Source organism: Thermococcus peptonophilus, assembly GCF_001592435.1.
GTDB classification, from domain to species: domain Archaea; phylum Methanobacteriota_B; class Thermococci; order Thermococcales; family Thermococcaceae; genus Thermococcus; species Thermococcus peptonophilus.
The window spans coordinates 886157-1109291 of the sequence record NZ_CP014750.1 but is presented as its reverse complement, the minus strand read 5'-3'; the positions used below and the strand labels follow the sequence as shown (position 1 = coordinate 1109291).

Annotated in this window: 237 protein-coding genes, 5 tRNA genes and 3 pseudogenes (2 of these 245 cut by a window edge); 117 read left to right on the top strand and 128 right to left on the bottom strand. The window is 51.4% G+C overall.

Annotated elements, in window-relative coordinates:
• On the bottom strand, positions 1-846 hold the start of the coding sequence (locus A0127_RS05995; RefSeq protein ID WP_062389222.1) for an NHL repeat-containing protein. The gene continues 2595 nt to the left of window position 1, outside the view; the window shows 846 of its 3441 coding nt (coding positions 1-846); it begins with the start codon at positions 844-846; the stop codon falls past the left edge of the window.
• A 390-nt stretch (positions 847-1236) separates the two neighbouring features.
• Positions 1237-2736: a carboxypeptidase M32 gene (locus tag A0127_RS05990; protein WP_062389219.1), complete on the bottom strand. Its 1500-nt coding sequence runs from the start codon at positions 2734-2736 to the stop codon at positions 1237-1239.
• A 132-nt stretch (positions 2737-2868) separates the two neighbouring features.
• Between A0127_RS05990 and A0127_RS05985 the strand changes: the two genes are divergently transcribed.
• Positions 2869-3705, top strand: coding sequence for a carbohydrate kinase family protein (locus A0127_RS05985; protein ID WP_062389216.1), 837 nt, complete (start codon positions 2869-2871; stop codon positions 3703-3705).
• Here A0127_RS05985 and A0127_RS05980 read toward each other — a convergent pair.
• The 5 genes from A0127_RS05980 to A0127_RS05960 are packed head-to-tail and all read right to left on the bottom strand — an operon-like array spanning position 3695 to position 7531.
• Positions 3695-4120, bottom strand: a complete 426-nt coding sequence (locus tag A0127_RS05980) for a hypothetical protein (RefSeq protein WP_062389214.1) — start codon at positions 4118-4120, stop codon at positions 3695-3697. The genes A0127_RS05985 and A0127_RS05980 overlap by 11 nt on opposite strands.
• On the bottom strand, positions 4117-5460 hold the full coding sequence (locus A0127_RS05975; protein ID WP_231855735.1) for a DUF58 domain-containing protein: 1344 nt from the start codon (positions 5458-5460) through the stop codon (positions 4117-4119). Before A0127_RS05975 ends, A0127_RS05980 begins: the two co-directional genes overlap by 4 nt.
• A complete protein-coding gene (locus tag A0127_RS05970; RefSeq protein WP_062389211.1) occupies positions 5457-6410 on the bottom strand; it encodes an AAA family ATPase in 954 nt (317 codons plus the stop codon). The genes A0127_RS05975 and A0127_RS05970 overlap by 4 nt, the downstream gene beginning before the upstream one ends.
• The gene (locus A0127_RS05965; RefSeq protein ID WP_062389208.1) at positions 6400-6837 is read right to left on the bottom strand and encodes a hypothetical protein; all 438 of its coding nucleotides are present in this window, start codon (positions 6835-6837) and stop codon (positions 6400-6402) included. The genes A0127_RS05970 and A0127_RS05965 overlap by 11 nt, the downstream gene beginning before the upstream one ends.
• Positions 6815-7531 carry a DUF4129 domain-containing protein gene (locus A0127_RS05960; RefSeq protein WP_197463562.1) on the bottom strand — a complete coding sequence of 239 codons (717 nt, stop codon included), beginning with the start codon at positions 7529-7531 and terminating at the stop codon, positions 6815-6817. The genes A0127_RS05965 and A0127_RS05960 overlap by 23 nt, the downstream gene beginning before the upstream one ends.
• Before the next feature lie 190 nt (positions 7532-7721).
• On the opposite strand from A0127_RS05960, the gene A0127_RS05955 reads away from it, so the two are divergent.
• Positions 7722-8216 carry a DUF2118 family protein gene (locus A0127_RS05955; protein ID WP_054840697.1) on the top strand — a complete coding sequence of 165 codons (495 nt, stop codon included), beginning with the start codon at positions 7722-7724 and terminating at the stop codon, positions 8214-8216.
• Here A0127_RS05955 and A0127_RS10730 read toward each other — a convergent pair whose 3' ends face one another.
• Entirely contained in the window at positions 8217-8372 is a 156-nt protein-coding gene (locus tag A0127_RS10730; RefSeq protein WP_231855734.1) for a hypothetical protein, read from the bottom strand.
• A gap of 266 nt (positions 8373-8638) precedes the next feature.
• On the opposite strand from A0127_RS10730, the gene A0127_RS05945 reads away from it, so the two are divergent.
• Complete coding sequence (locus A0127_RS05945; RefSeq protein ID WP_062389202.1) at positions 8639-9118, top strand: FKBP-type peptidyl-prolyl cis-trans isomerase; 480 nt, start codon at positions 8639-8641, stop codon at positions 9116-9118.
• On the opposite strand, the gene A0127_RS05940 is transcribed toward A0127_RS05945, so the two are convergent.
• The 5 genes from A0127_RS05940 to A0127_RS05920 all read right to left on the bottom strand — a co-directional run bounded on the left by A0127_RS05940 (position 9107) and on the right by A0127_RS05920 (position 16989).
• A complete protein-coding gene (locus tag A0127_RS05940) occupies positions 9107-10015 on the bottom strand; it encodes a type II secretion system F family protein (protein ID WP_062389199.1) in 909 nt (302 codons plus the stop codon). The two genes, A0127_RS05945 and A0127_RS05940, sit on opposite strands and share 12 nt — an antisense overlap.
• A gap of 5 nt (positions 10016-10020) precedes the next feature.
• The gene (locus A0127_RS05935) at positions 10021-11076 is read right to left on the bottom strand and encodes a type II secretion system F family protein (protein WP_082781395.1); all 1056 of its coding nucleotides are present in this window, start codon (positions 11074-11076) and stop codon (positions 10021-10023) included.
• Positions 11077-11086: 10 nt separating this feature from the next.
• The gene (locus A0127_RS05930) at positions 11087-14683 is read right to left on the bottom strand and encodes an ATPase, T2SS/T4P/T4SS family (RefSeq protein ID WP_062389192.1); all 3597 of its coding nucleotides are present in this window, start codon (positions 14681-14683) and stop codon (positions 11087-11089) included.
• A 3-nt stretch (positions 14684-14686) separates the two neighbouring features.
• A complete protein-coding gene (locus tag A0127_RS05925; protein ID WP_156471164.1) occupies positions 14687-15469 on the bottom strand; it encodes a hypothetical protein in 783 nt (260 codons plus the stop codon).
• A gap of 77 nt (positions 15470-15546) precedes the next feature.
• Positions 15547-16989, bottom strand: coding sequence for a DUF515 domain-containing protein (locus A0127_RS05920; RefSeq protein WP_062389185.1), 1443 nt, complete (start codon positions 16987-16989; stop codon positions 15547-15549).
• Positions 16990-17081: 92 nt separating this feature from the next.
• On the opposite strand from A0127_RS05920, the gene A0127_RS05915 reads away from it, so the two are divergent.
• Genes A0127_RS05915 through A0127_RS05900 form a run of 4 tightly spaced genes read left to right on the top strand, consistent with a single transcriptional unit; the run spans position 17082 to position 19983 of the window.
• On the top strand, positions 17082-17417 hold the full coding sequence (locus A0127_RS05915; protein WP_062389182.1) for a TIGR04076 family protein: 336 nt from the start codon (positions 17082-17084) through the stop codon (positions 17415-17417).
• Positions 17371-18444, top strand: a complete 1074-nt coding sequence (locus A0127_RS05910) for a GTPase (RefSeq protein WP_062389178.1) — start codon at positions 17371-17373, stop codon at positions 18442-18444. Before A0127_RS05915 ends, A0127_RS05910 begins: the two co-directional genes overlap by 47 nt.
• Positions 18444-19541, top strand: coding sequence for a tRNA (guanine(6)-N2)-methyltransferase (trm14, locus tag A0127_RS05905; protein ID WP_062389174.1), 1098 nt, complete (start codon positions 18444-18446; stop codon positions 19539-19541). Before A0127_RS05910 ends, trm14 begins: the two co-directional genes overlap by 1 nt.
• Before the next feature lie 52 nt (positions 19542-19593).
• Complete coding sequence (locus A0127_RS05900; RefSeq protein WP_054840702.1) at positions 19594-19983, top strand: hypothetical protein; 390 nt, start codon at positions 19594-19596, stop codon at positions 19981-19983.
• On the opposite strand, the gene A0127_RS05895 is transcribed toward A0127_RS05900, so the two are convergent.
• Both A0127_RS05895 and A0127_RS05890 read right to left on the bottom strand, forming a co-directional pair.
• Entirely contained in the window at positions 19984-20661 is a 678-nt protein-coding gene (locus tag A0127_RS05895) for a fumarylacetoacetate hydrolase family protein (RefSeq protein WP_062389170.1), read from the bottom strand.
• A 24-nt stretch (positions 20662-20685) separates the two neighbouring features.
• On the bottom strand, positions 20686-21843 hold the full coding sequence (locus A0127_RS05890; protein WP_156471163.1) for a hypothetical protein: 1158 nt from the start codon (positions 21841-21843) through the stop codon (positions 20686-20688).
• Between the two features lie 102 nt (positions 21844-21945).
• Between A0127_RS05890 and A0127_RS05885 the strand changes: the two genes are divergently transcribed.
• Positions 21946-22191 (top strand): hypothetical protein, encoded by a 246-nt coding sequence (locus tag A0127_RS05885; RefSeq protein WP_062389164.1) that lies wholly within the window; start codon positions 21946-21948, stop codon positions 22189-22191.
• 92 nt (positions 22192-22283) lie between these two features.
• Here A0127_RS05885 and A0127_RS05880 read toward each other — a convergent pair whose 3' ends face one another.
• Positions 22284-23438 carry a tryptophan--tRNA ligase gene (locus A0127_RS05880; RefSeq protein WP_062389161.1) on the bottom strand — a complete coding sequence of 385 codons (1155 nt, stop codon included), beginning with the start codon at positions 23436-23438 and terminating at the stop codon, positions 22284-22286.
• 179 nt (positions 23439-23617) lie between these two features.
• On the opposite strand from A0127_RS05880, the gene A0127_RS05875 reads away from it, so the two are divergent.
• From A0127_RS05875 to A0127_RS05865, 3 genes are read left to right on the top strand one after another with little or no spacing between them, the layout of a single operon-like run.
• Positions 23618-23806 (top strand): antitoxin AF2212-like protein, encoded by a 189-nt coding sequence (locus tag A0127_RS05875; protein WP_062389157.1) that lies wholly within the window; start codon positions 23618-23620, stop codon positions 23804-23806.
• Positions 23796-24239 (top strand): type II toxin-antitoxin system VapC family toxin, encoded by a 444-nt coding sequence (locus A0127_RS05870; protein ID WP_062389154.1) that lies wholly within the window; start codon positions 23796-23798, stop codon positions 24237-24239. The genes A0127_RS05875 and A0127_RS05870 overlap by 11 nt, the downstream gene beginning before the upstream one ends.
• A 2-nt stretch (positions 24240-24241) precedes the next feature.
• Positions 24242-25084: a DMT family transporter gene (locus tag A0127_RS05865; protein WP_054840708.1), complete on the top strand. Its 843-nt coding sequence runs from the start codon at positions 24242-24244 to the stop codon at positions 25082-25084.
• A gap of 47 nt (positions 25085-25131) precedes the next feature.
• Here the strand turns inward: A0127_RS05865 and A0127_RS10485 are convergent, their stop codons facing one another.
• Entirely contained in the window at positions 25132-25956 is an 825-nt protein-coding gene (locus A0127_RS10485; RefSeq protein WP_156471162.1) for a hypothetical protein, read from the bottom strand.
• Between the two features lie 504 nt (positions 25957-26460).
• On the opposite strand from A0127_RS10485, the gene mntA reads away from it, so the two are divergent.
• On the top strand, positions 26461-26754 hold the full coding sequence (mntA, locus tag A0127_RS05855; RefSeq protein WP_062389151.1) for a type VII toxin-antitoxin system antitoxin protein adenylyltransferase MntA: 294 nt from the start codon (positions 26461-26463) through the stop codon (positions 26752-26754).
• Positions 26751-27080, top strand: a complete 330-nt coding sequence (locus tag A0127_RS05850; protein WP_062389149.1) for a HepT-like ribonuclease domain-containing protein — start codon at positions 26751-26753, stop codon at positions 27078-27080. The genes mntA and A0127_RS05850 overlap by 4 nt, the downstream gene beginning before the upstream one ends.
• Positions 27081-27133: 53 nt before the next feature.
• Here A0127_RS05850 and A0127_RS05845 read toward each other — a convergent pair whose 3' ends face one another.
• The gene (locus tag A0127_RS05845) at positions 27134-28477 is read right to left on the bottom strand and encodes an ATP-binding protein (protein WP_062389146.1); all 1344 of its coding nucleotides are present in this window, start codon (positions 28475-28477) and stop codon (positions 27134-27136) included.
• A 153-nt stretch (positions 28478-28630) separates the two neighbouring features.
• On the opposite strand from A0127_RS05845, the gene A0127_RS05840 reads away from it, so the two are divergent.
• Positions 28631-29407, top strand: coding sequence for an MBL fold metallo-hydrolase (locus tag A0127_RS05840; protein WP_062389141.1), 777 nt, complete (start codon positions 28631-28633; stop codon positions 29405-29407).
• 3 nt (positions 29408-29410) lie between these two features.
• On the opposite strand, the gene A0127_RS05835 is transcribed toward A0127_RS05840, so the two are convergent.
• Positions 29411-30820 (bottom strand): acetate--CoA ligase family protein, encoded by a 1410-nt coding sequence (locus A0127_RS05835; protein ID WP_062389138.1) that lies wholly within the window; start codon positions 30818-30820, stop codon positions 29411-29413.
• Positions 30821-31007: 187 nt separating this feature from the next.
• Between A0127_RS05835 and A0127_RS05830 the strand changes: the two genes are divergently transcribed.
• From A0127_RS05830 to A0127_RS05815, 4 genes are all read left to right on the top strand, one after another.
• Complete coding sequence (locus tag A0127_RS05830) at positions 31008-31589, top strand: winged helix-turn-helix domain-containing protein (protein ID WP_062389136.1); 582 nt, start codon at positions 31008-31010, stop codon at positions 31587-31589.
• A gap of 3 nt (positions 31590-31592) precedes the next feature.
• Positions 31593-31898 carry a DUF211 domain-containing protein gene (locus tag A0127_RS05825; protein ID WP_011250833.1) on the top strand — a complete coding sequence of 102 codons (306 nt, stop codon included), beginning with the start codon at positions 31593-31595 and terminating at the stop codon, positions 31896-31898.
• A 9-nt stretch (positions 31899-31907) separates the two neighbouring features.
• Entirely contained in the window at positions 31908-32465 is a 558-nt protein-coding gene (locus A0127_RS05820) for an ArsR/SmtB family transcription factor (protein WP_054840712.1), read from the top strand.
• Positions 32466-32651: 186 nt separating this feature from the next.
• Positions 32652-34037, top strand: a complete 1386-nt coding sequence (locus A0127_RS05815) for an alpha-amylase (protein ID WP_062389133.1) — start codon at positions 32652-32654, stop codon at positions 34035-34037.
• An 18-nt stretch (positions 34038-34055) separates the two neighbouring features.
• Here A0127_RS05815 and A0127_RS05810 read toward each other — a convergent pair whose 3' ends face one another.
• The 8 genes from A0127_RS05810 to A0127_RS05775 form a co-directional block, all read right to left on the bottom strand.
• On the bottom strand, positions 34056-34676 hold the full coding sequence (locus A0127_RS05810; protein WP_062389131.1) for a hypothetical protein: 621 nt from the start codon (positions 34674-34676) through the stop codon (positions 34056-34058).
• Positions 34677-34685: 9 nt separating this feature from the next.
• Entirely contained in the window at positions 34686-36128 is a 1443-nt protein-coding gene (locus A0127_RS05805; protein ID WP_062389128.1) for a bifunctional ADP-dependent NAD(P)H-hydrate dehydratase/NAD(P)H-hydrate epimerase, read from the bottom strand.
• A gap of 105 nt (positions 36129-36233) precedes the next feature.
• Positions 36234-38297 (bottom strand): PEGA domain-containing protein, encoded by a 2064-nt coding sequence (locus tag A0127_RS05800; protein ID WP_062389124.1) that lies wholly within the window; start codon positions 38295-38297, stop codon positions 36234-36236.
• A 91-nt stretch (positions 38298-38388) separates the two neighbouring features.
• Positions 38389-38757, bottom strand: a complete 369-nt coding sequence (locus A0127_RS05795; RefSeq protein ID WP_156471161.1) for a hypothetical protein — start codon at positions 38755-38757, stop codon at positions 38389-38391.
• 64 nt (positions 38758-38821) lie between these two features.
• Entirely contained in the window at positions 38822-39364 is a 543-nt protein-coding gene (locus A0127_RS05790) for a [protein ADP-ribosylglutamate] hydrolase (protein WP_062389117.1), read from the bottom strand.
• Positions 39365-39408: 44 nt separating this feature from the next.
• Complete coding sequence (locus A0127_RS05785; RefSeq protein ID WP_062389114.1) at positions 39409-40683, bottom strand: amidohydrolase family protein; 1275 nt, start codon at positions 40681-40683, stop codon at positions 39409-39411.
• A 114-nt stretch (positions 40684-40797) separates the two neighbouring features.
• Entirely contained in the window at positions 40798-41262 is a 465-nt protein-coding gene (locus A0127_RS05780) for a thermonuclease family protein (RefSeq protein ID WP_062389111.1), read from the bottom strand.
• A 98-nt stretch (positions 41263-41360) separates the two neighbouring features.
• Complete coding sequence (locus A0127_RS05775; protein WP_062389108.1) at positions 41361-42134, bottom strand: S-methyl-5'-thioadenosine phosphorylase; 774 nt, start codon at positions 42132-42134, stop codon at positions 41361-41363.
• Between the two features lie 115 nt (positions 42135-42249).
• Between A0127_RS05775 and A0127_RS05770 the strand changes: the two genes are divergently transcribed.
• Both A0127_RS05770 and A0127_RS05765 read left to right on the top strand, forming a co-directional pair.
• On the top strand, positions 42250-42978 hold the full coding sequence (locus tag A0127_RS05770; protein WP_062389106.1) for a proteasome assembly chaperone family protein: 729 nt from the start codon (positions 42250-42252) through the stop codon (positions 42976-42978).
• Positions 42979-42988: 10 nt separating this feature from the next.
• A complete protein-coding gene (locus A0127_RS05765) occupies positions 42989-43372 on the top strand; it encodes a DUF473 domain-containing protein (protein WP_054840720.1) in 384 nt (127 codons plus the stop codon).
• On the opposite strand, the gene nucS is transcribed toward A0127_RS05765, so the two are convergent.
• The 3 genes from nucS to A0127_RS05750 form a co-directional block, all read right to left on the bottom strand.
• Positions 43369-44127 carry an endonuclease NucS gene (nucS, locus tag A0127_RS05760; RefSeq protein ID WP_082781393.1) on the bottom strand — a complete coding sequence of 253 codons (759 nt, stop codon included), beginning with the start codon at positions 44125-44127 and terminating at the stop codon, positions 43369-43371. The genes A0127_RS05765 and nucS overlap by 4 nt on opposite strands.
• A 34-nt stretch (positions 44128-44161) precedes the next feature.
• The gene (gene radA / locus A0127_RS05755) at positions 44162-45226 is read right to left on the bottom strand and encodes a DNA repair and recombination protein RadA (RefSeq protein ID WP_062389102.1); all 1065 of its coding nucleotides are present in this window, start codon (positions 45224-45226) and stop codon (positions 44162-44164) included.
• A gap of 177 nt (positions 45227-45403) precedes the next feature.
• Complete coding sequence (locus A0127_RS05750; protein ID WP_062389099.1) at positions 45404-46420, bottom strand: potassium channel family protein; 1017 nt, start codon at positions 46418-46420, stop codon at positions 45404-45406.
• Positions 46421-47345: 925 nt separating this feature from the next.
• Here A0127_RS05750 and A0127_RS05745 point away from each other — a divergent pair.
• The 6 genes from A0127_RS05745 (at position 47346) to A0127_RS05720 (ending at position 56980) form a co-directional block, all read left to right on the top strand.
• A complete protein-coding gene (locus tag A0127_RS05745) occupies positions 47346-48593 on the top strand; it encodes an ORC1-type DNA replication protein (RefSeq protein WP_062390856.1) in 1248 nt (415 codons plus the stop codon).
• Positions 48593-50776 (top strand): DNA-directed DNA polymerase II small subunit, encoded by a 2184-nt coding sequence (locus tag A0127_RS05740; RefSeq protein ID WP_062389095.1) that lies wholly within the window; start codon positions 48593-48595, stop codon positions 50774-50776. The genes A0127_RS05745 and A0127_RS05740 overlap by 1 nt, the downstream gene beginning before the upstream one ends.
• Positions 50777-54748 carry a DNA-directed DNA polymerase II large subunit gene (locus A0127_RS05735; protein WP_062389092.1) on the top strand — a complete coding sequence of 1324 codons (3972 nt, stop codon included), beginning with the start codon at positions 50777-50779 and terminating at the stop codon, positions 54746-54748.
• Between the two features lie 74 nt (positions 54749-54822).
• Positions 54823-55509 carry a hypothetical protein gene (locus A0127_RS05730; RefSeq protein WP_062389088.1) on the top strand — a complete coding sequence of 229 codons (687 nt, stop codon included), beginning with the start codon at positions 54823-54825 and terminating at the stop codon, positions 55507-55509.
• A gap of 174 nt (positions 55510-55683) precedes the next feature.
• Positions 55684-56367, top strand: a complete 684-nt coding sequence (locus A0127_RS05725) for a DUF257 family protein (RefSeq protein ID WP_062389086.1) — start codon at positions 55684-55686, stop codon at positions 56365-56367.
• A gap of 244 nt (positions 56368-56611) precedes the next feature.
• Positions 56612-56980, top strand: coding sequence for a hypothetical protein (locus A0127_RS05720; RefSeq protein ID WP_062389082.1), 369 nt, complete (start codon positions 56612-56614; stop codon positions 56978-56980).
• On the opposite strand, the gene A0127_RS05715 is transcribed toward A0127_RS05720, so the two are convergent.
• On the bottom strand, positions 56952-57206 hold the full coding sequence (locus A0127_RS05715) for a hypothetical protein (RefSeq protein ID WP_062389079.1): 255 nt from the start codon (positions 57204-57206) through the stop codon (positions 56952-56954). The two genes, A0127_RS05720 and A0127_RS05715, sit on opposite strands and share 29 nt — an antisense overlap.
• Before the next feature lie 380 nt (positions 57207-57586).
• On the opposite strand from A0127_RS05715, the gene A0127_RS05710 reads away from it, so the two are divergent.
• Positions 57587-57775, top strand: coding sequence for a hypothetical protein (locus A0127_RS05710; RefSeq protein WP_062389076.1), 189 nt, complete (start codon positions 57587-57589; stop codon positions 57773-57775).
• Positions 57776-58138: 363 nt separating this feature from the next.
• On the opposite strand, the gene A0127_RS05705 is transcribed toward A0127_RS05710, so the two are convergent.
• From A0127_RS05705 to A0127_RS05695, 3 genes are read right to left on the bottom strand one after another with little or no spacing between them, the layout of a single operon-like run.
• Positions 58139-59854 (bottom strand): UvrD-helicase domain-containing protein, encoded by a 1716-nt coding sequence (locus A0127_RS05705; protein WP_062389073.1) that lies wholly within the window; start codon positions 59852-59854, stop codon positions 58139-58141.
• Positions 59851-62595, bottom strand: a complete 2745-nt coding sequence (locus A0127_RS05700) for a hypothetical protein (RefSeq protein ID WP_062389070.1) — start codon at positions 62593-62595, stop codon at positions 59851-59853. The genes A0127_RS05705 and A0127_RS05700 overlap by 4 nt, the downstream gene beginning before the upstream one ends.
• Positions 62592-62954 (bottom strand): hypothetical protein, encoded by a 363-nt coding sequence (locus tag A0127_RS05695; RefSeq protein WP_156471160.1) that lies wholly within the window; start codon positions 62952-62954, stop codon positions 62592-62594. The genes A0127_RS05700 and A0127_RS05695 overlap by 4 nt, the downstream gene beginning before the upstream one ends.
• 2094 nt (positions 62955-65048) lie before the next feature.
• On the opposite strand from A0127_RS05695, the gene A0127_RS05680 reads away from it, so the two are divergent.
• Positions 65049-65492, top strand: a complete 444-nt coding sequence (locus A0127_RS05680) for a hypothetical protein (RefSeq protein WP_062389060.1) — start codon at positions 65049-65051, stop codon at positions 65490-65492.
• Here the strand turns inward: A0127_RS05680 and A0127_RS05675 are convergent, their stop codons facing one another.
• The 5 genes from A0127_RS05675 to A0127_RS05655 all read right to left on the bottom strand — a co-directional run bounded on the left by A0127_RS05675 (position 65493) and on the right by A0127_RS05655 (position 69600).
• A complete protein-coding gene (locus A0127_RS05675) occupies positions 65493-66512 on the bottom strand; it encodes a type I restriction endonuclease (RefSeq protein WP_062389057.1) in 1020 nt (339 codons plus the stop codon).
• A gap of 32 nt (positions 66513-66544) precedes the next feature.
• The gene (locus tag A0127_RS05670) at positions 66545-67876 is read right to left on the bottom strand and encodes a hypothetical protein (RefSeq protein ID WP_062389055.1); all 1332 of its coding nucleotides are present in this window, start codon (positions 67874-67876) and stop codon (positions 66545-66547) included.
• A complete protein-coding gene (locus tag A0127_RS05665) occupies positions 67863-68444 on the bottom strand; it encodes a hypothetical protein (protein ID WP_062389052.1) in 582 nt (193 codons plus the stop codon). Before A0127_RS05665 ends, A0127_RS05670 begins: the two co-directional genes overlap by 14 nt.
• Entirely contained in the window at positions 68441-69088 is a 648-nt protein-coding gene (locus A0127_RS05660; RefSeq protein ID WP_156471159.1) for a hypothetical protein, read from the bottom strand. Before A0127_RS05660 ends, A0127_RS05665 begins: the two co-directional genes overlap by 4 nt.
• A 65-nt stretch (positions 69089-69153) precedes the next feature.
• Positions 69154-69600 (bottom strand): DUF365 domain-containing protein, encoded by a 447-nt coding sequence (locus A0127_RS05655; RefSeq protein WP_062389047.1) that lies wholly within the window; start codon positions 69598-69600, stop codon positions 69154-69156.
• 16 nt (positions 69601-69616) lie between these two features.
• Here A0127_RS05655 and A0127_RS05650 point away from each other — a divergent pair, with 16 nt between their 5' ends.
• From A0127_RS05650 to A0127_RS10885, 10 genes and pseudogenes are all read left to right on the top strand, one after another.
• A complete protein-coding gene (locus A0127_RS05650) occupies positions 69617-70252 on the top strand; it encodes a hypothetical protein (RefSeq protein WP_156471158.1) in 636 nt (211 codons plus the stop codon).
• Positions 70253-70498: 246 nt separating this feature from the next.
• The gene (locus A0127_RS05645; RefSeq protein ID WP_062389041.1) at positions 70499-73561 is read left to right on the top strand and encodes a DUF1156 domain-containing protein; all 3063 of its coding nucleotides are present in this window, start codon (positions 70499-70501) and stop codon (positions 73559-73561) included.
• On the top strand, positions 73558-76944 hold the full coding sequence (locus A0127_RS05640) for an ATP-binding protein (protein WP_062389038.1): 3387 nt from the start codon (positions 73558-73560) through the stop codon (positions 76942-76944). The genes A0127_RS05645 and A0127_RS05640 overlap by 4 nt, the downstream gene beginning before the upstream one ends.
• Positions 76944-77474 (top strand): hypothetical protein, encoded by a 531-nt coding sequence (locus tag A0127_RS05635; RefSeq protein ID WP_062389035.1) that lies wholly within the window; start codon positions 76944-76946, stop codon positions 77472-77474. The genes A0127_RS05640 and A0127_RS05635 overlap by 1 nt, the downstream gene beginning before the upstream one ends.
• The gene (locus A0127_RS05630; RefSeq protein ID WP_231855733.1) at positions 77471-80467 is read left to right on the top strand and encodes a helicase-related protein; all 2997 of its coding nucleotides are present in this window, start codon (positions 77471-77473) and stop codon (positions 80465-80467) included. Before A0127_RS05635 ends, A0127_RS05630 begins: the two co-directional genes overlap by 4 nt.
• Positions 80468-80698: 231 nt before the next feature.
• Positions 80699-80962: a hypothetical protein gene (locus A0127_RS05625; protein ID WP_062389029.1), complete on the top strand. Its 264-nt coding sequence runs from the start codon at positions 80699-80701 to the stop codon at positions 80960-80962.
• A gap of 4 nt (positions 80963-80966) precedes the next feature.
• Positions 80967-81254, top strand: a complete 288-nt coding sequence (locus tag A0127_RS05620; RefSeq protein ID WP_062389025.1) for a hypothetical protein — start codon at positions 80967-80969, stop codon at positions 81252-81254.
• A gap of 51 nt (positions 81255-81305) precedes the next feature.
• Entirely contained in the window at positions 81306-81734 is a 429-nt protein-coding gene (locus A0127_RS05615; RefSeq protein ID WP_062389022.1) for an EVE domain-containing protein, read from the top strand.
• A gap of 104 nt (positions 81735-81838) precedes the next feature.
• Complete coding sequence (locus A0127_RS05610) at positions 81839-82228, top strand: hypothetical protein (RefSeq protein WP_062389019.1); 390 nt, start codon at positions 81839-81841, stop codon at positions 82226-82228.
• A gap of 65 nt (positions 82229-82293) precedes the next feature.
• Positions 82294-82443, top strand: a pseudogene (locus A0127_RS10885) (hypothetical protein); the annotation flags it as partial.
• A 37-nt stretch (positions 82444-82480) separates the two neighbouring features.
• Here the strand turns inward: A0127_RS10885 and A0127_RS05605 are convergent.
• A tRNA-His gene (locus A0127_RS05605) sits at positions 82481-82557 on the bottom strand.
• Positions 82558-82699: 142 nt separating this feature from the next.
• Here A0127_RS05605 and taw3 point away from each other — a divergent pair.
• The gene (taw3, locus tag A0127_RS05600) at positions 82700-83338 is read left to right on the top strand and encodes a tRNA(Phe) 7-((3-amino-3-carboxypropyl)-4-demethylwyosine(37)-N(4))-methyltransferase Taw3 (RefSeq protein ID WP_062389016.1); all 639 of its coding nucleotides are present in this window, start codon (positions 82700-82702) and stop codon (positions 83336-83338) included.
• Here taw3 and A0127_RS05595 read toward each other — a convergent pair.
• The 4 genes from A0127_RS05595 to coaD all read right to left on the bottom strand — a co-directional run bounded on the left by A0127_RS05595 (position 83335) and on the right by coaD (position 86481).
• Positions 83335-84090 (bottom strand): lipoate--protein ligase family protein, encoded by a 756-nt coding sequence (locus tag A0127_RS05595; RefSeq protein WP_062389013.1) that lies wholly within the window; start codon positions 84088-84090, stop codon positions 83335-83337. The two genes, taw3 and A0127_RS05595, sit on opposite strands and share 4 nt — an antisense overlap.
• A 1027-nt stretch (positions 84091-85117) precedes the next feature.
• Positions 85118-85193, bottom strand: a tRNA-Gln gene (locus tag A0127_RS05585).
• Positions 85194-85270: 77 nt separating this feature from the next.
• Positions 85271-85951 (bottom strand): triose-phosphate isomerase, encoded by a 681-nt coding sequence (tpiA, locus tag A0127_RS05580; RefSeq protein WP_062389006.1) that lies wholly within the window; start codon positions 85949-85951, stop codon positions 85271-85273.
• A gap of 32 nt (positions 85952-85983) precedes the next feature.
• Complete coding sequence (coaD, locus tag A0127_RS05575) at positions 85984-86481, bottom strand: phosphopantetheine adenylyltransferase (RefSeq protein WP_062389003.1); 498 nt, start codon at positions 86479-86481, stop codon at positions 85984-85986.
• Between the two features lie 67 nt (positions 86482-86548).
• On the opposite strand from coaD, the gene A0127_RS05570 reads away from it, so the two are divergent.
• The 3 genes from A0127_RS05570 to A0127_RS05560 are packed head-to-tail and all read left to right on the top strand — an operon-like array spanning position 86549 to position 89649.
• Positions 86549-87871, top strand: a complete 1323-nt coding sequence (locus A0127_RS05570) for an acetate--CoA ligase family protein (RefSeq protein WP_062388999.1) — start codon at positions 86549-86551, stop codon at positions 87869-87871.
• A gap of 45 nt (positions 87872-87916) precedes the next feature.
• Positions 87917-88894, top strand: a complete 978-nt coding sequence (locus tag A0127_RS05565; protein ID WP_062388996.1) for a bifunctional N(6)-L-threonylcarbamoyladenine synthase/serine/threonine protein kinase — start codon at positions 87917-87919, stop codon at positions 88892-88894.
• A complete protein-coding gene (locus tag A0127_RS05560) occupies positions 88885-89649 on the top strand; it encodes a DUF835 domain-containing protein (protein WP_054840755.1) in 765 nt (254 codons plus the stop codon). Before A0127_RS05565 ends, A0127_RS05560 begins: the two co-directional genes overlap by 10 nt.
• On the opposite strand, the gene A0127_RS05555 is transcribed toward A0127_RS05560, so the two are convergent.
• The 5 genes from A0127_RS05555 to A0127_RS05535 are packed head-to-tail and all read right to left on the bottom strand — an operon-like array spanning position 89646 to position 94191.
• Entirely contained in the window at positions 89646-90482 is an 837-nt protein-coding gene (locus A0127_RS05555) for an NAD(+) kinase (protein WP_062388994.1), read from the bottom strand. The two genes, A0127_RS05560 and A0127_RS05555, sit on opposite strands and share 4 nt — an antisense overlap.
• Before the next feature lie 38 nt (positions 90483-90520).
• On the bottom strand, positions 90521-91546 hold the full coding sequence (locus A0127_RS05550; RefSeq protein WP_062388990.1) for a lysylphosphatidylglycerol synthase transmembrane domain-containing protein: 1026 nt from the start codon (positions 91544-91546) through the stop codon (positions 90521-90523).
• Positions 91547-91548: 2 nt separating this feature from the next.
• Complete coding sequence (locus A0127_RS05545; RefSeq protein WP_062388983.1) at positions 91549-92700, bottom strand: RsmB/NOP family class I SAM-dependent RNA methyltransferase; 1152 nt, start codon at positions 92698-92700, stop codon at positions 91549-91551.
• 9 nt (positions 92701-92709) lie between these two features.
• Positions 92710-93237, bottom strand: coding sequence for a DUF3201 domain-containing protein (locus A0127_RS05540; RefSeq protein ID WP_062388979.1), 528 nt, complete (start codon positions 93235-93237; stop codon positions 92710-92712).
• Positions 93238-93276: 39 nt separating this feature from the next.
• A complete protein-coding gene (locus A0127_RS05535; RefSeq protein ID WP_062388976.1) occupies positions 93277-94191 on the bottom strand; it encodes an LEA type 2 family protein in 915 nt (304 codons plus the stop codon).
• 73 nt (positions 94192-94264) lie between these two features.
• Here A0127_RS05535 and A0127_RS05530 point away from each other — a divergent pair, with 73 nt between their 5' ends.
• The 8 genes from A0127_RS05530 to A0127_RS05480 all read left to right on the top strand — a co-directional run bounded on the left by A0127_RS05530 (position 94265) and on the right by A0127_RS05480 (position 102782).
• Complete coding sequence (locus A0127_RS05530) at positions 94265-94780, top strand: CDP-2,3-bis-(O-geranylgeranyl)-sn-glycerol synthase (RefSeq protein WP_062388973.1); 516 nt, start codon at positions 94265-94267, stop codon at positions 94778-94780.
• A gap of 113 nt (positions 94781-94893) precedes the next feature.
• Entirely contained in the window at positions 94894-96462 is a 1569-nt protein-coding gene (locus A0127_RS05520; RefSeq protein WP_156471157.1) for a hypothetical protein, read from the top strand.
• Between the two features lie 142 nt (positions 96463-96604).
• Positions 96605-98134: a CARDB domain-containing protein gene (locus tag A0127_RS05515; protein WP_197463561.1), complete on the top strand. Its 1530-nt coding sequence runs from the start codon at positions 96605-96607 to the stop codon at positions 98132-98134.
• A gap of 12 nt (positions 98135-98146) precedes the next feature.
• Positions 98147-98551: a hypothetical protein gene (locus tag A0127_RS05510; protein ID WP_054840763.1), complete on the top strand. Its 405-nt coding sequence runs from the start codon at positions 98147-98149 to the stop codon at positions 98549-98551.
• 17 nt (positions 98552-98568) lie between these two features.
• Complete coding sequence (locus A0127_RS05505; protein WP_231855732.1) at positions 98569-99012, top strand: hypothetical protein; 444 nt, start codon at positions 98569-98571, stop codon at positions 99010-99012.
• Between the two features lie 1490 nt (positions 99013-100502).
• Positions 100503-101000 carry a hypothetical protein gene (locus A0127_RS05495; protein WP_156471156.1) on the top strand — a complete coding sequence of 166 codons (498 nt, stop codon included), beginning with the start codon at positions 100503-100505 and terminating at the stop codon, positions 100998-101000.
• A gap of 815 nt (positions 101001-101815) precedes the next feature.
• The gene (locus A0127_RS05485; protein ID WP_011251068.1) at positions 101816-102082 is read left to right on the top strand and encodes a ubiquitin-like small modifier protein 1; all 267 of its coding nucleotides are present in this window, start codon (positions 101816-101818) and stop codon (positions 102080-102082) included.
• Position 102083: 1 nt separating this feature from the next.
• Positions 102084-102782, top strand: coding sequence for a ThiF family adenylyltransferase (locus A0127_RS05480; RefSeq protein WP_062388960.1), 699 nt, complete (start codon positions 102084-102086; stop codon positions 102780-102782).
• Here A0127_RS05480 and A0127_RS05475 read toward each other — a convergent pair.
• Complete coding sequence (locus tag A0127_RS05475; protein ID WP_062388958.1) at positions 102775-103614, bottom strand: hypothetical protein; 840 nt, start codon at positions 103612-103614, stop codon at positions 102775-102777. The genes A0127_RS05480 and A0127_RS05475 overlap by 8 nt on opposite strands.
• A gap of 82 nt (positions 103615-103696) precedes the next feature.
• Here A0127_RS05475 and A0127_RS05470 point away from each other — a divergent pair, with 82 nt between their 5' ends.
• Both A0127_RS05470 and A0127_RS05465 read left to right on the top strand, forming a co-directional pair.
• Positions 103697-104122 (top strand): molybdenum cofactor biosynthesis protein MoaE, encoded by a 426-nt coding sequence (locus A0127_RS05470; protein ID WP_054840769.1) that lies wholly within the window; start codon positions 103697-103699, stop codon positions 104120-104122.
• A 95-nt stretch (positions 104123-104217) separates the two neighbouring features.
• Positions 104218-105150, top strand: coding sequence for an SPASM domain-containing protein (locus A0127_RS05465; RefSeq protein ID WP_062388956.1), 933 nt, complete (start codon positions 104218-104220; stop codon positions 105148-105150).
• On the opposite strand, the gene A0127_RS05460 is transcribed toward A0127_RS05465, so the two are convergent.
• The gene (locus tag A0127_RS05460) at positions 105147-106067 is read right to left on the bottom strand and encodes an Lrp/AsnC family transcriptional regulator (RefSeq protein WP_062388954.1); all 921 of its coding nucleotides are present in this window, start codon (positions 106065-106067) and stop codon (positions 105147-105149) included. The two genes, A0127_RS05465 and A0127_RS05460, sit on opposite strands and share 4 nt — an antisense overlap.
• A gap of 66 nt (positions 106068-106133) precedes the next feature.
• On the opposite strand from A0127_RS05460, the gene A0127_RS05455 reads away from it, so the two are divergent.
• The 3 genes from A0127_RS05455 to A0127_RS05445 are packed head-to-tail and all read left to right on the top strand — an operon-like array spanning position 106134 to position 107730.
• Positions 106134-106622, top strand: a complete 489-nt coding sequence (locus A0127_RS05455; RefSeq protein ID WP_062388951.1) for an adenosine-specific kinase — start codon at positions 106134-106136, stop codon at positions 106620-106622.
• A 45-nt stretch (positions 106623-106667) separates the two neighbouring features.
• On the top strand, positions 106668-107222 hold the full coding sequence (locus A0127_RS05450; protein ID WP_062388948.1) for an XTP/dITP diphosphatase: 555 nt from the start codon (positions 106668-106670) through the stop codon (positions 107220-107222).
• A gap of 55 nt (positions 107223-107277) precedes the next feature.
• The gene (locus A0127_RS05445) at positions 107278-107730 is read left to right on the top strand and encodes an Lrp/AsnC family transcriptional regulator (protein WP_054840770.1); all 453 of its coding nucleotides are present in this window, start codon (positions 107278-107280) and stop codon (positions 107728-107730) included.
• Between the two features lie 62 nt (positions 107731-107792).
• Here A0127_RS05445 and A0127_RS05440 read toward each other — a convergent pair whose 3' ends face one another.
• Both A0127_RS05440 and A0127_RS05430 read right to left on the bottom strand, forming a co-directional pair.
• The gene (locus A0127_RS05440) at positions 107793-108632 is read right to left on the bottom strand and encodes a radical SAM protein (protein ID WP_062388945.1); all 840 of its coding nucleotides are present in this window, start codon (positions 108630-108632) and stop codon (positions 107793-107795) included.
• Between the two features lie 285 nt (positions 108633-108917).
• Positions 108918-112301, bottom strand: coding sequence for an MMPL family transporter (locus A0127_RS05430; RefSeq protein WP_062388942.1), 3384 nt, complete (start codon positions 112299-112301; stop codon positions 108918-108920).
• A 112-nt stretch (positions 112302-112413) separates the two neighbouring features.
• Between A0127_RS05430 and A0127_RS05425 the strand changes: the two genes are divergently transcribed.
• Complete coding sequence (locus A0127_RS05425; protein WP_062388939.1) at positions 112414-112929, top strand: PadR family transcriptional regulator; 516 nt, start codon at positions 112414-112416, stop codon at positions 112927-112929.
• Here the strand turns inward: A0127_RS05425 and eno are convergent.
• Positions 112910-114202 carry a phosphopyruvate hydratase gene (gene eno, locus A0127_RS05420; RefSeq protein WP_062388936.1) on the bottom strand — a complete coding sequence of 431 codons (1293 nt, stop codon included), beginning with the start codon at positions 114200-114202 and terminating at the stop codon, positions 112910-112912. The genes A0127_RS05425 and eno overlap by 20 nt on opposite strands.
• A gap of 109 nt (positions 114203-114311) precedes the next feature.
• Here eno and A0127_RS05415 point away from each other — a divergent pair, with 109 nt between their 5' ends.
• From A0127_RS05415 to A0127_RS05405, 3 genes are all read left to right on the top strand, one after another.
• Complete coding sequence (locus tag A0127_RS05415) at positions 114312-114635, top strand: hypothetical protein (protein WP_062388933.1); 324 nt, start codon at positions 114312-114314, stop codon at positions 114633-114635.
• Between the two features lie 71 nt (positions 114636-114706).
• Positions 114707-115381 (top strand): deoxyribose-phosphate aldolase, encoded by a 675-nt coding sequence (deoC, locus tag A0127_RS05410; protein ID WP_062388930.1) that lies wholly within the window; start codon positions 114707-114709, stop codon positions 115379-115381.
• Complete coding sequence (locus A0127_RS05405; RefSeq protein ID WP_062388927.1) at positions 115374-115658, top strand: family 4B encapsulin nanocompartment shell protein; 285 nt, start codon at positions 115374-115376, stop codon at positions 115656-115658. The genes deoC and A0127_RS05405 overlap by 8 nt, the downstream gene beginning before the upstream one ends.
• Here A0127_RS05405 and A0127_RS05400 read toward each other — a convergent pair.
• The 5 genes from A0127_RS05400 to A0127_RS05380 form a co-directional block, all read right to left on the bottom strand.
• The gene (locus tag A0127_RS05400) at positions 115655-116254 is read right to left on the bottom strand and encodes an ECF transporter S component (protein ID WP_062388925.1); all 600 of its coding nucleotides are present in this window, start codon (positions 116252-116254) and stop codon (positions 115655-115657) included. The genes A0127_RS05405 and A0127_RS05400 overlap by 4 nt on opposite strands.
• Positions 116255-116297: 43 nt before the next feature.
• Positions 116298-117635, bottom strand: coding sequence for an ornithine aminotransferase (locus A0127_RS05395; RefSeq protein ID WP_062388923.1), 1338 nt, complete (start codon positions 117633-117635; stop codon positions 116298-116300).
• Positions 117636-117770: 135 nt separating this feature from the next.
• The gene (gene trxB, locus A0127_RS05390; protein ID WP_062388920.1) at positions 117771-118763 is read right to left on the bottom strand and encodes a thioredoxin-disulfide reductase; all 993 of its coding nucleotides are present in this window, start codon (positions 118761-118763) and stop codon (positions 117771-117773) included.
• An 80-nt stretch (positions 118764-118843) separates the two neighbouring features.
• Positions 118844-119377, bottom strand: a complete 534-nt coding sequence (locus A0127_RS05385) for a metal-dependent hydrolase (RefSeq protein WP_062388917.1) — start codon at positions 119375-119377, stop codon at positions 118844-118846.
• Positions 119378-120586: an ATPase gene (locus tag A0127_RS05380; protein WP_062388915.1), complete on the bottom strand. Its 1209-nt coding sequence runs from the start codon at positions 120584-120586 to the stop codon at positions 119378-119380.
• Positions 120587-120647: 61 nt separating this feature from the next.
• Here A0127_RS05380 and A0127_RS05375 point away from each other — a divergent pair, with 61 nt between their 5' ends.
• From A0127_RS05375 to A0127_RS05365, 3 genes are read left to right on the top strand one after another with little or no spacing between them, the layout of a single operon-like run.
• Positions 120648-121130, top strand: a complete 483-nt coding sequence (locus tag A0127_RS05375) for a THUMP domain-containing protein (protein WP_062388912.1) — start codon at positions 120648-120650, stop codon at positions 121128-121130.
• A 40-nt stretch (positions 121131-121170) separates the two neighbouring features.
• On the top strand, positions 121171-121650 hold the full coding sequence (locus A0127_RS05370; RefSeq protein WP_062390855.1) for a ferritin-like domain-containing protein: 480 nt from the start codon (positions 121171-121173) through the stop codon (positions 121648-121650).
• Between the two features lies 1 nt (position 121651).
• Positions 121652-122137, top strand: coding sequence for a ferritin-like domain-containing protein (locus A0127_RS05365; protein WP_062388909.1), 486 nt, complete (start codon positions 121652-121654; stop codon positions 122135-122137).
• A gap of 8 nt (positions 122138-122145) precedes the next feature.
• Here A0127_RS05365 and A0127_RS05360 read toward each other — a convergent pair whose 3' ends face one another.
• From A0127_RS05360 to A0127_RS05295, 14 genes are all read right to left on the bottom strand, one after another.
• A complete protein-coding gene (locus A0127_RS05360) occupies positions 122146-122577 on the bottom strand; it encodes a 4Fe-4S binding protein (RefSeq protein WP_062388907.1) in 432 nt (143 codons plus the stop codon).
• Positions 122574-123566, bottom strand: coding sequence for a respiratory chain complex I subunit 1 family protein (locus A0127_RS05355; protein WP_062388904.1), 993 nt, complete (start codon positions 123564-123566; stop codon positions 122574-122576). The genes A0127_RS05360 and A0127_RS05355 overlap by 4 nt, the downstream gene beginning before the upstream one ends.
• Before the next feature lie 4 nt (positions 123567-123570).
• Complete coding sequence (locus A0127_RS05350; RefSeq protein ID WP_062388902.1) at positions 123571-124851, bottom strand: hydrogenase large subunit; 1281 nt, start codon at positions 124849-124851, stop codon at positions 123571-123573.
• Positions 124851-125423: an NADH-quinone oxidoreductase subunit C gene (locus A0127_RS05345; protein WP_062388899.1), complete on the bottom strand. Its 573-nt coding sequence runs from the start codon at positions 125421-125423 to the stop codon at positions 124851-124853. The genes A0127_RS05350 and A0127_RS05345 overlap by 1 nt, the downstream gene beginning before the upstream one ends.
• Positions 125423-125953: an NADH-quinone oxidoreductase subunit B family protein gene (locus tag A0127_RS05340; protein ID WP_062388896.1), complete on the bottom strand. Its 531-nt coding sequence runs from the start codon at positions 125951-125953 to the stop codon at positions 125423-125425. The genes A0127_RS05345 and A0127_RS05340 overlap by 1 nt, the downstream gene beginning before the upstream one ends.
• 180 nt (positions 125954-126133) lie before the next feature.
• Positions 126134-126481 carry a hypothetical protein gene (locus A0127_RS05335; RefSeq protein WP_062388894.1) on the bottom strand — a complete coding sequence of 116 codons (348 nt, stop codon included), beginning with the start codon at positions 126479-126481 and terminating at the stop codon, positions 126134-126136.
• A gap of 1 nt (position 126482) precedes the next feature.
• Positions 126483-128024 carry a proton-conducting transporter transmembrane domain-containing protein gene (locus tag A0127_RS05330; RefSeq protein ID WP_062388890.1) on the bottom strand — a complete coding sequence of 514 codons (1542 nt, stop codon included), beginning with the start codon at positions 128022-128024 and terminating at the stop codon, positions 126483-126485.
• Positions 128021-128380, bottom strand: a complete 360-nt coding sequence (locus A0127_RS05325; protein WP_062388887.1) for an NADH-quinone oxidoreductase subunit K — start codon at positions 128378-128380, stop codon at positions 128021-128023. Before A0127_RS05325 ends, A0127_RS05330 begins: the two co-directional genes overlap by 4 nt.
• A complete protein-coding gene (locus tag A0127_RS05320) occupies positions 128377-128826 on the bottom strand; it encodes a Na(+)/H(+) antiporter subunit B (RefSeq protein WP_011251035.1) in 450 nt (149 codons plus the stop codon). Before A0127_RS05320 ends, A0127_RS05325 begins: the two co-directional genes overlap by 4 nt.
• Positions 128823-129119, bottom strand: a complete 297-nt coding sequence (gene mbhE / locus A0127_RS05315; RefSeq protein WP_054840781.1) for a hydrogen gas-evolving membrane-bound hydrogenase subunit E — start codon at positions 129117-129119, stop codon at positions 128823-128825. Before mbhE ends, A0127_RS05320 begins: the two co-directional genes overlap by 4 nt.
• On the bottom strand, positions 129116-129382 hold the full coding sequence (locus A0127_RS05310) for a hydrogenase subunit MbhD domain-containing protein (protein ID WP_054840782.1): 267 nt from the start codon (positions 129380-129382) through the stop codon (positions 129116-129118). The genes mbhE and A0127_RS05310 overlap by 4 nt, the downstream gene beginning before the upstream one ends.
• Complete coding sequence (gene mnhG / locus A0127_RS05305; protein WP_062388885.1) at positions 129379-129750, bottom strand: monovalent cation/H(+) antiporter subunit G; 372 nt, start codon at positions 129748-129750, stop codon at positions 129379-129381. The genes A0127_RS05310 and mnhG overlap by 4 nt, the downstream gene beginning before the upstream one ends.
• Positions 129747-130001, bottom strand: coding sequence for a cation:proton antiporter (locus A0127_RS05300; RefSeq protein ID WP_156471209.1), 255 nt, complete (start codon positions 129999-130001; stop codon positions 129747-129749). The genes mnhG and A0127_RS05300 overlap by 4 nt, the downstream gene beginning before the upstream one ends.
• On the bottom strand, positions 130001-130504 hold the full coding sequence (locus A0127_RS05295) for a monovalent cation/H+ antiporter subunit E (protein WP_062388879.1): 504 nt from the start codon (positions 130502-130504) through the stop codon (positions 130001-130003). The genes A0127_RS05300 and A0127_RS05295 overlap by 1 nt, the downstream gene beginning before the upstream one ends.
• A gap of 306 nt (positions 130505-130810) precedes the next feature.
• On the opposite strand from A0127_RS05295, the gene hydB reads away from it, so the two are divergent.
• From hydB to A0127_RS05250, 9 genes are all read left to right on the top strand, one after another.
• Positions 130811-131914 carry an NADPH-dependent hydrogenase/sulfhydrogenase 1 subunit beta gene (gene hydB, locus A0127_RS05290; protein ID WP_062388876.1) on the top strand — a complete coding sequence of 368 codons (1104 nt, stop codon included), beginning with the start codon at positions 130811-130813 and terminating at the stop codon, positions 131912-131914.
• A 2-nt stretch (positions 131915-131916) separates the two neighbouring features.
• Positions 131917-132795 carry an NADPH-dependent hydrogenase/sulfhydrogenase 1 subunit gamma gene (gene hydG / locus A0127_RS05285; protein WP_062390853.1) on the top strand — a complete coding sequence of 293 codons (879 nt, stop codon included), beginning with the start codon at positions 131917-131919 and terminating at the stop codon, positions 132793-132795.
• Positions 132796-132805: 10 nt separating this feature from the next.
• On the top strand, positions 132806-133600 hold the full coding sequence (gene hydD / locus A0127_RS05280; RefSeq protein WP_062388872.1) for an NADPH-dependent hydrogenase/sulfhydrogenase 1 subunit delta: 795 nt from the start codon (positions 132806-132808) through the stop codon (positions 133598-133600).
• Positions 133597-134883 (top strand): NADPH-dependent hydrogenase/sulfhydrogenase 1 subunit alpha, encoded by a 1287-nt coding sequence (hydA, locus tag A0127_RS05275; protein ID WP_062388868.1) that lies wholly within the window; start codon positions 133597-133599, stop codon positions 134881-134883. Before hydD ends, hydA begins: the two co-directional genes overlap by 4 nt.
• A 48-nt stretch (positions 134884-134931) precedes the next feature.
• On the top strand, positions 134932-135147 hold the full coding sequence (locus A0127_RS05270; RefSeq protein ID WP_054840788.1) for a hypothetical protein: 216 nt from the start codon (positions 134932-134934) through the stop codon (positions 135145-135147).
• On the top strand, positions 135110-135526 hold the full coding sequence (locus A0127_RS05265; RefSeq protein WP_156471155.1) for a type II toxin-antitoxin system VapC family toxin: 417 nt from the start codon (positions 135110-135112) through the stop codon (positions 135524-135526). The genes A0127_RS05270 and A0127_RS05265 overlap by 38 nt, the downstream gene beginning before the upstream one ends.
• Positions 135527-135544: 18 nt before the next feature.
• Positions 135545-135991, top strand: a complete 447-nt coding sequence (locus A0127_RS05260) for a hydrogenase maturation protease (RefSeq protein WP_062388866.1) — start codon at positions 135545-135547, stop codon at positions 135989-135991.
• A 94-nt stretch (positions 135992-136085) separates the two neighbouring features.
• The gene (locus tag A0127_RS05255; RefSeq protein ID WP_011251015.1) at positions 136086-136304 is read left to right on the top strand and encodes a TRAM domain-containing protein; all 219 of its coding nucleotides are present in this window, start codon (positions 136086-136088) and stop codon (positions 136302-136304) included.
• A 79-nt stretch (positions 136305-136383) separates the two neighbouring features.
• Positions 136384-137667 (top strand): tRNA (N(6)-L-threonylcarbamoyladenosine(37)-C(2))-methylthiotransferase, encoded by a 1284-nt coding sequence (locus A0127_RS05250; RefSeq protein WP_062388863.1) that lies wholly within the window; start codon positions 136384-136386, stop codon positions 137665-137667.
• A 7-nt stretch (positions 137668-137674) separates the two neighbouring features.
• On the opposite strand, the gene A0127_RS05245 is transcribed toward A0127_RS05250, so the two are convergent.
• Positions 137675-138031 (bottom strand): cupin domain-containing protein, encoded by a 357-nt coding sequence (locus A0127_RS05245; protein WP_062388860.1) that lies wholly within the window; start codon positions 138029-138031, stop codon positions 137675-137677.
• A gap of 76 nt (positions 138032-138107) precedes the next feature.
• Between A0127_RS05245 and A0127_RS05240 the strand changes: the two genes are divergently transcribed.
• The 7 genes from A0127_RS05240 to A0127_RS05210 all read left to right on the top strand — a co-directional run bounded on the left by A0127_RS05240 (position 138108) and on the right by A0127_RS05210 (position 145374).
• A complete protein-coding gene (locus A0127_RS05240; protein WP_331710439.1) occupies positions 138108-139763 on the top strand; it encodes a metallophosphoesterase family protein in 1656 nt (551 codons plus the stop codon).
• 105 nt (positions 139764-139868) lie between these two features.
• Positions 139869-141080, top strand: coding sequence for an inorganic phosphate transporter (locus A0127_RS05235; protein WP_062388855.1), 1212 nt, complete (start codon positions 139869-139871; stop codon positions 141078-141080).
• A 4-nt stretch (positions 141081-141084) separates the two neighbouring features.
• Positions 141085-141759 (top strand): TIGR00153 family protein, encoded by a 675-nt coding sequence (locus A0127_RS05230; protein WP_062388852.1) that lies wholly within the window; start codon positions 141085-141087, stop codon positions 141757-141759.
• Between the two features lie 218 nt (positions 141760-141977).
• The gene (locus tag A0127_RS10725) at positions 141978-142961 is read left to right on the top strand and encodes a hypothetical protein (RefSeq protein ID WP_062388849.1); all 984 of its coding nucleotides are present in this window, start codon (positions 141978-141980) and stop codon (positions 142959-142961) included.
• Positions 142931-143524 carry an ABC transporter permease subunit gene (locus A0127_RS10720; RefSeq protein ID WP_231855731.1) on the top strand — a complete coding sequence of 198 codons (594 nt, stop codon included), beginning with the start codon at positions 142931-142933 and terminating at the stop codon, positions 143522-143524. The genes A0127_RS10725 and A0127_RS10720 overlap by 31 nt, the downstream gene beginning before the upstream one ends.
• A 5-nt stretch (positions 143525-143529) precedes the next feature.
• Positions 143530-144450 carry an ABC transporter permease gene (locus tag A0127_RS05215; protein WP_062388843.1) on the top strand — a complete coding sequence of 307 codons (921 nt, stop codon included), beginning with the start codon at positions 143530-143532 and terminating at the stop codon, positions 144448-144450.
• A 6-nt stretch (positions 144451-144456) separates the two neighbouring features.
• Positions 144457-145374, top strand: coding sequence for an ABC transporter ATP-binding protein (locus A0127_RS05210; protein ID WP_062388840.1), 918 nt, complete (start codon positions 144457-144459; stop codon positions 145372-145374).
• 101 nt (positions 145375-145475) lie between these two features.
• Here A0127_RS05210 and A0127_RS05205 read toward each other — a convergent pair whose 3' ends face one another.
• On the bottom strand, positions 145476-145703 hold the full coding sequence (locus A0127_RS05205) for an Lrp/AsnC family transcriptional regulator (RefSeq protein WP_011251002.1): 228 nt from the start codon (positions 145701-145703) through the stop codon (positions 145476-145478).
• 49 nt (positions 145704-145752) lie between these two features.
• Between A0127_RS05205 and A0127_RS05200 the strand changes: the two genes are divergently transcribed.
• On the top strand, positions 145753-146403 hold the full coding sequence (locus tag A0127_RS05200) for a hypothetical protein (RefSeq protein WP_062388837.1): 651 nt from the start codon (positions 145753-145755) through the stop codon (positions 146401-146403).
• Here A0127_RS05200 and A0127_RS05195 read toward each other — a convergent pair.
• Complete coding sequence (locus tag A0127_RS05195; protein WP_054840795.1) at positions 146371-146697, bottom strand: hypothetical protein; 327 nt, start codon at positions 146695-146697, stop codon at positions 146371-146373. The genes A0127_RS05200 and A0127_RS05195 overlap by 33 nt on opposite strands.
• A gap of 82 nt (positions 146698-146779) precedes the next feature.
• On the opposite strand from A0127_RS05195, the gene A0127_RS05190 reads away from it, so the two are divergent.
• The 4 genes from A0127_RS05190 to A0127_RS05175 all read left to right on the top strand — a co-directional run bounded on the left by A0127_RS05190 (position 146780) and on the right by A0127_RS05175 (position 154555).
• Positions 146780-148648 carry an alpha/beta hydrolase family protein gene (locus A0127_RS05190; RefSeq protein WP_062388834.1) on the top strand — a complete coding sequence of 623 codons (1869 nt, stop codon included), beginning with the start codon at positions 146780-146782 and terminating at the stop codon, positions 148646-148648.
• Positions 148649-148847: 199 nt separating this feature from the next.
• Positions 148848-151820, top strand: coding sequence for a hypothetical protein (locus tag A0127_RS05185; RefSeq protein ID WP_062388831.1), 2973 nt, complete (start codon positions 148848-148850; stop codon positions 151818-151820).
• Positions 151820-153148 carry a tripartite tricarboxylate transporter permease gene (locus A0127_RS05180; RefSeq protein WP_231855730.1) on the top strand — a complete coding sequence of 443 codons (1329 nt, stop codon included), beginning with the start codon at positions 151820-151822 and terminating at the stop codon, positions 153146-153148. The genes A0127_RS05185 and A0127_RS05180 overlap by 1 nt, the downstream gene beginning before the upstream one ends.
• Before the next feature lie 6 nt (positions 153149-153154).
• Entirely contained in the window at positions 153155-154555 is a 1401-nt protein-coding gene (locus A0127_RS05175; protein ID WP_062388828.1) for a metal-dependent hydrolase, read from the top strand.
• On the opposite strand, the gene A0127_RS05170 is transcribed toward A0127_RS05175, so the two are convergent.
• From A0127_RS05170 to A0127_RS05160, 3 genes are read right to left on the bottom strand one after another with little or no spacing between them, the layout of a single operon-like run.
• Positions 154552-155427 carry a class I SAM-dependent methyltransferase gene (locus tag A0127_RS05170; protein WP_062388821.1) on the bottom strand — a complete coding sequence of 292 codons (876 nt, stop codon included), beginning with the start codon at positions 155425-155427 and terminating at the stop codon, positions 154552-154554. The genes A0127_RS05175 and A0127_RS05170 overlap by 4 nt on opposite strands.
• Positions 155428-155465: 38 nt before the next feature.
• Positions 155466-156077: a DUF257 family protein gene (locus tag A0127_RS05165; protein ID WP_062388817.1), complete on the bottom strand. Its 612-nt coding sequence runs from the start codon at positions 156075-156077 to the stop codon at positions 155466-155468.
• Positions 156064-156675, bottom strand: coding sequence for a DUF257 family protein (locus A0127_RS05160; RefSeq protein ID WP_062388812.1), 612 nt, complete (start codon positions 156673-156675; stop codon positions 156064-156066). The genes A0127_RS05165 and A0127_RS05160 overlap by 14 nt, the downstream gene beginning before the upstream one ends.
• A 139-nt stretch (positions 156676-156814) precedes the next feature.
• Between A0127_RS05160 and A0127_RS05155 the strand changes: the two genes are divergently transcribed.
• Both A0127_RS05155 and A0127_RS05150 read left to right on the top strand, forming a co-directional pair.
• Entirely contained in the window at positions 156815-157516 is a 702-nt protein-coding gene (locus tag A0127_RS05155; RefSeq protein ID WP_062388809.1) for an RAD55 family ATPase, read from the top strand.
• A complete protein-coding gene (locus A0127_RS05150) occupies positions 157513-157965 on the top strand; it encodes a hypothetical protein (protein ID WP_062388805.1) in 453 nt (150 codons plus the stop codon). The genes A0127_RS05155 and A0127_RS05150 overlap by 4 nt, the downstream gene beginning before the upstream one ends.
• On the opposite strand, the gene A0127_RS05145 is transcribed toward A0127_RS05150, so the two are convergent.
• Positions 157962-158894 (bottom strand): dipeptidase, encoded by a 933-nt coding sequence (locus tag A0127_RS05145; protein WP_062388802.1) that lies wholly within the window; start codon positions 158892-158894, stop codon positions 157962-157964. The two genes, A0127_RS05150 and A0127_RS05145, sit on opposite strands and share 4 nt — an antisense overlap.
• Positions 158895-158898: 4 nt before the next feature.
• The gene (locus A0127_RS05140; protein WP_156471154.1) at positions 158899-159972 is read right to left on the bottom strand and encodes a hypothetical protein; all 1074 of its coding nucleotides are present in this window, start codon (positions 159970-159972) and stop codon (positions 158899-158901) included.
• A gap of 54 nt (positions 159973-160026) precedes the next feature.
• Here A0127_RS05140 and A0127_RS05135 point away from each other — a divergent pair, with 54 nt between their 5' ends.
• Together A0127_RS05135 and A0127_RS05130 are read left to right on the top strand one after the other, a co-directional pair.
• Positions 160027-160596, top strand: a complete 570-nt coding sequence (locus A0127_RS05135) for a DUF531 family protein (protein WP_062388796.1) — start codon at positions 160027-160029, stop codon at positions 160594-160596.
• Entirely contained in the window at positions 160557-161051 is a 495-nt protein-coding gene (locus A0127_RS05130; RefSeq protein ID WP_062388793.1) for a signal peptidase I, read from the top strand. The genes A0127_RS05135 and A0127_RS05130 overlap by 40 nt, the downstream gene beginning before the upstream one ends.
• A gap of 62 nt (positions 161052-161113) precedes the next feature.
• On the opposite strand, the gene A0127_RS05125 is transcribed toward A0127_RS05130, so the two are convergent.
• The gene (locus A0127_RS05125) at positions 161114-161941 is read right to left on the bottom strand and encodes a DMT family transporter (protein ID WP_062388790.1); all 828 of its coding nucleotides are present in this window, start codon (positions 161939-161941) and stop codon (positions 161114-161116) included.
• 32 nt (positions 161942-161973) lie between these two features.
• Complete coding sequence (gene gcvT / locus A0127_RS05120) at positions 161974-163170, bottom strand: glycine cleavage system aminomethyltransferase GcvT (RefSeq protein ID WP_062388787.1); 1197 nt, start codon at positions 163168-163170, stop codon at positions 161974-161976.
• 102 nt (positions 163171-163272) lie between these two features.
• On the opposite strand from gcvT, the gene A0127_RS05115 reads away from it, so the two are divergent.
• A complete protein-coding gene (locus tag A0127_RS05115; protein WP_062388784.1) occupies positions 163273-164109 on the top strand; it encodes a universal stress protein in 837 nt (278 codons plus the stop codon).
• A 92-nt stretch (positions 164110-164201) separates the two neighbouring features.
• Here the strand turns inward: A0127_RS05115 and A0127_RS05110 are convergent, their stop codons facing one another.
• Both A0127_RS05110 and cutA read right to left on the bottom strand, forming a co-directional pair.
• Positions 164202-164789: an endonuclease dU gene (locus tag A0127_RS05110; protein ID WP_062388782.1), complete on the bottom strand. Its 588-nt coding sequence runs from the start codon at positions 164787-164789 to the stop codon at positions 164202-164204.
• The gene (cutA, locus tag A0127_RS05105) at positions 164786-165100 is read right to left on the bottom strand and encodes a divalent-cation tolerance protein CutA (RefSeq protein WP_062388779.1); all 315 of its coding nucleotides are present in this window, start codon (positions 165098-165100) and stop codon (positions 164786-164788) included. The genes A0127_RS05110 and cutA overlap by 4 nt, the downstream gene beginning before the upstream one ends.
• A 70-nt stretch (positions 165101-165170) precedes the next feature.
• On the opposite strand from cutA, the gene A0127_RS05100 reads away from it, so the two are divergent.
• Complete coding sequence (locus A0127_RS05100) at positions 165171-165446, top strand: acylphosphatase (protein WP_062388776.1); 276 nt, start codon at positions 165171-165173, stop codon at positions 165444-165446.
• Here A0127_RS05100 and A0127_RS05095 read toward each other — a convergent pair.
• Positions 165430-166023 carry a hypothetical protein gene (locus A0127_RS05095; RefSeq protein ID WP_062388774.1) on the bottom strand — a complete coding sequence of 198 codons (594 nt, stop codon included), beginning with the start codon at positions 166021-166023 and terminating at the stop codon, positions 165430-165432. The two genes, A0127_RS05100 and A0127_RS05095, sit on opposite strands and share 17 nt — an antisense overlap.
• 101 nt (positions 166024-166124) lie before the next feature.
• On the opposite strand from A0127_RS05095, the gene A0127_RS05090 reads away from it, so the two are divergent.
• Positions 166125-167009 (top strand): ADP-dependent ribose-1-phosphate kinase, encoded by an 885-nt coding sequence (locus tag A0127_RS05090; RefSeq protein ID WP_062388771.1) that lies wholly within the window; start codon positions 166125-166127, stop codon positions 167007-167009.
• Here the strand turns inward: A0127_RS05090 and A0127_RS05085 are convergent.
• Genes A0127_RS05085 through A0127_RS05075 form a run of 3 tightly spaced genes read right to left on the bottom strand, consistent with a single transcriptional unit; the run spans position 166996 to position 169566 of the window.
• On the bottom strand, positions 166996-167814 hold the full coding sequence (locus A0127_RS05085; protein ID WP_062388768.1) for an ABC transporter permease: 819 nt from the start codon (positions 167812-167814) through the stop codon (positions 166996-166998). The genes A0127_RS05090 and A0127_RS05085 overlap by 14 nt on opposite strands.
• Complete coding sequence (locus A0127_RS05080) at positions 167801-168601, bottom strand: ABC transporter permease (protein ID WP_269451003.1); 801 nt, start codon at positions 168599-168601, stop codon at positions 167801-167803. The genes A0127_RS05085 and A0127_RS05080 overlap by 14 nt, the downstream gene beginning before the upstream one ends.
• Positions 168598-169566 (bottom strand): ATP-binding cassette domain-containing protein, encoded by a 969-nt coding sequence (locus A0127_RS05075; RefSeq protein WP_062388764.1) that lies wholly within the window; start codon positions 169564-169566, stop codon positions 168598-168600. Before A0127_RS05075 ends, A0127_RS05080 begins: the two co-directional genes overlap by 4 nt.
• Positions 169567-169727: 161 nt before the next feature.
• On the opposite strand from A0127_RS05075, the gene A0127_RS05070 reads away from it, so the two are divergent.
• The 3 genes from A0127_RS05070 (at position 169728) to A0127_RS05060 (ending at position 171498) form a co-directional block, all read left to right on the top strand.
• Positions 169728-170012, top strand: a complete 285-nt coding sequence (locus A0127_RS05070) for a hypothetical protein (protein WP_062388762.1) — start codon at positions 169728-169730, stop codon at positions 170010-170012.
• 154 nt (positions 170013-170166) lie between these two features.
• Positions 170167-170724 (top strand): transcription factor E, encoded by a 558-nt coding sequence (gene tfe, locus A0127_RS05065; RefSeq protein ID WP_054840803.1) that lies wholly within the window; start codon positions 170167-170169, stop codon positions 170722-170724.
• A 33-nt stretch (positions 170725-170757) separates the two neighbouring features.
• Positions 170758-171498, top strand: coding sequence for a DUF2110 family protein (locus tag A0127_RS05060; RefSeq protein ID WP_062388759.1), 741 nt, complete (start codon positions 170758-170760; stop codon positions 171496-171498).
• Here the strand turns inward: A0127_RS05060 and A0127_RS05055 are convergent.
• The 13 genes from A0127_RS05055 to A0127_RS04995 all read right to left on the bottom strand — a co-directional run bounded on the left by A0127_RS05055 (position 171476) and on the right by A0127_RS04995 (position 183372).
• On the bottom strand, positions 171476-172837 hold the full coding sequence (locus A0127_RS05055; protein WP_062388755.1) for a hypothetical protein: 1362 nt from the start codon (positions 172835-172837) through the stop codon (positions 171476-171478). The genes A0127_RS05060 and A0127_RS05055 overlap by 23 nt on opposite strands.
• Positions 172838-172967: 130 nt before the next feature.
• Positions 172968-173867: an Mrp/NBP35 family ATP-binding protein gene (locus tag A0127_RS05050; RefSeq protein ID WP_062388752.1), complete on the bottom strand. Its 900-nt coding sequence runs from the start codon at positions 173865-173867 to the stop codon at positions 172968-172970.
• A gap of 82 nt (positions 173868-173949) precedes the next feature.
• Positions 173950-174696 (bottom strand): ABC transporter ATP-binding protein, encoded by a 747-nt coding sequence (locus A0127_RS05045; protein ID WP_062388748.1) that lies wholly within the window; start codon positions 174694-174696, stop codon positions 173950-173952.
• The gene (locus A0127_RS05040; protein ID WP_062388746.1) at positions 174693-175727 is read right to left on the bottom strand and encodes a FecCD family ABC transporter permease; all 1035 of its coding nucleotides are present in this window, start codon (positions 175725-175727) and stop codon (positions 174693-174695) included. The genes A0127_RS05045 and A0127_RS05040 overlap by 4 nt, the downstream gene beginning before the upstream one ends.
• 5 nt (positions 175728-175732) lie before the next feature.
• Positions 175733-176869 carry an iron ABC transporter substrate-binding protein gene (locus A0127_RS05035; protein ID WP_062388741.1) on the bottom strand — a complete coding sequence of 379 codons (1137 nt, stop codon included), beginning with the start codon at positions 176867-176869 and terminating at the stop codon, positions 175733-175735.
• A 1-nt stretch (position 176870) separates the two neighbouring features.
• Positions 176871-177563 carry an FmdE family protein gene (locus A0127_RS05030; RefSeq protein ID WP_062388738.1) on the bottom strand — a complete coding sequence of 231 codons (693 nt, stop codon included), beginning with the start codon at positions 177561-177563 and terminating at the stop codon, positions 176871-176873.
• Between the two features lie 169 nt (positions 177564-177732).
• Positions 177733-178728: a pyruvate synthase subunit PorB gene (gene porB / locus A0127_RS05025; RefSeq protein WP_062388735.1), complete on the bottom strand. Its 996-nt coding sequence runs from the start codon at positions 178726-178728 to the stop codon at positions 177733-177735.
• A 10-nt stretch (positions 178729-178738) separates the two neighbouring features.
• Positions 178739-179923 (bottom strand): pyruvate synthase subunit PorA, encoded by a 1185-nt coding sequence (gene porA / locus A0127_RS05020; RefSeq protein ID WP_062388732.1) that lies wholly within the window; start codon positions 179921-179923, stop codon positions 178739-178741.
• Between the two features lie 11 nt (positions 179924-179934).
• Positions 179935-180252: a pyruvate synthase subunit PorD gene (gene porD / locus A0127_RS05015; RefSeq protein WP_054840810.1), complete on the bottom strand. Its 318-nt coding sequence runs from the start codon at positions 180250-180252 to the stop codon at positions 179935-179937.
• 64 nt (positions 180253-180316) lie between these two features.
• The gene (locus A0127_RS05010) at positions 180317-181252 is read right to left on the bottom strand and encodes a 3-methyl-2-oxobutanoate dehydrogenase subunit beta (RefSeq protein WP_062388729.1); all 936 of its coding nucleotides are present in this window, start codon (positions 181250-181252) and stop codon (positions 180317-180319) included.
• Between the two features lie 5 nt (positions 181253-181257).
• A complete protein-coding gene (gene porA, locus A0127_RS05005) occupies positions 181258-182445 on the bottom strand; it encodes a pyruvate ferredoxin oxidoreductase (RefSeq protein WP_062388725.1) in 1188 nt (395 codons plus the stop codon).
• 10 nt (positions 182446-182455) lie between these two features.
• Positions 182456-182773, bottom strand: coding sequence for a 3-methyl-2-oxobutanoate dehydrogenase subunit delta (locus A0127_RS05000; RefSeq protein ID WP_011250929.1), 318 nt, complete (start codon positions 182771-182773; stop codon positions 182456-182458).
• A 41-nt stretch (positions 182774-182814) separates the two neighbouring features.
• Positions 182815-183372 (bottom strand): pyruvate/ketoisovalerate ferredoxin oxidoreductase subunit gamma, encoded by a 558-nt coding sequence (locus A0127_RS04995; RefSeq protein WP_062388721.1) that lies wholly within the window; start codon positions 183370-183372, stop codon positions 182815-182817.
• A 204-nt stretch (positions 183373-183576) separates the two neighbouring features.
• On the opposite strand from A0127_RS04995, the gene A0127_RS04990 reads away from it, so the two are divergent.
• Positions 183577-184539, top strand: a complete 963-nt coding sequence (locus tag A0127_RS04990; protein ID WP_062388718.1) for an inorganic phosphate transporter — start codon at positions 183577-183579, stop codon at positions 184537-184539.
• Here the strand turns inward: A0127_RS04990 and hflX are convergent.
• Positions 184477-185805, bottom strand: coding sequence for a GTPase HflX (gene hflX, locus A0127_RS04985; protein WP_062388715.1), 1329 nt, complete (start codon positions 185803-185805; stop codon positions 184477-184479). The genes A0127_RS04990 and hflX overlap by 63 nt on opposite strands.
• Before the next feature lie 82 nt (positions 185806-185887).
• Between hflX and A0127_RS04980 the strand changes: the two genes are divergently transcribed.
• Both A0127_RS04980 and A0127_RS04975 read left to right on the top strand, forming a co-directional pair.
• Entirely contained in the window at positions 185888-187426 is a 1539-nt protein-coding gene (locus tag A0127_RS04980; protein ID WP_062390849.1) for a HEAT repeat domain-containing protein, read from the top strand.
• Positions 187427-187501: 75 nt separating this feature from the next.
• Positions 187502-187858: a carboxymuconolactone decarboxylase family protein gene (locus tag A0127_RS04975; RefSeq protein WP_062388713.1), complete on the top strand. Its 357-nt coding sequence runs from the start codon at positions 187502-187504 to the stop codon at positions 187856-187858.
• A gap of 3 nt (positions 187859-187861) precedes the next feature.
• Here A0127_RS04975 and A0127_RS04970 read toward each other — a convergent pair whose 3' ends face one another.
• From A0127_RS04970 to A0127_RS04960, 3 genes are read right to left on the bottom strand one after another with little or no spacing between them, the layout of a single operon-like run.
• The gene (locus tag A0127_RS04970) at positions 187862-188197 is read right to left on the bottom strand and encodes a nascent polypeptide-associated complex protein (protein WP_062388710.1); all 336 of its coding nucleotides are present in this window, start codon (positions 188195-188197) and stop codon (positions 187862-187864) included.
• Positions 188198-188248: 51 nt separating this feature from the next.
• Positions 188249-189424 (bottom strand): cation:proton antiporter, encoded by a 1176-nt coding sequence (locus A0127_RS04965; protein ID WP_197463602.1) that lies wholly within the window; start codon positions 189422-189424, stop codon positions 188249-188251.
• Positions 189425-189429: 5 nt separating this feature from the next.
• Positions 189430-189900, bottom strand: a complete 471-nt coding sequence (locus tag A0127_RS04960; RefSeq protein ID WP_062388706.1) for a CBS domain-containing protein — start codon at positions 189898-189900, stop codon at positions 189430-189432.
• 80 nt (positions 189901-189980) lie between these two features.
• Between A0127_RS04960 and A0127_RS04955 the strand changes: the two genes are divergently transcribed.
• The 3 genes from A0127_RS04955 to A0127_RS04945 are packed head-to-tail and all read left to right on the top strand — an operon-like array spanning position 189981 to position 190826.
• The gene (locus tag A0127_RS04955) at positions 189981-190163 is read left to right on the top strand and encodes a hypothetical protein (protein WP_054840814.1); all 183 of its coding nucleotides are present in this window, start codon (positions 189981-189983) and stop codon (positions 190161-190163) included.
• Positions 190164-190221: 58 nt separating this feature from the next.
• Entirely contained in the window at positions 190222-190464 is a 243-nt protein-coding gene (locus A0127_RS04950) for an AbrB/MazE/SpoVT family DNA-binding domain-containing protein (RefSeq protein WP_062388703.1), read from the top strand.
• The gene (locus A0127_RS04945) at positions 190461-190826 is read left to right on the top strand and encodes a type II toxin-antitoxin system VapC family toxin (protein WP_054840815.1); all 366 of its coding nucleotides are present in this window, start codon (positions 190461-190463) and stop codon (positions 190824-190826) included. Before A0127_RS04950 ends, A0127_RS04945 begins: the two co-directional genes overlap by 4 nt.
• Before the next feature lie 16 nt (positions 190827-190842).
• On the opposite strand, the gene A0127_RS04940 is transcribed toward A0127_RS04945, so the two are convergent.
• From A0127_RS04940 to A0127_RS04920, 5 genes are all read right to left on the bottom strand, one after another.
• Positions 190843-191610 carry a hypothetical protein gene (locus A0127_RS04940; RefSeq protein WP_062388700.1) on the bottom strand — a complete coding sequence of 256 codons (768 nt, stop codon included), beginning with the start codon at positions 191608-191610 and terminating at the stop codon, positions 190843-190845.
• 42 nt (positions 191611-191652) lie between these two features.
• Entirely contained in the window at positions 191653-192453 is an 801-nt protein-coding gene (locus A0127_RS04935; protein WP_062388696.1) for a hypothetical protein, read from the bottom strand.
• Positions 192454-192550: 97 nt separating this feature from the next.
• Positions 192551-193582, bottom strand: a complete 1032-nt coding sequence (locus tag A0127_RS04930; protein WP_054840818.1) for a tetratricopeptide repeat protein — start codon at positions 193580-193582, stop codon at positions 192551-192553.
• Positions 193570-194094, bottom strand: coding sequence for a methylated-DNA--protein-cysteine methyltransferase (gene otg / locus A0127_RS04925; protein WP_062388693.1), 525 nt, complete (start codon positions 194092-194094; stop codon positions 193570-193572). The genes A0127_RS04930 and otg overlap by 13 nt, the downstream gene beginning before the upstream one ends.
• Entirely contained in the window at positions 194088-194795 is a 708-nt protein-coding gene (locus A0127_RS04920) for an RNA methyltransferase (RefSeq protein ID WP_062388689.1), read from the bottom strand. Before A0127_RS04920 ends, otg begins: the two co-directional genes overlap by 7 nt.
• A 45-nt stretch (positions 194796-194840) precedes the next feature.
• Here A0127_RS04920 and A0127_RS04915 point away from each other — a divergent pair, with 45 nt between their 5' ends.
• From A0127_RS04915 to A0127_RS04895, 5 genes and pseudogenes are all read left to right on the top strand, one after another.
• A complete protein-coding gene (locus A0127_RS04915) occupies positions 194841-195308 on the top strand; it encodes a hypothetical protein (RefSeq protein ID WP_062388686.1) in 468 nt (155 codons plus the stop codon).
• A 4-nt stretch (positions 195309-195312) separates the two neighbouring features.
• Positions 195313-196242: a 2-dehydropantoate 2-reductase gene (locus tag A0127_RS04910; protein WP_062388683.1), complete on the top strand. Its 930-nt coding sequence runs from the start codon at positions 195313-195315 to the stop codon at positions 196240-196242.
• Between the two features lie 2 nt (positions 196243-196244).
• Positions 196245-196892 (top strand): TIGR00153 family protein, encoded by a 648-nt coding sequence (locus A0127_RS04905; RefSeq protein WP_062388678.1) that lies wholly within the window; start codon positions 196245-196247, stop codon positions 196890-196892.
• Between the two features lie 3 nt (positions 196893-196895).
• Positions 196896-197810, top strand: coding sequence for a D-2-hydroxyacid dehydrogenase (locus A0127_RS04900; protein ID WP_062388674.1), 915 nt, complete (start codon positions 196896-196898; stop codon positions 197808-197810).
• A 57-nt stretch (positions 197811-197867) separates the two neighbouring features.
• A pseudogene (locus A0127_RS04895) lies at positions 197868-198437 on the top strand (fumarate hydratase); the annotation flags it as partial.
• Here the strand turns inward: A0127_RS04895 and A0127_RS10715 are convergent.
• Positions 198411-198572: pseudogene (locus A0127_RS10715) on the bottom strand (NAD-dependent malic enzyme); the annotation flags it as partial. The pseudogenes A0127_RS04895 and A0127_RS10715 overlap by 27 nt on opposite strands.
• A gap of 166 nt (positions 198573-198738) precedes the next feature.
• On the opposite strand from A0127_RS10715, the gene A0127_RS04890 reads away from it, so the two are divergent.
• The 3 genes from A0127_RS04890 to A0127_RS04880 all read left to right on the top strand — a co-directional run bounded on the left by A0127_RS04890 (position 198739) and on the right by A0127_RS04880 (position 200316).
• Positions 198739-198816, top strand: a tRNA-Ala gene (locus A0127_RS04890).
• 616 nt (positions 198817-199432) lie between these two features.
• Positions 199433-199960 carry a cob(I)yrinic acid a,c-diamide adenosyltransferase gene (gene cobO, locus A0127_RS04885; protein ID WP_062388671.1) on the top strand — a complete coding sequence of 176 codons (528 nt, stop codon included), beginning with the start codon at positions 199433-199435 and terminating at the stop codon, positions 199958-199960.
• A gap of 104 nt (positions 199961-200064) precedes the next feature.
• On the top strand, positions 200065-200316 hold the full coding sequence (locus tag A0127_RS04880) for a UPF0147 family protein (protein ID WP_011251081.1): 252 nt from the start codon (positions 200065-200067) through the stop codon (positions 200314-200316).
• An 18-nt stretch (positions 200317-200334) separates the two neighbouring features.
• Here the strand turns inward: A0127_RS04880 and A0127_RS04875 are convergent, their stop codons facing one another.
• The gene (locus A0127_RS04875) at positions 200335-200889 is read right to left on the bottom strand and encodes an aldolase (protein ID WP_062388668.1); all 555 of its coding nucleotides are present in this window, start codon (positions 200887-200889) and stop codon (positions 200335-200337) included.
• Positions 200886-201464, bottom strand: a complete 579-nt coding sequence (locus A0127_RS04870; RefSeq protein WP_062388665.1) for a hypothetical protein — start codon at positions 201462-201464, stop codon at positions 200886-200888. The genes A0127_RS04875 and A0127_RS04870 overlap by 4 nt, the downstream gene beginning before the upstream one ends.
• A 77-nt stretch (positions 201465-201541) precedes the next feature.
• Here A0127_RS04870 and A0127_RS04865 point away from each other — a divergent pair.
• Positions 201542-201619 (top strand) — tRNA-Tyr (locus A0127_RS04865).
• 168 nt (positions 201620-201787) lie between these two features.
• On the opposite strand, the gene lrpA is transcribed toward A0127_RS04865, so the two are convergent.
• Entirely contained in the window at positions 201788-202213 is a 426-nt protein-coding gene (gene lrpA / locus A0127_RS04860) for an HTH-type transcriptional regulator LrpA (RefSeq protein ID WP_062388662.1), read from the bottom strand.
• 69 nt (positions 202214-202282) lie between these two features.
• Positions 202283-203533 (bottom strand): 23S rRNA (uracil(1939)-C(5))-methyltransferase RlmD, encoded by a 1251-nt coding sequence (gene rlmD / locus A0127_RS04855; protein ID WP_062390845.1) that lies wholly within the window; start codon positions 203531-203533, stop codon positions 202283-202285.
• A gap of 119 nt (positions 203534-203652) precedes the next feature.
• Here rlmD and A0127_RS04850 point away from each other — a divergent pair, with 119 nt between their 5' ends.
• Complete coding sequence (locus tag A0127_RS04850) at positions 203653-203880, top strand: hypothetical protein (protein WP_062388660.1); 228 nt, start codon at positions 203653-203655, stop codon at positions 203878-203880.
• A gap of 42 nt (positions 203881-203922) precedes the next feature.
• Positions 203923-204753, top strand: a complete 831-nt coding sequence (locus A0127_RS04845) for a MinD/ParA family ATP-binding protein (RefSeq protein ID WP_062388657.1) — start codon at positions 203923-203925, stop codon at positions 204751-204753.
• Here A0127_RS04845 and pyrE read toward each other — a convergent pair.
• Positions 204712-205269: an orotate phosphoribosyltransferase gene (gene pyrE, locus A0127_RS04840; RefSeq protein WP_062388654.1), complete on the bottom strand. Its 558-nt coding sequence runs from the start codon at positions 205267-205269 to the stop codon at positions 204712-204714. The two genes, A0127_RS04845 and pyrE, sit on opposite strands and share 42 nt — an antisense overlap.
• 60 nt (positions 205270-205329) lie before the next feature.
• Here pyrE and A0127_RS04835 point away from each other — a divergent pair, with 60 nt between their 5' ends.
• A complete protein-coding gene (locus A0127_RS04835) occupies positions 205330-206109 on the top strand; it encodes a hypothetical protein (protein WP_156471153.1) in 780 nt (259 codons plus the stop codon).
• Here A0127_RS04835 and A0127_RS04830 read toward each other — a convergent pair.
• The 5 genes from A0127_RS04830 to A0127_RS04810 form a co-directional block, all read right to left on the bottom strand.
• Positions 206093-207772 carry an ATP-dependent DNA ligase gene (locus tag A0127_RS04830; RefSeq protein WP_062390843.1) on the bottom strand — a complete coding sequence of 560 codons (1680 nt, stop codon included), beginning with the start codon at positions 207770-207772 and terminating at the stop codon, positions 206093-206095. The genes A0127_RS04835 and A0127_RS04830 overlap by 17 nt on opposite strands.
• A 56-nt stretch (positions 207773-207828) precedes the next feature.
• On the bottom strand, positions 207829-208731 hold the full coding sequence (locus tag A0127_RS04825; protein ID WP_062388649.1) for a pantoate kinase: 903 nt from the start codon (positions 208729-208731) through the stop codon (positions 207829-207831).
• A 77-nt stretch (positions 208732-208808) separates the two neighbouring features.
• Positions 208809-210404, bottom strand: a complete 1596-nt coding sequence (locus A0127_RS04820) for a Na+/H+ antiporter NhaC family protein (RefSeq protein ID WP_062388645.1) — start codon at positions 210402-210404, stop codon at positions 208809-208811.
• 307 nt (positions 210405-210711) lie between these two features.
• Positions 210712-211296, bottom strand: a complete 585-nt coding sequence (gene udg / locus A0127_RS04815) for a type-4 uracil-DNA glycosylase (protein ID WP_062388640.1) — start codon at positions 211294-211296, stop codon at positions 210712-210714.
• Positions 211297-211301: 5 nt separating this feature from the next.
• A complete protein-coding gene (locus tag A0127_RS04810; RefSeq protein WP_054840826.1) occupies positions 211302-211652 on the bottom strand; it encodes a hypothetical protein in 351 nt (116 codons plus the stop codon).
• Positions 211653-211813: 161 nt separating this feature from the next.
• On the opposite strand from A0127_RS04810, the gene tes reads away from it, so the two are divergent.
• The 3 genes from tes to A0127_RS04795 all read left to right on the top strand — a co-directional run bounded on the left by tes (position 211814) and on the right by A0127_RS04795 (position 216354).
• Complete coding sequence (gene tes / locus A0127_RS04805) at positions 211814-213586, top strand: tetraether lipid synthase Tes (RefSeq protein WP_062388637.1); 1773 nt, start codon at positions 211814-211816, stop codon at positions 213584-213586.
• An 11-nt stretch (positions 213587-213597) separates the two neighbouring features.
• The gene (locus A0127_RS04800; protein ID WP_062388634.1) at positions 213598-213903 is read left to right on the top strand and encodes a DUF3213 domain-containing protein; all 306 of its coding nucleotides are present in this window, start codon (positions 213598-213600) and stop codon (positions 213901-213903) included.
• A 141-nt stretch (positions 213904-214044) separates the two neighbouring features.
• The gene (locus A0127_RS04795) at positions 214045-216354 is read left to right on the top strand and encodes a methyl-accepting chemotaxis protein (RefSeq protein WP_062388632.1); all 2310 of its coding nucleotides are present in this window, start codon (positions 214045-214047) and stop codon (positions 216352-216354) included.
• Between the two features lie 10 nt (positions 216355-216364).
• On the opposite strand, the gene A0127_RS04790 is transcribed toward A0127_RS04795, so the two are convergent.
• Positions 216365-217819, bottom strand: a complete 1455-nt coding sequence (locus tag A0127_RS04790) for a DUF2139 domain-containing protein (RefSeq protein ID WP_062388629.1) — start codon at positions 217817-217819, stop codon at positions 216365-216367.
• An 82-nt stretch (positions 217820-217901) separates the two neighbouring features.
• Here A0127_RS04790 and A0127_RS04785 point away from each other — a divergent pair, with 82 nt between their 5' ends.
• Positions 217902-218249 carry a CidA/LrgA family protein gene (locus tag A0127_RS04785; RefSeq protein ID WP_062388626.1) on the top strand — a complete coding sequence of 116 codons (348 nt, stop codon included), beginning with the start codon at positions 217902-217904 and terminating at the stop codon, positions 218247-218249.
• Positions 218246-218917, top strand: a complete 672-nt coding sequence (locus A0127_RS04780; protein ID WP_062388622.1) for a CidB/LrgB family autolysis modulator — start codon at positions 218246-218248, stop codon at positions 218915-218917. The genes A0127_RS04785 and A0127_RS04780 overlap by 4 nt, the downstream gene beginning before the upstream one ends.
• On the opposite strand, the gene A0127_RS04775 is transcribed toward A0127_RS04780, so the two are convergent.
• Both A0127_RS04775 and A0127_RS04770 read right to left on the bottom strand, forming a co-directional pair.
• Positions 218864-219319 carry a Tfx family DNA-binding protein gene (locus A0127_RS04775; protein ID WP_062388619.1) on the bottom strand — a complete coding sequence of 152 codons (456 nt, stop codon included), beginning with the start codon at positions 219317-219319 and terminating at the stop codon, positions 218864-218866. The two genes, A0127_RS04780 and A0127_RS04775, sit on opposite strands and share 54 nt — an antisense overlap.
• A gap of 53 nt (positions 219320-219372) precedes the next feature.
• Positions 219373-219450, bottom strand: a tRNA-Gly gene (locus A0127_RS04770).
• A gap of 167 nt (positions 219451-219617) precedes the next feature.
• Here A0127_RS04770 and A0127_RS04765 point away from each other — a divergent pair.
• Complete coding sequence (locus A0127_RS04765; RefSeq protein ID WP_062388616.1) at positions 219618-220253, top strand: hypothetical protein; 636 nt, start codon at positions 219618-219620, stop codon at positions 220251-220253.
• Here the strand turns inward: A0127_RS04765 and A0127_RS04760 are convergent, their stop codons facing one another.
• The 3 genes in view from A0127_RS04760 to A0127_RS04750 are tightly spaced (at most 31 nt apart) and all read right to left on the bottom strand, a layout consistent with a single transcriptional unit that may run on beyond the window.
• Complete coding sequence (locus tag A0127_RS04760; protein ID WP_062388613.1) at positions 220254-220550, bottom strand: DUF2103 domain-containing protein; 297 nt, start codon at positions 220548-220550, stop codon at positions 220254-220256. It abuts the gene before it with no gap.
• 31 nt (positions 220551-220581) lie between these two features.
• Complete coding sequence (gene arcS, locus A0127_RS04755) at positions 220582-222288, bottom strand: archaeosine synthase subunit alpha (protein ID WP_062388610.1); 1707 nt, start codon at positions 222286-222288, stop codon at positions 220582-220584.
• Between the two features lie 9 nt (positions 222289-222297).
• On the bottom strand, positions 222298-223135 hold the 3' portion of the coding sequence (locus A0127_RS04750; RefSeq protein ID WP_062388607.1) for a coiled-coil protein. 68 nt of this gene lie beyond the right edge of the window; only the last 838 of its 906 coding nucleotides appear in the window; its start codon lies beyond the right edge, outside the window — the gene reads right to left on this strand; it ends in the stop codon at positions 222298-222300.

Sequence of the window (223135 nt, the reverse complement as noted above, 5' to 3'; positions counted from 1 at the left end):
GTTTGAATCGTAGGGAGATGGAATAGTGCTTAAAGCGGCAGCATTCGTAACATTTACCATCGCATTGCTATCCCCCGTATGGAAGTCCAGATCCCTAATACCCTCAGGAGGGAGGTACCCATCGGGAGGAATGCGAAGAGCCCAAACATCATAGTTACCCGCGCCGAAGCTTTCAGTATAACCTGCTACGATAATATCCCCATTTGGGGCCATGGCAACTACATTAGCCCTATCTCTAAGGTTCCCTCCGTAAGTTTTCTGCCATACAATATTCCCATTTCCATCGAGCCTGAGAACCCAAACATCAGACCTGCCAGCGCCGAAGCTGTACGTGTAACCTGCCACGATAATATCCCCGCTGTTAGTTACGGCGACCGCGTTGGCCTCGTCTTCGCTGTTTCCACCGTAGGTCTTCTGCCATATGACATTACCGTCCCCATCAAGCCTAAAAACCCAAAAATCACCATTAATACCAAAGCCCCAAGTGTATCCGGCTACAACGATGTCCCCGTTATCAATGGCAACTGAAGTAGCCTCATCTGCACTCCTACTAGTACCCCAGGATTTACCCCACTCAAAATCACCGTTCCCATTAAGCTTGAGAACAAAAAAATCAGAATTAGTACCAGCTACTATAATATTCCCATTCGGATCAATAGCAACGGCGTTGATAACAGCGTAAAATCTGTAAGCTTTTTGCCATACAATATTGCCGTTTCCATCAAGCTCGAGAACCCAGGCATAGCCTCCATATGTGCCTGCTACGACAATGTCCCCATTTTCAGCTATAGCGACTGCATCAGCCTCATCGTCGTTGTTTCCACCGTAGGTTTTCTGCCATATCACATTACCATTCTCATCAAGCCTGAGAACCCAAACATCAGCTTCAGAACCTCTCCAATCGGTTCCCCCATAGTACCCGACTACAATGATATCCCCGTTTGGAGCGAGGGCAACAGCCTTAGCTTCATCATAATTACTTTCCCCATAGCTCCGAGCCCAAGGTGTGGATTCTTTATTGAAGTATGCCTAACGCTTCTGCGTAGTTCTCATAGAAGACTGGAACTGCACCCAAACTTGCCAAAAACAAAAGGACTAGTCCAGAGCTTACCAACTTCTTCATCACAAGACTTCACCTTCTCACCATATTGATTAAAAGAGCTTAAATACATTTCTTGGTATCAACAGCATCACTAAGAACACCGAAAAACAAGCTGGAAAGAAAAAGGAGAGCAATCACAGATACTTCTCCTTCACCCAGCGGATGAAGTAGTCTGGGTTCAGCTCCTCGCCGAGGGCCTTCTGGAGGAGCTCCTTCGGCGAGTAGATGCTTCCCCAGCGATGTATCCTTTCCCTGAGCCAGGCCTTTATTGGCTCGAACTCGGCCCTTGCAACCTTCTCCTCGAAGTCCGGGATGTCGCGCTTGATGTGGTAGTATATCTGGCTCGCGAGGAGCGTTCCTATGCTGTAGGTCGGGAAGTAGCCGATTGTTCCGTGCGCCCAGTGGATGTCCTGGAGGATTCCCTCGGCGTAGGTCTTCGGTCTGATTCCGAGGAGTCTCTCCATCTCCTCGTTCCAGAGCTCAGGTAAGTCTTTCGCCTTAACGCCCTCGTTGAGCATCATCCTCTCGAGCTTGAAGCGGAGGAGTATGTGGAAGTTGTAGGTAACGACATCTGCTTCAGTCCTTATGAAGTCTGGTCTGACTATGTTGAAGTATAGGTAAACGTCTTCAGGGGTATAGCTCGCCATGAACGGGAGGTTCTCCTTGAGTACCGGGTATATGAGTCCAGCGAACTCCCTCGAGCGGCCGATTATGTTCTCCCAGAACCTGCTCTGACTTTCGTGGATTCCAAGGGAGACACCGCCGGCAATCGGGCTGAACATGAACCTCTCGTCCTGCTGGAGCTCGTAGAGCGCATGCCCAAACTCGTGGACGGTGCTGAGGATGGTTCTCCTGAAGTCGTAACCCTCGTATCTGGTCGTTATCCTCACGTCCCTTATCCCGAACTCGGTAGTGAAGGGGTGAGCCGAAACATCGAGCCTTGAGCGGACTCCGAGCGGAAAGCCGAACTTCTGGAGTATCCATATGTTCACCTTTTCCATCTGCTCTCTCTCATAGCGCTCCTTCTCGAGAGGGTGTTCCCTGGGCACTTTGCCCTCTTCCATGATTTTCTCAAGGAGCGGCTTCAGCTCCTTCTCGAGCTTTTCGAACATCCTCTCGACTTCCTTCGTGGTGAGACCTTCCTCGAAGAGGTCGAGCAAGGCATCATAGGGCTCTTCCTCGTAGCCGAGGTAGTCAGCGGCCCTCTTGGCAAGGTCTATGATTCTGTCGAGCCACGGCTCGAACTTGGAGAAGTCGTCGCTCCTCTTGGCTTCTTCCCAGGCTTTAGTTGCCTGACTCGTGACTTCGCTCATCTCTCTGAGAAACTCCGGCGGGAAGGACTTGCTTATCCGTATCTGCCTGTCAAGAACGCGGACGACTCCCCTCTCATATTCGTTAAGGCCCTCTATTCCCTTAGCCTTCTCGACAAGCTCGACGAAGTCGGGCTTGAGCAGAAACTCCTGTGAAAGGACACTGAGCTCCCCCTGGGCAACGCTCCTCTCAAGGATGCCCTCCTTGGGCATGTTGACCTCCATGTCCCAGCCAAGAACGCTCTGAGCGTGCCCAATGGCCCATATCCTGCGGTACTTCTCAAGAATAGCCTTAATCGTCTCGTTCTGGAAAACGGACTCCATTCCTATCACCGCTACTTTTTGGATTGCCAAACTTTTAATCTTTTCGATGGATATCTGAACGAGTGAAGGTAAAGGAATTACTATTGAGGGAAACGGTATTAAGGGGGACTCCTAAGGGTCTCGGGTGGTACCATGCTGGATCTCGTGGTTATCGGTCACGTTTCAATTGACACCCTTATATTCCCGAATGGAAGGCGCGTAACAATGCCTGGAGGTGCCGCCGCAGGGGTGGCCACTTCAGCGGCGCTCGCCGGGGCAAAGGTCGGACTCGTCACGAAGATAGGAGAGGACTTCCCAAAGGAGTGGCTTCAAGTACTTTCTTCCGTGGTGGACATTAGAGGGATTCAAATCCTGCCCGGAAAGACAATCCACATCTACATGATTTACCACGAGGACGGAAGCGTTGATGCCCCGGTTGAAATGGGGGTCGCCCAGAAAATGGGCGAAATCTCAATCCCCAAGGAGTACCTCGATGCTAAAGTCTTCCACATTTCCCCGATTCCGCCGGAAGAACAGCTGAAGCTCCTCAACCGCTTAAAGGGGAAAATAGTTACCATTGATTTCAACCCAACGTACAAGGAAGAGTACGTTAAGAGAAGAGACCTCCTGCAGGAGATAGTATCGAGGGCCGAAATAATCTTTCCTAACGAGAGAGAGGCCATCATGATCACTGGAGCGGATGATGTCAAAGAGGCCGCGAGAGTTCTTCACGAGTGGGGAGCAAAGACGGTCGTAATAACCCGCGGTGAAAAGGGAGTCCTCATATACGATGGCTCGTTCAGAGAATTCCAGGCCCTTCCGATAGAACCCGAGGAGATCGTTGATCCAACGGGCGGCGGGGACGCCTTTGCCGGCGGTTTCCTCGCTGGCTATTCGAGGGGTCTTCCCCTTAAGGAGTGCGTAAGGCTGGGTCTGGAAAGGGCAAGGGAAGTCCTGAAAAAATGGGGAAACTGGAGCATCACCGTCTGAGCACGAAATAGAAAGTCAGATAGAGCGAGACGATGAAGAAGGCCGCCACCGTGGTGTTGCTCAGGCTGGGGAGGTAAGCGGAGATAATCTGAACGATGTAGTAGATTGGAATTGCAAGCATGACTGCCACGAAGAGCATCCCATAGTGCCTCATTGGGGACCTGATGCGCGTGAGATGGACTGACTCGACGAATATTATGGCGAGGGAAAGGAGGGACAGCCCGTAAAGACCTCCTCGATTGAAATACACGAGAACAATCCCCAGAACGGTGAGGTATGCGTAGCCAGCCCCCCAGAAGAAGAAAGAGAGTGCCGAAGCCAGAGTTAGAACGAGGAAAACCTTCTCATCAAAGCCGATGTAGGTCAGGTACGTCGTGATTGCAAAGAGCATTCCCAGGTACAGTTCTCTGATCATAACTTAATCACCTCCGCTATCGCGGCCTTCAGGGGCTTTTTGACGTCCCAGTCTATAATCAGGCCGTAGGCGGAAAGTTCACGCAACAGAGCTTTTCTCCTGAGTTCAACGAGCTTCATCGCGAGCTCTTCCTCCTCGGTAGATGGGATGTAGAGACTGTTCGGGTTCGGGCTTATCACAACGACTTTGTAACCCAGCTCGCCAAGTATTTTGAGGGCCTCCCGGCTTTCCTTGGTCAGGAGGGGGGAGAAGTAAACTATCTGCGCCCGCGGGGGAAAGGCGGACTTGGCAAGGTGCTCGACCTGGTAGGCTATGACGTTGTTTAAATCGGGCTTGGCCGTGCTCAGGAAGTCAATGCACTTGAAGAAGTGCCTCTTTCCGTAGTCCACCCTGACCCAAAGTGGAACCTCTTCTGCCAGTAGAAGGCCAAAACTTGTACCGTCGTTGAGGGCGTTGAGCATAAGGGAAGCCGCCGCCCTTATCAGGTAATCAAAGACTGGCAGGTTGTTTCGGGAGGCATCGACGATAAAAACGACATCTACCTTTCTCTCGCTCTCGAATTCATTGGCCATTATCTTTCCAGTCCTGGCTGTGGCCTTCCAGTTTATTATCTTCAAAGGATCACCTGGACGGTACTCCCTAACGGCATGGAATTCAAGACCCTCTCCAATAAGGGGCGATGGGAGGGGGCCAATGGTTATCTTGGTGCCCCTGGTGGAGTACGGCGTTGGGACGTCATAAACCTGGGGAACTCCAATAGCCTCAGTGAAGAGTTCAACGAAGGCATCTGCCGAAAAGAAGCCCAGGGGATCTCTGTAGGAAACCTCCACCCTCTCAAAGTGATGAACCCCCCTCTTAATCCTTACCGTGTATTTCAAAACGCCTTCTTCCCCAGCACGGAGGGAAAAGGCCTTTTCCGGACTGCCCGAGACAATTTCAAGTTCCTCAGGCACTATATCCCTGACCACAAGGTGTTCGACGCTGAACTCGGGGACAACGTGAACCTCAACCTCAACCTCCTGGCCCTCGAGGAAGCGGTGGTGGGGCACCGAGCGCCAGACCTTGATCTCCCCCTGAGGCTTGAAAAGAAGGTATTCGATGGAGACAAGTGTAACGTAGGGCAGGACAAGGTATGCAAGCTCCCACCTGAGGAGGAAGAAGGCAACGAGGGGGATAACCCACGCTGAAGCCACAAGGAGGCCGAGCTCTGCAGTCGGGGAAACACCCCTAGGTGGCTCGACCTCCTTTTGCCCAGCGGGGATGGCTGAAGGCTGATAAGGCTGGGAACCCAGTCCAGTTACGGGGCTGAATCCCTGCATCATGCTATTCCCGTCCTTCACTCAAACTTTGGAACAGGCACCCTATCCAAGATCTTCGCCATGACGCTCTCCTGGCTGACCTTAGTGTACCACAGCTCTCTCTTGAGGATCAGTCTGTGGCTCAGGGCAGGAATAGCAACGGTCTTGACATCGTCCGGGATTACGTAGTCCCTTCCCTCTATGGCCGCGTATGCCCTTGCGAGCTTGAGGAGTGCAAGGCTTCCCCTCGGGGAAGCCCCTACCTCAACGTCCTTTTTGTTCTTTCTCGTGGCCTCAACGATATCGACGATGTACTCGAGTACCGGGTCGCTGACGTAAACGTCCTCAACGGCACGCTGCATCTCAAGGACTTCTTCCGCCGTGACAACCGGAGAAACGCTGATCTCGTCGCTCTTTCTCCCTATCCTTCTCCGCAGTATCTCAAGCTCTTCCTTCTTCGTGGGGTAGCCAACGTGGAGCCTCACCAGAAACCTGTCGAGCTGGGCCTCCGGGAGTGGATACGTGCCCTCCTGCTCTATGGGGTTCTGGGTGGCTATGACCACGAATGGCCTTGGGAGGGAATATGTCTTTCCCTCAACGGTAACCTGCCTCTCCTGCATCGCCTCAAGGAGGGCAGACTGAGTCTTCGGCGGAGACCTGTTAACCTCGTCGGCGAGGAGTATGTTCGTGAACACCGGGCCCTTTTTGAACTCGAACTCGAGAGTCTTCTGGTTGAAGACGCTCACACCGATGATGTCGCTGGGCAGCAAGTCGGGGGTGAACTGAACGCGCTTGAAGTCAAGGCCGAGTGCACCTGCAAAGCTCTTCGCCATCAGAGTCTTCGCAAGACCGGGCAAGTCTTCTATGAGGACGTGGCCGTCGGCGAGGATCGTGGCCAGTATCATTTTCAGGACGTTCTCCTTTCCAACGATGACTTTCCCGACCTCGGAAAGCACGAGGTCAGCCTTCTCATGCACTTCCTCAATCTTCATTTAGCTCAGCCTCCAGGATTTTTAACGCCTCTTTAAGGCCCCTGTAGGGGTCTCTAGATGAATAGAACGCCTGAAGGGCTTTTGGAGGATCGGTCCTCAGATCGTAGAAGGAGCGGCCGGTTATGGAGTGAAGTATCTCAAGGAGGTACTCCTCCGCAACCTCCCTTCCACCACCTTTTTTAGCTCTTTTTACCAGCAGAAGCGCCCTCTCAAAGTCGGGCCTCCTTGCGATTTGGTACTCATCTCTCTTGGGCCTGTATGGAATGAGCACGTCGTATCCAATGAGAACCCAGCCCAGAAAGGCCGCTAAGGCGACTGCAAAGACCCATCTGACGTAGTACTCCCCTGGAAGTATGGAGCCAAGGGTCAAGAGCAGTCCTATTATAATCCTTGCCCGATACGTTTTAATCAATTCCAGCAACTTCACGAGCCTTCCCCCTGAGCTCCAAGTATATTTCAAGGGCCTTTTCGGCGTCCTTCCATTCAACCCTCTCGGGGGCGTACTTTGCCTTCTCGAAGAGCTTAACAAGGTCAAGGTAGAGGATTCTCATGTAGTTTACGTGTTCCGCGTGCTCCCAGTGCGTCCAGCTCTCTTGGTAGGGAACCCCCAGCCCCTCAAGCCAGAGCACGGCGTTTTTGTATATCTGGACGATTGCCTCTTTGGGGTCATTGAACTGGTCAAGGCCAAGCTCATCAAGCTTCCTGTCAAAGCTGACCGCTATCTTCACCTTCTTCTTTCTCTCGACTTCTTTCAGTGCGAGACGGACATAATAGTATGAGATGTAGCCAACTCCTATGGCGATTGGTATCAGCGCAAAGATGTAGAGGTGAGTACGTAAAGGAGAAGAAGGGGTTACAACACCGTGAAAAGTCCTGTTGGACGCTATCAAAGGGCCAGAGGCCGTGACATTGCTTGAGGGGGAGACCCGGATAGTATTCTTCCCGAAGAACAGTGCCAGCAAGGGGAGGACAATGAGGTATAAAAGAACTGGAATCAAGTCGGCCGAAGAAGCCTGATACTCCTTTCTCCTCTTCCGGGCGAACCTGTCATAATAGTAGTACGTGGTCAGCAGGATCAGTATGAGGCCTCCCACGTACAATATTGACATAATAAGGGCCATGATGTCACCGGCCTTAGGATTGCTTTTGTGAGGAGAACTGAACTCGTGACTGTTCATCAGCAGAGAGGTTAGAAGTATCAAAACAATGAGCAGGGAAATGAACCTTACTTTAGCGCCCATGAATGCTCACAGATGCAGGTACCAATAAACATATAAAAGTTTTACGGGATAGTAAACCTCAGGTGAGAACATGGAAAAACTGCCGAAGCTTTACGTTGAGGCCACTCAGGAAGAGTGCGTAAAGGAAGGAAAAATGCTGACCGAGTGCGTCGTCATTATGGGGAACGTTGAGGTCTGGCTGAAAGAGAACGAGGAGCTTCCAGAGTTCGTGGATGCCTCGAAAGCGAAGTTCCTGAAGAGGGAAGTCTACGACCGCTTCTACCTCTACGTTGACAGGACGGAGCAGAAGATGACTACCGATGCAATACTAGTTCTCCCGGACGGAAGAACGAGGATTTACCTGAAGAAGGGGGACGAGCTGATGATACTGCCCGTTGAGGGGTTCACAAAGACCCTAATAGCCAACGTGGGCAACAGAGTCAGAACTGGAGATGCGTTCGCGGCAGTAACCACAAGAAAAGGGGAAGTCCACTACCTGAAGCCTCCTAAGACGGGCACAGTAGTCTTCATTGACGAGATAACGAACAGGCCGCACTACCTCTACTACATCCTGCCAGAAGAGTAGTCACTCCATGCCTTTCATCATGGCGTCTATGCTCGACCTTATTGCCAGCTTTATGCCATCTTCCTTGTCCATTCCTTTCAGCGTACGGGTGTTGTTGGGGCTTGTTATTATCAGGGACCAATAGATATCATCCTTTACAAGACTGCTCTGAAACATCGCTATGAACTTGTTTTCTCATTTTGACACTTCGACTATCTCAACATCCGTTGTGCCAAGTCTAGTCTTGTACACCTCTCGGACATCAAGGTCGCCGTACTCCTCTTGGAGCATCTTAGAAAAATACTCCCATCTCAATCACCATGCTAAGTTGCACTTCATGCTATATTAGGTTTTCCCCACTTCCCAAGTATGTTTCCGAATGCCCAAAGATTTATAAAGGACAGAACATATCTTCGCTGAAGACACTTTTGGAGTTGAAGGAAATGAAAGTTGAAGCTGGTGATTACGTTCTGTTCCACTACGTTGGAAGGTTCGAGGATGGAGAAGTTTTTGACACGAGCTACGAGGAGATAGCTAGGGAAAACGGCATCCTAGTCGATGAGAGGGAGTACGGCCCGATGTGGGCCAGGATAGGCATCGGTGAAATCATCCCGGGCCTCGACGAGGCCATAATTGGTATGGAAGCTGGGGAGAAGAGGACCGTGACCGTTCCTCCAGAGAAGGCTTACGGAATGCCGAATCCTGAGCTTGTGATTTCCGTTCCGAGGGAAGAGTTCACGAAGGCCGGTCTTGAACCACAGGAAGGCCTCTACGTTATGACTGATTCCGGCATAGCCAAGATACTCTCGGTCGGTGAGAATGAAGTATCCCTCGATTTCAACCACCCACTGGCCGGAAAAACCCTCGTCTTCGAGGTTGAAGTTCTAGAAGTAAAAAAGGCAGAAGAAGACTCAGAAGTTTAGTTTGATTATAGTAGCCACTTTAAATATGGCCAATCCCATTACAGCTAGCATGATGGAATACTTCAGCCCCGCGCTGTACTTTCCTTCTCTTATTACTCCCATTCCCAAACCTGAGAGAACAGCCTGGACCACGACAAAGGCCATCAGGATTGTCGTCATTGAGCTCATTGGGAACACGATTCCAAGCTCTGGGCTGCTCATGGAGGACATAACCTGGGCCACTATTCCTAGAATAAGGGGACCAACAAAGCCGCTGGTTATCGTGAAGAACATCATCTGCATGCCCGTTGATGCCTTTCTCTCCTGCTGTATTCTCAGTATCTCCCTGACGTCGTTGGCAACGTAGATAAGGACATCACTCATCGGGGCACCCCTCTCAAGAGCCTCAATTACTATCATCATTGAACGGTAAAGCACCTGCGATCTTTTGTTTCTGAGGGCAAATGCCCTTAACGCGTCTGCGGTTGGACGGCCTTTGTTTATCTCGGCAACTGTTCTCTTGAACTCCTCCGTGAGCGCCCCAAACTTTGCAGTTGTCAGTTCCTCCAGAGCCTCAGAGAAAGAGATACCTGCCCTCAGAGAACTGGCCAGATAAAAGAAAGCGTCCGGGAGATTTTTTTCAATCTCATCAATTTTCTTGGTAAGACGCCAGTAGGGGTAAAGAAAGGCCATTCCAACGAACCCGGCTATGAAAGCTACTATCCCATACAGAAAACTGAATATTGAAACGGCAAGTCCCAAGATAAGGCCCATAAGGAAGGATATGACCAGGTACTCCGCCGCCAGAAAGTTAATGTTAGCGGAGTACAGGAACAGTTCATAACGCTTAAGGTACCGACCTGGGAGGAGTCTCTCAATGAGCTGAACGAGAGGCCCTGAAATGTTCAGCTTTGGCATCCGCTTCACCTCGGCTCAGCACTCTTTATCATGTTTATGATTATGAATGACATCATTGGGAATACAACCAAAAGTATAACCGCAACCATAGGAACGCTGAATATAAGCTTTCTTGCCATTAGAGAACCTGCTAAGATGCCGACAACGAGCATTGTCGGCATGACTATCGTCATGAACATGTACACGAAAGAAATACCGTTGACTTTCTGAACGTACTCGACGAGCTTCATACGGTACTCGAATGCGAAGTCCTCGGCAAGCTTGTATAAAATATCGGCGAGGTTTCCACCAAATTTAACGGCACGGAGGATCTGCTTGACCACCCTGCTCACGTTTTCTGATGCCATTTTCTCCTCAAATTTCAGCATTGCATCCTCAAAGGAAGAACCCGTTCTCATGTCCCTGATGACTAGCTCAAACTCCTCCGATAGGGGGCCGTAGTCGGCCCTTGCCACTGAGAGCATGGCCTCGGCGATGCCAACCCCTGCACTCAGGAGAGAAGCTATATGTCTCAGAGCGTATGGAAGTGCCTTCTCAACCTCCCTAACCCGCCTCTTCCAGACCATCTTAGGATAATACCTCATGTAAAAGAACCCACCAAGAAAACCAAGGAGGCCTGCCAGAAGTGAAATATCGATGGGAAGATACATCAAATATGCAAATATAAAACCGAAGAACCCGGCTATCATGGCAACTCCAAGCATGTATGCCACATAAGCCTCCCTGGACATCGTAATGTTTGCACGGTAGAGGTCAATATCAAGCCCAGAGAGAGAAGTGGTCAGCGCCTCAACGGGCCCTCTAAAGTACTTGAGGATAGCACTAGCAAGACGCTCGGCAAAGGGCTGTTGAACCTCTTCCCTGCGCTGCTCAAGGACTGCTTCTATAAATGTCTCCCTCTCATCTTTCTGTTCTTTTTCCTGCTCAAGCTCCTTTTGAAGCTCTTTAAGAGCCCTCAATCTTTCCTGAACAGTCTTACCCTCTGGAAGGCGCCTTCTAGGTCTTTCTGCCACTTCGAGCGTTTTACCGCCGAGTTTCTCAAGGAACTCTATGAACCCCACAGGAACCACCTCACATCAAAGCCTGTATCTGCTTGCTGGTTTCTACGTCGCTCTCCGCGGAGATCTTGTTGAGGAGCCATTCTTCGTCGATGTAGAACTGGCGTATGTAGTATCCAACTTTGTCTATGTCCCTAATGCCCTTCTCAACCATCCACTCAAGTATCAACCTGCGCTTTTCAATCTCAAGCTCTATTTCTCTAACGCTCATTCCCGTATGCTGGGCCAGAATGTTGATCGTTCTGCTTGGAACACCTGTGGGAACGAGTTCATCTTTGGCCGGATCGTACTTGTAAAGGGTGTTGAGCTGTATGCTCTCGCCCTCAAGGCCAGAGACCTCAGCTATCTCCGTTACACGTCTTATCGTCCCCTTCTTTCTGCTGTGGTAGCGAACCTGCATGAGGATTATGTCAAGGGCTGGAATCATGATCCTTGGAACGTTCATTGGAGGACTTTCAAGCCTGACTATAGTCTCACGGGCGCTGTTGGCGTGGATTGTACCCATGCAGTTTGAAAGGAGTATACCGTTGGCAACGTAGTTATGATCCTCATCAACGGTCAAGTCGTATAGATACTCTATGCCAACCTCCTCGGGATCCACTTCCTCCACTTCAACTACTCTGTCCCAGTACACGTCCCCATCCGCGATCAATTCGAGCCTCTTAGCCATCACCCAGGCATCCTCGTCCCCAATGTCTTCGGCAATTCTCTGAAGGGCGAGGGCTATTCCCCTAAGCGCTGAGCGCCTTATCTCGGACGTCCTGCCTTTCTCGACGTGCCTTATCAGGCTCTCGGTAATGGTTTCTCCCGCATATTTCGAGGCCAGCTTTGAAAGCTCGGCTACCGTCAGGTTCAACCGGGTGCGCAGGGGCTTTATCATCTCAGGCGATATCGGAACCCTGTAAGTGTGCCTTCCGCGGTACGGCCGCTTTTCCTTGAGGATGACCTCCAACTTTTCCCGTTTCCTCGAATGGGAGAGCGGTATCAGCGAGTCGAACTTCTTCAGATCCTCAACGCCGCTGACGATTACCCTGAATATGTGGCCTTCTTTAAAGCCCCTGTTCCTTACCTTTGAGACAGTGCTTATTATTCCAAGCCTCTGAAGGGCGTACCAGATTTTTCTGGCGGCGCTTTCGCTCTTTGTTGTCAGAATCACCGCAGGCCCGCTCTCATCCACGGAGCCATCGGCATCAAAGAGACCCGCTATGAAGTACCTCACGAGATCATCGTTTGTAAGGATAATATCCGGGACATCCCACGCCGCGGACTTCCTGCCCTTTGGAATCCCAAATATCCTGGACAGCATCTCATTGAATATCCTAGAGCCGTAGGTTACCACTGTGCTCGTTCCATTGTCCTTTATGCGCGGTGAGGACTCGGGTAGGAACTCCGAGATCGCTGAGGTGAAAGCCTCCATATAGTCAGGATCATCGAAGGTTGCTGAAAGGCGGTATCCGTCTGAGGAGAGGTATCCGTCGCCCAGTATTACTCCTGCAACGTAGGCAAGGCTGGTTTCAACTTCACGGACGAGCTTAACCGGTTTTGAGTTCCTTGATAGAAGGTACTCGGCGTTTTCTGGTGGTAGACCTCTGTTCGGGACTTTCTTCATTCCGCTTCCGTTTGGAACAAGGTAGTAATCACTTATTCCGGCATAAACCTCAAGGGAAACTACAGCCGGGCTCTGGGGAGCTTTGGGGGGTCTCATCATCACGGCAACCCTATCGCCCGGCCTGACCTTCTCCGCTTCCTTCCTAACCACGTCGCCGTCGCTGAAGACAAAGAACGGGTGGGTTTTCGTCAGGATAACCTCGTTGCCCGTTCTCGTCCTTATCCTCATCAGCTTCTCTCCCTTCCTTACTTTTCTGCGCCATACTACCGTGACAGTGTGTTTTCCTGCCTTCAGATTCGGCCCTACGCTAACCACCTCAAACTGGTCTTCAGGATCGAGCTCTATGTACTCAAGATCTTTGTATGTCTTTATCCTGTCAGAGTACTTGTTGAAGAGTTCCTCAACGACATCGCCTATCAGAACGAACTTTCCATTGGAGAGCTGTATGACCGAGAAATCGTAGAGGGCACCATTATGCCCCGTGTTCATTGCTGTAAACATCGTCCTGGCCTCTGGGCCACGAACCTCACCGACGATAATCCTATCAGGACGCATACGGAGGGTGTTTCTAACCAGGTCATCCATAGTGACTTCTCCCTTACCCTCAAGGTTGGGCGGCCTCGTCTCCAGCCTGACCCAGTGTTCCACTGGAAGCTGGAGCTCGGCGGTGTCCTCTATGCTGATAACGCGCTCACTAGGAGGGATGAACATTCCAAGGGAGTTGAGGGTAGTGGTCTTCCCTGAACCCGTACCACCAGCTACGAGTATGTTGGCTGGTTTAACTCCAAGTCCATCAACGAGAACCCAGAGGAAAGCAGCGACTTCGGAGCTCATTGTACCGTATTTGATAAGGTCTATGATCGTCAACGGATCCCTCTTGAACTTACGGATTGTTATTGTTGGTCCATCAAGACTTATCGGAGGTATTGTCGCGTTCACACGGCTCCCATCAGGAAGACGGGCATCCAAGAGAGGACTCTGCTGGTCTATTCTCCTTCCCACTTCCCTAGCTATACGCTCTATTATGTTCAGGATTTCCTTTTCATTCTCAAAGAGGACATTAGTCTTACACATGTTGAAGCGTCTGTGCCATACATAGACCGGACGGTTAGTTCCTATCACCATTACTTCTTCAAGGTTGTCGTCCCTTACAAGGGGGTCAAGCTTTCCGTAGCCGATCATCTGCTGAACTATCATGTCGGCGAGAACCTCGATTCTGCCTTCCGAGTAGTGTGGGGCCTCCTCTTTTATCATCTTTTTAACAGCGTTCATGAAGATCTTCCTGCGCTCCTCCGGATTTGGAATCGCAGTGGGATCAATCTGGATTTCGGTTATGGCCCTGTCTTTAATGCGCCTGAAGAGCTGCTCTTCCTCCTTTGAAAGTTTGGGGAGTCTGAGTTCGTATATGGGAACTGGTTCCCCCTTGACCTTCAGTATTCTCACGTTTCCGTAAGCATCCAGGACTTGAGCCCTGCCAGCGTACGAGGACTCCTCCTTCAATGACTCCGAGAAAATTGACCTGGCGTTGGACACAGGCTTGCTTGGTGAAGTTGGGATCGGTTGTGATGCCGTTGACCCGGAGGAACCACCAAGAAGCTCCGCAAGGAAATCAGCTCCCGTAGCCCCAGCGGATGGAGGCACTGGGGGCGCTGGTTCTGGCGTGCTCTGGGAAGGTGATAACCTTTTTTCCTTTTTAGTAGTTTTCTCTTTTTCCAATTTCTGAGGCTTCTCTTCCTTTCCCAGTAGCTGACTCAACAGATCAGCGCCAGTCTCGGGGGCGAGTGTAGAGTCCCGTTTTTCTGTAGCGGATCCCGAAAGTATATCCTCCAAGCTACTCGCACCTGAGGGCGGAACAGGATGCTCTTCGGAAACCTTATTTTTGCCAGACTGTTCTTTTTTGTCCTCTTTTTTTAGAATACCCGCTAGGGGATCCTCCCCGCCGGAGAGTATCTCATCTATCCATGAGAGGGACTCCTTTTTCTTTTTCTCATCCGGAAACAAGACTTATCCCCCTCCCACACTCCATTTTACGTTATAGCTTATTTCAATACTGCCACCCGTTGAATAAACAATCCACACTGGAAGCTCGTAGTCCATACTGGTTTCAAAATCAACCGTTGGGACGCTAATTTGAACTCCAGTCAAAAGCTTTGGAGTAAGCTGGAACAGATTCGAAGAGGTGTTCATGACTTGAACAGGCCCCCTAATCTTCCGCTGGAAGCCGCTGTACTCATAGAGCATGTCCTTGTACTCATCATACGTCATCGTTGGGCTCGGATCCATATCGCTGATCTCTCCATCGGAAAACACAACGGGAAGCGTGACTGCAAAGAAGGTCGGAGAGTTATCGGTAGGAGTTACAACAAAAGTAATTTTGCCCCCATAACCTAGTATCTTAATGTACCCATCGAGCACCGGGAAGATTGACCTCGCTGAGAGTGAGTAAGGGGAATTCACCAGAGGCGGAACTACTGAACCGCATGCCAAGTTGCTTCCATCTCCCTCTCCACCGCAGGATACCTGTGGAAGGGAATACGTCTGGGTGCGGACGCTCACTAGGTTTATGACAACTTTTTCATAGGGCATTAACCATATCCCCGGATTGCCGTTGAGCTGAAGCCTAGGGTTTGAAACTAATTCTGAAGTTGTCTCGTTGTCATTTAAGCGATAGACGGTAATAACGTAAGAGGGGTTCAAAACAAGGAACTTCGGAAACGGGGCCGTATTAACGACGGTCACATTCAGGTTGAGAGTTAGGACGCTATCCACACTACTCGCGGCCTTCACAGGGGGATAATAAAGAGAAGTCGTTATCACGCTAAAAATCATTAAAAAAACCAAAAGGCGTCTCATTTCCAACCACCTCAGGTAATGACTTTTGCAATAGTAATAGAGTTTTCGTTCTCAAGGATATCCGGCACAAAGATTGATGGGACTTTCACGATCACCATTATCCTGGTGGTTTCGGGCATTGACTGAAGACCGGTGCTCTTTTCGAGGTCCAGAAGTCTCCAGCCGTAGTTCTGGAGCTGAGCTTTGACTTCATCGCTAGCCTGTATCTTTCCGGCCGCTATTGCCTTTAGGATTTCCGCGAGGTTGACACTGTAAGAGTAGCTGGCCGAGGAACTCTGACTGCCAGACTGACTGTTGGAGTAGGAATCGCTCGCACTGCTACTGTCTGAGATTGAAGCCCCTCCGGGAGACTCAGAGGTGGAGTGGCTCTCACTGTAGGAAGTTGAGGAGGAAGTGGATGTCGAACTGGACTGACTCTGGGATTCACTCACGGATATTGAGCCACCCTCACTGACCGGAAGGAGCATGAGCTCAAGGTATCCGTCAACAACGGTTGTGTTAGCACCCCTGATGTAAAGCTTAATTCTGTCGCCTGGAGCGAACAACGCCCCGTTCATGTCCTTTCTCTGAAGTACTAGTGATATCTCAACCCATTCAACAGGAGCTATCTTGTACCCGATCAGGTCCTGGTAATTGTCCACTATAGATATGAGGGTCTTTGCCTGATCCTTTGAAATAAGGGACTTCTCACCGTTCCGCTCAAGAATGACATCCTGTCCCGGTATCTTATCAATCTCCAGCAGGTAGTACTCCTTCCAGAGGGAGAGCAGGTAGCTGTCTGGCTTTATTGACTTGACCTGCTCAATCGTTGTAGCGCTCTGTACCTGCTCCTCAAGGCTCTTCATAGTGGCCACTGCCTTTGTTCTGAGAGTATCAGGCAGGCTGAGGGAAAGCAGAGGCTGGAATGCTAACTCTATCTCCTGAATCTTCTGCTGCTTTGTCTGGTTAAGTTGCTTCTCATATTCACGCTGGTTTATCTCCTGGACACACTTCTCATAGGCAGTAACAGCCTGGTCAAAATACGTTCTCACATCAATACTGTTTAGTTCATCAAGACTGTTAGCCGAGGTTATTCTAGAAAGTGCGAGGCTCTTATACTGAAATGCCTTTTGACTGCAGTTGGAGTTCGAGAAATTGTACGAGCTGAAGTAGCGGTTTAGTTCACCGATTTTTTCGGCACGAGTATTTTCGAGTTTTGATGCCTTAGAGCTTTGGATATAGGAATAAACGCCAACAGATATGAGCAGAATTATTATTATCAGAATGGAAGCCCCAATCAAAATTCTCTTTCTACGCTCTTTCTGACGAATGCTACTCAAAGACCTAGGTCTGCGCGCCGGTTTTTTAGAGGGAGAAGGTTTGGGAGGAGCAGCTGGTGAAGGAGCCTCGCTCTCAGTTGCCATCCTTCCCAGTTCCCTCAGGCGACGAATTTTTGCTTCGATATCCTCAGCCATATTCAGCACCACCCACAGGGATTGATATAATGATCGTAAACCCCCGAAATAGCTTTTAGTTCTAAATCCTTATTTAGCTTTCGGTGGCGGAGATGGAAAAGCTAGAAATTAGAGTCGTGGAAATTCGCGGAAAATGCCCCGTTTTCAAGTTGGGGGACAAAATAGTAATAGAAGGGCCAAAGATAAACCTCAAGGAAACCGACGCAGTATGCACTCATGCCTTTGCTTCCATCCTCCCCTACATAGTTGCCCTTCGAAAGGGTATTAAACCCAGTGAGTTAGGCCTCGGCAGAGGGAAGAAGGCTTACGTCCAGTGCCTTGACCCTGGTCCGCCATACACTGGCGGGGGAACCGTGATCTTTGAGATAACGGTGGTGCGAGATGAAGGCGAGAAAGGCATGGAGAGTCGTGAGAGAGGTAGTGGATGAGGCTGACATAGTCGTTGAGGTAGTCGATGCCCGCGATCCCATTGGGACGAGAAACAGAAAACTTGAGAGGCTGATCCAGGAAGAAGGAAAGCCCCTGCTCATAGTCATGAACAAGGCGGATTTAGTTCCGAAAGAGTGGGCCGAGGAGTACAAGCGGAAGAGCGAGATCCCAGTGGTGTTCATAAGCGCAAGGGAGAGAAAGGGAACCGGGATACTCAGGAGGAAAATCAAAAAGCTTGCAAAGCCACTCTTGGAGGAAAAGGAGAGAGTCAAGGTTGCACTCATAGGCTATCCCAACGTCGGCAAGAGCACGATCATCAACACCCTGAAGGGTAAGAGGGCTGTGGGAACTGCACCGATCCCAGGATACACCAAGGGCAAGCAGCTCATAAGGCTGAGCAAGAAGATATGGCTCCTTGACAGTCCTGGAGTTATTCCGATAGACGACTTTGACGAGCTTGTTATTAGGGGGGGCTTTCCGGCGGACAAGATAGAGGAGCCAGTAAAACCCGCGGTGAAGCTCATTGGGAGAATACTCGAAACTAGAAAAGAAGCTATAACCGAGAAGTTTGGAATCACGGAGTTTGAAAGCGAAGAGGACATACTGAGGAAAATCGGTGAGAGAAGGGGCCTAATAAAGGCCGGCGGTGAAGTTGACCTCGAGGAGACGGCGAGATGGTTCCTCCGCGAGTGGCAGACCGGAAGGTTTACCCTCTTCGGGAGCGAGGAAGGGGGGAAGAGAGATTTCATCTGGGACTTCGAGGAGATCCTTAATGGGATTGAAGAAGATCTCCTCCTTGACCCGAGGAGGATACTCTGGAAGTACAGGGATGAGCTGAGGGAGAAGCTCGACGGCCAGAAGAGGGCTGGGGTGAGGGAGATTGAGGGCGTAACGGTCGGTATAGCGACCGGGTTTAAGAAGTGCGATTCGGCCGTTAAGTTCCTCGAAGAGCTGACCGGAAAGCATGTCTTGGCAAGCGAGTGCTTCGGGAAGAAGTGGAAAGGTGTTGTGGCGGTGATAGAGTGATGAGGTTATTGCTAACAACCTCCCAGGGGATCGAAGACATAGCCGGAAGAGAGGTCGCCTCGCTGATGGAGAGGCTTGGAGTTCCGTTTCGAGTGGAAGAGAAGCCCTTAGGCGTTGAGGGGAGACTGCTCCTTGAGGTTGGTGAAGCTTACTATATCGACAAGAAGGGGAGGAAGAGGGAGCTGAGCATAGCAACCTACCTCAACGAGAACTCAAGGCTCCTCCATCGAGTTATTCTGGAAATAGCGAGCGAGAGGTTTGAGGGAATTGGTGAAGACAAACCAGAAACTGCCCTCAAGAGGATAAAAGAGTTTGTCTCCTCCCTTCCGGTTGAGCGCTTCGTGAAGGTAAGCGAGAGCTTTGCAGTGAGGCCCTTCAGGAAGGGAGAGCACAAGATAACGAGCGTTGATATCGCCAGAACCGTTGGAGAAGCCATCTTCGAGAGGCTCTCACGCTTTGGAAGCCCAAAGGTGAACCTAGACCATCCGGCCGTCATCTTCCGCGCCGAGCTTATCGGCGAGGTTTTCTTTTTAGGAATAGACACAACCGGAGATTCCTCGCTCCACAAGAGGCCCTGGCGCGTTTACGACCACCCGGCGCACCTCAAGGCGAGTATTGCAAATGCGCTCATAGAACTGGCTGAACCGGACGGCGGGCTCTTCGTAGACCCCTTCTGCGGGAGCGGGACGATACTGATTGAGCTAGCCCTCAGAGGATATAATGGGAAGATAATCGGCGTCGAAAAGTACAGGAAACACCTAAGGGGTGCGAAGATGAACGCCTTATCAGCTGGAGTGTTAGATAAGATCGAGTTCATCCACGGTGATGCCACAAAGCTTTCCCAATATATTGAGAGCGTTGACTTCGCGGTTAGCAACCTTCCCTACGGTCTGAAGATTGGAAGAAAGAGCATGATACCGGGGCTTTACATGGACTTCTTCAGCGAGCTGTCGAAGGTTCTCGAAAAGCGCGGTGTCTTCATAACGACGGAAAAGAAGGCGATAGAGAAGGCCATAACCGAGAACGGATTCAAAATCAAACATCATCGGCTCATAGGGCATGGCGGGCTCATGGTTCACACTTACGTGATCGAGTGAGCTTTCGCAAACTTTTTTAAGTTGTATTTCATATGTTTTTCGGGGATGAGCAATGAGGAAGGCTGGTGCTGTGGTTTTAGCGTTGGCACTTGTTCTCGCGATAGGGCTCGGCGTGAACTACGCGATTAACCACTACGGAAGCTTCAACTACGAGTGGAAGTCCAGCTTCAAGGACTACCACACCTACCAGCTGACCGGGAACTCCCTTCTCAACGGCTACATCAAGGCAGACGGGGAGGTCAGCATCTACATCCTCACCAAAAAGGACTTCGAGAGGATGAGACGCGGCGAGAACTTCAGCTACTACAAGGCCTGGGAGAACGTTCGGAGCGTCGAGTTCGATGGCATTAGGATACCGGACGGGGAGTACATCCTCGTCGTCAAGAACGAAGGGGAAGGAATGAGGTGGATTTCAGCGAAGGTCATAAACAAAAAAGAGTAGTCAGCACAGTATCGAGCCCTCGCTCAGAACGTCGAACTCAGCCTTCCCTATCCCCTCTATCCACGCCTCGATGTGGTCGCCGTGCCTGAGCGGGCCCACACCTGCCGGCGTTCCTGTCGCTATTATGTCCCCCGGCTCGAGTGTCATTACCGAGCTTATATACTCTATCAGCTCCGGAACCTTGAAGACCATCCCGCTCGTCCTTCCAAGCTGTCTGAGCTCTCCGTTCACCTTGAGACCGATTTCGAGGTCTTCAACCTTTAACTCGCGCTTATCAACGACCCTTGGCCCAACGGGGGCGAAGGTGTCGAAGCCTTTGGAGATAGTCCAGGGAAGGCCCTTTCTCCTTGCCTCGGCCTGAAGGTCTCTGGCGGTAATGTCGAGCATTATCGTGTAGCCCATGACGTAGTCCATCGCCTTCTCAGCCGGAACGCGCTTTGCCTTCTTTCCGATGATGACAGCCAGCTCAACCTCGTGGTCAACCCTCTTGCTCACCCTGGGCAGAATTATCGGGTCTCCCGGGCCGATGAGCGCGCTCGGCGGCTTGAGGAAGAAGACCGGCTTCTCCGGGACGTCGCTCTCCATTTCCTTTGCGTGCTCCGCGTAGTTTTTGGCTAATGCCACTATCTTGCTCGGGCGGAGCTCATAAAAACCGTCGCGGAATGTAAGGCGGATCATGGTATCACCCTCGTAACTTTTACCTCACTCTTTAAAGCCAATTTTCTTTTCAAGTACTTTAATTATCCATTCATTTTCATAAACCGAAGGAGGGTTCTTAGAAAATTCAACGATGAAGCGAGAGCCATCTTTGATCTTTTCGGTCCTTGTGAATAAGTAAAACTTGTCACTCTCTTCAAATCCGAAGTGTTTTTTAAGCAGTTCCTCCATGGCGGGAGATAACGTCCTAACCTGAATTGATCCTGCTTCTTTGTGTGTTTGCTCAAGATATTCCAACAGCTTTTTGAAGCTCTTGGTTACCTTCCCATCGTCTTCTCTTCTAAGAAAGGGATTCGGTGAAAAATCAAAAACAACGATCTTCGAATCCACGAGAGCATATCTAATGCCAATGATGTAGTTTGAAAGGGAAGAAACACCATTACCGTAGTGAAGGCTCGCGCACCTGAGTTCGTTTCCCTCATAAAACATTTCCAAGAGTTTGTCCTCAATCTCGGTTTTGGCCTTTCTTCTGGCAACGTAATTCACCCACCGGGCCTCTTCAAAGAACCGGCATGAGTTTGAACCCGAGGCCAGGAAGAAATCGCCGCCTATGTAGTTTTCGTTGAGCGCCTTAAGCTCCCCGTCGTGTCTCAGGGAGAACACGGCATTGTACAGCGGGATCGCTCGATCTAAGAACGTTCCCCAGTCAAACTTCCCAAGGAAGCCGGTCAACCCTTCAATCCAGTCGATCCCAAGGAGAACCATGTAGGGACAAAGAGTATATGCAAGGTCTTGAAAACGTGTTTTCTTTTTGGTAGACTTTTCCAAGTGGCTCAGGGCATTGATAAACCCCTGAAGGGAGTGGGACTCCTCCCAACATTCAACGATACCATAGGCCTTTTCGGGGGGCCACAGGAGTTGGTAGGGCTTTTTTGGTTTCTTGCCGTTTGGTTTTTCTCCAAGTATCCCTTGGAATGGAGCCAGAACCTTTAACTTAACTAGCTCGTTCAGAACCCTGCGCACCTGTTCCGGCCCAACGTCCAGTTTAGGCTCACCCTCTTTTTTTGAAATCTCCCTGAGCCTTTTTGTGAGGTTGTAAACTGTTAGCTCTTCCCCTTTCTCACCAAGCTCGATTATTTTCTTGGCGATCTTGAATTTGACTTTGTCTTTATCGTCTTTTGGATTGGCCATGATGCCACCCATAATCTTTGCATGGATATTCACAAAAAAGCCTTTCTTTTGAGAATACTATATTATAAAGTAAAACGTTGAACTATTATTGACAACCACTTGGAGGTGACCTCGATGGGGAAGAAGGGTTCCAAGCCCATGACATGGGACGCCGCAAGGAGGATTCAGAGCGCGGTGGACAGCGGAAGGGCCGTCAAAGCTGACGGAGGCTTTAAGAGCAGGGCCATGAGCGCCGCCGCGAGGAATTTTAAAAAAGACGACGAGGACTTTGAAGATTTCATTGTTGACTTAATTTCAGAAGCCCAAGAAGATGAGATAGATGATGTAGATGACGTTTTTGATATAGGCAACTGGTTTTGATTGCTCATTGTTTCTTTTCTTCAGTTTTTTAGTATATTTGACAAAAAACAAAAAAGTACTAACAAAAAGACAAAAGGGAAAAAAGTGTAAAATTAGTTTTTCAACGGCTCAGGAATAGCCTTATCCCACTGCTCCTGGGCCAGCTCACCGGTGTACTTGAACTTCTCGACCTTCTTCTCGGCCTCTTTCCTCTTCTTCTGGTGCTCCTTGAGGAAGTCCTGGACTTTCTTGATGAGGTAGCGCTTGCACTCGCCGCAGGTCAGCTCTCCGGCCTTACAGGCGTGGTAGCGCTCCATGAGCTTCTTGTCGTCCTCCTCGAAGAATATCTCAAGCCACTTGAAGACGACACACTTCTCAGGGTTTCCACCCTTCTCCCGCTGCTCCTTGAGCGTTGGCTGGCCGCCGGTGAGGGCAAACCTCCATATCTTCTTTCCAGCTTCTTCCGGATCGTCGGTGAGGTAAACGGCCGTTTCGGGCTTGCTCGCGCTCATCTTGCCCTCGAGGCCCGTTAAGGGCGGAACGAACTTGGAGTGGAGGGCGGCAGTCTTGTAGTAGCCTAAGCTTTCAGCGAAGTCCCTCTGGAGCCTCCAGTAGGGGTCCTGGTCTATGGCGGCAGGAATCAGACAGCGCTTCTTCTCGAAGAACGTTGGAGCGGCTTGTATTGCTGGGTAGAATATCATTCCAATCTTGCTCTGCTCGTTGAAGCCGAAGACTGCCCTCGCCATCGAGAAGTTTATCTTCTTGGCTATCGGGAGGGCCATTTCGTAGATCTTGGTGAACTCGCTGTTCTGGAAGATGAAAGTCTTGTCAGGGTCGAAGCCCACAGCAATTATGTCGAGGATGTTCTCGTAGGCCCACCTCTTGGTATCCTCAAAGCTCAGCTTCTCCTTGAAGAGGAACTTCTCGTCGTCGGTTATCTGGATGTAGAGGTTCACCCCAAACTTCTCCTGAAGCCACTTGGTCGCGAAGAAAGGAATGATGTGGCCGATGTGCATCGGGCCACTCGGGCCTCTGCCGGTGTAGAGGAAGAAGCCCCTCCCGCTTTCGTAGTCGTCGAGGATTTTGTCGTAGTCCCTGTGGGAGAAGAAGAACCTCCTCCTGAAGAATATCGGGAGTTCGCTCTTAGTCAGCTTCGCCGTTCTCTCCAGGAGATCGTCCGTCAGCGGCGTCGTCCCGAACTCCTTTATCAGCCTGTCGTAGTCAACCATTCCCTCAACGTCCCAGGGGGTAACCTTAAAGTCGTCCATTCAAACACCTCCGTTTCCAGTGGAAAGGAAACTCCAGACTAAGGCGGTGCAGAAGAGATAGGCTTCACCAAGGCCAAAAACGACCACCGAACATGGAAGAAGAAAGGGCGAGGAGATTTTAAAGTTTTTGGGTGCGAAAGTGTTTTTAGGGAAATGTAGCACAACTAATTGGTGGGAGTATGGAGGTAGTTGAGGCTGTTTACGAGAACGGCGTCCTCAAGCTCAAGAAAAAGCTCAACTTACCCGATGGTACCGAGGTCAGTGTTAAGCTCATCCCCAAGAAAATATCCGAGAAGACCTTTGGAATCGTGAAGCTTGGTAAAGAGGAAGTTGACAAAATCATCGAGGAGATAGAGGATGAGTGGTAGCATCTTCTTTGATTCGAACGTTTTAATTTACCACCTAAGTGGAATACAAGAGGCAAAAGCTTTGATTCAATCTGTAGAGAACGGGAGTATCAGAGGCTTTATAAACCCAATTGTGGTCTCAGAAGTTCTCTTCTTTTACATAAAAGCCAATACTGGAATGAAGTCATATGAGCTGAAAAAACGTCCAGAGAATCTTTCTAAATTGGATCTGGAACCGGTTTTCGAGCTGTTCTCACTTTTCAAAATTCTCGACTTGAACTCTGACATCGTGAGAGAGTCTAGAAACTACATCAAAGATAGTCTCCTTCTGCCCAATGATGCCCTTATTGCCGCCACATGTAGCTTCTATGGAATTTCCACACTGGCTACTTTTGACGATGATTTCAAAAGAGTGCCCCATCTCAGGATAATTCAAAGTGTGAACGAGGTGTAAATGTGAATAAGGAAGTCGAAGGCACGCTCCTCGCTTTTCTCGTCCTCCTTGCTTTGGGTCTTGAGCCAGCCATCATAAGGGCCAATCCCTCCAATCCAATCGGCTTCATAACCCTGTCCATCTTCTCCGCGGCCCTTATCCTGTGGGTGGTTCTTCTGGCAACTGGCAGGTTCGGAGAGATTCGAGAGAAACCTGCCGAGCTTAAGAAGACCTTCCTAACCGGCCTTTTTGCCACCGCCATTGCCTACTCCCTCTACTCGCTCGGGACAAGCATGAGCACGGCCGTGAACTCAGCCATAATAACGCGCCTTGAGGTGTTCTATTCCCTCGCCATCGGTTGGCTTCTCCTCAGGGAGAGGGTGAGCGGAAAGGCTCTGACCTCTTCGCTCCTGCTCTTCGGCGGGGTCTTTCTAGTACTCACGCAGGGAAAGTTGATAACACCAAGGAAGGGCGATCTCCTGCTCCTCCTAACGCCGCTATTCTGGCAACTGGGACATACTGTTGCAAAGTTCACCGACTACTCGCCGCTGACGATAGCTACACTCAGGAACACCTTTGGCTTTCTCCTCCTACTCCCACTTGCGCTCCTGAGCGGAATTCGGCTAACCAAGCCCGCCGTTGCGGAGGGAATCATAATAGCGACAACTCAAACCCTATGGTACGCCTCGATTTCAAGAATAAACCTCTCGAAGGCCACCGCGATACTCACTCCAGCTCCGGTCGTCACGATAGCGGTAGCTATAGCCTTCCTCGGTGAGAAGGTTGGGGTTTATCATTTACTCGGCTTCCTTCTTGTAACAATCGGAACGCTTCTGATAGCCTTTGAGGAAAGCGGGAAGAGGTAACCGTGCATATTCCAAAGTGTTCCTCTTGTACATTGGCAAGGAAACGCTCAGCCCGTATCTAGGAGTTCCTTGAGCTTTTCATCCTTTCCCGGGGCTATGAGTTCAGCGGCAACCGCGTAGAGGCCAGCCTTGAGGAGTGCCTCTTCACTAAGCTCGCCGTTGGCTATCTCCCTTACCTTTTCCCTGAGTTCTTCAGCGGCTTTGCTCCTAACCTCTGGAGAACCGACAAGCTCAACGGCCTTGAGGAGGGAGAGGACTTCTAACTTTACTCCCTCCGGGACTGTCTCCAAGATCCATTTTGGGGTGTCCTGCTTCTGAACCTGAGGGTATTTTGGGGTTTTGCCCGCTGTTTTCCTGTATTCTGCAGGAAGCATCTTCGCGATGATCTTTATAGCTTCTACAAGTTCGGGAATTTTTTTGATATCTCCATTTATCGGCGCGAGACCTTGTCCACCAGATCTTTTCTTCTTTTCTTCGATGATCTTATCTGCAGCTTCTGCTGCGAGTTTTATTGCTTTTATGAATTCCTGTGGGTTTGCGATCGCATTGGGGTTCTTTCTCTTCACATTTTCAAGAATTAATCTGCTTACTCGATCAATTTGTTTCGTCTTAAATTCTTCAAAAGGAATCAGGGGGTATCCGGCATAATTGCTCATGGAACTGGCTGACAGATTTTTCAATCTATTCTCTTCTTCTTCGTTTAGTGCTACGATATGAATATCTCCCCGTTTGACTGCTGGCCATAGGGTTTTTTCTATTGTTATTGTTGCATCTCGTCTATCTTTATGTGCTGCGGTGAGCAATAGATGTAGAATTTGAAGGAATGTTGCATATTTTAATGCGTCCTCTTTAGATTCTGCGAATGCACGCACCGTTGTCCTGTATTTGTCATATGGGTTTTTTCGGGATGTTCTACCTCGTAGTGAGTCAGCGCATCTTCCATTGCTTTCTCTAATGTTTCGTTGAATTCTACACCTTCTTTTTCAAAGAGTTCACGTAAATGGTTAATCTCGGCTAAAAGCGTTTCGTTTCTTGCTACCCTTGCTGTTAGTACGACTTTTTTTTGTTTTTTCCTAACCCTAAAAATCCTTCTGGTACGGATAGCTTCGCTTCGTATATTTTTTTCTGGTATCTGCTTACCATCTTGTAATCACCCTATGGTTATTACGTATCCGTGTTTTATATTCCATACCCTTCCAGACAGCAACGTTGCCAACATATTTTTCGTAACTATGCTTACTGTAATCGGCCTGTTGTTGCGCTTGCTGACACTTCAGCTAACAATGTTATTGATTAACGATCACATTTACCTATTATCGCCCAAATCAATAAAACCCTTTCGAAAAGCTTTTGACTTCCCGGGCGAATTACCAACCATGAGGAGCCTTGATGAGATTGAAGAGATCCTTAGAATGCACAAGCGCGAGCTTGAGGAGAAGTTTGGAGTCAAAGAGATAGGAATATTCGGCTCCTACGTTAGGGGAGAGGCAAGGGAAACGAGCGACGTTGATATTCTCGTGGACTTCCACAGAATCCCCTCCCTTCTGGAGTTCATTCGGCTTGAGGAGTACCTCGAAGACCTCCTCGGCGTCAGGGTTGACCTCGTCATGAAGTCCGCGCTAAAGCCGAAGATAGGTAAGCACGTGAAGAGGGAGGTCATCTACGTATGAAGCGAACCCATGAAGATTATCTCAACGACATAGCCGAGGCCATCTCGTTAATAGAAGAGTTCACGGAAGGAATGACCTTCGAAGAGTTTCTGGCGGATAGAAAGACCCAGTTTGCAGTAATCCGGGCGCTTGAAGTCATTGGTGAGGCCGCCAAAGCCATTCCCGACGACTTCAAGAGGTCTCATTCCCGGCTCCCTTGGAGGGAGATGGCTCGGATGAGGGATAAGCTTATCCACGCGTACTTCGGCGTTGACCTCCGCGTTGTCTGGAAGACCATAAAAGAAGACATTCCACTCCTTAAGGAGATGCTCTCAGACGTTCTGTGACCTTTACAAAGGAACACAGCTTGCTCCTTCTTCCCTAAGATGCTGAAGTGGCCCTATGAACTCCCATTAAACTCCTTCAAGTCCCAAACCAAAAAGCTCTCTTCCCTAAGTCCATCCTTCCCATCAATCCCCTTCGCTATCAATCCATAACTTCTCTCCCAATCCTCTAGCCCGACGAGTTCCGCCTTCCTCTCTAAATCCTTCAAAATCCCTCTCGCTTCCCTTTTCCCCAAATCCTTCCACTTGACTTCGACGAAGAGCGCTTTTCTCTCCCGCTCGTTGAGAGCGACGAGGTCTATTTCTTCTCCTTTGTACCACCAGCGACCAATTTTGGTGAGTCTGAAGGGGAGCTTTCCTGCCTTGTTCATCCCCACGAGGAACTGCCTGGCGACCTTCTCGAAGACCCGGCCGAGGTAGTGTGGATAAGTCTCCCTGATCTCAGCCACCTCAAAAGTCCCCTCTTCGATGCGGGAGAGGTTCGGATAGACGAAGCGGAACCAGAAAGCTAGGAAGTTATCAGCCAGATAGTAGCGCCCCCTCTTTGAGGTCGGCTTCTCCGTCACCGGAACCTCACGGATGAGAAGATCAACGGAAATGAGGTTCCTGAGGTAGGGGGTTATGTCGGAGTGCCTCATTCCCGTGAAGTCCCTTATCTCCTTCGGGGTTGTCCTTCCGAGGGCTATCGCCTCTAGGATCCTCTTGTACGTGCTTATCTCGCTGAACTCGTAGCGGAGGAGGAAGTCAACCTCGTCCCTGAAGAAGCTCACGGGGTCTTTCAGTTCTTTCTCAAGCCACTCCCAGAAGGGAAGTTTAACGCGGGTGATGTAAAAGGGAATCCCATCGGTGAGTCCATAAATTTCAACCAGCTCCTCCCAGCTCGCCTCTGGGAAGAACTCTTTGAGGGCAAAGAAACTCATCGGCTTGAGCTTCATAGAGCCGGTTCTCCTGCCGTAGAGGGGGCTCTTGTAGCTGAGAACCTTTTCTGCCATCATTCCGACTGAAGAGCCCAGGAGGATTAGCTTAGTCCCCGAGTTTGAGAGATCAATATCAATCGCCCTCTGAAAAACCGAGAGCACTTTTGGGTCTTCCTTTATCAGGTTCGGGAACTCGTCTATGACGATGACCTTTCCTTTGAGCGCGTGGAGCGTCCCCTCCCAGTCCTCTCGCGAGTACCTGACTTCCGGGAAAATCCTCTCGGCGGTCTCGCGGAAGTGCCTGAGGTTGTCCCCCTCGACGGCGAGGTAGTAAACGTGGGGAATCCCTTTGACCGCCTCAAGAACGAGCCTCGTCTTCCCGACCCTTCTCCTGCCATAGATGACTACAAGCTCGAAGTTCTCGCTCAGGAGTCTCTCGCGGAGGGATTCCAGCTCCTCCTTCCTGTCCACGAAGGGCATCACTTGATAATCACCATTATCATAATAGCAGTTATCATAATTAAGGCTTTCGATGCTCACCTTCCCTAGGAAGAGTTCAAGACAGAGGTATCCGTGAGCATGATGCTCAAGGCTCAAGCTTAAATTTCCCCGTTAGAAGTGGTGAGGGGTGATGTCATGAAGGTAGTTGTCCTCGGCTCGGGTTCCTACAGCGGGACTCCAAAGCCCCTCTGTACCTGTGAGAACTGTTCAAGGGCTAGAATAAATCCAGCACTGAGGAGGACTCGTTTTTCCCTCTACATAGGGGATGGAATTCTCGTTGACCCGAGTCCGGATTTACACTACCACCTCGAGCGGCTGAACAAGAGGATTGAGAAGGTCTTCATAACCCACGCCCACTTCGACCACATAGCCGGCTTTCCGGAGCTTCAGGTGTTCAAGGAAATAGACGTCTACTCCCACAGGCAGGCGGTCGAGATGGCGAGGCACCTCTCAGCCATCTTCCTCGGCGGAGCGGCCCCGGAAAACAGGGACTGGCGCTACCACGAGCTTGAATTCGGGAAGTGGTACAAGATTGAAGGAATGAGAGTCTATCACTTCAGAACTGTCCATCAGCCGATAGAGAACTCCGGCGGCTTCGTCTTCGAGATCAACGGGAGGAGAATAGCCATAACCGGGGACACCGGGCCGGAGATACTTCAGGACGGGGAGACGCTTAAGCTCATCGAGGGCGCTGACCTTCTAATAGCTGAGATGACCCACAGGGAGTCAATTCCAAGAGTTCACCTCGGCGTTAATGACGCCATAAAGCTTGCCGAGCTTACCGGCGCTTCATACACCATATTCGCCCATATAAGTCACAGCAACTACACGCACGAGGTTCTTGAGAAGAAAGTAAGGGAGAGGGGGATAAGGGGAGAAGTTGCGAGAGACTTTACTTGGGTTGAGGTTTAGCTTTCAAAGCTTCCCGTTCTCCCTGAGCCACTCTCCGTACTTAACGAGCGCATAGACTGCATCGACGCCGTCCTCAACTGTCTCATAGACCGGAATGCCCTTCAGCTCGATGTTCCTTGCCATCTTGTGTGGATAGGCCCCCCCGGGTGCAACGAAGACTATCGGCTTGCCGTAGGCCTTCATTCTCTCCATAGCCTCAACAATTCCCTCGTCAAGTGCGGGGCTCTGGAAGAGGGCTATGACGACGAGGACGTCAACGTTCGGGTCTTCTAGGGCATAGCGCATGGCTATCTCGTAGCGGCTTGAGGGTGCGTCGCCTATGACGTCGATTGGGTTCTTGTAGCTCATGTGGTGCGGGAGCTTTCCTTCCTTGATGTCCCTCTCAAACTTCTCGTTGGTCTCCTCGCTGAGCTCGGCGAGCTTTATGCCCTTCTCAAGCAAGCCGTCGCTCATCATGACTCCAGCTCCACCGCCGTTGGTGACGATGGCCACGCGGTTGCCCTTAGCGGGGCTCTGCATGGCCAATGCCTTCGCGTAGTTGAAGAGCTGGCGCATGCTCTTGGCTTCCAGAACTCCGGTCTGCTCAAAGGCAGCCTGGTATATCCTGTAAGAGCCGGCGAGAGAGCCAGTGTGGGAAGCGGCCGCCTTTGCCCCTGCCTCCGTCCTTCCAGCCTTGAGGATAACGACGGGCTTCTTGAGAGTCACTTCCTTTGCCGTGTTGAAGAACTTCCTCCCGTCCTTGACTCCCTCAATGTAGCCGGTTATGACGCCCGTCTTCGGGTCGTCGCCAAGGTATGCCATGAAGTCGCTCTCGTCGAGGTCAGCCATGTTGCCGAGGCTGATGAACTTACTCATCCCTATCTTGTGGCTGGCGGCCCAGTCGAGGATTGCAGCGCCGAATGCCCCGCTCTGGCTCATGAAGGCGACCTTTCCAAATGAGGGCCTAGCCTGCCTCTCGGGCGGGTTGAAGTTGCAGTCGAAACCGTTCTCAAGGTTGGTAACTCCAAGGCAGTTCGGACCGACAACGCGGATTCCCCACTTCCTGGCCCTCTTTACGAGCTCTTCTTCGAGTTCAACGTTTCCCGCCTCCTTGAAACCAGCGGAGATGACAACTGCCGCTTTAACGCCCTTCTCACCGCACTCATCAATAACATCGGGCACGAACTTCGCGGGGACGGCTATAACGGCGACGTCAACCTCATCTGGAATCTCCTTAACGCTCCTGTAGACCTTGAACTTCTTCCCATTTACCTCGATTTCCCCGCCCTTTATGTTAACGGGATAGACCTTCCCGTCGAAGCGGAGGGTTATCGAGCGCATTATGGCGTTTCCAACCTTCCCGGGGACGTTTGAGGCACCTATGACTGCGACGCTCTTGGGATAAAACAGGAAGTCCAGGTTCGGGCTCTCCACCGAAATCACCTCCGAAGCTTTTTCGGGCACGGGTTTTTAAGCGTTCCCTGGATATGGATTTTATATCCACTGGTGGTCAGGCTTTACATATATAAACCTGCCGGTGATGAAGTTTTGAGGGCGAACAAAAGAGTTAAATGCCCGAACGTTAAAAGAGACGTTAGAACGTTTAAATTGGGTGATCGAAATGGCAAAAGTGAAAGTGATCACTGACCCAGAGGTCATAAAGCTGATGCTGGAAGACACAAGGAGGAAGATACTCCAGCTCCTGAGGAACAGGGAGATGACGATCTCCCAGCTGAGCGAAATCCTCGGGAAGACACCCCAAACCATCTACCACCACATCGAGAAACTCAAGGAAGCAGGGCTGGTAGAGGTCAAGCGGACGGAGATGAAGGGCAACCTCGTGGAGAAGTACTACGGAAGGACGGCTGATGCGTTCTACATAAACCTATATCTCGGCGACGAAGAGCTCCGCTACTTCGCCCGCTCAAGGCTCAAGACGAAGCTCGAGATATTCAAGGCCTTGGGCTATGAGTTCAACGATGAGGAGCTTCTCAACGTCATGGACGAAATCCTCAAGAAGGAGCACGAGTACAAGACGGAGATTTCAAAGGAAATTGAAGCCAACGAAGAAAAGCTGAAGGACTTCTCAGACGAGGACATAATCCACGCAATAGAGTGGCTTGCCATGGCCAGGATGGGCAGAGACGAAGAGGTTCTCAACCTGCTCAGGAAGCTTGGGGAGATCCTCAAAAAGGAGGAATAATGAATGGCGAGGGGGATAAGGCTTCTCGTACTGGACGTGCTCAAGCCGCACCAGCCGATGGTGACCGACCTCGCGCTTGGTCTGAGCGAGCTTGAGGGGGTTGACGGCGTCAACATAACCCTAGTTGAGATCGATAAGGAGACGGAAAACGTAAAGATAACCATAATGGGTGACAACCTTGACTACGAAGAAATTGTCAGGACAATCGAGGAGTTCGGCGGCGTCGTCCACAGCATAGACATGGTGGCGGCCGGAAAGAGGATAATCGAAGAAGAGGAAACTCCCCAGGACAAACTGGAGGAGTACTGAGGGCCGGCTATGAGAGAAGTTTTGATAATCACGAACCCGAAGACCGTAAAGGTGCTCTCAGACCCAACCAGATTTCAGATACTCAAACTGCTCAGAGAAAGACCGATGAGCGTCAACGAACTGAGCGACTTCCTGGAAAAGGACAGAACAACGGTTTACAGACACATAAAGGCCCTAGAATCCGAGGGACTTGTGGAAGAGATAGACACCAATGGAAACGAGAGGATATACGCGAGAGCGGCGAGGATGTTCCTGATAAAGGCCGAACCCGATGAGAGCATCGAGGAGTTCAGACAGTCCTACCTGCAGATTGAGGCTGAGAAGCTCGTCCAGATACTAGAAAAGAGCGGATTTAAGATAAAAGATAGAGGAACCCTCAAGGTTCTTATCAAAGAAGTACTTGACACCATTGAAATCCGCTCTCAGCCAATAATAAAGCGCATCTCAGAGGCAGATGTCGAGCTGAGCGAAATAGAGCTGTTCCATCTTCTCAACATGCTCGTCTTCCTTCAGAGCTGTGAGCTTTGCGAACATGCGAAGAAAGTTAGAGACCTCGTTTCGTTCTGATGCGTCCATTCTAGTTAATTCTTATTTTCGACCTCAAACTATTAACCACCCGAACAGAACATGAAGGCACAAAACCAATGTCGAGCGTTGTGTATAGTAATGTTCTTTAATGTCCTTAAATGGCAAAATTTAAATATCTCACCAGCGGTGATACATATAAGCACCGCTGAACATAGGGGTGGTTCCATGAAGAAGTTTGTTGCCCTGTTCATAACCCTGTTTTTTGTAGTGAGTATGGCAGCCACTGCACAGCCTGTCAGCGCTGCAAAGTACCTCGAACTCGAAGAAGGCGGCGTTATAATGCAGGCCTTTTACTGGGACGTCCCAGGCGGAGGAATCTGGTGGGATACAATCAGGAGCAAGATACCAGAGTGGTACGAGGCAGGAATATCCGCCATCTGGATTCCCCCCGCGAGCAAGGGAGCAAGCGGCGGTTACTCGATGGGTTACGACCCCTACGACTTCTTTGACCTCGGTGAGTACTACCAGAAGGGAACCGTTGAGACACGTTTCGGCTCGAAGCAGGAGCTTATCAATATGATAAACACCGCCCACGCCTATGGGATAAAGGTCATAGCCGACATCGTCATAAACCACCGCTCAGGCGGAGACCTCGAGTGGAACCCGTTCGTTGGGGACTACACATGGACGGACTTCTCGAAGGTGGCTTCTGGCAAATACACGGCCAACTACCTCGACTTCCACCCCAACGAGGTTAAATGCTGTGACGAAGGAACTTTCGGCGGTTATCCAGACATAGCCCACGAGAAGGAGTGGGATCAGTACTGGCTCTGGGCGAGCGACGAGAGCTACGCCGCTTACCTCAGAAGCATCGGTGTTGATGCCTGGCGCTTCGATTACGTGAAGGGCTACGGTGCATGGGTCGTTAATGACTGGCTCAACTGGTGGGGCGGCTGGGCCGTTGGAGAGTACTGGGACACCAACGTTGATGTCATCCTCAGCTGGGCCTACGACAGCGGCGCCAAAGTCTTCGACTTCCCGCTCTACTACAAGATGGACGAGGCCTTCGACAACACCAACATCCCGGCCCTAGTTGATGCCCTCCAGAACGGCCAGACTGTTGTTTCCCGCGATCCGTTCAAGGCCGTTACGTTTGTAGCAAACCACGACACGGACATAATCTGGAACAAGTACCCGGCTTACGCCTTCATTCTCACCTATGAGGGTCAGCCCGTCATATTCTACCGCGATTTTGAGGAATGGCTGAACAAAGATAAGCTGATAAACCTTATCTGGATACACGATCACCTCGCTGGAGGGAGCACGAGCATAGTCTACTATGACAGCGACGAGCTCATCTTTGAGAGAACAGGGGATTCAAAGAGGCCAGGACTGATAACGTACATCAACCTCGGCTCGAGCAGGGCCGGAAGGTGGGTGTACGTACCGAAGTTCGCGGGCGCGTGCATCCACGAGTACACGGGCAACCTCGGCGACTGGGTTGACAAGTACGTTGAGTCGAGCGGCTGGGTCTATCTCGAAGCTCCTGCCTACGACCCAGCCAACGGACAGTACGGATACACCGTCTGGAGCTACTGCGGGGTTGGGTGAGAGTTCTTTCGTTTTTCATTACTTTTGGATTTCATAGACCTCATCCGTTAGATAATTTCCTTCAACCCTCTTGACAGGAAACTCAACCGTCCCATTTCCCGTCTCAATCCTTACCAGCACATCGTAGAGTCTCCCCCTAACTTCGACGGTCTTGTTCACGCAGGTTGTCTCCTTCGCGGCCCTGAACTCAAAGATTAATATCGAATTCCTTTCGAGGCGGTGGCCGATGTATGTGGCGTCGAGACAGCCCGTTAGGGTTATACGCCTTGTTAAGGCCTCATCAAGGGTTCCATAGCAGGTTTCTCCCCTGAAAACAAAGGTGCCATTCTCGCTCTTCGCCCGACAGAAGAGCGTTGAGCCGTTCTGGATCTCAATGATGAGGTAGTCCGGAGCAACATCAAAGACTTCCTCAAGTTCCCAAACGTTCTTTCCGACTGGTGACTCTTTAAAGCGGAAGACAACAACGTGGGTGACGGCGTTTGGATAGCCCTTGAGCAACTCGACCCCATTAAACTCTACCGGCCTCTGAAACCCCGCGTGGAGCTTGGCTGGATACTTCTCGGATGAGTTCAAGAGAATGGTGAAAACCACAACTGAGGTGAGAACCAAAAAGAGAAAGAGTCCAACGACCCGCTTCATGAGACCACCTCAAAACTCAAGTACCCACTTTACTGCCTGCGGCACCTTTCCGGCAACGTCCAAAGCCGTGAAGTTCTCTCCCACCTCTTCTTTCACCATGTCGCCTGCCAAACCATTGAGGAAGGCTCCGGCAGAGGCAGCCTTCAATGGAGAGTTCCCGAGCGCGAGGAGTGCTCCAACTAAACCCGCCAAAACGTCGCCGGTTCCGCCGGTCGTCATGCCCCTGTTGCCGGTCTTGTTGTACTTCCAGACCTTTCCGTCGCTTATGATGTCGTAGGCCCCTTTGAGCAGGATCGTTCCCCCAACGGCCTTTGCTTTCTCCACCACGAGCTTCGGCTTCTCCTCAAGGCTTCCATCAGGCTTCTCACCAAACAGTATCCTGAACTCGCCGGCGTGGGGTGTTAGAATGAACTTCTTCCCCTTGAGAACGTCCAAATCCTCGGCGACGGCCTTTAGGGCGTCGGCGTCTATAACTACAGGCTTCTCGGACCAGCGGAGGAACTCAAGGATGAACTCCTTTGTCTCGGCCCTCTGTCCAATTCCAGGCCCGATAACGACTGCATCAACCCCATCAGCTATTGCCAAAACGTCCTCCACATCTTCCTTTGTGAAGTTCCTGCCCCCAAAGGGGCGCAGGATTAAGTTGGGATCGTTTATTCTTCTCGCTGAGTACTCGGGCATCGCAAGATAGACCAGATCAACGAGGTAGGAAGCCGCTTTTGAGGCAAGATAAGGCGCTCCGAAGTAGTCCTCGCTTCCACCGATCACTAGGAGCTTCCCGTTCTGACCTTTGTGCCCCCCTCTCTTCCTCAGTGCGAACTTGGCATCGCCCGGGCCCACTAGGTGGTAGAGCTCCTTCGGGTAGCCTATTTTCACTATAACGTGCTCAAAGCCTTCGTATTCTTCCTTGTCCCACTGGAAGGTGACAGCAACGTCAGCCTTTACTCTAACACTGCTCGGATAGCCGCTCGGAAGGTCAACGCTCACTATCTTCGCCTTTCCTGCATATTCGTTTATCTTCTCGATGGCACTCCTTATTGGCTCCCTCGGTTCTCCTTTCGTTCCCGCACCAAGGAGAGCATCAACTATCACATCAAAGCCAGAAAGGTCGAGGGACTTGATGTAAGAAGAGTCCTTGAGAACTTTGATCTTCACGAAGTCGAGCTTTTTGAGAATCCCCCAGTTGTGCTTTGCCTCCTCGCTCCTGATCTTTTCCTCGTTGCCGACCAGGAAGAGGGTAACGTCGTTTTCAAAGCTTAGGTGCCTCGCTGCAACGAAGCCGTCTCCCCCGTTGTTTCCGGTTCCAGAGAAGACCGCTATCCTGAGTCCCTTCCCGAAGCGCTCCTCGATAGTTCTTGCGACACCAGCACCAGCGTTCTCCATTAGTTGGTAAGGGGAGATGCCGAGCCACTTAGCGTTGATGTCCCAGATGTAGACGTCCTCGATTCTCATCGAGATCACCAAGAGTAATTGGCCGCTATGTGTTAAATCATTTTCAGTTGGGAAGAGGGCTTTGACACCTAACTTTCCCAAAGGGAAAGAAAAAGAAATATGCAATCACTTAGAACCATTCCGCCTTCTCAATGCAAAAACAGCCGTTATGGAAAGGAAAACCATGAATCCTGGACCGCATGTTGAATGCGTATCCTTTTTTGACTCAGTTTCAGTGGGTTTCAATGAAGTACTGGAGTGGGTAATGCTAGGGGTTGCTGTAGTCGGGCTGGAAAACGTTTCGTCTCTATTTGAGTCGGTGACGGGAGTTAAAGCCACAGAAACATTGAGAACCGGTCTTGTCGCGTTTATTTCAACGGACTCCGGGAGGTAGCCCTGAGCCTTTAAGGTAACGTTATGAGAACCTGGAACCACAAAGACCTGCAGTGGGGAATTCCCCACCATCTTCCCATCAATGTATACTGTGGCGTTCTCAACAGTTGAATTTATATTGAGTTCAGAGCGTATGAGGGATAGCTCAACGTTTATAGTTCTGGTTTCATTGGGGAGGAGAGTCACAGTTTTTCTAATCCGTTCGTACTGTCCGGGATACTCCTTGGACTTGAAGATGAGCGTGTACGTTCCGTTGCGGAGGGAGACGTTTGAGGGAGTGTTCACCGTGATGCCCGCAGGCAAGATGTCAACTTCAGCGGTCGGAGTTGATGTGAGGACAACGGTGGCGTTTAGTGGAGTTAGAGTAGCAAAAACCCTGACTCCCTCGTGAGAACCAACCCTCACAACGCGCTCTATTGGGGAGTAATTTCTCCGGACAATCTCTACTCTATGACGTCCAGGCTCCACATTGAGATAAAACGGAGTTTTTCCAGACCACTTCCCATCAACAGTGACGTTCGCTGGAAGGTTAGAGTCTACGATGACCGCCGAGGGAATGGCCGTGGTGTTTATGGAGTAAACCTCAGATCCTGCCTCTATGTACTTGTTGTCATACATAAACCCAACGGAACAACCCCATTCATTATAGGTTACCGGCAGCGTAATTGATGCATTCGCCAGGGGAATGGCGTCCTTGAAGTCCACGGCCACGACATTAACGGCTTTTCCCACTAGGTAAACGCCAACGTAGACGTTAGAATACGGGAGTATTATCGGAAGAACGTTTTCCCCTGAAATCACACAATTGTTCGAAGGCTCCGGAAGCTCTTCAAATTTTAGCTTTCCAACTTTTCTGCGCCATACGAGGGTACCGTTCAGATGGTATTTTGACTCTATGAGATTATAAGTCGAGTTTGATTTCTCCACGGTAAAGAGATAGAGCATGTTGTTGTCAAAAACTGGTGTTGCACCCAGAAATCTATGTGGAAGCTCAACAGTAGCCACGTGGGTTAAATTAAGAGTCCAGATTCCATAGTAGGTTTTTAGATCCTTTACGTACCCCTCATCTTTTTCATGCCAGGATACCATAACAAAATCACGTCCCTGGACGTAGACATACTGAGAAGCCCAGGGATAGTTGACCCTAACTGACTTAACGATATTACCCGACTCGTCTATGAGGCCAAGATAAGGAAGGCCATGACCTAAACCGGGGATTATTACCAGGTACATCCCGTTCCCCGCGGGAAGTATATCCGAGACAGTATTTCTCTTCACATGAAGGTTTGTGGCAAACTTGAGGGTGCCACTGAAGTCAAGACCAATTACATAATGCCCGCCGAAGTTGTTCTGAGACACATCGACGGTACCAGCTAGTATTAGATCCTTGTCTTTCACGGGGAGAACGGAGCTGACCCAGCCGTACCTGCTTGTATCAAACTTCCAGACGAGGGAATACTCACCGTCTTCCAGGCGATACAGGCGCAGCGAGTACTCATTCCCAATTGTAGTCAGCAGGAAGTATTTACCCCCTTCTACAGGCACGACGGGACCAACTCTCTCATTTATTGTCAGGACGGTCTCATTATTCGAGGCGTTTACTATCTTCGTAAAGTACGAGTGAGTCTTGGAATTCACCTTATAGACAATCCAAAAACCGTTCGTGAAGTATTCACCTGAATAGCCCCCGTCCAGAGACGGGCCTGATGAAACCATTTTAACTTCAAAAGCTCCCACATACGGAATAATTAACAGGAGTCCCAGCACTAAGCCCAAGATACTACTCATCTTCCTCATTATAGTATCACCACTCCCAATCGCAAGAAGTTTATTTTTAAAGTTTATGGGTACAGATCTATGAAACATAAAAACCGTTGGCGCGTGTTATTCATTCCTTCGCCAGGCTAAGGGCTATCAATAACACCGGAAAATACCATACGAACGCCCATCCAAAAAATGGCAGGTATCCAGAAGTCTGTCCCCTAACCAGAAGCTCCACCACCGCAGATGGGAACTCAAAGACGATCGCAAGCGCCAGGTAAACCTGAGATAAAGCAACCATCCATGATCTTCTCATGGAGATGGCAATGATAAGCTCAACCATACCCATTACGACGATGTAAACCACTAGCGCCCATGAAGGAAATTTCTCGAAAATCCAGAAGTCATACATCACAGTGATAAATAGGGGATAAACAAAGGCAAATACTCTCAGAAAGAGCCTGAGAAGAAAGAGAAGCCTGACGTACTCTTTCACAGCGTTCACCTCGAACACCACGGGACTACCAGATAGCATTCCACACATGTTTCCGGGTCTGAATTCAAACAACTCTCAGAGCCCTCTCGTAGTCCCCCTCTGAGTACAGCACAAGATAAACCCTCTCGACGCCCCTCGCTTCCTTTCTGAACTCTTCAACAGCTTCTTTGAAGGTCTTCACGACTTCCTCAAGCGGACAGCCGTAGATGCCAGCGCTTACCGCCGGAAAGGCTATCGTTTTGACCCCAAGCTCCTCCGCCTTTCTCAGCGCCCCGAGGATGGCCTTCCTCAGCTTCTCCTTCTTGTCCCCGTCCCAGATCCCACCGCAGTATGGGCCAACGGTGTGAATGACGTAGCGGATGCCGTGTTTTTCGAGCCGCATGGCCGGCGTTACAACGACTTCCCCGTGCTCGATGTAACCCCTTCCTATCTGTTCACGCATGGCTTCCTTACTTATCCTGATGTATTCCCTCGGATCGCCTGCGGCTGCCTTTGCTATTGCGTAGGCAACACCGCCGCCGTGCTCAAGGTACCTGTTGGCTGCGTTGACTATCGCCTCGGCCGGAAAGCGGGTTATGTCTCCCTTAACGATCTCAAACTCGACCACGACCACCACCAAGGAAATAGGGAAGAAGAGGATTTAACGCTAACTCAGGCGAGCTTTTCTGAGACTTTCTCGGCCTCGCTGATAACCTTCTCCTCGTCGAGGGTCAGGACTTCTCCGTCGAGCATCAGGATTTTTCCGCCGACTATCGTCGTCTCAACGTCGTTTCCATTGGCAGAATAGACGAGATGGCTTATCACGTCGTTAATGGGCCTGAGGTGCGGCCTGTTGAAGTTGATTATGATGATATCAGCCAGGTAGCCCTCCTTAATGACGCCCGCGTTGAGTCTTAATGCCTTTGCTCCGTTCTGTGTGGCCATCCTGAAGACCGTCCTGGCGTCCGCTACGGTGGGATCGAGATTGTGGACCTTGTGGAGGAGGGCCGCTAACTTCATCTCCTCGAGCATGTCGAGGTTGTTGTTGCTCGCGCTTCCGTCCGTTCCTAAGCCAACGTTAACGCCGGCGTTGAGGAGCTTTTCGAGGGGCATGACGCCGCTCGCGAGCTTCATGTTGCTTCCCGGGTTGTGGGCAACAGTAACGCCGTGCCTGGCCAGAATCTGGATGTCCCTGCTGTCCAGCCAGACGCCGTGGGCTATTATGACGTCGTTTCCAAGGAAGCCGATGTCGTCGAGGAGAACTACAGGGCTCTTTCCGTAGCGCTCGGTTATCTGACCTATCTCCGCCATCGTCTCGCTCACGTGAATCGTTATGAGTTTTCTATGCTCACTCGCAAGCTTCCTAACCTCTTTCAAGAGGGCTATCGAACATGTGTACGGCGCATGCGGCCCGAAGACGAAGTGGACTCTATCAGAGTTTAGTTTCTCTATCGCCTCCATCTCGCGGAGAGCCTCCTTTATTTCCCTCTCCGTCCTGTCCGGGTCGCCGAGGTCTATCATGCCGTAGGAAAGATATCCCCTTAAGCCAGCATCGAGAACGGCCTCTGCCACCTTGTCCATATGGAAGTACATATCGAGGAAAGTAGTAGTCCCGCTCCTTATCATCTCAAGCGCTCCAAGGTAGGCACCGACCTTGATGTACTCGGGGGTGAGTTTTGCCTCCCTCGGCCAGATGTGGTTCTGGAGCCAGTCCATTAGGGGGAGATCATCCGCCAAGCCTCTAAGGAGGCCCATAGGCGAGTGGGTGTGCAGGTTTATGAAGCCGGGAGAAACTACCCTTCCGGTGGCGTCTATAACGGTGTCAGCGGCCTCGTTTATGTTCCTCTCGACGCTCACGACCCTGTTGCCCTCGATGAGGACGTCAGCCTTCACAACGTTGAGGTTCTCGCCGTAGATAACGTATCCATTCTTGATGAGAATGCTCATGGTTACCACCTTTGACCCCTTTGAAAAGCTCTGTTTCCAGTGGAAGTTAAAAAGATTTGCCAAGTTCTTAGGCCAGAAAGAGTCTAATGGAATAAAAGGATAGAAGGAATAAGCTCAGATGGGCACCCAGAGGCTCCAGGTGTAGGGGTTGAACTCGTTGTAGTGATCCCAAATGGAAGCGTAGCCGCTCTCAACGAGCCATTCGTTGACGTTCAGTGCGTAGCCGTAGTACCAGAACGGGAGATAAACGACGGCAACAACCCTCCCATAATGGTCGGTCTCGTAGACGTCGTCAACGTCGAGGTAAACGTAGTGCCCATAGTTGTCGAAGAGCCACTCCAGAGCTGCCTTTGACTCCTGCCCTTCTGGAGTATAAATCTCAGGGGCATTTATGTCGGCAAAGCGGACTTTGAAGCTCTCACCGGCACGGTAGCCATAGTAGGAGTAGAACCAAAGTGTGTCTCCGTCAACGACCCGGGTAACCTTTCCATAAGCCTGGAACTCATAGGCCGAGACGAAGCCCAAACTTAGAAGAATAAAAACGACTAACGAAACCAGCATAATTCCAGCACGCCTCATTTAAGATCACCAATGAAGATTAAAGATGTTGCTTAAGTGTTTTATGCCAAGAATGTCAACATCAAAACAAATCATCGAAAAAGAAAAAGACAACTAAATCACACGAACATCGTCTTCAGAACATCGGCACAGCCGCAGTGCCTCTCTTCGGGAATCTTCGGAATGCCCTTCTTGAGGAGCTCCTGAACCTTGTAGTTGTTCTCGGCCATGACCTTAAGGACTTCCTGGGCATCCACTGGCTTGTCTGCCCAGACATCGTAGTCGGTAACGGTCGCTATGTTGACGTAGCACATGCCGAGCTCCCTGGCAAGGTTGACCTCCGGGACGAGGGTCATTCCGATGATGTGGGCGAACTGCCTGAACATGAAACTCTCCGCCCTCGTGGAGAACCTCGGCCCTTCAATGCAGACGTAGGTGCCCTTCTCGTGAACCGGGAAGCCGAGCTCCTTGGCGGTCTCGTAGAATATCTTCCTTAGCTCTGGACAGAATGGATCTGCCATTGAAACGTGGGCAACGCGCGGCCCGTTGTAGAAGGTATAGTCTCTCTTTTTAGTGAAGTCTATGAACTGGTCGGTTATGACTATATCGCCGGGCTTGTATTCCTCACGAAGAGAACCAACTGCAGTGATTCCAATAACCCTCTCAACGCCCAACTCCTTGAAAGCCCAAATGTTGGCCCTGTAGGGAACCTCGTGTGGCGGGAACTCGTGGTGCTTGCCGTGGCGCGGGATGAAAGCAACCTCAACGCCCTCAATCTCCCCTATTTCCACTGGAGCTGAAGGCCTTCCATAGGGAGTGTGCACCTTAACGGTCTCCTTCGGCTCGAAGACGCCGTAAACTCCAGAACCGCCGATGATACCTATCTTCGGCATGGTCATCACCATGTTAATCTAACACCTGGACAATATAAGGGTTGCCTTTCCAGTGGAAACCAAACTCCGAAAGTTTAATAACCTTTGGAAACTAAAGTTCTCTGGGGGTGGGAGAATGGAGAACGGGAAGCCGGTCAAGCTCGTCCTGCCAGAGATTAAGAACCCGATCCTCATCGAAGGCTACCCCGGAATAGGCCTCGTGGGCCACATAGCGGCGAACTTCCTGGCGAAGGAGCTGAAGATGGACATGATAGGCTACGTGGAAAGTCCGTTCCTGCCGCCGATGGCACTGATCCTTGAGGGGAAGCCAAACCCACCGCTGAGGTTCTACGGAAAGGACAACGTCATAGTGGCGGTAGCTGACATCTACGTCCCTCCCACGCTCGTCAACGAGATAGCCAAGGAGCTCGTGAACTACCTGAGCGAGATGAAGGCCGAGAAGGTAATTTCAATGGGCGGCATAGGGATAGGCTTCTTCAAGGAACAGCTCGACGTCTGGGGCGTCGGTTCAAGCGAGGAGCTCAACAAGGAGCTTGAGGAGAAGGGGGTTAAGATACTCCAGTACGGCTCGATAATGGGCATGAGCGGAAAGCTCCTCTGGGAAGCGAGCAGAAAGGGCCTGAACGCTTACGCGCTGATGGGCGAGACCTTCGGCGACAGGCCCGACCCGAGGGCAGCAGCAAACGTCCTTGAAGTCGTCAAGAAGCTCACCAGCATTGACCTCAGCACGGAGCCGCTCCTCCAGGAGGCCAGGATGATTGAGGAGCAGCTCAGGAAGATGCACGAGCAGATGGAGCAGGCCAGACAGAGGGCCGAGAAGCAGTACGAGAGCCTGTACCTGTGAGGTGATGACCATGGAGGCTATACTGATAGCTGGAATCGCGCGGAGGCTCCTTGACGAGCTTTTGAGGAACCCTTACAGGACGGTTGAGCTCAGGAGTGCCAGAAACGTCCTCGCAGTCGAGAAGGCTATGGAAGACCTAAAAAAATTATTTCTGACGTATGAACCCTTTGAGGACGTTAGAAGCGGAACAGAGGGGCTGATAACCGAGTTAATAGAGGCCAGAGAACTTAACATGAGAGTTCCGTGGGAGGAAAGCGACGAGCGGGAAGTGACCGTCTGCAGGGCGAGGATAAAGCTCCTCGGCCTTGGAAGGGTTGTAAAGATTGAGAGGAGAGACTCGATAGTAGTTGTGAAGGTTAGAGAAATGCTCCCGCAGGAGATGCAGATTGGCTAAAACAGCGTCTTCTGTTTGCCTTTTGTCTTGCCCTTCTTTTTCGGCGGTTCAAGCTTTCTGAACTCGAGGCCCTCCTTCTCCAAGAGCCTCTTTGCTCCGGAAGTGAGCGACGGGGCAACGAGGATACCACGAACTTTATCGCCGTACTCTTCCTTCAGGATCTCTACGTAGCTCTTGAGCTGTCTGACGGCATGGAGTTCCGCCCTCCTGCGCTTAAGCTCAAGGACGACGATATTCCCGTTACTGTCCCTTCCAAGGATATCAACAATCCCGGACTTGATTGTCTTCTCGCGGAAAAGCGGCTTGAAGCCGGGCTCTATGACCTCTGGATTTTCAAAGATAAGCTCTGCCATTTCGGCCTCGCTTCCGGTAAGGGTGAGTTCCTCGTAGTCCTCAGCCCGGAAGACGGAGACCATGTAGACCTCTTCGAGCTCGACCTCAAGGGTTTCCTTGGGCTTTCTCCTTATCGAAACGAGAACAGGGTTCTCCCTCAGCTCCAACCTCACCCTGCTACCCGGTGGCTGCCAGTTCACAGGCTCGCGCTTCTTGCTCTGGTGTATGAGAAAAGAGCCGTCGGGCTTGACTATGATAACCCTGTCGCCGGAACCGAGCTCGCTCTTTGCCCTTCCATCGTAGTGAACCTTACAGCGGGCAAAAATAGTCAGCATGGCCTCCTCTAAGAGGGCGGAATTGACAAGCGAAACGAGCTCTTCAATTGAAGGTGATATGACGACCGTTACCTTGTCCTTGGACATGGAAATGGGTAAAAGAAGAGGGTATTTAAAGCCTTCAGTCCTCGACGCCCTTCTCGGTTATCCTGAAGACCGCCTCACCCTCAGGGAGGTGCGGGCTATCTATGAGCCTTGCGACCCTCTTTCCAGCTTTGCCCTTCCTGAGGTAGACTCTAAGAGTGGCGCTGTGGGCAAGGATGTGACCTCCAACAGGTCTCGTCGGGTCGCCGAAGAAGGCATCGGGCTTCGCCTGAACCTGGTTGGTCACGAAGACCGCTATGTCGTAGAGGTCAGCCAACCTGTGGAGGTCAGCGAGGTGCTTGGCCAGCTTCTGTTGCCTCTCAGCCAGGGTTCCCCTGCCGACGTACTCACTCCTGAAGTGCGCCATGAGGGAGTCCACGACGAGGAGCTTTACAGGCCTGTCACTCTCTGCCTTCTCTTTGATGATTTCCTCGGCCTTCTCGACGAGGAGCATCTGATGGTTGCTGTTGAATGCCCTCGCGACGTAGATGTTCTTAAGGGCCTCCTCTGGGTCGAGGCCGCGGTTTTCGGCGATCTGCTTTATCCTCTCAGGCCTGAAGGTGTTTTCTGTGTCTATCCAGATGACGGAACCGCCGAGACCCCCTTCTTCAGGCGGCTTCTGAACCATCACAGCTAGTGTGTGGGCGAGCTGGGTCTTTCCACTTCCAAACTCACCGAATACTTCCGTGATGGCCTGCGTCTCAATACCGCCGCCCAGGAGCTTGTCAAGGGCTTTGCTTCCAGTGGAAATCTTGCCTATCGTAGTTCTTCTCTTCATGTACTCGTCGGCGCGCATGAAGGTTCCAATGTTGGCGGCTTCCCTCGCCGCCTGGATGATCTTGAGCGCGGCACCCTCACTTATCCCCGCTATCTCCTTAAGCTCCAGAGGAGAAGCAACCGCTATTGCCTCTATCGTGTCGTAACCGGCCTCACGCAGCTTTTCGGCGGTGGCTGGACCAACCCCAGGAAGGTCCTCGAGAGTCGTGAGTTTTTTACCAGGCTTTGATTGCTCAGCAGATGATGAAAGTGACTCTTCAACATCAAGCTCCTCAAACTCATCAAGCTCTTTGACTTCATCCTCAACTTTCTTCTTGCGGCCCATCAGCATCACCCAATACCTTTGATGTGGGTAAAACCTGAAGAGGTTATATACTTTATGTCCCCCAGCAACTTTGCAATGAAACTTTTAAGAGTTTCGCCCAATTCGAGAAACAAGCAATAAAAAGCCTATATCTTACAATAAAAGACAGAAAAACGCTTTAAACTAGAAATAAAAGCATTAACCACCATTATTTTTAACTTCCCTAAGGACTATGAGCTTTGAGCCCTCTGGAACTGGAGAGTCAAGCCGCGGAACGAGCACAGGACGGTCAGTGTAGTAACCCATCAAGTACAGCCCATACTTCTTCTGAACCAGCTCAAGTGCCTCTGAGTACATCATACCCCAAACTTCTGGAAGTTTGACCACAGTGATGTCATAGCCGCCAAGAGAGCTTGTTATGTCATCAATGACGTCCACGACTTCAGGCTCTATGACGGCGCTGGCGAGCAGTCTCCCCGCCAGACCCCTGCTGAGGATGACCCTGTCGGCCCCGGCCTGCTTCAGAAGGTCTATGCTGTCCCCGCTCAGAGCCTCCACAAGTACCTTTGCACTGGAAATGCTCTTGACGCGGAGGGTTACGAAGACTGACCTTGAGTCATCGTCGAGCGCTAGAACAACATGGGAAGCACTTTCAACCCGGGCTCTTTCAAGTGTTTCTCTGTTTATTGGGTCCCCTATCAGAATCTCGACTTCCTCCGGAAGCTCAACCTTCCTGCGCTCTTCTTCGTTCGGAAATACTACAACAACGGGCCTGTGAGGAACCTCGCCCCGATCCATCGCGGAGAGCATCTCTCTCACAAAGCTGGCCACGCTACTCCCCTGCCCGATCACAACATAGTGTCCAGAATACCCAACACGGTGCATACCCATCATCCTCCTGAGAGATGAAGAAATGAGGAACTCCGCCAGAAGGGAAACTAGGGCCGTAAAAGTTGAGATGCCTGCGACGGCAGCAACCATGGCAACTACCCTACCTGCCTCCGTCTGCGGCGTTATATCACCGTAACCTATCGTCGCCATGGTTATTACGGCCCAGTAGAAGGCAGTGAAGAAGCCCAGCCCTTCAAAGTATGCAAACAGCCCTGCGAAGACTAAGGAGAGGAGCACCACAGCGGCACCTATCTGAAGGAGCTTACTCCGTCTAACCCGATATCGAATCTTGACAAGCCTGCGGATTACTGTTATCGGTATCATCATCTGTGCTAGAATCATAGGAAGTTAAAAACATTGGGACGCGACCAATTGAACTTTAATGAACATAAAAATACCACTAGGCGCAAGTTTTCCAGTGGAAACAGAACTCTTTTTCGATACTCATCGAAAAGATCCCCCAGAGTTTCATTTCCACTGGAACCAACTTTCGGAGGATGGATGGATTTGATGACTTTAAACAGCGAAAGAGGTATTTTTAAAGCGTTAGTGACAATGTAAATGTGATTTTGTTCAGGCGGATTTATATACAATCTGCTTTTTTCCCAATTTTCTCGTCTTATCAAAGACTAATATTGAACATTGTTTATAGAAAACTATAAATATCAGATGAAAAATAAAAAATGGGAGTGTTTACACCAAAAATCGATAAGTAAATGGGTGTAACTACAAAAGCCGTTTCCACTGGAAACAGAACTCTGGGGGACTACAAAACTGTTTACCTTTTGATAACATGAAAGCATAAGAATTTTCCCAAAATGGTCTTTTCTGTTCATTACTGTTCGCATTTTCATGTCTATTTTTGTCCATTCCTATTTCAGTGGAAATAGCCGCACCTATCGATGTTTTGTTTGCCTAATGTAAACTTACGTGTACATACCTGATCATTACTCGTTTCGCTCTTCCACTGGAGAAGTTCTCCCACGCAGGTTAGAACTGGAACTTCAAGTGGAAGTCTTTAACAGTTCTATGTTCAACAACCCATATAAACCGGTGGCCTACACATAGGTATGCCTTCCTGTGTATCCGCTGGTTCCGGTGGAATCCCTCGTGAATGTTCAGTATTTCCAGTTATTCGATGTCAAAATGTTGGGATGTAGCAATGACTTTGGTCATTAGGATATGGGAGGGGGTATTAAGTTGACGCAATGACTCCCGTCGAGTATGGTTTCAAGTGGAGAGTGAGATGATGGACGACGATTACCTCAGCTCGATATTCGAGAAGTACCTCCACGCCAGGAAGATATTCAAGAACAAAGAGGTGCTTAGGCACAGTTATACTCCAAAGGAGCTCCCGCACAGACACAAGCAGATAGATGACCTCGCCCACATCCTCGTTCCTGTTCTCCGCGGTGAGACCCCATCAAATGTTTTTGTGTATGGAAAAACTGGAACTGGCAAGACCGTAACGGTCAAGTTCGTTACTGAAGAACTGAAGAAGATCTCCCAGAAGTACAATATCCCCGTTGAGGTCATATATATCAACTGTGAAATAATTGATACTCACTACCGCGTTCTCGCAAGGATTGTAAACCACTTCAAAGAGGAGAGCGGGATTGAGGTTCCCCTGGTCGGCTGGCCTACTGATGAGGTCTATGCAAAGCTCAAGGAAGTCATAGATGCCAAGGAGCGCTTCGTTATAATAGTCCTCGACGAGATAGACAAGCTCATCAAGAAGAGTGGAGACGACATCCTGTATTCTCTGACGAGGATCAACAGCGAACTTACCCGGGCGAAAGTAAGCATCATTGGAATTTCCAACGACCTCAAGTTCAAGGAGTACCTGGATGCGCGCGTCCTTTCCAGCCTGAGCGAAGAGGAGGTGGTCTTTCCTCCATACGACGCGAACCAGCTCAGGGACATCCTCATGCAGCGTGCCAAAGAAGCGTTTTATGAAGGCGTTCTGGATGATGCCGTCGTCCCCCTCTGTGCCGCTTTGGCGGCCAGAGAGCACGGTGATGCACGGAGGGCACTTGATCTACTTCGCGTTGCTGGTGAGATAGCGGAGCGCGAAGGAGCGAGCAAAGTTACTGAGAGGCACGTATGGAAAGCCCAGGAAAAGATTGAACAGGACACAATGGAAGAGGTCATAAAAACCCTTCCGCTTCACTCAAAGGTTCTCCTCTACGCGATAGTCATGCTCGACGAGAACGGGGACCTTCCCGCTAATACTGGTGAGGTCTACTCAATTTATAAGATGCTCTGTGACAGCCTCGACATCGAACCGCTCACTCAAAGGCGCGTAAGTGACTTGATCAACGAACTTGACATGCTCGGCATTATCAACGCCAAGGTCGTCAGCAAGGGCCGCTACGGGAGAACAAAGGAGATAAGGCTTAACGTGACTCCGTATATGGTGAAGAACATTTACCGCCACGATGAGCAGGTTCGCCCGCTGCTCACCCTGAGCCTCTCCCGCCAGAGGAGGTTGTTTTGATGCTAGTAGAGGACCTCCTTAAGAACAACTACCTTATCACACCGTCCGCGTATTACCTGCTCGCAGACCACTATAAAAAGGCCTTTACCCTGGCCGAGCTGATAAAGTTCGCCAAAAACCAGGGGACGTTCGTTATAGATTCCAACCTTGCCAGAGAGTTTTTAGCTGAGAAGGGCATAATTTCCAGTGGAAATGGTGCCCTCGAAGGTTCGGCACTATCTGAGATCAGCGTTTCTGAATCTCACCCTGAACCCAGTCCAGAGGTTGCTCTGGAGTCTGAGGGGTCTGAATCTCTTGAAGCTCCTCTCGATGAGGGCATTGAGGACGATGGTGAATCCTCAGTTGCGTCCAGTATAGCGCCTGCTGAAGATATTGTCGTTGCTGAGGAAAGTTTTTCGGTGGAGGATGAAATCAGTACTGAACCGGATCTGCTCACTTCCGTGGAAGATAATGCTGAAGTTGTTCAGCCTTCCGAAGGTGAAGAGACCTCTATTTCCACTGGAAATGCCTTGAAATTTGGGGACTATAGTGGCTCTGTTTCTGAATTAGAGACTTTAAACGGGCCTTTCTTAGGGGGGGAGAGTTTCATTTCCACTGGAACTTCTGAAGGTGATACTCTTATAGAAGAGCCTCCTGAGGAGGAATTTTCCGCTGAAAACGGCTTCCCTGATGAGTCCCTTACACTGGAAAACGGGAGTGAGAATGGGTACGGGGACTCCGAAGAGTACTATGAGAACGGCGACAACGGCGTCAAGCCGAAGATAGTCTACGGTGACTACGGCGTTCCAATGGCATATGTGGCCGATGAGACTCCCGAGGAGGAGAAAGCCTATTCGACATATTCCGACTTAGTAATAACCCCGAAGGAAGGCTTCAATTACCGGGCAAAGGAGATTCCCGACGAGTGGGAGCTCGCCTTTGACGTCAAGAACGTGAAGTTCGAGGTTCCAAAGGTCAAGAACGCCCAGAGCAAGGAGGGTGAGGTTATAATTCAGGTATATTCCAGCTACTTCAAGTCCCGGCTCAAGAAGATGCGGAGAATCTTCCGCGAAAACCCTGAAATCGGCACGATCGTGGACATCGCTAAGTTAAGCTACGTCCGTGAGAAGGATGTCACGATAATCGGGCTCGTCAATGAAAAGCGCGAGACAAAGAAGGGCTACCTCTTCGAGATCGAGGACGCCACGGGAAGGATCAAGGTCTTCATAAGCTCCGATAAAGAGGGGGCTAAGGAAGCCTACAACACGATAATGCCCGATTCGGTCGTTGCTTTCAGAGGCACCCCCGGGAAAGGAATATTTTTTGCAAACAGGGTGTTCCTGCCGGACGTTCCGAAGTTCAAGAGGTCAAAACCACCGCTTGAGGAGAAGGTCTACGCCATCCTGCTCAGCGACATCCACGTCGGCAGCAACAAGTTCTGCGAGGAAGCTTTTATCAAGTTCCTCGAGTGGCTCAACGGTGAAGTCAACAGCAGAACCGAGGAAGAGCTGGTGAGCAGAATCAAATACATCATCATCGGCGGCGACGTCGTTGACGGCGTCGGCATCTATCCTGGCCAGTACAACGAGCTGGCGATTCCAGATATTTTCGACCAGTACGAGGCCCTGGCGAACCTGCTGAAGCAGGTTCCAGACCACATAACGATGTTCATTGGCCCTGGGAACCACGACGCGGCTAGAACGGCCCTTCCACAGCCTGGCTTCTATGAGGAATATGCCAAGCCTCTCTACAAGCTCAAGAACGCTGTGATAATCAGCAACCCTGCTGTCATACGACTTCACGGCAGGGACTTCCTCATAGCCCATGGCAGGGGAATAGAGGACGTCGTTGATTTCGTCCCCAACAGGAGCCACCACAGGCCCGCGGAGGCAATGATAGAGCTTCTGAAGCTCAGGCACATAGCTCCGACCTTCGGGAACAAGGTTCCGATAGCTCCCGACCCTGAGGACACGCTCGTCATCGAGAGCGTCCCCGACCTCTTCCAGGCAGGCCACGTCCACGTCATGCAGTACAAAATCTACAACGGCGTCTTCGTCATAAACACCGGCACATGGCAGGCCCAGACCGAGTTCCAGAAGATGGTGAACATAATCCCGACTCCTGCGAGGGTTCCGATAATAGACGTTGAAACCTCCCGTGTAAGGGCCGTTGTCAGGTTTGACCAGTTCTGTGAGGGGGTTTGAATGAGCGAAGAGATTTACTCGTCTGAAATGAAGGCTTACTTTGAATCACTCCAGCGCGAGATAGACAGGGCCTACGAGATAGCGAGAAAGGCCCGCGCACAGGGTAAAGACCCGAGCCTTGACGTTGAGGTTCCTCAAGCTACTGACATGGCTGGCCGTGTCGAGAGTCTCGTTGGGCCGCCCGGTGTGGCCAAGAGAATTAGGGAGCTTGTCAAAGAGTACGGCAAGGAGATAGCGGCCCTTAAAGTTGTTGATGAGATAATCGAGGGCAAGTTCGGTGATCTTGGCAGCAAGGAGAAGTACGCCGAGCAGGCGGTGAGGACGGCTCTTGCTATTCTCACCGAGGGTATAGTCTCCGCTCCACTGGAAGGTATCGCTGACGTCAAAATAAAGCGCAACGAGTGGACAGATGGGAGCGAGTACCTTGCCCTCTACTACGCCGGCCCGATCAGGAGTTCCGGTGGGACTGCCCAAGCTTTGAGCGTTCTAGTCGGCGACTACGTGAGGAGGAAGCTCGGCCTCGACCGCTTCAAGCCAAGCGATGAGCACATTGAGAGGATGGTCGAGGAAGTTGACCTATATCACAGGGCCGTTACGAGGTTGCAGTATCACCCGGAAGCAGACGAGGTAAGGCTCGCCATGAGGAACATCCCGATCGAGATAACCGGTGAAGAGACCGATAAGGTCGAAGTCTCTCACAGAAACGTTCCCGGTGTTGAGACGAACCACCTCCGCGGCGGTGCTATTCTCGTCCTCGCTGAGGGTGTCCTCCAGAAGGCGAAGAAGCTCGTGAAGTACATAGACAAGATGGGAATAGAGGGCTGGGACTGGATAAAGGAGTTCGTGGAAGCCAAGGAGAAGGGCAAGAGTAGTGAAGAGAATAAAGACGAATCGAAGGCCGAAGACGCTGGAACCGAGAGCGTCGCTGAAAAGAAAGAGAAGGTCAAGAGGGGCTTCTACTACGAGCTTTATGAAAAATTTAAAGCCAACATCGCCCCCAACAAGAAGTACACCAAGGAGATAATCGGCGGGAGGCCCCTCTTCGCTGAACCTTCGGCGAACGGTGGCTTCAGGCTTAGGTACGGCCGCTCTAGGGTTTCTGGCTTTGCGACTTGGAGCGTCAATCCGGCCACTATGCTCATTTTGGACGAGTTCATAGCAATTGGAACCCAGATGAAGACGGAGAGGCCCGGTAAGGGCTGTATCGTGACGCCAGCGACTACCGTTGAAGGTCCGATCGTGAGGCTCAAAAACGGGAGCGTGATCAGGGTAGATGACTACGAGACTGCATTAAGGGTCAGGAACGAGATTGACGAGATCCTCTACGTTGGCGATGCCCTCGTAAACTTCGGCGACTTCGTTGAGAACAATCAAACCCTTCTCCCGGCGAACTACGTCGAGGAGTGGTGGGTTCAGGAGCTTATCCAGGCTATCAAAGACCTCTATGAGGTTGAGCTTCAGCCCTTCGCCGAGAACGATAGGGACGCCGTTGGGGAAGCGGCGGAATACCTTGAGGTAGACTCAGATTTCCTGTGGAACCTCTTGAGAGATCCCCTCAGGGTTAAACCGAATGTTGAGACTGCAATTCATCTTTCAACGGTTCTCGACATCCCGCTTCATCCTTACTATACCCTCTACTGGAACACCCTCAAGCCGGAGGGAGTTGAGGAACTTCAGAGGGCCCTGCTCAATGCCCAAATTGAGTGGGGTGAATTCAGAAAGAACCGCTTCGCGAAGAAGGTCGTCCTTGAGAACGATCCTAAGATAAAGCGCTACCTCGAGCTCCTCGGCCTGCCCCACAGGCTTGAGAGGGTTGAGAAGAAGAAGGTCATTGTCGTTGAGTACCCGTGGAGCGCGGCCCTCCTGACACCGCTCGGCAACCTCGAGTGGGAGTTCAAGGCCAAGCCCTTCTACACGGTCATAGACATCATCAACGAGAACAACAGGATAAAGCTCCGCGATAGGGGAATAAGCTGGATCGGCGCGAGGATGGGGAGGCCTGAGAAGGCGAAGGAGAGGAAAATGAAGCCGCCGGTTCAGGTTCTCTTCCCAATAGGCCTCGCAGGTGGCCAGAGCAGGGACATCAAGAAGGCGGCGGAGGAAGGAAAAACTGCTAAAGTCGAGATAGCCTTCTTCAAGTGTCCCAAGTGCGGCCACGTCGGGCCGGAGCACCTCTGCCCCGTCTGCGGGACGAGAAAGGAGCTTCTCTGGCACTGTTCGAAGTGTGGAGCGGATTATCCTGAAAGCGACGCAAAGGACTTTAACTACCGCTGTCCGAAGTGCGACGTTGAGCTCAAGCCCTACGCGGAGCGGGAGATAAAGCCGGCCGATCTTTTAAGGCAGGCAATGGAGAACGTCAAGGTCTATGGTATAGACAGGCTCAAGGGCGTCAAGGGTATGACCTCCGGCTACAAGATGGCTGAGCCGCTAGAGAAGGGTCTCCTCAGGGTGAAAAACGACGTCTACGTGTTTAAGGACGGTACAATCCGTTTCGACGCGACCGACGCTCCGATAACCCACTTCAAGCCGAAGGAGATAGGAACTAGCGTTGAGAAACTGAAGGGGCTCGGCTACACTCACGACTTCGAGGGCAAGCCCCTCGAGAGGGACGACCAGATACTCGAGCTGAAGGTCCAGGACGTTATTCTACCCTACGAGGCTGGGAGATACTTACTCAAGGTTGCTCGCTTCATTGATGACCTCCTCGAGAAGTTCTACGGCCTGCCGAGGTTCTACAACGCCGAGAAGATGGAAGACCTTGTGGGTCACCTCGTCATAGGTCTTGCTCCACACACCTCGGCTGGAATCATTGGGAGGATAATCGGCTTTTCAGACGTTCTCGTTGGCTATGCACACCCGTATTACCACGCCGCAAAAAGACGCAATTGTGACGGCGACGAAGACGCCGTTATGCTCCTCCTCGACGCCCTCCTCAATTTCAGCAAGTACTATCTCCCAGAAAAGCGCGGCGGAAAGATGGATGCCCCTCTGGTCGTTACCACCCGTCTTGACCCGAGGGAAGTCGACAGCGAGGTCCACAACATGGACGTTGTGAGGTACTATCCTCTCGAGTTTTACAAGGCCACATACGAGCTGAAGTCTCCAAAAGAAGTGAAGGTCATCGAAAGGGTTGAGGACCGCTTAGGAAAGCCCGAGATGTACGAGGGGATAAAGTTCACCCACGACACAGATGATATCGGTCTCGGCCCGAAGATGAGCCTGTACAAACAGCTCGGCGACATGGAGGAGAAGGTCGCCAGACAGCTCGCTCTGGCGGAGCGCATAAGGGCCGTTGATGAGCACCACGTGGCTGAGACCATTATCAACTCCCACCTCGTTCCAGACCTTAGAGGCAACCTGAGGAGCTTCACGAGGCAGGAGTTCAGATGTGTAAAGTGCAACACCAAATACCGGAGGCCGCCCTTAGCCGGTAAGTGCCCCAAGTGCGGCGGAAAGATAGTCCTCACCGTCAGCAAAGGAGCCATAGAGAAGTACCTGCCCACGGCCAAGATGCTCGTTACGAAGTATAACGTCAAGGACTACACGAGGCAGAGGATATGCATAACCGAGAAGGACATAAAAACGCTCTTCGAGAACATCTTTCCGGAGAGGCAGAGGACCCTCATGGGCTTTTCGGCTGACATCTGCGAGAGGATGATCAAGGAGAGAACCGGCCATTCCAACGGGAGGAACGGCTACCTCGACGAGTTCAACGGAAAGAACGGAAAAGCTGGCAAAAAGTCTAGGAGTTTGGCCTCAAAACCCTCTGGAAAAGACAAAGAACCCGCGAAAAAGAAAGAGGAAGAAAAGCTAAAGCGCTCAGGGAAGGTCAAGGCTCTTACCAGTTTCGAAGCGGCCGCTAAGAAGGGGCAGATAAGAGAAACGGCCGAGAGCGCTAAGAAGGCTGAAGATAAGAAGCCCAAAAAGAAGAAAAAGAGGGGCATAAGCCTGGACGAGTTCTTCGGCTCGTAATATCTTCTTAGTTCTTCCTTTTCTTGGGTTAGGTTTCCGTTAAGCATATATATGACAACGCCGTTTATCCATTGATGTTCAATCAGTTCAAGCTCCTCCCCAGCGTTGCCTACCTGCGCGTTCAGAAGCAGGCCTTCATAGGCTATTCCATGCCCTTAGCTGGCTGGATAGGAGAGTATCTGATAAACTACCAGAAGCTCCCGAGGCCTAACTTTTTAGGCAGGGCGATGGCCAAGCTGGGCTTTCATTTAGCTGGCGAGGAGAAGGACGACCGCTTCATAACCCAGTTCTTCACGAAGGGGAGCGTTTCAATAAGCGCGAGCTGGGACGTTGAGAGGGAAGCCCTTTTCCTCCAGCTCATCCCGCTCCGCTCGAAGCTCTCAAGAGGATTAACAATCAGAGCTGAACACATCGAGTTCTACGACCAGTACGTCGTTTCGATTGAACCGGCTGAAAAGCTCCCACCTGGAGTGAAGGGAATAGGGATAAATGCTCTCATCTTGGAGGACTTCTATCCAGTCGAGACCCCTTACTGGGGCATGCTCCATGAGGACTGGGAGAGCGAGCTCAACCTGGTTGTGATGCGCGATGAGGTTTATGATAAGCTCCACCGTGAGGAGTATCGCTGTCCCGTCTGCTTCTCGCCACTCCACGAGGAGAAGGGAATCTTGAAGTGCCCCAAGTGCAGCTTCACCTACGCCCCGGAGAACGACTTCGAGAGGGTTATGGGGGAGTTCTCGGTGGAGGAGTTTGCGTTTTAGACTGTGGGTTTACTGCTGGGAATAAAAAAGGTTTTAAAACTTCCAGCGATGCTAGAATATTTTTCAGAAATCCCTAAAGATCGTCCTGTTTTTATCGGTAATTTTGTAAAATGATTGGTAAAAAGACATAAATTTTTTAACACCTCTTGCAAGGTCTACAATGAGGGGAGAGCCATGTCAGAGAAGTTCGAGTTGAGTCTTGGCGAGTACCTCAAGACAATCCAGCGGGGCGAGGTAGTTCTCGTTGAGTACACTTCGGACGAGCCAATTCACTTAATCTTACATATGATCTTGAGGTACTTAAAGAGAGAGAACATCCCAGTAGTTATCTTGGATGTGCTGGACCATCTTCACATGTTCAGGAACCACTTGAAGTTCGCGGGAGTTCCAACCGATCTGATCGATGAGGCGAGAGTGATAAAAATTGGCGGCATCATAAGTGACAGAAACGTTCTTGGGAAGATCGATCTTACTGAAGATCCTGCCGTTATGAGAACCAAGTACCACAAAACTCTCGAACAACTTGCGAATGAGCACGAGTACTTTGTCAGGGTTGGATTGGGGATGGACAAGCTTTTGAGAATGGCCAAGAGCCCTTGGGACCTTGAAGTCTTACTCGGCACTGTTTCTCGTCCCATGATTGGGCATGAGAAGAGTTGGGGGATTATTTTCGTTAATACTCGTGTCATCAGTGAAGAGTGTGTTCAAGAGCTGAGGGAGATTGCGAGCAGGGTCTTTGACATCAAACTCGAAAAGGGGGAAATTACCTTCACAGTCGTGAAGTCTGTGAACTTTGACGAGTACGGGGCAGCAATCTCGATCAAAGCACAAGAGCTTCAGGACTACCTTGGGAAGTGAAAGGTTCATTTTTCGTTCTTCTCCATTTTGTTGTGGTTTGGTGTGTTATATACCTGTTGGGGTGGAAAAAATTCTTTTTGGATTGGCTTTGGTCAATGAGCTACCCCAAACCGCATACACCCCCCAATATCTACCCACACAGGTACCTACACCTCACCCAAAACCAACCACTCAGCAACACTTATATACTCACACAGGTATATAATACACCCAAAGAGGTAACAAACCTGAAAAGGTGGTCCCAATGGGCCGAAGGGCAAAGCTCCCGGACCACGTAAACATTCAAATCCCCAAAGACATCGTGGAACTCTACGAGAAACCAATCCTTGAGGTTCTACTCACTCCAAAAGAGGCCGAGATTGCCGAGCAAATCATTGCCCATATCAAGGAGAACGGCCGGCTCTGGCCCAGCGATTGGGTTCTCTTCTGCCCAAACAAAAGCCCCGCTGAGAAGAAGAACTACTACCGGACCTTGAAGAAGCTCCTTGCCCTCGGTATTCTCGGACGTGGGAAAGAAGGCTCGTTCATCCTCAGCGACGAATTTACTCGAAAGCTGACAGTGATGCTGGAGAAAACCCTGGCCCTCATCGGGAAAACCGCCAGGGAAATATAACTTCCATCGAGTTCTTTTTTCTTCTTCCGAACAATACCCTGAGAGGACGAGGCCCACCGAGAGTGCCCTCGTCCACGTTCTTCAAGAGAACGCCCTTTGTCTCCTCATCAGCGAGCAAGACCACAGCCTCGTACTTCTTCCCGGAATTGTCCATAAACTTGAGGGTCATTATCCTGCCGACATCCTTGGACATTTGAGTAAGGTCCCCGATCCTGACTACCTGCATGCAACAGCACCCCCCACGTTCGTTTTTTCCAGTGGGAACAAGTGGGTAGGGTAATAAAATATAACTCAAAGGGCAAAAAAGGCAAACCATTCGTCATTTTGACAAGGGGTTTTCATGAGTCCCCCTGCTTTTCGTGAGACCCGTCAAAAATTGTGAGTGTTTTTCGTCAAACAATTTACGGTTAAAGTTATTTTCGACACTTAAGAGCTGCCGAGCATATCGGGCGGGAGCTCCCGGCGGGCCCGAGTAAACACCCACTCGTGTAAACCAATTGCTTTACACGAGGGCCCTCACATCGAAACCTTTAACTCCCTTGCGATGACTTGCAGAACAAGTGGCTCTTTTGAAGAAGAAGCAAATAAAAAAGGAGGTCGGACAAGATGAGGTGGCTACGAGACCGTGCAACCAAACTCTCCGAGTTTGCAATGGGGCTTCTCGCCCCAGAGGAGATGCCCCTCAGGACGGCGCACGTCCGCGTGAGGACCGGAGCTGCTGGTCCTGTGCGGAGGGGTTACATGCAGAGGGCCGTCCACGAGGAGATGCCCGACATCAGTCGGTTCGTAAAGTGACGCGTTCTTTCTCCTCTTCTCTTTTCCCCTTTTCGAACACACCCGCGTATGTTGCGGGCATTAAATATTATGAAAATTTACGTTTAAAAAATTTACGGTTAATTCTCAGCCACCAAAACCTTTAATTCCACTGGAGAGGGTGCAGGGAGAGGCGATCGTGTCAACCAGTGCCTTTACACGAGCCTCCGGACAATGCACAGAAAAACGATGCCATCCGATGGTGCTCCTGGGGGAGAGAAAATAACACTCCTGCGTGTAAACCAATCGATTGACACGAACCGTGCCAGTACACGTGTAAACGTTTGCCTTTACACGCAATCCCCATAGGGGTGGGAGAATCGGGACAAAACGCGAGAGAAAAGATCAAAGAGTGAACGGCTTGTCCGTGTTGATAATAAGTAACCCCTTCCGGGCTCTCGTCATTCCCACGAACCATACGCGAGCTTCCGCTTCGACCTCCTCTGGCGTCCGGAGATACTTTCTCCAGTTCCGGGTGGGCATCTCATTAATGAGGAACACTACATCCGCTTCACGACCCTTACTGGCGTGGATTGTGTCCACGTAAAGCTCGTAATCCTCTGGAATGCCCTCCATCGGCTTTATGCCGTCATTGATGATCTTCTCAAGGAACCGCTTCGCCAATCTGCCCCAAATCTCCTGAACTTTATCCAACTGAATATTCCCCTTCCAATTAGGTCTGATATACTCTACGAGCGGCAAGTCTTCGTCGAACTCCTCTTCTGAGATAAGACCTGTAACCCACGCCACTCTCTTGAAATCCTCCCTCGTTGGGGACCCGCTTTCTACCTCAATAATTGAATGGATCACGTCAAAGAAATCCCCAACCTTTGAGACTCTTTTCTTCCATCGGGAAGACCTCTTAAGGGTCTTCGGCTTGAACCCCCTCTTGTAAAGTTCGCCGAAAAAGTGCAACGCCTGAGCATTCGTCCTCGTGAGAACAAAGACCGAGTGACCTCTCTTCAACTCGCCAATGATTACCCCTGCCAACAAGTCCAAGTCGGCCTCTTTCTTCGTCGAAACCCGATAAAGGCCGCCTACTGCACCCCTCTTTCCTGTGCTCACCATCTCCTTGTAAACACCGTTTCTGAGCTTCTCCTTTGCATAACTGAGAGCCTTTTTGAGCACCCTCTCGGGCAACCTGAACGTCCGCTTTAACATAAGCTCCAGATCCGCTGGGTAATTAATGAGGAACTCTGGGCTTGCACCCATCCATGTGAAAATGGTCTGCCAATCATCGCCTGCAATGACTACCAACTCCTTATCCCTTGCCAACATCTTGAAAATCTCGAACTGGAGCGGGCTTAAATCCTGAAACTCGTCCACGATGAGGACTTTGGTTGGGAGATAAATCTCTCCCGCCTTGAGGGCGTCATAAGCGTCCATCAGCATATCATCGAAGTCCTTTATCCTCTTCTCCTTCTTGAACATCAACCAGTCGAAATAATGGTCGTGCAAACTCGGTGGAAGCTCGTCCAAAATCCTCAGATGAATCTTCTCTCCCTCGAGTTTGTGGTACTCTCTGTTTATTACCCTACTCTTCACCTGCCAGAGATAATTCGCCTTCTCAAACGGGTTCGCCGCCCCCATCGCGTCCGGGTCGAACCTGAAGCTCGGGTCCTTCTTCCTCTGCTGGGCCGCGAAAATCTGGAACCACCTCTCCGGGCCGAGTCCACCCATGCGCCTCGAAACCACCTTCCAATCGCTCACCTCGAAATCTGTAAGGAGCGTCTGGCAAAGCCCGTGCACCGTCCTGAAATACCTCAACGGCTTTCCGGCCCTCCTGTCTTCCTCAAGGCTCATATTGATTCTCTCTTCGACAAACTCCTTAAGGGCTGAATTCTGGAACGTAACGAACGCAATCTCTGAAACATCATACTTCCCGAACACACTTTCCAAGAACTCCTCTGGAAAGCCCTTCTCCATCAGTTCCTCCTTAACCTCTGGATTAATTCCTGTCATCCACTCAACAAGGTTCTTAAGAGCTCTCGTCTTGCCAGTCCCTGGCGGGCCATAAATCTTGACAACATACGGAGTAGAAGGGAGAGCCGAGGCAGTCATTCAACCACCTCCTCGCCGCTCTCATAATAGACCAGCCCGCTGAGGGCAATATCACCTGCCATGACCACATCCTTCACATTCGGCTCTCCCACCACCTTCCTGAACCACTCCAAGCTTACGAGATAACACCGCCTTACGTCCTTCTTCTCACCCACACTCAGCTTTACGGCCTTCTTCGTGTAGTGGAAACCAAGCTTCTTCTCAAGCATCTCCCTGAACTCTGAGCCCTTGATGTTCAACTCGAATCGGTAGAACTCTTCCGCGAGGGCTGGCGGAATACCAATCATATTACCCTTTATGAACAAGTGGTTAAAGTCCGCCTTCTCGTAGGGGAGCACACCCCTTACCGCATTCTCCCTCTTCAACCACTCGACAAACTTCTCATACATGTCTTCGAGCTCGTTGAGCCGGCTCTTAACCACCCTCGCCCTACTCTTCAAAATATCTGTAACCTCTTCCAAGTCCACGTCGAGGTCGTCTGGGGAGACACTGAGATACTCCGTAGCGAACACATCAATGAACCACTCCGCAACCGGATACTTCTCTCTCCTTTCTGTCTTTTTCACCCACTCGACATTCCCCTTCTTAACGAAAGTCCTGACCTCCTTGTCCCCACCGACAATAACCACGAGACCGTCGGACTCGTGCCTCTGCACGTCAATGAGGCTCACCGCGAGTATTTCCTTCTCCTTTGGGATTATGAACGGGCACATTTTTTCATTAAGGTAGAACTGGCAAGTCTTCGTCCCAATGCACGTGAACGGAGGCTCCGCCGCCCCATACTCCTCCTTGAAGACCCTCACCAGCTCTCTGGCCACCTCATCGTCCTCTGCAAAGAACTCGACCAACTTCGCCCAAACCGCCATCCTCATATCTACCTTATACCCTGCACCCACCAGCTTTGTCGTAGTTGTCGAGTGCTTGAGCGGTTTGGCGTACAACTTAATCCACCGGGCGAGGTGGCGAACCTTGTCCTCTGAAAGACTGCCGTTTGCCGCGAACTCCATTATGAACTCCTCAATGCACGGTGGCGTCCTCATGCCTACTGGAGAGAGGAGCGAGAGGGCTGCGTCAATGTAAATCCCCCTTACCTCCTCGTCGGTGATGTTGAATACTTCCACGAGCCTCTCGAAGAGTTCTTCCCTCTCTACTGGAGCACCATACTTGTAGCCGAGCCCGTCCTCAATGAACGACCTGAAGAGAGCCTCATTGAAAAACCGCTTCATCCACTCCCGCTTCCCCTCTTTCATCCACACATCAATGTAAAACGTGCCCGCCTTGGGGAGCTCGTCCGTGAAAAGGTACTCCGCCGTGTTGAACGCCAGCTTCCACACATACCAGCGACCCGTAGCCCTCTTCCGGTCCTCATCCACCTCATCCCAGCTCCTTGGGGCCGTCTTCTTATAAGGAGCAACACCAAACCCCGAAGAGTCAACCTTCTTAACCTCCTTCAAAAACGGTAGTAAGGCCCTCCTGACGGCCATTAAAATCTCAACAACCTCCTCATCGCTCACCGGGAGATACTTCTTGAGATAAGCCCTCGTGCCGAGCGGCTTACCTGCAATGTGCTTCTCGTAAACGTCCTTTATCGTATTCCGCCTGTTCACCCAATCACCCGGATCCTCTGCACTCTTCTCCACGAGCCTCTGGAACACAATCTCCCAAAGCCCGACCACGTGAGTGCCGTCCGGGTTGTCCTTCCCAATAAGGTCCTCAAGCGAGAGGTTCGTGTTCCTCACAACGTAAGCCCCGATGGCATTGACCAAGTGGTGCCAAGACCCGCCTCTCTCCTTGACCTTCTTAAACCAAGGAATAAGCTCATCGGCAAGATTGAGAGCCAACGTCTCCAGCTCTTCCTTCTTAACCACATACCTGACATTCACGAACCCACGACCGCCTCTCACCTTCTCCTGACCGCCCAACTGAATACCCCTCTCCTTTGCATACACCTCAAGCTTATCAAGGACCTCTGAAAGGGACACTCTCACGTCATTGAACTCAATGAGCCTGCCCTTAACACCAACCCGAGCCCCGTTCGGAGCCTTATACTTGTGGTTCACCGTCAGCGGAGCCCTGACAATCCTCGCCCTGTCGAAAATATTGTCCACCACGAAGCCCTCCGGAAGCAAAGCATTCAACACGTTCGGAACAATGCCTGACGCCCTGTCAATCACCGCAATATCCTCAAGCTTGGGAGCAACAAACCAAAGCTGGAGACCACCTCCCGTGAAGAACACATACCTCGGCAACACACCAAGCTCCTCGAACACCGGCTTAAGGGCAAGCCAGCCCTCTTTCGCCTTCTCAAACACCTTATCAACGTCCTCAACAACCTTCAACTTGTGAACTGCCTCAATGTCCACGTCCACGACCAGCGTAAGCGTGTAGTTGCTCACCGTCGGGTGAACCTTCCCCTTCGCCTCGCCCTGCACGTTCTCAAGCCCGAGCTTGCGAACCTTCCCCTCCTCAACACTCTCCCTGAGCTTCTCCAACTTCTTCTTAACCGCCTCAAAACCGTGGATCGCCATTGACACATACGCTTCCTTCCCCTTAATGAGGTTCTGCTTCGCCAGAACCTTATCAATGTCCCGAGCCTTGTCCTCAATGTCGTTCAAGAGCACCCACTCGGACTTAATCACCGGGTAGAACCTCAGCTCAATCGCGAGCCTGCCAGCCTCCGGGTGGTCTTGGATAACTTTGTAAACATCAGCGAGAACTTTTCCCGGGGTGAGTTCACTCATCTGGCTTCACCCCCGGTTCTACTGTAGTAAACCGGGTCAAGATTCCCCACCTTCAACACTTTGCCTGAGTAAGCTCTACGACCGTCCGCAACATCCTCGTAGAGTCTGATTGCATCATCATAACTTCCGAGAGCAAACACGACCGCATCTCTGCCGAAGGTGGCTCTTGAGGCACTTACTGGAAGGATGTTCATTGAAATCAGACCACCTACCAGGCTTTCCACCTCTCGTGAGAAGTTGATGGAGATTGAGGATGGCACTTTATTGGCACTACCTCGTCTTTCCCTGCAGACCTTACCATCCACCCTGGCCTGAGCCAGAACACCCATACTTGAAGCATTCATTCCATCCAACATCATACCACACCACAAAAGGGGCCCCCATTATGCGACAATATAAACATATCTCTGTGTCATCGTATTTATCCGTAAATTTCTTCGTGTAAACCTTTTGATTGACACGAGCCGCTGGGGTGTGAGCACTCCACTACTTATTACCTCGGGTTTTCCCCACCATATAACGGGCGGTTGCTGGTTGCCAAGGTTGCAAAGGTTGCCAGCACTTTTCCGAGAGTGGGGGGCATGAGTCAGTAATGGGAATATGGTGAAGGTCCGGGGAAATGGTTATTTCGACGGATAAGGGATCTCCGAGGGGATTATGCAGGAGTTGTTTTTGGTGGGACAACTCGACAACTTTGGCAACTGCGACAACCTCAGCAACCTTGGCAACTCTGGCAACCGTGGCAACTCATGAGCTCAAAAACTCAAAGAGATCATGAATCTTTCAATTCTTATAAGTAACGGGCTCGCTTTTATTCTTAATTCCGCACCATGACTGGGGGAGAAGGGACACCTCGGGATTTCCAAAAAAGCGATAACGATTACATATATGGTGAGAGAGGGATTGAGGGTGTGCTTGTCTCAGATTTTTATCCCCGTCCCCAGCCCTCAACCCCCCAGCTCGGGTAGGCTTGTTTTTATTCCCGCACCATGAGAGGGGTTGAGTACTCTTCCGGAGTTCCCCGAGAAGTAAACAACGGCTTCTTATATGATGTGCTCCCCGCTGAGCGAGATCTCGTGTAAAGGGAAAGGTTTACACGCAAAGTGCCGTTTTCCAACAACCTTTTCCTCCTCATGGTAATGCTTCGGAAGCGTTTCTCGCCCTCGTTCGCCGTGTCAATCAATCCGTTTACACGAGGACATGTAATCCAATGCTCTTTACACGACCCTCCGAACAATACCCAGAAAGACGAGACCCTCCGATGGTGGGGGGCATGTAAACCAAGTCCTTTACACGAGTGAGTGAATCCATGCCAGTTGCTGCTTCCATAACCACCAACCCCACGATTTTCCGTAACGCGAAATCGTGAACCCCAAAAACACCCTCTCGATTTTTCATTTTGGAAAATCACAGTTAAAAAGAAGCCCGGAGAACGCTCCTTTTCACCCGCTCATTTTCATTAATTCTTACGTTTAAACCCGATTTTCCAAATCACGAAATCGCAACAATGTACATTCACCCCGAAGGCAAAGGTGAAAAAAGCCCGGAAAAGCCCGTTTTCGGCGGAAAAACACGGTGAAAATTAAAAAGTCTCATCTGGGCCGTGAGAACTCGTAGTCTCATAAAAAACCCGCCAACACCCGCCACCCGCTCAACCACGAAAAAACCACAAAACCCTTCACCAGCCAGCCAAAGAGTGGGAAACCCACTCAAAACAGCTTTTTTAAAAAGTTCGTCCTTTTCCAGCGGGCCTGGAGGGGAGAGGAAGTTCTCCTTTGGTAGTATATGGCCGAAGCTTCTGGCGTATAAATAATGAGAGCCCATTTGTGTACATTGGGATGTCTGGTATCTCTCAACTCCCCGTGTAAAGTGAATGCTTTACACGAACAGTAGCTCGACGTGATTAACTTTTGTTGTGAGATTATGGTCGCCGTTACTCCAACTGGGCAAGTGCAGTCAAAATTTTATGAGAGTACAGAACTGCGCACTGGTCTGGTGTGGGAAAGCCTTTTATCTTATTCTCTGGTGGGGTTTTATCCTTTGTACCCCAACAATGCTGCTCATAATCATGAGGGTTGCCACAAACGAAACCCTGAAAACTGTGAAAAAAGCCTGGAGAAACCGTCTTTTTGCATGCCTGGTTTCAATAATTCTTCTGTTTAATCTACAGTTGCCAGTTATTCAACGAACATAATTGAGCATTGAGAATGGGCACAGCATGTTATTCAGTATGTATCTGGGAGTAAGATCAACATTCTGGTTGTAGGCGCCTGGTTCATCTGAGTGTTATCATGCTTCTCAACTGAGCCTCGTGTAAAGCAAAAAGTTTACACGAGACGATGCACAAAAAAGAACATACTCGGGTTGGCAGTCTCCCGCGAACGTGCTGCCCCGAGAAGGTAACCGAAATATTTAACCACCCACTTCCACGGCTCATAAAAACGGTGTGTCCGATGGCCAAAGAACGTATTAATCCGCGAATACTGGTGACCCCAAAGGCCAACAAGGTCATTCGGTATCTTACCGTACTCGAGGATGCGCCTCAGTGGAAACAATATCTGCGACAGAACGGGGGAGTCTGCTCCAAATGTTCTGCTCCCTGTACGGAGTCAGAACTCTGCATTGCGGCCCTCTCGGGGATTCTTCAGGTGCATAAGGGCACTGTTTCGCGGGAAATCCGGCAGGTAGCAGAATATCTCAATGATGAATTCGAGGATGTGGAATCAATCTACAAGGATGAGGACTTTGTGGAGCCAATTGTAATCAGGCGGATTCAGGAAGACAATGGAAGAGTCCGAAGGGCGCTCGTTCGTTCCAATTACCCAATTGACATGGTGGCACTCTACTTGATGGATGTTGAGAGAAAAAGGCTGAAGGAAAAACATCGGCTGGAGTAGTTACCGGATCTTTTGTAGTTCAATCGCGATTTTTGTACCAGTGTGTTTTGCGAGTTTATGAAGCGTTTCGACAGCCTGCTTGCCACCTTCAGGACCATAAAGGTACCAATCACCAATCTTTGCCGTATACTGTATGTTTATGGAAAGAGGTTCCTTTGAGAGATACTTTCCGACGTATGGGAAATCCCTGATGCCCTGATCATAAAGGAACCTTACTGCCATCGCGGTTATGCTACTCCACGCAATCCTTGCTCTCGGCCAGTTTTCAGCGTGAGAAATTGAAACCTCATGCCATTTTCCTTTGAAGTTTACGAAGAGGCGGGAGGGAACGTATCCTCTGAGGTCTTTCCCTACCAGCTGGTCAACATCAATCGCAGAAGACGGTAAATCCACTTCCCAAGCAGTAACGTACAATGTTCTGAACTTTGTGGTTCCTGTGCTCGATTTGTGCATCTCCCCTGTTGGATGGGGCGGCTCGATGCCTGCTGGAGGTTTCTGGAGAGGTATTTTCCGGTATTCCGCAGGAATTTCATTGTATTGATTGATTTTCTCTTTTGACAGCCACCTTAATCTCTCGGCTGCCCGTGAAGGCTCCTGCGCGTTTAAATCAACGGCGAGAATAACACGCTCTTCGAGGTCTTTCTCTGGCTCAAATGATTTTATCATCACCCACTGGAGGCCATTTGTAAGAATTCCCACGCGGACCCCGCGGTCAAAACAGTAACGTGCAAGCTGTCTGAGGTAACCCATACGGATTTTGCCATCCCTCAGAACCCACTCCTTTACACTCTTCACCTCAAGGAATGCGACTGTTTTGCCATTCAGCTTAAGAGCGTAGTCTGGCCGGCCTTCGCCAGTTTTCTCCTCTGGCATAACTTCATCTGGGTCAAAGACATCCCAGCCGAGAGCCATAAGAATCGGTAGCACCAAATGTTGCTTTGTGGATTCTTCGTTTGGGATTTTATTCTGGGTGGTTTTGATGTGATTAATAACATCCTTTACAGTATTCCAACGGAGCATGAGACTTCCCCCAGAGAATAAATTTTGGTTCGTTATGGGGAGTCCATGAAATCAAACAGATTTTTTCTGGGTTTCTCAACTGTTTTCTTTCTACTTGTTTTGTGTCTCCTTGGCTTGGTGCTTATACTTGCCAGCATTGTTTTGCCTGCTGTGGCAAAGTATTCTCTACTTTCCAGATAATCTTGAATTGTTCCCTCAGACAGGACTTTACTCTTGAGTCTGTTGAGCTCTCTGAGTGTTATGGCATTGCTTATTGAATGGCTTATTTTTTCAGCTACAGATTTTTGTCTGATATTCATTGAAAGGACTTCTTCCCTGAGTCTGTCCAAGATCGAATCGTGGAGATTTATTTTATCTGGATGCAGGTAATAATATGAATTTGTATCGAAGATGCTGGTATCTCGCTTGAACACTGCTTCTTCATACTCCTCCTTGCTCGGAAAACCTTTTTTGATCCAATATTCCTCAGTGTCGGCATCTGATTCTTTGGGTGGCCATACAATTCCCTTCCATGGGATACCTACAATATCCCCATATACGAAGGTACCGAAGATATCTGATGGCTTGAGTTTAACTTCCTTTGGATGTTCTCTCTGTGTCTTTTTGATGTTTGAGATGTAAATGATGACATTTTTGCTTTCCTCTCCGAAAAGATCATCAATAAGTCTTTTAAGAGATCTCATTCTTCCTGAGCGGCTCTTGGTGAATGTGTGACCTTTGAAGTCCACCCAAATGTTGGTATATCCCCTTTTGGCATAATGTGAAATGATTTCCTTTGTAGTTTCTGCGGGGTAATCAATGTCAAGAGGAACAAAGATTGGCTTGGTATTCCACTCGTTCAATACTTCAACGGCTCCATCAACGTATCTCACGAAGGATTGAGCCTCATAATTTACGGCGGTTGCACCGGTTTCACGGGCAAATCTTACATGTGGAACGAACAGTACAGTTGAGTATTCATGAAGATAATCCAGGAACCTCTCAAAGTACTCCATTCCAAAGACCTTCTGGGGGAACTTGGAAAATGAAATCGGAAGAGCAATATTGTAATTGGCCAGTTTTTCACTCAGCTTAAATGTGTCTCTGATATTGTCATCGTCACTTTCTCTGATTGCTTTGATTATTGAGTCATAACTTTTATTCAAGTAAATCGTCCTGTTAACCTCGAAGAGTGTCGCTTTTCGCTCTTTTAAGTCAAGAATCTTACTGCGAGCACGAGCAGATACGTCAGTACCCAAATAAAGAGTTCTTACTGGAGTTTCAAGATGAATTCCTCCGAGATCAATCTTTTTAATGACAAACCCAGGAACATCCTCCGCTGGAACACTCTCCTCAACCTCAGTATGCAATTCAATTTTCACCACTTTGCTCCACCTCTTTACGGAGCTGTTCCACAAGAGTTATTCCAGTTTTGCCCAGATTAAATGGTCGGCCTCCTTTTTCAATTGAGGCGATGACCTTGGAAAGAATATGAAGTACTTCGTCCTTCGTTATTTTTCTGTCCACTTTGTAAGCATTAACCAGGAATCTGAGGCTGTATCGGAGGAATCTCTTCAGCTCAGAAAAATTCTGCTCAACCCACTTTCTCGCCTTTCGGTCATCCATAATAAGAGAGTGAAGACTTCCCTCAATGTACTTGGTATAAGCAATTGCTACACTCTCATATTCCCCCTTTTCGAAAACTTTATCCCCAATTATACTGAGAAGAGCCGAGTAATCGTACTCGTCTACAAGCTCCACCAAGTTCTCCAATTTAATCCTCTTGAGAGATTCTGAGTTTTTCCTTGAGATTTCATTGTACACTACCTTCCCCATAAAAAAGTTATATCTTTTCAGGAGTGATGCCAGAAACCCCTCATCATGTATTTCGTCTTCGGAGAGGAATGCAATATAAAACGAACTGTCACCTACTACGGCCTCCCTGCTCTTCATATTATCCACCTTGCGTTTTTCGCCCTTTGGATGAGAGCATCTTTCATGTCCTCGGTTATTACACCCTTCCGAACGAGACGATTGACGATGCTCTCCGCGTTCTTCAGGATGTCCCTTGACAACTCTGATTTAATTGAATACTCTTTGTTTGTCTCGTCAGTATACAGCAAAAAGAGAAGTTCATCCCATGAAAGCTTCGAATAAAGGGGTACAATAAGTTCAACAGCAGAAATCAACGCAAGAGCATCTTTATCTTCCAAAGCCTTTTTTCTCAGCCCCTCGATAAGCTTTTTATAAGTTTCTCTTCCTTTGTCGGTGATAACAAGATACCCACCCTTGGCTCTCTCAGCCTGGGATTTGTTCTTTGGTGGTAGGTATTTCCAGCAGCCTACAACATAAAGGGGATTTTTTATTGAATCATCCAAGTCGTCGGAAAATGGACCTTTCAAATGAGGTACAAATTCAAGAAGTTTTCTTACTTCTGGGTGGAACTTCCAAAGAAAGAAGAATATCTTCTGTAGGTGAAGGACACTGATCTCGCCGCCAGCCTTCCCCAAAATAAGCAGGATAAGGTACTCAATGGTTTTGAGGTCATTCTCGTCATGAAACTCCTGGGCCATCTCCTTCCCCCGCAATACTGGCACATTAATGCAATCTTTTAATCCCCGATTTAAATTTTTTGAATTGATATTGTTAAAACCATGACCTTTCAAAGGCCTGCCTTCCTCAGAATTTCCCTGTACTCCTTCTCCTTGACGTACCTTCCAGAGACGGCGATGAACCTCGGCGGCTTGACCGGCTTCGGATACTTCCGCACGTTCTTCAGCTTGAGAACCATCCAGGGCCTCGGCCTTCTCCCGCGAGAGTGCCACCTCTCACGCTCCTTCTCATACTGCCTGAGCTCCTTTGGAGTGAGGAAAAGCTCATCTCCATACTTCCTGATGATGTCCTCCACGTTCGTGAACTGCTCAATCGCCTCAACCTCGCCCTCCCCGAGCCAGGCCTGGCCTTCCCTGGAGGCGTAAAAGACGACCTTCATGCCCGGCTGAACTCTCAGCGTCGAAGGCTTGACGAAGACTGTTTTGCCCCCTTCAAGAATCCTGTCAAGGAACCACTTCGGGACAGGGAATGTAACACCAACGATTTTCTCTTCCATGTGCTTCACCAATGGAATGTGGATTGTAATCTTTAAAACACATTTGCTCCAGAGTTTAAGGAGGACTTCATTAAACCTGGTGGGTTGTGGCGTGAAACAAGAGGCGCTGATAATCGCCATTGACAAAGAAGTTGGGGCAGTTGCACTTGTAAGTGTTCCCTACGAATATTTTGAGAGAGTTACAGATGAATTTTCTGGGATCAAACATGTAAAAGAGCTTGAAGGTGACAGAGAGAAGTATCTTAAGGAGTACTTCAAACCAACTCTCGAAAAAGTTCAAAGAAAGTATCCTCTTGAAGTGAAGTATTATGTGAAAGTTGATAAATACTTCTGGGAGGACGTTGAATATCTCGCAAAGTGGGGACTCGAGCTCATCGTGGATGATGGACTTTGGAGTGCAGTGCGAGACAGATTTCTGGATGTTCAGATATCCCTTGTCAAAGAGGGGGACATAAAAAATCGCATTCGGAAGCTTAAGCGAGAATTAATAAAGGCAAAACAGGAAGGGGACGTACGCAAAGAAGATGACATTTTCTCAAAGCTTAAACTTGAGAAAAGAAGAAGAACTCTTATAATGATCGCGGACAATTATCTTCACCTCAAAAAACGCGCCATTGACAAAGAACGGCGACAAAGAGGTAGAAAACATTAAAAAGACGCCAGAGACCGCCTGCTCCGCCGCCCCTTCACACCCCATCCCGGGGTCATGAACGGGGAACAGGCGAGAGAGTTTGTTTTGTTAATGTTGTTAATATTACCAATGTTATCTCTGCCACTTTCCTTAATAAGCATTTCGCCTCATGAATTTTATGCTGGACCTCGGTCGTTACACCATGTATCGCCCATCATCAAAAGGTATTTATTGCGGGCCGTGTTAAACACCAAGGGTGTGACCAACATGGAGAGGAGATTTATCGAAAGCCCCAGGTTCCCAATCTGGGAGGTTAATTTGAAGAGTTCAAAAGAAAAAGGTCCCGCAAGGCCCCCGTACTGGGAGATGGTCTTCTACTGGACGAGGAAGCCCCTCATCGGAGCGAGGGCAGTCATCGCCGGAGCGCTTCTGCCCGAGGATATTGATGAAAACCGCTTCAAAACCATGATCGGATTGAATGAAAAGACTCCCCATCGCGTTAATCCAAAGATTCCGCCAGAGTGGGAGAAGTACTTCAGGGGCAAAAAGCTCCTCGACCCGTTTGCCGGGTTCGGTTCAATACCCCTCGAAGGCCTCCGCCTTGGATTGGACGTTACCGCCGTTGAGCTTCTGCCCACTACCTACGTCTTCCTCAAGGCCGTCCTCGACTACCCGAAGAAGTTCGGGAAGCCCCTCGTGAAGGACGTTGAGAGGTGGAGCAACTGGATAACCGAGCAGCTCAAGAACGACCCCGAAATCAGGGAGCTTTACGATGATGATGTCGCCGTTTACATCGGCACCTGGGAGGTGAAGTGCCCCCACTGTGGACGGTGGACCCCGGCAATCGGCAACTACTGGCTCGCCCGCGTTAAGGACGGCAAGGGCTACAAGCGGCTCGCCTACATGAAGCCCGAAAGGAACGGCGATGAGGTCGAGATAAGGGTGATTGACCTCAACGAAATCCTTGGGGATGTTTCGAAGGCGAAGGTGGACACCAAGAACGGTGAGATTACCTTTGAAGGCGAGGCCTACGTGAGGAAGGTCGAGGAGGCGATAAGGGCCGGAAAGCTGAAGGAAGACGACGTGAGGATAAGCGGGAACGAAGTAGTCTTTAAGGTTCCCTCCGCGAACATCGAGAGCAGGAAGAGCCAGCTCACCTGCCTTGCCTGCGGCAACGTGATCAAGTACGCCGACGAGGAGGGAAGACACTACACGGAGAGGGTTAAGGGCAACAACGAGTTTTATGTGAAGTTCGCGCTGAGGAAGTACCACGAGGGCGACGAGCGCTTTGCTCGCCAGAGACTGCTCGTGAAGGTGAAGGTCAAGGATAAGGATTTGGCCTTCGAGCCTGCAACAAAGGAAGACAACGAGAAGCTCTGGAAGGCGAAGGAGAAGGTCAAGGAGATGCTTGAGAAGAGAGACCCCGATGTGCCGACTGAACCAGTAGCTCCTTGGGGTTCAAAGGGAATGGGTGGTGACATAAAAACAATAACTTGGGGCCTTACCACTTGGGATAAACATTTCAACCCCCGCCAGCTCCTCACCCTCGTCAAGATTGTAAGGTTGATAAGGGAAGTGGGCAAAAAGGTCGAGGAGGAGAAGATTGCTGAGGGCTGGAGTAAGGAGAGGGCCTTTGAGTACGCGGAGGCCGTGACGACGTATTTGAGCATGGCGATGTTGAAATACGCATACTACAATTCAGTTGTTACTCGTTGGGATTCCACTTGGTGGAAAATTGGAGAAACAATGTCCACCCGTGGAATCGCAATGAATTGGAATTGGACGGAAAGTCCATGGTTTGGTAATTTTGGAGGAGTAACTAAAACACTTCCTGCAATATTGAGGGGACTTGCTTATCTCACCTCAATCATTTCCTCCTCCCAGAAAACCCTCGCGGACTTCACTGACAACTCCATCAAAGTCCTCCAGGGTGATGCAACTTCGCTCAACCTCGGCGAGAAGTTCGACGTCATTGTAACCGACCCACCCTATGCTGACGATGTTCCCTACACGGAGCTTTCCGACTTCTACTACGTCTGGCTCAAGAGGGCTTTGAGCGACGTCGAGAACGGCAAACTCGTCCCGAGGTTCCACAGGAGGGCGTTCTTCAAGAAGATTGGCCCCAAGTGGGTCGAAATAAAGACGCAGTGGGGGGAGTTCGCGAAGAAGGAGGTTTCAACAAACCCAGGCCGTTTTATGGATGAAGAAAACAAAAAGGAGAAAGCTGTCCAGCACTTCGAGAACCTCTTCAGCCAGGCCTTCGTGGCCATGAGAGAACATCTCAAGGATGATGGAATTCTCGTCACCTACTACGCCCACACCGACCCGGAGAGCTGGGCGAACCTCATCGAGGCTGGCTGGAGAAGGGCGAAGCTCCAGATAACGAGGGCGATACCGGTTAACACCGAGTCCGAGACGAGCATTGTAAGCAGAGGAAAGCTGAGCCTCGACACCTCAATCGTCGCCGTCTGGAGGAAGCTCCCAGGAGAAAGGAAGCCCGTCCAGCTCTCAACCCTCAAGAGGGAGATGGAAGAGAAGGCGAAGGCCTCAGCAAAAGAGTTCATCAAGTACGGCTACAACGGCCTCGACCTGCTCTACGGCGTCATGGCCGCTGTGCTTGAGGATGTTACAAAATACTCGGAAGTCCTCTCGCCGAAGGGTCCACTTTCAACGAAGGGGGTCCTCAACGACCACGTTTATCCAGCTACCATAAGGGGCATTATTGAGGCAATTGCAGAGGTTGAGGGTGGAAAGACCGTGAACTCACACGAGGGAGTGTTTTACACGGCCTACAAGGTTCTCTTCGGCAACAGGACGCTCAGTGCCAATGACATTATCCTTCTCAACCTGGCCACATTCACCCGCCCGGAGGAGCTGAAGAAGGCTGGGGTTCTGAAGGAGACCGGTTCAAAGAGCAAGAAGGAGTTCACGCTTTACGGCGTTGACACCCTTGGAAAGAAGGCCCTCGATCCAAAGGAGTTCCAGAAGTTCCTTTATGCGAAGGGCCTCAACCCGCTGGAGCCAGAGCCGAGGAACAGCATTGACGTTCTTCAGCTCCTTGAGTACTACGCCCTCCTCGGAAGATCGAAGGTCGAAGAGGAAATCGAGAGGCTCAGGAAGAGGTGGGCCGTCGAGGTGGAGGAGGCCCTCACGATGGCGAAGCTCATCTCCGACTACTACGCGGCCGTTTACGGGCAGATTCTCACGCCCCTTGGGGGGAAGGCGAAGGCTGACGAGAGAAAGATTGAGGCCGAGCTTGAGAAGGACGGTCACTTTGAGGTTCTCCTCATGAGGAGGCTCCTGAGGAGCGTTGGGGGTGGAATGTTATGAGGCTTGGTTCCTTTGAAATCTGGGACGATGTGATGGATGAGAACCTTGACATGCAGGTTGCGCCGGAGCTCGGTGACATCGTGAGTGGAAACGCTCCCGAGATTTACACCGACTCCAGAGAGTTCTTCAGGAGGACTTACTTCACGGACTCGATGCTTGAAATCCTGAACAGGCTCGTGGAGACGTTTGAAGGCGGTGAAAGGCACAACATCTTCCTCATTTACTCCCTCTTCGGCGGCGGTAAGACCCACACACTCCTCACGGTTTATCACGCCTTCAAGGACCCCGATGCACTACTCGACCCCGAAGTCCTCAGGGGCCATGACCCGGAGAAGCAGGCGAAGATGAAGAAGCTTGCCGAGAGGATAAAAGCCCTCGGTGGAGTTAAGGTTGTCCCGGTTTACGGTAAGGGAAGGCTCGGCCAGCCGAGCAAGCCCCTTGAGGTCGGCCCTTACAGCGTGAAGACGGTCTGGGGCTACATTGCCCATGCCCTTGGGAGATACTACATCGTTGAGCGCGACGACCAGAACGCCACCGTCCCGGAAGTTGACACGTTGAGGGAGCTCTTCCGGGGCGAGAGGGTTCTTCTCCTCGTGGATGAGATCGCGGACTACTTCGACAACCTTTACAATTCCGGAAGCGAGGACGACAGGCGTTATGCGAAGAACGTTGACAACTTCTTCGACAGGCTCTCCACGGCCCTTCTCGGCTCGTCAAGTGCAATGGTCATGACCCTTCCAATGGAGAAGAAGGAAGGGGCCTTTGAGGTTGAGGGCGAATACAACAGGGAGGTCGTCCTTGCGATTTGGAGTGCCGTCACGAGGGTTGGCGGTTCTGAGCTTTACTCCCCATTGAGGACCTCCGGAGCCAGCAACGAGCTCGTGGAGGTTCTCAAGAAGAGGATTTTCAAGAGTGTTGATGAGAACGAAAGGGCAAAGATTCTCGGGAAGATAAGGACTGAGATAAGCAACACTGATGTTTTCGGCCATGCTCCCCACTTTGAGGAAGAGCTGAGGAAGAACTACCCATTCCACCCGGAGTACGTTGATGTCCTCCGGACGATAATCGAGAGGACCGGTTTGCAGAGGACGAGGGACATGCTCAGGATCACGAGAATCGTCGTCAGGGAACTGGTGATGAAGTACAGCGAGACCGGCTTCGCCCCCTCGATGATAATGCCCTACCACCTCAACCTCAAGAACGAGAAGATACGGGGAATGTTCTTTGGCAAGAACGAGACGTTCATGGACTACGCCACGATCGTTGATACCGACCTTGAGGGTGCCAAGTTTAAGGACTTCCAGAACCCGAAGTTGGCTGAGATAATTCTGAAATACGTCTTCCTCAAGACGTATCCCTTTGACTCGCCGGTGCCGTTGCCGGGCTTTCCAACTGCTGAGTCAATCGCTCGCGGGGTTTACGAGCCGAACCTCTTCGATGCCGAGAGGTGGCTCCCAACGGATATCAGGGACACGGTGGAGGAGATTAAGGGAAGCGTCCGCTTCGTTTACCTCAACAAGAAGGAGGGGACGTTCTGGTTCTGGCGCGTTGCCAACGTCTCCCAGATGGTCGAGAGCAAGGCGAAGGAACTCCTTGAGATGAGGATCGGTGAAGTCTGGAACGAGCTTGTTAAGTACTCAAACAGGATGATCAAGGAAAGGAAGAGCCTCACGTCGACGAGGGGCAGGGGTGCCAAAATTGAAGACCATGTCACATTCTTCAAGGAGAATTATATTCTCGTGACGAAGGACCCTCAGGAGTTCCATGACACCCCCGACTACAAGCTCCAGGTTCTCGTGAGGGAAGACGTTGATGAGAGGACGCTCAGGAGGATCATCTACTTCTACGGAACCGGAACGAGAACCTACCGGGACACCGTCGTGGTATGTTACCCCGAGGAGGGCAGTTTCAGACATCTCCTTGAGACGACGGCAAAGGTGATGGCCTGTGATGAAGTGCTCCATGATATCAAAGTCAAATACGGAAAGTTCGGTGAGGAAGTCGTTAAGATTCAGATGCAGATGGTCAATGACATAAGGTCAAAGTCCCTTGAAGACCTTGAGTCCCAAATTGTCAGCTCCTTCAGGAAGGTTGCATATCCAGAGAACGACGAGGTTCGCATCGTGACAGCGCAGTCCAGCTCAAAGTCGGTTGTCGAAAACGTTTACTCCGCCCTCGTGGGCAACGGCAAGATTGTGGACGAGTTCGACTTCGACTGGCTCGTTGACCTCCTCAAAGACGTTGGTATTAACATTCTGAGGCCCGAAGGCTACTCCGTCTCGGAGGTCATCTCAATAATCCGCATGAACACCCGCCTGCCCATGATTGAGGACAGGCACCTCACCGATGCAATAAAGAGAGCCATCCTCGATCTCAAGATCGGTCTGGAGAGAGATGGAGAGGTTTTCTTCAAGAAGGTTTACACGGAAGTTCCGGATGTTGAGGAGGAAGGAAACCCACCGAGCGCTGTTAAGCCCAGGGACCTCATTCTGCCGAGGGAGGTCGCCCTCCACAGGCAGGTCTGCAATCTACTCAAGAACGAGAAGGACATAATCGTGCCAAAGGGAGACAAGGATTACCGCATAAAGACGTGGTATGAAGTTTATCCGCCTTCATCAAGCGTTGGAATCCCGCTCAGGAGCATCGTTGAGGAAAACGGGGAGTGCAGGGTGAAGGACGAGTTCGTTGATGCAGTACTCTGGGGTTACATCGTGGAGAAAAGGGAAGAGATTGAGATTACCGAGGGAGAGTTCGAGATCAGCATTGATATGCCCCAGGTTAAGGCAAGGCCTGGGACCCCCGTTGAGGTAAAGGTGCAGATTAAACCGCTTGGACGTGACTCTTTCGACGTTGAGCTTTCAGTAAGCCATGGCGAACTCGACTCCTACGAGGTGCACCTTGAGGGCGGAAAGGCCGTGGAGGTCACGTGGACACTCATAATGCCGGAGAAGAAGACTGTGGCGACGATCGAGGGGAACAGCCATAAGAGGAAGAGGTACGCGGACGTTACTCTCGTTCCACAACTCGGGGAGTGCACAATCGAAACCGAGACTCTCAAGGAGGAGCACAAGGGCATGCTCCTGACTGCAATACTTGAAATCGAAGGTCTGGAAATCCTCAACATGATTCCGGAGAGCATTAAGGGAACTCTCAGCGGAAGCATGAGAATTGAAAAGCCACTCTGGGAAGGCCGCTTCGAGGGCATTGACAGGGAAGTACTCTCCTACCTGCTCCAGGAGATGCAGGAGTTCCTTGGAGGCAAGGCAATTCTCGATGCGAACCTTCACGTTGAGGAAAAGGTCAAACTGGATGATCTACTCTTTGAGAAGCTGAGGCCTCTGAACGGTAAGGTGATCTTCAGGCTTGAGAAGGAGGAGTGCTGATGGAGGGAGCAGTGGAGTACCAAGTGAATCTTAAGTACATCAAGAAGGCTTTCCTGCCGGTTACCCGCGAGCAGAAGCTGGCGGAGTTCATGCCTGTGTTCAATGTGACGGGGGAAGGAGAGCAAAAGAAGGTTTCCGGGAAGGTTGAGGCCCGGGCGAGGGTTTACCTTCCCGAATTTCTTAATTTTGCCAAGAAGCTGGGGTTCAAGGTGGAAGCCAATGAGAGCCTACTCAAGTGGCTGAACCTTCCGCCGTCAAAGAGGGAGCGGCTTGAGTACAGCGGAAGCAAGAGGATTGTTCTTAAGACGCGCGATGACTACGCCTACCTGAGACTCATGATTTATGGAGTTGTCATGTCAGTCCTCAAAGATCCCAATGACTGGGGACAGCTTGAAGATTACGTGCTCTCAATGGAGCCGATGGCCCTGCGTTTCTGGGCTTCCAGGTTCAGAAACACGTATTGGAAGTACAAAAACAGGAGAAAGCTTGATTATCTTGCAAGGCGCTTCCTGGAGGTGGAATGGATTTGAGCGAGAAGATCAAAGAGGCCCTCTTAAGGGAGGTGCTTATTCACAATCCCGCGCTCTTTTACACGTCTCTTCGGTCTCCAATGGGGCCGCCGATAACTCCGTTTAAACACCAATTCCAGCCCCTTTATCATGCAATGGTGACGAGACCCGTAAGAATTCTCATCGCCGATGAAATTGGACTTGGAAAAACGATACAGGCCCTCGCAATTGCGAGGTACCTTGAGTTAAGAGGAGAGGCAAAGCGAATCCTCGTTTTGACTCCAAAGATTCTCCGTGAACAGTGGAAGCACGAGATAAGAAGGGTCGGCGGTCGGCCCAATGTTATCAGGAACGGAAGTGAGGTTGAGCGGGCCTTGAGAAACACTGCAGATCATTACACGGTGGTCTCGATTGACCTTGCAAAGCGCTCCCCTCATCGGGAGAAGTTCCTTGATATTGACTGGGATCTTGTCATCGTTGATGAGGTTCACAACGTTACGCTCGGCACTCAGAGGTACAAGTTCGTGAAAGATCTCATCAAAAGGCGGGGTAAGAATCTCAACGTCGTGTTCTTGTCGGCAACGCCTCACCGGGGTGACTCGAAGGATTACCTTGCGAGGCTGGCCCTTCTTGACACCACTCTCACGAAGGATTATCAAAAGCTTGACAAACCCGCATTTTACAGGAAGACGCGTGATACTCTTGTTCTGAGAAGGACAAAGAAAGTCGTGAACGAGCTTGAGGGTTATGAGGTTTTCAAGAAGTGTTACTTTGGAGCCGTTGTTGTGGATATAAGCGATGTGGAAAGAGCGTTTTTCAATGAGCTGGATCACGTCCTCTCTGAAATGCTCAAGAATGCTGAAGAAAACTCCCCCGTGGCTCTACTTGCAGTCCTTGTCAGGAAGAGGGCCTCTTCAAGCTACGAGGCAGCTGTAAAAACACTCACAAAGATTGCTGAAAGTGCAAACTCGGGGAGGAGAGGAAGCGCTCAGAAAGTCAAAGAGTACGTTGAGAAAGTGTTCGGGCTGGGGTATGACGAAATCGAGCTTGAGGATTTCGACGAAATTGATGATTTTGTCAACAGGATAATTGATGAGTATGCGGCCTTTCTCGATAAGAGGCAGGTAATGGCCCTTGAGAGGATTCTCCGGCTGGGAGAGCAAATCAGGGATAACGACAGCAAACTCAAAATGGTGGCGGAGATTGCCGCGTACCACATAAAGCAAGGCGAGAAAGTAATTCTGTTCACGGAGTTCAAAGATACCCTTGATTACCTGAGGCGCAACCTCCCGAAGGTACTCGCAGAGGAACACGGTCTTGAGCTGGGTTCAAACGAGATTTCAGTCCTTTATGGTGGGATGGGAAGCAACGAGGTAGACTCTGAAATGGAGAAGTTCGAGAAAAGCGGTAAGCTTCTCATATCCACGGACGTTGCTTCAGAGGGGTTGAACCTTCAGATTGCCAGTGTTGTAATAAACTACGAGGCTCCCTGGAGCCCAATAAAGCTCGAGCAGAGAGTCGGTAGAGTTTGGAGGCTCAGTCAGACGAGAGAGACCAAGGCCTACACACTCTTCCTCGCCGCTGAGACGGACCTTTACGTGCTGGAGAACCTGTATCGGAAGATTATGAACATAACCGAAGCCATTGGCAGTGGTCCGAGACTTGGTAGGCCAGTGTTTGGTAAGCAAATGCTGGAAGGCGATTTCGAGGCATTGTGGAAGGAAGACGCGGAGGGAAGTGGCTCTCTGGAAGAGCAGCCTTCAGAATTTGAGCTTGTCGTGGCATCCATAAAGAGGGAACTTTCTGGCTACGCTGGGGCAATTATACGGACCCTCAAGAACCTTCGTAGAAACCTTGAGCGGGTAATTCCTGCAGATACTTCAAAGCAAGTCAGGGAGGAACTTCAAGGTATCTTGAACCCTGAGGAGTTCGAGCTGGAGCACGTAAACGAGGTTCTCAGGCGCTACCTTACGGAGGTTCTCGATAAAAGAGACGTTCCGGATATTTCCCGTCTTCTCTTTGGGGTAGTGAAGAACGGGCTTGATGATCTGGAGCCAGTGAGGATTGGTGTTAAAGGACTGGATGGAGTTGAGCATATTTACCTCGTCAGAGTCATTGATCCTGAGAGTGGCAGTGATCTTCACCGGTACCCTGTGTTGGTAAGGATGAGAAATGGGCGGTGGGAGCTTTTGTATGGCATCAAACTGCTTGAACACTTGGTAGAACTCTTTTCCAGGGAATTCGTGATAATGGGCAGGCCGAAACCAAACATCGAGAACTTTACAGTCACAGGGCAACTTATGAAGCTTGCCCGGGAAGGATTGTACAGTATTCACTCCAAATACAGAGATTATGAAAGCGCATTTACCAGAGGACGATTGAAGAGGGGGCGCCTTTTCAAGAACATAAAAATCGAAGTCGGAAATGTTCTCATGCAAGTGGAGGGCGTCAGCGAGCGGGCATTTAATCTCATGAAGTATGTTCCTGGGGAGATTCTCGATATCTACGGGCTGTCTGAAGACGACGTTGAAGCGCCAACAGGGGAATACGAGAGGCTTATGGAGAGGAACTTCGTTCCGCTTGAGGATATCCTCAGGAGTGAAAAGAAGGCGATGGAAATCATCATTGAGCTTGAAAAGCGGAGGTTGGAGAACCAGTATGGCCCGGACGGTGAGTGGAAAGTCGAGGACGTTTCTCTCCACGAGCACTACGACATACGAGTGGTCGAGCCCTCTGGTGAAAAGTACATTGAGGTGAAAGGCCACAAGCCGCTCTTGCTGAATGCAGAGATTACACCTGCAGAATATGAGTTTGCTGTGAGGCATAAGGACCAGTACTGGATTTACATCGTGGCCAACCTTGGTGGGAAAAAGCCGGTGATCCTCAAAATCTTCAGACCTTTCGAGAGCGACACCCAAATTTACGCTGTTATTGACGGGAAGGATGTGGACATTACCGGAACAGTTGGGATTGATGTGAAAACAAAAGTCCGCAGAGTCTTGAAAGTGATTTAAGCTCTTTTTGTCTTCTTAATTATTGTCTCAAAAACTCAAACGTTTTTATAAAATCATTTGGAAATCTGAGACTGTTGAGTACCCCAGACAAGGAGTGTGGTCTTTGGGTACCCGGATCTTGGAGCAGATTAAGCAATGGCACCTCTCGACAAGGGTTGAAGAGCGTCTTAACGTTTAACGAACCGAAAAGATTATTTACCTTAAGATGGTAAAGTATCTTGGTGAGTTTCGATGGATTTTGGAAAGGCGGTTCATGCCTTTGTTATACTCCTGGTGACACTGTTCGTAACCATCAAGACTCCAAGTGTCGAGCAAGTACTGTATAATGCTTTTACTCCGTTTGTATTCCAAGCTTCTCAAACGATCCAAGCATATGACCTGTTATCCGCCATTCTTCTTTATGCAACTTGGTTCCTCGTGGGCGTTGCTGTGGTTGTTGCAATTGTAGCCCCTGTAAGAGATGCGCTTTTGGAGTTCATATCATCATTGGGGTGATGTAATGGACGTATTGGAGCCGCTCGAACAACTTGTGGAAGCTCTTGAAGTTTTTACCAGAATAATTACTGAGATGGCTCTTCCAAGCGCTGCATTTATTGCAGGTATCATCATGTATGCCTTTGTAGTGTATGTCAAAGACAAGCTGGCAAATGCCCTTGGGATTGAGCCGTCAAATATCTTTTATCAGCAGGCAAATATCCTTATAAACGGACTTTACGTCTTTGTTGTTCTCATGGGGGCAGTGAGCAGCGTTTTTGCGTTGAGACATCTTAAAGACCTACCAATTTGACTCCAAAATTGTTTTATCTTTTCTTTGCCAATTTGTTCTCGGGTGGTCTTTATGACTTACTGGCTCTGCATTACCAACCGTGCGAACTGGAAGGTGATTAAGGAGAAGAACGTTTGGGGAGTTCCAAGGAGACACAGGAACACGATTGCCAGAGTAAAGCCCGGCGATAAGCTCCTCATCTACCTCAAGCAGGAGCGCGAAAACAAGGAAGTCCTCGAACCGAAGATTGTCGGTATTTTCGAGGTTGTGAGCGAGCCTTATGAGGATTCAAGCAGGATTTTCAAGGCCCACGTGCCGAACGAGACTTATCCGCTGAGGGTGAGGATCAAGCCGGTCAAGCTTGGGGAGGTTGACTTCAAGCCGCTCATTCCAAAGCTGAAGTTTATCACGAACAAGAAGAGGTGGAGCGGCCACTTAATGGGCAAAGCAATGAGGAAAATCCCTGAAGAGGATTACAAGCTCATTGAGAGCCTTCTCTGACTGTTTTTGGTGCTTTTTCTCGGTTTTTCAATTGGCCAGATTATCCGGGTCTTGACCGTTATGTTTAATTTCTCGTCTTAACGCTCGGGCCACTGGTGGTAGCCATGAGTGTTGAAGGAATGGTATCAACTACATGGGCTGAGGCATCTCCTTTGGATTTTGTTGGCGTCCTTAAGAAAATGGCCGAGGTAATGATTGAGTACTTTAAGGAGTTCAATCTACCCCAGGAATACTGGATGGGGGTTTATTCCCGTCTTCATGCCCGGGCAGGGGAGAGGTTTTTTGATGCGAGGCGGGTCTTTGAGGAGGTTATGGAGGAGTTTATTGAGGCAGGTAAGGTGGAGAGGTTTGTAGGAGAAGAAGTGCTCGAGTCGCTCAAATTTTTTGAAAGCTACCTCTTTGAGCTGGAGGCAGATTATACTGTGGTGTTGTCCCATTTGGGCCTGGAAGTTCTCTCTACACTCTCTCTTGAGCGGTCTGAGAATTCAGACTGATTTTTTACTTTTTTACCACAAATTGTTTAAGCTGGCCTGTCTGAGGGTTTCTGAGGTGCCAGGCCATGGGATCGTGCACAGGCAATTGCACGTGCATTTGCAAGGGCAGTGTACAGAAGCGTGCAGTTACGAAGAATGTTACGTTGAGAATTCGGGCTGATTTGGTGGAGTTTGCGAAGAGAGAAGGTATCAATATGTCGCGTTTGCTGGAAGAAGCTTTGAATGCGTTTTATTCTGGGAGAAGGGTGATTCTGGGGCCGGGGCCGGGATTTGAACCCGGGCTAGGGGATCCACAGTCCCCTGTGCTAACCAGGCTACACCACCCCGGCCATCTCCAGCTTAAGCTTTTGGGTTAGCTTTATAAAGTTTTCGTCAGAATCGGCGGAAGAAGGTATCTGGTGTCCTTTTGGGTGGATAACTCAAGTGTGGGCTGGTATTATGGGAAATCAAAAGGTCAGGGGTGGATTAAAGATGAAAGCCAAGCGGGAAGCCCTCCAAAGCCTCTTCACAGCCATGAGAGATGGAAAGGTTGACGAAGACATAATAGACATCCTCCTGCTCATCAACTCCATTAAGGGCATCTACACTACCTCCTCCTGCTCGGGAAGGATAGGCATCATTGAAGAGCCCGCTCTGGGGGCAAAGCCACTCTCTCGCTGGCTGATAAAAGTCCACAAGCCGATTGAGTTCGAGGAGGCCAGGGAAGCCCTGAAGAACGCGAAAGAAGGCATAATATTCCTCAAGAGTCAGCCGCCGATCTTCCATGTCGTTGCTGAAGGCCTTGAGAAGGCCAGGAAGCTCCACGAGCTTGGCCTGGCCTCGGGCTTCAAGTACACCACCTTCAAGGTCATCTCAACTAGATACCTCGTCGAGATAAACGCCACCGAGTACCTCACTACACCGCTCGGCAGGGACGGCAGAGTTCTCGTTGATGACGACTACCTCCGCTTTGCGGTTGAGATTGGCAACGAGATACTGAGGCGCTCAAAGGGTAGACTTCCGCGCCTCGAAGAGAACTTCAGGAGGCTGAGGGAAGAGCTTGGAACGGACGAGCTTTTCTACGAGCTTGCAGAAGAGTATAAAATCGGAGAAAACTGGAAGCTTCCCTAACGCATCTCGTTCCACTTCGGGTTTCCATACTTCTCTTCTATCAGCTTCTCAGCAAGTTCAAGCTCGTAGTCTGTCAGCTCGCCTTCTTCAAGCTCAAAGGCGTTGTAGAAGTTCTCCTTCAGCAGTTCGTAGGCCTCCCAGCGGGTGAGCTTTACTCCCTCACGTTCAAGGGTTGTAACCCGCTCCCAGATGCTCGAAACTCCCTTGTCCTTCAGCTTCTCCTTCGAAACGCGGAGAACCCTTCCGAGAACCTCGACCCTCGTTGCGTACATGAAGGTGCCGTGCTGGAGTATCACTCCCCTCCTTCGGGTCTGAGCCGAGCCGCTTATCTTCTTCCCGTTGGCAACTATGTCGTTCAGCCCAGAAAAGCCTGCATCGAGCCCGAGTTCTTTCAGTGCATCCACGAGCGGACCTGCAAGATAGCGGTAGCTCTCCTCAACGTTCTTGAGGGCCGGATGGTAGTCCTCTCCGATGACAACTGAGTAAGTTATCTCGCCGTACTCATCGTGGAAGACGCTTCCCCCGCCGGTTATCCTTCTCACAACTGGAACACCGAGCTTTTTTGCCTCTTCAAGGTTTACGTCGTGGACTACGCTCTGGAACCTGCCTATTGTCACTGAGCTGGGGGAGAAGGCATAAAGCCTCACTGTGTCAGGAACTTTTCCCTCGATTCTGGCCCTCATTATGGCCTCGTCTATGGCCATCTGGACTTCGGGCCTGGCAACTATGAGCGGGATGAAGCGGGTTCCCATTTGAACCACCATCGTTAAAAACTCCAAGGGGCTTTTAAGTTCAGCGATGATGACGCCAAGCCCTCCTGAGGGGTGATGAGAGCGGTCACCACTGAGCGGATAGAAACTTTGCCTGCGCAAAGTTTCATCAAAGTTCGTGATTCCTTCATTGGAAGCCTATTAGATAGGTTTTTCTTTTTTCTGAGCCTGTTTGATTTGTTGAACCTCTGTGAACGCTCATTTTCAATATGGTTTACCTTTTGGGTAGGTGCCCTTTGGGCGCTGAGAGTGGAAACCTTACTAGCGGATCCTTGTAAGGAGGTTCCCTATAAAGGGCCTCCAAGTCAAGTAAAAACAACTCGGTTGGGCAAACTTGACGAGAATCACAAAACTTGGTCAAAGAGAATGGCTAGAAGCCTCCTAAGGGACTTTTTCCAATCAATCACACTTCGGTGTGAGTGTTCTGGGGGTGTGGGGGGTTAGCCCCCCAGCAACCTTTGCTTGCGCAAAGCTTGACCAAAAGGTTCCACTTCCCCTTGAACTTGCTGTTAATAAGCGTATGATTTGCTAGAAGGCAAGCTCGCGCGGGTTTAATATTAAAAATTCCTCATTGATTGGGATTTTAACTTTCTTTTTAGTGCCCTTCGGTCACTATACGGTGAGAAAATTCTGCTAAATCAGCAGATTGGTGAGTAAACCCACTCAAAAGTTAGCTCGTTAAGAGCGCATACTCATCTTCCGCCAGCGCTGAAACTTTGCAGAGCAAAGTTTCATCAAAGTTTGTGGCTCTTCTTCAAGAGGGTTTTATTCAGGATTTTGGACCGCAAGTGCCCATTTTGAGTGAGAACATGCTTAGAAGACTTCTCAAAAAGTGTTTTTTCTTTTGACGCCCGAAGGGCGTTGATTTAGAGTTAAACACGTGTTAACAGGATTAGTTTGGGAGTTCTCACTTTCAAGCACAACTACTCGATGAGAAAAATCACGTGAAATTGGCATTCTGAAAAGAGCTACGAACCTTGATCAAACTTCGCGCAGGCGAAGTTTGTATTGGTAGCCCCGCCGGGATTCGAACCCGGGTCGCGGGATCCAAAGTCCCGCATGCTTGGCCGCTACACCACGGGGCTGCCCGATAGAGAGACAATAGTTTGAACTTATAAAGTTTAAGACTATCAACCTGCTCAAAAGTTTGGAAAAAGAAGCCTCAGATGATAAGCGACACGAGATCCATTATCGCCTTCTCAGGGTCCTTGGCTTTCGTGACGCCGCTCGCGAGGAGAACTCCGACGCTTCCGAGTTCGAGTGCCTTCTTGACGTCCTCTCCGGTGGAGATACCAGCCCCGGTTAGAACTCCAACGTCGGGGTTCACCTTCTTCACGAGCTCGACGGTGTTCGTGACGACCTCGGGTTTGGCCTTGCTAACCGGGATTCCAGTTCCAATGAGCTCTGGCGGCTCGACAGCAACGTAGTCTGGGCCAAGGGCAGCAACCGCCGCTGAAACCGCTGGGTTGTTGGAGCAGACCATCGTCATCAGTCCAACTTCTTCGGCGCGCCTTATCGCCGCTTCGAGGTCAGCCAGGATCATCCTGTTCTCAGAGTGATTGAGGAGCGTTCCAACGGCTCCAGCTTCCTTAACGGCCTCAGGAAGAACGTGGCCGGTGTGGCTCCCTGGCTTTATCGGGTCTATGTGCTGGGCAAAGACGGGGATTTCGACGCTCTCAGCTATCATCCTCAGGTCGGCCAGCTGGGGGGCGACGACGATCGTTATGCCCGTCTCCTTCCAGACTCTCTCAGCTGCCTTCGCTATCTCCAGAGCCCTCTTTCCTGTTGCCTCGATGTAGGTCTTGAAGTTTATCGCTATAATCGGCTCCTTTAGCTTCGCCATGGGTATCACCGTTAGTGTTATCACTTTTGGGCTTAAACGTCTTTCGGAGAGTTTCCTTTCCAGTGGAGCGGCCTTCCGAAGGGGTCAATCAAGCCGGCACGGATTAAAGAAGAGCTTATCTTGTCTCCGAGGTAGTTCTTTATTATGGGAATCGTCACAATATCGAGCGGCTTCAGGCCCTTCTCCTCGCGCGCCCTGTTCACGATGAGAGCGCCTTTGTAGGTCTCCTCACTTACCACAATCGCTTCGAGGCCCTTTATCCTGTCTGCAAAGCCGATGGCAGTGTGTATCTTTATTATTCTGTAGTCGGTGTAGCCGTTCACCCCAATGAACTTGAGGAGATCCTTAAGGCGGTGCTCATATGGGAGTATCCTCTCGGCGTAGGGCTTGTTCCTAACCATCTCATCGGAAGTCAGACCGATATAGACTATCTTCCCTACCTCGAAGGCCTTTCTGAGCAGGGCCTTATGGCCGAGGTGAAGCCTGTCAAAGGTTCCGCCAACAACGACCTTTCGGTACTTTTTTCTCATGGTCCTACTTACTCATGCAGACCAATAAGCTTTTTTGTCCCGCTGAAAACAGTATGCGGTGGTGAGGATGAACCTCGACTTCTTTTTCTACCCGTCAAGCGTCGCCGTCTTCGGGTCGTTCAAGAAGGGAGCGATAGCGTACGAAATCCTGAGGAACATCGTTGAGGGAGGTTTCGAGGGGAAGGTAATTCCAGTGAACCCAAAGGGCGGAACCGTTGAAGTCGGCGGTAAAACCTTCGAAATCAGGGAGAAGCTGGACGAGCAAGTTGATACAGCCATAATAGCGGTTCCAGCCAAAATCGTCCCGGCTTTGATTGACGAGATAGGGCCGCTCATCAGGGGTGCCGTGGTTATCTCGGCGGGATTTTCTGAGGTCGGCAACGAGAAGCTTGAGAGGGAGCTTGTGGAGAAGGCTCTAAAGCACGGTGTGAGGGTGATAGGGCCGAACTGTGCGGGCATCTTCGGCGTTCATGGGAAGTTCTTCGGCTCCTTCGAGGTTCGCGTTAAACCTGGTGGACTGGCCCTGATCAGCCAGAGCGGCGCCTTCGGCGGGGCGGCGCTGGCAATGGGAAACGACGAAAGGATCGGCTTTTCCGCCTTCGTCTCCTATGGAAACGCGGCCGACTTAAACGAGAGCGATTTTTTAAAGTACTTCGCCGACGACGAGAACACGAAGGCGATAGCCCTCTACATAGAGGGCGTAAAGGACGGGAGGCGTTTCCTAAAGGCCCTCCGCTACGCTTCCTCCAAAAAGCCAGTGATAGTCCTCAAGGCCGGGAAGAGCGCGAGCGGTGCCAAAGCGGCCGCCTCGCACACCGGTTCCCTGGCTGGAAGCTATGAAATCTACCACGCGGCGTTCAAGCAGGCGGGGGCGATAGAGGTCGAGGAGATGGAGGAACTGTTCGACGCGGCAAAGGCCTTCGAAATGTACCAGAGAGCTGGAAAGCGCGTTGCTGTTATTACCAACTCCGGGGGACCGGGAGTCTTGGCAACGGATAAGCTTGAGAGGCTTGGCCTTGAGATAGCGAAGCTGGATGAGAAAACAGTTGAAGAGCTCCGCTCCTTCCTTCCGCCGCAGTGCTCGGTGAAGAACCCGATAGACCTCATTGCAGATGCCGATTACGAAAGATACAGGAAAACCATCGAGGTCGTCTGCAGAGACGAGAACGTTGATGCACTCCTCGTTATCTGCGTGCCGCCGATATTCATATTAAGCGAGGAGATAGCGAGGGCAGTTATAGAGGCAGAGTGCGGCAAGCCGGTGATAGTGAACTTCATGGCGGGCGAACTGATTAAGGATGGTGTCGAACTCCTCGATGAGCACGGCATCAAGAACTTCCCGACGCCCGAGAGAGCGGCGAGGGTACTGAAGTGGCTCTCGATGAGGTAGCCTATCCAAACCCTTTTATACCCTCTCCTTTTAGCATGCCTTGGCATGATAGCGCTTGGTATAGAGGGTACGGCACACACGCTCGGCATAGGTATAGTGACTGAAAAGAAAGTCCTCGCCAACGTATTTGACACTCTCACAACGGAAAAGGGAGGCATCCATCCAAAGGAGGCGGCCGAGCACCATGCGAGGCTACTGAAGCCGCTTCTCAGGAAGGCCCTTGGAACTGCGGGAATAACGATGGAAGACGTTGATCTCATAGCATTCTCCCAGGGACCTGGACTTGGACCTGCGCTACGGGTTGTTGCCACTGCCGCGAGGGCGCTCGCAATAAAGTACAACAAGCCCATAGTCGGCGTGAACCACTGCATAGCCCACGTCGAGATAACGAAGATGTTCGGCGTTAAAGACCCGGTCGGTCTTTACGTGAGCGGAGGTAATACACAGGTTCTGGCTTTGGAGGGCGGCCGTTACCGCGTCTTTGGAGAGACACTGGACATCGGCATAGGCAACGCGATAGATACCTTCGCGAGGGAGCTCGGTATAGGCTTTCCTGGGGGACCAAAGATTGAGAAGCTCGCCTTAAAGGGTAAAAGGTACATTGAACTGCCCTACGCAGTTAAAGGAATGGATCTGAGCTTCTCAGGCGTTCTAACTGAAGCTGTTAGAAAGTACCGCACGGGCAGATACAGGATCGAAGACCTCGCCTACTCCTTCCAGGAAACGGCCTTCGCGGCCCTCGTCGAGGTCACAGAGAGGGCAGTTGCCCACACGGGCAAGGAAGAGGTTGTCCTGGTTGGGGGAGTTGCGGCAAACAACAGGCTCCGCGAGATGCTCAAAATCATGGCTGAAGACAGGGGGATTAAGTTCTTCGTACCACCCTACGACCTATGCAGGGACAACGGGGCAATGATAGCTTACACCGGCCTGAGGATGTACCTAGGAGGGGTAAGGTTTAAGATTGAAGATACAATAGTTAAGCAGAAGTTCCGTACCGATGAGGTGGAAGTTGTATGGAGGTAATAGTGCCTTGGCCAGTTTTTGTTGTTGACATCTTTCTCTTACTTGCCATTGGGTACGCTATTGTGTTCCTCATAAGGAGGCTCAACAAATACGGAGACCCTCAGTTGAACGCTTTCATTAAGTTGTCCTTAATTTTCCTCGTGATAGGAGAGCTTGGCAGAATAAGCGATTTGGTCGATGATTTTTGCTGTGCTGGCTTATTTGATATCTTCCAGTATGCAACGTATTTTGTATCTATTGTTGGTATCATTTACTCTTTGATTCATTATGTGAGGCTTTTAGAGGTGAAATATCTGCCCACTGTAACGAAAGTTCCCAAGTTGCAGAGCTCGTTTAAGGCTCACATAATCTTCTCCAAAAACAGATTGCTCGACGTTATAGACGTCCTCAAGGAGGGAGACTTTCCCGTTCTTGCCATAACAAGATCTCCCGATTTTTATTCGGGTCTCAATAGGGAAAACGTTTCTGTCATATGGGTCACGCAGAGTGGAAAGGGCGTCGCACCGACGGCCCTCCACGTCCTTCAGGGAGTTATCATTGATTTCGTACGGGGGAATCCCGGCTCAGTCGTGATAATAGACTGCCTTGAATACCTGATGCTCTACAATGACTTTAAGTCAGTCTTCAAGTTCCTGTCTGCGCTTAAGGACTATGTGGTGATCCAGCACGGCTCTGGACTGATAGTCTTCGTGGATGAAGAAGTGTTAACCCGGCAGGAAAAGGCCCTCCTCCTGAAGGAGTTCGAACCGCTCTAAAACCTGCTTTTTATCTTCATGGTGTACTTGGGGTATATCTCCCTGCTGAAGCGCACGAACTTTGTTTTTCTCGGCGATCTGACTATTGTTATCTCTATTTCTGGCGAGAGGTAGGTGTAAAACTGCCCGTCTATTGACAGGATTACTTCCCTAGTCATGGCGACGTTCCTCACGTCTATCCTGCTGGATGATGGAACCACCATAGGTCTTGAGCTGAGGGCTATTGGTGCGAGAGGGGCTATTACAACAACGTCAAGCCTCGGATCAACGAAGGGGCCACCGGCGCTCATCGCATACCCTGTTGAGCCTGTTGGTGTGGAGATGATAAGCCCGTCGGAGCGCACCTCGTCTGCCAGGCCGCCGTCGATGTAGTACTTCAGGTGGATTATTTTCCCCGGAATTCCAGTAAGGATTGCGACCTCGTTGAGGGCATCTGGGACCCTGTTTTCGCCGTCTAAGAATGTCCTCAGCTTTATCCTCTCGTCTATGTGGTAGTCACCCTCTATAACCCTGCTCAAGGCAAAAAAGGTCTCGTGGGGTTCAACCTCCGTTAGAAAGCCGAGAGTGCCCATATTAATGCCGAGAATCGGTATTTCCTTCTTTGTTTTGTGCTCCACACGGAGTATCGTGCCGTCGCCGCCGATAACGACTATGATGTCAACATCAAACTCCTCCAGAGGGAGAACATCTTCCTTGTTGAACTCCTTAAGGTATTTGTACGTGTCTTCATCTACCACGACATCGAAACCACTAACCTTGAGAAAATCATAAACCCTGTAGGCCAGCTTCAGGGCCTCTAATTTGTCTCTCCTGGCGACGACACCGAACTTCATCGAACCACCGAGGACACTTCTCCTTAATCCTTGGAGAGTTACCTAATTAAACCTTTCTTTTTCCTGCGAATTTTTGCCCCGAGGTGAGTTGTCGCCAGCGCCCCCACCGCAGTCGGTATCCAGTAAGAAATGAGCCTGTCGAGGAGTGTGGCGGTGACGGCGTGCTCTTTCTCAATCCCAAGGAGCACGTAGGTTGCTGAATTGACCGTCTCTATGAGGCCCGCCCCTCCCGGAATCACGCTCAACATTCCGACTACCATTCCAACCATCTGAACGACGACCACGTCCGCGAACTTTATGGGATATCCTATGACTAAGAACGCATAATAGCCCCTAACAACGACCGTTAGCCAGGAAACCGTAGAATAAATCGTGGCGAGTAAAAAAGCTCTCTTGTGAGTTATGAGGAACCTGAAATCGTTCTGGAAGCGGGGAACATCGACCTCCACAACTCTCTCAAACTTCTCACGGTACTTTTCCGCCACTACAGGCAGGAGGCGCTCTACAAGTTTGAAGAACCAGCGGAGCGCCCCCTTGGTCTTCCTCTCGCTTAGAAGAATCCCCAGAGTTAAGGCGACAAGACCGAAAAACACAACATCCAGGAAAATTAGGATTATCGCCAGAGACCTTGAACCGAGGGAGTAGACGTACGCGGTGGCAACGGCGAGCATTCCCACCACTGGGATTAGGTCAAGGATTCTGTCCATCATCACCGTCGCGAACACAGGACCATAGGGCCTCTCAATTTCTTTGGCCAGAAAATACGTTCTCACTGGCTCCCCTCCGCCCCGCGCCCCAGGAGTTGCGTTGTTTACGAAGATGCCGGCCATTAGGGCCATCAGGATCTTTGAAAACGGGGCCTCCATGTTTAGGGCATCTATAAGAACCTTCCACCTCATTGCCCAAGCTAAGAGGCCCAAGATATACACAAAAAACGCGAGAACAAGGTACTTAATACGGGCTCTCTTTAGAATGGCAATTACCTCATCTATCCCGGCCCACCAGAGGAGAGCGGCGATGATTCCGATCGCGACTCCAAAAAGTGAAACCTTTTTCCAGTCCATCCTCACACCTTCCTGAGCTTTGCTATGAAGAAGCCCTGAGTCAGGTGTCTGTTCGGATAAAACCTCTGGACGCCCTCCATGTTAATTCCGTGGGACGCTATAAAAATGCTCTGCTCTTCAAGCTTCAGGCCTTTTTGGAGCATGTATTTGACGTTGGCCTCGTTCTCCTCGTAGCTGATTGTACAGGTAGAGTAAACCAGCGTCCCGCCCTTCCGAAGGGACTTTATCGCGGCCCAGATGAAGGCCCTCTGGTATCTCGCGGTTGCCTCAATGTCCTTTGGCGTCCTAGTTTCCCAGAGCTTGGGCCTTATTCCGAGCGCGGTGCAGGGGGCGTCAAGGAGTATCTTATCGGCTTCAATCCCAAGCTCGGGAAGCTTCCTAGCGTCCATATGAATGAGCTTAACGTTCTTCACGCCGAGTCTCTTGAGTTCCTCCTCCATCTTCTTTAGCCTGTTCCTGGACTTGTCGATGGCTATTATCTCGCCCCGGTTCTGCATGAGCTGGGCTATGTGTGAGGTCTTTCCTCCAGGGGCCGCGGCCATATCGATGATGAGGTCTTCCTCACTTGGCTCGAGAACCCTTGAAGCTACCATCGAGGGCAAACTTTGAGCGTAGAAGAGACCCTCCTTGAAGCTCTCCAGCTCGCTCAAACTTGGGAGCTTGAACTTTGGCAGTGTTACCTCAACCGCCAGACCCCTCGTGGCGGTTACCATCTCCTTCCCGCTCATCCTCGCGATGCCGATTCCGACCAGAAGTCCCCTCGGATCCCTAATTTCGACCTCGTCGCCAGGCTTTATACCCTTATCAGCCTTCAGAACTCCCGGTGCGTAGAGCATTGCTCCCTGATAGACGCTCTCGCTGGCAAACTTGTTCGCGACAACCTTCTTGAGGCCTGGATCGTAATCATCGTCGAAGTTCGGCCCTTCCCTCTCGAAGTATATTCCCTCCGCTAGGTAAGGACTTCTCTTGGGCTTTAAGCCTTCTCTCCTCAGCCGCCTCATCAGTTCGCTCCTGCTCGTCTTGAGGGTGTTCACTCTGATATAGTACTTCTCGACTGGAGTTCTCAATGATGCCATGATCTCTTCCGCCTCGTTCCCGAAGAGCTTTCTGTAGTAATCCCTGAGCTCGGCTGGAAAGGCTTCCTCGTAGCCCATAGACACACCTCAAAGGTCAAAGATTTCAAAGCGATTTCCGAGTTCTATAACCTTAAAAAGTCCCTCTTTAAGCTTTTCAACATCGTCAAAGTTGGCCTCGAACTGGAAAACCTTTTCAGGACTTTCTTGTATTCTCTTGACGATCTCCTCCGGCAGGGGGCTGTCCCTCATGCAGTTGTAGACGTCGTTGAGGAAGTCTTCACTTCCGTAGATGAAGCTCTTCGGAAAGGCCTCAAGAAATGCTTCAAGAAAGTCCTCGCTCACCTTCTCCTTCGGGACGGCGACGACGAAGTAATAGCTTTCAGGGGTTGCACCGACTTCAATCTGCGGCTTCACCTCAAAGGCAGGATGAGGGTAGCTCATCTGTCTCCACTCGCCGTCAAGGAAAATGTAAGCCCCAAAGACCTCCTCCACATCTTCCACCTTAAAGCCGAACTTTGGGAGTTCTTCCTTAAGCTTCTGATTGAGCGTGAATACGTCCTCCCAGAGCCTGTTGAGAAACTCATGGATGGCTCTCACGTCAAATTTCTCTCTCATGCTCCCACCGAAAATAAGGGGAGAAAAGTGGTTTAAAAGTCATTCCCTAAGAGGGATATTCGAAAGGGCCTCGTTTATGGTGGCCATTATGTCCGTTTGTATTACAGTCTTCTCGCTTGTGAGCTTCATCCTGGCGCTCTTACCTCCCGCGCTCACTGTTATGTAGAAGTTTACCTCAACAAGGCTCTTCTCTCCGTTCTTTATGTGGGTTACTAGAACCTTCGGGAGGTATTCCGAATATATCTTAGTATCGATGGGAACCGTCGCAACGCCTCCAGCCGGTATTGTGACCCCTTGGCTGACGTTTCCAACCCCTACTTTTATACCGTTTACAAAAATCTCAAACTCGAGGTTTGAGACGGGAATGGGGAACGAGTTTGGATTCTTCAGCGTTGCGTAGGTTTTCAGGTTCCAGAGGCCGTTCTCAGCCCCCAGCCACACCACCTTTGTTCCTTCAACGGATGGGGTGTAGAGTAGGCCTCCAAAGACAGGCCTGCTCTCGGCTTTGAAGTCCAGCTGACCGAGGATATCCTGCTGGAGTTCCTGAGAGAAGTTAAGCGTAGGGTGAAACAGACCAAAAAGTCCTAACCTAATCTCGATGCTCGCCTCACCGTGCTGGTTGTTGTCAAAGTACCTTTCAAGTGCCCTTACAAGTTCATTTGGATCAATACCCATCACGATTCTTGCGTTTGTTTTTGTGGGAGAGTAGTCAAATTCCTTAAGGGAGGCCACTTCAACGCCGTTGAACTGTATTGAAAGGTTCTCAACGGAAGCTGGGATAAAGAGCACCTTTCCAAGCTCGGCATCAACTACTACTTCAACGTTCTCCTCATTCACGTTGCCCCACTTTGCCGTAAGAACTGGGGTAATTGTCATTACGGCGTAGGCGATGTAAGCTCCCCATAAGACAAGGATCAGAACTATCAGGAGAAAAACTGCAACAACTTTCTTCATGGCTTCTTCACCTTATATCTTAACTGCCTTAATCCTTATAAGCAATTCTGCCGGCCATAATTTGGGTGGTTAAATGGGATGGCCCTCATCCGTTTTCTGGGCGTTCTGGTACATACTCCCTGCTTACTTTGCCAACGCATCTCCAGTCCTCGTTGGGGGCGGCAGACCAATAGACGGTGGGAGGGTCTGGAGAGACGGCAGGAGACTTTTGGGAGACGGCAAAACCCGGAGAGGGTTTATAGGAGGCGTCCTGATAGGGACTCTAGTCGGGGTAGTTCAGTACTTTATAACACCCGGTTTCTATGGGAGCCTCGAGACCGCTGTGAAGCTTGCATTTCTGCTGTCATTCGGCGCTCTTGTTGGTGATCTCGTCGGAAGCTTCATCAAGAGGCGGGCAAACCTTCCGAGGGGCTACCCTGCTGTAGGACTTGACCAGTTAGGCTTCCTAATAAGCGCTCTGGCATTCGCTTACCCTGTAAAAACCCTTTCCAGCGGACAGATAATATTCCTTCTGGTCGTGTCCCCGTTCATTCACTGGGGGGCCAACTACTTCGCCTACAAAATGGGTTGGAAGAGCGTACCCTGGTGATTTAGAGTTTTATTGTTTCCCTCCCATTCTTTGTTAACTTTCTCTGACAGTATAACAGAATTACAATAGAAAAATTTTTATATACAATCAAAAGTTGTAAAATTGGCGATCCCATGAGAAAGATCCTCTGTATACTGTTGACAGTAGTGGTTTTTGGACTAACCATAAGCTCGGCGGTCTCCATGAGCTATGTTGCAGCAGCCACCGACTCTGAAGACACGACCTCAGTTTACAACGCATTTTGGGACATCTTAAACAGAGAAGCCATGTTGGTTTTAGAGGCCCAAGAGGGCAATACTACAGCCGCTCAAGAGCTGATAACTAACTCCAGAGAAGGCGAGAAAAACGCCGCTCAAATTTCTGCTCTTGTTTGGGAAGCACTTGAGGAACTGGATTCCTCGGGAGTAAAACTCTACTATACAGAAGAAGAGCTTAGGGGAATGGCACAGGAGATTAAGCAAAAAGGACTTCCAAGTGAGACCGTAAAAACTCTCAGAGAGCAGGGGTGGAGTGATGGGGAGATTCAGGCTCTTCAAAACTATATAATCCAAAACGCGGACAATATAACGGGAGATTTCAACATGAGCGAGTTTCTTGAGAACTTCTCAACGGCTTTTGTTAAGGTCGGCTTTAAGTACGCTCACTATGAGACCTTCGGACTTGAGAAGTGGAAGTGGGGAAGCACTGAAAACTTCACTGGAAACCTGCCCCAAGATGTTAGCATCAACCCCCTTCTTGCTGAAGAGTGGGTGAACTTCTACAAAGCTTACCTTGAAAGGAACAGTACTGAACTTGAGGAATCAATTGAGGTCCTATCCTCCAGGACATATGCCCTCTTAACTTCTCACTCATCATTTAAAGCCCGTGCAGAGTTGCTGAGGAATGGGAGTCTGATTCTGAGACATGAAACCGTGACCGGAGTTGATTTTTACTCCAATGGCTTCGCTGTCATCAAAACATCTTCAGATTATGATGACTGGAGGAATCTCAAGAAAGTTACAGTAACAGACACTTACTACTGGCCAGCCGCTTTGAGGACTTACAACCTAACAAGACAGGTCTATGTCATCGTTATGGCAATGAACCAGGGAAATGATAATCCAGAACTCTGGTGGATTCTCAATCAAAAGGTTGATGAGCTGAAGGAGGCTCTCAAAGTTTACGTCTCGGAGAGCGTGACTGAAAAGCCTCTGAAAATCAAGCCTTCATTACCTCCGATTTCGATAGAGCCTCCAAAACAGCCCATTGGGACCCTTTCGTCTTCCGGTGGAAGTCTGAGCACCCAGAGCACTTCAGAGGCTCCAACAACTCTAAAGCCTACTGAGGTTGAAAGGAAAACCCTTGATCCATACACTCAAGAGGGAATCCTCAATGCTGGTGTCAGTGTGATACCTGTTGAAGTAACGGACTCCTTCATTCAGTATCAAGTCGTTGTTAGTATGAAAGCTAAAAACAACGTCGTCACCGATGTCCGTATCTCAGTTCATGGCACCGGGCTGAGCGACAGCGGAGAAATCGGCATGATTCATCCTGACGACGGTGAGGTTGATTGGACCTCTTCAATCAGTGATAAAGTTAGGGGGAGTAACCAGGTTATTGTCAGTGGGAAAGTTAAGATAACATACACCTCAAACAGCGGGCCAACCCCAAATTCCATAAGGGATCCCCCATATCCAAGGTGAACCAAAGACAAAGGAGATAATCCTTCAGTATTCAACCACGATAGATCTAAAAGAGGACATAAATCCGGCCAAGGTTACAGTGACCGTACAGCCCTCAAAGAGCCAAGTTAAAGTCGATGAACCGGTATACTTCACTATTACCGTGCTCAACGACAACTCTAAGGACGTTGAGGGTGACTACACTTTCACTATTCCATGCATAGGAAGAAGACCAATAAAGGGTCACACTGTCTCTCCTGCTGGATCTTATGGCGAGGACACCATTGGTCCAATAACGTGTCCAGAACACGGGGAGTATGGCTATCATGTCACCTTCTATTTTGGCCCATATAACAGAACCAGCGGGGGAAGACTTGTTGTCGTAAATAGAGATAACGGCGGAAACGATGACTCCAGTGGTTCTCTCAAAATCAAGGACGCACGTTTCAGTCCAGAAACGCCAAAGGATGGGGACACCGTGACGTTCCAAGTCAAGGTTTATAACAACTACACGGATGACAAGAATGTGAAGCTGACGCTTTACATTGATGGCTCGGAGGCTGATTCGGTGGCCGGTAGTGTTTCAGCGGGCTCTACGGGAGAGTTTTCCCTCCACTGGGGTGCCGAGGCTGGGGAGCACTCGTATGAGGTTAAGCTTTACAGTGTAGACGAGAAGAACGGGAAAGAGGCCCTAGAGGACAGTGAGGACGGGAGCATTGAAGTTTCGCGCGTGGTGAATGGTCTCTCCGCCTGGTTTGAGGTTGTTCCGAATCCTGTTGAAGCTGGTAATAATGTGACGGTTTACATCACTGTGAAGAACTCAGAGAACTACAAGCAAACATGGCCGATTGAATTAGTTGGTAACACTGGAAACGTTTGGTGGCCTCGCGAGGACTACTACGGGATGAACTACTCAATATCGGATGGTGATTTAACCATTTACGCCAACAAGACTGCAAGAATAACCGCAACCATAGGACCCATAACTCAGAACACGACTCTAACACTGAAAATCGGCGGATACCAAATGGCAAGCAAATACGTTGAGGTAAATAGCAACAGTCAACTTATAATGTCAAAAGCATCTTGTGAAGATATAAAATTTGATTTTAGTGACTATGCTTACAGAGCTACAGTTTCATGTGAGGTTTATCTACATAATCTGAGAAATCAAGAAGTATATATTGAGCATATCTCAGTAGAGGACTACTCTCTTGGTCAACTGGAAAAGATTCCCCTAGGGAGTCTTGGAGTAGAGAAGTGGCTCATAAGTCCACAAGAATTCACGATAAAACCTTGGGAAACTAGAAGAATAGTGTTTTCACTGCCAATCTACGTAAGTTCTTACATCCCGATAAGTGGAAGTGATGCAACTGAAGTAGTACTCAAGAATGGCGAATATACAAATATAAAATTTGAGTATACCCTTGGATACAGTATTGACAGAAAAGTTTGGCACCATTACTTTAACTCAGTTTCACAACACGTAAAAATTACTATGGACACTAAAACCGTTGTAGCAGATTATGTACTGAGCGGCATAGCAGCCATTACGGATCCAAACACTGCAATCAGCATTTCAATTGGATCCGTAAGAATCTTAGGTCTTAAGGTTAATGGGAAGTTAGGTTTGGATCCCTGGGCGTTTCTGTGGAACGGTCTGATTAAGCCATATATACTGGAACACACATAGGGAGGGATCACTATGAGGAAGAAGTTTATCCTTGGGATTTATCTTTTAGGATTTATTCTTCTTTTTGTCTTAGAGAACGTAAAATGTGGGTATAATAAAACTGTCAAATCTATAATTCTCACATTCTTAGGTATGTTCATAGTGGTCTTCGTGTATCTAACTCTTAATAAACTAAATGATAGATCCTACAAAGATCCATATGCGCTGATGGGAATGGATATCCTTCATGAATTTCTCTCTGGAAAACGTGGAGTAGCACGGCAACTTTTTGGGATTTGGATTTTATTAGTTCTTCCGTTTGCAATATTTTTGGAAGACAGTCCAAATCAATGCTTTTGGTTTTTTATACTCCCCATCACAGTAATTAGTACACTCAGTGTGTATACTATTCTAAGTGGAAAACAAAAAGAATACTAAAGAGGTGGTGATTCAAAATGGTAAGTGTTTCCCTTTTGCTTCTTTATCTTTCCTTCCTCTTTGGAGTGATTGTAGGAATTAAGACGAAATCATGTCATCCAGTGTTGGCAATTCTGGTATTCTCATCAGCTTTTGTAGCAGGAGCTGAGTACAACAGATCATATATTGCAGTCATTTCGTGGTTTGTGTTATCTGCCTTGTTTTCCTATTTGTTCTATTTGGAGTATGTGCACCCTAGGGTAAAACATGAAAGGGATGAGAGCGTTGGTGATGTACTGATGGGATATCTTTTAGGACTCGGCATATTGTTAATCCTAAAGTTCTATGGAGCGGGATGGATTCTTTCCCTCCTAGTTAGCTATTGGGTGTTCTATTTAGTGCTTATAATTGGTCACGGGAAAATAGAAAAGCTTTTTACCTTCTTAAAATCCCGTGGGTTGCCTTCTCTATCGGCGCTTTGATTGAGGAGTTTGGTCTTCAGAAAGACCTGGTGTCTTTCCTTATAGTTTACGCCTTGGTTTTTATCCTATGGCTCAAGTTCGATCTTCCGAGATTGTGGAAGCCGCCAAGAATAACGTAAACCTCAACCAGTTGGGTGAATTCCATGAGCATGAGTGTTGTTCCATCAAAAGCTTTCCAGTGAAAAGCCGAGGCTGGAAGTACTCCTTGAGATTATGGGATGAATATGATGAATCAAGTTCGAAGAATCTTCAAGAAAACCTCTAAGACACTAGATAATATTTCCCTCCAAAAAATTTTTGCTTTTTAACATTCTACTCACGGGGCTTTTGTTGCTCCCGCCCTCTAAGTTTGCACTAATTGAATATGTATATGGAACAATAAAGCTCGGAATAGTTTATGGATGGTTTGTATTTTTATTAGCTATTAGCTCTTTTTTATACTCTTGTAGATGTTCCCAATAAGCTGTATGTGTCAATATTAGACTGGATTGCTTCTATTGTGGCTTTTGGTTTTATTACATTCTTCCTTGTGGTGGAACGGCAGTGGTCAGTGATTTTAAAAGTGCTCATTTTGACAGTAGTCACCTTGCTATGAAGTTGTCTAACTATTAAAGTCCTGCAATTTCTCCACAGGAAAATCAGTAAGGGATACTGAAGAGGTGATGATCCAAAAATGGTAGTGAATACTCTCATCTTTCTGCACCAGGGGACTGAATACAACAGCACATACATTGCAATTAATTCGTGGCTTGAACTAAATGTTGATGTGGGAACAGTTGTTACCCCTAGCAGGTTTTATCCTAAACATGTATTCCAATATACGAGCGCCTGCTCCCCTGGGAGCAATGAGACTGACAACAATCTAATCGGGGTGGTTAGAGTGGAAATTAGTCTAGAGGGTTTTTCAAATTTTCTTTTGATTGTTATCGCCCCTTTCCTCTTGATATCTCAACTGATGATCCTCGGCAGTAGAGAAGCCATTCGTAGAAACAACTTGGAAGGGATTGTTCGTTTGTATACATGGGCTTTTGTGTACCCTTTTACATATATATGCATCATATTCAGTATTTATGTGACTAAATCCAATTATTGGAACAATCCTAATTAGTTGTTTCTATTCTTGGAACGTTGTATCTTATCAATGCCTTCAAAAGCAATTTCCGTACTTTTACACGGGCATATTTGTATCCATTGTTGGGTTTGCTTGCCGTGCTGTATGTCTAGCTCCCCTTTACATTGTGATACATAACGGTGAGTTTTCCGTTGTCATGTGCATTGTGTTACTGTACATCCCTATGGTAATTCTTGTTGGGGTATAAGACACATCTCGCCTTGAGCTACGCTGTAATTACACATTGGTTCCGGGGAGAAATAGAGGCCATCGATGGGAAAAATATGAAAATGTATACGGACGATGAAGGTTCAGTTAGCAGAGCTCTGGACAGCATCCCCCAAACTATATGGAGCTGGAAACGATGAGTGATTAACAGGTGGTTGAAATGCTAGATGTATGTGGTTCATTACTCCTTTTCCTTTTTACCTACCTCGACGTAGTCTTATTGTTAAAGTTCGCTAGGATGCGGCCCCTAACTGATGATCTCAAAGATAAACTTCCAGAGTTGGGCCTATATGTTTTGTTATTCCCCTACTTGTTGCTGTTTGTATATATCGGAATTTTGGAATCGTTGTCTCTGGAAAACGCTCTCCTTGCAGGATTCATATTGATAACCGTTGTTCTTCTTTCTTTAATCTTGGATATACATGTCAAAAATAAGCCGAACTTCTCCAAAAAGTTGTCTCTCCATCTTAATACTTGGTTGATTGTCTTGGATGCAGTGATTCTGAGTGTTGTTTCAACATCAGTTTGCGGTAGAGGTGAGAGCATCGCATTGGTGACTTTGCCCCTTGGAGGTTATGTATTGCTTAGCTGGAAGTATCAGGAGGTATTTACCACAGTGGAGGCATCAATACGGGAGTTATGGAAATGACTCTGAACGAGGCTTTGTTTGTATCTGATGTTGTATTATATCCTGTTAACAGTAGTAATAGCTTCAATCGCTTTAGCAGTCCATTCAACGCGAGGGAACTATCATAGATACAAAGTACAATACTTTGGACTACCGAGGTTTCTGGCGTATTGGGCATGTTCTGAACCTAGTACCGTGGACACTAACACTATACAATCTACATCATAGTTTCTTCCCTCTATTACCACCAAGCTTAATATACATAAACAAAAAATCTATCTCGAACCAGAGAAAATTTGAAAACGTAAAGGAAAATCCCTGTGAAGGAGAGAACAATAATGGAGGAGGGTATCGGGTGAAAATTGTCTTAGAATTCTCCAGTACAAAGATGATACTAACGGTATCACTCCTTATGATATTTCCTTTTTTGATTGATGGTTTTATTCGCAAAGATTCCAAACTCTTGTTTCTTGGGTTGGGTGTGTTGAGTGCATACTTATTCGTAACACTGTTCCTCGTGTTTCTCGATGTACTGATCGCGAAGTTCTCATCAGCATTCCAAATCCAAGCTGGCTTGAAAAGCTCTTTATTTTTTGCCCTTTACTTTATATTCACAATCCATAATTTACATCTTCCCATTTACTAAGTCCCCACATGGGAAAATCAAGTGAAGTTAAATATCTGACTCCCAAAGAGTTCGAAGGGAAGTTAAAGAGAAAACGGGGATCTGACGCAGTATACAGGCAGGAACTCTAGGCCACATGGATAATCGAAATAGCTCAAACTTCGGCAATCCTTTTTAACTCTGCCTACCATCTATTCCCGGTGATGAAAAGGTGAGAATAAAAGTCAGGTACTTCGCTCGCTACCGTTCCCTCGTGGGCAAGAGCGAGGAAGAACTGGAAGTTCCCGACGGGATAACCGTGAGAGACCTCATTGAAATCCTGAAGGAGCGCTATCCGGTCCTTAAAAACGAAGTTTTTGCCGAAGATGACGACCTTGCCGACGTTAACGTCTCCAGAAACGGGCGCTACGTAAGGTTCGACGAGGTGTTGAAGGACGGGGACGTAATCGCGATATTTCCGCCTGTAAGTGGTGGTTAAGATGCTGACTGAGAGGGAGCTTGAGAGGTACGACAGGCAGATAATGATATTCGGAAAGGAAGGACAGGAAAAACTGAAGGGTGCAAAAGTCGCGGTCGTCGGTGTTGGAGGCCTCGGAAGTCCTGTAGCGTATTATCTGGCTGCCGCTGGAATAGGCACCGTTCTCCTCATCGACGAGCAGACCCCAGAGCTGAGCAACCTCAACAGGCAGATACTCCACTGGGAGGAGGACGTTGGGAAGAGGCCAAAGCCAGAATCAGCTAAATGGAAGCTTGAACGCTTTAACTCTGACATAAAGATAGAGGCCTACACGGGCAGACTCACTGCGGAGAACATCAATGAAGTCCTTAAGGATGTTGATATCGTGGTTGACTGCCTGGACAACTTCCAGACCCGCTACCTGCTCGATGAATACATTCACAGAAAAAGAATCCCGCTCGTTCACGGTGCGGTGGAAGGCATGCACGGGCAGGTGACGACGATAGTCCCTGGCATCACAAAGAGCCTCAGGGAGATTTTTCCGAAAGTTAATGAAAAAGAAGAAAAGTTCCCAATAATAGGTGCCACGGCGGGAGTAGTTGGTTCCATACAGGCAATGGAAGTCATTAAACTGCTGACGGGCATTGGAGAGCCTCTGTTGAACAAACTCCTTCTGATAGACTTAGCCTTGAACCTCTTTGAAATAGTGGAACTTAAGTAGTCGGGGGCCTCACTTCCCTCCTCTCGTTTATTGATGTTATTTTGACTATGCTTTTCCAGGTTCCGGCCTCAACTACATTCACATGCCCAAATGGGCCATCACTTGAGATTCTCACCAAGAGCGAATACACCAGCTTTACTTGGGAGATCGTGCCGTTGGCAATGCGAATCTCCAAGACTGCGTCAGTTATCGTCACGTTTGAATCGCCTGGACTAAGATAGGCCTCAGCTAAAGGAAGGATAACGTCCTCCGATGGCGAGTATACGAACACAGTAGTCCCGTTCTCGGTGTATTTAGCGAGTGGCTTATCCTTGATCACTCTCTCAACTATCTTTAGGGGATGATAATCCCATAGGGTCGTAAACTCAATCTCATTGACTCCAAAGCCGGTCTTTAGGTAAGTCTTGTTTCCTATTACAATCTGGAGCATATTCTCTGTCAGGTTATCTGGAAGAATCGTAATCGTGGAGTTCACCAAAGCCTTTTTCTCCACAATGTCAACGTATCCATTCTCGGTTATCAGCATGCTAACGTTGGTCTTCATTGTGATGTTGCCCTCGGTTGTTGTCACGTCAAGCTTCATAACGGCGTCCTGATGGTACGAGTAGGTTTCTATTTTCTCGACTATGCTCTCAAGGTCAACTTCTTCAATCTTCCCCCTGGAAGATGGGGTACTGGTGTCAGTATTCGTTTTTGTACTGTTTATGTTACCGGGGTGAATTGAGTCCGCGGTTTCAGTGGTAGTACCAGTAGTTGTCTTTCCTCCCAAGCAACCGGCCGACGCAACGGTCATGAGGACCACTAAGAGGCCCATAACCCTTTTTCCAATCATGGTATCCCACCCTCTAAGTGCTACACTTTTGTCCATCGGTAAGTTTAATTGAGTTTCGGACAATAACGGAGGGGTGATTTTGATGAAAGTTAGACTTACTAAAGAGAAGTTCAGTGTTGATGAAGCGATTTCAGTACTCCGAGTTCCAGAGGCTGGCGCCTACGTGGTGTTCCTCGGCCAGGTAAGAAACGAAAACCTTGGGAGAAAGGTCGAGAAGCTCATATATGAGGCCTATCCGGAAATGGCCGAAGCGGAGATGGAGAGGATAAGAGAAGAAGCCCTAAAAAAGTTCCCGATTCTAGACATGGTGATATGGCACAGGTACGGTGAGCTGAAGGTCGGCGAGGACACGATACTGATCGTGGCGAGCGCCAAGCACAGGAAAGAAGCTTTCAGGGCCTGTGAATGGGCAATTGATGAGGTAAAACACAGGGTTCCAATATGGAAGAAGGAAGTAACTCCTGAGGGGACTTTCTGGCTTGAGGGAGACAGGGCAGTGAAAGAGTAATCTTTCCACTTTTTGCTTACTTTTTTTAGTAGTTTGCAAAATCGGAATAGATAAAGTATATATACTCAGAAGCTAATCTTTTTTCGGTGAGAATCATGGAAAGGGCCGAGTCTATTGCTCTTCCAATTGAGATGCCCACGAATTCTGAGACCATAGTTATTGGCAAGCCTCCTTGGAGCAACAAGAAACACACTGGGAAGGTAGGGAGGCTCATCCTCCAACTCGGCACTGGAAAAGGTGAATTCTTCGAAATCTACGGGATTCCAAGGTCGATTGGGTGCATAGGAAATAACCGGTTCATCCTTCGGAGGGAGCCCCTTAGCTTGGAAGAATTTAAGGGAGCTATACTTGAGTTCAGAAAAATGGGCGGTAAGGAGCTTTGGTTGACCAACTACGACAGCATTGAGCTTCTTCTGGCGCTGGCGAACTTCGCTGTTGAGATAGAAATCCCGGAAGTTTACGCGGTTGTTATGTTTGAAGACCTCCCTAGGGTTACTCCCGGAGAGGGGATCCGATTCATAGCAGAGGTAAAGTATCCGGATGTTAAGCCCGAGGAGCTTTCCGAGTATCCATGGCTTCACGGGGTTCTTGCCGTTGTGGAGCAGGAGTACTTAGATGATGTCGTAAGAGAGAACTTTCCTGGAGATCTGTACGTGGATGTACTCTATCCCGGCTCCATTAAAAAGGTGAGGTTTAACACCATAGAACTCAGGCGTATACTGAACCCAACCACTGAGAAGTATCACGACTGCCTCGCCGGAACTGTTGCCGTTACTGCCGATGGCTATGTGCTCCCCTGCCCTCTGCTCAGGAACTACGTTGTTGGCGACCTCAAAAAGGAACCCCTCAAGCGCGTAACCCGGAGAAAACGGCTCAGAACCTTCTGGAGGATGACCAAGGACAGCATACCAGCGTGCTCCAGCTGTCCGTTTAAGTACATCTGCCATGACTGCAGGGCGCTTGAGTACCAAGCGACTGGGGAGATAGATGGGATGGAGTACTGCCCGCTTCACTTTCTCAGGCTTTAGAACTCCAATATTGATCTATAACCGCTCCCGTCTTTTTTCACCATCCTCTGAAAAGCCGTCCTAGAATTTCTGTCGTTAAGTTCCTTGAACGTCGGATCAAAGTACTCAACAAGGATTTTCTCAACGTACCTGCTGAACTCCAGTATCTTCGCCCCCATATCCTCCTTTGAGGAGAAGAACCACTCCAAGAAATAGCCCCACCCGGGAATAATACCGACGGAAATCTCGTAGTCTCTAAATCTTTTGAGCACTTCTTCATCCAACTCCTTAGTGATTCCGATAACCCCTCTATCTGAGACGTTCATGTCTGGGAGGGGGACAAAGTCGATCAGTATGTTCCTTTCTTTCAGCCGGTTTATCATGTACCTGACGGTGGGTCTTGACTTGCCGAGTTTTTCTGAGATTTCAGTGATGGGTGTTCTAGCGTCCCACTTGAGGATGTCCATTAAAATGGCATATTCATAGCCGAGATCCCAGTTTCCCCATTCATCTGAGAGTTTCTCCTTCGTGTATGCCCTCACTTCGTAGTACTCGAAGTCGTCCGAGTACTTTCCAAGCATTTGATCTATAAGTTCCACTTGGTCGTGTGGGATTTGAAGGTACAGAGACAAACCATTCTTGAAGCCAAATGCAGGGTTTACATACCTGACAAAAGGATTTCTAGTCAGCTTTACGGCGGTCTCGAGAAGACTCTCAGGGGATACTGCAAGAAAAGCAACGAAGCTCTTGAGACCTATGAGCCTTATATTGTACATTGCACTTACCGTGAGGTACTTTCTATAATACTTGTCATAGATGCGCTTCAACTTGTAGTAGTCCAGTCCCTCTTTTTTAGCTATGCTCCTAAGGCTTTCTAGGGGATACTTACTCAGTAACTCCACCAAAAACTCTATCTCCTCAAATCTTATATCCCCCATATTCTAACACCACCGGCCCGGAAAGGTTATATTCTCCAATCTATTAAAACTCTTCTGGTGATGTCGATGGTGAGGATAGAGGTAATTGATATTGAAAAGCCCGAGGGGGTTGAAGTCATAATCGGGCAGGGCAACTTCTCAATCTTCACGGTTGATGACCTCGCTAGGGCTCTTCTGACGGCAGTTCCGGGGATAAAGTTCGGGATCGCGATGAACGAGGCGAAGCCACAGCTCACCCGCTTCACGGGAAACGACAAGGAGCTTGAGGAGCTCGCCGCCAAGAACGCCGTGAAGATAGGAGCCGGCCACGTCTTCGTCATCCTCATGAGGAACGCATTCCCAATAAACGTCCTCAACACCATCAAGAACCACCCTGCAGTTGCGATGGTTTACGGGGCCAGTGAGAACCCGTTCCAGGTCATAGTGGCCGAGACGGATCTTGGAAGGAGCGTCCTGGGCGTCGTGGACGGCAAGGCCGCGAACAAGATCGAGACAGAGGAGCAGAGAAAGGAGCGCAGGGAGCTTGTTGAAAAGATCGGCTACACAATACACTGACATCAAACCTTTTATGCCGTTTCTCCTTCTCTTTTCGGTGGTCGTATGAGGCTGGCCTTTGTGACGTCCAATCCCGGAAAGGTTGAGGAAGCAAGAAAGTACTTTGAACCGCTGGGAGTCGAAGTTTACCAGCTAAAGGTAAGCTATCCAGAGATACAGGCTGACACCCTTGAGGAAGTGTCCGAATACGGGGCTAAGTGGCTGGCGCAGAGGGTCGATGGACCGTTCTTTCTCGACGATTCAGGGCTCTTCGTTGAAGCTCTAAAAGGATTCCCAGGCGTTTACTCTGCCTACGTTTACAAAACGATCGGATACCAGGGGATTCTTAAACTCCTTCATGGTGAGAAGAACCGAAGGGCCTATTTCAAGAGCGTGATAGCCTACTGGGACGGCGAGCTACACATCTTTACAGGCCGTGTGGACGGCAAAATAGCAACGGAACCCAGGGGAAGCGGCGGCTTCGGGTTCGACCCGATTTTCATACCTGAAGGCTTCGACAGGACGTTCGCCGAAATGACAACGGAGGAAAAAAACCGTATATCACATCGCGGCAGGGCGCTGAGGGAATTTGCCAACTGGCTGAAGGAAAACCTTAAATAAGTAGAGACTTCAATTAGTCCGGATTTTTGTTGAACAAATGACAATGGGGATAGCGATGACGGGGGGATTGGATGCCATAGACGTTAAACTGCTGAACGAACTGAAGGAGAACGCCAGGGAGAACATAGCCAGCCTCAGCAAGAAGCTCGGGATTCCGAGGACTACAGTCCACTACAGAATAAAGCGCCTCGTGGACGAGGGTATCATAGAGAAGTTCACGGTGAAGCCTAACTACAAGAAGCTTGACCTGGGGACTACTGCATTCATCCTGGCCCGCTACGACCCTGATTCAGGCCTCACCCAGAGGGAGGTTGCCGAGAGGATAGCGGCCCTCGATGGTGTCTATGAAGTCCACATAATCTCTGGAGAGTGGGACATGATAATAAAGGTCCGCGCTCCAAACGCTGAGGAGGTCGGTAAGATCGTTGTTGATAAGCTAAGGGAGATAAAGGGAATCGAGCAGACAGTTACAATGGTCTCGTTCGTTACAGTGAAGGAAGAGCTGTGAAGCGAGGGGCGATGATCGGCGTTCTCCTTTCTGATTTGTGATGATGCGAGGTTCGGTGAGCCCTACATGACGCAGCACTCGTAGATTATCTCAACGTCCCTTATCGTTTTTGCCCATTCGATAACTTTTCTGGGCGGATTCGTCAGTCTGTCAACGCCGGCCAAAATGGCCCCCTTATCAAACTCCAGCCTCCACCTTCCGAGCGGCCTCATACAGCCTATGCTCAGCTCACCATCGAACCTCTCGCGCGCATACTTAACGACTTCAAGGCTCTCCTCGACGCTCGGCTTTGGAACGTTCTCCATCTCCGTCCCCTTCGTCGGGATGAGAACGTCGAGAACGAGCACGTCTATTGGGTATTTTACCAGCAGGTCTATGGCTTTGTACTCCCAGTGAATCTTCCCGAAGTCGAGGCCGATGGTTATGTGTGGAGCGACCCTTACACCGGCTTCTGTTAGCAGGTTAAGAATCCTCAGATAGTCCTCAACGGTCTTGTCTATCTTGTAAACGCGCTTTATCACGTCATCATCGGCAACGAAGTCAAGGGACACGACATCAACGTACTTAACCCACTCCAGGTCACTCTCGTCGATAAAGCCAACGTGGGCGTTGAGCTTCAGATTAGTCCTCCTTTTGATCTCCCTTATCTCCTCCGCATAGAAGTCGAGTGGAACTTTAAGTCTCCCATCCATGCCACCGCTCAGGAGACAGCCGTTGTATCCATCTCTAGCGAGCTTGAGGCAGTAGTCCAACAACTCACCGCGCTCGGGCTTTCTCATGCCTTCGAGGTAGTGCTTTCCGCAGTGGGCACAGTTCAGGGCACAGGTGTTTCCGGTGAGTGAGACTGAGGGGAATTTAATTCCGGGAATGTAGATCTTGAGCTTTTTTCTGGTCTCTACCATTTAGCTCACCTCTAAAACGTTGCAGGGAGCAGAGCCCCTCCGGTGTTCAAAAAAGAAGGAATGGTCTGGGAAACTGCGTTTCCCAGTTTATGTGGGGCGGAGCCCCCCGTTCGGAGGAATGGGGTTAGCAAGGACGTGGGGGGTGAAACCCTCCGGTCCTGCGAGGGAAATTTGATGCCGGGGATGTAAATTTTGAGCTTTTTTCGTTCCATTCTCACCCTCCACAGAAAAGCAGTGCCCAGAAGAATATAATCCTTTTGGGACAAAAATGGGAAAGGTAAGAAATCACTTCCTCTCGGCTTCCTTGCCCTTCTTGAACAGCGGCCACCAGGCCTTCTCGCCGAAGAGGCTCATGAAAGCTGGCCCTATGAAGTACACGGCCATCGTGGCCGTCAGCAGTACTCCAGCTGATAGGGCAAAGCCTATTTCCCTGGTGCCCCAAGTTGAGCTGAGCATCAGCGCCCCGTAGGTGCTTGCAAGGACTACCGCCAGTCCTATAACGAGGGTGTCCATGGTTCCGGCGGCGACTATCAGCGCCTCCTCCGGCTCCCTGCGCTCGAACTCGTCCCTGGCCTTCACGAGATAGAAGCTGTTGTAGTCGATGCCGACTCCCATGAGCACGACGAAGACCATCAGCGGCAGGAACCACATGACCTCCTGATTGAAGACCTTGCCAAAGAGCCACGTTGAGACCCAGATGCTCGTCATGACGCCGAGGAATATCGTTATCATTGTGGAGATCACAGCTGGAAGTCCCTTGAGGGTTGGTATGAGGGATATGAACATCAGCACAAGCGCCACTGGGATTATCCTGTGCCAGAAGATGTCGCTGATCCTGTCGCTGAGATCCATAGAAAGGGCCGCTCCGCCGCCGACGAGGCCCTCCTTTATCTTGCCCTCCTTCTCAAGTTCGGACATGTAAGTTCTGAGGCTCTTGACGAGCTCCTTTGCCTTCTCGTCGGTTGGAGCGTAGACCGGGTCAATCTGTATCATGATCATAGTCTCTCCCTTTGAGATGAACCTCTCCCCACCCAGGGATTTAATGGCCGACAGTGTCAGGTTGCTGACCGGTTCACCGTACGGCCTCGTCGGTGAATAGACTGCCTTGACGCCAGTCATCTCCGCTATATGCCCCGTTATCTCGTCGATCAGCTTAAGGTCGTCGTCGGTTATCTTATGTCCAAGGTCTATGATCACGTAGTTAGGGGACATTACTGAGGCACCGAACTTCTCCTGGCTCAGATGCATGAAGGTTAGGGTCTCACTGCCCTCTGGTAGGAAGAGGCTTATGTCATGGGTGCCTTCAAAGGTGAAGAACGTGTATGTTGCCGGGACTGCTATTAGCAGACCGATGAGCAGGATGGCTTTGGCATGCTTTATGACCCACTCCGCTATTTTGCTCCTCTCGTGGACATCCATGGTCTTGATATGCTTTATGTGCCTCGGCCACCAGAACCAGCTCTTGTCGCCGATGAGTGCTGTTATTGCGGGAATGAATGTAAGACTCGCTATGAGGACAGTAACAACGGCAAGAGGCGCGATTATGCCCATCTGCTGGAATATTGGAAACTCCCATGCCAGAACGAAGCTGGCGAAGGCTATGATGTCGGTGAAGGCGCTCGCCAGAACGGCGTCCTTTGCCCTCCTAAGGGCCTCTGCGACGGCCTTCTCATGGTCGTAGCCCTCAGCTATGTACTCCTTGAAGCGGTGAACGTAGTAGGTCGAGTAGTCAATTCCAAGACCGAGGGCGGTCGTTATGGTCAGCATCTCCGCCCAGCTTCCTATGTTCAAGAAGCCTCCCCTGGCCAGGAGGTAGGCTATTCCGAGGGCCGTGAGTGCAGAGGTGGCGACACCGGTGAAGGGAAGGAACGTAGCCAGCAGGGCCCCACCCATCAGTATGAAGAGCACAATGAGCGCGCCAACAATACTCGCCTGGCTCGTCTTTTGGTTGTCCTTCTCTCCATACTCCGTCATCTCGTGCATCTGGACGGGTGTACCCCCAAGGGCGCCCTTGACGTCCGGGAAGTACTTTCCGAACTCCTCAAGTGCTATCTTCTTGACCTCAGTCGCGTTTTGGGCGAGGTACTTGAACTCGTCACCGCTCGGGCCGGGCCTTCCGAACGGGACAAACGTTATCAGGAGCGTCGTGTTGTCGTCGCTCTTCAGCATGCTCAGGTAGGTTCCGGCCTTTTCCCTAAAGACGGGCCAGAGCTCTTCAGCCAGGGGCCTGACATCTTCTCTGGTTATTGCCTCGGGGTTGTCCTTGAACTTGAAGGCGATATCCACTAGGAGATTCTGGTCGAAGTTGAGTTCAACCCCATAGGGGTTGTTTTTGGCGTAGTCAGATACCAAGGACTTAACTGTGTCCTTCACGAGTTCTTCGAGTTCCTCCTCACTCATCGGGTAGTTCTGGATGACCTGTTCAATGAGGTCGTTTATAACTCCAGCGAACTCCTCTGGGATCGTCTGGTTCTTCATCTGCTCCTGCATTCCCCTCATGAACAGCTCCTTTGCGAGCTCCCTTGGATCGGCACCGCTGTATAGCTCCCTGACTATCTTCTCAGTTTCCTCCGTCTTCTGGGGAGACAGGGCAAGGACCACCCTAACTGTGGCGTCCTCGAGCTTTTCACCGCTTACTACCCCATAAGGATCTTTGGCAACCTCGCTCACAATGATATCGGCAAGGGCCTCGGGGCTTGGAGCAAGGCCGTTCATCTGCTCTGCTATTTGGGCCTTGAGCATGTTCTGTGCCATGGTGTCGATTGCAGTCTCGTCACCGCCGCTTTCGTAGAGCTGGAAGAGAACCTCCTTGGGAATCTCAAATGGGAAGGAAGTTCCGGCACTCGTTATCATGCCGTATACGAGTTCAACCGTGGTGTTCTCAAGGAGTCCCTTGTCGGAGAGGAGTGTTCCCGTGCAGTAGGGATCGGCAGAGGTAACCGCCTGCACAACCTCAGGAACAATGGCCCATTGGCTTTCGGGTAGCTTGGCAATCAGTTCGTTCTGGAGTGCCTGTGTCCTTTCCGGGGTTGTCATGTTCGGGTTCTGAGTGCAGAGCTGGACGTAGATGCCATCTGCCATCTGGAGCAGTCCTGAAGTCATATTGAGCTGGGTGTAAATGGACGTTAGGTTGCTCTTGAGGGCAAGATACCCCTGAGCTGTCGCAACGAGGCTGGTCTTCATTGTATCAGTCGTGTTTTTTAGGAGGAGTAGCTGATTCAGCAGTGTCCCATAGCCGTCTTGGGCACCTTTGACACTCCTGTAGAGAACGCCGGTCATGTTGGCGGTCATTCTAGTTATGTTGAGGGTAAGCTCGTAGTCCATGTCCCAGAGCATGTCTAGGGCATCATAGTATGATGTCACGTTGGAGGCGTATTTGCCCTCAACCCGGTTTTTAAAAGAATAGTAGGCCTTCCTCGCGTTCTCGTTGTTCACGGTGATGTTCGTGATGAGGAGGTACGTCATGTTTGGGTTCTGGGCCTTTGAAAATTCCTCACTCATGATGTCCTGGACTTTGATAGACTCGATTTCGTGGGACACCATCTGCTCAGTACTGTAGTCGGTAAGCTCGCTCAGTTTTCCTGCGAGCGGTGCCATGATGAGTATGAGGACTATCCACGCCGCCAGCACGATCTTGGGGTGCTTCGCTATCCAGTCGTTCCAGGCCATCACCATCACCTTAATCTTTTTAAGTGGCTTTTCCAAACATATCATTAGCAAATCTGTTTAATTCAAATATGTCTAATTTAGACATGTCTTATAAACCTTTCGGGGTGGTACGATGTCAGACTCACTCGTGAGAAACATGTTCACAGTCCCAATGCGAAACCTGATACTGCTAATAATCGGCCTTAAAGGTGAGACACACGGTTACGAAATCCTCAAGGAGATAGAGAAGGTAAGCAGGGGGTCTTGGAAGCCGAGCCACGGTAACCTGTACACCATGCTGAATAAAATGGTCGAAGAGGGCCTGATAGAACCGAGGGAAGAATACCACGGAAAAAGGAAGCTGGTGAAGTACACTCTCACCGAGAAGGGCTGGAACTACTTAAAGGAGGCGAACGAGCTTGCGCTCCAGTCCCTCTATATTGCAGTTCAGTACCACGAGATGCTGAGGGAGAAGCTCAAGCAGATGGGATACGGGAAGGATATAGCAGTGGAGGCAATTGATGGCTACGTTGAGCTTCTGGATAGAGTCATTTCAATCCTTGAAGCCAAAAAGAAGAGCCTGCTGGAGCTTAAGGAGAAAGCGGAAAAGGGAAGAGAGAAAAAGTCCGTCACAGGAACGGGTTCCTGAACTTCTTTCCAGGATAGACCGCTATGCCCTCAAGCTCCTCCTCAATCCTTATAAGCTGGTTGTACTTGGCGTTCCTGTCACTCCTTGCTGGGGCACCGGTCTTTATCTGACCGGCGTTGAGTGCCACAGCGAGGTCGGCTATTGTTGCATCCTCCGTCTCTCCGCTCCTGTGGGAAACGACGACTCCGTAGCCAGCCCTGAAGGCGGTGTAAGCGGCGTCTATGGCCTCGCTCAGCGTTCCTATCTGGTTTACCTTGAGGAGGAGTGCGTTAGCGGCGCCCATCTCAATACCCTTTCTAATGCGCTTCGGGTTGGTGACGAAGAGGTCGTCGCCGACTATCTGTATCCTGTTTCCGAGCTCTCTGGTTATCATGACGAAGCCTTCCCAGTCCTCCTCGTGGAACGGGTCCTCTATCGAGAGTATCGGATACGTTGAGACAAGTTCCTTGTAGAGCTCAAGGAGCTCCCCCTTGTCGTACTCCTTGCCGGCAACTATGTACTTGCCTTTTTCCTTGTCAAAGAACTCGCTTGATGCTGGGTCGAGTGCAAAGGCTATCTCGTTCCCTGGCTTGTATCCAGCCTCCTCTATGGCCTCTATGAGGAGATCGAGCGGCTCATGAGGCTCCTTCAGCGGGGGGGCAAAGCCTCCCTCGTCGCCGACGTTGACCGCGTTCTTCCCGTACTTCTCGGCTATGACCCTCTTGAGGACGTGATAGGTTTCGGAAACCCATCTTATTCCCTCCCTGAAGGAGTCCGCTCCAACCGGCATTATCATGAACTCCTGGAAGTCCAGCTCGTTGCCGGCGTGAACGCCGCCGTTGATGACGTTGCTCATCGGAACCGGCATGATGTAGGCGTTGGTTCCGCCTATATACTGGTAGAGCGGCAGTCCGAGGGCGTTTGCGGCGGCCTTGGCAACTGCCAGAGAAACGCCGAGCATGGCGTTGGCACCAAGGTTGCTCTTGTTCTCCGTCCCATCGAGCTCGAGCATGAGGGTGTCGATGTCCCTCTGCCAGGTGACGTCCATTCCGATGATCTCGGGGGCGATTATCTTGTTAACGTTTTCCACGGCTCTCCTGACGCCCTTCCCATGGTACCTGCTTCCACCGTCGCGGAGTTCAAGCGCCTCGTGGGTTCCGGTTGAAGCCCCACTGGGAACTGCAGCCCTGCCCATGCTTATCGGAGTGTAGACCTCAACCTCAACTGTTGGGTTTCCCCTGCTGTCCAAGATTTCCCTCGCTATAACGTTGGTTATCTCAAACGGGTTCTCCATCCTAATCACCTCGGGTGATATTTCTGGCTTCTTCTTATAATTCTGATGGTCGAAACCAGAGGACGAATTTTTAAAATGCTTATTCCAACTGCCATCGGGGATAAGTGTGATGAACTGGGAGAAACAACTCCGGGAGGAAGGTTACCTAGAAATTCCGGGTTTCAGAATAGAGCTTACCCTTGACAACACGTTCATGGAAATAGACTACATCCCAAGAATAATCGTGTACGATGAGAAAACCTCCCGCTGGTACGTTCTCAGGAATCCAATCCCCAAGGGGAAAACACTGGAGGAAAACTGGGACAATGCAGTTGAAGTACTGGAAAAAGTTATCAGGGGCGAGCTAAAGCCTGATTTTGGAAACGAAGACGTCTCAAACCGGTTTTTACTGGCTTTCAGGAAGGCTGTGGATTCAGAGAATGCCCAGTTTTGATGGGATTCTACTCATTTTTAGCGGGAAAACCCTAAATACTTGTAGTGTTTAAATCCAGAAGGGGGATAACCATGAACAAGAGAGAGATCGCAAAGTATATTGACCACACGAACCTGAAGCCATACGCCACCAAGGAGGACATAATCAAGCTCTGCGATGAGGCCATTGAGTATGGGTTCTATGCGGTCTGTGTCAATCCCTACAGAGTCAAACTTGCCAAAGATTACCTGAGGGAGAAGAACGCGAACATCAAGGTCGCGAGCGTCATAGGCTTTCCGCTTGGTGCGACTCCTACCGAAGTCAAGGTCTTCGAGGCAAAAAAGGCCCTTGACGACGGTGCAGATGAGCTTGACATGGTGATAAACATCGGTGCCCTCAAGGATAAGGACTACGAGTACGTCAAGAACGACATCGCAGAAGTTGTCAAGGTTGCCCACGAGAGGGGGGCCAAGGTCAAGGTAATCATCGAGACCTGCTACCTTACGGAGGAAGAGAAAGTTAAGGCTTGTGAGCTGGCGAAGGAAGCTGGTGCCGACTTCGTGAAGACATCAACGGGCTTTGGAACCGGGGGAGCAACGGTTGAGGACGTCAGGCTTATGAGAAAGGTCGTTGGACCTGAGATAGGCGTTAAGGCGGCTGGGGGGATAAGGACATACGAGCAGGCCCTGGCCATGATAGAGGCCGGCGCCAACAGGATTGGTACCTCCAGTGGGGTAAAAATAGTCAAAGGTGCTCCCGATGAGTGAGATACTTGAAGTGATAGAGAGGATAATAGAGGAGCTAAGAGCCGAAGGAATGAACCCCGACATAATGCTGGCAGGCCCGCAGTTCATAGAGTACTCAAAAGATGCCCTAAAACAGATGAACCTCAAGATATACAGGATTGAAGAGCTGGGCTACGATGCAGTCATTGCGGATTCAAACTATCTGGGCCAGATAAAAAAGGCTTCACGAAGGGTTTCCGTTGAACCCCTACTCGAAGAAAAAGAAGTGTGGAACGAGCTCAAAAAGCTCGATGTCTAAATTAGCGCCTCCACTTCTGGATATCTCTTTTTTATTGCATTCGTGAGTACCGTACCAACGAGAACTCCCGTAACTGCCTGAAGGAGGTTGCCAGGTACTTCTTCAAGTGCGGCCGGGACCCCAAAGGCGTAGGCTTCAAAAAGGAAGTAGCCGGTGACCATCAGAAGCCCACCTATTGTTCCACCAACGATGAGTCCCGAGTTCCCTGGCATCCTCTTTGCCACGTATCCAACTACAAGTCCCTCGATGCCCTTAACGACGAGTGTTACCGGCGCCCATCCAGGATAGCCGCCCATGACGTCGCCGAGTGCCGAACCAACGCCACCCGCAAACGCTCCGATAACAGGACCGAAGAGCATCGCCGTGAACATGACCATAGTGTCGCCGAGGTTTATGTACCCTCCTGTTGCCGGCGTTGGAACTTTAATAACGTTCGTTGCCACGGCCACGAGAGCGGCAGTAATGCCGGCTATGGCTATTGTGTTAACGCTCTTAAACTTCGTCCTGTTGGCCCAGATGTACGCTAGGAAAACCAGCACCGCTACAAGGAAAACATATGGGGTATAGTTCGCAAGCTCAGTTATTATATCCGCCATCATCCATCACCAGAATAGAAAATAGGGAAGAAGTTAAAAGCTTTCACTTCAGAGCCGCTTTGAGGGCCTCCTCGAATATCTCCATAGCCACGTCGATCTCTTCCTTGGTAACGATGAGCGGCGGGATGAAGCGGATGCTGTTGTCGCCGCAACCGAGGAGAATCAGTCCACGCTTGGCCGACTCCTTGACTATTCTGTCCCTCAGCTCGGGGTACTTCTCCTTGGTCTCCTTGCTCTTGACGATCTCGACGGCCTGAGCGAGACCGAGACCCCTTGCATCGCCGATGACCTCGTACTTCTCCTTGAACTCCTCGAGGTACTTGTGGAGGTAGTCCCCGACCTCCTGGACGTGCGGGAGGAGCTCCTTGACGATCTCGACGACCTCTATACCAGCGGCTATCGCGACTGGGTTGCCGCCGAAGGTCGTTGCGTGTCTTCCGGGCTTGTCGAAGCTTATGTCTGCCCTGTGGATGACGCCAGCCAGCGGGAGGCCGCCGCCGATGGCCTTTCCGAACTGGATGAGGTCCGGCTCAACTCCGAAGTGCTCGATGGCCCAGAACTTTCCGGTCCTTCCTATGCCCATCTGAACTTCATCGTCCGCTAAGAGGATTCCGTACTCGTCGGCGAACTTCTTGAGGGCCTTGAAGAAGCCCTTCGGCGGAACAACGTAGCCGCCCTCGCCCTGTATCGGCTCGAAGAAGATTGCACCGATCTCGTGCGGTGGGACGTGCCTGAAGACGTACTCTTCGATGAAGTCGAGAACCCTGTTGGTCAGCTCGTCGGGCTCTTCATACCCGTCAATGCCCCAGGTGTTCCTGTATGGGTTCGGGTAGGGGATGTGTGTAACGCCCGGCATGGTCGGGAAGAAGCCGTCCTGCTGAACCCACTTGCTCGCGGTAAGGCTGAGGACTGCCTGCGTCCTTCCATGGAAGGCGTGGTAGAACGCTAGGAACTGCTTTCTTCCGGTTCCGTACTTGACGAGCTTCATAGCGGCCTCGTTGGCTTCGGCACCGCTGTTGCCGTAGACGACCTTCCTCTCGATGTCACCGGGGGCCAGCTCGATGAGCTTCTCAGCCAGAACGACGGCGTTCTCGTAGAAGAAGTCGGTCAGTGAGTAGTGGGTGAACTTCTCGGCCTGCTTCTTTATGGCCTCGACAACGCGCGGGTGGGCGTGGCCGACGTTTATAACGCCGACGCCGCTCGCGAAGTCGTAGAAGACGTTTCCATCAACGTCATAGACCCTTATGCCCTCTCCGTGGTCAATGACTATCGGGAGGTTCTCGGGGTCCTGAGTAGTCGTCGCCAGGTACTTGAAGTTCCTCTCAATAATTTCCTTTGCCTTCTTTCCAGGGAGTTCCTTAACGTTTGGCCTAACCACCATGCGCATCACCGGGAGAAGCTTGTCTTTTTCCTATATAAGCCTGTGTTCATCGATGCACAATTTTGACCGAAAAATTTTCGGAAAACTGCGAAAACTCTGTGAACTAGAAGTTGAAAAGAAGGTGAAAAGAAGTAATCACTCGCTGTTCTTGCTCTTCCACTCCTCGAGGAACTCTTTCGCTGAATTGGCCGCTATCGCTCCCTGGCCGACGGCGACGGCTATCTGTTTGAAGACGTTTGTTATGTCTCCAGCCGCGAAGATTCCCGGAACCTTGGTGCGCATGTACATGTCAACCGGGATATAGCCGTACTCGTCGGTAATGCCGAGGTGCTTCACGAAGTCTGTCTTAGGCTCGTAGCCGATGAAGATGAAGACGCCGTCGACCTCCATCACGGTTTCCTCGCCGGTCTTGACGTTCTTGAGCTTAACGGCCTCTACCTTGTCCTTCCCGATGATCTCTGTAACTACCGTGTCCAGTATCGCCGGAATGCCGCTCTCCCTGAACCTGTCTTGGAGTATCTTGTCGGCCCTGAACTGCTGTCTCCTGTGGACGAGGGTGACGTCAACGCCAATGCTCTTGAGGTAGAGGGCCTCCTGAAGGGCCGTGTTCCCACCGCCGACTACGATTACCTTCTTCCCCTTGAAGAGCGGGCCATCACAGGTTGCACAGTATGAAACGCCCTTTCCGGTAAGCTCTTCCTCACCTGGAACTCTCAGCTTCCTCGGTGCAGCGCCGACGGCAATGATAATCGTCCTGCTCTTGTACTCCTTTCCGTTGGCGGTCTTTACCGTGAACTTGCACGGTCCCTCGTAGTAGGCGCACTCCGCTGGATCGATCTTCACTACCTCGTCGAAGATAACGTCAACGCCGAGCTTCTTCACCTGCTCGTGCATCCTGTTGGTCAGCTCTGAGCCACTGATCCCCTCTGGAAAGCCCGGGTAGTTCTCTATGAGATCCGTCAGAGCCATGTTGCCGCCGAGGTCTTTGCTTATGATCAGTGTTCCGAGACCGTAGCGGGCGGCGTAGATAGCAGCGGTGAACCCTGCTGGGCCAGCACCTATAATGAGAACGTCCCAGGTCTTCTTCTCGTACTCCCCACCGCGTGAGAATCCTCCAAGGCTGAACATTTTTACTCACCTCCGCCTCCCACTAGAGTGGACAATTTAAAAGCCTTGTTCCACAGATATGTGAACTGCGAAATGAAAATTCATATGAGCTTCAGAGAGCCGTCAAGGAGGAGGTGCAGGGTGTAGCCCAGGAACGCTGACAGGCCGGTGTAGAGGGCCTCCCCCGTGCTCATTTTGAGCCCGTACTCAACCAGCAGGAAGACCAGCAGACCATAAACAGTCGCGAAAAGCAGGGAATGGACGATCCCCCTGTGATGCGGCATCAGCCATGTGAAGGCGTACCATCCAACCAAAGCCCCAACAGCTCCGATTGCCCAGGCAACGACCACCGAGACCCACTCCGGGCTGAGGTTCACCCATCCGTTTGCCCACAGGAAGGCCGCGCTTCCAACGGCGACGCTGACTATGGGCTTTGCACCCCTGTGTATCAGAGCATCGGGGTGGTCGAGGTCGGGAAGGTCGCTTCCCAGGACGTAGAACGCATAGCCGAGCATCATGGCCGTTGACGTAAGCTCCAGAGGGACTTTCAGGTAGAGTTTAAGGAGGAATCCTACGAGCACTGCTGCCGGGTAGGTGACTATCCCGCTGAGGACGTGGGCATCGTAGTTCGGCATTCACTCACCCCTAAGCCTCTCGGCCTGTCCCTCCTCTAAAAATTTTCTGACATAGTCCGGGACCTTATAGCTGCCGTTCGGGTCTCCAACCAGAAAGCCCAGCCTTACAAGCTCGTTGAGGCTCTCATATACCTGCATACCCGGCTTCTTGACTGCCTTGGCCACCTGAATGTAGCTCACTGGCCCGCCGTTGAACTCGAAGACTATTGCCTCGACGAGGTCTTTGTAGCTCTTTGGAATCCTCATAAGGTACTCCTCCAGGCTCTTTGGCTCTTCGAGGATGGCCGTCACCACGTACTCATCTATCGGGTCGAACTTGTGCTTCGCCGCTTCGCTCAGGACGTAGTGGAGAAGCCTTAAAATCTGCCTCGGGTTGCCTCTGGCCAGATCGTGGATGAGCTTGATTGCCTCCTCGGTGAACGGATAGATCGGGTCGTCTGTGTCCTTCACCCGCGCTTTATTGAGCCTTTTCTTGACAAGTTCAAAGGTCTCCTCAACGCTCATCGGCCTCAGCTTGAACTCGTAGTGAAGCCTCATGAAGAACGCCGGGAATATCTTCGTGTACTCCTCGTAGGCCTCTGGGATGCAGGCGAAGGCGACAATACAGCCAGGCGGCATCGTGCTTATCACGTGCCTCAGCATCTCGAAGAACTGTATCTTTTCCCTCTCTCCAGCTCCCTGCATGTTCTCGAGCTCGTCTAAAAGGAGTGCGGAATAGGGGTACTTTTTGAGCTGTTCCACAAGGAGTTCCGCAATATCCCTGCTCTTGTACTCGTTCGGGTCGCTCAGCATCTTTTCCAGCCTGTCTATGAAGCCGAGCTTCCTCGAGAGGTTCTCAAAGAAGATGTTCGTCCTGCTCCTCGGCGGCTTAAGGGCATAGAAGATGTCGCGCGTGAGCTTTAGAATATCGTTGGTGTCAACCTTGACGTAGATCGCCTTCCCCCCATTCTCCTCGATGGCCTTGGCTATGTTTTTGAGCCTCTGGGTCTTGCCCATCCCGAGCGGACCAACTATACTGAGGGCAATAGAACTTTTGTGACCGAGAACCTCTGAGATTATCATCTGGAGACGCATGTCAACTTCCTGATAGACGTGGATGCTCTCGACGTCGGCTATCCCTTCGCTTGCGAGCTGCTCAAACGGGTTGTGAGAGAGACCATAAACGTCATATGAATGAGAAGGGTAAAACTTAAGGCCATCTCTTTCCATTTCACCTCACCGATTTAAAATGGCTTCAAGAATATAAAAACCTGTCCATCGGTGAGCTGATATGATTCTCCTGGTAACATGCCCGCAGGGAAGGGAAGGCGACGCAATACTCGAGCTGGAATGGGCGCTTGAAAAAGTTAAGGCTCATGGAACTGACTGGAGGGGTGTCCTGCTTGCTGAAACTCCCCTATCGAAGGAAGAAGCGCTTCAAAGACTTAAAGATTTTGAAACGCAGGCGATCCAAAGGGTCGTGCCGCTGGAAGTTCTTGTGAGGGCCTCCTTTGGCGAGATAGCGGATGCTGTACTAAAACTAGCGGAGAACATCTGGGGAAACTTTGCGGTGAGAGCAAAAGTTAGGGGAAACAAAAAACTCTCCCAACGGGAGCTTGAGGTGAAGCTCGGCTCCCTTATAGTTGAGCACTACAACATGCCTGTGAACCTGAGCAATCCCGACTACACCGTTGTCGTTGAAGTCCTCGGGAAGAAAGCGGGAGTGGGAGTCCTCAAGAGAGGGGAGATTCTCCGCTTTGAGGTGGAGGAATAGGCTTATTAGGGTTGGTGCTGTTTCACTGGTCGTGGTCAAAATGATAGACGTTGATGATGTCATTGATATGCTCTCGAAGCTGAGCTACGAGGAGGCCTTAGCCTACTGGATAAGCGGGGAGAAGGAGGAGGCAAAGCTCTACGGGGAGCTCGCCGAGAGAGCAAGGGCGCTCGGCCTTGGGGAGAGCATTGCCAGGGTCTTTGAAAAGCTCTCAAAGGACTCCCAGAGACACGCCGAGGAGCTGACGAAGATCTTCAGGAAGAACTTTTCAAGGGAGCCGAAGACTGACATACCGCCGGTAGAGGTTCTATCAGTTCTCGACAAATTCGAGAGGGCAGACCAGATAAAGGAAGTCCTTGAGGCGGCGATGGGGAGTGAGCTGACCGCCCATAAGGTTTACAAGCTCCTCGCCGAGAAAGTGAAAGACGAAAGGCTGAAGGAGCTCTACCTCAGGCTCGCGGATGTTGAGAGGTTACATTACGAAGCCCTAAAGGAGGAATACGAAAAGCTGGGTGATTGAAATGGTCGTGGAGATCCTCAACGAGATAAGAAAACTCAACGAGAGGGAGCTCCTCTCTTACTGGATAAAAGGAGAATACGAAGAGGCAGAAACCTACTGGAAGCTTGCCGAGCGTGCCAAGGAACTCGGTCTTCCAGGGGAAGTCGTGAACACCTTCAAGAGACTCGGTGACGAGTCAAAAAGACATGGCGACGAGCTCTACAAAATCTACCGCCAGAACTACGGGGACGAGCTGGACGAAGTGAACGTTCCAAACGTTGAAGCCCTCAACGTCCTCGGCAAGTTCTGGAAGATCGAGGATCTGAAGAACGTTTTAGAGATAGCAATGGAGAGCGAAAAGCTGGCAGAGACGATATACAGAAAGCTCGCGGAGGAGTGCAAAAACGAGGAGCTCAAAAAGGTTTATCTCACGCTGGCGGACATTGAGAGGGGACACTACGAGTCCCTGAAGGCCCTTGCAATTAAAATGGGAATCAACGAAAAGTAAAGGAAAAATCAAGCCTTCCCTTCCTTCTCCTTCTTCGCGGCCTCTTTGGCCTTCTTCTGCTCTTCCAGCTTCTTCTTTATCTCCTCGACTTTCTCTGGCTTCAGCGGAATAAAGCGGTCGCTCTTGTTGTCGTAGCTGGCCAGTAAGAAGTCCTTGCTTAACTGAAGCGCCCCTGTGGGACAGACGTCAACGCACTGACCGCAGTAAACACAGCGAGCAGTCCAGAGGGCAACCTTCCTTATCTCCGGAAGGTAGACGAACACCCCGGCAGGGCAGACGTTGACGCACATCCTGCAGCCGACGCATTTGTCCACATTGTATGTTATCATACCCCTGAAGTCCTCGGGAATCGGCACAGGTTCGGTCTCTGGAAAGCGGTTGGTTGCTGGCCTCTTGAAGAGGTTCCTGAGCACCACTGGGACAAGTATTGGGGTCTTCACATTATCACCTCCATCGCTATGAGTAGCGAGCCAATCAGCGAGGCCAGGAAGACGTTCTTCCAGAGGAAGTCAACGGCCTGAGTTATCTTCAGCCTCCCCGTCACTGCCCTGAAGACACTCTGGACGACGAAGAGGACCACGAACACCTTAAGCGTGTGGAAGAGCAGGTCAGCGACGTTCGCTGAAAGGCCCGTCAGCCCGAAGTAGCCCGAGATTCCCCACGGGAAGAATATCGCGACAACGAGGGATGCTGAAATGAAGGCCTTCAGAGAGTGCGTCAGCTTGAGCAGGGCGAGGTACCTCCCGCTGTACTCGACGAGGAGTCCCTCCGCTATCTCCTCCTCGGCATCGGGTATGTTGAAGAACCCGACCTCTATCTCGCTCGCCAGCCAGACGGCGAAGACGTAGAGGAGTATCACAGCCCCGACGAAACTCATCGGAGTTCCTATTTCCCAGATGTTGTGCTGGTAGAAGGTTCTCATGCTGAAGGGTTTGTCAACGCCGAGCTTTCCGATGCGCCACATTATGGTGAATATCGCCAGCATCATCGCTGGCTCCCTTGAGACCATTATCGTCGCTTCCCTCGCGGCGCCTATCTTGGCGTACGGGTTTCCTGAGCTTATTGCACCGAGCATCTTGAAGAAGCTGATGAGGGTCAGGAGGTAAATGAAAACTATGACGTCTCCTTTTCCTGACAGTATCGGCTCAAAGCCCATCGGCGTGTAGGCGAGGAGAGCTATAGCGGTGGCCAGGGCCAGAACAGGCGCGGCCTTGAACATGTAGTTCGCGGTGTTTGGTATTATCGTCTCCTTGCTCGCCAGCTTTAGAAAGTCGTAGATCGGCTGGACTATCGGGGGACCGATCCTCCTCTGCATCCTGGCAACTAACTTCCTGTCTATTCCCTCCCAGAGGAGCGAGGCTAGTGAGACAAAGGCGTAGAGGCCGAGCAGGCCCGCGACGGGATAAACCACGTTGCTCATCACGTCCATGCTATCACCTCACGCAGCCCACCCCAAGCGGGCTTGGGTCTCCCTTGATATCGGGGTTGATCTCACGCGTCTTCTTTATTGACTCCCTCAAGAGATCCTTCTCGGTCAGTATCTTCTTCTTGCCGTCCTGCACAACGGCAACCCTGTCGGTACAGCTCAGGCATGGGTCTATTGAAGCGACTGCAACCACAAAGTCGGCAACCTGGTCGCCTATGACACCCTTGGCAACCGCGAAGAGGTTCGGGAAGGTCGGTTCCCTCGGCTTCCAGCGGAGCGGCTTATCGCTTCCCTTCTTCCCGCGGACGTAGTGCACCAGCTCCCCCCTCGGGGCCTCGTACCTGCCTATTCCCTCGCCGTCAACCATCAGTCTAAGCTTGGCGTAGAGGACGTTGTCCTTCGGGAAGGTCTTTATCGGCCCATCGGGCATGGCATCGAGGGCGTGCTCTATGAGCTCAAGGCTCTGCCAGAGCTCCCCTATTCTGACGGCCATCCTGTCGAATACGTCTCCCCTCGGTCTCTCCCCTGTCACGTCCTGCGGCATGACCGGCTTTATGCCGAGGTCTGGGTAAACCCCAAGCCTCTCGCTCCAGCGAGCGTCGTCCCTGATTCCACTTCCCCTCCCGGTTGGACCGACGGCACCCTGCTCCAGGGCAACGCGTTTGCTTATCACAGCGGTGTCCCTGAAACGGGCTTCTATCGTCGGATCGTGGAGGAAGGCCTCCTCTATCTGCGGGAAGACCTCCTTGTAGTACTTTATCATCTCCTCTATTGCTCTCCTCTTCTTCTCGTCGATGTCCCTCCTGACGCCGCCTATCGTTACCATCGAGTAGTTCACACGGTTCCCGGAGACTGCCTCAAGGGTGTCCATGACTTTCTCTCTTGCCAGCCAGGTGAGATGGAGCAGGGTGTCATAACCTATGTCGTGTGCCAGAACGCCGAGGTTCAGGAGGTGGGAGTGTATCCTCTCAAGCTCGCCGATGATGACGCGGATGTACTCTGCCCTCTCCGGCACCTCTATGCCCGCTGCCTCCTCAACGGCCCTCGTGTAGGTGTGGTTGTGGGAGAAGCTGCATATCCCGCACATTCTCTCCGCTAGATACATTATCTGGATGTAGTTCCTCCTCAGGCCTATCCACTGGATTCCGCGCAGGTTGTAGCCAAGCTTGACGTCAACGTCAACGATTTTCTCGCCGTCGAGGGTGAGTATGAACTTCTCGGGCTCTTCAAGTCCGGGATGAATCGGGCCGAAGGGTATCTTGACCCAGTACTCGACTTTTTCGGTCATCACTCCTTCCCCCCTTTCTTTATCAGGTAGGGATGACCAGCGTTCTTGACCATCTCTTCTGAAATACCCTTGTCGTCGAGGCGAAGCGGGTAGATGCCCTCCGGGAAGTCCTCCGGGAGAAAGAGCCTCCTCTTGTCAGGTGCCCCTTCAAAGTCAAGCCCCACCATCTCCATCCCTTCCCTCTCGAACTGGAGCGCTATCGGGAAGATGTCGCTGATATCTGGAATTACTGGGTCGTCCTTTGGTGCGTGGACGTCCACGATGAGTGAAACAGCGGGAGCGTCCCTGTAGTGAATAACCAAGTGGGCCAAAAAACCAAGCTCCTCTCCCCAGTCCTGTTCGATTCCTATTGAGTAGTGGGCCTCCGGGTCGAGCTCCTTGATGAACCCCATCAGGGCCTTGTAGTCCTCCCTCGGAACCCTTACCCAGACCCTCTGCCTTCCCCACTTGTTCGTCTTCACTTCGACGCTCGCGCTCGGGAAGCGCTCGGCTATTTTTTTCGCCACTTCCTCTGCCTTCGTCGGCTCTTTGACTTCTTCAGCAACAGGATCGTGAACCTCATCAGCGGACATTACTCCTTCACCTCCTCTGGGACTTCTCCCTTAATCATCCTGGCAAGCTTCTCCAAGGCCAGAACTACGCCTTGAAGAATGGCTTCAGGCCTCGGTGGACAGCCGGGGACGTAAACGTCCACGGGAATAACCCTGTCCAGCGGAGCGTTCGTGAACGGGCTCTCGTAGAAGACGCTCCCCCCTGTCGGGCACGCCCCAACTGCCACGACTATCTTAGGCTCTGGCGTCTGCTCGTAGACGAGCTTAACCCTCTCGAGGCTCTGGTTGGTTACCGGCCCGGTAACGAGGAGTATATCCGCGTGCCTTGGGCTACCCACAAGCTTGACCCCAAAGCGCTCAGCGTCGTAGCGCGGTGTTAGGGCCGCGATGATTTCAATGTCGCAGCCGTTGCATGAGCCGCTGTTTATGTGGAAAACCCAGGGTGATCTACCTATAAATCGGCAGAGCTGGGCTATCCTCTTTTCGAGCCTCTCGCGCTCCGACGGGGTTGACTTCTGCCCCTTTTGGTTAGCGGGAACGGTTATCGCCATCTCACTTCACCCCCATATGAGCCCTTTGCTTCGCAAAGCGCTCGCGGAAACATTTTCACTCTCAAAACCTCTCTTTCCAGTGGGGTTGCCCATACTGGCACCATTTTCACTGTTCGCACGTTTAGTCCGTCCTTCGGATGGGGAGTGAATGCGAACATCACCAAGTTGCCTCATCTCTATTCACCCCCAGATTAACAGAACACCGAGCACGAAGGCCGTCGTTATCACAAGGTAGCTCGCGTAGTCGGTGAGCAGGCCGGTGTGGTCTCTCCTGAGTACTGTGAAGAAGCTCTTAAGGGCATAAGTTAAGCCCCACATGACGTTTCTTCCGGTGTAGTGGCCCTCAAGGTGCTCGAAGCCCGGGATAACCTTCTCCGGGTCTTCGCCGCTGATGAATATCTTCGTTCCATCTCCGGTTTCCCTCGTCCCCATTCCGCTCCTCTTGGCCCACCTCTCGAGGAGATACGCAAGGAGGAGACCAATGATAAAGACAAAGACGAAGTAAATTGCATCCCAATAACCGAACATTTCAGGCACCTCCCATCAGTGTTGCTATGTACCCGAGCTGGTTTTCGAGGGCCTTAGCCGCTGGGATCATGACTTTGTCGCTTATCTGCCACGGGAAGAGTCCCATGATGATTATTGCCAAAGCCAGGATTATCATCGGCCAGAGCATGCTCGCCTCCGGGTCTTCTGCCTTTGTTACCTTCTCGCTGGGTTTTCCGAAGAAAGTGTAGAGGACTCTAACGTAGGCTGCGGTACAGAAGGCAGTCCCGATTATCGCTATAGCGCCCAAAACCGGGTTGAAGATCGCCGAGCTCTCGTAGATGAGCCACTTGCTCGCGAATCCGTTCAGCGGCGGCAGTCCAACTATCGCGGCCGCACCGATGAGGAAGGCGAACGTTGTTTTCGGCATGGTCTTCGCTAAACCGCTCAGCTCGTTGAGGTTCCTCGTCCCGAGTTCGTGAATGACGGCTCCAGCTATGAGGAAGAGGAGCGCCTTCATGAGGGCGTGGTTGAAGGTGTGGTATATCGCTCCAGCTAGGGCAATATCTCCCGTTCTGCTGCCGTAGGCCGCTAAGCCTATTCCGAGGCCTAGAAGGATGTAGCCTATCTGTCCGACGGAGGAGTAGGCCAGAAGGCGCTTCATGTCAGTCTGTATTACCGCCATCGCGTTGCCGACGATGAGGGTTATGCAGGCGAAGATTATGATCACCCAGCCGACGGTCTTCATGTTCACACTAGCCCCGTAGATGCTGAAGAGTATCCTCGCAAGGGCGTAGACACCACCTATCTTGATGACCAGGCCGGAAAGCATGGCCGAAATCGAGCTCGGTGCCGCTGGGTGGGCATCGGCCAGCCACATGTGAACCGGCGATGCACCGCTCTTGAAGAGCAGGCCCGCTATGAAGAAGGCCAAAGCCACCTTAGCCACTACCGTTGGATTCTGGGCAAGCTTGACTGCAAGGTAGCCCATCGTTAGCGTTCCGTACTGGCCGTAGAGGAGCGCTATCCCGAGGAGGATAAGGGAACTCGCTATCGAGCCGACGAACATGTACTTGATTCCAGCCTCGATGCCCTCCCAGGTGTCGTTCCTGAATGCGACGAGGGCGTAGCTGGCTATGCTCATTATCTCCAGGAAGACGTAGAAGTTGAAGAGGTCGCCGGTTATAGCTATGCCGAGCATTCCGAGTTCGAGGATCAGGATTAGGGTGTAGTACTTGTCCAGACCCGTGTCGTGCTTCATGTAGCCGATGGAATAGAGCACCGCCAGGAAGGCAACGAGGGTCACCATGAGCACCATTAAAGCTGAGAGCAGGTCAACCTCCCAGACTATCCTGACCGGGAAGTTCGCTTTGCCGAACGGGCTCTTAGCGCCGAGGGTGTAGAGCATCGGGCCGTTTTCGTATACTGAGTAGAAGACAGCTGAGCCGACTATGAGGGTTATTCCAGAGATAATGACCGCCCACGCTTCTCTGGCCTTCCTTCCCAAGAGGCTGATTATCGGCATTGAGAACGCTCCGAAGAGCGGGACGATAATCAGGTAGGGTAAGATCGTCTCGCCGTTCATCCCCTCAACCTCCTCAGGGCTCTCACGTCAAGGGTTCCGTAGTGGCGGTAGGCGTTTATCGTCAGGGCAACAGCTAGAGAAAGCACACAGACGCCGATGACTATGCTCGTGAGGACGAGTGCCTGGGGCAGCGGGCCAACCATCGGGCTTTTGAGCGTCTCGTAGCCCGTATAGATTGGAGCGGTCGGAAGCTCGTTGAGCTCCATCCTGTATCCAAGACTGATGAGGAGCAGGTGAATTCCCGAGTCTATAATGTTGAGCGCCAACACGAGTTTGAGCAGGTTCCTCTTCGCGAGGAAAGCGTAGATTCCGAGTGCTATCATGAGGAACGCAACTATGAACTGGAACTGGATCAAGATTTCCACCTCCTCCAGAGGGCTATGGCAGTTAGGGCGCTAACAAGGCCCGTGAAGACCTTCAGTCCGACTGCGAGGTTCATTATCGGCAAAAATCCAGCGGAGAGCAGTGTCCCAGGTTTCCCATTGAAGAACGGGCCGTTGTGCCAGAGGGTATTGTAGAAGAAGGCCGTTCCTATGCCCAGCATAGCCGCGCCAAGGAAGACGAGGCCTCCCAAACCTTCAAGGGCCGAGTAAAGGTGCTTGTTGTAGCGCTTCTTCATCTCGCCGAGTCCGAAGGCTATGAGGAACAGGATTCCGGCTCCCGCTATGGTGGCCCCTCCCTGGAAGCCGCCACCGGGCGTGAGGTGACCGTGCATGACAACGTAGGCCCCGAATATTCCGATGAGCGGTATCGTAGCCCTCGCGGCAGTCCTGACGATAACACCCATGTCGGAGTCGTTCATTTCTCATCCCTCCTCCAGGGCCTTAGAAGTGCAACTGCACCTGCTATGGCCGTGAAGAGAACGGTTGCCTCTCCAATGGTATCGTAGCCACGGTAGTCGAATACGATGTCGGTTACGATGTTGGTACCGCCAACCTCCTCGATGCCGTGCTCGATGTAGTAGTTGTCAGTGTAGCGGTACTTCAGCCAGTCTTCTCCGCCAGGCCCGAACTTAAGGCCGTAGTTGGGGTTCGCTATGTAGAGGAGTGCACCGAGTATGAACAGGAGCGACAGATAAGCCAGGGTTCTCTTCATGGCACCTCACGCTCCCACCTTTCCGTCTTCGCGATGCCGTAAACAACGACGGCAGTAACAACGCCAGCACCGACAGCCGCCTCTGCTATCGCAACGTCCGGCGCGTGCAGGGTGTAGAACTCAAGGCTGAGCAGGAGGCTCATCGCTGCCGAGGCCAATGCCGCCGACAGAAGATCGCGGTAGCGTATTGTAAGATAGGCCGTGATGAGCACTCCTAAGAGGATTATGGCCTGGATGAGCATGTCAAGGCCAACGGCGTTCATTTGGAACCACCCCCGAGCTTCTCCTCGTAGGCATCAACAACGGCCCTAACTGGCTTCACCCCGCTGAGGTGTGCCGCTTTGGCTATCGCGTGCGCTCCAGTCGGGTTCGTGAGAAGGAGCGCTATGAGGGCGATGAAACTGTGGAGGGCCATCTGAAGGTACTTGGAGTCTCCTGTCCTGTGGAGCTGGTAGAGGGCGTGGGTGACGACGGCAAAGACCGCGAAGATCGTCCCAAAGGTCGTGCACTTGGTCGCACCGTGGAGCCTTGTGTAAACGTCCGGGAAGCGGAGGAGCGCGAAGCTTCCGAGGAGGTTGAAGGTTACGCTTATCCCGAGGAAGACGTAGATGAGCACCTCAACGTAGTTCATGCCAATCCCCCCTGGAGGTACTTGGCTATCACCAGCGTGCCTATGTAGCTCAGAAGGGCGTAGACTATCGCGATGTCGATGTAGATCGTCCTGTCGTATGCGGCTCCGAGTAATATCATGCCCGCGACGACGAGGGTGTTGAGGGTGTCAACGCCGACGACCCTGTCGGGAACCGTAGGCCCGAGTATTAACCTCAGCACCGAGATAAGACCTGCCATCCCAACGAGAACCATCGCGTAGAAGAATGCCATCATCTTCCCAGCCTCCTGGCCCACTTTTCGAAGGGCCCAGCGACCGGCTCCGAGCTTTCGGGCCTCTCAAGGCCCTTTGGCACGTTAATCCAGTGGACGTAGAGCGCCTTCTCTTCCGGATCGGCTTCAACTGTCAGGGTTCCCGGGGTAAGTGTGATTGAGTTGCTGAGGATTGTGTATTGGGCGTCGTTTTCGAGGTCCACCGGGACGCGGACTATTCCAGGCCTTATCTTTCCGGTTATGACTCTGTAAGCGACGTCAAAGTTAGCCTTTACCATGCCCCAGAAGAGGACTGGAGCGTAGGCAATCCCAAGTAACCACTTCACTGGGTTCAGGAAGCGCGTTGAGTTTTCACCTACAACATCCCTCGTTGCATAGCCAACTATTGCCGCGAATATCAGTCCAGCCACTAGTTCTTCTGTACTCCACAGCAGTCCGCTGCTTCCCGCTGTTAAGACCAGCCACACGATGTAGGCAAAGAGGAAAGCCACTATGAACGGCAAACTACCACCTCCAGATGGAACGTTTTCAGCACCTCTCACTTTCGATTTCTCATTATGCTTAAAACGCTTTTCCCAAGCTTTTGTTTGGCAAGAGAAGGTATCAAACGGCCCGTTTTAAACCAAAGGTTTACAACCCCTAAAACGACACAAAAATAAGATAAAAGTTCGGTCGGCCTAAAAGTAGCTATTGAACCTTTGGTTTAGAATTTTCGGGTTAAAAAACGCTTTTTTAGCCCTTAAGCCTAACCAGAACTGAGGGAACGAAAATGGGCACGTGTATGTTTATGTTCATTGGAGGTGGTCGGGTTGAGATACGTTAAGCTCCCGAAGGAGAACACGTACACATTCCTTGAGCGCCTGAAGGATTGGGGCAAGCTCTACGCTCCCGTCAAGATTTCGGAGAAGTTCTACGACTTCAGGGAGATAGATGACGTCAGGAAGGTCGAGTTCCACTACAACAGGACGATAATGCCGCCTAAGAAGTTCTTCTTTCTTCCGAGGGAGAAGCTCTTCGAGTTCGACCTGAGCAAGCCTGAGTACAGTGAGGTCATTGAGGACGTAGAGCCCTTCGTGATCTTCGGCGTCCACGCCTGCGATATCTTCGGCCTCAAAATCCTCGATACAGTCTATCTCGACGAGTTCCCAGACAAGTACTACAAGGCGAGGCGCGAGAAGGGCATAATCATCGGGATAAGCTGTATGCCCGACGAGTACTGCTTCTGCAACCTAAGGGAGACTGACTTTGCAGATGATGGCTTCGACCTCTTCCTCCACGAGCTCCCGGACGGTTGGCTCGTTAGAGTCGGCTCACCAATGGGCCATAGGATAGTTGATAAGAACATCAAGCTCTTTGAGGAGGTAACCACTGAGGACATCTGCAACTTCAGGGAATTCGAGAACAAGCGCGCTCAGGCGTTCAAGTACCACGAGGACTGGAGCAACCTGCGCTACCTCCTTGAGCTTGAGATGGAGCACCCGATGTGGGACGAACAGGCCGACCTCTGCCTCGCCTGCGGAATCTGCAATACAACCTGCCCGACGTGCCGCTGCTACGAGGTGCAGGACATAGTGAACCTCGATGGGAACACCGGCTACCGTGAGAGGCGCTGGGATTCCTGCCAGTTCAGGAGCCACGGACTTGTGGCGGGTGGCCACAACTTCAGGCCGACGAAGAAAGACCGCTTCAGGAACCGCTACCTCTGTAAGAACTCCTACAACGAGAAGCTCGGCCTGAGCTACTGCGTTGGCTGCGGAAGGTGCACCTACTTCTGCCCGGCCGGCATAAGCTTCGTGAGGAACCTGAGGACTATCCTCGGCCTCGAAGAGAAGTCCTGCCCAAGCGAGATAACCGAAGAGATTCCGAAGAGGGGCTTCGCCTACGCATCCCACATAAGGGGGGATGAGCTGTGAGCATGGTTCTTCCAAAGGAGATAATGATGCCGAACGACAACCCCTACGCGCTCCACAGGGCGAAGGTGCTTAAAGTTTACCAGCTCACGGAGAAGGAAAAGCTGTTCCTCTTCAGGTTTGAGGATGCCGAGCTTGCAGAAAAGTGGACGTTTAGGCCGGGACAGTTCGTCCAGCTCACAATCCCAGGAGTCGGTGAGGTTCCGATAAGCATCTGCTCATCACCGATGAGACGCGGCTTCTTCGAGCTGTGCATCAGGAAGGCTGGAAGGGTTACAACCGTAATTCACCGCCTTAAACCCGGCGACACCGTTCTCGTTCGCGGCCCCTACGGAAACGGCTTCCCCGTTGACGAGTGGGAGGGAATGGACCTCCTCCTCATCGCGGCAGGTCTCGGAACTGCACCGCTCAGGAGCGTCTTCCTCTACGCCATGGACAACCGCTGGAAGTACGGGAACATAACCTTCATCAACACGGCGAGGTATGGTAAGGATCTCCTCTTCTACAAGGAGCTTGAGGCCATGAAGGACTTAGCTGAAGCCGAGAACGTCAAGATAATCCAGAGTGTGACGAGAGACCCGGACTGGCCGGGAAGAAAAGGCAGGCCCCAGAACTTCATTCCCGAGGCGAACACGAACCCGAAGAAGACTGCCGTGGCCATCTGCGGCCCACCGAGGATGTACAAGGCCGTCTTCGAGTCCCTCATCAACTACGGTTATCGCCCGGAGAACATCTACGTGACCCTGGAGAGGAAGATGAAGTGCGGGATAGGCAAATGCGGCCACTGCAACGTCGGAACGAGTACGAGCTGGAAGTACATCTGCAAAGACGGACCGGTCTTCGGCTACTTCGACATAATATCAACACCGGGCTTGCTTGACTGAGGTGGTGGCGATGAGTGATAAGAAGATAAGGATTGGGTTTTACGCTTTAACGTCATGTTACGGCTGCCAGCTCCAGTTTGCAATGATGGATGAGATACTCCAGCTCATTCCAAACGTGGAGATAGCCTGCTGGTTCATGCTGGAGAGGGACTCCTACGAGGACGAGCCGGTCGACATAGCGCTCATCGAGGGGAGCGTTTCAACGGAGGAAGAAATAGAGCTCGTCAAGAAGATACGCGAGAACGCCAAGATAGTGGTTGCAGTCGGCTCCTGCGCCGTCCAGGGTGGTGTGCAGAGCTGGGAGAAGGACAAACCGCTGGAGGAGCTGTGGAAGAAGGTCTACGGCGATGCAAAGGTCAAGTTCCAGCCCAAGATGGCCGAACCGGTTTCTAACTACATTAAAGTGGACTACAACATTTACGGCTGTCCGCCGGAGAAGAGGGACTTCCTCTACACGCTCGGAACGCTTCTCATAGGCTCGTGGCCCGAGGACATTGATTATCCAGTCTGCCTCGAGTGCAGGCTCAGGGGGAACACCTGCGTCCTCCTTGAGAAGGGCGAGCCCTGTCTCGGCCCGGTAACGAGGGCGGGCTGCGATGCCAGATGCCCTGCCTTTGGAATAGCGTGCATCGGGTGCAGGGGAGCGATAGGCTACGATGTTGCCTGGTTTGACTCCCTCGCGAGGGTCTTCAGGGAGAAGGGGCTGACCAAGGAGGAGATTCTGGAGAGGATGAGAATGTTCAACGCCCACAACCCGAAGCTAGAGGAGATGGTTAACAAGATATTCGAGGGGGTGAAAGAATGAAGAACGTTTATCTCCCGATCACCGTTGACCACATAGCGAGGGTCGAGGGCAAGGGCGGCGTTGAGATCGTTGTAGGTGACGACGGCGTGAAAGAGGTCAAGCTCAACATCATTGAGGGGCCGCGCTTTTTCGAGGCCATAACTCTCGGCAAGAAGCTCGACGAAGCCCTATCGGTATATCCAAGAATATGCTCCTTCTGTTCCGCCGCCCACAAGCTCACTGCCCTTGAGGCCGCTGAGAAGGCAGTCGGTTTCACCCCGCGCGAGGAAATCCAGGCCCTCAGGGAGGTCCTTTACATCGGCGACATGATAGAGAGCCATGCACTCCACCTCTACCTCCTCGTCCTGCCTGATTACATGGGCTACTCTGGGCCGCTCCACATGGTAGAGGAGTACAAGAGGGAAATAAAGACTGCCCTCGACCTCAAGAACCTCGGGAGCTGGATCATGGACGAACTCGGAAGCAGGGCAATCCACCAGGAGAACGCGGTCTTAGGCGGCTTCGGGAAACTCCCTGACAAGAGCGTGCTTGAGGAGATGAAGAGACGCCTTAAGGAGGCCCTTCCGAAGGCGGAGTACACCTTCGAGCTCTTCACAAAGCTTGAGCAGTACGAGGAAGTCGAGGGGCCGATCACCCACATAGCAGTCAAGCCTAGGAATGGAGTTTATGGAATCTACGGCGACTACCTCAAGGCCTCGGACGGAAATGAATTCCCGAGTGAAGAATACAGGGAGCACATAAAGGAGTTCGTCGTTGAGCACAGCTTCGCCAAGCACAGCCACTACCACGGGAAGCCCTTCATGGTCGGTGCAATATCGCGCCTCGTGAACAACGCAGATACACTCTACGGAAGGGCCAAAGAGCTCTACGAGAGCCATAAAGACCTGCTCCGACCTACAAACCCCTTCGCCAACAACCTCGCGCAGGCGCTTGAGCTCGTCTACTTCACGGAGAGGGCGATAGACCTTATCGATGAGACCCTCTCGAAGTGGCCGATAAGACCGAGGGACGAGGTGGAGATAAGGGACGGTTTCGGCGTCTCAACTACCGAGGCCCCGCGTGGAGTGCTCGTTTACGCGCTCAAGGTCGAGAATGGAAGGGTCAGCTATGCAGACATAATCACGCCCACCGCTTTTAACCTCGCCATGATGGAGGAGCACGTGAGGATGATGGCGGAGAAGCACTACAACGACGATCCAGAGAGACTGAAGTTCTTCGCCGAGATGGTGGTTAGGGCATACGACCCGTGCATCTCCTGTTCCGTGCACGTGGCGAGGCTTTAGCCTCTCAACTTTTTTAAGTTTTCAGACCTATCTTTCAGTGGTGAGGGTATGGAGAAAGTTGTGATTGAAGTTGAGGTTCCAAAGGAATATGCCGAGGAGTTCCGGCGGGAAGTTGAGGAGATGGCGAAGTACCTCAGGAATAGAAAAGCTCTATGGGGAGAGATGAAGAAGCTAAAGGGCATCCTGAAGACCGATAAGTCATGGGAAGAGCTGAAGGAGGAATGCTATGAGGCACACGTTGGTAGACACCTCCGTTCTGGTTGAGTACTTAAAGGGAAACGAGCGCGCCGAGAGGCTTCTTTCAGAACTATTCAGGGAAGAGAACATCCTCTACATAAACTCAGTAGTCTTCAGCGAGGTAGTCTACGTGATGATGGGACACTATTCGGGGAGAGCGCCGAGGAGTCTCAAACGAAAGCCAGACAAGTTGCCGGGGGAACTTAAGCTTGTATTCTCTGCACTTTCGAAGTATGGTTTTGTCGAGACTACAAGGAGGACAACTGAAATCGCCCGCGAGCTGATAGAAAAGTACGCGCTCCTTCCCAACGACGCCATGATTTTGGCCACCTGCATCGAGCACGGCTTTTCCTTGGCCACGATGGATGATGAATTCAAAGGTTCCAGCCGAAAAGGAGAAGGTTGAAATTATAGGTGTCTAACCATGAAAACCCTCATTCTCGCCCTCGGCAACGAGCTGATGAAGGACGATGGAGCCGGGCTAAAAGCGGGCAGAATTCTCGCGGAAAGAGGGTACAACGTGCTTGAAGTTGGGACGGACATCTTCCAGCTTGCCAACCACTACGGCGGCGAGGAGAGGATAGTAATCATCGACGCCATCCTGAGCGATAAGCTGAAGGCCGGTGAAGTTGTCCACTTCAAGGGTGAGGAGATTTTTGAGAAGCTGAATGCCGAAATCAGGAGCGCCCACTTCATTGGTGCCATCGATGGACTAAAGCTCCTCATGGAGCTCGATGAGAGGCTGAAAAAGGCGGAGATCCACTTTATCGGGATTGTCGCCAAGGAGATAGGCCTCGGTATGGAGCTGAGCGATGAGGTAAAAGCTGGGGTCCAAAAAGCGGTTGAACTCGCCGAGAAACTGGCGAAGTGACCCAAAGCTTTATATACTCTTCGGCCAACCCAACAACGGGACTCTTCTGGAGTCTTTCGGAAGGGTCTCAAAGTTGAAAGAGTTGGTGTTAGATATGTATGGAGACAGGTTTGGTGGATATGGACAGGAAGCCCCAGTTAAGGTTGGGGAGAGATACACGGTCAAGATTGAGAGCCTCGGAAAGGGCGGTGACGGCATCGCCAAGATAAAGGGGTTCGTCATATTCGTCCCGAACACCCAGGTCGGCGACGAGGTTGAGATCGTTATCAACTCAGTCAAGAGGAAGTTCGCTTTCGCCTCAGTCATTGAATGATTGAGAGTTCTTTTTCACTCTCGTTTATTCCACACTTTTGAACCGTCTGTTTTTTAAACCTACTGTTAAACCCATCCCGATGGTCAGCGTCTACGTCGAGAGCTACGGCTGCACGAGGAATAAAGCAGACGGGGAGATTATGGAAGCTATTCTGCTTAGGGCTGGCTATGAGTTAGCAGAAAGCCCGGAAAGCGCCGACTACATCGTCGTGAACACCTGCGCCGTCAAAGACCCAACGGAGCATAAGATGGCGAGGAGAATACGCGAACTTCTCGATTCTGGAAAGAAGGTTATCGCAACCGGCTGTCTCGTCCACGTTAACCCTGAGGTTATTGACCCCCGCGTCTCCGGGATGCTCGGCGTCAAGAGCATAGACAGAATCGCCGAGGCAATAGACGTGGCTGAACGCGGAGGGAAGCTGGTCTCAGTTGAGGGCTGGAAGGAAAGGAAGGTAGACAAGCTCGAACTGCCTCGCCTCTGGAAGTCCGGCGTCGTCTTCGTCGTCCCGATAAGTGAGGGTTGCCTCAACGCCTGCACCTATTGTGCAACACGCTTCGCCCGCGGTGTGCTCAAGAGCTACAAGCCCGAACTCATAGTTAAGTGGGTAAAAGAGGCCCTTGCGAGGGGCTACAAGGAAATCCAGCTCTCAAGCGAGGATACCGGGTGCTACGGTTTTGACATCGGAGCGAACCTGGCAGAGCTCCTCGACGAAATAACAGCCATCGAAGGAGACTTTCGCGTCAGGGTCGGCATGATGAACCCGAACCACGTCTTAAAGTTCCTCGACGAGCTGATAGAGGCCTACCAAAACCCCAAGGTCTACAAGTTCCTTCACCTGCCCGTTCAGAGCGGCGACAACGAAATTCTGAGAAGGATGGGGCGGAACTACACCGTTGAGGAGTTCGAGGAGATCGTGAGGGAATTCCGGAAGAAAATCCCCGGTCTGAACCTCAACACCGATATAATAGTCGGTTTTCCGGGGGAGAGCGACGAGGCCTTTCAGAACACAGTTGAGCTTGTAAAGAGGGTCAGGCCGGACAAGATAAACGTTTCCCGTTATTCCCCAAGACCGGGAACGATAGCGGCCAAGTGGAAGCAACTGCCCGGCTGGAAGGTGAAGGAGCGCTCCCGCCTGTTGCACAGGCTCCGCCTCCAGATAGCCTACGAGATAAACCGGACCTATCTTGGAAAGGCAGTCGAAGTTCTTGTTCACGGTCCCGGTGAAAAGGGCGGAATCGAGGGTAGAACGTTCAACTACAAGGACATAATTCTCGACGCAGGTGACAGGGGAGAAATAACCCGGGCCAAGATCACGTGGGCCGGTTCAACGTATCTGAGGGGAGAACTGGAAAAAAGTGTTTGAGTAGAACTCAGGCCCATTCGTCCTCTGGGATAGCTTCTTTCTTGGCAGGGATTATGCAGAGGAACTCCAGCGTCTCTCCCGTTGCCTTGTAGCCGTGCGGCTCGTTGGGCGGAACGTAGAGGAAGTTGCCCTCCTTAACGTGGAACTCCTCCTTCCCGTTGGTTATTACCCCCTCCCCCCTGACGATGAATATCTCATGCTCCCAGTCGTGCTGGTGTATCGGTATCTCGGAGCCCTTCTTCATGACGAAGTAGCGCATCGCAAAGTTTTTCGCGCCGAGCTTTGGAGAAACGAGCCAGCGGATCGTCACTCCCTCAAAACCGGTGTCCTTCTCAGGGACGTCCTTATAGTGCCCGACGAACATGGTACCACCGTTTGAAACTTGAATCGAATCATATTTAAACGTTCCCCGCCGATTTAAAGGGGGACTCAAAAAGGTGATGAATATGAAAAAAGCCGTTGCCCTTTTAATACTGGCGGTTGTATTCACCGCCGGTTGTATAGGAAGTACTACTAACACAAACACGGAAACAGCTTCAACGAGCGCTCAGAGTTCGGGCATAAACTTCAAGAGCTACGCCCCCGGCAAGGTCATCGCCAGCTGGTACGAGCTTTTCAACGGGACATTCTACGTAAGCAATGGCTATGAGAACCTCGTGAAGCACTACTTCCCGAATGCCAACGTTAAACCTTCCTCCGAATACTCCGGTAGCGGCATCCTGGTTTTATCGCCGCAGGACGTTTATTCAAAGAAGACCCTCTTCGGAAAGCCGGTTCAGGTGCAGAAGCTTGATTTCTTCGGATACATAGCCTACAGGAACGGCATGCACTACATCGCCCCCTGGCACGGCATTGTTGCAATATTCAACTCCAAAGAAGGGAATGCAGTAATGGTGGTCTCCGGCACAAGCAGGGCTGGAGTCGGTGCGGCACTCAACTTCCTCGCGGGCATAAAATCCGGGAAAGTCCAGCTCGACAGGACGGCGGTTGTTCGTTCAAGGGACTTCGAGGGGATACTGGTGAAGGAGATAGGCGACACGAACCTCGATGGAATAGCTGAGGACGATGAGTTCGTTACTCTCCATCAGATAATCTTTGACGAACCATTCCAGTACTACTGGCGCGTCGTCAAAGGGGAGAACGTAACCGTCAGCGGCGGCTTTATTAAGCTGGTGAACGACACCAAGGTCTACATCCATGCCCTCGGCTTCAACGTGAGCGTTAGGGTGAAGAACAACAAAGGGATAACCCTCACCTACGTGATAGACAACATCAACCCCAACTACGTTATCGCTAGAAGTGACCAGAAGGGGGCTGTGAAGGCGGCGGATTTTGGCGGAACGAGGGTGGTCGTGATCTCCTCCGGGGACTTCTCAATAGTGCCCGCAAACGTTAGCAACTATACAGTCTTGGCGTTCGGCGATCACAGGCCAGGAAGCGGCGAGAAACAGCCAGAGGTCTTCTTCAAGATCAGGGATGCGATCAACGGGGAAGACGGCGCCTTTGTTATTGACAGCGGCGACCTTGTGTACTCTGGCACTATTTACCAGTGGGAGGAGCTTATGAGGGCCTGGAAGTGGAACAAGCCGGTATTTGTGGCAGTTGGAAACCATGAGTACAATGGAGAGGGCGTCAACATCTACCATTACTACTTCGGCCCGACTGACTACGCCTTCAGCCTCGGAGGCTACCGCTACATCTTCGCAAACGACGTTATGAACGGTTACAGACTCACCGATGAACAGTGGGAGTGGCTGAAAAAAGAACTGGAGACCGCAAAGAAACGTGGAGAGAGACCTGTTGTAGTTATGCACGCGCCGCCCTACGACCCGAGGCCGAGCGATGAGCATGCCCTCGATCCCTCTGATGCCAAGAAGCTCCTCAAACTTATGAGAGAATACAACGCCTTTGGAATCTTCGGCCACATCCACATCTACTGGTACGGAACTTATGAGGGAGTTCCGTTTGTCATAACGGGAGGAGCAGGAGCACCGCTATACGCCAAGCCAGAGGAAGGCGGATTCTACCACTACGTCCGCCTGTTTATGAAGGAGGACGGATCGATTGAAGTTGAGCCTGTCAAGGTCTCTCCTTGACCATTCTATTTATTATATCCACCCTATATAGAGACCCTTGCGGGAATATATTCTACTGCGGCAAGATATTTATATTGCTCAATTCTGCTACCTCTGGTGGCGGTCATGGACCCCTGGTTGCTGATAACTATAATTGTCGGTTTTGGGATGGCGTGGGCCATAGGGGCGAACGACGCGGCCAACTCGATGAGCACAGCCGTTGGTGCAAAGGCGATAACCCCAAAGCAGGCGGTTCTGATAGCCGGCGTTCTGGAGTTCACCGGGGCTTACTTCTTTGGAAAGAGCGTCACGGAGACGATAAGGAAGGGAATTCTCTACCCGGACAAGATAACCGACCCAAACATTCTTGTATACGGTTCGGTTGCGGCCCTGCTTGCCGCTACGATCTGGCTGGTGATAGCCACTAAGTTCGGCCTGCCCGTTTCAACTACCCATTCGATCATAGGCGGAATAGTGGGCTACGGCATAGTCTACGCAGGGTTCTCAGTAGTCAACTGGGGCAAGATGACTCAGGTCGTCCTCAGCTGGATACTCTCACCGATAATTGGTGCGATAATGGCTTTCTTCGTCTTCAAGGCCCTGACCAAGAGCATCTTCGAAAGAAACGATCCGGTGAAAAGCTCCAAAATCTGGTCGCCCTTCTGGGTTGGGCTTGCCTTCGTCGTGATTGGCACAATGTTCTACATCAAGGTTCTCCACGGGAAAGACCTGGGAAGGGGAGTGATCTTCTACGGCATTCCAGCAGGCCTCGTTGTGTTCCTGATCCTCTTCTTCGCCCTCAGGGCGAAGTTTCCGTCCTCTGACCCGTTTATCGGAGTAGAGTCGATTTTCAGGCGTGTTCAGGTCATTACCTCGGGCTACGTGGCCCTTGCCCATGGTGCAAACGACGTGGCCAACGCGATAGGGCCTGTGGCGGCAGTTTACGCCGTGGCCACCATGGGCATGGCCGGTATGAAAGTTCCAGTGCCGAGGTGGATACTGGCCATGGGCGGCCTTGGAATCGCGCTTGGAGTGGCTACCTACGGCTACCGCGTTATGGAGACCGTCGGAAGGAGGATAACCGAGCTTACCAACACACGCGGCTTTACCATAGACTTCTCGGCCGCTACAGTCGTTCTCGTGGCGAGCTGGCTCGGACTCCCGATCTCAACGACCCACGTAGTTGTTGGCGCAGTCATCGGCGTTGGTCTTGCCAGAGGAGTAAAGGCAATAAACAAGGACATCGTTAGGGATATAATCATCTCGTGGTTCGTTACGGTTCCCGTGGCGGCCCTGATAAGTGCCTCCCTGTTCAAGGTCTTGATGATTGTGGGGTGATACCATGCAGGTCTGGACCAAGCTCTTTGCGAAAAGTCCCTTCAAACCTCTGATAAAGCACGCTGAAGTAGCTCTCCAGACGGTCGAAACACTGGAAAAGGCACTCCAGGCGTGGCGTGAGGGCAACTACGAGGAGATGAAAAAGCTCGCCCTCGAAGTGGACAGGCTTGAGGACGTCGCGGACAGGATAAAAGCGGAGATAAGGGACTCGCTCAGCTCGAAGCTCATGATGGCGGTAGCGAGGGAGGACGTGCTCATATACCTCCACATGCAGGACAAGGTGGCCGATGCAGCTGAAGACACCGCCAAGTGGCTCCTCGTTAAAGAGCCGGGAGACATTCCTGAGGAGATAAAGGAAGTCATTCTTCAGATGGGCACGGAGAGCATCAAAGCGGCTAAGCTTGTCTATGGGGCGATAGTCCAGATGGACAGGGTCATTGAGAGCGGCTTTGCGGAGAAGGAGATCGAGAGGGAGTACGAGATCATACATGAGATCGAGGGGGTCGAGAGCAAGATCGACGGTCTCGATACAGAACTCATGAGGCTGGTCTTCCAGAACGCTGATAAGATGGACTGGAGTGAGGGCTTCTACCTCCTCAACATAGCCAGAACCCTCAGCAACATCTCTGACAAGGCAAAGGACGCAGCCGAGAGGATAAGACTGATGATGAACAAGTGAGCATTAAACTTTTAAGGTCTTTTCTCTAACTTTTCCTGATTGGAATGAAGAACATCTTTAAAGTAGTCTTGAAGTTTTCAGGGATATGAAAAGTATCTCATCAGCCTCAAGCCTCTTGCCAAAGCTGGATTAAATTTCACGGTGGTAGAATGCTGTCCATACTCAAAATAGCAGGAAGTGTAGCCATCATTATGACCTAGCTTTAGGGGTGTGGCTAAATGAAAGAAGCCAAACTGATTGAACGAGTCGGGACGAACCATCCAGTTATCGTCTTTCTCCTCTCCCTGTTCCCGGCCATTGGAGTAGGGCTGGAGCTATACCATTTCAGCGTCCACAACATAACACTCCCCCCAGAAAAGCTTGGCTACATAGTGACGCTCGAACTGCTGACCAAGTGGCTTCCCGTCTTTCTCAAGTACCTCATCTTCCCAGTTATCCTGATAATCCTCCTCTCTAACTTCGGCTTGGACTTCGAGCGCGGCAACTTGATCCTGATGCTCTCAAAGCCACTAACGAGAAGGCGCTACTTCCTAAGCTGGGTCATTGAGGGGTCAAAGCTTGCCTTAGCTTCCACTATTGGGATAGTGCTCTCTGGAGCGCTCGCAATGTCCCTTCACGGCTTCGAGGTCAGGGACTACGTCATCGGCTCGCTCGCACTCTCGCTCTCGCTGGTCGGTGTAATCGGAATCGCCCTCCTCCTGCTCCCGCTCGCGACCTCCCGAGACTTCGGAGTCGTTCTTGGCCTCGGGGCCTTCATCATCCTTGCCCTCGCGGGAGAGCTAGACTATCCGTTTATCCCAACGGTCTATCTCGGAAAGGTTCTTTCTATTGAAAGTGAAATCTCGATATCTTACAGGCCCATTGGAGAGCTTTTAGCCCTCTCACTCGCCCTTTCAATCGCTGGAATGGAGCTCTTCAGACTGACGGAGCTCAAAGGATCCAGATCCCTACCCGCGGAAGTGTCCATGGATGTCTCCTCCCCACTGCGCGGGCTTTACGGAGTTTTCCTTGGTCTGAGCCTGCAGGGCAAGCGCTTCATTGCCTTTGCAGTTTTCTCAGGCTTGATGGCACTGATGAAGGTAGGATCTCTCAGCAAAGGCTACACCCACTACGACCTCGCGGGTCTTTTGAACTCGCTCATTTTCAACCTAAGCGGGTTTCCCTGCCCCTGGTGGTTCTCCCGCTCGGGGCGCTTTCAATAAGCTCGACCGTGGAGAACGGAACTGCCAGAGTCCTGCTCAGCAAGCCTCTGAGGAGAAAGCACTTCTTCCTGGGAACGCTCCTGAGCGACGTGGTGGCGGTCTTCCTCGGCACGGCCCTTTACACTGGGGTTCTCATCGCCTACGCCGTCCACCTCGGGGGTGGAAGGAGGGCCGTTGAAATTGGGCTCGTCTTCGGAGTTCTCCTATTCCTCTCGCTCCTCTACTACCTTGCCCTCGGCTACCTGCTCTCAACCCTCACAGGGGGCAGGAAAGCACTCCTAACCTCAATCTTGCTGGCCTTCCTGCTGGACTTCGCAGTACCGATAGCATTTATGGCAGTGTTTGGACGCTCTGAAGAGTTCGCGAGAAAGGCCCTCTACTTCCCGGTTCCAGAGGTTCAGTACCTTGCCTTAGCATCGGCGGTGTCTCCGAAGAAAGCACTGCCGCCAGGGCCGTTAGTTAATCTTTTAAATCACAAGAGTAATCTATTACTGATTGTGATTCCAACACTGCTTTACCTTGCGGCCTCGTGGCTGAAGTTCAAAAAGGCAGACCTGAGGTGATACAAGTGTGGAGTTTAAAACTGGAAGCCGGGAACAGCATACGGCAGAAGAAGTTCTGGCTGATAACGGCCCTGATGGTGCTGATCTACATCATGGCTTTTTATGAAATCCGAGACAACCTTGAAGGAGCCTCGAATCCCCAGGGACTCCTGGCTACTAGTCTCGTGGGCTATATAATGGTCAGCGCGTTCCTTTTCATAGGTCTCTACGCGCTCATCGCAGGGGCAACCTCGCTGAACTCCGACCTTGAGAACGGGACGATAAGGGTAGCACTCAGCAAGCCCATAAGAAGAGCCCCCTATCTCTTGGGCAAGTTCCTGGGCCAGTCGGTCAGCATAATCGTGGCCATGCTCATCGCAACCCTGCTCTCCTTCGTTATAACAAAGTACTACGGAGTCTCGCTCACGGGGAAGCTGATCTCCGACCTCGTGCTGGCCAACGGTCTCATCCTCCTGGCGATGCTCCAGCTCCTTGCCCTGGGAATTCTTATATCGAGCGTGATACGCTCCCAGAACACGGCCCTTGGAGTTGCCCTTGTCCTATTCCTTGTGACTTCCCTGGTGATGCCCCAGGTTGTTGATGGGTGGGCAGAGAAGAAAGCGGATAAGGAATTCGGAATCCAGAAGAGGGGAGATTTTCTCAAATTAGCCCCTGAAGAAAAGTCCAAATATCAGCAGAGGCGTGAAGAACTCCAGAGGGAGTATCACCTGAAGTACCTGTTCTACGCACCGCAAGTGATGATGATGGATGCGTTAAAGGATATGGAGGAGACCTCGTTCAATGACGACGGAACATACACGATTGAATACCTTGGAGTCGGCCACTCCATAGCCAAAAATCCGACCCAGGTTCTCATAATCCTGGGCCTCACCCCCGTGTACCTCGCGCTTGGATTAGTCAGGTTCCTTAGGATGGATTTGAGGTGATGGTTTGTGATGAGGGTTGAGGATCTCGTCAAATTCTACAAGGACGTTAAGGCCCTCAACGGCCTTAACCTCGAGGTTAAACCCGGCCAAATCTACGGCTTTCTCGGGCCGAACGGAGCAGGAAAAAGCACAACCATCCTCAGCACCCTCGGCCTAATCTTCCCCCAACAAGGCCGCATACAACTCCTCGACCTAGAAATCTTCAGAGATGGAAAATTCGACGAGGACAAACTCGTCCAAGCAAAGAAGAGAATCGGCTACATGCCCGAACACGCAACCCTCTGGGACTTTCTAACGCCAGTCCAAACCCTCGACATAATCGCAGATGCATTCAAAATCCCAAAAAACGAAAAAGAGAAGAGAATCAAAGAACTCCTCGACCTCGTCGGCCTAAGCGAGGCTAAGAACAGGAAAGTGGGCAAATTCTCGAAGGGAATGCGGCAGAGGCTCCTACTAGCCCAAGCACTCATCAACGACCCGGACCTCTTAATCCTCGACGAGCCGATGAGCGGTCTGGATCCGAAGGGCATCGCAGAATTCAAGGACATTATCAGGGAGCAGAGAAAAGCCGGAAAAACAGTCTTCTTCTCAAGCCACATCCTGGCTCACGTTGAGGAAATCTGCGATACCGTTGGAGTCATCGTGAGGGGAAGGCTTATCAGAGAGGGAAGCCTGGAGGAGATCAAGCGCGAGTTCCTAGAGAAGGCCGGTTACACGATAATTCTGGAGACGAGCAAGCCCGTCGACTGGAGCACTGTCCCATGGCGCGCTTCACCCCTCGGCGAGAACAAGTACAGGATTGTGGCCAAAAAAGACATCAGAGAAGAACTCCACGACTACGTGGCAAAACAAGGAGCAAAAATACTCACCCTCCAAATCAAAGAACCCACCCTCGAAGAGATATTCCTAAAAATAGTGGAATGAACACTTTCCTTTCCTTTTTGATAACGATAAGAACGAGTTGTCCTTTGTATCTGGAAAACTAGCTAAGTCGGGGATTAAGGAGAACAAAAAGAGCCGGAAGCTCAGATGGCTATCATCGTCGAGGTCATCTGGATCTCGGGCATGCGCCTTATCTTCTCGGTTATGAACTGGTCAAGGTCCTTGAGCGTCTCGGTCTCGACCTTAACAACGAGGTCGTACTCACCGTAAACGACGTAGGCCTCTTTAACTTCGGGCATGGCAAGAAGCTTCTCCATAACTTCCCTTTCCTTTCCAGCGGCCGTAACCATCAGAATAAAAGCCGTCACCATGGCTATCACCAAAAATATTTTATCGCCGGACTATTTAAGCTTATCGCGTATGACGTTTGAGCACATCATAAGTAGTAAAAGGCTGGAGGAGTTTCTAAGGCACCTGGCCGAGGAGGGCGTTGGAGGCGTTGAGCCACTCGCCAAGGGGACGACGAGCCTAGTCTTCACTGGAGTTTTAGGCGGGAGGAAAGTCGTGATAAAGCTTCAAAGACCAGACTCAACGAGGAGCAACTTCGAAAAAGAGGCAGAACTTACCAAAATTGCCTCCACCTTTGGGATAACCCCTCCAATCATGGAGCTGGGCGAATTTGAAGGTCTCACCTACCTCATCAGGGAGTTCGCCGATGGTGAGCCTATTCTGTTCGCGGAGGTGGAAAAGAGGCATCTCTTCAGGATAGTGGAGAAAACAGCCCTCCTAGATCGGCTGGGCATAGACCACGGACAGATACAGGGCGGGAAGCACATCATAATCGGCGAGGACGTTTACATGATAGACTTCGAAAAGGCAGGGTTTAGGAAGCCAAACAACCTGACCTCGGCGATGGCGATGATATTCATAGGCGAGAACGCGATATCAAAGAGGGTGCGGGAGAAATTTGGCCTCGACGAGAAGTTTAGGGAAGAAATGAAAGATACCCTGAGGCACTACAAGAGAACCGGAAGCCTTTTACGCCTCCTGAGCCTTCTTTCTAGCCTTTAGCCTGTCCGCGTAGAGAGCTATCACTGGAACCGCCAGCGCCAGTATTATCAGGCCCGCCCTTGGGTCGAAGAAGTAGTTGAAGGCCAGTATGACGGCCGCTGAGATAATTATCATCAGGAAGAGGTCCCTATCGTAGAGCCTGGACTTCGCCAGAATGTTCTGCTCCCTCGCTGTGTAGGCCAGATACGCTGGAATTCCAAGCGCGGCGAACGCTATGCCGAGGTAGTTTCTGACTATGAGTGAGATTCCAACGCCTAACGCCAGTATGATTCCAACCGCAGTTGTTTCCTTCATGGAGGAAAACTACAGTTTTGGAGTTTAAAACCTTCCGCAAACGATATAAGCCATGATTCAAACATAATCCGGTGATACCGTTATGAGCAGTATCGAATGGAACGAGAAGACCTTTTCTAAGTTCGCCTACCTCGGAGATCCGAGAATAAGGGGGAGCAAGGTGGCCTACGTCCTTACGAAGGTCAACATGAAGGACAATAAGTACGAGAGCACCGTTGTTGTTGAGGACCTTGAGACCGGCGGTAGGAGGTTCGTCGAGAACGCCTCGATGCCGAGGATTTCTCCCGACGGGAAGAAGCTCGCCTTCATGCGCTCCAACGAGGAGAAGAAGGAGACCGAGATATGGGTCGCGGACATGGAGACCCTCAGTGCAAAGAAAGTACTCTCGGCCAAAAACATTCGCTCAGTCCAGTGGAACGATGACTCGAGGAGACTCCTCGTTGTGGGCTTCAAGAGGAGGGACGACGAGGACTTTGTATTTGATGACGACGTTCCGGTATGGTTCGACAACATGGGCTTCCTCGACGGCGAGAAGACGACCTTCTGGATACTCGACACGGAGAGCGAGGAAATCCTTGAGAAGTTCGAGAAGCCGCGCTTTTCCAGCGGGGTATGGCACGGCGATGGAATAGTTATCAACGTCCCGCACAGGGAGGGGAGTAAACCGGCCCTTTTCAAGTTCTACGATATCTATCTCTGGAAGGACGGCGAGGAGGAAAAGCTCTTCGAGAAGGTCTCATTCGAGGCCGTTGATTCCGACGGAAAGGCCATCCTCCTCCACGGAAAGAGGGAGAAGAAGTTCATGAGCGAGCACGACTGGCTCTATCTCTGGGACGGCGAGCTTAAGCCCGTCTACGAAGGCCCGCTCAACACCGGAAGCGCGAAGCTCGAGGATGGTAAGGTATACTTCACGGTTCCCGACGCCGGCAGGGTGAACCTCTACCTCTGGGACGGGGAGGTTAAGCCGCTCATCGTCGGCGACCACTGGATAATGGGCTTTGACGTGCACGACGGAAGGGTAGCGTTACTCATCGAGACGGCCACGCGTTTAAGGGAGCTCTACCTTTACGACGGTGAGCTGAGACAGCTGACAGACTACAACGGGCCGATATTCGCAAAGCTGAAGACCTTCGAGCCGAGGCACTTCCGCTTCAAGAGCAAAGACCTCGAGATAGACGGCTGGTACATCAGGCCCGAGCTCAAGGAGGACGAGAAAGCTCCCGTTATAGTCTTCGTCCACGGCGGGCCGAAGGGTATGTACGGCCACTACTTCAAGTACGAGATGCAGCTAATGGCGAGCAAAGGATACTACATCGTCTTCGTGAACCCGCGCGGTAGCAATGGCTACGACGAGGACTTTGCCTTGAGGGTTCTCGAAAGAACGGGCTTAGAAGACTTCGAGGATATAATGAACGGCATAGAAGAGTTCCTCAAGCTCGAGCCTCAAGCTGACCGCGAGAGGGTCGGAATAACGGGCATAAGCTACGGTGGCTACATGACGAACTGGGCGGTAACACAGTCAGACCTCTTCAAGGCAGGCATAAGCGAGAACGGTATAAGCTACTGGCTCACGAGCTACGCTTTCTCGGATATAGGCCTCTGGTACGACGTCGAGGTTATTGGAGCAAACCCGCTCGAAAACGAGAATTATAGGAAGCTAAGCCCTCTGTTTTACGCCGAGAGAGTGAAGGCGCCGCTCCTGCTGATCCACAGCCTTGAGGACTACCGCTGCCCGCTTGACCAGAGTCTGATGTTCTACAACGTCCTGAAAGACCTCGGCAAAGAAGCTTACATAGCCATATTCAGAAGGGGAGCACACGGCCACAGTATCCGCGGGAGCCCTAAGCACAGGGCAAAGCGCTATAAGCTCTTCATCGAGTTCTTTGAGAGGAAGCTGAAGAAGTACGAGGAAGGTTTTGACGTTGAGAAAATCCTGAAGGAGAACTCCTAAGGAGAACTCCTGACGTTTTTCTTCTTCCTTTCTTATTTTCAAACCCGTAAAAGTGAAAGATCCTGAGGAGTTACAATATCAAAAAGTTATGTTGAATCCTACCCAGTTCTGCCCACCCCTGAATTGATTTGACACGAAAGTGTTAAAAAGCCCACCAATCAACTCCCCTGCTACGTTAAATAACTGGAGGTTAAAGCTTATGGCCGGCGAGAAGGAAGAGAAAAAGCTGTATTATCACGGCCTGAAGGAGCAGAAAAAGATCGACGTGTCGAAGCTGAAATATCTCTCGCTTTTGCTGTCAGTAATTGGAGTTGCGGTTCTCCTTGTTGTCGCCCAGGGTGCCCAAGCACCGCTGATGAAGGTGAGCGACGTCACTGGCAGCTACATGATGAACTACGCCGTCGTTAGGCTGAGCGGAACTGTCGCGAGCGTTCCCTACGTATCGGAATCCGGCGGTAAGCTCTCGCTGACGTTTACGATAGATGACGGGACTGGTCAGATGGACGTCAGGGTATACTCGCCGCTCGCGGACGAGATGATAGAAAAGGGCGTGATTCCTTTTCCCGGCGACAACGTCACTGCCGAGGTGCAGCTCCGCGTTAGGGAGACCTACACCTACGCCATGCTCCAGTACCTCGAAGGGCTGAAGTTCAACGGGAAGCTCTACTCCGAGAACCCGCCAACTGTTAAGGAGCTCACCGAGAACATGAGCAACACCTACGTCGCCGTTCATGGAATCGTTACTGAGTTCTCCAACGTCAGCTCCGGCTACCTCTTGACCGTTGATACGGGAGTTGCGCCCGTGACAGTCCTCATACCGAGGGTTCTCCTCATCAAAAACAACGTCTCAGTAAAAGTTGGGGATACCGTTTACGCGCCGGGCGTTGTCTACCTCTACAAGGGAACTTCACCTGAAATCGTTGTGCGGTCACTTGGGCAGTTCAACGTGACTCCAATAGAGAGCTCTCCGCTCGTTTCTCTGGCCGAGGCTTCAGGTTACGTCGGAATGGTTATGTCCGTCCAGGGTAACCTCATGGGAATATCCTACGAGAGCGGGCGCTACGTCCTCACGCTCACCGACGGAACTAACTACCTCGACGTCCTCGTCCCGAGGGAAGTCCTCGCTGATCTCAACCCGTTCGAAGTCGGCAGTGGAAGCATTATCAAGGCGGTCGGAAAGATGGGCGACGACGGCAGGCTTGTTGGCGCATACCTCAAAGCTCTCAAGCCCGTTAAGACAGAGTTCCTGCCGGTGGGGGTTCTGACGCCAGATATGAAGGGTACAGTAGTTGCAGTCAAGGCCAACGTTGAAGAAGTTCAAAAGGTCGGTTCAAACCTCAAACTGGTCGTTAGTGACGGAACTGGAAAGGTAGACGTCTTCATACCGTCTGCGACCCTCAGGGAGCTATCCAACGAGACGCTGACTGGGCTCAAAGAGGGACTCGGTGTTGAGGTCGCCGGCTACCTCGACGAGTACCGCGGCAGTCCTGAGATCGTCGTCTACACAGGAGCGGGGGTGAAGGCCCTCGGAAGGCCGGTCAGCCCCTCCGAAGTACAGCTTCCACAGGTTAGGGTCTCGGAGCTCGGAAAATACAGAGGGGGGCTAGTTGACTTTGTCGGCTCCCTCCAGGGCATAACCTACGCCAACGGAACCTACTACATGAGCGTTGACGGCGTCACCGTCTCCATTTCAAGGGACGCTCTGATAGCTCTCAACCCGCTGGAGTCAGGCGAGGGAAGCGTTCTGGTTATCAGGGCACTCGTTAAAGATTCGAACGACCTCAAAGGAGAGTCCCTGATCGTACAGGCTGCGGTTCCGCCAGTTCAGATACGCCCGGATAGCGTTACGGCAGATATGGTCGGAAAGATTGTGGCTGTCGCAGGCAGGGTCACAGACGTTGCTAACCTCAGCGGCAACCTCAAGATAACCCTTGGAAGCCTCTCGGTGTTCGTGCCAAGGACTACAGCCAACGAGTTGGCCTACGTCCCGCAGGAGGGCGACCTAGTTGAGATTGGAGGCTACGTTGAGCTCTACCGCGACGAGCCTGAAGTTGTCGTCTTCCACCCAGAGGCGATCAAGAAGATAGAGCAGACCGGGCCCGTTGAGGGAACAGTCGCTGACCTCAAGAGCGCCGTTGAGCCGCTCCTTCTGGCGGTTACCTGGGATTCTATCGCCTACGAGAGTGGAGAGTACTACCTGGGAGTTCACGACGGCACGGGAAGCACAACCGTGACAGCAACCAAGGATCTCCTCCCCAACCCGCTCGAAGCAGCCACTGGAAGCACCCTCAAGATCGTTGTTGATCCCCTCTCCGGCAGTGCAACTTCCCTGGAGATCGCAGAAGCACTTCCACCGAGGACATACAGAACTGGAGAGGTTACGCTCGACATGAAGGGTAAGGTCATAGCCCTCAACGCGACCGCCGTCAAGGTAGTAGCAGTTGGAGACAACCTCAAGCTCACCCTCGACGACGGAAGCGGTGGGATAGCGGTATTCATACCGAACGGAGCAGGCCTGAACATCACCGAAGGCTCAGTTGTTTATACAGCCGGCTACGTGGAAGAATACAACGGAGCGCCGGAGCTGGTTGTGTACACGCCCGAGGCTGTAAAGGTTGAAGGTGTGCCGTCACAGGGAGAAACAACCAGGGAAGTCACCGTTTCCGCGCTTTCATCTGCCACTGGTCAAGTGAACCTTACCGTGGTCTGGGATAGCTTGGACTACGACAACGGCTACTACATCACCGTCAGCGACGATACCGGAAGTGCCACGCTCTCAATCAGCCGCGAGCTCCTCCCGAACCCGTTCGAGGCTGGAACGGGAAGCAGGATAGAAATAACCTACGACGCTGACGCAAAGAAAGTAGTCTCACTCACCGTCACCGAAGCCGTACCTTCCGAGGCTTACAAGACTGGAGACGTCACCCTCGACATGAAGGGCAAAACAGTAATCGTCGAGGGCACGATCAAGGACGTTTACGAAGGAAAGACCTTCATCAAGCTCACGATAGACGACGGAAGCGGGGAGCTGGTGATCTTCATTCCGAAGAGCGTCGCAGGGAACATGACATTCAGCAAAGGGCAGACGGTGAGGGTCGGAGGCTACGTTTCGGAGTACAAGGGAACTGTTGAGATCATTCCGTACACCGCCGATGCCATCGAGGTGAGGTGATGGCCGTGCTCCCCATCTCCGATCTTTTAATCTGGTCTTTCGCCGGAGTGCTCTTCGGCTCGCTGATATCTTGGATTCCGGGGTTCCATATCTACAACATCATCGCCTTACTGGTGGCAGTCTTCGGCGTGGGCGAGCTTATGCCAGTACAGGCGTTCCCGTTCTTCGCAGTTGGGGCCATAGTAGCCTACGCCTACGTAAGTGCAATATCAAGCGTGTACTTTAGCGTCGCTGACGAGAGTGCGGTGTTCCTCCTCTTCCCGACCCAGCGCTACCTCCTCCTCGGCAGGGGACACGAGGCAGTACTGCTCTACCTCATTGGGGCAGTTGCGGGCACTCTGATCCTCGTCTTCAGCATGCTCTTCATCTTCCCCAAGGTACTGCCCCCGATCTATCAGGCCACAAGCCCCTACATCACGTACTTCCTGACGGCAATAGTCCTCTTCATGTTCATGAGCGAGTGGCCTAAAGAGGGCGACAGGGGAAAGACCGTGAGGGAGAGGCTCTGGCTGGCGTGGAGGCAGATACTCGGCGGAATCTTTGTGTTCTTCCTTTCTGGAATCCTCGGCTTCATAGTCATGAACACCAACATACTCCCCACAACGAGCGCCTACACAAGGTTAACGCCGATGTTCATAGGCTTCTTTGGAATGTCGTGGGTGATACTCAACATACTCTCCAACCCGCCGATGCTACCGCAGAAGCCGGAGGACAAAGTTGAGAGCAGCATCTACAATACCCTAAAGGCCAGCTTTGGGGGTGCCCTCGGAGGGACGATAGCGGCGGTCTATCCGATAATCACTGGAGGTATGGGGGCGCTCGTTGCAGGCCATATGACGAGCCAGCGCGGTGATGATGCCTTCATCATCAGCCAGGGTGTGAACAGAGTCCTCTACTATGTCGGAGCATTCTCCCTACTCTTCCTGCCGAACCTGAGGCTCACAAGGGGAGCCGGAGCGTGGCTCGTCAGCTCTCTCTACACCCCAAAGAGCTATTCGGAGTACATAGCAGCCGTCGGCGTCATCCTGCTTGCCTCTGGAATAAGCTTCCTCTTTACGTATGGGCTTTCAAAGATTATAGCGAGGAGCTTCAACGTCATGCACACCAAGAAGGTATCCTACTTCGTGGCTGCGGTGCTGGTAGCAATATCTTACCTCCTCACCGGCTGGATGGGAGTTGTGGTGCTCTTCGTCTCGACGGCAATAGGTCTAATGGCGGCTGCCTTCAACACTAGGAGGAGCTACTGCCTCGGCGGCCTAATACTGCCGGTGCTCATCAGCATGACGGGGCATACCGGGGCTTTCATGCACCTGCTTGGACTGGGGTGATGGAAGATGAGAGGGTTTACCCACTACATATCCGGCCTCGCGGCGGTAACGTTCTTCCCCTCCCTCGTTGCCGACCTGAGGATGGGAATCTTAGTTCCTGTCATAGCGGCGGCGGCCGCCTACTTTCCGGACTTCGTTGACTTCAAGTTTGGAAAGTTCTTCGCGAGGAGGGACTACGAGATAGACCCTGCCCCCTGGGACGAGAAGAAGCACTACGCGCCGAAGCTCGTCAAAATAAAGGATCTAAGCGAGAAGAACCGCTACCAGTTCTTCGCCATCGAGGGGGTTGTTGAGGAGATACTCACAAAAGGCTCTGGAACGATGTCCTACGAGGTCTTTGACGAGAAGGGCAACGTTGAGACCGTAATGGAAGAGTACAACACCATAGTTTTCACTCTCAGCGATGGAACAGGGAAGATAACAGTGGAGGCCTTTGGGGACGATTACGAAATCTTTGAAGAGGAGTTCGGTCAGATTGAGGAAGGTAAGAAGATGCTCGTGTTTGGATACGTGGACATTGACCCAGATGGTTCGCTGAGATTCATCGTCAGCGACGCTCCACACCCGCAGGGAATTGCAGATACAATAGCTGATGCCATAGAAAAGGCATACGAAGAGGGAGAGAAGATAGTCAAGATACACAACATCCGCCTTCCAGGGGACGTTTACAGACGTTTCTGGGTACACCTTGACCCCCCGAGGAGGGAGGTAAGGGTCGAGATGGGGCCGATAGTTACCCCTGGTGGAGTCGCCATTGGGGGTGAGCCGCCGGAGTACAGGAAGTTCGGAATAGCGAGGGTGAACGTGCCATTCATCAAGACCTATCCCAAGCCAACGAGGATAGACTCCTTCTCAGGCCCGGAGATAGCCTTCAGGAGAACGAAACACCAGGGTAAAACAGTCGTTAAGGACAGGTTCCTTCCCTGGCACCACGGCTTTAGTCACTCGATGACGATGGGAGTGATAATTGGAATCTTCGTTTTCCTCTTCGCCAAGCTCTTCGGCTACAGCCACGCGACGGATCTTGCCCTCGCCTCGATGATAGGGCAGTGGCTCCACGTCTTCGAGGATCAGCTCGGCTTCATGGGCAGCAACCTATTCCCGCCGATAACCAAGGACGTTATTCCTGGATTCAAGCTCGGAGAGAGCGGCAGTGGGCTTACAAACTTCTCAACGGCCTGGCTCATGATAGCGCTGATGATATGGAATTTCAACCGCTTCACTGACCCGAGGCCGATACCGATAGGCGACGCGAAGCTGCTCCTCTACCTCATCTGGCCGTCAATGATAGGCTTTGGAATAGCAATAGCAAAGAGTTTCAAGCTGAGAAAGGAGATAGCCAAGCTCATGGACTACTACACCAACCTGGAAGCCTTTGAGGAGCTGGAAGAGGTCGGCGGGATTTAATCCCACTGGCCCGCTTTTATTCCTTTTTCTGGTTTTTTCGCCACAACCCCAAGCGCTTCCTCGACCCTTCTAACGCCGACAAAACCAGCCCTCCTCAGCCTTTCCATGACTCCCCTCTGGAGGTCTTTTTTCCTGTACTTCTTCCCCGGGTTGCCGACGTAGTGGAATAGTCTCCCTCCAGGCTTAAGAATCCTGAAAAGCTCCCTGTGGAACTCCTCTGAATAGAGATGGCCTGCCAATGAGAAGCGCGGGGGGTCGTGGATAACCACGTCAAAACTGGCTTGCTTGAACTTTTTAACAACTTCAAAGGCATCTCCCTGAATAACCTGAATCTTTCCACCCGTAAAGAGCTCCCGGCTCCATGGATTTATCCTCGCTAGCTCTATGACGTTTGGGTCTTTTTCAATGGTTATAACGTAAGCCCCCCTCTTTGATGCCTCTATGGCAGTATATCCAAGTCCCATGCATGTGTCGAGGACTGTCTCACCCTCCTTGGGGTTCACGGTGTTCACTTTGTTCCTCGTGTCCTGGAGTGGGTTCACTCTCTTCGTTCTGTGCATCCTTATGCCGTTTATCTCTATCGTTGGTGGAATCGTGGGGACGAGCTTGTAAAAGCCTGATTCGCTCGCTATTGCCGCTTTATACACCCCACCATTAGAAACGAAGTAGACTGTCCCGTCGTCTCTGGCTATCTTCTCAAGGAGGTTCCTTTCAACGAGAGTACCGTCCGGAAAAAGGGCACCACCATCGTCTTTTATCTCGACTTCCAGGACCCTGTTTGTCTTCCTGAGGTCAGGGTTGAGCTTAACTTTTCCCCTTGAGGCGAGAAGCATTCTGGCCTCTCTGAACGTGATGTAATAAATCTCTTCCATGTTCCGAAATTTGAAAGAATGTTAAAAATGCTTCGCCCTCAAAGCTGGAGGGTTGTCCCTTCCTCGTCAAGGTTTAGTGACTTCAGTATCCTAACTGAGCTGTCCTCTATCCTCAGGACGCGCGTGAAGGCCTCTTCGAGAAGTGCAAGGTAGCCCTTATGCGCAAGTTCGTAATTCACAAAGTAGAAAGTCTTTCTGTACGGATTGCCAAGGAACCCAGCGGCCGCGTTTGCAAGGTAGAGAACGAACGAAGGCCTGTTGTCCTGAAGGGGAATAATCCTCTCGGGATTCATTATAACCGTCGTCACGTTTTTGTTTGTGCGATAATAACTGAGGAGGTTCGAAAGGAACTTGCTCATGAAGATACCGGGATCCTTATGCGGATCCACGTCAATTAAAATCCTTCCCCAGGTGGAAGTGCCGCCAGCTTTTATCCGGGCTATACTATTCTCAGGCACTTCCAATCCAGTAAACTTGAGCCATCTCAAAACGGGGAGCGCAGAGTCGATTATGTCAATTACCAGGATGTTGTCCCACCCGCTATTTTTCCCTATCTCATAGAAGAGCACTGGGTAGGGCGAAAGGGATGCGTGTTCGATGAGAACACTTTCTCCTGGCCTTAAGGTTTTGAGGTACTCACTGAACTTCAAAGTTTTCACCCCCAGGTGTTTTTACGAGGCTGAGAGCGATCCCCGTCAGTCGGAGAACGTAGTCATAGTCCTGTTCGAGACTCTTCGTGAGGTATTCGCTCGCAACTGAAGTGTTCAGGAAAACAAAGTCTCTTACATCTGTGTATTTCAGGTATCTCCTGTTTATTTTCTCAAAGTATCTCTCAAGCTTTGGGGGGTTGTCTGTGAAGGTAAAAGAGAACTTCTCCATTCCGAGAACTATTGTGTGATTCCTGCTCTCTTCAGGCACTTTTTTGACTATTTGAGCGTATTTTGCCATATGGTACTCAAAGTCCTCTGTCTCGTGAACCTCTCCTATGATGTTACCCACCCTCACGTTTCCCATTTCTTTAATAACAGGAAGATTATCAACTTCGATGTTTACTCCCATCATCTGCAACTTGGTCGTGAAAATATGCAGCGTGTCGCCGATGTCCACAATCAGAGGCTTTATACCTTTCTCTCTCCAGCTGGTGATGATTTCAGCGAACACCAGCTCTGGGTGATCGAGGGAAGAGTACTCAACTAAAACAAATCCCCCACCGCGCGCTTCGATGGTTTCAAGGATTTTCTCAAGCATTGGTGTTCCCCCAATTATTCTCTTTGATTTTTCACTTTATAACGCTTTCAGTCCCTCAAAAAGTTGAATATTCTACTATGCCCCATCACAAAAAGCTTTATAGTCTTCTGAACTAAATAATCTGCATAGGTGTTGCAACATGGTCGCAGGGAGGATTGAAAGAGTTCCAACTGGTATCGACGGATTTGACCCCCTAATAGAGGGAGGTTTTGTTAAGTCAAAGTCATACCTCATCACTGGCCCTCCTGGAAGCGGGAAAACGACCTTCGGTGTCCAGTTTCTGGTTGATGGTGCCAAAAGGGGTGAGAAGGTAGCGTACATCTCCCTTGTCCAGGACCCAGAGGAGGTAATAAAGGACTACGAGCGCTTTGATCCCGCAGTCTGGAACTACGTTCAGAAGGGGAACCTGATACTGTACGACCTCGGGAAGGAGCTTTGGGGTTCGACTGCGAAGCCACCTCAGTGGAGCAGTGTCATGTTCAGGATAAAGGATCTTGTCCGGGAAAGCAGCATAACCCGCCTCGTGGTAGACCCTCTCACGGCTATAGACTTCCCGACATCTGACCCCGCAGAGAAAAGGGCCGAGCTCGCTACATTTCTCAGGGCAATGGGTGCCCTCGGAATAACCAGCCTCCTAATAGCAGAGCTGACTGAGCTGGACAGGTACAGCGAGGAGCACTACCTCGTCGACGGCGTCATAATGCTCCACTACTACCTTGAAGGCAACGATATGGCGAGGGCAATCCAGGTTCTCAAGATGCGCAGAACAAGGCATGAGACCAAGATGTACCGCCTGGAGTTCGGACCAAAGGGCCTCACTGTTAGGGGGCCAGTCGTATGAAGGAACTTCCAAAGGTGCCGCTCGACATCAAGAAGATTATTGCTGAGGAAGACCCCGTAAGGAAGGCCTACTTTCTGGGATACTTCATAGCGTATTACGGCCATACTGACTGGGTCGGTATATGGCGTGAGCTTAGAGACTCTATATTTGAGAGCGCTGAGGAGAGCGGCGTCTTAAGGGAGGCTATCGAGGCCTACAGGAGGGGCAAAAAGGAAGGAGCACGTGACAGGGAGCTGGCAATCGCCCGAGGGCTGTATAGACCACTTCCTACGGGGGATATTCAACATAAAGTGGAAGAGATACAGAAAATCAGCACTTTACCCCTCCAAACTAGAGTTCCCAAGATACTCAAGATTAGGCTGACAGGAGAACCGAAAATGCTCCTGCGCTCTGAGATTATCGGTCAAGTTAGAACGCTTAGACTGCCGAGGTTCCTTGGGAGACGTTAGGTGATTCTCTCAAACACTCTCTCGAAGTTTTTGAATGTTATCCCATCAACTTCCTTTTTACTGAACCTCTCGTGGAGAAGCTTTAACAGCTCCGGAATCTTTGACTCGTTCTCAAAACCTTCGACGCTCTTTCCGCCCCATTCTCTAAGGTAGTACACGAAGTCGAAGCCGAGGCCCACGTGCTCATGGCCTATGAGGTCGACCATATACGCTATGTGCTCAACGTACTTTTCAATCGTCGGCTTTTCCCTGTCCACGAAGGAGGGTATTGCAACGGCCCCAACAACGCCGTCCCTCTCCGCTATCGCCTTCAGCTGCTCGTCGGTCAGGTTTCTGGGGCTGTCGCAGAGCGCCCTGGCGTTTGAGTGGGATGCAATCACCGGGAATGAGGTAACGTCGAGCGTGTCCCAGAATCCAGCTTCGTTTATGTGGCTGAGGTCAACGACTACCCCCAGCTCTTCAGCCTTTCCGACAACTTCAACGCCGAACCTCGTCAGGCCACCGTTGGTTCTCTCAAAGACACCATCCCCAATTGCATTCCTGAGGCTCCAGGTTAGGGTCAAAACTCTAAGGCCGAGACGGTAGAAGACCTCTAGGAGCTCAATGCTCTCCCCTATCGGTTCCCCACCTTCGAGACCAAACCAGAGGGCGACCCTGCCCTCTTCGATCGTCTTCCGCATTTCCTCAACGTTCCGCACAAGCTCAAAGCTATCGCTTTCGTCGATGTCCTTGAGGAGGGAGTTCAACACTTCTAGTCCGTAGGTGGTCGCGTCCTTTCTCCGTTCGGACCGCGTCCAGATGGCCATAACTCTGGAAGTTATCATTCCACCAAAGAAGCGATCATAGTTTCTCTCAAGAACCCTCGTTGCTCCGCTCTTTCTCTCGTCGTAAACGAACGTCGGCAGGTCAGAATGTGCGTCGAATATCATCTGCTCACCCTATCTCGATAGCCTCGATGTCCCTTAAGGTTTGCGCCCTCAGTAATGGGTCGGAGATTGCGCCCGCTATTTTTCGGGCTGCTTCGAATTCCCCACGTTCCGAAAAGGCCAAAGCAATCTTCTGAAGCAGTTCATCCTTTTTCGTTTGGTCCGTAATAGGCCTGACAAAATAAAGGGCCTCTTTCAAATACCCGAGCTCTGTCAGGAGAAATGCGATTGAATATGCATTTGATGGAAGAACTTCAGCCTCTTTAATCCCATCTAGGGCCTGTTTTACTACGTCCTTGTACTCGGGGCTGTTCACCATTTTCATCCATAGAGCAACTTCAAGCTGACCGATGAGTCCTTTTACACCTTTAAACTTGCGTCTTATGAGGGCCAGGGCGTAGTGGTACCTACCCTCCAAAACGGCTCTCCTAATCTCGGGCAGTCCGACGTTTTCGAGCGTCTTTGCGAGCTCGATTTTCTTCTCAACTACTGCAGCTTTCTGGTTCACGCGCAGCTTGTCAAATATGTCAAACGCCACCTCGTAGAACTCCCTCGCCGTTGCGGAGGGAAGGTCATCGCCGGTTTTCTCAATAATCTCCGCGATCTTTATCAGCTCGTCAACCTTTGTCCTGTAGTCCACCTCAGCCTTTGCTATCAAATCGAAGGCTTCATCAAACAGTCCAAGTGCTCCATCGATGTCCCCAGTCATAGCTACGTTGTGGGCGATTTCAGCTACGACTTCTCCCTTTTCTAGCGGGTCTTCTATTCTCTCCGCTTCTTCTAATGCCATATCAAGGTATTCTTCCGCACCGTCCTCGTCTCCAAGCTGGAAGAGGGTAGCACCTATTATTGCATAGCCGAGGCTCTTGACGTAGCTGTCCTCCGAGTTCTCTGTTATGTACGCGGCATCCTCAATAACGTCCCACACCCAATCTCCAAGTCCTTTTTCCATCATAATGAGTGCAATTTTTGCGAGCGCCTCTATCTGCTCTACGGGATTGTAGAGCTCCGGAACTCGCTGGATAGCTTCGTCGAACTGTCCCCTCTCAGCAAGGGCAACTATGTCATCTATGCTCATCATGAGTATATTTTTGGTGCTCAATATTTATAAGGGTTCCTTGAAATTCAAAAACCTATGGCAACACTGACCCTTGCATTATACAATACTTATGACACAAAACGTCTGCACGAGGCCCATCTAAGGGCAATAGCCAGGGCTGCACCCATAGCGCATGCCTACGGCTTCCACCTAGCCCTTGTGGGCTTTCCCCTTGAGGGAAAACCTGTGGAAATAGCAGAAGAGGTCAGTGGACATACCACGATTGGGGACGGGGGAAAGTATCTCCTGGAACTGGCTAGGGCAAACAAGTTTCACCTACTCGAATTTCCCAAGAGGGGGTTTCCTCCCCAGTTTGGGATTCCAGTTGCAACAACTAGAAAACCCTGGCCGGAAAAGGAGATAAGCCCCCTTGAACTAGCGAGGGAAACACTCTCAGGCAGAAGCTTTCTCCTCATCATAGGGCTTGGAAGACACGGCCTACCAGAGGAAATCTTTAAGATTGCAAGGTACCACATGGATGTGACTGGAAAGAGAACGAGCCTCGAAACGTGCACCGCGATGGGCGCGATCGGCGCTAGAATAGCAACATACATGGAGGCGTTAAAATGGAAGAGTGGAAAAAAGACCTCGCATGGATCGTTTTAACCATTATCATAGTCGCGGGCATACACTCGGGCCTCAGATTCGCCCTCCATACCGATTCGCCTCTGGTCATAGTCGTCAGCGGCTCGATGGAGCCCGTCTTCTACCGTGGTGATGTTGTTCTTCTGAAGGGCGTCACCGACCCGTCGCAGGTGAAAGTCAACGACGTGATAGTCTACAAACGCCCGGGTTATCCCTACCCGATAATCCACCGCGTTAGATACATCTCTACCGTGAAACTCAACGGAAAAGAAGAGACATGCTTCGTCACGTGGGGGGACAACAACCCAGTCCCAGATCCACCATACCCGACTTCACAAGGTTCCCTTGAAGTCCGCATGCCCGACGGAATGATAGCTGGCTGCGTCCCGAGCTATGCCGTCGAGGCCAAGGCAGAGCTCGTGTTCCCGAAAATCGGGCTAATCCCGCTGTGGATTAGGGAGAGAATAGGGTTATGACTCCTTTGGGGATGATGTGAGGGTAGGTGGCTGAGTGATGATGACCTAATCGGCCCCTGACCCTACTTCTTTTCCATAACTATTCCAGTGACTATCAGAACGAGCCCCAGAATCGTTGAGAACGCTATTCTCTCTCCCACAATGAGGGATATAAAAAAGAGACTTAGGAACGGCACAAGGTAGGCTATACTGGAAGCGAATGCAATATCACCCTCAACCGCCCTATACCAGAGCAGGAAAGTGATCCCCATCTCAAAAAGCCCAACGTAAACCGCACCCACTAGGCCTTCCAGCGGCGGGAGCTGAAATTCTCCGCTCACCAGGACCAGCGTTGAAACGTAGGCAAACCCGAAGAGAAAGTTCCAGAACATCTTCTCAACGAGGGGCCTCTCGTCGCGGAGGTTCAGGAGCCAGTAGGAAGCCCAGATAACGGCACTCCCAAGGCCGAGTGCAACCCCCAGCGGGTCAGAGAAAGTCAGGGACGTCAGCTCACCCTTTGTCGCGATAACTAGCGCCCCCGCGAATCCAACGAGGAGACCGAGCACTGTTCTCGGTTCAGGCCTCCTTCCGAGGAGCGGGATGGAGAGCAGGACGAGCATTAAAGGCCACGTGTAGTTGAGGGCCTGAGCTTCCTGGGCGGGCAGTCTGTCGTAGGCCGAAAAAAGGACGAGGTAGTAGAGGAACGGGTTTATAAGCCCAAGATACGCCGAACGGAGATTCCTCCGGTCGAGAGAAAACTCCCGGGAATGGAGAAGTCCGAAAACCAGAAGGGAAGTCAACGACGCATAAAACAGTAGCTGAAGTGGTGTAAGATATCTAAGCGACAGCTTGAAGGCAGAGGCAACCGTTGACCAGAGGAGAACAGCGAGGACTGCATGTTTCTTTGACATCGGAAAAAAGAATAGAAAGGAACTTAAAAAGCTCACTCCTCCCTGAAGGCGCCGTACTTCTTGGGGTCGTAGAAGGGCGGAGCGACTGTGACCGCCTTCTTGGGCTTGCCCCTTATCTCGACCTCGATTTCAACGCCTGGAACCGCGTACTCTGGCTTGACGAAGGCTATTCCGATGCCTATGCCGAGGAGAGGTGAGAGTGTTCCGCTGGTGACCTCGCCGATGGGCTCACCATCCTTGTAGACCCTGTAGCCTTCCCTCGGGACGCCTTTGTCAACCATCTTGAAGTGCACCATCTTGCTCGGCAGTCCGCGCTCCTTCTGCTTGAGGAGTGCCTCCTTTCCTATGAACTCCTTGTCCCAGAAGATTGCAAACTCAAGGTTGGCCTGGAGCGGCGTGACTTCGTCTATGTCAGTGCTGAGGAGCTGCTTCTCTTTTGTCTCGTTTCCGTACAGGGTGTATCCTGCCTCAAGCCTGAGGGTATCACGAGCGCCGAGTCCAGCAGGCTTTATGCCGTACTTCTCTCCAGCCTCAAGGATGGTCTTCCAGACGTGGAGGGCCTTCTCTGGCTCGCCCCTCTTGCTCGGGTCGGGGTGGTACGGGTTGGCGTCCTCAAAGTAGACCTCAAAGCCGTTCTCTCCCGTGTAGCCACTCCTCGAAAGGAGCATCTTTATGCCGTCGAGCTCAACCTCCTTGGCCTGGAACCACCAGAGGTCGTTGATGTCTATGCCGAATAGCTCCTTGGCGAGGTCCCTTGCCTTCGGCCCCTGGATCGAGAACATGACCATGTCGTAGGTCTTGTTCTCTATCTCGAGGTCTATGTCACCGAACTTTTCAATTCCGCGCTTGATGGCGTTGAACCAGGCGTCGAGCTTTTCGAAGGCATCTGAATCACAGACCATCATGTACTCGTTGTTCCCAAGGTTAAAGACCAGGGTCTCATCCTTTACCGCTCCCCTCTCATTGAGGACGAGCGTGTAGGTTCCGCTTATGGCTGGGGGCTTGCTTATGTCGTTGGTTGTGACATACTGGAGGAACTCCAGAGCGCCCTTACCGCGGAAGATGAACTCGCCCATGTGGGAAACATCAAAGATGCCAACGCCGTTCCTAACGGCGAGGTGTTCCTCCTTTATGCTGGAGTACCAGATGGGCATCTCCCAGCCGGCGAATTCCTCAACCTTCTTGGCGTGCTCCTTATGCCAGTCGAATATGTGAACTCTCTTGACCATTGCAATCACCGATAAAACTCCGACCTGAGCGTTATAATCCTTTCCAATGCATGGACAAATCTAATAAGCATTAAGGTACAAAAATATACTGGGGTGACCAGAATGTTTGAGAAGATTTTGTATCCGACCGACTTCTCGGATATATCCCTTCATGCCCTTCACAACTGCCTCCCCGACCTGTTTGAGCTTGGCGCAAAGGAGCTCTACCTGCTCCACGTCATAGACATAACGGTCGCAGAACTCCAGGCCTTTGAGCTTGAGGAGATTTACAAAAACAAGCTCGAAGAGCTTGCAAAAACTCTCAGGGAAACGGGGATTGACGTCAAGACTTCCGTGAGGATTGGCATTCCTTCCCTCGAAATAGCGGAGGAAGCGGAGAGCATAGGCGCTGACCTCATCATCAGTCCGAGTGTGGGCGAGAACGTCTGGAGGCAGATGTTCCTGGGAAGCACGGCTTCGAACCTCGTCAGAGCCACGAAGAGGCCAGTGCTCCTTCTCAAGTACTCGAAAAAAGACGACTCCTTTGAGCTTCCCGTGAAGTGCTCAGAACTTTTCCAGAGGCCGCTTGTTGCTCTGGACTTCTCAGAGTGCTCCGAAAAAATCACGAATGCCGTTGAGAAGTTCAGGGAGCAAATTGAAAAGGGGATCCTGCTCCACTCGGTTGACTACGGAAAAATAGACGAGCTGGAGAAGAACATAGATGCCGCGAAAAAGCGCCTGGATGAGGTTGCGGAGAAACTCGGAGTGGAGTTCGAAAAGGAAGTTATGGTTGGAACGGCCAGTCAGGCCATAATAGGAACTGCCCTAGCTAAAAAAGCAACGCTCATAGTCATAGGCAAGAAGGGCAGGAGCATAATCAAGGAGCTCATACTCGGCTCCACAGCGGAAAGGGTCATAAGGGACTCAAAACTCCCGGTGCTCCTCGTTCCGTGTGAATGAGACCTCAGACTGGAACGGCTTCCACATCAACTTCGGTAGCTACCCTGTTGCCATCATCGGTCGGGTTTAACTTTTTTCAGTCCTTTATAAACCTACTCCCGCTTGCTCTCCCCTGTCATCACGGCGCTGGCTATCATATGGGCCAGCCTTAGGGGTTCGGGTATGAGCCCTGTCCTCGTTGTGACCTTAATCACCTCAGCTGCCGTTTTCTCGTCCAAACCAACAGTTTGGAAATAAAGCTTATCCGGCACAAGTTCAACAAGAGGGGGAGCCTTTCTGAGCAGGGCTATCCTCTCCTCTGCATCCGGGAAGTGCTTTCTCAGGGCATCTTCCATTGCCAGGATATCTGGTTTCTTCCTAACGACCACCACCACGGGAAGACCAGTCTCATTGTGGAGCCTCTCAAGGTCAACGATGTTGAACCCGGCGTAGGTTATCCCTTTGAGAAGGATGACCCTCAAGTCCTTGAACCGTGATGAGTTCACGGCGTCTATCAGAGCGTCCGTAACGTCTCTCCCATCAACCGTTATCCAGCGGGCGAGAACACCAACGACCTCAACGGAACCCTTCATCACGACTCCAATCAGTATTGTCTTTTCATGTTTCAGCTTTGAAGAAAATGAGAAGGTGCCATCGTCGAATCCAACCACCCTGATCTGGGGCTTAACCTTGCGGATCATCCGAAGAGCACCCTCGCCATCCACTCCGAGTATTCCCTGTTGAGCTTGTCGAGGTCAATTCTGGCTATCATCGGGACATCGTAGGGGTGGAGCTCCTTTATCGTCTCCCTCAGCTCCTTCCACTTGCTAACTTCGGTCTTGTAGATGACGCCGACTTCTTTCCCTTCCTCGATCTTGCCCTCCCACCAGTACATAGCCTCGTGCTCCCTGAGGTTTGCGCAGACTATCAGCTTCCTTTCTAAGAGTTCCCTGGTGACCTTTCTGGCGCTCTCCCAGTCTGGAAACGTCGTGTAAACGATGATAGCTTCCATACGACCACCCAAGGATAAATATCGGGCAAAGCTTAAATCCCTTGCGGGAGATTTTAGAACGGGATGTGTGATGAAGCGGGTAAGGGCGCACCTTAGAATATACGGAAGGGTTCAGGGTGTGGGCTTTCGCTGGAGCATGAGTAGGGAAGCCCGAAAGCTTGGAGTCCACGGATGGGTCAGAAACCTGCCGGATGGGACAGTGGAAGCCGTTATCGAGGGCGAGCCAGAAAGGGTGGAGGCTTTAATAGGATGGGCCCACCAGGGGCCGCCGCTGGCTAGGGTCACTAAGGTTGAGATAAAATGGGAAGAACCTGAGGGGCTAGAGGGCTTTAAGGTCGTCGGATGATGTTTTCAAGCAATACCCTCTTCGGGCAGTACTTAACCTCACAGTAGTTGCAGACGAACTTCTCCTTATCCTTTTCAGGTGTGTGGAGTATAAGCCTCTTAAAGCCTCTGATGTTCTTTATTTTGCCAAATGTCTCTGTTGAGAGCGTTCCATCGATGACTATGTAAATCTTGCTGGTTTCTTCTCTGAGGTTTCTCCCAAAGACCTCCATGATGGAGGTATTATCTTCAGCGAGCAACCTGAGCACGTCCGAAAACGCCATCTGATACTGATCCTTCTCAACGTCTATCTCCAGAACCTCCCAGCCCATAAGGGGGGCAACATCTATCAGGCTCGGGAGTGGGTTCAGCCTTTCGAACACGAGCTTTAGCGGGTAAGTCTTCTCTATGTACTCTATCGTATGGTATATTATCTTCCTGTTTACGCCTATGGCCCTGGCAAGCTCGCTTATCGGCACCTCAACGTTCTTTATGTAGATTTTACCGTTCTTAACGCTCAGCCCGTTCTCGAACAGGAACTCCGCGACCTTTCTCCTCGCGGGATAGTTCTTAAAGTAGGCCTCAAGTATGAGCATCATCTTTGTCCACCTCTTACTCATATATGGGTAGGAATGGATATTTAAATCTTTTCCCCAAGTGTTATAACCCCCCAGTGCAATCAATCATTTTGGTGGTGAAAGTGAAGCTGGACGTCATCGGCATCGGCAACCTGAACTACGACATAATATTCACGCTGGAACGCTTTCCAGAGTTCCACGAGAAGATCAGCGCCAAAGGTGCCCACTTTGGACTGGGCGGCGCGGCCGCCAACACGATAAGCTGGCTCGCCCACTTCGGACTTAAAACGGGCTACATAGGGGCGGTGGGAAACGACGACGTTGGAGAGATGCACATCAAATACTTCCGGAGCATCGGGGTTGATACAGGTGGGATAGACGTAGTTGAAGAGCCATCGGGCGTTGCCGTGGCGATGGTTGCAGGGGACGACAAGAGGATAGTCAAATACCCCGGGGCAAATCTCAGGAGGAGGTTCAAGCCCGAATACGCATCGAGGGCCAAGTTCCTCCACCTCTCATCCAACCCGCCGGAGCTTATAGAGGAAGCCGTCAATTTCGCGAGCCAGAAGGGGATAAGGGTCTCCCTGGATATAGGTGAAGCACCGCTCCCGCGTGAGCTTGAGAACAAGGTGGACTACCTGATGATGAACGAGGACGAGTACAGGCGCAAGTACGGGAGCCTTGACCTGAGCCTGTGCAGGGCCAAGAACCTCGTGGTCACTCTGAACGGTGGTGGTGCTCTCGTCAGGGAGGGGAATAACGTCTTCGAGGTTAGGGGTCTGAGTGCGAGGGTAGTTGACTCGACGGGTGCCGGGGATTCCTTCGATGCTGGTGTTATCTACGGCGTCCTCAACGGCTGGTCTCTCCTCGACTCCGCTAAGCTCGGGATGCTGCTCGCATACCTTACCGTCCAGAAGGTTGGAGCGAGGAGCGCTATAGTCCCGCTCGATGATGTAAAAAGGATGGCAAAGGAAGTCGGCCTGGATCTGCCATTCAATAGGACTTGAGGCCGACAATCCTCGCCTGCTTTTCACTCCATTTATAGACGAGATACCCCAGAACGGAATACAGAATGGATATCACGGCAAGGTACCAAAGTTCGCCCGTGCTTGAGCCGTAGCCGTACACCACGACTTTTCTCAGGGCCTCCGTTGTCGGCGCATAGGGGAGGGCCTTCGCCAGAGCTTGGAGGGCCCTGGGAAGAATCGAAAGGGGATACATCGCACCGCTGAGGGCAAAGACGAGCATTTCCAGGATGCTTATGAAGGGCCCTGGGTCTCGGAGGTAGAGCACGATACCTGCGGCCACCATACCGAGCCCGACCATCCCCAGACTTCCGAGGAGCAGAACAGGGAGGGCTTTAAGGACTGCCAGGAGGTTAATCCCTAGCCCAAAGAGCAGCTTGAAGAAGGGGAGGTAGATCGCCATGTAAAGGAGCGAGAGGAATAGCCTGACCAGGACGTTGCCGAGGAAGAACGTTATCCTCCTCATCGGGGCGGCGAATGAGTACTCCAGTGTTCCCGTGTACAGCTCATCAACGACGCTCCACACAAAACCGCTGAGAAAAGTCAGACCAAAGCTGAGAATCAACAGACCGAGAACGGCGAATGCCACGTAGTCAGAATACCCTGTGAGCCTCTGGAGGGCCTCGGAGTTCCTCTTTCCAGTAAGTCCAAGCCCTATGAGGAGGGCCTGTCCAACGAAGAGGAAGCCCATCCCTATGTCGCTGATGAACCAGACCTTGTAGCTGAGGAACACCTTCCAGCTCTTCACCGCGACGCCCCAGAGCGCCCTGAGTTCAGTAGCCTCCATACCCTATCACCCTGGTCAGTTTCTCTGCCCACCTGAACAGGAGATAACCAATCAGCCAGTACAGTGGGACAAGAATGACCAGCCACCCAATAGAGCTGGAGGCCTGTGAATAGCCGCCCCCAGAGAATATGGTTCTGACCGTTGAGATTGCGTGCGTAAGGGGTATAATCTCTGCAAAACTCCGCACCCAGTTCGGCATGAGGGTGAGCGGGAAGAAGACTCCGGAGAAGAACAGCATTCCAAACTCAAAGAGCTGGGCGAACGGGCCTATATTTTTCAAAAGCATTACGAGGCCCGCAAAGAGGAACCCAAAACCAAGAAATGTCAGAAGGGAGAGGAAAATCACCGGGAGGGATTTGAGGATAATCACAGCGCTGAGAGGGATTTTAAACAGAAAGACACCAATGAGAAAAACGATGATCATGAGTATTGAATCCATGAGCATCCAGCTGAGGGCCAGGCCGAGGAGAATAACCGTCAGGCTCGAAGGGGAAAGGACGTTCGTCTCGAACGTACCTCTTTGGAGTTCCCTCCGAACTCCCCATACGTAGGCCTCTATGGGTGATGAGGAGACCCACCAGAGGGTATAGCCGATGAGCGCGTACGTTGGGTAATCCCCAAGCCCTGTTGAGGCCTCCAGAAGCGCCGAGTACCTTCCGCCGAGAACGGCCTGCCCAAAGTAAACGAACTGGAGGAGAAAGACTATGCCGACGAGAACAGAGCTTATAACCCTCAACGGATAGCGGAAGAACATCCTGAACTCCTTTTCGATCACCGCCGCTATCAATCCCTCAGCCCCCTTCCGGTCAGCTTTATGAAAACATCCTCAAGCGTAGGTTCCTTTCTCTCGACGGAGACCACTTTAACCTGATTTTTGACGAGCCACTCAACCAGCTTTGGAAGGTCTTCCTCGTCAACGCTCCCCCTAAGCACCGTTCTCTCTCCAGTACTCTGGACGACCGCAAGTTTCCAGGGGGATTTTTCGAGAAGTGCTGGATTGAATTCCCTCACCGCGATTTCAACGGTTTCCTCGTCTTTCACGAGCTTTTTCAGGCCCTCGGGAGTGTTAAGCGCTATGATCCTTCCGTGGTCTATGATGGCTATCCTGTCGCAGAGCTCCTCGGCCTCGACCATGTAGTGAGTGGTCAGGAGCACGGTCTTTCCCTCTTTCTTTACGAGCCCCTTCACAAAGTCCCTGACAAAGAGAGCGCTCTGAACATCAAGACCAAGTGTGGGCTCGTCGAGGAAAAGCACCTCGGGGTCGTTTATCAGGGCCTTCGCTATTGCAAGCCTCTGCTTCATACCGCGTGAATAACCCATCACGAGGTCGTTCCGTCTCTCCCAGAGTCCGACCAGCTTCAGAAGCTCTTCAATTCTCTCCTCCATCTCGGATTTCGGGACGTAATAAATCCTCGCAAAGTACTTGAGGTTCTCATAGGCGGAGAGCCTCCAGTAGAGCGTCCTCTCGCCCTCGGCCACAAGGTTTATCCTCTTCCGAATTTCCCTAGCATCTCTTATGAGGTCGAGTCCAAGTATTTTGGCGCTCCCACCGCTCGGTTCGAGGAGCGTCGTCAGCATTTTTATTGTGGTCGTTTTTCCCGCACCGTTTGGGCCGAGCAACCCGAAGAGCTCTCCCCTCTTGACCTCGAAGCTTATACCCTTAACTGCCTCGACCCACTCAACCTTTCGGAAGGGGAGGGGAATCCTCTTGGGGTAGCTCTTTCTGAGGTTGTTAACTTCGACGGCCTTCATATCTCTACCCGACTAAACTCAATTCGATGTCTAAAAAAGTTGCTTTCATAACTTTTAAATAGGCAGATACAAGACTCATTAAGAGCGAAATGGAAAACCCTTAAAAGAGCATCGTCTTAATGATATGGTAGCAGAAGGGGCTTAGGCTGGAGGTGAGTCCTTTGGAAGTCGTAATCGACAACTTCAAGCCAAAGATTACCCGTCCTTTCAAAAGGAAAAACGAGTACTGGGTCAAGCTCATCACCGAGGATGGAGATTACATCATGAAGTTTAAAAGCCCCCTGGAGGCTGAAGATGCCATCTATGGAATGCTCGATGACCTTCAAGTTTACGGGGGTAAGGTCAAGCTGAAGCTCCGGGAGGGCAATGTGATAGAGAAGATAGAAGTTCTCGAGCTCTACAAGCCCTCTGCCAAGGAGCTTCTAGACGAATACTTTAATGATTAATGCTCTCTTTTGTTCATTATGGTTTCTATGGGGACGGGAAAGGTATATATATCATTGAACCCTATTTTTCTATTGGAGTTTACCCGTTAAGGCGATTGTATCTACCGGGATAATCTGTATGTGAATAAAATCAAACACCGGGAGGCTGCTGTCAGTGGCAAAGCGCAAAAACAAGGAGCTCCTCGAGATCGCACAGGAGATAGGTGGAGACGAAGCCGTTGAGGTAGTCAAGGCCCTCGAAAAAATGAAAGAAGCCACGGATGAAGAGCTGGCTGAGGCAACCGGTATAAGGGTGAACACGGTAAGAAGAATACTCTACATGCTCAACGATGAGGGACTGGCTGACTTCAAGAGAATCAGAGACCCAGAAACTGGATGGTATTACTACTACTGGCGTCTTGAGACTAAAAAGCTCCCAGAGATAATCCGTTCCAGAAAAATGGCAGAACTTAAGAAGCTCAAGGAAATGCTGGAAGAGGAAACCAGCGAGATATACTACTGGTGCGGCACGGAAGGACATCCAAAGCTCACCTTTGATGAGGCAATGGAGTACGAGTTCCAGTGCCCGATCTGCGGCAGGATGCTCATGCAGTACGACAACACACATATCGTAGAAGAACTTAAAAGACGAATTGAGGAGCTTGAGATCGAGCTGGGCCTCAAGAAGAAGCCCAGAAAGACCTCAAAGAAAAAGAAGTCAAAGTCTGGGTGAATGGTCTCTTAATGAACTTCGGGGATGGTGAAGATGCAGGAAGTTGTTATTCTGGAAAAGGTTTATGGGGATAGAAGTGGATTTGAAAAGCTTAACAAAAAGCTCCGCTCGCTTCTCGGCGAGCTTGACGTTGAGTGGAAGCTCTCGGCTGTTAAGAAGAACTGGGTGAAGGTAACTCTCTCAGGGGAAGACGAGGAAATAAGCGCCAACCTCGTCAGGGAAGAGTTCGGCGAAGTCCCCTACAGCCTGAAGAACGTCAGGGAAGGCCAGAGCTATCGCGGGCGCTTCATCGACCTTGGAAAGGTCGGCTACGGGGCCTACGTGGACATAGGAGTGTTTAGGCCGGCTCCAAAGGACGCCCTGCTGCCTCTTTACTACCTCAAAAAGACGTTCGGAGACATCCCTGTCAGGGGGATGATACGCAGGTTTGGATGGGTTGACAACCTTCCAGTGGAAGTGGAAGTCACGAGGGTCGAGTTTGGGGCCAGGGAAGTCGAGCTGTCCTTCACAGAGTGGCAGTTGAAGCTCATCAAGTCATGGATAAGCGACGGATTTGATAAGCTCTTTGTTGTTGGGACCATCAGCGAAAAAGTCGAGGAAGCCCTCATAAAGACGGGTCACGGAAGGGACGTCAAGAGACTGGAAGAACTCGGCCTCATGGAGACCCTTCTGGTTCTGAAGAAGGGCACTCAGGCGCCTGGGATTATAAAGGCCATCGGGCCGTACCTACCAGGAGCCGTCTTCGGCGCTATCAAATTTGAAGAGAGGCCTTGATCAATCTGACGGCAAGTACGGACAGAGAGTACAGAGAATACGGGATAAGCTCGGGTTTAAATGGTGCTAGGAGCAATAGCATCGCAGTGGTAATTCCAACGAACACCGTTGGGCCCTTCTTTCTAATTTTGGTCTCATTCCTCTTGACAACCATTCTAGTCCCTGGATATATTAAAACCGCCAGTTGAAGCAGTCCTTCCCGCACTAGATTAGTCAGGACCTTAATGTGAAATGTACTAGGATACCACGGCAACAGCCAGGCCTTTCCAAGGGTATAGTATATCCAGAGAGCCCCAATTGATGACAGCAGCAGGTAAGAGACGTTTCTGCTGGCCCTTCCGGGGAACACTACAACAAAGACCAGGGGCAAAAGGGCCAGATAGGGATTGAAAGTCATTCCAAGCACCGTAAACAGGCCCATAACAAGCACCGAAGCGACTCCAGAAGAAGACGGGGCAAAGTTAGAACTGCACACAATGGCCACCACGACTGCAAATGCCAACAAACCCAAGATATCGTTTGAAGTCAGAAGCCATTCTCTAAACAGGGGAGCCGAGATTGCTAAAAAGAATGCCACAATCCCCAGACTGCGTTCCCTCCTGTGGGCAGTGTAGGCGGTTACGCCCAGAAGGGTAAAGATCAAAAGCCACCTCACGGCCCAAAACAGCCTCTCATCAGGGGGGAGAATCTTTAGGGCGTTGGAGATTACCACGATCGACACGCCACTGATCGGAGCGTCGTTCAGACGTGCTAGGGAAAGATAAAGTGTTTTCGAAATCAGGGCTGCGGGGATCGGTTCAAGCAAAGCCCACTCTCCCAGAAGAAGAGCTCCCATCAAGAACATGCTTCCAGCATAGCTCCCGTCCCGTTTTAGAATGGCCATCATGATAATAACATAGGCAATGACGCCCAGGATAGTGGTCGCAATTTTTGCAGTGTCCGTTTTTATTCCTACAAAAGGCTCATATGTTAAGTAGAGGTTCTCGGGACTTCCGGTAATTAGAACAGTATCGTTCAGCACAATGATGGCAGGCCTCAGAGAAGTAGAAGGATCAAGGCCAGTTCGATTCCAGATTCCAGCCATCAGGTCGTTTGTATAGACGTTCCCGATGAGAACGAGGGTATCGTTCCCGCGCGCCTTTACCATCGAGAGCTTTTCATCGATGTATATTGCCCACCCTTTTGACCAGGGGTCGTTGCCCGGAACAACTCGATACGTTAGATTTGAATCAAGGAACTTCATAAACGCTTCTTTATCAGGATAATAACTAACCCTTGCAGCTGAAACGGAGCCCGCCAGCATTAGAAGTAGAAACAGAGCAGGAAGAGCTTTCTTCATCTGCCTCCCGCAATTGGTACGAAAAAGATGTTAAAAAGTTAATGCAGCCTGGTCCAGCGCGGCCCCATCGCTTCGGCTCCCGCCGGCCTGAGCCGCGCTGAGAAATGTTGAAATGTAAAACTTAAAGGGTTTACTCTTCAGCTTCTTCGCTGGCCTTCTTGCTTTTCATTTCCTCGAGCTTCTTTACAAGCTTCTCCGCCAGCTCCATGAACGCCTTTGCCGCTATGGTGTCCCCATAGAGGACTATCGGAATTCCCGCGTCGCTGGCCTCTCTGGCCTTGAGGTCTATTGGTATCTCACCGAGGAACTCAACACCCTCCTTCTCGGCGAGCTTCCTTCCGCCACCCCTGCCAAAGAGGTCTATCTCATTGCCGCAGTGCGGGCAGATGAGGTAGCTCATGTTCTCGACGACCGCTATGTAGGGAACTTCCATTTTCTTCATCATGTTAACGGCCTTTCCAGTGTCGAGAAGGGCAACCTCTTGTGGGGTTGTGACTATTATAGCAGCGTCCAGCTGGAGCGTCTGGGTAACAGTCAGGATTTCGTCACCGGTTCCTGGCGGGAAGTCGATTATCATGAAGTCCAGCTCGCCCCATTTGGTGTCCCCAAGGAGCTGTTTTATGGCCTTGGTCACTAGAGCACCGCGCCATATGACCGGCTGATCCTCTGGAACGAGAAAGCCCATGCTCATGACTTTGATCGGAGTAACCTGACCCATAAAGTCTGCAGTTGGTGGAAGCATCTCAAACCTTCCATCTTCCATCCTTTCCGCAAGGACATCGGCCTTGTCAACACCGAGCATCTTGGCGACGTTCGGTCCGTGTATGTCGGCATCAAGGATTCCAACGAAGTAGCCCTTCTTTGCGAGGGCGGCAGCGAGGTTGACAGCAACCGTGCTCTTACCAACGCCGCCCTTACCGCTCAGGACGGCTATTTTATACTTCCACTTCTTCTGCTTTTCCTGAATCCTCTGGGCAAGGGGGTCTACACCAAGACCCCCAACGTTAAGGGTCGGAGCTTTGATCGTCATCTGCAACACCTCCGACTTAGGTTTTCCTAAGGGCTTAAAAGGTTTGTCCAGAAATTTGACAGTATTACCCACATTTGAGCAATTAAAGGGGGACAACAACTGGAATGCCGCGCACCTCTCCAATCTCGACGTCCGTTCCATAAACCTCTCTGAACAAAGCAGGCCTCAGGATGTCACGACCGCCATCCGCAACGACCCTTCCATTGAATATAAACACGAACCTCTCTGCAAAGCGGAGTGCGAGGTTGATCTCGTGCATGACCATGATAACGGTTTTGCCCTCAGAAGAGAGCTCGCGCGCAAGCTTCATGACCTCAAGCTGGCTTCTGATGTCGAGGTTGTTCGTTGGCTCGTCGAACATGAATATCTCCGGCTCCTGTGCCAGAGCGCGAGCTATGCCGACTTTCTGCAGTTCGCCTCCACTCAACTCCCTAGTGCTCCTTAGGGCAAGATGTTCTATCCCCAGCTTTTTCAGTGAGTTTTTAACGGCATCTATATCCCTCTTTGAGGGCCTCAATCCCATGTAGGGTCTTCTACCAAGCAGAACGGTATCGAACACGGTCATAAAACCCGGCTCAGTCCTCTGCGGGACATAGGCTATAAGCCTCGCTAGTTCATTCCTAGAGTACTTCTCAATTGGCCGTCCTGAGATATAAACCCCATTGCACCTGAGAATTCCGGAGAGGCACTTCAATAGGGTGCTCTTCCCGGCGCCGTTCGGGCCGAGTATCGCGACAAACTCCCCATCTTCAATCTTCAGGTTGATGTCCTTCAGGACTTTAGTGCCGTTGTAGGAGTAGTGAAGGTTTCTGGCCTCAACAGCGGTCATCTTCGTCCCTCCATCCTCACGAGGAGGTATATGAAGGCCGGAGCTCCAAGGAATGATGTCACTATCCCAACGGGGAGTACAGTGGGGGCGAGTACAAGCCTCGCAACGGTGTCGGCCGTGACGAGCAGTAGAGCACCTGCGAGGGCCGAGAGTGGTATCAGAAACCTGTAGTCTCCTCCCGCTATGAGCCGGATAAGATGTGGAGCTATCAAGCCAACAAACCCTATAACCCCAACGAAGGCCACACTGACAGCCGTTATCAGGGCGGCGAGGAAAGTTGACACAAGGCGAACCCTTTCGACTTCCACACCAACGCTTTTGGCCACTTCCTCTCCAACCGCGGAAGCGTTCAAATCCCACCTTTTCACGACGAAGTAAACAAACACGGGCACAAAGACCAAGAGCAGTATAACGTCCTCCCGCCAGGTTGCCCTTCCAAGGTCGCCGAAGCTCCAGTAGACCATCGCCGCTAGCTGGAGTTCATCCGCAAAGTACTGGATGAAGGTCGTTAGTGCCACGAAGAGGGAGCTCATGGCCACTCCAGCGAGGATTATTGCCTCTGGGGAAAGTCCCTTGAGCTTCGCCAGTAAGAGAATCACACCCACAGCAACCATGGCGCCAGCGAACGCGAACAGGACAACCGCATACGGGTTGTCGAGCGAGATTCTACCGGTGCTCTCTGCATAGCCGGCACCGAGGATTATAGCGAGAGATGCACCGAACATAGCCCCGTGGGAGACTCCCATAGTGAACGGACTCGCCAGGGGGTTTCTCAGGAACCCCTGCATTACCGCGCCGGAGACGGCGAGGGAAGCACCAACGAGAAGGGCGGCAACTATACGCGGCAGGCGAACCTTCCAGACTATGAGGTAGGCGTTTCCACCCTCCCTTCCAAAGAGCGTGTTTATGACGTCCATGGTGGACAGTGAATACGAACCGTGGGAGAGGGCGTATAAGCTAACCAGGACTGTAAGAATAAGTAAAAGAAAGCCGATGAGGAACTTTCTGGTGATGTAGCCCTCGTAGTCCATTGACATCACGGTGAAGTTGGGAGTGAGTACTTAACGGTTCCGTTCTCGAAGTCTATCTTTCCGAAGCCGCCGAACTGTTCCTTGAGGGTTTCATAGACCGGTTTTCCCACGAGGAAAGTGTAGATTTCATCCGCTTTCTTTACAGGGTCGACGTCGCTGAAGCGCTCCGGGTAGAGGACCTTTCCAACGTAGTACGCGTCCGCCATGGCCGTTCCGAGGTTGGTGTTGTAGAAGTTGAATGGGAGCAGTCCGTACACCCTGCCCTCTTTTAGGGCGCTCAGTGCCCTGTAGAAGTCCGGGTTCTTCCTGTAATCGTCGAGGATTATTTTTAAACCACCTTCGTCGATGAAGAGGTAGTCCGGGTCTTCCTTGAGGAGCCACTCCTTGTCAATGGTCTTCCATCCGGGGCCGAGGGAAGAGGCTATGTTGGTGAGGTTCAGCACTTCAAAGGGGGCGTAGTCACCGTAGGTGCTCTCTATTCCGTGGGCGCCCTTGTAACCTATCCCACCTACGTAAACCCTTGGGCTCTTCTCACCCTTCACCCTCTTCTGCAGGTCTTCCTGGACGGAGTTTAAGAAGTCAACGAGTTCCTTTGCCCGCTTTTCCCTGTGGAGTATCTTACCTGCCAGCTGAATGGATTCTATGAGCTTGGGGTCGTTGAAACCTTTCATTCCTCCCCTCGCACCGTAGCTTAGGACAACGACCGGAATCCCGGTCTTCTCCTGAATCTCATCGGCCTGCTCCCTGCTTATGAAGACCGCTATTATCACGTCCGGGGAGACGTTGGTGAGTGCTTCCAGGTTGGGAAGCTTTCCGGGTCCTCCTGGACCTATGCTTGGGAGGTTCTTCAGCTCTGGGTGTGCGATGATGTAAGGTCTTCCGTAGGAATACTTCTTCTCGAAGTCTTCGACTCCCACAACCATATCGCTCGCGTTGAGGTAGACGATGAGCCTAAGAGCTCCTGGACCGATGGCAACGACCTTCTGGACATTCACAGGAACTTGAACGGTTCTGCCCAGGGAGTCTGTTACGGTTATGTACTGCTGTGAGGCTTTCTCTGTCCCATTTGAGGACGAAGTACCCACGCAACCGCCTGCAAGAACTACGAACAGCACCAGAAGAACTGCAGCCAGCCTCCTCATTTCAAACCCTCCATTCAAGTTTGGTTATGCCCCTGCCAACAACGGCAGGGATTTTCTCCCCCGCACAGCGGAGGCAGTAGGGTTTTCCATCTATGTAAACGGCCCTCGTTTCCATGACGAGTTCCCCACACCCGGAACAGCGCACACTGTCAAATATCGGTGCCTGTTCTATCGGAGGAACTCTCACACGCTCGATCTTGAACTCACTCCTCGGGAGATAAAGCATTTTAAGGGCAGCCTCCTTCCAGAGTTCCCACAGACGTTTCCGTTCCTCCGGAGTCCCTTTTCTCTCCCTTACGACCTTGTTGAAGAGTTCTTTGGCGCCAGGAGGATAGTATTTGGTAAGTCTCTCAGCATCAGCGTAGACTCTAACCCCCTCCCACGTCGAGCGCTTCACGAGCGTTAAAGCCGTCTTTCCGAGGTCGAGATAGATCAACGAGTTGTTCCCAAGAGTGCACCCAGTAGTAACCTGAACACCGTCGGTAAAGCAGCTGTTTGTCTCGACTATTGCAAGGATTGACTCATCGACGCTTCCAGAGTGGTCAAGCCTGCCAACGCCGAGTTCCTTCATCGCTACCAGCGACGCCCTTATGCCAAGCGCAAGGTAAGGGCAGACGTGTCCGTGGAACTCTCTGGCATATTTGAGTATCCCTTCCGCGTCTCCCTCCCCAACAAGGCGGTTGAGGTCGAGCATTGTATCACCAAACTCAAATTTAGTAACACCCTTTTTAACAATTTCCCAAGAGTAGTGTTATGAACAAAAAGTTGAAAACCATGTTCAGAAGCCTTTGGGAGAATTTTGCGTTTTCACACCCTTAAAGTGTCTGGAAAAGAGATGAAAAACGAAAGATGTGAAGATAACGTCACTCCTCCGGCTTCGGGAGGGTGACGTCAACACCGAGGACCTTCCACATGGCCTTGATCTGCTCGCGCATCTCGTCGATTGCTTCGGGCCTCTTGAAGAGGTGCTTGAACCTGCCCTGGAGCTTGAGGTACTCCTCGATGGGCTTCTTGAACTCGATTGCTACGATTCTGCCGCCCTCGCGGGTGACCTTTGCTCCCCCTCCAGGCGGCTGTATCTTGATGTTGAAGAAGTCGCCGTTCTCGATCTCGAAGAGCGGCCAGACGCCTGTCTCTATGGCAAGGCGGGCTATCTCGACACCCTTCTCGAGCGGGCTCTTCCATCCGGTCGGGCAGGTGCAGTGAACCTGCACGAAGGCCGGGCCATCGACCTTTGCCGCCTTCTTCATCTTCCTCACGAAGTCGAAGGGGTTGCCTATGCTCGCGGTAGCGACGTACGGAACCTGGTGGGCTGCAGCTATGAGTGCGACCCACTTCTTGGGCTTGTCCTCACCGATTGAGTACTTTCCGGGTGGTGAGGTGGTGGTCCAGGCTCCATAGGGGGTGGAACTTGACCTCTGGATTCCGGTGTTCATGTAGGCCTCGTTGTCGTACATGAGATAGACGACGTTGTGCCTCCTCTCGAGCATTCCCGAGAGAGCCTGGAGACCTATGTCGGCAGTACCACCGTCTCCACCGATGGCAAGTATCTTACCCTTCCTGCCGAGCTTCTTCCAAGCGGCCTCAACACCGCTGGCAGCGGCCGCGGCGTTCTCGAAAGCCACGTGCACCCAGGGAACCTTCCAGGCGGTGTACGGGAAGACAGCCGAAACGACCTCCATACATCCGGTGGCCTGGGCTATGGCGAAGGCGTTCGGATCGCCGTACTTCTCCTCCATGGCCTCGCTGAAGGCCTTGGTGGCGAGCTTGAGGGCGGTGGCACAGCCACAGCCGGCACAGGCTGCATGTCCGGGTGCCCAGTACTCGCGAGTGGTAATCGGGGGTTTCCTAACGGCCATTTTCCTCACCTCACAGTATCTCCTTCCTCAGGCCAACCCAGTTGACCTCATCAAACTCCTCACCGTTGAGGGCCTTCTGGGCTATGGCCAACGCCTCGTCTAGGTTCTTGAATGTGACGTCCCTGCCACCGAGGCCGAGGATGAAGTCGACTATCTTGGGCCTCTCGTCGAGGTTAACCAGTGCCCTGCTGAAGTCTTGGAAGAGTGCCCCACCGACGCTGAAGGTGACGTTCTTCTCAAGGAGCGCGAGAACCTTGGCCTTCTTGGCAAGTTCCCTAACTTCCTCGGTCGGGAACGGGCGGTAAACGGTGAGCTTCGCAGCGCCGACCTTCAGACCCTTCTCCCTGAGGTGGTCAACGTACTCCTTGACGGTTCCTGCGAGTGAGCCCATGGTGACGAAGATTATGTCGGCATCGTCGGTCCTGTACTCCTCGACCTTCTGGTACTTCCTACCGAACTTCTTCTCGAACTCGGTAAAGGCCTCGTCGATGACCTTCTTGGCGTTCTCGTTGGCCTCCCAGACGGTGTACCTAGCCTCCATGTAGTGGGCAGGGAAGGCAAGGGTGCCCTGCGTTATCGGTCTGGCAGGATCAAGGTAGGCGTGCTTCGGCTCGTACTCGCCGAGGAACTCGTCGACGACCTCCTGGTCGGGAATCTCAACCGGCTCAACCGTGTGGGTGAGGATGAACGCGTCGAAGCCGACCATCGCCGGGAGGAGAACCCTTTCGTCCTCGGCTACCTTGAAGGCGATGAGTATGAGGTCAAGGGCCTCCTGGTTGTTCTCGGCGTAGAACTGGAGCCACCCAGTATCGCGCTCGCTTATGCTGTCCTGCCAGTCGTTCCAGATGTTGATCGGGGCACTGAGTGAACGGTTTCCAACGGCGATGACTATCGGAAGGCGCATTCCAGCGGCGATGAAAAGGACCTCGTGCATCAGGGCGAGACCCTGGGAAGCGGTTGCTGTGAAAGTCCTAACGCCTGCTGCCGAAGCACCGACACAGGCGGAGATAGCGGAGTGCTCGCTCTCGACCTTGATGAACTCGGCATCGAGCTCTCCGTTGGCTACAAACTCACTAATCTTCTCCGGAACGAGGGTCGACGGTGTAATCGGGAAGGCCGCGATAACCTTGGGCTTGGCCAGCTTGGCCGCCCAGGCGGCGGCTTCGTTAGCTTTCATAACGGTCCTTATCGGCATCTTTCACCACCTCACTTGACTTCCCTAACCATAACTATTGCATCAACCGGACACTCGTTGGCACAGATTCCACAGCCCTTACAGTAGTCGTAGTCAAAGACCGGGTAGCTCTCCTCATCCAGATAGATTGCCGGCTCAGGGCAGTAGATGTAGCAGAGGAAGCATCTCGTACACTTGTCACGGTTGAACTCCGGCATGAAAACTCTCCAAGAGCCGGTCTTGTTGATTACGCTGCTCCCCGGAATGGTCGCAACTGCTCCGGGCGTCATCTTTTCGCTGTACTCCTTCTGAACCCTCTCAATATCGGCCTTAAACGGGCTCTCAGCCATATGTATCACCTCGAGTGAGTTATCATGTTGACTTTAAACTTTTTTCCAAAAGGAAAACGAAAGCTCAGCCGAAGACCTCGGCGAGCTTCTTGAGCTTCTCCCACTCGCGGAGCACCCACTCCTGAAGGATTTGGATGTCCTCTCTGGTCATGTACTTGAACCTACCCTGGAGCTTGAGGAACTCCTCGATTGGCTTCGGCTCCTTTTTCGGGTTGGGCATGTTAATCTTGTACTTGCCCTCTTTATACTCGAAGAGCGGGAAGTATGCTGTCTGAACGGCAAGTCTGGCTATCTCGATGCTCTTGTCGGTGGGTGAGCGCCAGCCGGTCGGGCACGGAGCGAAGAGCTGGATGAAGCTCGGGCCTGGAGTCTTCTGAGCTGTCTTGAGCTTTCTTATGAAGTCCTCCGGATAGGCGACGCTTGCAGTTGCCGCGTAGGGGATCTCGTGGGCTATGACGATGTCTATGACCTTCTTCTTGTGCCTCTTCTCAAGGAAGTGCCTCTTTCCTCCCGGGGTGTTCGTCGTCCAGGCACCGTAGGGAGTTGAACTCGACCTCTGGATTCCGGTATTCATGTAGGCCTCGTTGTCGTACATGATGTAGAGGGCGTCGTGGCCTCTCTCAAGGAAGCCCGAAAGAGCCTGAAGACCTATGTCGGCGGTTCCACCGTCGCCGGCCCAGCCGACGATCATGACGCCGTCTTCGCCCTTGACCTTTATCCCCCTGGCCTTCAAAGCGGCCTCGATGCCGCCTAGGACGGCACCGGTCGTCTCAAAGGCCGTCTGGAACAGATTGGCACCGAGGGTGTTGTAGGGCCAGGCGCCGGCTATAATTGTTGAACAGCAGGCGGGGATTGCAAATATCGTCTTCCTGCCGTAGGCCTTGAGGACGTACCTCAGCCCGAGTGCAGCCCCACAGCCCTGGCAGGCCGTGTGACCAGCATAGAAGTGCTCCTCCGCCGGGAGCGTGAGCTTTTTCTTAACCTGCTCGGGAATCTCCATCTTTCTCACCTCTTAAGGTGGTACCAGTCCACCTCTACGTCAAGCTCGCCCTTCTCTATGACCGCCTTCATGTTCTCGGCTATCTTCCTGACGTCGTTCACCGTGAAGTCCCTGCCGCCAAGGCCGACGATGTAGTTCTTCATGAGCGGCTTTGCGTCGGTGTTGTAGAGAGCACCCTTGGCCTCTGTGAAGAGTATGCCCTCCATGCCGAAGGAGTAGTTTCTGTCAAGGACTGCTATACCGTCAACGTTCTTTGCAAGCTCGTAGAGCTCCTCCTTCGGGAACGGCCTGAACCAGCGCACTTTAGCGGCGCCGACCTTGTAGCCCTCCTGCCTGAGGATGTCAACTGCTTCCTTGACGGTGCCCATTAGCGAACCCATGCCCATGAAGACGAAGTCAGCATCGTCAGTCCTATAGGTCTCTATCATCTGGCTGTAGTCCCTTCCAAAGCGCTCGCCGAATTCCCTACCTACTTCCTTGATGACCTTTTTGGCCTCTTCCATGGACTTTTGTATCTTGTAGCGGAACTCGTAGTAATCGGCTGGAGTCGCAAGAGAACCTACTGAGAACGGCTCTCTCTCGAAGTCCGCCAAGTCGTAGAGGGGCTTCCTCGGTGGAAGGAACTCATCAACGAGCTCCTGCGGGATCATCTCAATGACGTCGTAGGTGTGGCTCAGGATGAAGGCGCTCTCGACGATCATGGCGGGGAGATTTACTGTCTCGGCAACCTTGAAGGCCATAAGGACGCCGTCGTAAACCTCCTGGTTGTTCTCGGCGTAGAACTGCATCCATCCAGTGTCTCTCTGTGCAAGTGAATCGGTCTGATCGTCCCAAACGCTCCACGGCGGGGCCATTGCCCTGTTAACGTCCACCATGACTATCGGCAACCTGGCACCGCTCGCCCAGTGGAGCATCTCGTGCATAAGCGCAAGGCCTTGGGCCGAGGTAGCGGTGAAGGCCCTTGCTCCAGCAGCCGAGGCGCCGATACAGGCAGCCATAGCAGAGTGCTCGCTCTCGACGGGGACGTACTGGATGTCGGCCTCTCCGTTGGCTATGAACTCGGCTATCTTCTCGATGATGCTTGTCTGCGGAGTGATCGGGTAAGCGGCAACGACCTGGACTCTCGCGTGCAGAGCGGCATAGGCAGCCGCGTAGTTTCCGCTCACGACCTTTCTGATCGGCTTGTACTCCATCTCCACCACCTCACTTCTCCTCCTTCTCCATCGTTATGGCCTTGGTCGGGCATTCGTTGGCACAGATTCCACAGCCCTTACAGTAATCGTAGTCGATTGCCACGTAGCCGTCGGGCTTGATGTATATCGCTGGCTCGGGACAGAACTTCCAGCAGATGTAGCACTTGACGCACTTGTCTTCATTAACCACCGGGATGAAAGTCCTCCAGTCACCGGTGAAGTTGCTGAGAGTGGTTCCAAGGCTTATCGGCGCCTCGGGGTACTGGTCGACGGAGGTAAGGACTATCTTCTTTGCCTCCGCCTTTTTCTCCCCAAACAGCGTGTTCAAACTCCTCCCCTCCTCCTAAGGTTAAGGAAAGCAAAGGAAAATCAGAGCTCGTAAACGACTGTCTTGTTGAAAGCCTCTTCGGCTGCCTTGGCGTTCTTCTCGCCGAGAGCTCCTGAGAAGGTCTCCTTAATGGCCTCCTGGACGCTCTCAAGCTTGACGAGACCGGTGGCCTTGGCGACGGCACCAAGGATGGCCGTGTTGGTAATCGGGAGGCCGAGTATCTCAAGGGCTATGCCGGTAGCGTCAACGAGGGCCAGCTTGCCCGGCTTCTTCTTGAGCTTCTCAAGGACTTCGTCTTTGCTCTTCTCAGTGTTGACTATGACTATTCCGCCGTCCTTGAGGCCGGCGGTGACGTCAACGGTGTCAAGAAGGCTCGGGTCGAGGACGACAACGACGTCAGGCTCGTAGATCTGGGTCTTTATCCTGATCGGCTTGTCATCAATCCTGGTGAAGGCCGTAACCGGCGCTCCACGCCTTTCAACGCCGAAGAACGGGAAGGCTTGGACGTACTTGCCCTCCTTAAAGGCTGCTGCCGCTAGAATGTTGGCTGCCGTAACTGCACCCTGTCCACCCCTACCATGAAAACGAATCTCGATCATCCTTCCTGCCTCCTTAAGGGTTTTCACTTTGGGTTAGTCCGAAACATTTATTTAGGTTTCGGTATCCCTCTAAGACCTCTTCGACAGGCGTCTTTGGGTAAGTGTGAACCTTTAAGCTCGCCGATGGTTCTTTACGGTCATCGTTTCTCGAAAACTTTTTAACGGGAGCTATATAGTCTATATATCAAATCCGGAGGGGATAACATGGACGCCCTTGCAGTGGCAATAATAGCAGTGGCATTCTACATCGCTTGGAACATAGGCTCAAACGACTCGGCCAACGCTATGGGTACGGCGGTTGGAGCGGGGATACTAAGTTTTAGGCAGGCAACACTGACAATAGCGATATTCACACTTCTTGGTGCTTATCTCAAGGGCTATAAAGTCATGAAGACGGTCGGTAAGGGGATAGTGCCCGAAGGATATCTGACCATGGAAATGGCTCTCATAGCACTTCTTTCAGCCGGCGTGTGGGTGACGATAGCGACAATCAAGGGACTTCCCGTATCAACAACGCAGGCAATAGTTGGGGGTGTCATTGGAGTTGGACTGGCTACGAGCGCGCCCGTAAACTGGTGGACGCTGACGAAAATAGCCGTCGCGTGGGTCGCTTCTCCAGTCCTCTCAGGGATCCTTGCGATAATCCTCTACAAGTTCTACTCCTACGTAATCTCAAAGATTAGGAGCGTCTCGACAATCGAAGCCCTCTACAAGGCGCTTGCCATTCTCGGCGGTTCTTATATGGCCTTCAACTTTGGGACGAACGAAGTGGCCAACGCCTCCGGGCCAATCGTCGGTGCTGGCTTTTTGGCCCCAAAAACTGCCGGAGTCCTCGTGGCGTTAAGCCTGGCCGTTGGGGCACTGACATTCAGCTACGCGGTCATGCACACGGTTGGAAAGAAGATAACGGCCCTCGGCCCTGTTTCGGCCTTCGCTGCTCAGTTTGGCTCCGCAATGGCGGTCAGCATAGCAAACGTTTTCGGCCTTCCAGTCAGCTCCAGTCAGTCGATAGTTGGCGGCGTTGTCGGCGTCGGCCTCCTAGCAGGTAGGGGAGTGGACAGAAAGGTAATCGTTGATATAGTCTTCGGATGGGTGGCAACGCCGCTAACCGCCATCGGAATATCCTTCGTCCTGCTCAAGCTCTTCGCCCTCGCTGGGATGGTTTAACCTCTCTATCTCCGCTCCCATTTTCTTAATCTCGCCGACCATCCCAGTCTGGACATAGGCGTCTATCCTCGTCTTTTCACCGTACTCAACTGAGAGAACCTCTCCAACGGAATTTATGAGCGCCATCACTGCTGGGACTTTCTCAGGCTCTTCCACGGTTATCCTGAAAGCGCCGTACTTGGGAAGTTTAAGGACGATCCTGTTTAATGCATCCATAAGTTCATCAAGGCGGCTCTCTATCGCCGAGATTTTTACAACGTCCTCGAGGCTTATCCCCCTTTCGCGGGCAAGCTCCCATATCAGCCTGACCTTCTCCTTGGCGTCAGCTTCCTCTATCAGGTCTATCTTGTTGAGGGCAACTAGGATCGGCTTTTCAAGGGCCTTAAGCTCCCTGAGGACCTGGAGAGAGGCCAGAAACTTCCTCCGTATCTCCCCCCACGGCTCGCTTGAGTCAAGAACGAGGAGGACTATGTCGGCCTTAACTATCTCCTCCAGCGTGGAGTGGAAGGCCTCAACTATGAACGGGGGCAGACCGTCAATGAACCCAACCGTGTCGGTTGCGAGAATTCTCTTCGTGCCGAGCCTGAAGCGCCTCGTGGTCGTATCGAGTGTCGTGAACATTTGATTCTTCGCCTCAATGTTATCATTTGCCAAAGCGTTGAGAAGGGTTGATTTTCCCGCGTTGGTGTACCCAGCGAGGGCGACCAGGACGAAACCGGCGTTCTCCCTCTTCTTTCTCTTAACCTCCCGATCGGCCTTGACTCTCTCAAGCTCGTCCCTTATTCGGCCCATCCGATACCTGATGTGCTTGAGGTACTGCTGGGTCTGGTACTCACCCATGCCCTTAAAACCGGCCCTGTCGCCGAGCCTTATCCTCCTGATTGCCTCCTTAACGAGGGGAACTTCGTACTGGAGCGAGGCGAGTTCCACCTGGAGCTTCGCCTCCTTTGAATGAGCCCTCTTCTCGAATATCTCAAGAACAAGCTGCCAGCGGTCAATTATCTCAACCCTGAGCTCCTTCCACAGGTTGTAGGCCTGGCTTGGCGTCAGCCTGTTCGCGAAGATGACCTTATCGGGCTTGAGCTCCCTCACCAGTTCTTTGAGCTCTTCAAGCTTTCCAGGCCCTATATTGTAGCGCGGGTGCTCCTCCCTGTTCTGTTCGGCTATGGCCAGAACCTCGTAGCCAGCGCTCCTCAACAGCTCTTCGAACTCCGCCCTGCTAAGGCGCTCCCTTCTGGAGTTTCTGATGACACCTATTGCCCTCATCACACGGGAGTTGTTTGGGTGGGTTAATAACCTTTGGGCTAACCTTAAAATAGTTCAGAACGTAATAATGGAGGGGGAGTCTATGCTGAGCTTTGCGCTTTTGGCCGTTATAAAAGGTAGCGACCTGATAGTCGACAAAGAAGGCCTAAAGGAAGATATTCTTGCCTGGAGACTAAAGGACGTTAAGGCCCTGGCAGAAAAACATGACAAAGTGTTCGCTGTTCTCGTCGAGTTCTTGTATGACGACAACCCCCACGTGAGGGCAAACGTGCTCCAGATAATAAAGGATATGATATCCGAAGGCAAAATGTCAAGGCCGCGCCTTCAGAGGGTTCTCCCGAGAATCCTGGAGCTGGCTAGAGACAAGGATGAAAGGGTCGCATTGAAAGCCATTGAGGTAATAAACACCCTCCTTGAGTCAGGAGACCTAAGCGAAGAAGACTACGAGAGAATCATGGAGACCCTCCAGGATGTCCTCAAGTCAGGAGTGCCAATACTTGGAGAATACGCCGCGGAGGGCCTCGGAAAGCTGGGGGCAAACGTTGTTGCCATAGCATACAAACTTATAAACTGGCTCTTCTCCCTTATAGGCTCAAGCAAAAAACGCGACGTACAGAGTGCAGCAATCACGGCCCTAACAGAGATAGCAAGCAAGACAACAGACCCGAACATATTGAACAGAGTATTTGACGGCATCACTGATCTCCTTTCTCACCCCGACCCCTACGTTGTAGAGAGGGCGCTCTACTCAATCGACAGGCTCCTCACCAGGGAGAAAGAAATCTCCATGAGAAACAAGCTAAAGGCAGTCAGCAAGATCAAAGAGCTTCGTGGCGATGTTAAACTCGGCTTTCTTGCATCCCGGGTCATGGAGAAGCTCGAAAAGACAACCAACATTGCCGAAGAAACCATTGAGGGGGAGGAAGTTACCCGGGTTCTTGAAGTGTCTCAATACTCAGTTGACGATGTGGAAAAGCTTCTCGACGCTGGAAAGGTCGATATAGTGGCTGAGATGACCAAACTGGACCCGGCCGTTATGGAAAAGGTTCTCTCAATGCTGGAGAGCGAGGACTACACTAGGAGAATGGACGCCCTCTGGATCGTCTCAAGGATCACGTCACACCTTACCCCAACGGACGCCTACAGGATTCTCCCAATCCTTGGGGAGTTCCTGAAGTCAAAGAACGCTTGGGCCAGGGAAACCGCCGCAAAGACTCTGGCGGATCTCTATGCCCTGTACCCAGGCACCGCGAAGTTCTTCGCTTCCCTGCTGGACGCTCTCCTGAAATCAGGCAACCCACGGGACATTGATGGAGCACTCGAGTTCATGGCTAGACTGTCAGAGAAGATGTCCAGCGAAGACATGCGTGAGAAGATAACAAAGCTAATACTCCGCCTTCTGGACGATGAGAAAGCTAGGGGGGTAGTCCTCAAGTTCCTAGCAAGGGAAGCCCAGAAACTCCTTGAGCTTGATACAGAAGTGCTGTTCACTATAAAAGACAAGCTCAAGGAACTGTACGGCTCTGAAGGGGGTAAATACGACGAGATAATAGCAGGCCTAATAGACGTGATCGACGATATACTCAAGATGAGAAGGCAGGGAATCGTAAGGGAATCATAGCGAACGTTTAGTTTTCAACCTTTTGTTCCGGAAATTCCTTTAAATCTGCCGTCCTAACTTATACCGGTGATATCCATGGAGAACGGCGACGTTATGGTAAAATTGAAGGAGATTGAGGAGCTTCTCGAAAGGCTCGGCAAGGAGCACCCTAAAGAGATAGCGGCGTTCTCAAGGTTCCTTCGTGAGACCCTTGACAACAAGGCCCTTACAACGAGGGAAAAGGAGCTTATAGCCCTCGCCCTCGGAATAGCTGCAGGATGTGAGTGGTGCATCTACCTCCACACCCAGAAGGCCCTCGAAGCGGGCGCAAAGCCTGAGGAGCTTATTGAAGCGGGCCTCGTCGCAGTTCTGATGGCCGGCGGCCCGGCGTTGATGCACCTCATCCCGCTCGTGAAGGCCATAGAAAGCTTCCAAAAAGAGCATGGGGAGTGAGAGTCACCCCTCGGTGAGCTTCAGGATAGCCTCCGCAAGGTCTCCTTTCGCTTCTTCCAGCGCCTTTTTTGCGGTATCGTGGTCAACTCCCGCCTGCTCCATGACGAGCTTTATGTCCTCCTCAGAAATCCCAAGGATCTCCCTCACTTCCTCGCTCCCGGGGATTATCTGGTAGGTCTTCTCCCCCTGAACGACCATCACGGTAACGGCAGGCTCCTTTAAGATGATTTCCTTGCCCTTCATTTTCAAAACCACTTCTTCCACGCCCTCAAGCTCCTCCATCTTAATGCCCAGCTGCTTCATTAGCTTCTTCATCTGCCTCGGGTTCATTCCCATCATGGCTTCCACCGGGTAGAGTTCTCGGGGGATTTTAAAAAGGTTGAGAAAACATCAGGCCTCTCCAAGGAGTTCGAGGAACTCCTCCTCTTCTTCTTCACCACCTCCGAAGGCCATCTTGAGGAGCGGCGGCGTGACGAGGGTCGTCAGGAATATCATCAGGACTATCACGACGTAGGCTTCCCTGCCAACTATGCCCGCGTTGAGGGCTATCGCCAGCATTGCCAGTTCCACACCCATCCTCGGGATCATGCCCACTCCCACTCTGAGGGCCTCTTTCGGAGTTAATCCGCCAACAATGCCCCCCAGGCCGCAGCCGATTATCTTGCTGACGATGGCTCCAAGGGAGAACACTACTGCGAACACCCCAACGGAAGAGACCTCCCTGACCGGGATGTTCATACCCACGTCCACGAAAAACAGTGGAATGAAGATGGCGTGTGCTATGACCCTCGTGTGCTCGAATATCGGCTTCCTGAACTCAGTCTCACTCAGGGCCAGTCCGAAGAGGTAGGCACCGAGGATTGAGGCGAGGTTCATGTGCTCGGCGAGGTAGGCGAAGGCGAATAGGATAGCCATCGAGAGCGTTATCGTCGAATCGGCGAAGCCGAGTCTGATTACCCTCTTGAGCAGCCAGTCAACCGCTGGTGGTACCAGATAAATCGCAACTGCGAGAAAGACTGCCACCTTAACTAGGATGAGTCCTATAACGGAGTAGTGGACGCTTCCCTGGACTAGAGTCGAGATTACAACTGTCAGGATTATTATGCCAAGGATGTCATCGACTATGGCCGCCGTGAGTATCGTCGTTCCCTCCCTGGTCTTGAGGGCGTCGAGCTCCATGAGAACCCTAACGGTCAAACTTACGCTCGTGGGAGTCGTTAAAGCACCGTAGAGGAGGGCCTGCTCAAAACCCTTGAACGGGTAGACCACAGCAAAACCTATGAGAAAAGCCACAAGAACACCTATGCCAGCAACGGAAATTCCCGCCTTTCCAGCCTCTTTAAGCTCCTCCACACTGCTCTCAAGTCCGGCCAGGAAGAGGAGGAGCAGAACGCCTATCATGGATATGTCTTTGACTTCTTCAGTCGGAGGGAATAGCACTCCCAGCAGGATTCCACCGACTATCTGGCCTAAAACCACCGGCTGGTCTATCCGCGCGAATATCCAGCCAAAGGTCTCGGCAACGGCCAGCATGAGAGATATGTACATTATGAGCTCCAGCTGCATCCCGATCACCGGGCGAATACCCTCAGGAGCCTGACTATGGACTGGGCTGAGAACGTCCCAACTACTTTCCTCCCCCTATCAACGACCGGAAACTGCTTTACTCCTGTTTCGAGCATGACCTCAAGGGCATAGCCGAGCCTGTCGCTGGGGCTGAGGGTTATCGGTCTCGGATTCATTATCTCCTTAACCGGCCTCTCCCAGTCAAAGTGGGCCTCCTTTATGGCGTCTATGCCAACGAGAATGTAGTCCGAGGGGGGCACTATCAGGTTCACGACCTCGTCGATTGAGACGAAGCCGAGCAGTTTGCCGTTTTCATCGGTTATGACAGCGCACGTTCTGTGCTCCAGCCCTTTGATGAGGGTCTCTATTTTATCGTCAGGTGAAAGCCTGAGGAAGTCCTTTTCCATTATCAGCCTGAGGGGCATCTTGGAGAGCTTGATTATGTTGAGCTTCGGTTTCTCCTCCTCGCCGCTCATGGACACCACCGTAATCTATGTGTGTAGCCCTCCAAAGCTTATAAGCGTCTCGGATAAACGAAAGAGCTGAAGGTGAGGATATGCCAGCCGTTCCACAGTCAGTTCCGACCGACAGAGGCATAATACTAGGCACTCTCGGACTGATTATTATGGCAGTTCTCTACTGGGCACTCTCGCGGTGGATGGATAAATACGCGGAGAGGAAGGAGAGGGAGCTTGAGGAGGAGATGAAGGAGCTGGAGGATGAGGGTAAGGTTTACTGATGCCCACACCATCCCTATTTCCAAAAGGCACTTAAATGGTAAAACCTTAGCTTTTACTATGAGCACTGAAGTTGTCAGACTGGATGAAAACGGCAGGCTGTACCTCCCGGTGTCACTGCGAAAGAAGCTGAAAGTGAAGGAGTTCTACGTTGAGGAGAGAAACGGAGAGATAGTCCTCATTCCCGTCAGGAAAAAGATCGAGAAATACTGGGGCATCGTGAAGGGGGAGAAGCTGAACGCCGAGGAGATTGACAGAGTTATTGAGAAAGAGACGGAAAAGCTCCTGAGGGATGAGCTTTGAAGGTCTACGTGGACGTCAACGTGATTTACTACATTCTCACAGCCAACGAGGAGTTCGGCCCGAGGGCGAAGGAACTGGTTGAGGAGCACTACGGGAGAATGATAACTTCGGCACTGACCGTCTGGCAGCTCTACATCCTCCTCCGGCGCGCGGGAGCCAGGTTCAAAATAAGCCAAGTTTTAGAGGATTTGGGCGTAAAAGTCGTTGCCTTGACTCCTGAGATCATCAAAATGGCAGAAGAATGCGAGAAGCTCGACTTCGATGACTCTATACACTACGCCACTATGAAGGCACACAGGGTGGAGATTATCCTCTCAAACGACAGGGACTTCGATAAAGTTGACGTGAAGAGGCTGTTTTAAGAAGAGAATAGAGAACTCAGCCGGCGAAGATACCCCAAACAATGAAGAGCATGGAAAAAGCCAGTGCAAGCGAAACTGCCGTGAGGACTTTCCTGTCAATCCTGTGTACGAGATAACGCCCCATGAAGCCAAACAGGGTGTTCACGACGGAGAGAATCCAAAACTTCTCAGCGTTCACAACCACGGCGTTGAACATCTTTAAAATTTGCTCCGGGTAGTTCCCAGTGGAGAGGTGGGTGGAAGCGACCCATATGGCAGGAATTGCGAGTGTCGAGAGGAGGGAAGTCTTACCGACGAAGCCAAAGCCGTCCTCCATTCTCTCATCTTTGAGAAAGTACAGCGGGAGAACCAGAACCAACGCAATCATCGTGGCGGCGATGGGATAGGCTGCTACCAGAAGGAAAACCAGGCCAGCAACTGCCATGATGACCAAGGAAACATTCCGAAACTCCAGAAGGGCAACGCTGAGGAATCCCCAGAGAAGGAGGTGATAGACGATGCAGTACTGCACGTCGTGCTTTAGGTATCCACAATCCCACGGTTCTTCCCAGTGCTTTTCAAGAATATCGAAAAGCCTTTTGATGTCGCTTTTCCTGTACCCGTGCTTCTCAAGAATGCGGGCGAGAAAGAGGGCCGTTGAAACCACCAGAAGGAGGAAAAGAACGATCGTCTCAAGGGCCCACTCGGGGGTCATGCCGCCGTGTTTCACCCAGACGAAGGCAAAGGGAGGAACACCAAGCAGAAGGGGATAAACAAGGGTCTCAAGGACTACCCTCCTGTTCATGGCAGTCACTTGTTTTCCAAATTTTTAAGTTTGCCGCGCATTTTAAGGTTGGGTGGAGTATAGCCCAATAAATACCTCCACCAGCAGAGGAACGATGGCAACTGCGATCAGCAACAGCACCGAGAGGCCCAGCTTCCTCTTCCTCGGCAAAAGGAGAATCCCGGCGAGACCGTACAGGGCATCCAAGCTGGATAACAGCAAGAGATTATGGTATAGCCCCCTGTTAATGTAAATTTTCAAAAGGGGGCGTATTACCGCAGTGTTTGAGACATTCAAATGAATGGCCAGCAGACCTAAAGAAACCAGAGATCCCCCAGAAGCAAGTGAAAACATCAGAATTGCCTTGAAGATTTTCGAAAGCTGCTTCCCGGTCAAACTCTCGGAAAGCCACAGAGAGACGCTAATAACAGCTACCATCATAGAGACCATCACAGGAAGGGCAATCACCACAAACGCCATGGCAAAGTTAAGTGTTAGAACTATCCCCCATTTGGGCCCTTTGAGTAAGACCGCAGTGCTGAATGAACCCCAGAGCAGAACGATTATAAACATATCCCGTGCTGAGCTGTTAACAATCGTTGGATCAGCTTCTCTGAGGACTTTGGGCAGTCCTCTGAACCCAACCTGAGGGTAACCCGCTTTTCTCAGCATTCTTTGCACATACCAGAAAACAAAGGCCAGTGTAAGGAAAAAAGAAATTGCCGCGGTTATCAGCCAGCTGACGTTGTAATTCTCCCTCGGAAGGTCTGGAGATGGGTGGAGGTAGAACAGACCCCACATGACAACCCAGAAAATCAGCGGGATAAGGATAGCCTCCATCAACAACTTCTTTGTGGAGTTCATTCTAGACCCCCCTAAAACAGTAAAAACATCAAAGGTCTAAAAATTTGATCGGAACAACGCGAGAAGAAGTCCAAGAATGGAAGGAAAAAGCTGAGGCTCACTCCTTCTTCTCATCCTCCGGGAACTTCGAGGTCTCCTCGTTCGCCTTCATTATCTTGGCCCTGTACTCCTCGTACTTCTTTCTAGCTTCTTCAGCCTTCTCCTTCTCGCCGAGATACTCATATGCCTCCGCCACGTGCTTCCACCACATCGGGTCTTCTTCAGCTTCCTTCAGGCAGTACTCGAGGAACTTCTCGTAGGCTTCTCTGGCGAGGTCTTCCATGCCGAGCTTCCTCGCTATGTTCCCGACGTCCTCCCAGAATACCCCTTCCTCTTGGGCCTCTCCTTTGTAGTATTCGAGTGCCTTCTCCCAGGCTTCCCTGGCCTTCTCTTCGTTTCCAAGCTCCTCGTAGAGCTTGGCGACGTCTTCCCAGAACCAGGGCTCCTCCTCGGCGTAGCGCTCAAGGGCTTTAGCGGCCCTCTTCATATCGCCAGCCTTCTTCCAGTACTCATGGGCCTCCTTGAGGTAGTAGGTGTCCTTCTCCTTTTCATAGAGCTGTTCGTATATCTCGGCCGCCTTAGCGTACTCGCCGGCCTTCTCGTAGGCCCAGGCCGCGCTCTCAAGCCAGCCAAGCTTGAGGTACATCTCAGCGGCCTTCAGGTAGTTGCCGGCCTTCTCGTACTTTCTGGCTGCCTGCTTGTATTTCCCAGCCCTTTCGAGGCTCTCCGCGCTCTTGAAGCGGTCAACTAATCTAAGGTCAGGCTCGCTGATGTACCAGATCCCGAAGGCAACCACCGCTATGAAGAAGACTATTATGCCGGCAACTACTTCAAGGTTCTTCCAGACCCAGCTGAGGTAGAGACCGTAGGCGCTGATAGCGGTGAAAACAGCCAGTATAGTCCCGTACTTCCAACTCTCTGCGTAGAGGGTCAGTGCAGTAAAGAAGCCGAGGCCGAGAGTGAGGCCGAGGAAGCCGAGCACAAGGATAACCTGGAGCAGAAGCTTCCAGCCGCCGTACCAGACTATCCCGGCCGCTATGGCTATTACCGCAACGAGGAACCCAATGAGGTAAGCTTTCAGCTTGTCCATTCCTTCACCCCCTCAATCTCCAGCAGGAACTTCTTCTCCTCAATCCCGGAGCTGTAGTAACCAATGCCGTCGCTGGCGACGACCCTGTGACAGGGAACAACGATTGGGTACGGGTTTCTCTTCATTGCCCCGCCAACTGCCCGCGGGGACGTGTTGAGCACCTTTGCAAGGCTACCGTAAGTTATAACGCTCCCTCTTTTAACGTTTTTTGTGAGCCACTCGTAAACCTTCTTCTCAAAGGGTGTAACGCCCTCAAAGGAAAGCTCCGGGAGAAAGTCGACGTTGTCGATCTCTCCTGTGAGGACTTTGAAGACCTTCTCGGGGTAGTCGCTCGGCTGGACGTCGAGGGATATGCTGACACCTCTCTTCCGCAGGTGCTCGGCAAGGATATGCATTCTTTTCATCAGTGCGCTCCTATCGAAGGCGAAGGCTATTCCCCACACTCTTCCCGAGAAGATTACACCGATCCAAACCACTCTCTCCCCGACCCTGAACTTCTCCACACTCAGCATCGGCATTCCTCCAGCTTCTTAACAGCCTTCCTTAGAGGTCCGATGAGCGTGTGGACTTCCCTTCCGTAGAGGAAGGTCCTCCCAACGGCTCTTTGGAAGACCTTAACAAAGACCTCCTTCCTCTCGGCATCTTTTGGATAGTCGAGAGTATTGAGAAGCTTTTCCCAGGTTCTTACAAGCGCTTTCTTTTCCTCTCTTGTTGCCGGCTTCAGTGCCTCAACGTAGGGCTCGGGCCTCTTTTTCGACAGTTCGTATAGAACCACCGCTACGGCCTGCGCGAGGTTCATGACGGGATATTCCTCGCTCGTTGGTATCGTTAAGGTGACGTCCATGGCATCAAGCTCCTCGTTCTTCAGGCCGATGCTCTCACGCCCAAAGAATATTCCCACCTCTCCCGGATAGTTCTTGATAATTTCAGCAAGCTCCCAGGGCATCAGCGGAGCTCTATGCGGGATAAAGCGTTTTCCCGGCTTTCCTGTTGTCCCAACTGTGAAGTTAAAGAGTTCAAGGACCTCTTCAAATGAGTCTAGGATTAGGGCGTTTTCAAGGACATCCCGCGCGTGGACGGCGTAGGCGTAGCTCTCTTCGGTCAGGTTCGGGTTGATGAGAACTAGCCTTGAGAAGCCGAAGTTCTTCATGGTTCTCGCTATCATGCCGATGTTCGCCGGTCCCTCAGGCTCGACCAGAACAACCGATATCATCGGTAGGTCTTTAAGGGCGATGCTTTAAACGGTTGTGGTGGTTGGATGAGGCCTGAATTTGGGCTTGTTTATCTCCCGCTCTCGCTCGCGGTCGTGAAAAAGCGGGCCCGTCCCTTCGCTGGAGGGGGTGTAGTTGCCTTTGCGTGGGCTTACCCACTCCAGGACAACCTGCGGTACGTTCTCTCACTTCTCGGGTTGTTTCTGTTCCTTCTCGGCTGGCCCTTTGAGAGACAGCCCGTGAAGTTCTGGGAGAGGTTCGTGAACGCGGTCATCGGCGGTACTTCCTTGGCAATAGCCGCAGGTGCCTACCAGGCGGACGAGGGCTTTGCACTGCTCGGAATACCCGTTTTGTTGCTCATCCTGAAAAACAGGGTTCTCGCCTCTGCGGGGCTTTTACCGGCGTCAGCCCTCTACCTCATAGGAAGCTATGCCGTTACCGAGAACCTAAAGCTGGCACTGTGGGTGATCACGCTGGTCTATTCACTCCACCACCTTAGGAAGCTCGTGAGGTGAGAGGATGAAGATATACGTTCTCGGCGCTGGCAGTATCGGCTCCCTCTTCGGCGCTCTTCTGGCTAGGGCTGGGAACGACGTGACACTAATCGGACGGAGAGAGCAGGTTGATGCCATAAACAAGAACGGGTTGCAGGTCATCGGTGCTGGGGAATTCACCGTGAAGCCAAAGGCCACAATCTATGCTCCAGAGGAGCCACCAGACCTGCTCATCCTCGCGGTTAAGTCCTACTCGACGAAGACAGCCCTCGAGTGTGCCAAGCAATGCATAGGGAGGGACACATGGATTCTGAGCATACAGAACGGCCTTGGGAACGAAGAGCTTGCGCTTAAGTACACACCCAACGTGATGGGGGGAGTGACTACCAACGGGGCGATGCTGGTTGAGTGGGGCAGGGTTCTCTGGGCAGGGAGGGGGATAACGGTGATCGGCAGGTATCCCACTGGAAAAGACAACTTTGTTGATGAAGTTGCTTCAGTCTTCAACGACGCTGGAATAGAAACGAGCGTAACGGAAAACGCGATCGGCTGGAAGTGGGCAAAGACGATAGTGAACTCCGTAATAAACGGACTTGGAACGGTTTTAGAGGTGAAAAACGGCCACCTTAAGGACGACCCGCACCTCGAGGGGATTTCCGTTGATATAGCACGGGAAGGTTGTATTGTGGCCCAGCAGTTGGGCGTTGAGTTTGAGGTTCACCCGCTTGAACTCCTCTGGGACACCATAGAGAGGACGCGGGAAAACTACAATTCGACGCTCCAGGACATCCGCCGCGGGCGGGAGACCGAGGTTGACTATATACACGGTAAAATAGTTGAGTACGCCCGCTCCGTTGGGCTGGAAGCGCCTAGGAACGAGCTTCTCTGGGTGCTCGTCAAGGCGAAGGAAAGGATAAATAGGGGTAGGCCCAGAAATATTAGCGAGGGGTGTTGAGAATGTCACTGTTCGGTGGAAAAGAGACCGACGTCTTTGAGGCAATTAACAAGCACCTTGAGGTCGTTGAGAAGGCCCTCACGGCATTTCGGGAACTGGTGGAGGCTTACCTAAATGGGGACTTCAACAGGGCAAAGGAGATGGAGGAAGAAGTCTCAAGGCTTGAGACCGAAGCAGACGGGCTGAGAAGGAGCATTGAACTGATGCTCTACGAGGGGGCCTTTCTCCCGGTCAGCAGGGGGGACTACGTGAGGCTTAGCGAGCTTGTAGATCAGGTGGCCGATGCCGCCGAGAGCGCATCACACACGCTGATCCTAGCTAAACCCAAAGTTCCGGCGGAAGTTAAGGGGGACATACTTAGCCTCGTAGATTCCGCCATAGAAACCTTTAGAATCCTCAAGGAAGCCGTCAAGGCCCTCAACGAGGACGTGGATAAAGCCCTTGAGCTGGCTAAAAAGACGGAGGATGCTGAGGAGAGTGCCGATAAAATAGAGTACGACGTTAAGGAAAAGGTCTTTGAGAGCGAGACCATAACAACCTACGCAAAGTTAATATGGAACCAAGCGCTCACAAAGATCGGCGACATCGCCGACCGTGCCGAGGACGCCTCGGATCAGGTCATGCTGATGGCAATAAAGAGGAGGGGATGAAGGATGAAGGTTCTCGTTGCCGCTCCGCTTCATGAGAAAGCTATAGAGGTTCTGAAGAAGGCTGGTTTTGAAGTCATTTACGAGGAGTATCCAGACGAGGACAGGCTTGTTGAACTTGTCAAGGATGTTGATGCGATAATCGTTAGAAGCAAGCCGAAGGTAACCCGGAAGGTCATCGAGGCCGCTCCAAAGCTCAAGGTCATAGGGAGGGCCGGTGTTGGCCTCGACAACATTGACCTCAAGGCCGCCGAGGAGAGGGGAATTAAGGTCGTAAACAGCCCTGGAGCAAGTTCCAGGAGCGTTGCCGAGCTGGCCATCGGCCTTGTCTTTGCGGTAGCAAGGAAGATAGCCTTCGCAGACAGGAAGATGAGGGAAGGCGTCTGGGCCAAGAAGCAGTGCATGGGGATTGAGCTTGAGGGCAAGACCATTGGAGTCGTCGGCTTCGGAAGGATAGGCTACCAGGTCGCGAAGATAGCGAACGCCCTCGGCATGAACGTCCTCCTCTACGACCCGTACCCGAACGAGGAGAGGGCGAAGGAAGTCGGAGGAAAGTTCGTTCCGCTTGAGGAACTCCTCAGGGAGAGCGACGTCGTTACCCTCCACGTCCCGCTCGTGGAAACCACCTATCACCTCATCAACGAAGAGAGGCTCAAGCTCATGAAGCCGACCGCCATACTCATCAACGCCGCGAGGGGGGCTGTTGTTGACACCGATGCCCTCGTCAAGGCTCTCCAGGAGGGCTGGATCGCGGGAGCAGGCCTTGATGTCTTCGAGGAGGAGCCTCTACCGAAGGACCACCCGCTCACAAAGCTCGACAACGTCGTTCTAACGCCGCACATCGGAGCTTCGACGGTTGAGGCCCAGATGAGGGCCGGCGTCGAGGTTGCCGAGAAGATAGTGGAAGCCCTCAAGGGCTGACTCCATTTTGTCAAACTTTTTAAGTACCATTTCTCATTTTTGATCGGTGAGTGTCTATTGAAAGACCTCGTTGACCCTATCGTTGATGCCATCAAACTCGCGGTCACGACAATTCCCGCGGACACTGTTGAAGCCCTCAGGCGAGCCTACGAGAGCGAGCAGAGTGAAATAGCGAGGTTCAACCTCTGCAACACTTTGAAGGCAATCGAGATTGGAAAATCCAGGAAAGTTCCTGTCTGCCAGGACACGGGGACGCTGACCTTTTTTGTGAAGGCGGGCGTTGAAAGCCCTTACCTGGGCGAGATTGAGGGGGCGATCATAGAGGCAACGAGGAGGGCAACCTTTGGGATTCCGCTGAGGCCCAACGCCGTTGACGTTCTTACCAGCAAAAACTCGGGCGACAACACGGGGAAGGGCGTACCCGTGATCCACTGGGAGCTGGTTGGTGGGGACGACCTTGAGACAGCCGTTCTCCCGAAGGGCGGCAGGAGCGAGAACTGCTCCGCCTTGGCGATGCTGACTCCAGCTGAAGGGTGGGAGGGCGTTAAGCGCTTCGTCCTCGAGCGGGTGAAGGAGTGCGGCGGAAAGCCCTGCCCGCCCGTAATTCTCGGGATCGGCGCCGTTGGCTATTGCCTTCGAAGGTTCGGCTACGCCCGGAGTGTAAGCAAGGGTCAGGGTTTCTCTGGTAACTGAAACCTTCGGTATGACCTCTATCTTCCCATTTCCGGGGAAGTTGTCCCTGTGGAATTCAAGGGGATTCATGTCATCACCGGGATTAGTAATCTTATGAATGTTAAAAACTCTACCCTTCCACTGGAAAATAAACTCGTTTTTGTGTAACAACGTACCTCTCTGTCCTCACAGACGCCTATCCGGATTAACGACCAAAACTTTTTAAAGCAGGGGATGGTTCACTAATACCGGGTGTGGGCCGGTAGCTCAGCCTGGTATGAGCGCCGCCCTCGCAAGGCGGAGGCCGCGGGTTCAAATCCCGCCCGGTCCACCATAACAGTCCTTTCTTGCGAAAGCGCTGGTGGAAAGTTGGTATGTGTTTTTAATGAGCTAGCTTTTGAGAGGGTTTACTATCGAGTTGCTAGATTTACAGGATTTTCTCACAGTATAGCGCTCGAAGAGCGCTAAAAGAAAGTTTGAAATCATTATTAACGAGAGATTTTGGGAGTAAACCCGCGTGAACTTGCTTTCTGGTAGAGCATACACTCATCAATAAGGAAAGTTCGAGAAGAAGGGCGCACTTTTGGTCAAGCTTTTCCCAAAAGCCTCCTGCGCGAAGTTTGATCAGGGTTCGTAGCTCTTTTTTAGAATCCTAATTCGTCGTGCTTTTCCCACCAAACAGCTGTTCTTGAATGTGAGAACTCTCAAACTCACCAGTTTAACGCGTGTTTAGCCCTAAATCGATTCCCTTTGGGCGTCAAAGGAAAGAAAACACTTTTTGAGAAGTCTTTCCAAGCATGTTCTCACTCAAAAATGAGCACTTGCAGTCCAAAATCTTGAATAAAACATTCTTGGGAAGAAGGAGCTACAAACTTTGATGAAACTTTGTCGGGCAAAGTTTCTTGGCAAACATATAAAAGGGCTGGAGATTATGTCCGATGGTGAAAACAATGAGCTGGAAGGACAGACTTGGTTTGGTTCACATATACACTGGCAACGGAAAGGGAAAGACCACGGCTGCGTTTGGACTCGCCGTGAGGATGCTTGGTTCTGGCGGAAAGGTTGCCATAGTACAGTTCATGAAAGCTCCCAAGGTCTACGGAGAGCAGAAGAAGATAGAGGAATGTGGTGCCCTCATTGAGTCCTTTGGTCTGCCGGGCTTTGTCCATGGAAAACCAAGTGAGGAGGACATAAAAGCGGCAAAGAGGGCACTTGAAAGAGCGAAAGAACTGGCTTCAAGCGGTGAGTGGGACCTCGTTATCCTCGATGAGGTCTGCGTCTCCCTCGGCTTTGGAATGCTCGATGTTGGGGAAGTTAAGGAACTGATAAAGGGCAAAGCTGAAAACACGGAACTCGTTCTCACGGGAAGATACTGCCCGGAGGAGCTTTTCGAGCTGGCCGACTACGTGACTGAAATGAGGGAAGTCAAGCATCCGTACCAGAGAGGGATACTGGCGAGACGCGGTGTTGAATATTGATTTCGACAATTGACCGAAAAGCTTTTTAGTTAGTAAAGCTTAAGATAAGCCGAGGAAGTTTTAGTTACAATTTTTTATTAAAGAAGCGAAGGGGGTGAGGAGAGATGAGCGAGCTTATCCAGCAGATTGTGCAGGTTCTCAAGGAGCAGGTCGTTCAGGACACCGTTGTCCCGAGGAACATTAGGAGGGCCGCCGAGCAGGCCATTGAAGTTCTCCTCGATGAGAGCCGCGACCCGGCCGTTAGGGCGGCGGACGCTATAGCCATCCTTGAAGAAATCAGCGAAGACCCGAACATGCCGATGCACACAAGGACTATAATCTGGGAGGTCCTCGGTGCTCTTGAGCAGGTCAAGTGAGCCTTTGGTTTTTTCCGCTCATTTCCTGCTCAGATACCACAGTTTTGCGCTTTCCTCTACGAGTTCCGCCTTGTAGAACGCTTCTCTGAGACTCCTTCCAACGGCGACAATTCCGTGCCTCTCCATAAGAACCGCGTCCGCCTTCCTGATTTTCTCAGCCACAACCGCTGCCAGCTCTTCGGTTCCTGCCGGCCTGAAAGATGCTATTGGAATCCTGCCGAGGTATATCTCGGCCTCTGGAGTGAGTATTGGAAGCTCTCCAGTGAGCAGTGTGGAAGCAACTATCGAGTACGGTGGGTGCAGGTGGGCGATGGCTTTAACGTCGGGTCTCTCATGATATATTGCAAGGTGCAGGCGGTATTCTGAAGAGGGCCTAACGCCGCTTACCTGTTTTCCGTCGAGAGTAACTACAGCGACCTGCTCCGGAGTCATCTCGTCCATCACGGAGCCGGTGGCCTTAATGAAGACTAAATCTCCAACCCTTATGCTCAAGTTTCCACCGAATGCCGCAGTCAGGCCCCTCTCGTGGGCTTTTCTTGAGTACTTCACAAGCTGGGCTTTTGCAGTCCTCATTCTTCCACCACCTTCACTCCGTAGCCGCAGTCCAGGCAGATGGCCTTCTTCCCTCTCCAGGATAGTCCACCACCACAGATCGGACAAACGTCGAGCTTTCCACTCTCTTTCCACCTCTGGAAGGTGTCCTTGTCTATTACGAGGTAAATCCCATCTTCCCCTTCCCTAAAGTCTCCGAAGACGGGGGCACTCTCAAGCTCCCCACTCTCGAGGCTGATTATCGCAGGCTCAACTCCAATGTTCCCCTCGTACTCTATGTCGTTCGCCGGAAGAACTTCGAGGATGAGGGCGTTGAGCTTTCTGTCGTGGTAGGCAATGACTTCAAGCGCGTCGCTGACCTCTCCGGTCGCGGGTATTACGTCGATCACAAGGCTCTCACGTGGGAATACCAAAACAACAACGTCTTGGTTTCTCAGGAGCGCGAGTCCCTTCCCGGAGTAGAGCTCCTCAAGTCCAAGCTCTTTCAAGATTGTCTTCACTTCGTCGCCGCTCGGGAGGGACTTCTTCTCCAGCATTATCTTTTCAAGCCTGTAAGCGAGAGGAATGGCAACCGTTACCGGGTCGTAGGCCCTCATGTTCTCACCGAGCTGAGAATGAGAGAAAAATTTATAAACCTACTCCAGCGATTATGGAACGGGCTGCCCAGTAGGGTCCCGCGGTAGCCTAGCCTGGGAGTGGCGGCGGACTGTAGATCCGCAGGTCCCCGGTTCAAATCCGGGCCGCGGGACCACCAGAATTCTTCGATGGTTCTTAACGTTGCCAATTCCGTTTTTAAGAAGTCTCCTAGGCTGTTGGTTCTGTTTATCCCGGAATGTGATTACTCCTGAATTTTGAAGTATAAGGCATCTAATATGGAAGGGTGGTGCATAGGATGGTAAAAGAGAGAAAAGAAAAGTTCTCACTTCATCTTCTCGAGGATAATCGCCGGGCAGACCTTAGTAACGCCGTCAATTCTTCCTATCTTCTCCGAGATTATCTCGGAAAGGTGCTCTCCGTCCCTAGCCCATACCTCGGCCATTATCATGTGGTCGCCGCTGGTCAGGTAGACGTGCTTGACGAAGTCAAACTCCTTGAGCTTGTTGGCTACCTCGAATATCTTCTCCGGCTTCGTATCCACTCCGGTAATGCTGACCAGGTTGTAACCAAGCTTCGCCGGGTCAACGACGATTGTGTACTGCTTTATTACTCCAGCCTCCTCAAGGGCCTTGACTCTCTTCCTCACGGCCGTTTCGCTTATCCCCAGTACCTTTGCTATCTCGGTGAATGGTGTTCGAGCATCCTTGGTGAGCATCTCAAGTATAATCTTGTCCCTCTCGTCTAACATAATCTCACCACCTAAGTTTCAAATACGCACTAATCCTTTATTAAGGTATCGGATTTTTTGGTTTATTATTCAAACTTTTCTGAGTTTGAGGACTGCCTCAACGTGGGGCGTGTGCGGAAACATATCGAGGCCAACGGCCTCTTCAATCTTGTAGCTTTCCGAGAGCTCTTTGAGGTTTTGAGAGAGAGTCTTTGGATTGCAGGACACGTAAACGAGGGTCTCAGGCCTGTCTTTTAAGATTTTCCTAACGAGCTTGGGATGGAGACCGGCCCTGGGAGGATCAACTACCACTGTGTCATATTCGGAGAGGTTATCAACGTCCTTGTCTTCTCCGACGCGGAATTCTGCATCAACTCCGTTGATCTGGGCGTTTTTCTTTGCCATCTCAACCGCGAACGGGTTTATCTCGATTCCTTCTACTTTGAAGCCCCTCTTCGCAAGATAGATTCCGAACGTTCCAACGCCGGAGTAGAGGTCGAGAACCTTCTCACCTTCCACCAGCTCGGCCACTTTTCGGACGAGGTTAACGGCCTGGTAGCTGTTCGTCTGGAAGAAGCTGTTTGGATGGACAAGATAAGTAACGTCGTCGATCTTCTCCCTTATGAAGGGCTCACCCCAGTACCTCTCTACATCTCCGTAAGAGACGTCGCTCTCGGTCCTGTTCACGCTCCAGTAGATGGAAGTTGCGTACGGGAAGTATTCTGGAAAGCTCTCCGGGAGCTCGCCCTCTGAAGTTACGAGATTCACCATAAGCTCGCCTGTGAACTTGCCCTCTCTCATGACAATGTATCTCAAAAGGCCCTTATTCTCTCTTATCTCGTACAACGTCGGCTTTTCATCTTCTATGAATTCCCGCAGGGACTTCAGAACCTTTCGGCTTGTCTTCCCAAAAACGGGACATTCCTCAATATTGACTACGTCCCACCACGTTCCGTATCTCCTGAACCCTATTCCCCCTGTGCTTATAACGACGTCTATCCTGTTTCTGTGTCCATAGATTACGGGAGAAGGCATCACATCAACGTCCGTCCCGATATACCTGGAGAGCTTCTCACTCTTGAACTCCACCTGCTTCTCGTAGGGGAGATGCTGAAGAAGACAGCCGCCACATACGCCAAAGTACGGACATTTGGGTTCAATCCGGATTGGTGATTTTTCAAGAACTTTAAAGTCCGTCGCTATAAGCTTCTTCTTTTTCCTCCTCCAGCTGGCTACTTCCACCACATCGCCTGGAGCAGCATACGGGACGAGAATCTCCCTTCTACCGGCTCTGATTATCCCGAGTCCGTCGTCGCTGAGTCTTTCGATGGTTCCCCTGATCACGCTCATGGTCTCAATTTTGCGTGCCTTTTTATAAATCTGCCGAGCTGACGATTCGACAAAAATGTTCACAGAAGGTTTATTTAGGTCTCCAACGTAGTATTATTGGTGCCGGGTTCATGTTCGGCCGCCGTAAGGATGTTGTCTATAAGGTTTTGAGCACCAAGAAGAGGGCGGTAGCACTCCACAAGCTGAGCGCAGAGCTTGAAACTCCTGCTCCGGCGCTGTTAAAGACCGTCAAGGAGCTTGAGTCTGAAGGTCTCGTCGAAGTCTTCTATGGGGTTGATAAAGCTTCCATTATGGTCAGGGCTAAAACTTTAGAGGACTACTTCGGCTCTGAAGTATGACTGATTAATATTAAGCAAACGATACGAGGAGAGCTGATTAACATGGTTGCTATTGTGATCACAGGGAGGGGCGGGGCAGGAAAAACAACGATGAGCGCTAACCTCTCAACATATTTTTCTTTGAGCGGTTATAAGACGCTTGTTATTGACGGCGACCTCTACCTTCCAAAGCTGGCCTTTCATTTCGGTATCTACAACCCCGTCACAAACCTCCACACCCTTCTGTCTAATCCAGATACCAGACTCAAGGATGCTATCTACCACGACGTCAAGACTGGAGTTGATGTCCTCCCCGGCAGTTCAAAGCTGTTTGATATCCTCACAATGGATGAAAAGCGACTCAGAGATATTGTGCGTGAAGCGGCGGAGAATTACGATGTAACATTCATTGACTCTCCCGTTGGAATTCCCTTTGATACCATTTCCACCTTCAGGCTCGCTCAGTACCAGCTGATTGTAGTGGAGCTTGGGAGATGTCCGGTTCACTCCTTCAGGAAGATGGTGGAAAACGAGGTGGACAAGCTCAAAGCCCTTGGAGAAGCCTACGGTCTCAAAGTTGGAGTCATATTGAACAAGATCCGGGAGGAAAAGCCAATAGTTGATGACATCGTTGAGTACCTTGAGGAGAGCGTTGGCGTTCCCGTTGTGGGCATAGTTTCCTTTGACCCCGCTGTTCCAGCGAGTCAAAACAGGGGAATCCCTGTTGTTGTGAACGTCCCGCACTCCCGTGCAGCCAGGGATATCAGGATGGCCGGCGATGTCCTTAGAGAATGGATCTTTAACGTGGAAATAAAAAGAGGTCTAATCGATAGCTTTCTTGATACGCTCCGTTCACTCTTTCTGAGGCTCTTCCCTTCTGGCAAAAAGCTCTGAGACCCTGACCAGTGGGAGGAAAGTGTATTTTGCGCCTATGGCCTCCTCGGCTCCTTCTTCTCTGTCAACGACAACCATTACGGCCGCTATTTCTGCACCTTCCCTTTCGAGAACTTCCGCAGCCTTCAAGACGCTTCCACCCGTCGTAGTGACGTCTTCGACAAGGAGAACTTTATCACCCGCTTTAACCTCACCCTCAAGCTGGCTTCCAGTTCCGTGCCCCTTTGGTTTTTTCCTGACGATTACGAGCGGTTTTTCCGTTTCCAATGCAAGGGCGGTGGCTATCGGGATGGCCCCGAGTTCTGGCCCGGCGACCCTATCAAAGGCTATCCCTCTTTTCTGAGCTTCCTCTGCCATGAGCTTTGCTATGAGCTTGAGCGCATGAGGTTTGGTGCTGAGCTTCTTGACGTTTATGTAGTAGTCGCTCTTCTTCCCCGACGTCAGTATGAAGCGGCCGAATAGTATCGCCTCTTCGTCAAAAAAGAGCCGTATCAGTTCGTCTTTTGAGTTCTTCATGACAATCCCCAGCTCAGCTGAGAGTAAGGATATAAAAATCTGCCGGGCAAAGCTTTTAAAATGACCATCAACAGTGTTAATGGTGATCTCATGGTGAGTGAAATCCTGCTGATACTGTACTTGATATTCGCAGTGTTCGTTGGTGTAAAGCTTTACGGAAAAACCAATAGCTGGCTCTCTGAGTTGGACAGGATAACCCCTATAGTGGAGACAGGAAAAGCCCTGAAATATGGATTCCTGGCATTTGGAGGAGCTGCCGTCCTTGAACTCCTCGTGTTGTATCCCATTTCTTCTGATGCGGGCCTTCTGTTCCTGCCGCTCGTAGCTGGTTTTGTAGAGGAAGGGGCAAAGCTCTCTCCGTATCTCCGTGGTGGAGATGAACTCTACCGCTGGAGGCTTACTGTCAAGGTTGCTTTAATATTCGCAGTTATAGAGGCCGTTCTTTACGGGATAACTCTTTTCTTCTCCGGCAACATCCTGGGCGCTCTCCTTAGAATTGTCGTGGTCATGTATCATGTTTCCTTCACGGCGATCGCCCTTGAGGATGCTCTAAAAGGCTCACTCCTTTCAGGTTATTTGAAGGCGGCGTTGCTTCACACCCTCTACGACGCCCCGGTATTTGTAACGCTGGCCATTTCAGACCTCTCCCCGCTGGCCTCAATCATGGGAATCGCCGCGATTGTTTACACCTACTACCACGTGGACGAGGCCTTTGGGGTAGCTCACAGAATGGCAAGAAGAGCTCTAGAGGAAAGAAAAAAGAAAGCTCAGGAGTTCTGGAATGAAAGGGGAATATCATTCAGCGAGGACGATGGTATGGAATTCACTTCTTCGCCTTAAATTTTTCCTGGAGCTCGTAGAGCTCCGCTACCCTCTCTATTGTATCGGCCTCCTCGGGGCTTTTATCTTCCCTAAGAGCGACGTAGCGCGGGAACCTCAGGGCGAAGCCGCTCTTGTACTTCGGGCTCTTCTGTATCTCCTGGTAGGTGACCTCTATGACGAACTTCGGCTCTATCTCCACGAACTTGCCCTCCTGGCGTACTATGTAGGGCTTGAGCATCTTGGTGAACTCGATCAGATCCTCGTCTGTGAAGCCGCTCCCAACCTTTCCAACCGGAACAAACTCTCCGCTGTGCGGGTCATAAGCAGCCACGAGGAACGAGCCGAGTAGGTGCGCCCTCCTGCCTTCGCCCCACTCCGCACCGATGATTACAAGGTCGAGGTTTTCCATCGTGGGTTTGACCTTGAGCCACTTCTTTCCGCGGTTTCCGGGCTCGTAGACGGCATCGAGCCTCTTTGCCATGACTCCTTCATGGCCCAGCTCAAGGGCCCTCTTGTAGAAGGCCTCCGCTTCTTCGACCTTCTTGGTTATCAGCTGTTCTGCGAGCTTTACTTTTTCACTTTCCTCAACAATCTCTTCAAGCTTCTTTCTCCTGTCAATGAACTTCGTCTCTATCAGACTCTCGCCGTCGACGAACATTACATCGAAGAGGTTCAGCTCGAGCGGAATCTTTTCGATCATCTCGTCTATGTTGTACTTCCTCCTAAAGCGCCTCAGCACATACTGGAAGGGCCTTGGCTTTCCGCCTTCACCCACTGCAACAAGCTCTCCCTCGACTATGGCCTTTTTCGGTTTAACGGCAGCTTTTATTGCCTCCACAACTTCTGGAATTGACCTCGTGACGTTTTCAAGTCTCCTAGAATATACTATGACCTTATCTCCGTCCTTGTGAACCTGAACTCTCGCTCCGTCGTACTTTATCTCAAAGGCGGCCTCGCCACCCATCTCAATGAGGGCATCCTTAACGCTCGCCGCGTTCTGGGCCAGCATCGGCCTTATCGGCTTTCCTATCTGTATCCTAACCTCTGAGAGCCCCTCGTTGCCTTCGAGCTTGGCTATTTTGGCTACGTAGCCGAAGTCGCTCGTTAGCATGTAGGCCCTCTCAACTAACTCGGGCTTCACCTTGAATGCCTCGGCTATCGCGTCCCTAAGCAGTCCTTCGGCAACGCCGGTCCTCATCGTTCCAAGAACGGTTCTCGCTATATACTTCCCCTCCTCAGGTTGAGCGTCCATGAAGAGGTTCGCCAGATACTTCATCTTCCTGTCTTGGCTGCCCTCGCCCTGGGCTTCAGCTATTTTGACGAAGGTATCATAGACACGTTTTATTGTCAGCGGCTGTGAGAAGAAGCTCTTCTGCTTCTTTTTCTTGATGGCAAGGGCTACACTCTCGCCGAGGTCGCCCGTGTCCCTTATGGAGTCTTCTATTTCTTTTTCAGGGACTCCCGTTGCCATTGAAACTGCTTTTATTAGGAGCTTCTCTCCTACGCCGAGCTCCCTCTCGTCCCAGTCCGGAAAGACCTTCCCAAGGATCAAGTATGGAACTATCTCAAGGAGGTCGTCCGGGGTCTTCTTCAGAAAATCGGCAACGAACTTCGTCTTCAGGGTCTTCAGTGTGGTCTTTTCGAGCCGCCTGTAGAGGTCGGCCAGTTCAGAGTAGCGCATATCTCCCATTCTCACCACCGGATAAAATACGGCGAGGAGAATAAAAGGGTAGCGGGCTACTCAACCCAGCGCCCTACCTTCGGCCTCTCTGTGTATATCTCGGCTATGTCGTAAGGAAGGCTCATGTCTGCCAGCAAGTTCTTGGCATTTTCTTCCTCCTTTTCTTGGACAAGTGCAAAAAGGCCCTTCCCGAGCATTATCATTGAGCTCGGGTTCTTCAGGGCTCTGTCCAGTTCCCTCGCTATCTCAAGGAGTTCTCCCGAGAGGAGGCCGGTCTTTTCCGCAAAGTTTCTGGCCAGAACCATCATTCTCTCGGGCTTTGGATCCTTCAGGAGTTCCTCAAGCGCCTTTCGGCCCTCGGCTTCAATGGCCTTTACAACGTCTCCATCAAGAACTTCCTTCGTTGAAAGCCTGCCGAGAGGCACCACGAGAACCTTGTAGTCCTCAAAGAACAGGTTGTCGGTAACTCCTATCCCCGGAGCGCCGGGCTTTATCCTTACCTCAATCCCCCCAGCGAGCTGGCCGATCACATCACCGAGGCCGCCCTTATGCTTTACCTCAGCCTCGTGGGCTAACTGAGAAGCTCTGAGCCACGTCCCGCCAAAGGCGTAGCTTAGGGTTAAAGCTGTTCCCAGTGCCCCGCCGGCACTGTTGCCGAAGCCGTAGCCGTTGGGAAAGTCGAAGTACTGCCATACCTCAACCTCTCCAAGGAAGTCCTTGGGGACGAGCTTTTCCGCGACGTAGTAGGTTATCTCCGCCTCTTCTTTTTTCACGGGTTCCCCGTTGAATGCAACGTGGACGTGCCTCTCAAGAGTCCCAGTCTCAATGCTGGCGAAGACGTTGGTGCCCTTCGAGAGGTTCACACCGGCACCGAGTGAGCCTGCCTTCAGCGGCTCTTCATGGAGCACCGGCACGAAGAACGCCGTTATGTGAGCTGGAATAAACGCCCTGATGAGCATGCTTTTTCACCCCAGAATGGTTCAGAAGAGGCTCTTAAAAGCCTTTCAGGATATAAAAAGAAAGAAGGGACTGAAATTCACTCCTCAACGACGTAAATCGGCACCTTTCCGTGCGGGATGCCGTACTTCTTGCCGTACCATTCGCTGAGTACGTACCAGGCGCCGATAAGGAGTATTACGCCGAGCGGCAGAAGGATTATCCAGCTGTGGACTCCGATGCCAAAGAGCAGGTACAGAACTATTCCAACTGAGGCCGCAGTTACTGCATAGGGCACCTGGGTCGTCACGTGGTCAATGTGATCTGAACCGGAGAACATGGAGCTCATAATGGTCGTGTCGCTTATCGGTGAGCAGTGGTCTCCGAAGATGCCTCCAGCGAAGACTGCACCAATGCTGGCGAACACTTCGGGACCAACCCTTCCGGTGATGCCATAAGCGAGGGGTATTGCTATTGGGAGCATGATGCTGAACGTTCCCCAGCTGGTTCCTGTGGTGAAGGAGATGAACATCGCTATCAGGAAGACTATCAGCGGTATCCAGCTTCCACCAACGCCTGCGCTCTTGGCCAGGTCCACTACATATGGGGCGGTTCCAACAGCGTCAGTGGCACTCTTAATACTCCATGCCAGCAGGAGTATCGTGTTGGCTATGACCATCTGCTTCATTCCCCTTACTAGCGCGTCTTCGGCCTCCTCAATGGTCATCTTCTTCATGGCAAGGACGAGTGTAAATGCCACCACGACCATGGCAAAGCTTCCCCACAGGAGGGCCAGCGCTGAGTCAGAGTTTCCAAGGACTTCCATGAGGCCGCCCTTGGCATAGGCTTCGCTTCCGCCTCCCGTGTACCACATGCCGTAGAGGGTCACGAAGATCAGCGTCAGTATCGGCCAGATGAAGATGTGCACACTTCCCTCCTCTTTTGGCAACCCTAAGTCAACTTCCGTCGTCATCAATGGCTTTGCTCCATCGCGGAGAACCTTTCCAGTAGTCCTTGCGCGGTATTCGGCGTGGAGCATCGGGCCATAGTGCCTGTGGGTATAGGCCACGATGAGGACGAGGAGTATCGCAAGAATTGAATAGAACCTGTAAGGAACGCTGTGCATCCAGGCGACGTAGGCACCGTAATCAACGTTGAGGTCTTTGAACGCATCCCCAATAAGACCTACCTCGTAGCCTATCCACGTCGAGACAACTGCAAGTCCTGCTACAGGCGCTGCAGTTGAATCGTCTATGTATGCCAGCATCTCCCTCGAGACGCGCGTCCTGTCGGTTATCGGCCTCATCGTGTTTCCGACGATGATGGTGTTGGTGTAGTCGTCGAAGAATATGAGAACTCCCAACAGCCAGCCCATAACAGACGCTCCCCTGCTAGTCCTCACCCGACTGGCCAGTGCCCTACCGATGGCGTGAGCACTGCCGGACTTGTATATCAGCCCAACGCCTGCCCCGATCAGGAAGTCAAAGAGCAGGATTTTCACGTTCCAGTCGTCCACGGCATTCTGAACGATCCAGTCTATTGTCTGCGTCGTCCCCGTTATCGGGTTCCATCCAGCAACCATTACCCCACCAGTCCACACACCGGCAAATAGGGCCAGTATGACCCTCTTCGTCCATATCGCTAATATAATTGCGACCAGCGGCGGCAGCAGAGACAGCACACCAAAGTCCGACACATTTTCACCTCCAAGTATTTTTAACCAAAGGAAATTCGACTTTTTATAAATCTTTCTATATTTCTTGTGTTATTGACTAAATTTCTCGAGTTCCTGCCACATACTTGGCAATTCTTTGTCGTTAGGGTACTTAGTGAGATATTCAAGTACCTATTAGGACACTAAAGCTATAAAAGTCTTCCCAAGCATATTTTGGATTTTTATACAAAACATCTCTCAGCTTTCAATACGACTCCAAAAGGTTTGGATATAAGAAAAAGATAACATTGCGCTTTATTCTGCTGGAACTTTTAAATCTGCAAAAAGTTTAGAGATTTTCCAGAAGTGTCTTTAACTTCTGAAAGTCCTTCCTCAGTTCTTCTCTCAGCGGCGGTTTGTAGAGGGCCGCCGCAGGGTGGTACATCGGCATTATGACGATTTTCCCGAAGAGTGTACGTGCCTCGAAGGTCTTTCCGTGGGTCTTGCTTATAGGTTCTGGCTCAAAGCCGAACTTCCGGAGGAGGTAGTTCATCGAGTGCCTTCCGAGCGGGACTATGATCTTCGGCCTGATTATGTCTATCTGCCTGTCTAGGTAGGGAGAGCACGCCTTTATCTCTTCCTCCGTCGGGTCGCGGTTGTTCGGAGGCCTGCACTTGACTATGTTGGTGATGTACACCTCGTCCCTGCTCAAGCCTATCTCTGCTAGGAGCCCATCGAGAAGCTTCCCAGCCCTGCCGACGAATGGTAGGCCTTTCTGGTCCTCCCAGTAGCCCGGCGCTTCACCGACGAACATTACTTTGGCATCGTAGCTCCCCGCTCCGGGAACTGCGTTCGTTCTCAGCTTTCCAAGCGGGCACTTCTGGCAGTTCCTGATCTTCTCCTCAAGCTTTTTCATCAGCTCTTCCTTTTTCATATTCATCACGCGAGAGTTTTCTGGCTGAGGTAGGCCTTCAAAAACTCTGTCCAGGCGGTGTAATAGCCCTTTTCGTACTCGTCCCTGAACTCCTGCGTTGCCATTTCGGAGTACATACTCAAAAGTTCCTTTGCTCTTTCTCTGTCGCTGTCCGTCAAGAGCTGGACTATCAGGGAATCAGTGTCGTTGTCCTTAACGGCGTTCATTATGCCCTCAACTGCCCTCGCGTATCCCCTGCCCCACTCGTCGCTTCCTGCTATCTTAATGAGCTTCTCCATATGGCCTTTCGCCTTGGTTAGATCCCTCCTCATTATCGCCCTGACGAACATCTCCATCCTCATGTCGCGCGCAGGCATTCTACCACCGCCTCTACTTCCCGGCTTTCCTTTTAACGTTAACCTGAGGGAACTTCCCAGTTTTGTCCCATACCTATGAAGGAAAATCTTCATATTTACGCAAAAGTTTTTATACTGGCGAATTGAACCTCAAGCAGAAGCAGAGTTAGAGGTGAAGCCTTATGGCTGAAAGCATCGGCGAAATTCCCAGCGGTGAAAAGGAGTTTGCTGAATCCACTAAGCGGATCAGGGATATTGTTGAGTTCCCTGAGATAAGCGAAGAGGAGTTTTACGAGCTTCTAAAAAAGGCCAGCAGAACTTACGGTGGGGACCTTCCCCACAGGACGTACTCACTCTGTCCCGAGACGAGGAGGGTTGTCCCAGCTCTCGTCTGGGAAAAGGATGGTAAGGTCTGGATAACCAAGAAGTGCCCTGAGGGAATGATAACCGACCTCTATTATGAGGATGTTGAACAGTACTACAGGTTCAAGCGGTGGAAGTGGGACGAGAAAGAGCTTTTCAGCGCCAACGTCCCGAACACCGGTGTCAACTGCCCCCTCGACTGCGGCCTCTGTCCGAGGCACCGCTCCCACACCAGTCTGCTCAACATCGTTCTCACCAACCGCTGCAACCTGAGCTGCTGGTACTGTTTCTTCTACGCCAGGGAGGGTCAGCCAATTTACGAGCCGACCCTTGAGCAGATAAGGATGATGCTCAGGAACGCGAAGAAGGAGCATCCGATTGGTGCCAACGCAGTCCAGTTTACCGGCGGAGAGCCTACCCTTAGAGAAGACCTCATCGAAATCCTCAAGATGGCGAAGGAAGAGGGCTACGACCACGTCCAGCTAAACACCGACGGAATAAAGCTCGCCTTTGACCCTGAGCTGGTTAAGAAGATAAGGGAAGCCGGAACCAACACCCTCTACCTGAGCTATGATGGAATGACCCCGCAGACTAACTGGAAGAACCACTGGGAGATCCCGCTCATCTTCGAGAACGTGAGGAAGGCCGGCGGGCCGGGTATAGTCCTCGTGCCCACCACGATCAGAAACGTCAACGACCACGAGCTCGGCGCGATTATAAACTTCGGTCTCAACCACCTCGACATCGTCAGGGGAGTCAACTTCCAGCCAATCTCACAGGTTGGAAGGGTTCCGAAGAAGGAGCGCCAGAGGTTCAGGATAACCATACCGGGTGCCATCAAGAGGATCGAGGAGCAGACCAACGGGGCTATAGCCAAGGAGGACTGGTACCCGATTCCGATAGCAGGCCACATAGCGAGGTTCTTCGAGGCCTTCACGGGTTCACGCTACTACATGACCAGCCACTTCGCCTGCGGTGCCGCTACCTATGTCTTCCTTGACCGCGAGAACAAGCGCGTCGTCCCAATCCCGAGGTTCCTCGACGTTGAGGGCTTCGTTGAGTACCTTGAGAGCAGAGCCGAGGAGATTGAGCAGTGGAAGAAGCTCGGAAAGCTTCAGAAGCTCAAGCTCGGTGCTGAGATATTCATGAAGTTCAAGAGCTTCTACGACGACAAGTACGCCCCGAAGGGCGTCAAAGTCCTCGACCTCATCAAGAACGCCTTCATGCACGGCAACTACGACGCCCTAGGAAAGTTCCACCAGAACGCTCTCTTCGTCGGTATGATGCACTTCATGGACGAGTACAACTACGATGTCGAGAGGGTTGAGCGCTGTGTCATCCACTACGCGATGCCCGACGGAAGGATAGTTCCGTTCTGTACCTTCAACGTCATTCCGGAGCTCTACAGGGACAAGGTGCAGGCCCAGTTCAGCTACACCTGGGAGGAGTGGAAAGCTCTGCACCCAGACTGGGACTACAAGAAGGACAAGTACTTCAGGAGCAAGGAGTTTGTGGAGAAGATGAGGAACAGCGAGCTCTACAGAAGGACCTACATCGACATCGAGGACTACTTCGGGCTGAACAAGGAGTGAGGTGGGGGGAGATGACGACAGAGAGGGTCTTCAACAAGAAGCTTACCAGGCTTGACTTCAAGTTTGGCAACATAAACTGGGAAAAAGCAACTATAAAGCAGTACGAGCTTGAGAAGGACGAGAGAGTGTGGAGGATATTCCTCAACGGCTACGCCAAGAACGGCTTCGTAATCTTTGATGAGGAGCTGCTTCCAAGAGAAGAACTCCTCAAGGCGCTTGAAGAGCTCACGCCAGAAATCGTTGGGGAGAAGGCCCTGACGGTTCAGGAGCTCATCGAGGAGAGCATGAGCTGGAACAACGTTTTCTCTCATTCTTGACTTGATTGAATCATCCTGCTTTGTTTATATTTTACACTTTCTCCCTTTTCTGGGTCGTAATTACCTACATAATCCCCTACACAAAAGGGATTTAACAAATGAAGTCATATTTTAGAGCTTCCAATATTGGAGGTGATCCCATTGCAATTCCGGAAGAAGATAGCTATCACCGTGATAGCCGCTGTTCTTGTAACACTCCTCATTGGTTCAGCTACAGTCGGTTATGCAACCCTCAAGATGAGAAACAACATTCACAAAACACTCGACGTTCAGCTCAACGAAGTTCTGCCCAAGGAAATGGAGAAGAGCGTCCGGGAGCCCGTAACCAATGAGGCCGGTACGATAGCTATAAGTGCCGCTGAGCTGGGAGCCAAGCTCTTCGACGACTACTTCGACAAGATGCGCATGATGGGGGACGTGGCCCTTCAGGACGTCCAGGAGGCGTATTCGAAGTACGACGAAAGCGATCCGCAGTTCAAGGCTTTTCTCCTCAAGCGCTTTGAGATGGTCAAAAACCTCGATCCCAACGTGGCCTACGTTTACTTCGGAAGCACCACCGGCGGGATGTACATGTGGCCCGACGAGCCTCTCCCAGAAGGCTACGATCCCCGCGTGAGGCCATGGTATAAGGAAGCAGTCGACAAGAACGGCCCAGTGTGGACTGAGCCTTATAAAGACGCATCAACGGGCAAATGGATAGTTACTTTCTCTGAGCCTGTTTACATCAACGGGGAGTTTGTTGGCGTTATTGGTGTTGATGTCTTCGTCTCGACTCTGATAGATCAGGCCAAGCAGATAAAGATAGGCCAGACAGGTTACATAGCGATTTTGAACAAAGACGGCACCATCATTGTTCACCCCGATGAGAGCCTCGTTCAGAAGCTCAACATCCACGACGATCCAAACCTGGCAAGCCTCGCCGGTGAGCTGGACAAGAACAAGGAGACCGGATGGATTAGGTACACATTCAAAGGAGTGGACAAGATAGGCGGCTACAAGAGGATGAAAACGACCGGCTGGATAGTCCTGGCAACGGTTCCCATAAACGAGCTAACTGATCCGATGATGAACGCCATTGATTCCTCTCTAAAAGCAAATACTGAAAGGGTCGCTAGCGAGATAAACTCGGAAGTTGACTCTGGCATAAAAACCTCCTTACTGGGCTCGGTTCTTGCGGCGGTCTTCGGCCTGATAGTCCTGGGAATCGCATACAGGACTTTGAACAACACTCTAAAGCCCCTCGAACAGCTCCGTGACGTGGCCCAGGCCCTCGCTGAGGGGAGGCTGAGCGAGGTTAGGGAGAAGCTTAGAGGGATACAGTACCTCGAAGACGACGAGATTGGAGCGCTTATAAAGGCCTTTGAATCGGTTGGAAAAGACCTCGTGGGGGCCCTGGACACCATAGCGAGCAAACTTGAGCGCCTTGCCGAGGGTGATCTAAGCAACGGCCTCAGCGTCGAGGCAAAGGGAGAACTCAGGGAGGTCTTAGAAGATCTGAGGGACACAACCCACAGGCTCAAAGGTCTAATCGGTGAAATCGTGAACGTTACAAACGAATTGGACAAGAGAGCAAACGTCCTGGCTCAGATAGCTAGTGATGTTACTGAGGCTATCAACCAGGTGAACGAAGCCGTGCAGCAGGTTAGTATTGAAGCCCAGCGCCAGCAGGAGAACATTAACGAGATAACCGAAGGCATGAGACTAGTTGCTGACATGAGTGAGGAAAGCGTTAGAGCAATGGAGGAGTTTGAAGGGGCCGTCAACGAGGTTGTTCACATTGCTGAAGAGGGCAAGGAGAAAGGAGAAGTTTCAGCACAGCAGATTCAGAGTATTCAAGAGATGATGGACAACATAGAGGCCGCAGTCAATAGGGTTAATGAGATGAGCAGGAGTATTGAGGAGATTACGAACGTTATTACTGGGATTGCGGAGCAGACTAATCTTCTTGCCTTGAACGCGGCCATTGAGGCTGCTCGTGCTGGTGAGGCTGGTAGGGGTTTTGCTGTGGTCGCCCAGGAGATTAGAAATCTGGCTGAGGAGAGCAAGAAGGCTGCGGATAATATTAAGGAGATCATTGGTAAAATGACTGAGGAGATCAAGGATGCCGTGAATGCGACACAGAGGGGTGTTAGTGTTGTCAGTGAATCTTCAGAGACTCTCAGGGAGACGACTGAGTATCTCACTAATATTGCCGAGCTGATTAGTGAGACTGGTTCACGCCTTGGGCACGTGAAGGAGCAGATTATTAGGACGCAGGAGGAGGTTGATAAGGCTCTTAAGGCCCTGGAGAATTTGGCTGCTTCGGCTGAGGAGACGACTGCCTCGGCAGAAGAAGTCAGTTCAGCCGTTGAGGAACAAACAGCGGCAATAGAAGAACTCCAGAGAGCCGCCACAGATCTGAAGGCAATCGTGGAGAAGCTGCGCGACATCATCGGCAAGTTCAAACTGTGAAAGGGAAAGTTCAGAGGAGCTCTATCCTTACTTTTCCCTTTACCTCTTTTTCCAGCTCGAAGCCCACGATTCCGGAGAATGTCCTCAGGTCGATCACGTTTCTCCCTGCCTTTAGGTCAACGATCTCTTCTTCCGCTGTATCCGCCGGAAGTGAGAGGTCGTACTCGTAGATCTTTAGCTTCGCGTCGTTCTTCACGTAGAATATAGCCCTAGCACTCCTGTATCCGTCGAGTGGAATGCCCCCAAAGGTTCTTTTACTTGCCTTTCTCAGGAGGTCGAGCGAGACTGAAAAGCTCACCGCCGGCGGCCTCTCCTGGAGTATCTTCTCGTCCAGAACGACTATATCCCTGTTTCCGGTGTCGAAGGGCGTCGCCTCGGTAGCGCCGGTGTTTGGTGTTGTGTTAGTTGCCACGAGGAGCTTCCCGCCCATTTTCTCGATGCTCGTTACCCTCGCTCCAAAGGCTCCAACTATCTTCACCATCGGCGGAGCAACGTAAACGAGGACGCTTGGCCCCACGAGGGTGTTCGTGAAGTCCCAGAATATCCCAGCATCGGGCGAATCCCTTTTGTATGACGCGTCGTGGTGGGTGCTGAATGCCGTGAGTACTCCTCCACCGACGTTTATTGCGTTCACGCGGAAGGGGGCGTAGAACGTCGGGAAGTCTAAGAGGCGGTAAAAGGTGAATACCTCGCCCATGTAGGGGTTGCCTGCGAAGACACCACCGCGGACGAAGGCGAAGGCCCTGTTGTAGGCCGAAGCCATTGCCCCGAGTTCGGGCCTCTCGTAGGGTTTCCCGTCCACGCTACCCCCTGGCTTAAATGCCTCCCACTTCCCGCTTATGAGGTCGAGGGCTCTAAACTCTCTCAGTCCCCCAGTGAAGTTGTTGCCCACCCCGAAGAAGGCAACGTCGTGAACGCGCGTTCCCTTCGGAGACGGCTCGGTTATGAGGGGCTCTGCCTTTCCCCTCTTCCTGTCTAGGGAGTAGACGCCGAGGTTGGCGTGACCGTCCTCCCTTGCTAGGAGAATCCTGTCGCCGTACGGGTCGTAGATGATGTCACTTACCTCGCCGGCCCAGTCAGTCTGGTGGTGTATGGACTCCTTCCACAAGAGCTTGACCGAGCCTTCCGCGGTGTCATAGACGTGCACGTGAGAGTACTTGTTGTTGAAGAGTATCCTCCCGTCTTCGCGGTAAACCGCTGGGGCGTGCACCCAGCCGCCGAAGTAAATGAACTCGTCAACGGTCTCGACGGCGTTGTAGGTGTCGCCGCCGCTCGTGGGGGCATCTCCGACCAAGGTGAAATCATAGGTCTTTTCCTCGTTGCTCTTCACGTCCATAAAGTGCGCTTCCGCCTCGAAGGCCAGTGTGAAGTATAAGATACCGTTGTGGTGTCTCAAGCCGAAGATTCCGCCGCTCCCCCACTCGGGGCCGTATCTACCCGGAAAGCGGTAGTTTCTGAGGAGCATGGTATCACCGATGGTGATAGGCTTCATTGCTTATTGCCTTTTCGCCGGAGGGCTTTTATATTCCGCCGCCTAAGAAGGAATCATGAACGCTTACAGGGGATTGGCCATAATCTTCGGCTTCTACGCTCTGGGCGAGTTTGGGAGTTCGGTCTTTAACCTTTCCATTCCGGGAAGCGTTCTCGGCATGCTGTTTCTACTTGCGGCTTTAATTACTGGGGTTGTCCAGCTTGAGTGGGTTGAGAACGAGGCGGAACTGTTCGTAAAGAACATGAGCGTTATGTTCATCCCTCCGGGGGTCGGGATAATACTCTACATCAGCCTTCTTAAGAGCCAGCTTGTCCCTGTCGTTGGTGCCCTCTTGGTCAGCTTTTTGGTCACATTGATAACAACGGCAAAGGTCGTTGAGCTTTTGAGGGGGGAAGGAAGGTGAACCCATACGGGATTGCTCTAACGCTCATAGTCTTCTACGTTTTTTCGGAGGTACACGCGAGAAGGAAGGCCTTTTACACGAACCCTGTTCTCCTCTCAATAGCCACGATAGCAGCATTTCTCTGGTTTGGCGGCTTTTCCTACGATTCCTACATGGAGAGCGCCGGGATACTCAAGTTCCTCCTCGGGCCGGCTGTGGTAAGCCTTGCTGTCCCCGTTTACAGAGGACTTGATACAATCAAAGCTTACTGGAAGGAAATAACAGCTGGAATAACGGTCGGTGGAATCGTTGCCATACTAAGTGCCTTCTACACGGCAGAGGTTCTCGGTGGGAGCAGTAATGTGCTCCTAAGCATAGCCCCCAAGAGTGTCACAACTGCAATAGCCATAGGAATCAGCGAAAAAATCGGTGGAATCCCCGCCCTTACGGCAGTCCTCGTTATTCTAACCGGAATACTCGGGAATGCGGTTGGACCGGAACTCCTGAACGTATTTCGAGTCAGGGACAGAGTAGCGAGGGGGCTGGCAATGGGGGTCACATCCCACGGCCTAGGGACGGCTAGGATTCTGCTGGAGGATGAGATTGCTGGGGGAGTTAGTGGGCTTGCGATGGCATTAAACGGTGTCTTTACCGCCCTCGTGCTTCCCTATCTCATCAAAGTCCTCTAAAATGCACTCGCTAACGCGGAGCCTGTCATCCCTGTCCAAGAAGAGCGTGAAGTCCCTCTTGGCCAGTCTGTCCTCTATCGGCGCGTGTTCCACCAGGAACGCTATTATTTCAGCCGTGCTGTATGGGACTTTCACTCCAAGCTCGTCGGCCTTCTTAAAGAGCTTCTCGGGAACCTGGAAGATGTCTTCACCCTTTTTGACCTCAATGCTTATTTTCGAGTTTATCTGCTCCCACAGAAGAAGTGTGTTCCTGGCCTTTTCAATCTTCTCAAGGGCCCTTCTCTCGAGGATGCTAACGTTGGCCCTGCTCGTCCCGAGAATTTCGGCTATCTCGCTCTGTTTCAAGCCTTTGGCCCTAAGCTGGAGAACCCTAATCTGCTGCTCGGTTAAAAAGCTCTTCATGATAAGCACCATTAGTTAACAGAACGCTGGAAGTTAAAAGGTTTTTGAGAAGATGGTGCGGTGGCCGGGATTTGAACCCGGGTCACCGGCTTGGGAGGCCGGTGTCCTAGACCAGGCTAGACTACCACCGCAGTCAAGCCCGTAGTATAGAGGGATCGTGACTTTAAAAGCTTTACCCCCTGCTTAAGTCCTTACTCGGCCACTGGGAGGGCTTTTGTCCTTTTTCCTTAACAAAATTTCCAGATCGCCCTAACGTAGGGTTTTTAAGAGCCCCGCTGAAAGTCCACCGGTGGTATCTATGCCTTACCTGATAATCGAGCACCTTGAGGACATCAGCGACTGGCTGTGGCTTGAGTACTCTCACGTCGCCCAATGGTGGGGGGATAAGCTCATCTTTACTAACGTCCGCGAGGACGAGAGGGAGAGGCTGGCAAAACTTGGGAGTGTCATCACGGAGAGCGTTACAAAGTTTCCCTTCGATAGATCAAAGCTAATAATCCTTGACCTTCAGGCGGAGGAGGAGCTGAAGCCTGGAGACATAGAGGGGGATACCATGATAGTGGTCGGCGGAATCCTCGGCGATGCGGTTCCACGCGGAAGGACGAGGGAGTTCATAACCTCAAAGATGGAAGGCGTTAAAGTTAGGCACATCGGAAAGCCCCAGTACTCCATAGACGGCGCATCGATAGTGGCGAAGCTCATAGCGGACGGAAAACGGCTGGAGGAAATTGAATACGAGGAGAACCCGACGATAATGCTCGACGAGTTCAGCGAGATAACGCTCCATTACACGGTGCCGAAGCTAAACGGAAAGCTCCTTCTGACGCCAGGATTAATAGACCTCCAGAAGAGGGAGCTTGGATACACAGAAGCAGACGAGGAGATAAGCGACGAGGAGCTTATTGAGTTCTTTGAGGGAAAGAGGGAGCTTTGATTACTTCTCCCATTTCTCAGCTAGCTCCTCTATCTCCCTCCACACCCTCTCCCTGTCGGCTTTATCCATGACCAGAAAGACCTCCTGAACGCTCCCATCGCTCTTGGCGACGAGCTTTAAACCCGTCTGAGTCTCCCGTGTGACCTTTATCTCGAAGCCTCTGGAGTCGCTCGCGTATATCCTACCCGGGATTACCTTTTTCACTCCAGGGATTCTGGCTATCTCTTCCAGCGGCTTTTCAAGGCCCTTGAGAAAGTGGTGCTCCCTCTTCACCCCGCGCTTGAAGTGTTTGGGCATGTGGGGAGAATAAAAAAGAACCTTTTAGACGTTACGCCCTCTTCCTCACCTTAACAGCGACTCCCTTCTTCGCCCTGACCATCTCTTCCCCGTTCAGAACGGCCTTCCCGACACCGACTACCTTTTCATCTCTGACTATGCCGACGATGTCGTCGGGCCTTATCCTCGGATCGGCTTCTTCAACGCCGACAGCGAAGACGTCTCCCCTAAGTTCAAAGTCTATCTTCACCCAGTAGCTCTTAACTGCATCGTATATTCTCTGCATTCCGTAGGGAGTTACGCTTATTACGCCGTCCTTGAAGGTTCCGGTCTGCTGACCGTCAACGAAGATGCGGAGCATCTTTGAGCCTTTAACCTGACCATTATCCGGGAGAATTGCTTCCCCAGCACCGATGCCAAAGTAGAAGTCGAAGACCTTCCTTATGTTCTCAAAGTAGCGGTAGGTCCTGTCCTCCTTCGTTCCCTCAATCTGGAACTCCCTCAGCGTCTCGGTAAGTGAGCGAAGGCTTTCGTGGCTCGTCGTCCCGTTTTTGACGTCCGTGAAGATTATCTCCCTTCTGGAAAGCTCGGAAGCGAGCTTGGCTATCTCAACGTAGGCCTCGTCGAGATGCGCTACTATCGGGATTTCCTCCGGGTACTTCTCAAGCGTCTTAGCTAGAAGCTCAGCAGCTGGCTTTATCTCCTCCTCGCTCCAGTGACCGGTGACTACTATGTCGTACTTGGCCAACCACTCCCACTCCCTAGGGACAACGCCGAAGGGTGAGGTTAAGATAAGCTCGTGAACCTTTGAGATTCCCGAGCCGAGGGCCTCTTTCACGGCCCTTCTGTAGAGGGTGTGCGAGCGGGAGAAGGAGTAGGGCTTCTTAGCGGAGCACGGGAAGAGCAGGAGGAGTTCAACATTCTTCGGCGGTGTAAAGCGCTCAAGCACGCGCTCGTGCCACCTTTTGACCTCGGGCCTCCTTATGGATGCGTCGCTAATGAAGTATACCGTCTCCTTCTGGATTGGAGTGTACTTCTCAAGATAATCTGGGTGCTCAAGGTCTGCTATTCTCAGAATTCCAGCGTTGTACTGGGTCGGGAAGAAGTTCTCTACTAGATACCTCAGCTTGCCCTCTTCGAGGGCCTTCCTCACGAGCAGTATTACCTCGCGGGCGAAGTCGAGTGAGTTGGGCTCGCTGCTCCACAGGAAAGGAGAGAACTGAGTGAATCCCTTGCCCTCGAAGTCGTAGAGCTTGAGAGAGCGGGTGTCGAAGGCGTCAACGCCAAGATAAACGGCCAGAGGATAGAAGAACGGCTCAAGGTCGGTTATTATCATGATGTTCGGGAACCTCTCGCGGAGCTCCCTTAAAATCCTCACGAAGTAGCGGTACTCCTTGATTAGAATCTTCGAGTTGCCGAGGTAGACGGCATCGAAGTTGTGTCTCTCGATGATCTTGAAGAACTCCCCAAGGTACTCAGTTCTCCTCAGGGCCGGGAAGTAGAAGGCGTTGAAGCCCTCGTAGTTTACACTCCAGAGTCTCCCGATGGCTTTCTGGATTACCTCATCGGGAGTGTAAAACCCGAGTGGTATTGATGGGGCGAGGTTGAAGTCGTACTCGCCCGGCTCTTTGGGATGGAAGAAGGAGTTGAAGGGAGACAGGGTAAAGTCTATCCCGACTAACGCGGGAGTTCTGAAGGAATAATCCCCTAGCCTGACTACCCCAAGCCTTCCGGGTCCTTCGTGTTTGATGACTTCCATAGCGATTCCTCAGACGAGGTTGTACCTCTGCAGGAGCAGGAGCTCGTCGAGCGTTAGCTTCTCGCCGCGCTTGAACTTCTCGAGGGCTTCAACTGCCTTCTCGAAGTTGGCATCCTTCTTGGCGCGCATCTTGGCGACGAGACGGTAGGCGATAAGCTCCTTGTGCTTCTCGTCGTACTCCCTGATCTTCCTCTCGATCTCTCTGAGCTGCTTCCTGGCTTCCCTGACCTTCTCGCGGAGCTCGACGACCTTCTGGTGGTACTCGTCGGCCTCTTTCTTGACCTCGTCAGCCTTGTTGAAGGCCTGGATCATCTGCTCGTGGAACTGCTGGCTCTGGTTGGCGAGCTTCTGTATCTCAAGGCTGATGGCTTTCCTGGCCTTCTTGAGCTGGTCCACCTTCTTCCTCGTCTCAACGAGCTTCTTGTGGAACCTCTCGGCCTGCTGGATGATCTCAAGCTCGGTCGCGAGAACCTGTATCTGGTCAACGATCTGCTTCTCCCTCTCGGGTGTGATGTTCGGGTTGGTCTGGAGCTCCCACTCAAGCTTCTCGATCCTCTCCTGTATCCTCTCAGGAGACATCTTGAGCCTCCTGAGCTGGTTGTACTCGTTTCTCTTGGTCTTGTACTCGAGTATCTCCTGGTAGAGGAGGTCGAGCTTGGCGTTGATCTCCTCGCGGTTCTTCTTGAGCTCCTGTATCTTCTTGTTTATCTCATCCCTCTTCGCCTTGTACTCGCGCCCCTTCTGGCGGAGCTGCTGTACTTCCTTGTTCTTTTCATCCCTCTTTTGAATCCAGACCTGGAGCTCCTTTTCGAGCTCATCCAGTTTGGCCCTGATCTCATTTCTCTCC

Coding starts and splice junctions, on each gene's coding strand:
- A0127_RS05990 (WP_062389219.1), bottom strand. CDS start 2,736: ATGGAGTCCGTTTTCCAGAACGAGACGATTAAGGCTATTCTTGAGAAG.
- A0127_RS05985 (WP_062389216.1), top strand. CDS start 2,869: ATGCTGGATCTCGTGGTTATCGGTCACGTTTCAATTGACACCCTTATA.
- A0127_RS05980 (WP_062389214.1), bottom strand. CDS start 4,120: ATGATCAGAGAACTGTACCTGGGAATGCTCTTTGCAATCACGACGTAC.
- A0127_RS05970 (WP_062389211.1), bottom strand. CDS start 6,410: ATGAAGATTGAGGAAGTGCATGAGAAGGCTGACCTCGTGCTTTCCGAG.
- A0127_RS05960 (WP_197463562.1), bottom strand. CDS start 7,531: ATGGCCCTTATTATGTCAATATTGTACGTGGGAGGCCTCATACTGATC.
- A0127_RS05955 (WP_054840697.1), top strand. CDS start 7,722: ATGGAAAAACTGCCGAAGCTTTACGTTGAGGCCACTCAGGAAGAGTGC.
- A0127_RS10730 (WP_231855734.1), bottom strand. CDS start 8,372: ATGTTTCAGAGCAGTCTTGTAAAGGATGATATCTATTGGTCCCTGATA.
- A0127_RS05945 (WP_062389202.1), top strand. CDS start 8,639: ATGAAAGTTGAAGCTGGTGATTACGTTCTGTTCCACTACGTTGGAAGG.
- A0127_RS05940 (WP_062389199.1), bottom strand. CDS start 10,015: ATGCCAAAGCTGAACATTTCAGGGCCTCTCGTTCAGCTCATTGAGAGA.
- A0127_RS05920 (WP_062389185.1), bottom strand. CDS start 16,989: ATGGCTGAGGATATCGAAGCAAAAATTCGTCGCCTGAGGGAACTGGGA.
- A0127_RS05915 (WP_062389182.1), top strand. CDS start 17,082: ATGGAAAAGCTAGAAATTAGAGTCGTGGAAATTCGCGGAAAATGCCCC.
- A0127_RS05910 (WP_062389178.1), top strand. CDS start 17,371: ATGAAGGCGAGAAAGGCATGGAGAGTCGTGAGAGAGGTAGTGGATGAG.
- trm14 (WP_062389174.1), top strand. CDS start 18,444: ATGAGGTTATTGCTAACAACCTCCCAGGGGATCGAAGACATAGCCGGA.
- A0127_RS05900 (WP_054840702.1), top strand. CDS start 19,594: ATGAGGAAGGCTGGTGCTGTGGTTTTAGCGTTGGCACTTGTTCTCGCG.
- A0127_RS05895 (WP_062389170.1), bottom strand. CDS start 20,661: ATGATCCGCCTTACATTCCGCGACGGTTTTTATGAGCTCCGCCCGAGC.
- A0127_RS05890 (WP_156471163.1), bottom strand. CDS start 21,843: ATGGGTGGCATCATGGCCAATCCAAAAGACGATAAAGACAAAGTCAAA.
- A0127_RS05885 (WP_062389164.1), top strand. CDS start 21,946: ATGGGGAAGAAGGGTTCCAAGCCCATGACATGGGACGCCGCAAGGAGG.
- A0127_RS05880 (WP_062389161.1), bottom strand. CDS start 23,438: ATGGACGACTTTAAGGTTACCCCCTGGGACGTTGAGGGAATGGTTGAC.
- A0127_RS05875 (WP_062389157.1), top strand. CDS start 23,618: ATGGAGGTAGTTGAGGCTGTTTACGAGAACGGCGTCCTCAAGCTCAAG.
- A0127_RS05870 (WP_062389154.1), top strand. CDS start 23,796: ATGAGTGGTAGCATCTTCTTTGATTCGAACGTTTTAATTTACCACCTA.
- mntA (WP_062389151.1), top strand. CDS start 26,461: ATGAGGAGCCTTGATGAGATTGAAGAGATCCTTAGAATGCACAAGCGC.
- A0127_RS05850 (WP_062389149.1), top strand. CDS start 26,751: ATGAAGCGAACCCATGAAGATTATCTCAACGACATAGCCGAGGCCATC.
- A0127_RS05840 (WP_062389141.1), top strand. CDS start 28,631: ATGAAGGTAGTTGTCCTCGGCTCGGGTTCCTACAGCGGGACTCCAAAG.
- A0127_RS05830 (WP_062389136.1), top strand. CDS start 31,008: ATGGCAAAAGTGAAAGTGATCACTGACCCAGAGGTCATAAAGCTGATG.
- A0127_RS05825 (WP_011250833.1), top strand. CDS start 31,593: ATGGCGAGGGGGATAAGGCTTCTCGTACTGGACGTGCTCAAGCCGCAC.
- A0127_RS05820 (WP_054840712.1), top strand. CDS start 31,908: ATGAGAGAAGTTTTGATAATCACGAACCCGAAGACCGTAAAGGTGCTC.
- A0127_RS05815 (WP_062389133.1), top strand. CDS start 32,652: ATGAAGAAGTTTGTTGCCCTGTTCATAACCCTGTTTTTTGTAGTGAGT.
- A0127_RS05810 (WP_062389131.1), bottom strand. CDS start 34,676: ATGAAGCGGGTCGTTGGACTCTTTCTCTTTTTGGTTCTCACCTCAGTT.
- A0127_RS05805 (WP_062389128.1), bottom strand. CDS start 36,128: ATGAGAATCGAGGACGTCTACATCTGGGACATCAACGCTAAGTGGCTC.
- A0127_RS05800 (WP_062389124.1), bottom strand. CDS start 38,297: ATGAGGAAGATGAGTAGTATCTTGGGCTTAGTGCTGGGACTCCTGTTA.
- A0127_RS05785 (WP_062389114.1), bottom strand. CDS start 40,683: ATGAGCATTCTCATCAAGAATGGATACGTTATCTACGGCGAGAACCTC.
- A0127_RS05780 (WP_062389111.1), bottom strand. CDS start 41,262: ATGAGGCGTGCTGGAATTATGCTGGTTTCGTTAGTCGTTTTTATTCTT.
- A0127_RS05775 (WP_062389108.1), bottom strand. CDS start 42,134: ATGCCGAAGATAGGTATCATCGGCGGTTCTGGAGTTTACGGCGTCTTC.
- A0127_RS05770 (WP_062389106.1), top strand. CDS start 42,250: ATGGAGAACGGGAAGCCGGTCAAGCTCGTCCTGCCAGAGATTAAGAAC.
- A0127_RS05765 (WP_054840720.1), top strand. CDS start 42,989: ATGGAGGCTATACTGATAGCTGGAATCGCGCGGAGGCTCCTTGACGAG.
- nucS (WP_082781393.1), bottom strand. CDS start 44,127: ATGTCCAAGGACAAGGTAACGGTCGTCATATCACCTTCAATTGAAGAG.
- radA (WP_062389102.1), bottom strand. CDS start 45,226: ATGGGCCGCAAGAAGAAAGTTGAGGATGAAGTCAAAGAGCTTGATGAG.
- A0127_RS05750 (WP_062389099.1), bottom strand. CDS start 46,420: ATGATACCGATAACAGTAATCCGCAGGCTTGTCAAGATTCGATATCGG.
- A0127_RS05745 (WP_062390856.1), top strand. CDS start 47,346: ATGGACGACGATTACCTCAGCTCGATATTCGAGAAGTACCTCCACGCC.
- A0127_RS05740 (WP_062389095.1), top strand. CDS start 48,593: ATGCTAGTAGAGGACCTCCTTAAGAACAACTACCTTATCACACCGTCC.
- A0127_RS05735 (WP_062389092.1), top strand. CDS start 50,777: ATGAGCGAAGAGATTTACTCGTCTGAAATGAAGGCTTACTTTGAATCA.
- A0127_RS05730 (WP_062389088.1), top strand. CDS start 54,823: ATGTTCAATCAGTTCAAGCTCCTCCCCAGCGTTGCCTACCTGCGCGTT.
- A0127_RS05725 (WP_062389086.1), top strand. CDS start 55,684: ATGTCAGAGAAGTTCGAGTTGAGTCTTGGCGAGTACCTCAAGACAATC.
- A0127_RS05720 (WP_062389082.1), top strand. CDS start 56,612: ATGGGCCGAAGGGCAAAGCTCCCGGACCACGTAAACATTCAAATCCCC.
- A0127_RS05715 (WP_062389079.1), bottom strand. CDS start 57,206: ATGCAGGTAGTCAGGATCGGGGACCTTACTCAAATGTCCAAGGATGTC.
- A0127_RS05710 (WP_062389076.1), top strand. CDS start 57,587: ATGAGGTGGCTACGAGACCGTGCAACCAAACTCTCCGAGTTTGCAATG.
- A0127_RS05705 (WP_062389073.1), bottom strand. CDS start 59,854: ATGACTGCCTCGGCTCTCCCTTCTACTCCGTATGTTGTCAAGATTTAT.
- A0127_RS05700 (WP_062389070.1), bottom strand. CDS start 62,595: ATGAGTGAACTCACCCCGGGAAAAGTTCTCGCTGATGTTTACAAAGTT.
- A0127_RS05695 (WP_156471160.1), bottom strand. CDS start 62,954: ATGATGTTGGATGGAATGAATGCTTCAAGTATGGGTGTTCTGGCTCAG.
- A0127_RS05680 (WP_062389060.1), top strand. CDS start 65,049: ATGGCCAAAGAACGTATTAATCCGCGAATACTGGTGACCCCAAAGGCC.
- A0127_RS05675 (WP_062389057.1), bottom strand. CDS start 66,512: ATGCTCCGTTGGAATACTGTAAAGGATGTTATTAATCACATCAAAACC.
- A0127_RS05665 (WP_062389052.1), bottom strand. CDS start 68,444: ATGAAGAGCAGGGAGGCCGTAGTAGGTGACAGTTCGTTTTATATTGCA.
- A0127_RS05655 (WP_062389047.1), bottom strand. CDS start 69,600: ATGGAAGAGAAAATCGTTGGTGTTACATTCCCTGTCCCGAAGTGGTTC.
- A0127_RS05650 (WP_156471158.1), top strand. CDS start 69,617: ATGTGGATTGTAATCTTTAAAACACATTTGCTCCAGAGTTTAAGGAGG.
- A0127_RS05645 (WP_062389041.1), top strand. CDS start 70,499: ATGGAGAGGAGATTTATCGAAAGCCCCAGGTTCCCAATCTGGGAGGTT.
- A0127_RS05640 (WP_062389038.1), top strand. CDS start 73,558: ATGAGGCTTGGTTCCTTTGAAATCTGGGACGATGTGATGGATGAGAAC.
- A0127_RS05635 (WP_062389035.1), top strand. CDS start 76,944: ATGGAGGGAGCAGTGGAGTACCAAGTGAATCTTAAGTACATCAAGAAG.
- A0127_RS05625 (WP_062389029.1), top strand. CDS start 80,699: ATGGATTTTGGAAAGGCGGTTCATGCCTTTGTTATACTCCTGGTGACA.
- A0127_RS05620 (WP_062389025.1), top strand. CDS start 80,967: ATGGACGTATTGGAGCCGCTCGAACAACTTGTGGAAGCTCTTGAAGTT.
- A0127_RS05615 (WP_062389022.1), top strand. CDS start 81,306: ATGACTTACTGGCTCTGCATTACCAACCGTGCGAACTGGAAGGTGATT.
- A0127_RS05610 (WP_062389019.1), top strand. CDS start 81,839: ATGAGTGTTGAAGGAATGGTATCAACTACATGGGCTGAGGCATCTCCT.
- taw3 (WP_062389016.1), top strand. CDS start 82,700: ATGAAAGCCAAGCGGGAAGCCCTCCAAAGCCTCTTCACAGCCATGAGA.
- A0127_RS05595 (WP_062389013.1), bottom strand. CDS start 84,090: ATGGGAACCCGCTTCATCCCGCTCATAGTTGCCAGGCCCGAAGTCCAG.
- tpiA (WP_062389006.1), bottom strand. CDS start 85,951: ATGGCGAAGCTAAAGGAGCCGATTATAGCGATAAACTTCAAGACCTAC.
- coaD (WP_062389003.1), bottom strand. CDS start 86,481: ATGAGAAAAAAGTACCGAAAGGTCGTTGTTGGCGGAACCTTTGACAGG.
- A0127_RS05570 (WP_062388999.1), top strand. CDS start 86,549: ATGAACCTCGACTTCTTTTTCTACCCGTCAAGCGTCGCCGTCTTCGGG.
- A0127_RS05565 (WP_062388996.1), top strand. CDS start 87,917: ATGATAGCGCTTGGTATAGAGGGTACGGCACACACGCTCGGCATAGGT.
- A0127_RS05560 (WP_054840755.1), top strand. CDS start 88,885: ATGGAGGTAATAGTGCCTTGGCCAGTTTTTGTTGTTGACATCTTTCTC.
- A0127_RS05555 (WP_062388994.1), bottom strand. CDS start 90,482: ATGAAGTTCGGTGTCGTCGCCAGGAGAGACAAATTAGAGGCCCTGAAG.
- A0127_RS05550 (WP_062388990.1), bottom strand. CDS start 91,546: ATGGACTGGAAAAAGGTTTCACTTTTTGGAGTCGCGATCGGAATCATC.
- A0127_RS05545 (WP_062388983.1), bottom strand. CDS start 92,700: ATGGGCTACGAGGAAGCCTTTCCAGCCGAGCTCAGGGATTACTACAGA.
- A0127_RS05540 (WP_062388979.1), bottom strand. CDS start 93,237: ATGAGAGAGAAATTTGACGTGAGAGCCATCCATGAGTTTCTCAACAGG.
- A0127_RS05535 (WP_062388976.1), bottom strand. CDS start 94,191: ATGAAGAAAGTTGTTGCAGTTTTTCTCCTGATAGTTCTGATCCTTGTC.
- A0127_RS05530 (WP_062388973.1), top strand. CDS start 94,265: ATGGGATGGCCCTCATCCGTTTTCTGGGCGTTCTGGTACATACTCCCT.
- A0127_RS05520 (WP_156471157.1), top strand. CDS start 94,894: ATGAGAAAGATCCTCTGTATACTGTTGACAGTAGTGGTTTTTGGACTA.
- A0127_RS05510 (WP_054840763.1), top strand. CDS start 98,147: ATGAGGAAGAAGTTTATCCTTGGGATTTATCTTTTAGGATTTATTCTT.
- A0127_RS05505 (WP_231855732.1), top strand. CDS start 98,569: ATGGTAAGTGTTTCCCTTTTGCTTCTTTATCTTTCCTTCCTCTTTGGA.
- A0127_RS05480 (WP_062388960.1), top strand. CDS start 102,084: ATGCTGACTGAGAGGGAGCTTGAGAGGTACGACAGGCAGATAATGATA.
- A0127_RS05475 (WP_062388958.1), bottom strand. CDS start 103,614: ATGATTGGAAAAAGGGTTATGGGCCTCTTAGTGGTCCTCATGACCGTT.
- A0127_RS05470 (WP_054840769.1), top strand. CDS start 103,697: ATGAAAGTTAGACTTACTAAAGAGAAGTTCAGTGTTGATGAAGCGATT.
- A0127_RS05465 (WP_062388956.1), top strand. CDS start 104,218: ATGGAAAGGGCCGAGTCTATTGCTCTTCCAATTGAGATGCCCACGAAT.
- A0127_RS05460 (WP_062388954.1), bottom strand. CDS start 106,067: ATGGGGGATATAAGATTTGAGGAGATAGAGTTTTTGGTGGAGTTACTG.
- A0127_RS05455 (WP_062388951.1), top strand. CDS start 106,134: ATGGTGAGGATAGAGGTAATTGATATTGAAAAGCCCGAGGGGGTTGAA.
- A0127_RS05450 (WP_062388948.1), top strand. CDS start 106,668: ATGAGGCTGGCCTTTGTGACGTCCAATCCCGGAAAGGTTGAGGAAGCA.
- A0127_RS05445 (WP_054840770.1), top strand. CDS start 107,278: ATGACGGGGGGATTGGATGCCATAGACGTTAAACTGCTGAACGAACTG.
- A0127_RS05440 (WP_062388945.1), bottom strand. CDS start 108,632: ATGGTAGAGACCAGAAAAAAGCTCAAGATCTACATTCCCGGAATTAAA.
- A0127_RS05430 (WP_062388942.1), bottom strand. CDS start 112,301: ATGGCCTGGAACGACTGGATAGCGAAGCACCCCAAGATCGTGCTGGCG.
- A0127_RS05425 (WP_062388939.1), top strand. CDS start 112,414: ATGTCAGACTCACTCGTGAGAAACATGTTCACAGTCCCAATGCGAAAC.
- eno (WP_062388936.1), bottom strand. CDS start 114,202: ATGGAGAACCCGTTTGAGATAACCAACGTTATAGCGAGGGAAATCTTG.
- A0127_RS05415 (WP_062388933.1), top strand. CDS start 114,312: ATGAACTGGGAGAAACAACTCCGGGAGGAAGGTTACCTAGAAATTCCG.
- deoC (WP_062388930.1), top strand. CDS start 114,707: ATGAACAAGAGAGAGATCGCAAAGTATATTGACCACACGAACCTGAAG.
- A0127_RS05405 (WP_062388927.1), top strand. CDS start 115,374: ATGAGTGAGATACTTGAAGTGATAGAGAGGATAATAGAGGAGCTAAGA.
- A0127_RS05400 (WP_062388925.1), bottom strand. CDS start 116,254: ATGGCGGATATAATAACTGAGCTTGCGAACTATACCCCATATGTTTTC.
- A0127_RS05395 (WP_062388923.1), bottom strand. CDS start 117,635: ATGGTGGTTAGGCCAAACGTTAAGGAACTCCCTGGAAAGAAGGCAAAG.
- trxB (WP_062388920.1), bottom strand. CDS start 118,763: ATGTTCAGCCTTGGAGGATTCTCACGCGGTGGGGAGTACGAGAAGAAG.
- A0127_RS05385 (WP_062388917.1), bottom strand. CDS start 119,377: ATGCCGAACTACGATGCCCACGTCCTCAGCGGGATAGTCACCTACCCG.
- A0127_RS05380 (WP_062388915.1), bottom strand. CDS start 120,586: ATGGAAAGAGATGGCCTTAAGTTTTACCCTTCTCATTCATATGACGTT.
- A0127_RS05375 (WP_062388912.1), top strand. CDS start 120,648: ATGATTCTCCTGGTAACATGCCCGCAGGGAAGGGAAGGCGACGCAATA.
- A0127_RS05370 (WP_062390855.1), top strand. CDS start 121,171: ATGATAGACGTTGATGATGTCATTGATATGCTCTCGAAGCTGAGCTAC.
- A0127_RS05365 (WP_062388909.1), top strand. CDS start 121,652: ATGGTCGTGGAGATCCTCAACGAGATAAGAAAACTCAACGAGAGGGAG.
- A0127_RS05355 (WP_062388904.1), bottom strand. CDS start 123,566: ATGGACGTGATGAGCAACGTGGTTTATCCCGTCGCGGGCCTGCTCGGC.
- A0127_RS05350 (WP_062388902.1), bottom strand. CDS start 124,851: ATGACCGAAAAAGTCGAGTACTGGGTCAAGATACCCTTCGGCCCGATT.
- A0127_RS05345 (WP_062388899.1), bottom strand. CDS start 125,423: ATGTCCGCTGATGAGGTTCACGATCCTGTTGCTGAAGAAGTCAAAGAG.
- A0127_RS05340 (WP_062388896.1), bottom strand. CDS start 125,953: ATGGCGATAACCGTTCCCGCTAACCAAAAGGGGCAGAAGTCAACCCCG.
- A0127_RS05335 (WP_062388894.1), bottom strand. CDS start 126,481: ATGTTCGGTTATTGGGATGCAATTTACTTCGTCTTTGTCTTTATCATT.
- A0127_RS05330 (WP_062388890.1), bottom strand. CDS start 128,024: ATGAACGGCGAGACGATCTTACCCTACCTGATTATCGTCCCGCTCTTC.
- A0127_RS05320 (WP_011251035.1), bottom strand. CDS start 128,826: ATGAACGACTCCGACATGGGTGTTATCGTCAGGACTGCCGCGAGGGCT.
- mbhE (WP_054840781.1), bottom strand. CDS start 129,119: ATGAAGAGAACCCTGGCTTATCTGTCGCTCCTGTTCATACTCGGTGCA.
- A0127_RS05310 (WP_054840782.1), bottom strand. CDS start 129,382: ATGAACGCCGTTGGCCTTGACATGCTCATCCAGGCCATAATCCTCTTA.
- mnhG (WP_062388885.1), bottom strand. CDS start 129,750: ATGAACTACGTTGAGGTGCTCATCTACGTCTTCCTCGGGATAAGCGTA.
- A0127_RS05300 (WP_156471209.1), bottom strand. CDS start 130,001: ATGGCATTCTTCTACGCGATGGTTCTCGTTGGGATGGCAGGTCTTATC.
- hydG (WP_062390853.1), top strand. CDS start 131,917: ATGGTTCTTCCAAAGGAGATAATGATGCCGAACGACAACCCCTACGCG.
- hydD (WP_062388872.1), top strand. CDS start 132,806: ATGAGTGATAAGAAGATAAGGATTGGGTTTTACGCTTTAACGTCATGT.
- hydA (WP_062388868.1), top strand. CDS start 133,597: ATGAAGAACGTTTATCTCCCGATCACCGTTGACCACATAGCGAGGGTC.
- A0127_RS05270 (WP_054840788.1), top strand. CDS start 134,932: ATGGAGAAAGTTGTGATTGAAGTTGAGGTTCCAAAGGAATATGCCGAG.
- A0127_RS05265 (WP_156471155.1), top strand. CDS start 135,110: ATGAGGCACACGTTGGTAGACACCTCCGTTCTGGTTGAGTACTTAAAG.
- A0127_RS05260 (WP_062388866.1), top strand. CDS start 135,545: ATGAAAACCCTCATTCTCGCCCTCGGCAACGAGCTGATGAAGGACGAT.
- A0127_RS05255 (WP_011251015.1), top strand. CDS start 136,086: ATGTATGGAGACAGGTTTGGTGGATATGGACAGGAAGCCCCAGTTAAG.
- A0127_RS05250 (WP_062388863.1), top strand. CDS start 136,384: ATGGTCAGCGTCTACGTCGAGAGCTACGGCTGCACGAGGAATAAAGCA.
- A0127_RS05245 (WP_062388860.1), bottom strand. CDS start 138,031: ATGTTCGTCGGGCACTATAAGGACGTCCCTGAGAAGGACACCGGTTTT.
- A0127_RS05240 (WP_331710439.1), top strand. CDS start 138,108: ATGAATATGAAAAAAGCCGTTGCCCTTTTAATACTGGCGGTTGTATTC.
- A0127_RS05235 (WP_062388855.1), top strand. CDS start 139,869: ATGGACCCCTGGTTGCTGATAACTATAATTGTCGGTTTTGGGATGGCG.
- A0127_RS05230 (WP_062388852.1), top strand. CDS start 141,085: ATGCAGGTCTGGACCAAGCTCTTTGCGAAAAGTCCCTTCAAACCTCTG.
- A0127_RS10725 (WP_062388849.1), top strand. CDS start 141,978: ATGAAAGAAGCCAAACTGATTGAACGAGTCGGGACGAACCATCCAGTT.
- A0127_RS05205 (WP_011251002.1), bottom strand. CDS start 145,703: ATGGTGACGGCTTTTATTCTGATGGTTACGGCCGCTGGAAAGGAAAGG.
- A0127_RS05200 (WP_062388837.1), top strand. CDS start 145,753: ATGACGTTTGAGCACATCATAAGTAGTAAAAGGCTGGAGGAGTTTCTA.
- A0127_RS05195 (WP_054840795.1), bottom strand. CDS start 146,697: ATGAAGGAAACAACTGCGGTTGGAATCATACTGGCGTTAGGCGTTGGA.
- A0127_RS05190 (WP_062388834.1), top strand. CDS start 146,780: ATGAGCAGTATCGAATGGAACGAGAAGACCTTTTCTAAGTTCGCCTAC.
- A0127_RS05185 (WP_062388831.1), top strand. CDS start 148,848: ATGGCCGGCGAGAAGGAAGAGAAAAAGCTGTATTATCACGGCCTGAAG.
- A0127_RS05180 (WP_231855730.1), top strand. CDS start 151,820: ATGGCCGTGCTCCCCATCTCCGATCTTTTAATCTGGTCTTTCGCCGGA.
- A0127_RS05175 (WP_062388828.1), top strand. CDS start 153,155: ATGAGAGGGTTTACCCACTACATATCCGGCCTCGCGGCGGTAACGTTC.
- A0127_RS05170 (WP_062388821.1), bottom strand. CDS start 155,427: ATGGAAGAGATTTATTACATCACGTTCAGAGAGGCCAGAATGCTTCTC.
- A0127_RS05160 (WP_062388812.1), bottom strand. CDS start 156,675: ATGCTTGAGAAAATCCTTGAAACCATCGAAGCGCGCGGTGGGGGATTT.
- A0127_RS05155 (WP_062388809.1), top strand. CDS start 156,815: ATGGTCGCAGGGAGGATTGAAAGAGTTCCAACTGGTATCGACGGATTT.
- A0127_RS05150 (WP_062388805.1), top strand. CDS start 157,513: ATGAAGGAACTTCCAAAGGTGCCGCTCGACATCAAGAAGATTATTGCT.
- A0127_RS05145 (WP_062388802.1), bottom strand. CDS start 158,894: ATGATATTCGACGCACATTCTGACCTGCCGACGTTCGTTTACGACGAG.
- A0127_RS05140 (WP_156471154.1), bottom strand. CDS start 159,972: ATGATGAGCATAGATGACATAGTTGCCCTTGCTGAGAGGGGACAGTTC.
- A0127_RS05135 (WP_062388796.1), top strand. CDS start 160,027: ATGGCAACACTGACCCTTGCATTATACAATACTTATGACACAAAACGT.
- A0127_RS05130 (WP_062388793.1), top strand. CDS start 160,557: ATGGAAGAGTGGAAAAAAGACCTCGCATGGATCGTTTTAACCATTATC.
- A0127_RS05125 (WP_062388790.1), bottom strand. CDS start 161,941: ATGTCAAAGAAACATGCAGTCCTCGCTGTTCTCCTCTGGTCAACGGTT.
- gcvT (WP_062388787.1), bottom strand. CDS start 163,170: ATGGTCAAGAGAGTTCACATATTCGACTGGCATAAGGAGCACGCCAAG.
- A0127_RS05115 (WP_062388784.1), top strand. CDS start 163,273: ATGTTTGAGAAGATTTTGTATCCGACCGACTTCTCGGATATATCCCTT.
- A0127_RS05110 (WP_062388782.1), bottom strand. CDS start 164,789: ATGATCCGCAAGGTTAAGCCCCAGATCAGGGTGGTTGGATTCGACGAT.
- cutA (WP_062388779.1), bottom strand. CDS start 165,100: ATGGAAGCTATCATCGTTTACACGACGTTTCCAGACTGGGAGAGCGCC.
- A0127_RS05100 (WP_062388776.1), top strand. CDS start 165,171: ATGAAGCGGGTAAGGGCGCACCTTAGAATATACGGAAGGGTTCAGGGT.
- A0127_RS05095 (WP_062388774.1), bottom strand. CDS start 166,023: ATGATGCTCATACTTGAGGCCTACTTTAAGAACTATCCCGCGAGGAGA.
- A0127_RS05085 (WP_062388768.1), bottom strand. CDS start 167,814: ATGGAGGCTACTGAACTCAGGGCGCTCTGGGGCGTCGCGGTGAAGAGC.
- A0127_RS05075 (WP_062388764.1), bottom strand. CDS start 169,566: ATGAAGGCCGTCGAAGTTAACAACCTCAGAAAGAGCTACCCCAAGAGG.
- A0127_RS05060 (WP_062388759.1), top strand. CDS start 170,758: ATGCAGGAAGTTGTTATTCTGGAAAAGGTTTATGGGGATAGAAGTGGA.
- A0127_RS05055 (WP_062388755.1), bottom strand. CDS start 172,837: ATGAAGAAAGCTCTTCCTGCTCTGTTTCTACTTCTAATGCTGGCGGGC.
- A0127_RS05050 (WP_062388752.1), bottom strand. CDS start 173,867: ATGACGATCAAAGCTCCGACCCTTAACGTTGGGGGTCTTGGTGTAGAC.
- A0127_RS05045 (WP_062388748.1), bottom strand. CDS start 174,696: ATGACCGCTGTTGAGGCCAGAAACCTTCACTACTCCTACAACGGCACT.
- A0127_RS05040 (WP_062388746.1), bottom strand. CDS start 175,727: ATGGACTACGAGGGCTACATCACCAGAAAGTTCCTCATCGGCTTTCTT.
- A0127_RS05035 (WP_062388741.1), bottom strand. CDS start 176,869: ATGAGGAGGCTGGCTGCAGTTCTTCTGGTGCTGTTCGTAGTTCTTGCA.
- A0127_RS05030 (WP_062388738.1), bottom strand. CDS start 177,563: ATGCTCGACCTCAACCGCCTTGTTGGGGAGGGAGACGCGGAAGGGATA.
- porB (WP_062388735.1), bottom strand. CDS start 178,728: ATGGCCGTTAGGAAACCCCCGATTACCACTCGCGAGTACTGGGCACCC.
- porA (WP_062388732.1), bottom strand. CDS start 179,923: ATGCCGATAAGGACCGTTATGAAAGCTAACGAAGCCGCCGCCTGGGCG.
- porD (WP_054840810.1), bottom strand. CDS start 180,252: ATGGCTGAGAGCCCGTTTAAGGCCGATATTGAGAGGGTTCAGAAGGAG.
- A0127_RS05010 (WP_062388729.1), bottom strand. CDS start 181,252: ATGGAGATTCCCGAGCAGGTTAAGAAAAAGCTCACGCTCCCGGCGGAG.
- porA (WP_062388725.1), bottom strand. CDS start 182,445: ATGGAGTACAAGCCGATCAGAAAGGTCGTGAGCGGAAACTACGCGGCT.
- A0127_RS04995 (WP_062388721.1), bottom strand. CDS start 183,372: ATGATCGAGATTCGTTTTCATGGTAGGGGTGGACAGGGTGCAGTTACG.
- A0127_RS04990 (WP_062388718.1), top strand. CDS start 183,577: ATGGACGCCCTTGCAGTGGCAATAATAGCAGTGGCATTCTACATCGCT.
- hflX (WP_062388715.1), bottom strand. CDS start 185,805: ATGAGGGCAATAGGTGTCATCAGAAACTCCAGAAGGGAGCGCCTTAGC.
- A0127_RS04980 (WP_062390849.1), top strand. CDS start 185,888: ATGCTGAGCTTTGCGCTTTTGGCCGTTATAAAAGGTAGCGACCTGATA.
- A0127_RS04975 (WP_062388713.1), top strand. CDS start 187,502: ATGGAGAACGGCGACGTTATGGTAAAATTGAAGGAGATTGAGGAGCTT.
- A0127_RS04970 (WP_062388710.1), bottom strand. CDS start 188,197: ATGATGGGAATGAACCCGAGGCAGATGAAGAAGCTAATGAAGCAGCTG.
- A0127_RS04965 (WP_197463602.1), bottom strand. CDS start 189,424: ATGCAGCTGGAGCTCATAATGTACATATCTCTCATGCTGGCCGTTGCC.
- A0127_RS04960 (WP_062388706.1), bottom strand. CDS start 189,900: ATGAGCGGCGAGGAGGAGAAACCGAAGCTCAACATAATCAAGCTCTCC.
- A0127_RS04955 (WP_054840814.1), top strand. CDS start 189,981: ATGCCAGCCGTTCCACAGTCAGTTCCGACCGACAGAGGCATAATACTA.
- A0127_RS04950 (WP_062388703.1), top strand. CDS start 190,222: ATGAGCACTGAAGTTGTCAGACTGGATGAAAACGGCAGGCTGTACCTC.
- A0127_RS04940 (WP_062388700.1), bottom strand. CDS start 191,610: ATGAACAGGAGGGTAGTCCTTGAGACCCTTGTTTATCCCCTTCTGCTT.
- A0127_RS04935 (WP_062388696.1), bottom strand. CDS start 192,453: ATGAACTCCACAAAGAAGTTGTTGATGGAGGCTATCCTTATCCCGCTG.
- A0127_RS04930 (WP_054840818.1), bottom strand. CDS start 193,582: ATGGACAAGCTGAAAGCTTACCTCATTGGGTTCCTCGTTGCGGTAATA.
- otg (WP_062388693.1), bottom strand. CDS start 194,094: ATGCTGAGTGTGGAGAAGTTCAGGGTCGGGGAGAGAGTGGTTTGGATC.
- A0127_RS04920 (WP_062388689.1), bottom strand. CDS start 194,795: ATGATATCGGTTGTTCTGGTCGAGCCTGAGGGACCGGCGAACATCGGC.
- A0127_RS04915 (WP_062388686.1), top strand. CDS start 194,841: ATGAGGCCTGAATTTGGGCTTGTTTATCTCCCGCTCTCGCTCGCGGTC.
- A0127_RS04910 (WP_062388683.1), top strand. CDS start 195,313: ATGAAGATATACGTTCTCGGCGCTGGCAGTATCGGCTCCCTCTTCGGC.
- A0127_RS04905 (WP_062388678.1), top strand. CDS start 196,245: ATGTCACTGTTCGGTGGAAAAGAGACCGACGTCTTTGAGGCAATTAAC.
- A0127_RS04900 (WP_062388674.1), top strand. CDS start 196,896: ATGAAGGTTCTCGTTGCCGCTCCGCTTCATGAGAAAGCTATAGAGGTT.
- cobO (WP_062388671.1), top strand. CDS start 199,433: ATGAGCTGGAAGGACAGACTTGGTTTGGTTCACATATACACTGGCAAC.
- A0127_RS04880 (WP_011251081.1), top strand. CDS start 200,065: ATGAGCGAGCTTATCCAGCAGATTGTGCAGGTTCTCAAGGAGCAGGTC.
- A0127_RS04875 (WP_062388668.1), bottom strand. CDS start 200,889: ATGAGGACTGCAAAAGCCCAGCTTGTGAAGTACTCAAGAAAAGCCCAC.
- A0127_RS04870 (WP_062388665.1), bottom strand. CDS start 201,464: ATGAGGGCCTACGACCCGGTAACGGTTGCCATTCCTCTCGCTTACAGG.
- lrpA (WP_062388662.1), bottom strand. CDS start 202,213: ATGTTAGACGAGAGGGACAAGATTATACTTGAGATGCTCACCAAGGAT.
- A0127_RS04850 (WP_062388660.1), top strand. CDS start 203,653: ATGTTCGGCCGCCGTAAGGATGTTGTCTATAAGGTTTTGAGCACCAAG.
- A0127_RS04845 (WP_062388657.1), top strand. CDS start 203,923: ATGGTTGCTATTGTGATCACAGGGAGGGGCGGGGCAGGAAAAACAACG.
- pyrE (WP_062388654.1), bottom strand. CDS start 205,269: ATGAAGAACTCAAAAGACGAACTGATACGGCTCTTTTTTGACGAAGAG.
- A0127_RS04835 (WP_156471153.1), top strand. CDS start 205,330: ATGACCATCAACAGTGTTAATGGTGATCTCATGGTGAGTGAAATCCTG.
- A0127_RS04830 (WP_062390843.1), bottom strand. CDS start 207,772: ATGCGCTACTCTGAACTGGCCGACCTCTACAGGCGGCTCGAAAAGACC.
- A0127_RS04825 (WP_062388649.1), bottom strand. CDS start 208,731: ATGCTCATCAGGGCGTTTATTCCAGCTCACATAACGGCGTTCTTCGTG.
- udg (WP_062388640.1), bottom strand. CDS start 211,296: ATGAAAAAGGAAGAGCTGATGAAAAAGCTTGAGGAGAAGATCAGGAAC.
- A0127_RS04810 (WP_054840826.1), bottom strand. CDS start 211,652: ATGCCTGCGCGCGACATGAGGATGGAGATGTTCGTCAGGGCGATAATG.
- tes (WP_062388637.1), top strand. CDS start 211,814: ATGGCTGAAAGCATCGGCGAAATTCCCAGCGGTGAAAAGGAGTTTGCT.
- A0127_RS04800 (WP_062388634.1), top strand. CDS start 213,598: ATGACGACAGAGAGGGTCTTCAACAAGAAGCTTACCAGGCTTGACTTC.
- A0127_RS04790 (WP_062388629.1), bottom strand. CDS start 217,819: ATGCTCCTCAGAAACTACCGCTTTCCGGGTAGATACGGCCCCGAGTGG.
- A0127_RS04785 (WP_062388626.1), top strand. CDS start 217,902: ATGAACGCTTACAGGGGATTGGCCATAATCTTCGGCTTCTACGCTCTG.
- A0127_RS04775 (WP_062388619.1), bottom strand. CDS start 219,319: ATGAAGAGCTTTTTAACCGAGCAGCAGATTAGGGTTCTCCAGCTTAGG.
- A0127_RS04765 (WP_062388616.1), top strand. CDS start 219,618: ATGCCTTACCTGATAATCGAGCACCTTGAGGACATCAGCGACTGGCTG.
- A0127_RS04760 (WP_062388613.1), bottom strand. CDS start 220,550: ATGCCCAAACACTTCAAGCGCGGGGTGAAGAGGGAGCACCACTTTCTC.
- arcS (WP_062388610.1), bottom strand. CDS start 222,288: ATGGAAGTCATCAAACACGAAGGACCCGGAAGGCTTGGGGTAGTCAGG.